This window comes from Nocardioides sp. SR21, from assembly GCF_022761125.1.
Taxonomy (GTDB): Bacteria; Actinomycetota; Actinomycetes; order Propionibacteriales; family Nocardioidaceae; genus Nocardioides.
Map to the genome: position 1 here is coordinate 282,296 of NZ_JAKWJR010000001.1, position 221,281 is coordinate 503,576.

228 protein-coding genes and 2 tRNA genes (2 of these 230 cut by a window edge) are annotated in these 221,281 nt (G+C 71.8%); 133 read left to right on the plus strand and 97 right to left on the minus strand.

The annotated features are described in order from the left end of the window. Positions 1–81 carry the 3' end of an MDR family MFS transporter gene (locus MJ604_RS01420; RefSeq protein WP_308194103.1) on the plus strand. The gene continues 1,485 nt to the left of window position 1, outside the view, so 81 of the gene's 1,566 nt are visible here — the last part of the coding sequence; its start codon lies beyond the left edge, outside the window; the stop codon is at positions 79–81. 2 nt (positions 82–83) lie between these two features. Then, positions 84–548, plus strand: a complete 465-nt coding sequence (locus MJ604_RS01425; RefSeq protein WP_243056490.1) for a MarR family winged helix-turn-helix transcriptional regulator — start codon at positions 84–86, stop codon at positions 546–548. 51 nt (positions 549–599) lie between these two features. Here MJ604_RS01425 and MJ604_RS01430 read toward each other — a convergent pair whose 3' ends face one another. Continuing rightward, entirely contained in the window at positions 600–2,186 is a 1,587-nt protein-coding gene (locus MJ604_RS01430) for a glycoside hydrolase family 13 protein (RefSeq protein WP_243056491.1), read from the minus strand. 199 nt (positions 2,187–2,385) lie between these two features. After that, positions 2,386–3,093: a hypothetical protein gene (locus MJ604_RS01435; RefSeq protein ID WP_243056492.1), complete on the minus strand. Its 708-nt coding sequence runs from the start codon at positions 3,091–3,093 to the stop codon at positions 2,386–2,388. 53 nt (positions 3,094–3,146) lie between these two features. Here MJ604_RS01435 and MJ604_RS01440 point away from each other — a divergent pair, with 53 nt between their 5' ends. Continuing rightward, a complete protein-coding gene (locus tag MJ604_RS01440) occupies positions 3,147–3,833 on the plus strand; it encodes a metal-dependent transcriptional regulator (protein WP_243056493.1) in 687 nt (228 codons plus the stop codon). 184 nt (positions 3,834–4,017) lie between these two features. Next, positions 4,018–4,371 (plus strand): hypothetical protein, encoded by a 354-nt coding sequence (locus MJ604_RS01445; protein WP_243056494.1) that lies wholly within the window; start codon positions 4,018–4,020, stop codon positions 4,369–4,371. On the opposite strand, the gene MJ604_RS01450 is transcribed toward MJ604_RS01445, so the two are convergent. After that, the gene (locus MJ604_RS01450) at positions 4,341–5,162 is read right to left on the minus strand and encodes an NAD-dependent protein deacetylase (protein WP_243056495.1); all 822 of its coding nucleotides are present in this window, start codon (positions 5,160–5,162) and stop codon (positions 4,341–4,343) included. The two genes, MJ604_RS01445 and MJ604_RS01450, sit on opposite strands and share 31 nt — an antisense overlap. Before the next feature lie 7 nt (positions 5,163–5,169). After that, positions 5,170–5,439 carry a DUF2277 domain-containing protein gene (locus tag MJ604_RS01455; RefSeq protein WP_243056496.1) on the minus strand — a complete coding sequence of 90 codons (270 nt, stop codon included), beginning with the start codon at positions 5,437–5,439 and terminating at the stop codon, positions 5,170–5,172. 53 nt (positions 5,440–5,492) lie between these two features. On the opposite strand from MJ604_RS01455, the gene MJ604_RS01460 reads away from it, so the two are divergent. Then, positions 5,493–6,638 carry a trans-acting enoyl reductase family protein gene (locus tag MJ604_RS01460; RefSeq protein WP_243056497.1) on the plus strand — a complete coding sequence of 382 codons (1,146 nt, stop codon included), beginning with the start codon at positions 5,493–5,495 and terminating at the stop codon, positions 6,636–6,638. A gap of 92 nt (positions 6,639–6,730) precedes the next feature. Here MJ604_RS01460 and MJ604_RS01465 read toward each other — a convergent pair. Continuing rightward, a tRNA-Arg gene (locus MJ604_RS01465) sits at positions 6,731–6,803 on the minus strand. Positions 6,804–6,873: 70 nt separating this feature from the next. Here MJ604_RS01465 and MJ604_RS01470 point away from each other — a divergent pair. The 4 genes from MJ604_RS01470 (at position 6,874) to MJ604_RS01485 (ending at position 10,231) form a co-directional block, all read left to right on the plus strand. Then, entirely contained in the window at positions 6,874–7,737 is an 864-nt protein-coding gene (locus MJ604_RS01470; RefSeq protein ID WP_243056498.1) for a universal stress protein, read from the plus strand. Positions 7,738–7,762: 25 nt separating this feature from the next. Further along, positions 7,763–8,767: an ABC transporter substrate-binding protein gene (locus tag MJ604_RS01475; RefSeq protein ID WP_243056499.1), complete on the plus strand. Its 1,005-nt coding sequence runs from the start codon at positions 7,763–7,765 to the stop codon at positions 8,765–8,767. A gap of 121 nt (positions 8,768–8,888) precedes the next feature. Next, the gene (locus tag MJ604_RS01480; RefSeq protein WP_243056500.1) at positions 8,889–10,061 is read left to right on the plus strand and encodes an LCP family protein; all 1,173 of its coding nucleotides are present in this window, start codon (positions 8,889–8,891) and stop codon (positions 10,059–10,061) included. Beyond that, positions 10,058–10,231 carry a hypothetical protein gene (locus tag MJ604_RS01485; protein WP_243056501.1) on the plus strand — a complete coding sequence of 58 codons (174 nt, stop codon included), beginning with the start codon at positions 10,058–10,060 and terminating at the stop codon, positions 10,229–10,231. The genes MJ604_RS01480 and MJ604_RS01485 overlap by 4 nt, the downstream gene beginning before the upstream one ends. Positions 10,232–10,237: 6 nt before the next feature. On the opposite strand, the gene MJ604_RS01490 is transcribed toward MJ604_RS01485, so the two are convergent. From MJ604_RS01490 to MJ604_RS01505, 4 genes are all read right to left on the minus strand, one after another. Then, positions 10,238–10,609 carry an MscL family protein gene (locus MJ604_RS01490; RefSeq protein ID WP_243056502.1) on the minus strand — a complete coding sequence of 124 codons (372 nt, stop codon included), beginning with the start codon at positions 10,607–10,609 and terminating at the stop codon, positions 10,238–10,240. Between the two features lie 9 nt (positions 10,610–10,618). Beyond that, a complete protein-coding gene (locus MJ604_RS01495; protein WP_243056503.1) occupies positions 10,619–11,242 on the minus strand; it encodes an SAF domain-containing protein in 624 nt (207 codons plus the stop codon). 62 nt (positions 11,243–11,304) lie between these two features. Then, positions 11,305–11,592 carry an FmdB family zinc ribbon protein gene (locus tag MJ604_RS01500; RefSeq protein ID WP_243056504.1) on the minus strand — a complete coding sequence of 96 codons (288 nt, stop codon included), beginning with the start codon at positions 11,590–11,592 and terminating at the stop codon, positions 11,305–11,307. 41 nt (positions 11,593–11,633) lie between these two features. After that, entirely contained in the window at positions 11,634–12,218 is a 585-nt protein-coding gene (locus MJ604_RS01505; RefSeq protein ID WP_243056856.1) for a 5-formyltetrahydrofolate cyclo-ligase, read from the minus strand. 32 nt (positions 12,219–12,250) lie between these two features. On the opposite strand from MJ604_RS01505, the gene MJ604_RS01510 reads away from it, so the two are divergent. The 7 genes from MJ604_RS01510 to MJ604_RS01540 all read left to right on the plus strand — a co-directional run bounded on the left by MJ604_RS01510 (position 12,251) and on the right by MJ604_RS01540 (position 17,413). Beyond that, positions 12,251–13,630 (plus strand): UTP--glucose-1-phosphate uridylyltransferase, encoded by a 1,380-nt coding sequence (locus MJ604_RS01510; protein ID WP_243056505.1) that lies wholly within the window; start codon positions 12,251–12,253, stop codon positions 13,628–13,630. Beyond that, complete coding sequence (gene glp / locus MJ604_RS01515; protein WP_243056506.1) at positions 13,623–14,843, plus strand: gephyrin-like molybdotransferase Glp; 1,221 nt, start codon at positions 13,623–13,625, stop codon at positions 14,841–14,843. The genes MJ604_RS01510 and glp overlap by 8 nt, the downstream gene beginning before the upstream one ends. Further along, on the plus strand, positions 14,843–15,325 hold the full coding sequence (moaC, locus tag MJ604_RS01520; RefSeq protein ID WP_243056507.1) for a cyclic pyranopterin monophosphate synthase MoaC: 483 nt from the start codon (positions 14,843–14,845) through the stop codon (positions 15,323–15,325). Before glp ends, moaC begins: the two co-directional genes overlap by 1 nt. After that, positions 15,322–15,801: a molybdenum cofactor biosynthesis protein B gene (locus tag MJ604_RS01525; RefSeq protein WP_243056508.1), complete on the plus strand. Its 480-nt coding sequence runs from the start codon at positions 15,322–15,324 to the stop codon at positions 15,799–15,801. The genes moaC and MJ604_RS01525 overlap by 4 nt, the downstream gene beginning before the upstream one ends. Then, on the plus strand, positions 15,798–16,397 hold the full coding sequence (locus MJ604_RS01530; protein ID WP_243056509.1) for a GNAT family N-acetyltransferase: 600 nt from the start codon (positions 15,798–15,800) through the stop codon (positions 16,395–16,397). Before MJ604_RS01525 ends, MJ604_RS01530 begins: the two co-directional genes overlap by 4 nt. A gap of 61 nt (positions 16,398–16,458) precedes the next feature. Continuing rightward, on the plus strand, positions 16,459–17,277 hold the full coding sequence (locus MJ604_RS01535) for a hypothetical protein (RefSeq protein ID WP_243056510.1): 819 nt from the start codon (positions 16,459–16,461) through the stop codon (positions 17,275–17,277). Positions 17,278–17,337: 60 nt separating this feature from the next. Then, positions 17,338–17,413: transfer RNA gene (locus MJ604_RS01540), tRNA-Ala, on the plus strand. A 150-nt stretch (positions 17,414–17,563) separates the two neighbouring features. Here MJ604_RS01540 and MJ604_RS01545 read toward each other — a convergent pair. Next, complete coding sequence (locus tag MJ604_RS01545) at positions 17,564–17,989, minus strand: organic hydroperoxide resistance protein (RefSeq protein WP_374458330.1); 426 nt, start codon at positions 17,987–17,989, stop codon at positions 17,564–17,566. Positions 17,990–18,031: 42 nt separating this feature from the next. Here MJ604_RS01545 and MJ604_RS01550 point away from each other — a divergent pair, with 42 nt between their 5' ends. Then, complete coding sequence (locus MJ604_RS01550; protein ID WP_243056512.1) at positions 18,032–18,472, plus strand: MarR family winged helix-turn-helix transcriptional regulator; 441 nt, start codon at positions 18,032–18,034, stop codon at positions 18,470–18,472. 9 nt (positions 18,473–18,481) lie between these two features. Here MJ604_RS01550 and MJ604_RS01555 read toward each other — a convergent pair whose 3' ends face one another. After that, the gene (locus MJ604_RS01555; RefSeq protein ID WP_243056513.1) at positions 18,482–19,804 is read right to left on the minus strand and encodes a DUF2252 domain-containing protein; all 1,323 of its coding nucleotides are present in this window, start codon (positions 19,802–19,804) and stop codon (positions 18,482–18,484) included. Positions 19,805–19,936: 132 nt separating this feature from the next. Here MJ604_RS01555 and MJ604_RS01560 point away from each other — a divergent pair, with 132 nt between their 5' ends. Both MJ604_RS01560 and MJ604_RS01565 read left to right on the plus strand, forming a co-directional pair. After that, positions 19,937–20,644 (plus strand): hypothetical protein, encoded by a 708-nt coding sequence (locus MJ604_RS01560; protein ID WP_243056514.1) that lies wholly within the window; start codon positions 19,937–19,939, stop codon positions 20,642–20,644. Between the two features lie 2 nt (positions 20,645–20,646). Further along, positions 20,647–21,681, plus strand: coding sequence for a CARDB domain-containing protein (locus MJ604_RS01565; protein ID WP_243056515.1), 1,035 nt, complete (start codon positions 20,647–20,649; stop codon positions 21,679–21,681). 293 nt (positions 21,682–21,974) lie between these two features. Here MJ604_RS01565 and MJ604_RS01570 read toward each other — a convergent pair whose 3' ends face one another. Both MJ604_RS01570 and MJ604_RS01575 read right to left on the minus strand, forming a co-directional pair. Further along, a complete protein-coding gene (locus MJ604_RS01570; RefSeq protein ID WP_243056516.1) occupies positions 21,975–22,403 on the minus strand; it encodes a RidA family protein in 429 nt (142 codons plus the stop codon). 32 nt (positions 22,404–22,435) lie between these two features. After that, positions 22,436–23,944, minus strand: a complete 1,509-nt coding sequence (locus MJ604_RS01575; protein ID WP_243056517.1) for a hypothetical protein — start codon at positions 23,942–23,944, stop codon at positions 22,436–22,438. A gap of 191 nt (positions 23,945–24,135) precedes the next feature. On the opposite strand from MJ604_RS01575, the gene MJ604_RS01580 reads away from it, so the two are divergent. The 6 genes from MJ604_RS01580 (at position 24,136) to MJ604_RS01605 (ending at position 30,481) form a co-directional block, all read left to right on the plus strand. Then, positions 24,136–25,161 (plus strand): hypothetical protein, encoded by a 1,026-nt coding sequence (locus MJ604_RS01580; RefSeq protein WP_243056518.1) that lies wholly within the window; start codon positions 24,136–24,138, stop codon positions 25,159–25,161. 35 nt (positions 25,162–25,196) lie between these two features. Then, a complete protein-coding gene (locus MJ604_RS01585) occupies positions 25,197–25,679 on the plus strand; it encodes a hypothetical protein (RefSeq protein WP_243056519.1) in 483 nt (160 codons plus the stop codon). Positions 25,680–25,765: 86 nt separating this feature from the next. After that, on the plus strand, positions 25,766–27,844 hold the full coding sequence (locus MJ604_RS01590) for a histidine kinase (RefSeq protein ID WP_243056520.1): 2,079 nt from the start codon (positions 25,766–25,768) through the stop codon (positions 27,842–27,844). Beyond that, the gene (locus MJ604_RS24115; protein WP_243056521.1) at positions 27,841–28,506 is read left to right on the plus strand and encodes a response regulator transcription factor; all 666 of its coding nucleotides are present in this window, start codon (positions 27,841–27,843) and stop codon (positions 28,504–28,506) included. The genes MJ604_RS01590 and MJ604_RS24115 overlap by 4 nt, the downstream gene beginning before the upstream one ends. Before the next feature lie 226 nt (positions 28,507–28,732). Further along, complete coding sequence (locus MJ604_RS01600; RefSeq protein WP_243056522.1) at positions 28,733–29,368, plus strand: hypothetical protein; 636 nt, start codon at positions 28,733–28,735, stop codon at positions 29,366–29,368. Positions 29,369–29,488: 120 nt separating this feature from the next. Beyond that, entirely contained in the window at positions 29,489–30,481 is a 993-nt protein-coding gene (locus MJ604_RS01605) for a hypothetical protein (RefSeq protein ID WP_243056523.1), read from the plus strand. On the opposite strand, the gene MJ604_RS24120 is transcribed toward MJ604_RS01605, so the two are convergent. Genes MJ604_RS24120 through MJ604_RS01630 form a run of 5 tightly spaced genes read right to left on the minus strand, consistent with a single transcriptional unit; the run spans position 30,438 to position 35,910 of the window. Then, positions 30,438–31,559, minus strand: a complete 1,122-nt coding sequence (locus tag MJ604_RS24120; protein ID WP_243056524.1) for a glycosyltransferase — start codon at positions 31,557–31,559, stop codon at positions 30,438–30,440. The genes MJ604_RS01605 and MJ604_RS24120 overlap by 44 nt on opposite strands. Further along, on the minus strand, positions 31,556–32,326 hold the full coding sequence (locus tag MJ604_RS01615; RefSeq protein WP_243056525.1) for an ABC transporter ATP-binding protein: 771 nt from the start codon (positions 32,324–32,326) through the stop codon (positions 31,556–31,558). The genes MJ604_RS24120 and MJ604_RS01615 overlap by 4 nt, the downstream gene beginning before the upstream one ends. Continuing rightward, positions 32,313–33,161 carry an ABC transporter permease gene (locus MJ604_RS01620; protein ID WP_243056526.1) on the minus strand — a complete coding sequence of 283 codons (849 nt, stop codon included), beginning with the start codon at positions 33,159–33,161 and terminating at the stop codon, positions 32,313–32,315. The genes MJ604_RS01615 and MJ604_RS01620 overlap by 14 nt, the downstream gene beginning before the upstream one ends. After that, the gene (locus MJ604_RS01625; RefSeq protein ID WP_243056527.1) at positions 33,158–34,426 is read right to left on the minus strand and encodes a nucleotide sugar dehydrogenase; all 1,269 of its coding nucleotides are present in this window, start codon (positions 34,424–34,426) and stop codon (positions 33,158–33,160) included. The genes MJ604_RS01620 and MJ604_RS01625 overlap by 4 nt, the downstream gene beginning before the upstream one ends. Continuing rightward, positions 34,423–35,910 (minus strand): glycosyltransferase family 4 protein, encoded by a 1,488-nt coding sequence (locus MJ604_RS01630; protein WP_243056528.1) that lies wholly within the window; start codon positions 35,908–35,910, stop codon positions 34,423–34,425. Before MJ604_RS01630 ends, MJ604_RS01625 begins: the two co-directional genes overlap by 4 nt. A gap of 106 nt (positions 35,911–36,016) precedes the next feature. On the opposite strand from MJ604_RS01630, the gene wecB reads away from it, so the two are divergent. Genes wecB through MJ604_RS01660 form a run of 6 tightly spaced genes read left to right on the plus strand, consistent with a single transcriptional unit; the run spans position 36,017 to position 45,849 of the window. Then, a complete protein-coding gene (gene wecB, locus MJ604_RS01635; protein ID WP_243056529.1) occupies positions 36,017–37,099 on the plus strand; it encodes a non-hydrolyzing UDP-N-acetylglucosamine 2-epimerase in 1,083 nt (360 codons plus the stop codon). Continuing rightward, positions 37,096–38,850 carry a glycosyltransferase gene (locus tag MJ604_RS24125; protein ID WP_243056530.1) on the plus strand — a complete coding sequence of 585 codons (1,755 nt, stop codon included), beginning with the start codon at positions 37,096–37,098 and terminating at the stop codon, positions 38,848–38,850. The genes wecB and MJ604_RS24125 overlap by 4 nt, the downstream gene beginning before the upstream one ends. Before the next feature lies 1 nt (position 38,851). Continuing rightward, positions 38,852–40,954, plus strand: a complete 2,103-nt coding sequence (locus tag MJ604_RS01645) for an acyltransferase family protein (protein WP_243056531.1) — start codon at positions 38,852–38,854, stop codon at positions 40,952–40,954. After that, positions 40,951–42,627: a hypothetical protein gene (locus tag MJ604_RS01650; RefSeq protein WP_243056532.1), complete on the plus strand. Its 1,677-nt coding sequence runs from the start codon at positions 40,951–40,953 to the stop codon at positions 42,625–42,627. Before MJ604_RS01645 ends, MJ604_RS01650 begins: the two co-directional genes overlap by 4 nt. A gap of 1 nt (position 42,628) precedes the next feature. Next, the gene (locus MJ604_RS01655; RefSeq protein ID WP_243056533.1) at positions 42,629–44,797 is read left to right on the plus strand and encodes a glycosyltransferase family 4 protein; all 2,169 of its coding nucleotides are present in this window, start codon (positions 42,629–42,631) and stop codon (positions 44,795–44,797) included. Then, on the plus strand, positions 44,794–45,849 hold the full coding sequence (locus tag MJ604_RS01660) for a glycosyltransferase family 2 protein (protein ID WP_374458329.1): 1,056 nt from the start codon (positions 44,794–44,796) through the stop codon (positions 45,847–45,849). The genes MJ604_RS01655 and MJ604_RS01660 overlap by 4 nt, the downstream gene beginning before the upstream one ends. A 1-nt stretch (position 45,850) precedes the next feature. On the opposite strand, the gene MJ604_RS01665 is transcribed toward MJ604_RS01660, so the two are convergent. Together MJ604_RS01665 and MJ604_RS01670 are read right to left on the minus strand one after the other, a co-directional pair. Beyond that, positions 45,851–47,416 (minus strand): peptide chain release factor 3, encoded by a 1,566-nt coding sequence (locus MJ604_RS01665; RefSeq protein WP_243056534.1) that lies wholly within the window; start codon positions 47,414–47,416, stop codon positions 45,851–45,853. 58 nt (positions 47,417–47,474) lie between these two features. Next, positions 47,475–48,611, minus strand: a complete 1,137-nt coding sequence (locus tag MJ604_RS01670; RefSeq protein ID WP_243056535.1) for a ScyD/ScyE family protein — start codon at positions 48,609–48,611, stop codon at positions 47,475–47,477. Between the two features lie 158 nt (positions 48,612–48,769). Here MJ604_RS01670 and MJ604_RS01675 point away from each other — a divergent pair, with 158 nt between their 5' ends. Continuing rightward, positions 48,770–50,110, plus strand: coding sequence for an MFS transporter (locus tag MJ604_RS01675; protein ID WP_243056536.1), 1,341 nt, complete (start codon positions 48,770–48,772; stop codon positions 50,108–50,110). A gap of 3 nt (positions 50,111–50,113) precedes the next feature. On the opposite strand, the gene MJ604_RS01680 is transcribed toward MJ604_RS01675, so the two are convergent. The 3 genes from MJ604_RS01680 to MJ604_RS01690 all read right to left on the minus strand — a co-directional run bounded on the left by MJ604_RS01680 (position 50,114) and on the right by MJ604_RS01690 (position 52,721). Next, on the minus strand, positions 50,114–50,377 hold the full coding sequence (locus MJ604_RS01680; protein WP_243056537.1) for a DUF3263 domain-containing protein: 264 nt from the start codon (positions 50,375–50,377) through the stop codon (positions 50,114–50,116). A gap of 50 nt (positions 50,378–50,427) precedes the next feature. Further along, complete coding sequence (locus tag MJ604_RS01685; RefSeq protein ID WP_243056538.1) at positions 50,428–50,835, minus strand: PPOX class F420-dependent oxidoreductase; 408 nt, start codon at positions 50,833–50,835, stop codon at positions 50,428–50,430. 158 nt (positions 50,836–50,993) lie between these two features. Next, positions 50,994–52,721 carry a dolichyl-phosphate-mannose--protein mannosyltransferase gene (locus tag MJ604_RS01690; protein WP_243056539.1) on the minus strand — a complete coding sequence of 576 codons (1,728 nt, stop codon included), beginning with the start codon at positions 52,719–52,721 and terminating at the stop codon, positions 50,994–50,996. A gap of 32 nt (positions 52,722–52,753) precedes the next feature. Between MJ604_RS01690 and rsmI the strand changes: the two genes are divergently transcribed. From rsmI to MJ604_RS01705, 3 genes are read left to right on the plus strand one after another with little or no spacing between them, the layout of a single operon-like run. Further along, positions 52,754–53,602, plus strand: a complete 849-nt coding sequence (gene rsmI, locus MJ604_RS01695) for a 16S rRNA (cytidine(1402)-2'-O)-methyltransferase (RefSeq protein ID WP_243056540.1) — start codon at positions 52,754–52,756, stop codon at positions 53,600–53,602. Position 53,603: 1 nt separating this feature from the next. Further along, positions 53,604–54,440 (plus strand): alpha/beta fold hydrolase, encoded by an 837-nt coding sequence (locus MJ604_RS01700; RefSeq protein ID WP_243056541.1) that lies wholly within the window; start codon positions 53,604–53,606, stop codon positions 54,438–54,440. Next, complete coding sequence (locus MJ604_RS01705) at positions 54,437–55,258, plus strand: TatD family hydrolase (protein ID WP_243056542.1); 822 nt, start codon at positions 54,437–54,439, stop codon at positions 55,256–55,258. Before MJ604_RS01700 ends, MJ604_RS01705 begins: the two co-directional genes overlap by 4 nt. An 86-nt stretch (positions 55,259–55,344) precedes the next feature. Here MJ604_RS01705 and MJ604_RS01710 read toward each other — a convergent pair whose 3' ends face one another. Further along, positions 55,345–56,529, minus strand: coding sequence for an alpha/beta hydrolase domain-containing protein (locus tag MJ604_RS01710; protein WP_243056543.1), 1,185 nt, complete (start codon positions 56,527–56,529; stop codon positions 55,345–55,347). Between the two features lie 233 nt (positions 56,530–56,762). Between MJ604_RS01710 and MJ604_RS01715 the strand changes: the two genes are divergently transcribed. The 4 genes from MJ604_RS01715 to MJ604_RS01735 all read left to right on the plus strand — a co-directional run bounded on the left by MJ604_RS01715 (position 56,763) and on the right by MJ604_RS01735 (position 61,766). After that, positions 56,763–57,929 carry a ubiquitin-like domain-containing protein gene (locus tag MJ604_RS01715; RefSeq protein ID WP_308194104.1) on the plus strand — a complete coding sequence of 389 codons (1,167 nt, stop codon included), beginning with the start codon at positions 56,763–56,765 and terminating at the stop codon, positions 57,927–57,929. Positions 57,930–58,029: 100 nt separating this feature from the next. Beyond that, complete coding sequence (gene rsmA, locus MJ604_RS01725; protein WP_243056544.1) at positions 58,030–58,893, plus strand: 16S rRNA (adenine(1518)-N(6)/adenine(1519)-N(6))-dimethyltransferase RsmA; 864 nt, start codon at positions 58,030–58,032, stop codon at positions 58,891–58,893. Then, positions 58,881–59,789 carry a 4-(cytidine 5'-diphospho)-2-C-methyl-D-erythritol kinase gene (locus MJ604_RS01730; protein ID WP_243056545.1) on the plus strand — a complete coding sequence of 303 codons (909 nt, stop codon included), beginning with the start codon at positions 58,881–58,883 and terminating at the stop codon, positions 59,787–59,789. Before rsmA ends, MJ604_RS01730 begins: the two co-directional genes overlap by 13 nt. Before the next feature lie 150 nt (positions 59,790–59,939). Beyond that, positions 59,940–61,766, plus strand: coding sequence for an ABC-F family ATP-binding cassette domain-containing protein (locus MJ604_RS01735; RefSeq protein WP_243056546.1), 1,827 nt, complete (start codon positions 59,940–59,942; stop codon positions 61,764–61,766). Here MJ604_RS01735 and MJ604_RS01740 read toward each other — a convergent pair whose 3' ends face one another. Then, positions 61,767–62,255 carry a MarR family winged helix-turn-helix transcriptional regulator gene (locus MJ604_RS01740; protein WP_243056547.1) on the minus strand — a complete coding sequence of 163 codons (489 nt, stop codon included), beginning with the start codon at positions 62,253–62,255 and terminating at the stop codon, positions 61,767–61,769. It lies immediately after the preceding gene. Between the two features lie 66 nt (positions 62,256–62,321). Between MJ604_RS01740 and MJ604_RS01745 the strand changes: the two genes are divergently transcribed. Continuing rightward, complete coding sequence (locus MJ604_RS01745) at positions 62,322–63,080, plus strand: methyltransferase domain-containing protein (protein ID WP_243056548.1); 759 nt, start codon at positions 62,322–62,324, stop codon at positions 63,078–63,080. Then, positions 63,077–63,433, plus strand: coding sequence for a VOC family protein (locus MJ604_RS01750; RefSeq protein ID WP_243056549.1), 357 nt, complete (start codon positions 63,077–63,079; stop codon positions 63,431–63,433). The genes MJ604_RS01745 and MJ604_RS01750 overlap by 4 nt, the downstream gene beginning before the upstream one ends. Before the next feature lie 7 nt (positions 63,434–63,440). On the opposite strand, the gene MJ604_RS01755 is transcribed toward MJ604_RS01750, so the two are convergent. The 4 genes from MJ604_RS01755 to MJ604_RS01770 all read right to left on the minus strand — a co-directional run bounded on the left by MJ604_RS01755 (position 63,441) and on the right by MJ604_RS01770 (position 67,735). After that, entirely contained in the window at positions 63,441–65,594 is a 2,154-nt protein-coding gene (locus tag MJ604_RS01755; protein ID WP_243056550.1) for an AGE family epimerase/isomerase, read from the minus strand. Positions 65,595–65,705: 111 nt separating this feature from the next. Beyond that, positions 65,706–65,864: a hypothetical protein gene (locus MJ604_RS01760; protein ID WP_243056551.1), complete on the minus strand. Its 159-nt coding sequence runs from the start codon at positions 65,862–65,864 to the stop codon at positions 65,706–65,708. Then, positions 65,861–66,706 (minus strand): patatin-like phospholipase family protein, encoded by an 846-nt coding sequence (locus tag MJ604_RS01765; RefSeq protein ID WP_243056552.1) that lies wholly within the window; start codon positions 66,704–66,706, stop codon positions 65,861–65,863. The genes MJ604_RS01760 and MJ604_RS01765 overlap by 4 nt, the downstream gene beginning before the upstream one ends. A gap of 9 nt (positions 66,707–66,715) precedes the next feature. Next, positions 66,716–67,735: a phosphotransferase family protein gene (locus MJ604_RS01770; protein WP_243056553.1), complete on the minus strand. Its 1,020-nt coding sequence runs from the start codon at positions 67,733–67,735 to the stop codon at positions 66,716–66,718. Positions 67,736–67,776: 41 nt separating this feature from the next. Here MJ604_RS01770 and MJ604_RS01775 point away from each other — a divergent pair, with 41 nt between their 5' ends. Then, entirely contained in the window at positions 67,777–68,238 is a 462-nt protein-coding gene (locus MJ604_RS01775) for a hotdog fold domain-containing protein (RefSeq protein ID WP_243056554.1), read from the plus strand. Here the strand turns inward: MJ604_RS01775 and MJ604_RS01780 are convergent. Further along, the gene (locus tag MJ604_RS01780; protein ID WP_243056555.1) at positions 68,222–69,703 is read right to left on the minus strand and encodes a CehA/McbA family metallohydrolase; all 1,482 of its coding nucleotides are present in this window, start codon (positions 69,701–69,703) and stop codon (positions 68,222–68,224) included. The genes MJ604_RS01775 and MJ604_RS01780 overlap by 17 nt on opposite strands. Positions 69,704–69,757: 54 nt before the next feature. On the opposite strand from MJ604_RS01780, the gene MJ604_RS01785 reads away from it, so the two are divergent. Then, the gene (locus MJ604_RS01785) at positions 69,758–70,078 is read left to right on the plus strand and encodes a hypothetical protein (protein ID WP_243056556.1); all 321 of its coding nucleotides are present in this window, start codon (positions 69,758–69,760) and stop codon (positions 70,076–70,078) included. 8 nt (positions 70,079–70,086) lie between these two features. Here MJ604_RS01785 and MJ604_RS01790 read toward each other — a convergent pair whose 3' ends face one another. From MJ604_RS01790 to MJ604_RS01810, 5 genes are all read right to left on the minus strand, one after another. Continuing rightward, positions 70,087–70,917, minus strand: a complete 831-nt coding sequence (locus MJ604_RS01790; protein ID WP_243056557.1) for an amino acid ABC transporter permease — start codon at positions 70,915–70,917, stop codon at positions 70,087–70,089. Positions 70,918–70,984: 67 nt separating this feature from the next. Continuing rightward, entirely contained in the window at positions 70,985–71,635 is a 651-nt protein-coding gene (locus tag MJ604_RS01795; RefSeq protein ID WP_243056558.1) for an amino acid ABC transporter permease, read from the minus strand. 38 nt (positions 71,636–71,673) lie between these two features. Continuing rightward, positions 71,674–72,567: a glutamate ABC transporter substrate-binding protein gene (locus MJ604_RS01800; protein ID WP_243056559.1), complete on the minus strand. Its 894-nt coding sequence runs from the start codon at positions 72,565–72,567 to the stop codon at positions 71,674–71,676. A gap of 38 nt (positions 72,568–72,605) precedes the next feature. Continuing rightward, positions 72,606–73,349 carry an amino acid ABC transporter ATP-binding protein gene (locus MJ604_RS01805; RefSeq protein WP_243056560.1) on the minus strand — a complete coding sequence of 248 codons (744 nt, stop codon included), beginning with the start codon at positions 73,347–73,349 and terminating at the stop codon, positions 72,606–72,608. 64 nt (positions 73,350–73,413) lie between these two features. Continuing rightward, on the minus strand, positions 73,414–73,827 hold the full coding sequence (locus tag MJ604_RS01810; RefSeq protein ID WP_243056561.1) for an NUDIX domain-containing protein: 414 nt from the start codon (positions 73,825–73,827) through the stop codon (positions 73,414–73,416). A 70-nt stretch (positions 73,828–73,897) separates the two neighbouring features. On the opposite strand from MJ604_RS01810, the gene miaB reads away from it, so the two are divergent. The 3 genes from miaB to MJ604_RS01825 all read left to right on the plus strand — a co-directional run bounded on the left by miaB (position 73,898) and on the right by MJ604_RS01825 (position 76,884). Next, complete coding sequence (gene miaB / locus MJ604_RS01815) at positions 73,898–75,364, plus strand: tRNA (N6-isopentenyl adenosine(37)-C2)-methylthiotransferase MiaB (RefSeq protein ID WP_243056562.1); 1,467 nt, start codon at positions 73,898–73,900, stop codon at positions 75,362–75,364. Positions 75,365–75,380: 16 nt separating this feature from the next. Then, a complete protein-coding gene (locus tag MJ604_RS01820; RefSeq protein WP_243056563.1) occupies positions 75,381–76,112 on the plus strand; it encodes a peptidase E in 732 nt (243 codons plus the stop codon). A gap of 97 nt (positions 76,113–76,209) precedes the next feature. Beyond that, entirely contained in the window at positions 76,210–76,884 is a 675-nt protein-coding gene (locus MJ604_RS01825; protein ID WP_243056564.1) for a hypothetical protein, read from the plus strand. Positions 76,885–76,900: 16 nt separating this feature from the next. Here the strand turns inward: MJ604_RS01825 and MJ604_RS01830 are convergent, their stop codons facing one another. The 4 genes from MJ604_RS01830 to MJ604_RS01845 are packed head-to-tail and all read right to left on the minus strand — an operon-like array spanning position 76,901 to position 78,083. Further along, entirely contained in the window at positions 76,901–77,194 is a 294-nt protein-coding gene (locus MJ604_RS01830; RefSeq protein WP_243056565.1) for a hypothetical protein, read from the minus strand. Further along, a complete protein-coding gene (locus MJ604_RS01835) occupies positions 77,191–77,439 on the minus strand; it encodes a hypothetical protein (RefSeq protein WP_243056566.1) in 249 nt (82 codons plus the stop codon). Before MJ604_RS01835 ends, MJ604_RS01830 begins: the two co-directional genes overlap by 4 nt. A 9-nt stretch (positions 77,440–77,448) precedes the next feature. Further along, on the minus strand, positions 77,449–77,910 hold the full coding sequence (locus MJ604_RS01840) for an NUDIX domain-containing protein (protein WP_243056567.1): 462 nt from the start codon (positions 77,908–77,910) through the stop codon (positions 77,449–77,451). Continuing rightward, positions 77,907–78,083, minus strand: a complete 177-nt coding sequence (locus MJ604_RS01845; protein WP_243056568.1) for a hypothetical protein — start codon at positions 78,081–78,083, stop codon at positions 77,907–77,909. The genes MJ604_RS01840 and MJ604_RS01845 overlap by 4 nt, the downstream gene beginning before the upstream one ends. A 149-nt stretch (positions 78,084–78,232) precedes the next feature. Here MJ604_RS01845 and miaA point away from each other — a divergent pair, with 149 nt between their 5' ends. The 9 genes from miaA (at position 78,233) to MJ604_RS01890 (ending at position 86,039) form a co-directional block, all read left to right on the plus strand. Continuing rightward, positions 78,233–79,150: a tRNA (adenosine(37)-N6)-dimethylallyltransferase MiaA gene (gene miaA, locus MJ604_RS01850; protein ID WP_243056569.1), complete on the plus strand. Its 918-nt coding sequence runs from the start codon at positions 78,233–78,235 to the stop codon at positions 79,148–79,150. After that, positions 79,147–80,229: a serine hydrolase gene (locus MJ604_RS01855; protein WP_243056570.1), complete on the plus strand. Its 1,083-nt coding sequence runs from the start codon at positions 79,147–79,149 to the stop codon at positions 80,227–80,229. The genes miaA and MJ604_RS01855 overlap by 4 nt, the downstream gene beginning before the upstream one ends. Before the next feature lie 4 nt (positions 80,230–80,233). Further along, positions 80,234–81,133 (plus strand): helix-turn-helix domain-containing protein, encoded by a 900-nt coding sequence (locus MJ604_RS01860; RefSeq protein ID WP_243056571.1) that lies wholly within the window; start codon positions 80,234–80,236, stop codon positions 81,131–81,133. Then, on the plus strand, positions 81,130–81,666 hold the full coding sequence (locus MJ604_RS01865) for a dihydrofolate reductase family protein (RefSeq protein WP_243056572.1): 537 nt from the start codon (positions 81,130–81,132) through the stop codon (positions 81,664–81,666). Before MJ604_RS01860 ends, MJ604_RS01865 begins: the two co-directional genes overlap by 4 nt. Positions 81,667–81,682: 16 nt before the next feature. Further along, positions 81,683–83,425 carry a gamma-glutamyltransferase gene (gene ggt / locus MJ604_RS01870; RefSeq protein WP_243056573.1) on the plus strand — a complete coding sequence of 581 codons (1,743 nt, stop codon included), beginning with the start codon at positions 81,683–81,685 and terminating at the stop codon, positions 83,423–83,425. Positions 83,426–83,435: 10 nt separating this feature from the next. Next, on the plus strand, positions 83,436–83,720 hold the full coding sequence (locus MJ604_RS01875) for a hypothetical protein (RefSeq protein ID WP_243056574.1): 285 nt from the start codon (positions 83,436–83,438) through the stop codon (positions 83,718–83,720). Next, positions 83,717–84,358, plus strand: coding sequence for a pyridoxamine 5'-phosphate oxidase family protein (locus tag MJ604_RS01880; protein WP_243056575.1), 642 nt, complete (start codon positions 83,717–83,719; stop codon positions 84,356–84,358). The genes MJ604_RS01875 and MJ604_RS01880 overlap by 4 nt, the downstream gene beginning before the upstream one ends. 13 nt (positions 84,359–84,371) lie before the next feature. After that, positions 84,372–85,178: a diaminopimelate epimerase gene (gene dapF, locus MJ604_RS01885; protein WP_243056576.1), complete on the plus strand. Its 807-nt coding sequence runs from the start codon at positions 84,372–84,374 to the stop codon at positions 85,176–85,178. 84 nt (positions 85,179–85,262) lie between these two features. Beyond that, entirely contained in the window at positions 85,263–86,039 is a 777-nt protein-coding gene (locus MJ604_RS01890; RefSeq protein ID WP_243056577.1) for an SDR family NAD(P)-dependent oxidoreductase, read from the plus strand. A 370-nt stretch (positions 86,040–86,409) separates the two neighbouring features. On the opposite strand, the gene MJ604_RS01895 is transcribed toward MJ604_RS01890, so the two are convergent. Then, positions 86,410–86,940, minus strand: a complete 531-nt coding sequence (locus MJ604_RS01895) for a maleylpyruvate isomerase family mycothiol-dependent enzyme (RefSeq protein WP_243056578.1) — start codon at positions 86,938–86,940, stop codon at positions 86,410–86,412. 51 nt (positions 86,941–86,991) lie between these two features. Between MJ604_RS01895 and MJ604_RS01900 the strand changes: the two genes are divergently transcribed. Continuing rightward, positions 86,992–87,789 (plus strand): helix-turn-helix transcriptional regulator, encoded by a 798-nt coding sequence (locus tag MJ604_RS01900; protein ID WP_243056579.1) that lies wholly within the window; start codon positions 86,992–86,994, stop codon positions 87,787–87,789. Positions 87,790–87,846: 57 nt separating this feature from the next. Continuing rightward, positions 87,847–89,412, plus strand: coding sequence for an alkaline phosphatase (locus MJ604_RS01905; protein ID WP_243056580.1), 1,566 nt, complete (start codon positions 87,847–87,849; stop codon positions 89,410–89,412). On the opposite strand, the gene MJ604_RS01910 is transcribed toward MJ604_RS01905, so the two are convergent. Beyond that, positions 89,387–89,965 (minus strand): nucleoside/nucleotide kinase family protein, encoded by a 579-nt coding sequence (locus MJ604_RS01910; RefSeq protein WP_243056581.1) that lies wholly within the window; start codon positions 89,963–89,965, stop codon positions 89,387–89,389. The two genes, MJ604_RS01905 and MJ604_RS01910, sit on opposite strands and share 26 nt — an antisense overlap. A 28-nt stretch (positions 89,966–89,993) precedes the next feature. On the opposite strand from MJ604_RS01910, the gene MJ604_RS01915 reads away from it, so the two are divergent. Together MJ604_RS01915 and hflX are read left to right on the plus strand one after the other, a co-directional pair. Then, entirely contained in the window at positions 89,994–91,055 is a 1,062-nt protein-coding gene (locus MJ604_RS01915; protein ID WP_243056582.1) for an NAD-dependent epimerase/dehydratase family protein, read from the plus strand. A 49-nt stretch (positions 91,056–91,104) separates the two neighbouring features. Then, positions 91,105–92,577: a GTPase HflX gene (hflX, locus tag MJ604_RS01920; protein ID WP_243056583.1), complete on the plus strand. Its 1,473-nt coding sequence runs from the start codon at positions 91,105–91,107 to the stop codon at positions 92,575–92,577. On the opposite strand, the gene MJ604_RS01925 is transcribed toward hflX, so the two are convergent. Continuing rightward, on the minus strand, positions 92,574–93,455 hold the full coding sequence (locus tag MJ604_RS01925; RefSeq protein WP_243056584.1) for an alpha/beta fold hydrolase: 882 nt from the start codon (positions 93,453–93,455) through the stop codon (positions 92,574–92,576). The two genes, hflX and MJ604_RS01925, sit on opposite strands and share 4 nt — an antisense overlap. Before the next feature lie 96 nt (positions 93,456–93,551). On the opposite strand from MJ604_RS01925, the gene MJ604_RS01930 reads away from it, so the two are divergent. The 11 genes from MJ604_RS01930 (at position 93,552) to MJ604_RS01980 (ending at position 107,589) form a co-directional block, all read left to right on the plus strand. Beyond that, positions 93,552–94,271 (plus strand): SGNH/GDSL hydrolase family protein, encoded by a 720-nt coding sequence (locus tag MJ604_RS01930; RefSeq protein ID WP_243056585.1) that lies wholly within the window; start codon positions 93,552–93,554, stop codon positions 94,269–94,271. A 9-nt stretch (positions 94,272–94,280) separates the two neighbouring features. Then, positions 94,281–95,471: an ROK family transcriptional regulator gene (locus tag MJ604_RS01935; protein ID WP_243056586.1), complete on the plus strand. Its 1,191-nt coding sequence runs from the start codon at positions 94,281–94,283 to the stop codon at positions 95,469–95,471. Between the two features lie 295 nt (positions 95,472–95,766). Further along, the gene (locus MJ604_RS01940; protein WP_243056587.1) at positions 95,767–96,966 is read left to right on the plus strand and encodes an ROK family transcriptional regulator; all 1,200 of its coding nucleotides are present in this window, start codon (positions 95,767–95,769) and stop codon (positions 96,964–96,966) included. Further along, on the plus strand, positions 96,963–98,474 hold the full coding sequence (locus MJ604_RS01945; protein ID WP_243056588.1) for a sugar ABC transporter ATP-binding protein: 1,512 nt from the start codon (positions 96,963–96,965) through the stop codon (positions 98,472–98,474). Before MJ604_RS01940 ends, MJ604_RS01945 begins: the two co-directional genes overlap by 4 nt. Then, on the plus strand, positions 98,471–99,514 hold the full coding sequence (locus tag MJ604_RS01950) for an ABC transporter permease (RefSeq protein WP_243056589.1): 1,044 nt from the start codon (positions 98,471–98,473) through the stop codon (positions 99,512–99,514). Before MJ604_RS01945 ends, MJ604_RS01950 begins: the two co-directional genes overlap by 4 nt. A gap of 54 nt (positions 99,515–99,568) precedes the next feature. Further along, a complete protein-coding gene (locus tag MJ604_RS01955; RefSeq protein WP_243056590.1) occupies positions 99,569–100,639 on the plus strand; it encodes a substrate-binding domain-containing protein in 1,071 nt (356 codons plus the stop codon). A 75-nt stretch (positions 100,640–100,714) separates the two neighbouring features. Then, entirely contained in the window at positions 100,715–101,890 is a 1,176-nt protein-coding gene (locus MJ604_RS01960) for a Gfo/Idh/MocA family protein (protein WP_243056591.1), read from the plus strand. Beyond that, positions 101,890–103,056, plus strand: a complete 1,167-nt coding sequence (gene xylA / locus MJ604_RS01965) for a xylose isomerase (protein WP_243056592.1) — start codon at positions 101,890–101,892, stop codon at positions 103,054–103,056. Before MJ604_RS01960 ends, xylA begins: the two co-directional genes overlap by 1 nt. 23 nt (positions 103,057–103,079) lie before the next feature. Further along, a complete protein-coding gene (locus MJ604_RS01970) occupies positions 103,080–104,084 on the plus strand; it encodes a sugar phosphate isomerase/epimerase (protein WP_243056593.1) in 1,005 nt (334 codons plus the stop codon). 52 nt (positions 104,085–104,136) lie between these two features. Beyond that, complete coding sequence (locus MJ604_RS01975) at positions 104,137–105,111, plus strand: sugar phosphate isomerase/epimerase (protein ID WP_243056594.1); 975 nt, start codon at positions 104,137–104,139, stop codon at positions 105,109–105,111. A gap of 510 nt (positions 105,112–105,621) precedes the next feature. Further along, the gene (locus MJ604_RS01980) at positions 105,622–107,589 is read left to right on the plus strand and encodes an ATP-dependent DNA helicase (RefSeq protein ID WP_243056595.1); all 1,968 of its coding nucleotides are present in this window, start codon (positions 105,622–105,624) and stop codon (positions 107,587–107,589) included. Here MJ604_RS01980 and MJ604_RS01985 read toward each other — a convergent pair. The 5 genes from MJ604_RS01985 to lexA all read right to left on the minus strand — a co-directional run bounded on the left by MJ604_RS01985 (position 107,582) and on the right by lexA (position 113,626). Then, on the minus strand, positions 107,582–109,063 hold the full coding sequence (locus MJ604_RS01985; protein ID WP_243056596.1) for an MXAN_6640 family putative metalloprotease: 1,482 nt from the start codon (positions 109,061–109,063) through the stop codon (positions 107,582–107,584). The two genes, MJ604_RS01980 and MJ604_RS01985, sit on opposite strands and share 8 nt — an antisense overlap. Positions 109,064–109,092: 29 nt before the next feature. Then, a complete protein-coding gene (locus MJ604_RS01990) occupies positions 109,093–110,328 on the minus strand; it encodes an alkaline phosphatase family protein (RefSeq protein WP_243056597.1) in 1,236 nt (411 codons plus the stop codon). Then, positions 110,325–111,974, minus strand: a complete 1,650-nt coding sequence (locus MJ604_RS01995; protein ID WP_243056598.1) for an alkaline phosphatase — start codon at positions 111,972–111,974, stop codon at positions 110,325–110,327. The genes MJ604_RS01990 and MJ604_RS01995 overlap by 4 nt, the downstream gene beginning before the upstream one ends. A gap of 3 nt (positions 111,975–111,977) precedes the next feature. Beyond that, positions 111,978–112,796: a phosphatase PAP2 family protein gene (locus tag MJ604_RS02000; RefSeq protein ID WP_243056599.1), complete on the minus strand. Its 819-nt coding sequence runs from the start codon at positions 112,794–112,796 to the stop codon at positions 111,978–111,980. 101 nt (positions 112,797–112,897) lie between these two features. Then, positions 112,898–113,626, minus strand: a complete 729-nt coding sequence (gene lexA, locus MJ604_RS02005; RefSeq protein ID WP_243056600.1) for a transcriptional repressor LexA — start codon at positions 113,624–113,626, stop codon at positions 112,898–112,900. A 258-nt stretch (positions 113,627–113,884) separates the two neighbouring features. Here lexA and MJ604_RS02010 point away from each other — a divergent pair, with 258 nt between their 5' ends. Beyond that, complete coding sequence (locus MJ604_RS02010; RefSeq protein ID WP_243056601.1) at positions 113,885–114,229, plus strand: LysM peptidoglycan-binding domain-containing protein; 345 nt, start codon at positions 113,885–113,887, stop codon at positions 114,227–114,229. Between the two features lie 231 nt (positions 114,230–114,460). Here MJ604_RS02010 and MJ604_RS02015 read toward each other — a convergent pair whose 3' ends face one another. After that, on the minus strand, positions 114,461–114,811 hold the full coding sequence (locus tag MJ604_RS02015; protein WP_243056602.1) for a hypothetical protein: 351 nt from the start codon (positions 114,809–114,811) through the stop codon (positions 114,461–114,463). A 43-nt stretch (positions 114,812–114,854) separates the two neighbouring features. Beyond that, positions 114,855–115,619: a sigma-70 family RNA polymerase sigma factor gene (locus MJ604_RS02020; RefSeq protein WP_243056603.1), complete on the minus strand. Its 765-nt coding sequence runs from the start codon at positions 115,617–115,619 to the stop codon at positions 114,855–114,857. A 124-nt stretch (positions 115,620–115,743) separates the two neighbouring features. Between MJ604_RS02020 and MJ604_RS02025 the strand changes: the two genes are divergently transcribed. From MJ604_RS02025 to MJ604_RS02035, 3 genes are all read left to right on the plus strand, one after another. After that, on the plus strand, positions 115,744–116,433 hold the full coding sequence (locus MJ604_RS02025; protein ID WP_243056604.1) for a hypothetical protein: 690 nt from the start codon (positions 115,744–115,746) through the stop codon (positions 116,431–116,433). 320 nt (positions 116,434–116,753) lie between these two features. After that, the gene (nrdR, locus tag MJ604_RS02030) at positions 116,754–117,227 is read left to right on the plus strand and encodes a transcriptional regulator NrdR (protein ID WP_243056605.1); all 474 of its coding nucleotides are present in this window, start codon (positions 116,754–116,756) and stop codon (positions 117,225–117,227) included. Positions 117,228–117,352: 125 nt separating this feature from the next. Then, a complete protein-coding gene (locus MJ604_RS02035; protein ID WP_243056606.1) occupies positions 117,353–120,235 on the plus strand; it encodes a vitamin B12-dependent ribonucleotide reductase in 2,883 nt (960 codons plus the stop codon). Positions 120,236–120,491: 256 nt separating this feature from the next. On the opposite strand, the gene MJ604_RS02040 is transcribed toward MJ604_RS02035, so the two are convergent. From MJ604_RS02040 to MJ604_RS02060, 5 genes are all read right to left on the minus strand, one after another. Further along, positions 120,492–120,878, minus strand: coding sequence for a universal stress protein (locus MJ604_RS02040; protein WP_243056607.1), 387 nt, complete (start codon positions 120,876–120,878; stop codon positions 120,492–120,494). Next, positions 120,875–122,398, minus strand: coding sequence for a tripartite tricarboxylate transporter permease (locus tag MJ604_RS02045; protein ID WP_243056608.1), 1,524 nt, complete (start codon positions 122,396–122,398; stop codon positions 120,875–120,877). The genes MJ604_RS02040 and MJ604_RS02045 overlap by 4 nt, the downstream gene beginning before the upstream one ends. Beyond that, the gene (locus tag MJ604_RS02050) at positions 122,398–122,913 is read right to left on the minus strand and encodes a tripartite tricarboxylate transporter TctB family protein (RefSeq protein ID WP_243056609.1); all 516 of its coding nucleotides are present in this window, start codon (positions 122,911–122,913) and stop codon (positions 122,398–122,400) included. The genes MJ604_RS02045 and MJ604_RS02050 overlap by 1 nt, the downstream gene beginning before the upstream one ends. Continuing rightward, positions 122,913–123,926 carry a tripartite tricarboxylate transporter substrate binding protein gene (locus MJ604_RS02055; protein WP_243056610.1) on the minus strand — a complete coding sequence of 338 codons (1,014 nt, stop codon included), beginning with the start codon at positions 123,924–123,926 and terminating at the stop codon, positions 122,913–122,915. Before MJ604_RS02055 ends, MJ604_RS02050 begins: the two co-directional genes overlap by 1 nt. Before the next feature lie 88 nt (positions 123,927–124,014). Continuing rightward, a complete protein-coding gene (locus tag MJ604_RS02060) occupies positions 124,015–125,010 on the minus strand; it encodes a YafY family protein (RefSeq protein WP_243056611.1) in 996 nt (331 codons plus the stop codon). A gap of 53 nt (positions 125,011–125,063) precedes the next feature. Here MJ604_RS02060 and MJ604_RS02065 point away from each other — a divergent pair, with 53 nt between their 5' ends. After that, positions 125,064–126,179, plus strand: a complete 1,116-nt coding sequence (locus MJ604_RS02065; protein WP_243056612.1) for an epoxide hydrolase family protein — start codon at positions 125,064–125,066, stop codon at positions 126,177–126,179. Here the strand turns inward: MJ604_RS02065 and MJ604_RS02070 are convergent. Further along, a complete protein-coding gene (locus tag MJ604_RS02070) occupies positions 126,169–126,555 on the minus strand; it encodes a hypothetical protein (RefSeq protein ID WP_243056613.1) in 387 nt (128 codons plus the stop codon). The genes MJ604_RS02065 and MJ604_RS02070 overlap by 11 nt on opposite strands. Before the next feature lie 58 nt (positions 126,556–126,613). Here MJ604_RS02070 and MJ604_RS02075 point away from each other — a divergent pair, with 58 nt between their 5' ends. After that, the gene (locus MJ604_RS02075) at positions 126,614–127,495 is read left to right on the plus strand and encodes a class II glutamine amidotransferase (RefSeq protein ID WP_243056614.1); all 882 of its coding nucleotides are present in this window, start codon (positions 126,614–126,616) and stop codon (positions 127,493–127,495) included. Positions 127,496–127,497: 2 nt separating this feature from the next. Here the strand turns inward: MJ604_RS02075 and MJ604_RS02080 are convergent, their stop codons facing one another. Then, entirely contained in the window at positions 127,498–127,791 is a 294-nt protein-coding gene (locus MJ604_RS02080) for a MerR family transcriptional regulator (RefSeq protein WP_243056615.1), read from the minus strand. Positions 127,792–127,895: 104 nt separating this feature from the next. Here MJ604_RS02080 and MJ604_RS02085 point away from each other — a divergent pair, with 104 nt between their 5' ends. Beyond that, positions 127,896–128,321 (plus strand): Hsp20/alpha crystallin family protein, encoded by a 426-nt coding sequence (locus MJ604_RS02085; protein WP_243056616.1) that lies wholly within the window; start codon positions 127,896–127,898, stop codon positions 128,319–128,321. A gap of 109 nt (positions 128,322–128,430) precedes the next feature. Here the strand turns inward: MJ604_RS02085 and MJ604_RS02090 are convergent, their stop codons facing one another. Beyond that, positions 128,431–128,940, minus strand: coding sequence for a flavin reductase family protein (locus tag MJ604_RS02090; RefSeq protein ID WP_243056617.1), 510 nt, complete (start codon positions 128,938–128,940; stop codon positions 128,431–128,433). 31 nt (positions 128,941–128,971) lie between these two features. Here MJ604_RS02090 and MJ604_RS02095 point away from each other — a divergent pair, with 31 nt between their 5' ends. Next, the gene (locus MJ604_RS02095; RefSeq protein WP_243056618.1) at positions 128,972–130,234 is read left to right on the plus strand and encodes a cation:proton antiporter; all 1,263 of its coding nucleotides are present in this window, start codon (positions 128,972–128,974) and stop codon (positions 130,232–130,234) included. A 154-nt stretch (positions 130,235–130,388) separates the two neighbouring features. Here the strand turns inward: MJ604_RS02095 and MJ604_RS02100 are convergent, their stop codons facing one another. Together MJ604_RS02100 and MJ604_RS02105 are read right to left on the minus strand one after the other, a co-directional pair. Next, on the minus strand, positions 130,389–131,303 hold the full coding sequence (locus MJ604_RS02100; RefSeq protein WP_243056619.1) for a TIGR03086 family metal-binding protein: 915 nt from the start codon (positions 131,301–131,303) through the stop codon (positions 130,389–130,391). Then, positions 131,294–132,253, minus strand: a complete 960-nt coding sequence (locus tag MJ604_RS02105) for a phosphotransferase family protein (protein WP_243056620.1) — start codon at positions 132,251–132,253, stop codon at positions 131,294–131,296. The genes MJ604_RS02100 and MJ604_RS02105 overlap by 10 nt, the downstream gene beginning before the upstream one ends. Positions 132,254–132,367: 114 nt before the next feature. Between MJ604_RS02105 and MJ604_RS02110 the strand changes: the two genes are divergently transcribed. Continuing rightward, the gene (locus tag MJ604_RS02110) at positions 132,368–133,282 is read left to right on the plus strand and encodes a nuclease-related domain-containing protein (protein ID WP_243056858.1); all 915 of its coding nucleotides are present in this window, start codon (positions 132,368–132,370) and stop codon (positions 133,280–133,282) included. 559 nt (positions 133,283–133,841) lie between these two features. Here the strand turns inward: MJ604_RS02110 and MJ604_RS02115 are convergent. From MJ604_RS02115 to MJ604_RS02125, 3 genes are read right to left on the minus strand one after another with little or no spacing between them, the layout of a single operon-like run. After that, positions 133,842–134,711, minus strand: a complete 870-nt coding sequence (locus tag MJ604_RS02115; protein ID WP_243056621.1) for a DUF1295 domain-containing protein — start codon at positions 134,709–134,711, stop codon at positions 133,842–133,844. Positions 134,712–134,733: 22 nt separating this feature from the next. Beyond that, positions 134,734–135,735: a glycosyltransferase family 2 protein gene (locus MJ604_RS02120; protein ID WP_243056622.1), complete on the minus strand. Its 1,002-nt coding sequence runs from the start codon at positions 135,733–135,735 to the stop codon at positions 134,734–134,736. Between the two features lie 39 nt (positions 135,736–135,774). Further along, positions 135,775–136,857: a glycosyltransferase family 4 protein gene (locus MJ604_RS02125; protein ID WP_243056623.1), complete on the minus strand. Its 1,083-nt coding sequence runs from the start codon at positions 136,855–136,857 to the stop codon at positions 135,775–135,777. A gap of 79 nt (positions 136,858–136,936) precedes the next feature. Here MJ604_RS02125 and MJ604_RS24130 point away from each other — a divergent pair, with 79 nt between their 5' ends. The 6 genes from MJ604_RS24130 to MJ604_RS02155 are packed head-to-tail and all read left to right on the plus strand — an operon-like array spanning position 136,937 to position 143,818. Further along, positions 136,937–137,341, plus strand: coding sequence for a hypothetical protein (locus MJ604_RS24130; protein WP_243056624.1), 405 nt, complete (start codon positions 136,937–136,939; stop codon positions 137,339–137,341). Continuing rightward, complete coding sequence (locus tag MJ604_RS02135; protein ID WP_243056625.1) at positions 137,338–138,420, plus strand: glycosyltransferase family 4 protein; 1,083 nt, start codon at positions 137,338–137,340, stop codon at positions 138,418–138,420. The genes MJ604_RS24130 and MJ604_RS02135 overlap by 4 nt, the downstream gene beginning before the upstream one ends. After that, entirely contained in the window at positions 138,420–139,259 is an 840-nt protein-coding gene (locus MJ604_RS02140) for a hypothetical protein (protein ID WP_243056626.1), read from the plus strand. The genes MJ604_RS02135 and MJ604_RS02140 overlap by 1 nt, the downstream gene beginning before the upstream one ends. Then, entirely contained in the window at positions 139,252–141,426 is a 2,175-nt protein-coding gene (locus MJ604_RS02145) for a hypothetical protein (protein ID WP_243056627.1), read from the plus strand. Before MJ604_RS02140 ends, MJ604_RS02145 begins: the two co-directional genes overlap by 8 nt. Beyond that, entirely contained in the window at positions 141,423–142,682 is a 1,260-nt protein-coding gene (locus MJ604_RS02150) for a lipopolysaccharide biosynthesis protein (RefSeq protein ID WP_243056628.1), read from the plus strand. The genes MJ604_RS02145 and MJ604_RS02150 overlap by 4 nt, the downstream gene beginning before the upstream one ends. Beyond that, a complete protein-coding gene (locus MJ604_RS02155; protein WP_243056629.1) occupies positions 142,679–143,818 on the plus strand; it encodes a CDP-glycerol glycerophosphotransferase family protein in 1,140 nt (379 codons plus the stop codon). Before MJ604_RS02150 ends, MJ604_RS02155 begins: the two co-directional genes overlap by 4 nt. Here MJ604_RS02155 and MJ604_RS02160 read toward each other — a convergent pair. Beyond that, entirely contained in the window at positions 143,790–144,842 is a 1,053-nt protein-coding gene (locus MJ604_RS02160; protein ID WP_243056630.1) for an acyltransferase, read from the minus strand. The two genes, MJ604_RS02155 and MJ604_RS02160, sit on opposite strands and share 29 nt — an antisense overlap. A gap of 70 nt (positions 144,843–144,912) precedes the next feature. On the opposite strand from MJ604_RS02160, the gene MJ604_RS02165 reads away from it, so the two are divergent. Continuing rightward, positions 144,913–146,214, plus strand: a complete 1,302-nt coding sequence (locus tag MJ604_RS02165; protein ID WP_243056631.1) for a hypothetical protein — start codon at positions 144,913–144,915, stop codon at positions 146,212–146,214. Positions 146,215–146,232: 18 nt separating this feature from the next. Beyond that, on the plus strand, positions 146,233–147,357 hold the full coding sequence (locus MJ604_RS02170) for an acyl-CoA desaturase (RefSeq protein WP_243056632.1): 1,125 nt from the start codon (positions 146,233–146,235) through the stop codon (positions 147,355–147,357). Positions 147,358–147,782: 425 nt separating this feature from the next. On the opposite strand, the gene MJ604_RS02175 is transcribed toward MJ604_RS02170, so the two are convergent. Further along, the gene (locus MJ604_RS02175) at positions 147,783–149,246 is read right to left on the minus strand and encodes an MFS transporter (RefSeq protein WP_243056633.1); all 1,464 of its coding nucleotides are present in this window, start codon (positions 149,244–149,246) and stop codon (positions 147,783–147,785) included. Between the two features lie 100 nt (positions 149,247–149,346). Continuing rightward, positions 149,347–149,775, minus strand: coding sequence for a hypothetical protein (locus MJ604_RS02180; RefSeq protein WP_243056634.1), 429 nt, complete (start codon positions 149,773–149,775; stop codon positions 149,347–149,349). A 50-nt stretch (positions 149,776–149,825) separates the two neighbouring features. On the opposite strand from MJ604_RS02180, the gene rlmC reads away from it, so the two are divergent. The 4 genes from rlmC to MJ604_RS02200 all read left to right on the plus strand — a co-directional run bounded on the left by rlmC (position 149,826) and on the right by MJ604_RS02200 (position 153,444). Beyond that, entirely contained in the window at positions 149,826–150,926 is a 1,101-nt protein-coding gene (gene rlmC, locus MJ604_RS02185; RefSeq protein WP_243056635.1) for a 23S rRNA (uracil(747)-C(5))-methyltransferase RlmC, read from the plus strand. 148 nt (positions 150,927–151,074) lie between these two features. Then, entirely contained in the window at positions 151,075–151,908 is an 834-nt protein-coding gene (locus tag MJ604_RS02190) for a methyltransferase domain-containing protein (RefSeq protein ID WP_243056636.1), read from the plus strand. Between the two features lie 18 nt (positions 151,909–151,926). Then, entirely contained in the window at positions 151,927–152,454 is a 528-nt protein-coding gene (locus tag MJ604_RS02195) for a hypothetical protein (protein WP_243056637.1), read from the plus strand. 9 nt (positions 152,455–152,463) lie between these two features. Next, a complete protein-coding gene (locus tag MJ604_RS02200; protein WP_243056638.1) occupies positions 152,464–153,444 on the plus strand; it encodes an aldo/keto reductase in 981 nt (326 codons plus the stop codon). 4 nt (positions 153,445–153,448) lie between these two features. Here the strand turns inward: MJ604_RS02200 and MJ604_RS02205 are convergent, their stop codons facing one another. Continuing rightward, positions 153,449–153,592, minus strand: a complete 144-nt coding sequence (locus MJ604_RS02205; RefSeq protein ID WP_243056639.1) for a hypothetical protein — start codon at positions 153,590–153,592, stop codon at positions 153,449–153,451. A 168-nt stretch (positions 153,593–153,760) separates the two neighbouring features. On the opposite strand from MJ604_RS02205, the gene MJ604_RS02210 reads away from it, so the two are divergent. The 10 genes from MJ604_RS02210 (at position 153,761) to MJ604_RS02255 (ending at position 161,880) form a co-directional block, all read left to right on the plus strand. Continuing rightward, positions 153,761–154,183, plus strand: a complete 423-nt coding sequence (locus tag MJ604_RS02210; RefSeq protein ID WP_243056640.1) for a hypothetical protein — start codon at positions 153,761–153,763, stop codon at positions 154,181–154,183. A 54-nt stretch (positions 154,184–154,237) separates the two neighbouring features. Continuing rightward, positions 154,238–154,777, plus strand: coding sequence for an RNA polymerase sigma factor (locus tag MJ604_RS02215; RefSeq protein WP_243056641.1), 540 nt, complete (start codon positions 154,238–154,240; stop codon positions 154,775–154,777). Continuing rightward, complete coding sequence (locus tag MJ604_RS02220; protein ID WP_243056642.1) at positions 154,774–155,595, plus strand: hypothetical protein; 822 nt, start codon at positions 154,774–154,776, stop codon at positions 155,593–155,595. Before MJ604_RS02215 ends, MJ604_RS02220 begins: the two co-directional genes overlap by 4 nt. Continuing rightward, the gene (locus MJ604_RS02225) at positions 155,595–156,446 is read left to right on the plus strand and encodes an ABC transporter ATP-binding protein (RefSeq protein WP_243056643.1); all 852 of its coding nucleotides are present in this window, start codon (positions 155,595–155,597) and stop codon (positions 156,444–156,446) included. The genes MJ604_RS02220 and MJ604_RS02225 overlap by 1 nt, the downstream gene beginning before the upstream one ends. Next, positions 156,446–156,931 carry a hypothetical protein gene (locus MJ604_RS02230; protein WP_243056644.1) on the plus strand — a complete coding sequence of 162 codons (486 nt, stop codon included), beginning with the start codon at positions 156,446–156,448 and terminating at the stop codon, positions 156,929–156,931. Before MJ604_RS02225 ends, MJ604_RS02230 begins: the two co-directional genes overlap by 1 nt. Further along, on the plus strand, positions 156,928–157,779 hold the full coding sequence (locus MJ604_RS02235) for a hypothetical protein (RefSeq protein ID WP_243056645.1): 852 nt from the start codon (positions 156,928–156,930) through the stop codon (positions 157,777–157,779). Before MJ604_RS02230 ends, MJ604_RS02235 begins: the two co-directional genes overlap by 4 nt. Then, a complete protein-coding gene (locus tag MJ604_RS02240) occupies positions 157,776–158,741 on the plus strand; it encodes a nucleoside hydrolase (RefSeq protein ID WP_243056646.1) in 966 nt (321 codons plus the stop codon). The genes MJ604_RS02235 and MJ604_RS02240 overlap by 4 nt, the downstream gene beginning before the upstream one ends. A gap of 18 nt (positions 158,742–158,759) precedes the next feature. Next, positions 158,760–159,149, plus strand: a complete 390-nt coding sequence (locus tag MJ604_RS02245) for a DUF2237 family protein (protein WP_243056647.1) — start codon at positions 158,760–158,762, stop codon at positions 159,147–159,149. Positions 159,150–159,248: 99 nt separating this feature from the next. Beyond that, complete coding sequence (locus tag MJ604_RS02250) at positions 159,249–159,749, plus strand: DUF4234 domain-containing protein (RefSeq protein WP_243056648.1); 501 nt, start codon at positions 159,249–159,251, stop codon at positions 159,747–159,749. A gap of 49 nt (positions 159,750–159,798) precedes the next feature. After that, a complete protein-coding gene (locus MJ604_RS02255) occupies positions 159,799–161,880 on the plus strand; it encodes a glycoside hydrolase family 15 protein (protein WP_243056649.1) in 2,082 nt (693 codons plus the stop codon). On the opposite strand, the gene MJ604_RS02260 is transcribed toward MJ604_RS02255, so the two are convergent. Continuing rightward, positions 161,873–162,475, minus strand: coding sequence for a hypothetical protein (locus tag MJ604_RS02260; RefSeq protein ID WP_243056650.1), 603 nt, complete (start codon positions 162,473–162,475; stop codon positions 161,873–161,875). The genes MJ604_RS02255 and MJ604_RS02260 overlap by 8 nt on opposite strands. On the opposite strand from MJ604_RS02260, the gene MJ604_RS02265 reads away from it, so the two are divergent. Continuing rightward, positions 162,474–162,656 carry a hypothetical protein gene (locus tag MJ604_RS02265; RefSeq protein WP_243056651.1) on the plus strand — a complete coding sequence of 61 codons (183 nt, stop codon included), beginning with the start codon at positions 162,474–162,476 and terminating at the stop codon, positions 162,654–162,656. The two genes, MJ604_RS02260 and MJ604_RS02265, sit on opposite strands and share 2 nt — an antisense overlap. A gap of 99 nt (positions 162,657–162,755) precedes the next feature. Then, positions 162,756–162,896: a hypothetical protein gene (locus MJ604_RS02270; protein WP_243056652.1), complete on the plus strand. Its 141-nt coding sequence runs from the start codon at positions 162,756–162,758 to the stop codon at positions 162,894–162,896. An 84-nt stretch (positions 162,897–162,980) separates the two neighbouring features. Here the strand turns inward: MJ604_RS02270 and MJ604_RS02275 are convergent, their stop codons facing one another. The 6 genes from MJ604_RS02275 to MJ604_RS02300 all read right to left on the minus strand — a co-directional run bounded on the left by MJ604_RS02275 (position 162,981) and on the right by MJ604_RS02300 (position 167,545). Next, the gene (locus MJ604_RS02275) at positions 162,981–163,277 is read right to left on the minus strand and encodes a contact-dependent growth inhibition system immunity protein (protein WP_243056653.1); all 297 of its coding nucleotides are present in this window, start codon (positions 163,275–163,277) and stop codon (positions 162,981–162,983) included. Further along, on the minus strand, positions 163,274–164,635 hold the full coding sequence (locus tag MJ604_RS02280) for an RNase A-like domain-containing protein (RefSeq protein ID WP_243056654.1): 1,362 nt from the start codon (positions 164,633–164,635) through the stop codon (positions 163,274–163,276). The genes MJ604_RS02275 and MJ604_RS02280 overlap by 4 nt, the downstream gene beginning before the upstream one ends. Continuing rightward, on the minus strand, positions 164,632–164,910 hold the full coding sequence (locus MJ604_RS02285; RefSeq protein WP_243056655.1) for a WXG100 family type VII secretion target: 279 nt from the start codon (positions 164,908–164,910) through the stop codon (positions 164,632–164,634). The genes MJ604_RS02280 and MJ604_RS02285 overlap by 4 nt, the downstream gene beginning before the upstream one ends. Further along, complete coding sequence (locus MJ604_RS02290; protein ID WP_243056656.1) at positions 164,910–165,200, minus strand: WXG100 family type VII secretion target; 291 nt, start codon at positions 165,198–165,200, stop codon at positions 164,910–164,912. Before MJ604_RS02290 ends, MJ604_RS02285 begins: the two co-directional genes overlap by 1 nt. A gap of 67 nt (positions 165,201–165,267) precedes the next feature. Beyond that, the gene (locus tag MJ604_RS02295) at positions 165,268–166,383 is read right to left on the minus strand and encodes an acyl-CoA dehydrogenase family protein (RefSeq protein ID WP_243056657.1); all 1,116 of its coding nucleotides are present in this window, start codon (positions 166,381–166,383) and stop codon (positions 165,268–165,270) included. A gap of 10 nt (positions 166,384–166,393) precedes the next feature. After that, positions 166,394–167,545: an acyl-CoA dehydrogenase family protein gene (locus tag MJ604_RS02300; RefSeq protein WP_243056658.1), complete on the minus strand. Its 1,152-nt coding sequence runs from the start codon at positions 167,543–167,545 to the stop codon at positions 166,394–166,396. Positions 167,546–167,686: 141 nt separating this feature from the next. Between MJ604_RS02300 and MJ604_RS02305 the strand changes: the two genes are divergently transcribed. The 5 genes from MJ604_RS02305 to MJ604_RS02325 are packed head-to-tail and all read left to right on the plus strand — an operon-like array spanning position 167,687 to position 172,114. Next, the gene (locus tag MJ604_RS02305) at positions 167,687–168,802 is read left to right on the plus strand and encodes a cell envelope integrity protein TolA (RefSeq protein ID WP_243056659.1); all 1,116 of its coding nucleotides are present in this window, start codon (positions 167,687–167,689) and stop codon (positions 168,800–168,802) included. A 27-nt stretch (positions 168,803–168,829) separates the two neighbouring features. After that, complete coding sequence (locus MJ604_RS02310; RefSeq protein WP_243056660.1) at positions 168,830–169,342, plus strand: hypothetical protein; 513 nt, start codon at positions 168,830–168,832, stop codon at positions 169,340–169,342. 4 nt (positions 169,343–169,346) lie between these two features. Further along, positions 169,347–169,847, plus strand: a complete 501-nt coding sequence (locus MJ604_RS02315; protein WP_243056661.1) for a gluconokinase — start codon at positions 169,347–169,349, stop codon at positions 169,845–169,847. Next, a complete protein-coding gene (locus tag MJ604_RS02320; RefSeq protein ID WP_243056662.1) occupies positions 169,847–171,202 on the plus strand; it encodes a GntP family permease in 1,356 nt (451 codons plus the stop codon). Before MJ604_RS02315 ends, MJ604_RS02320 begins: the two co-directional genes overlap by 1 nt. Positions 171,203–171,223: 21 nt before the next feature. Further along, positions 171,224–172,114 carry a DUF1707 domain-containing protein gene (locus tag MJ604_RS02325; RefSeq protein ID WP_243056663.1) on the plus strand — a complete coding sequence of 297 codons (891 nt, stop codon included), beginning with the start codon at positions 171,224–171,226 and terminating at the stop codon, positions 172,112–172,114. Here the strand turns inward: MJ604_RS02325 and MJ604_RS02330 are convergent. Then, complete coding sequence (locus MJ604_RS02330; protein ID WP_243056664.1) at positions 172,111–172,773, minus strand: hypothetical protein; 663 nt, start codon at positions 172,771–172,773, stop codon at positions 172,111–172,113. The genes MJ604_RS02325 and MJ604_RS02330 overlap by 4 nt on opposite strands. 125 nt (positions 172,774–172,898) lie before the next feature. On the opposite strand from MJ604_RS02330, the gene MJ604_RS02335 reads away from it, so the two are divergent. Beyond that, positions 172,899–173,426, plus strand: coding sequence for a GrpB family protein (locus MJ604_RS02335; protein WP_243056665.1), 528 nt, complete (start codon positions 172,899–172,901; stop codon positions 173,424–173,426). Here MJ604_RS02335 and glgA read toward each other — a convergent pair. Continuing rightward, entirely contained in the window at positions 173,383–174,570 is a 1,188-nt protein-coding gene (glgA, locus tag MJ604_RS02340; protein ID WP_243056666.1) for a glycogen synthase, read from the minus strand. The genes MJ604_RS02335 and glgA overlap by 44 nt on opposite strands. A 37-nt stretch (positions 174,571–174,607) precedes the next feature. On the opposite strand from glgA, the gene glgC reads away from it, so the two are divergent. Continuing rightward, entirely contained in the window at positions 174,608–175,852 is a 1,245-nt protein-coding gene (gene glgC / locus MJ604_RS02345) for a glucose-1-phosphate adenylyltransferase (protein ID WP_243056667.1), read from the plus strand. Here glgC and MJ604_RS02350 read toward each other — a convergent pair. After that, the gene (locus tag MJ604_RS02350; protein ID WP_243056668.1) at positions 175,849–177,273 is read right to left on the minus strand and encodes a cell wall metabolism sensor histidine kinase WalK; all 1,425 of its coding nucleotides are present in this window, start codon (positions 177,271–177,273) and stop codon (positions 175,849–175,851) included. The two genes, glgC and MJ604_RS02350, sit on opposite strands and share 4 nt — an antisense overlap. 47 nt (positions 177,274–177,320) lie before the next feature. After that, complete coding sequence (locus tag MJ604_RS02355; protein ID WP_243056669.1) at positions 177,321–177,887, minus strand: mismatch-specific DNA-glycosylase; 567 nt, start codon at positions 177,885–177,887, stop codon at positions 177,321–177,323. A 54-nt stretch (positions 177,888–177,941) separates the two neighbouring features. On the opposite strand from MJ604_RS02355, the gene MJ604_RS02360 reads away from it, so the two are divergent. Then, positions 177,942–178,337 (plus strand): hypothetical protein, encoded by a 396-nt coding sequence (locus MJ604_RS02360; protein WP_243056670.1) that lies wholly within the window; start codon positions 177,942–177,944, stop codon positions 178,335–178,337. On the opposite strand, the gene MJ604_RS02365 is transcribed toward MJ604_RS02360, so the two are convergent. The 4 genes from MJ604_RS02365 to MJ604_RS02380 all read right to left on the minus strand — a co-directional run bounded on the left by MJ604_RS02365 (position 178,326) and on the right by MJ604_RS02380 (position 181,443). After that, the gene (locus MJ604_RS02365; protein WP_243056671.1) at positions 178,326–178,826 is read right to left on the minus strand and encodes an RNA polymerase sigma factor; all 501 of its coding nucleotides are present in this window, start codon (positions 178,824–178,826) and stop codon (positions 178,326–178,328) included. The genes MJ604_RS02360 and MJ604_RS02365 overlap by 12 nt on opposite strands. Further along, complete coding sequence (locus MJ604_RS02370; protein ID WP_243056672.1) at positions 178,823–179,350, minus strand: hypothetical protein; 528 nt, start codon at positions 179,348–179,350, stop codon at positions 178,823–178,825. The genes MJ604_RS02365 and MJ604_RS02370 overlap by 4 nt, the downstream gene beginning before the upstream one ends. 88 nt (positions 179,351–179,438) lie before the next feature. Further along, a complete protein-coding gene (locus MJ604_RS02375; RefSeq protein WP_243056673.1) occupies positions 179,439–180,668 on the minus strand; it encodes a phosphodiester glycosidase family protein in 1,230 nt (409 codons plus the stop codon). A gap of 52 nt (positions 180,669–180,720) precedes the next feature. Beyond that, positions 180,721–181,443: a matrixin family metalloprotease gene (locus tag MJ604_RS02380; protein WP_243056859.1), complete on the minus strand. Its 723-nt coding sequence runs from the start codon at positions 181,441–181,443 to the stop codon at positions 180,721–180,723. Between the two features lie 76 nt (positions 181,444–181,519). On the opposite strand from MJ604_RS02380, the gene MJ604_RS02385 reads away from it, so the two are divergent. Genes MJ604_RS02385 through MJ604_RS02395 form a run of 3 tightly spaced genes read left to right on the plus strand, consistent with a single transcriptional unit; the run spans position 181,520 to position 183,955 of the window. Next, positions 181,520–182,674, plus strand: coding sequence for a site-specific DNA-methyltransferase (locus MJ604_RS02385; RefSeq protein ID WP_243056674.1), 1,155 nt, complete (start codon positions 181,520–181,522; stop codon positions 182,672–182,674). After that, positions 182,671–183,507 (plus strand): oxidoreductase, encoded by an 837-nt coding sequence (locus tag MJ604_RS02390; protein WP_243056675.1) that lies wholly within the window; start codon positions 182,671–182,673, stop codon positions 183,505–183,507. The genes MJ604_RS02385 and MJ604_RS02390 overlap by 4 nt, the downstream gene beginning before the upstream one ends. 4 nt (positions 183,508–183,511) lie before the next feature. After that, positions 183,512–183,955: a VOC family protein gene (locus MJ604_RS02395; RefSeq protein ID WP_243056676.1), complete on the plus strand. Its 444-nt coding sequence runs from the start codon at positions 183,512–183,514 to the stop codon at positions 183,953–183,955. Positions 183,956–184,007: 52 nt separating this feature from the next. Here MJ604_RS02395 and MJ604_RS02400 read toward each other — a convergent pair whose 3' ends face one another. Further along, entirely contained in the window at positions 184,008–185,408 is a 1,401-nt protein-coding gene (locus MJ604_RS02400) for a wax ester/triacylglycerol synthase family O-acyltransferase (RefSeq protein ID WP_243056677.1), read from the minus strand. A 184-nt stretch (positions 185,409–185,592) separates the two neighbouring features. Here MJ604_RS02400 and MJ604_RS02405 point away from each other — a divergent pair, with 184 nt between their 5' ends. From MJ604_RS02405 to MJ604_RS02415, 3 genes are all read left to right on the plus strand, one after another. Next, a complete protein-coding gene (locus tag MJ604_RS02405) occupies positions 185,593–185,904 on the plus strand; it encodes a hypothetical protein (protein WP_243056678.1) in 312 nt (103 codons plus the stop codon). Between the two features lie 95 nt (positions 185,905–185,999). Beyond that, positions 186,000–187,097, plus strand: coding sequence for an aromatic acid exporter family protein (locus MJ604_RS02410; RefSeq protein ID WP_243056679.1), 1,098 nt, complete (start codon positions 186,000–186,002; stop codon positions 187,095–187,097). Continuing rightward, entirely contained in the window at positions 187,094–188,164 is a 1,071-nt protein-coding gene (locus MJ604_RS02415) for a DNA polymerase IV (RefSeq protein ID WP_243056680.1), read from the plus strand. Before MJ604_RS02410 ends, MJ604_RS02415 begins: the two co-directional genes overlap by 4 nt. Before the next feature lie 519 nt (positions 188,165–188,683). Here MJ604_RS02415 and MJ604_RS02420 read toward each other — a convergent pair. Further along, positions 188,684–189,814 carry a glutamate--cysteine ligase gene (locus MJ604_RS02420; protein ID WP_243056681.1) on the minus strand — a complete coding sequence of 377 codons (1,131 nt, stop codon included), beginning with the start codon at positions 189,812–189,814 and terminating at the stop codon, positions 188,684–188,686. A gap of 4 nt (positions 189,815–189,818) precedes the next feature. After that, the gene (locus tag MJ604_RS02425) at positions 189,819–190,352 is read right to left on the minus strand and encodes a DUF402 domain-containing protein (RefSeq protein ID WP_243056682.1); all 534 of its coding nucleotides are present in this window, start codon (positions 190,350–190,352) and stop codon (positions 189,819–189,821) included. Positions 190,353–190,390: 38 nt separating this feature from the next. Between MJ604_RS02425 and MJ604_RS02430 the strand changes: the two genes are divergently transcribed. Then, positions 190,391–191,725, plus strand: coding sequence for a threonine/serine exporter ThrE family protein (locus MJ604_RS02430; RefSeq protein WP_243056683.1), 1,335 nt, complete (start codon positions 190,391–190,393; stop codon positions 191,723–191,725). Here the strand turns inward: MJ604_RS02430 and MJ604_RS02435 are convergent. Beyond that, the gene (locus tag MJ604_RS02435) at positions 191,722–192,564 is read right to left on the minus strand and encodes an SDR family oxidoreductase (RefSeq protein ID WP_243056684.1); all 843 of its coding nucleotides are present in this window, start codon (positions 192,562–192,564) and stop codon (positions 191,722–191,724) included. The genes MJ604_RS02430 and MJ604_RS02435 overlap by 4 nt on opposite strands. Further along, a complete protein-coding gene (locus MJ604_RS02440) occupies positions 192,561–194,036 on the minus strand; it encodes an NAD(P)/FAD-dependent oxidoreductase (protein ID WP_243056685.1) in 1,476 nt (491 codons plus the stop codon). The genes MJ604_RS02435 and MJ604_RS02440 overlap by 4 nt, the downstream gene beginning before the upstream one ends. Positions 194,037–194,086: 50 nt before the next feature. On the opposite strand from MJ604_RS02440, the gene MJ604_RS02445 reads away from it, so the two are divergent. After that, positions 194,087–194,686, plus strand: coding sequence for a TetR/AcrR family transcriptional regulator (locus MJ604_RS02445; protein ID WP_243056686.1), 600 nt, complete (start codon positions 194,087–194,089; stop codon positions 194,684–194,686). Here the strand turns inward: MJ604_RS02445 and MJ604_RS02450 are convergent. Further along, the gene (locus MJ604_RS02450; RefSeq protein WP_243056687.1) at positions 194,670–196,070 is read right to left on the minus strand and encodes a HAMP domain-containing sensor histidine kinase; all 1,401 of its coding nucleotides are present in this window, start codon (positions 196,068–196,070) and stop codon (positions 194,670–194,672) included. The two genes, MJ604_RS02445 and MJ604_RS02450, sit on opposite strands and share 17 nt — an antisense overlap. Further along, on the minus strand, positions 196,067–196,780 hold the full coding sequence (locus tag MJ604_RS02455) for a response regulator transcription factor (protein WP_279235345.1): 714 nt from the start codon (positions 196,778–196,780) through the stop codon (positions 196,067–196,069). The genes MJ604_RS02450 and MJ604_RS02455 overlap by 4 nt, the downstream gene beginning before the upstream one ends. Before the next feature lie 118 nt (positions 196,781–196,898). Here MJ604_RS02455 and MJ604_RS02460 point away from each other — a divergent pair, with 118 nt between their 5' ends. Further along, the gene (locus tag MJ604_RS02460) at positions 196,899–197,267 is read left to right on the plus strand and encodes a hypothetical protein (protein WP_243056688.1); all 369 of its coding nucleotides are present in this window, start codon (positions 196,899–196,901) and stop codon (positions 197,265–197,267) included. A 1,697-nt stretch (positions 197,268–198,964) separates the two neighbouring features. On the opposite strand, the gene MJ604_RS02465 is transcribed toward MJ604_RS02460, so the two are convergent. After that, positions 198,965–200,473 (minus strand): FAD-dependent oxidoreductase, encoded by a 1,509-nt coding sequence (locus MJ604_RS02465; RefSeq protein ID WP_243056689.1) that lies wholly within the window; start codon positions 200,471–200,473, stop codon positions 198,965–198,967. A 466-nt stretch (positions 200,474–200,939) separates the two neighbouring features. On the opposite strand from MJ604_RS02465, the gene hrpA reads away from it, so the two are divergent. The 5 genes from hrpA to MJ604_RS02490 all read left to right on the plus strand — a co-directional run bounded on the left by hrpA (position 200,940) and on the right by MJ604_RS02490 (position 207,465). After that, positions 200,940–204,692: an ATP-dependent RNA helicase HrpA gene (hrpA, locus tag MJ604_RS02470; protein ID WP_243056690.1), complete on the plus strand. Its 3,753-nt coding sequence runs from the start codon at positions 200,940–200,942 to the stop codon at positions 204,690–204,692. After that, entirely contained in the window at positions 204,689–205,273 is a 585-nt protein-coding gene (locus tag MJ604_RS02475) for a hypothetical protein (protein ID WP_243056691.1), read from the plus strand. Before hrpA ends, MJ604_RS02475 begins: the two co-directional genes overlap by 4 nt. Positions 205,274–205,648: 375 nt before the next feature. Further along, positions 205,649–206,239: a TetR/AcrR family transcriptional regulator gene (locus tag MJ604_RS02480; RefSeq protein ID WP_243056692.1), complete on the plus strand. Its 591-nt coding sequence runs from the start codon at positions 205,649–205,651 to the stop codon at positions 206,237–206,239. A 10-nt stretch (positions 206,240–206,249) separates the two neighbouring features. Then, positions 206,250–207,020 (plus strand): maleylpyruvate isomerase family mycothiol-dependent enzyme, encoded by a 771-nt coding sequence (locus tag MJ604_RS02485; RefSeq protein ID WP_243056693.1) that lies wholly within the window; start codon positions 206,250–206,252, stop codon positions 207,018–207,020. A gap of 10 nt (positions 207,021–207,030) precedes the next feature. Beyond that, entirely contained in the window at positions 207,031–207,465 is a 435-nt protein-coding gene (locus tag MJ604_RS02490; RefSeq protein WP_243056694.1) for a type II toxin-antitoxin system PemK/MazF family toxin, read from the plus strand. A gap of 6 nt (positions 207,466–207,471) precedes the next feature. On the opposite strand, the gene MJ604_RS02495 is transcribed toward MJ604_RS02490, so the two are convergent. Next, on the minus strand, positions 207,472–208,218 hold the full coding sequence (locus tag MJ604_RS02495; RefSeq protein ID WP_243056695.1) for a hypothetical protein: 747 nt from the start codon (positions 208,216–208,218) through the stop codon (positions 207,472–207,474). Between the two features lie 149 nt (positions 208,219–208,367). Here MJ604_RS02495 and MJ604_RS02500 point away from each other — a divergent pair, with 149 nt between their 5' ends. Continuing rightward, the gene (locus MJ604_RS02500; RefSeq protein WP_243056696.1) at positions 208,368–209,738 is read left to right on the plus strand and encodes an ABC transporter substrate-binding protein; all 1,371 of its coding nucleotides are present in this window, start codon (positions 208,368–208,370) and stop codon (positions 209,736–209,738) included. Between the two features lies 1 nt (position 209,739). Here the strand turns inward: MJ604_RS02500 and MJ604_RS02505 are convergent, their stop codons facing one another. Continuing rightward, positions 209,740–211,047 (minus strand): ribonuclease D, encoded by a 1,308-nt coding sequence (locus MJ604_RS02505; RefSeq protein WP_243056697.1) that lies wholly within the window; start codon positions 211,045–211,047, stop codon positions 209,740–209,742. 1 nt (position 211,048) lies between these two features. Next, entirely contained in the window at positions 211,049–211,687 is a 639-nt protein-coding gene (locus MJ604_RS02510; protein ID WP_243056698.1) for a DUF3000 domain-containing protein, read from the minus strand. A 155-nt stretch (positions 211,688–211,842) separates the two neighbouring features. Here MJ604_RS02510 and hemE point away from each other — a divergent pair, with 155 nt between their 5' ends. Then, complete coding sequence (gene hemE, locus MJ604_RS02515; RefSeq protein WP_279235347.1) at positions 211,843–212,796, plus strand: uroporphyrinogen decarboxylase; 954 nt, start codon at positions 211,843–211,845, stop codon at positions 212,794–212,796. On the opposite strand, the gene MJ604_RS02520 is transcribed toward hemE, so the two are convergent. Continuing rightward, positions 212,756–213,739 carry a DUF4349 domain-containing protein gene (locus MJ604_RS02520; protein ID WP_243056700.1) on the minus strand — a complete coding sequence of 328 codons (984 nt, stop codon included), beginning with the start codon at positions 213,737–213,739 and terminating at the stop codon, positions 212,756–212,758. The two genes, hemE and MJ604_RS02520, sit on opposite strands and share 41 nt — an antisense overlap. Positions 213,740–213,844: 105 nt before the next feature. On the opposite strand from MJ604_RS02520, the gene MJ604_RS02525 reads away from it, so the two are divergent. The 5 genes from MJ604_RS02525 (at position 213,845) to MJ604_RS02545 (ending at position 218,618) form a co-directional block, all read left to right on the plus strand. Beyond that, the gene (locus tag MJ604_RS02525; protein WP_243056701.1) at positions 213,845–215,059 is read left to right on the plus strand and encodes an SfnB family sulfur acquisition oxidoreductase; all 1,215 of its coding nucleotides are present in this window, start codon (positions 213,845–213,847) and stop codon (positions 215,057–215,059) included. Between the two features lie 10 nt (positions 215,060–215,069). Continuing rightward, positions 215,070–216,221 carry an LLM class flavin-dependent oxidoreductase gene (locus tag MJ604_RS02530; protein WP_243056702.1) on the plus strand — a complete coding sequence of 384 codons (1,152 nt, stop codon included), beginning with the start codon at positions 215,070–215,072 and terminating at the stop codon, positions 216,219–216,221. After that, entirely contained in the window at positions 216,218–216,736 is a 519-nt protein-coding gene (locus MJ604_RS02535; RefSeq protein WP_243056703.1) for an NADPH-dependent FMN reductase, read from the plus strand. The genes MJ604_RS02530 and MJ604_RS02535 overlap by 4 nt, the downstream gene beginning before the upstream one ends. Next, positions 216,733–217,236: a flavin reductase family protein gene (locus MJ604_RS02540; RefSeq protein WP_243056704.1), complete on the plus strand. Its 504-nt coding sequence runs from the start codon at positions 216,733–216,735 to the stop codon at positions 217,234–217,236. The genes MJ604_RS02535 and MJ604_RS02540 overlap by 4 nt, the downstream gene beginning before the upstream one ends. A gap of 71 nt (positions 217,237–217,307) precedes the next feature. Next, positions 217,308–218,618, plus strand: a complete 1,311-nt coding sequence (locus MJ604_RS02545) for an NAD(P)/FAD-dependent oxidoreductase (protein ID WP_243056705.1) — start codon at positions 217,308–217,310, stop codon at positions 218,616–218,618. A 97-nt stretch (positions 218,619–218,715) separates the two neighbouring features. On the opposite strand, the gene MJ604_RS02550 is transcribed toward MJ604_RS02545, so the two are convergent. From MJ604_RS02550 to MJ604_RS02565, 4 genes are read right to left on the minus strand one after another with little or no spacing between them, the layout of a single operon-like run. Continuing rightward, complete coding sequence (locus MJ604_RS02550) at positions 218,716–218,883, minus strand: hypothetical protein (RefSeq protein ID WP_243056706.1); 168 nt, start codon at positions 218,881–218,883, stop codon at positions 218,716–218,718. Positions 218,884–218,901: 18 nt separating this feature from the next. After that, positions 218,902–219,063, minus strand: coding sequence for a hypothetical protein (locus tag MJ604_RS02555; protein ID WP_243056707.1), 162 nt, complete (start codon positions 219,061–219,063; stop codon positions 218,902–218,904). 36 nt (positions 219,064–219,099) lie between these two features. Then, the gene (locus MJ604_RS02560; protein WP_243056708.1) at positions 219,100–220,002 is read right to left on the minus strand and encodes an aminotransferase class IV; all 903 of its coding nucleotides are present in this window, start codon (positions 220,000–220,002) and stop codon (positions 219,100–219,102) included. After that, positions 220,002–220,724 (minus strand): HAD family hydrolase, encoded by a 723-nt coding sequence (locus MJ604_RS02565; protein ID WP_243056709.1) that lies wholly within the window; start codon positions 220,722–220,724, stop codon positions 220,002–220,004. The genes MJ604_RS02560 and MJ604_RS02565 overlap by 1 nt, the downstream gene beginning before the upstream one ends. Before the next feature lie 61 nt (positions 220,725–220,785). Here MJ604_RS02565 and MJ604_RS02570 point away from each other — a divergent pair, with 61 nt between their 5' ends. Continuing rightward, positions 220,786–221,281: the 5' portion of a hypothetical protein gene (locus tag MJ604_RS02570; RefSeq protein WP_243056710.1), read on the plus strand. It continues 212 nt past the right edge of the window; only the first 496 of its 708 coding nucleotides appear in the window; its start codon is at positions 220,786–220,788; its stop codon lies off the right edge, out of view.

Here is a 221,281-nt window from a genome sequence, read left to right on the forward strand (position 1 = left end):
ATCCGCGAGGTGCCGCTGCGGACGTCGAACGACGCTCCGGTCGTCGCCGCGACGACCGAGCCCGCACCCGCTAGCGTCTGAGAATGGTCTCCACGACGACAGGCCCGGCCACGCGCGCGGACCTGCTGGCCGGCCTCGACGGCGAGGTCGCTGTGATGGTGCGCCGGATCCGGCGCGTGATCGGGCAGCACGCCCGCGAAGTCCATCCGGACCTGCAGACCGCGTCGTACCTGCTGCTGGCCTGGCTCGCCAACAACGGGCCGCAGCGCGGCTCGGTCGTCGCCGACCAGCTCGGCATCGACAAGGGCGCGATCAGCCGGCAGGCCCAGCACCTCGAGGAGCTCGGCCTGCTCGACCGGTCGGCGGACCCCGACGACGGGCGGGCGATGCTGCTCGCGGCGAGCGAGGCCGCGGTCGCCCGCCTCGCGCAGATGCGAGACGAGCGCCGCCAGCACATCGGTGAGCGGCTCGGCGACTGGTCCGAGACAGACCTCGCGACGTTCGTGAACCTGCTCGGGCGCTACAACCAGGCCCTCGAGGTCCTCTAGGGCTGATTCGGAAGCCCGTGCGCCTCGCGCCTGGACCTCCGACTCAGCCGACTAGCGGAGCCAGACCGCGGTGTTCGGGGCCAGCGTGCCGTCGACCGGCCCGCTGGCCATCGCCACGTCGCCGGCCGGCAGCTCGACCGGCTCGGTCCCGCAGTTCAGCAGCGCGGTGATCGGTCCGCGGCGGAACGCGACCACGTCGTCGCCCAGCGACAGCACCTCGACGTCGTCGCCCGCGGTCGTCGCGAACGTACGACGCACCGCCAGCGCGGCCCGGTAGAACTCGAGCGTCGACCCCGGGTCGCCGGCCTCGGCCTCGGCGGTCAGCGGCGCCCAGTCGGCGGGCTGGGGCAGCCAGGGCTGGCCGCCGCCCGGTCCGAAGCCGTACGGCGCGGCGTCGCCGCTCCACGGGATCGGCACCCGGCAGCCGTCGCGGCCACCCTCGCCGGTGCGGATGAAGAACGGGTCCTGCCGGAACTCCGGCGCCACCTCGACCTCGGGCAGCCCGAGCTCCTCGCCCTGGTACAGGTAGGCCGAGCCCGGCAGCGCCAGCATGGTCAGGGTCGCCGCCTTGGCGCGGGCGAGTCCGACCTCTCCTCCGCCGTACCGCGTCATGTGGCGCACGACGTCGTGGTTGCTCAGCACCCAGGTGGGGGAGCCGCCGACCAGGCCGACGGCGTCCATGGTCCCGGTGATGACGTCGGTGAACTCCGAGGCCGACCAGCTCGCCAGCAGCCACGCGAAGTTGAAGGCCTGGCTGAACTCGCCGTCGCGGATGTACGCCGCCATCGACTCCGGCGTCTGCGTCCATGCCTCGGCGACGAACATCCGGTCGCCGTCGTACTTGGCGAGGACGTCGTGCCAGCGCCGGTAGACGTCGTGGACCTCGGGCTGGTCCCACATCGGCTCGTCGCGCACGGTCCGCTCGACCATGGGCACGTCGGCCGCGTCGCGGCCGTCGCTGCTCGGGGTCTTGCCCTCCTCGACGATCTGGTCGCGCAGGCTCTCCTCCTTGAAGAGGCCGTGCGCCACGTCGACCCGGAAGCCGTCGGCGCCGCGGTCGAGCCAGAAGCGCAGCACGTCGACGAACATGTCGCCGACCTCGGGGTTGCGCCAGTTGAGGTCGGGTTGGCTGCTGTCGAAGAGGTGCAGGTAGTACTGACCGTCCTCCACCTGGGTCCACGCGGCGCCGCCGAAGACCGACATCCAGTTGTTGGGCAGCGAGCCGTCCGGCTTCGCGTCCCGGAACATGTAGCGCTCGCGCTCGGGGCTGCCCGGCCCGGCGGCCAGTGCCTGCTGGAACCAGACGTGCTCGGACGAGGTGTGGTTGGGCACCAGGTCGACGATCACGCGGATGCCGAGCTCGTGCGCCCGCTCGATCATCGTGTCGGCGTCGGCCAGGGTGCCGAACAGCGGGTCGACGTCGCAGTAGTCCGCGACGTCGTAGCCGTGGTCGTGCTGCGGAGACGTGTAGAACGGCGAGATCCAGATGGCGTCCACGCCCAGGTCACGCAGGTAGGGCAGCCGCGAGGTGATGCCGGCCATGTCGCCGATGCCGTCACCGTTCGCGTCCGCGAAGCTGCGGGGGTAGACCTGGTACGTGACCGCGTGCCGCCACCACTCCTGGCTCGGCGCCGTCATTTGATCGTTCAAAACCATGCTCTCCATCCTAGGGCGTGGCTCTCAGTTCTCGGCCGTCGCCAGCGTCGTCCAGGGCGTGCGATCGCAAGGCGCCGGAGCGAATGTCATACCAGTTCGTATCTCGAGCGACGGCAACGCAGCGAGCGCGCGTGCTGGGCGGCGCGTGGCAAGCCATGGGACTTTGAGCCGCGGACTGGGCTCAGCCCGCGAACCGCGCGGGGTCGACCGCGATCCAGAGGTGCTCGGCGCGGCCGACCACCCGGCCGTCCGGGGCGACCAGCGCCGACGACGTGTGGGTCTTGCGTCCGTCGACCCGACCGCCGAGCCCGAGCGCCACGTGCTCGACCCCGACCTCCGGGAGTCCGTCGACCCACGCCGTCATCCGGGCGAGCACCATCAGCCGCTCCTCGAGGTCGCCCGCCCAGCCGCCGACGCAGTCCAGCGCCGCCCAGGTCGTCGCCAGGTCGGACTCGGCGGGCGTCCACGTGGCGGCGACCCGGGCCCGACCCGCCTGCGGCGGCACCTGTCCGGGGAAGATCCGCAGCCCGTCGGCGCGGTCGGTGCCGCACGAGAAGCAGGTGGGGAACGGGTGGGCGCGGAGACCGGCGTACGTCGCCTCCGCGGCGCGGGCCACGGCCGGGGCGACCGCCTCGATCTCGACCTCGGGCGCCGAGGCCGTGGCCGCCTCCGCACGGGCGACGGGGGCACCGTCGTGCGTCGCGACCGTGACGCCGTCGGCGACCGCGACGGTCATCGGCGTGTCCAGCGGCGGCGGCGCCATCAGCGAGACGGTGATCCCGGTGGCCGGGTCGGCGTCGACCAGCGCGGCGAGGGCGCCGGCGGTCCACCCGCCGTTGCCGGAGGCCGGCGGGCCGCAGAAGCGGGCGGGCACGAGCAGGTCAGGCATAGAGGGACGTTAGCCGGTGCGCCTCACTGGGTCCGATAGGACACAATGTGCGCGTGAGCGACCTGATCGACACCACGGAGATGTACCTCCGCACCATCTATGAGCTGGTCGAGGAGGGCATCGTCCCCCTGCGCGCCCGGATCGCCGAGCGCCTCCACCAGAGCGGACCGACGGTGTCGCAGACCGTGGCCCGGATGGAGCGTGACGGGCTGCTCACCGTCGAGGGCGACCGCCACCTCGAGCTCACCGACGAGGGCATGCGGCTGGCGACCCGGGTGATGCGCAAGCACCGCCTCGCGGAGCGGCTGCTGACCGACGTGATCGGCCTCGAGTGGGAGCTGGTCCACGAGGAGGCGTGCCGCTGGGAGCACGTGATGTCGGAGACGGTCGAGCGCCGGCTCCTCGAGCTGCTCGGGCACCCCACGGAGTCGCCGTACGGCAACCCGATCCCGGGTCTCGACGAGCTCGGCCAGACCGAGGTCGGCGAGGAGTTCATGGAGGGCGTCGAGTCGCTCTCGAAGGTGGCCGCGCGCGACGAGGGCCGGGTGCTGGTGCGCCGGATCTCCGAGGAGATGCAGAAGGACGAGGTCCTGATGAGCGCCCTGCGGCGCGTCGGCGCGCTGCCGGACAAGACCGTCACGGTGCTCGCCACCGACGACGGCGTGCTGGTCGGCTCGGGCGGCGAGACCGCCGAGATCGTGCCGGAGGCGGCGGACCACATCTTCGTGCGTCGCCTGTGACGGATGGGCCAACTGGCCATCAGCGCGTAGGATGTGACTCGGGTCACCAAGATTTGACGCATCTGTGGACTTCTCGTGGGCATTTTGTGGTTAACGGGTGCACAACCGGGCAATAGGTTTGCGATACGCGGTCACCAGAGACGGCGTTTCCTTGGCCAGGGACGGCCGTCACAGGGAGATTCACATGGAACTGATGGAGCTCACGGGCCCGGTCCGCGTGACCGGCGACCACATGCTGGTCATCCCGCACGGACGCACGGCGCTCCGTCGTGGCCTCGACCACGGTGAGTCCGTCGTCCTCAAGTCCGCGCAGGGCGACATGTACGCCGCGCAGGTGCTCGACATCGGCTTCGAGCCCGAGGACACCATCTACACCCTCCAGGTCGGCGCCCGGCTGCCCAAGGAGCTCGCCGAGGAGCGGATCGCCGGCCTCGACCCGAGCATCCACGACCTCGCCATGCACGAGCTCGTCGACCTGCTCGGCCAGCTGGCCCACAAGCCCGAGCTCTACCGGCTCGGCATCGGCGCCGTCTGCTGATCGGCCAGTAGCCCGAGGAACTCGCTGCAGCCGACGTCCAGCTTGTACGTCGCCAGCTCGTCGCCGCGCGTCTCGCCGCGGTTGACGATGACCACCGGCGTCCCGGCCTTCGCGGCCCGCCGCACGAACCGGAAGCCCGACATCACCGTCAGGCTCGACCCGGCCACCAGCAGCGCGCCGTCGCGCTCGGCCAGCGCGTCGACCGCGGCGTAGCACCGCTCCACGCGCGGCGCCGGCACGTTCTCGCCGAAGAACACGACGTCCGGCTTGAGGATCCCGCCGCACGCGGCGCAGTCCGGCACCACGAAGCCGGCGGTCTCCTCGAGCTCGACGTCCCCGTCGGGTCGCACCGCCACGTCGGCGTGCTGCTCGGCGTACCCGGGGTTGAGCGCGGTCAGCTGCTCCTGGAGTGCGCCGCGCGGTGACGTCGTGCGGCAGCCGAGGCAGATCACGTCCGCGATGCGGCCGTGGAGCGCCACCAGCCGCGGGCTGCCGGCGCGCTCGTGCAGGCCGTCGACGTTCTGCGTGATCAGCAGCTCGGGGTCCACGCGGACCAGCGCGTGGTGGCCGGCGTTCGGGTCGGCCCGCCGCATCCGGCCCCAGCCGAGGTGGCTGCGGGCCCAGTAGCGCTGCCGGGCGTCCGGGCCGGACACGAACTCCTGGTAGGTCATCGGCATCCGCGCCGGTGAGCCCGGGCCCCGGTAGTCGGGGATGCCCGAGTCCGTCGACAGCCCGGCGCCGGTGAGCACCACCAGCGGGCGGTCGCGCAGGAGGTCGAGCGCTTCCCTCACTCAGTCATCACCGGGCGTACCGCAGCTCGGCGCGGGCCCGGGCCTTGGCGGCCTCGACCTCGCGGTTCTTCGGCGGGGCCGTGGTGGTGAGGTCGTCGAGCAGGTGCTGCGTCAGGTGCGCGATCTCGCGGACGGCCTGGTCGAACGCGGCCTGGTTGGCCTGCGACGGCTTCGTCGTCCCGCTGACCTTGCGGACGTACTGCAGCGCGGCGGCGGTCACCTCGTCACGCGTCGCCGGCGGCTCGAAGTTGTTGAGCGGGCGGATGTTGCGGCACATGCCACGAGCGTACGTCGCGAGCCCGTCCCCAGGGACCTGCCAGAGTGGCTCGCATGTCTCGTGAGTACGACCTCGTCCTGTTCGGCGCCACCGGCTTCACCGGCGCGCTGACCGCCGAGTACCTCGCCCGGCACGCGCCGACCGGGCTGCGCTGGGCGCTCGCCGGCCGCAACCGCTCGAAGCTCGAGGCGGTGCGCGAGCGGATCGGTGCCGACGTACCGCTGCTGCACGCCGACGCCACCGACCCCGCCTCGCTCGCCGACGTGGCGGCCGCGACGCGGGTCGTGATCACCACGGTCGGGCCGTACCTCCAGCACGGCGAGCCGCTGGTGGCCGCGTGCGCCGCGGCCGGCACCGACTACGTCGACCTCACCGGCGAGCCGGAGTTCGTCGACCTCATGTACCTCGCCCACCACGAGACCGCCGAGCGCACCGGCGCCCGGATCGTGCACGCCTGCGGCTTCGACTCGATCCCGCACGACCTCGGCGCGATGCACGCCGTCCAGCAGCTCGCGGCGTCCGGGCCGGTGCGGGTCCGCGGGGTCGTCCGGGCGGAAGCGATGTTCTCCGGCGGCACGTTCCACTCCGCGATGGGCGCGTTCGCCGGCGCCCGCCGCTCGAGCGCCGTCCACCGGGAGCGCCGTTCCGCCGAGCCCCGACCCGAGGGGCGGAGGTCGCGAGCGGTCGCCGGCAAGCCGCACCGCGACCCGGAGCTCGGCTACTGGCTGCTGCCGTTGCCGACGATCGACCCGATGGTGGTCGCGCGCAGCGGCGCCGCGCTCGCGTCGTACGGCCCGGACTTCCGCTACTCGCACTTCGCCGGCATGAAGCACCTCACCTCCGCCGTCGGCGCCACCGGGCTGGTCGCCGGCATGTTCGCGACCGCCCAGGTGCCGCCGCTGCGTCGGTTCGCGCTGAGCCGGGTCAAGCAGGGCGACGGCCCCGACGAGCGCCGCCGCGCGCGGTCGTGGTTCACGGTCGACTTCGTCGCCGAGGGCGACGGCCGCACGGTCCGCACACGCGTCAGCGGCGGCGACCCCGGGTACGACGAGACCGCGAAGATGCTGGCCGAGTCCGCGCTCTGCCTGGCCCTCGACGACAACCCGTCGACCGCCGGGCAGGTCACCACGGCGCAGGCGATGGGGGAGAACCTGCTGGCGCGGCTCGTCGCGGCCGGGATCCGGTTCGAGGTGCGGTGATCTGGCCTCGGCCATTCTTGTGTGCCCCAGGCAGGAGTCGAACCTGCGACCTTTCGCCATGGGCGGAGTCGGCTGCCTCGGCCATTCTTGTGTGCCCCAGGCAGGAGTCGAACCTGCGACCTTTCGCTTAGGAGGCGGCTGCTCTATCCGCTGAGCTACTGGGGCGTGTCGGCGCACAGTGTTTCACGGCGGCAGGGCCTGTTGTGTCGCGCGGGTCGGGGTTAGGTTCGAGGGCATGGCCGGACGGATCGTGGTCGGGATCGATGGCTCGGAGCAGAGTGCCGCGGCGCTCGAGTGGGCGGTCGCCCGCGCGCTGCTCGGCGATGACGAGCTGGAGCTGGTGAACACCTACAACCTCGTGGTCCAGATGGACTTCTTCGGCTACCAGGGCATGTCGGGTCAGCAGGTGGACTGGATCGTCGACCTCTCCAAGCGGCTCCTGGAGGCCGCCGAGGCCCGGGTCCGGGAGCTCGCGCCCGACCTGGCCTGCACCGCCCGGTCGGTCTCCGGCCACCCCGCGCCGACCCTGGTCGCGGCATCGCAGGGTGCGGTGGCGCTGGTGGTGGGGAGGCGTGGCCTCGGGGGCGCGGCGAGCGCCCTGCTCGGCTCGGTGAGCAACCGGATCACCGTCGAGGCGGGTTGCCCCGTCGTGGTCGTCGGCGAGGGTCGCGTCCCGACGACCGGCCCGATCGTGGTGGGTGTCGACGGCTCGGAGTTCGGCCTCCACGCGCTCCGCTACGCCGTCGCCGAGGCATCGCTTCGGGGCACGACCGTCCGCGCGATCGCGGCGTACGACGTCCTGCACCCCGCGCTCGGCGCCGACGACGAGCTGGTCGCGCGGATGCGCGCGGGCGTCGACGCGGAGACGACCGACACGATCTCGCGCGCGCTCGGCGACGTCGACGTCGCGGTGGAGAAGATCGCGGTGGAGGGCCCTGCGGCGGAGGCGATCCTGGACCACGCGCGAGACGCGCAGCTCGTGGTCGTCGGGACGCACGGCAAGGGGCTGGTACGCCGGGTCCTGCTGGGGTCAGTGAGCCGGGCCGTGCTCAACGACGCCGAGCGGCCGGTCGCCGTGGTGGACATGCCTGCGACGTGAGAAAGGTTAGGCTAACCTAACTCGCATGCGCACTCCTTCGCCCGTCTCCCGGCGGATCTTCCTCGGCGGCTCTGTCGTCGCCACCCTCCTCGTCGCCGGCTGCGGTGAGGACGACTCGACCGCGTCCTCGGCCGACCCGACCGCGTCGACCGGCCCTTGGGTGTTCACCGACGACCGCGGCCAGCGGATCGAGCTGGCCTCCCGCCCGACCCGGATCGTCGCGTTCTCGACGCCGACCGCGGCGCTGTCCGAGATGGGCGTGACGCCGCAGGGCGTCTTCGCGTGGTCGCCGCTCGCCGACGACACCCAGCTGCGCTACACCGACCTGAGCGAGATCCAGACCGTCGGCGAGGTCTGGGGCGAGCTCGACCTGGAGGTGCTGGCCGGGCTGGCGCCGGATGTCGTGATCACCGGGTACGACCCGACCGACGGCTCGCTCTACGGCCTGACCGAGGAGCTGATCCCCAAGGTCGAGGCGATCGCCCCGATCCTCGCGGTCGACAGCACGCTCCCGCTGCTCGAGCAGTACGACCGCTTCCAGGAGCTCGGCACCGCGCTCGGTGCGGACCTCTCGCAGGCCGAGGTCCTCGACGCGCGCGAGGAGTTCAACGAGCTCAGCCAGCAGCTCGCCGCGGCGGCTGCGGCCAAGCCGGGCCTGCGGGTGATGGCGGTCAGCGCAGCCGAGGACGGCATGAACGTCGCCCAGCCCGAGCCGAACTCCGACCTGAGCTACTACGAGAGCCTCGGCCTCACCTTCGTCGTGCCCGACGGCAAGGGCATCTTCTGGTGGGAGGAGCTCAGCGGCGAGAACATCAACAAGTACGACGCCGATGTGATCCTCGTCGACATCCGGGCCGGGGAGACCGACCGCAAGGCGCTGGAGAAGCACCCGCTCTGGGCGACGCTGCCGGCGGTCGAAGCGGGACAGGTCTTCGGGTGGCACGCGTACGACCCGCCGACCTACCGCTTCTACAGCGAGGCGCTCGCCGACCTGGTCGCGGCCGTGGAGGGATCCGAGGTCGTGGCCTGAGTCACAGGGGGAGGCGGGTCGGAGCGCTGGCGTTTTGTCTCAACCATCCGCTCACAGGGACACTTAAGGATCGAGCCCTACGCTCGCCCACGTCCCCGACCCGATCCCCCGAGGTGAGTCGATGTCCGACGCTGCGCCCGAGAGCGTTCAGCCGGACTCCACCGCGCCCAAGCGGCGGGGGAAGGTGCGCAAGCGGCACACGGTCGGCAAGGTCCTGCTGGTCACGGTACTCGTCCTCGCGATGGTCACCGGACTCGGGACCATCTGGCTCTACCGGCACCTCAACAGCAACCTCAACGTCCTGGACATCGCCGACCAGCTGACGGACCAGCCCACGAAGATCGAGGTCGAGGGCCCCCAGGAGCCGCTCAACATCCTGGTCATGGGCTCCGACAGCCGCGACTGCGAGGGCTGCAACATCGACAACCTGACCGGCGGCGGTCAGCGCTCGGACACCACGATCCTGCTGCACGTGTCGGCGGATCGGCAGCGCGCGTACGGCATCAGCATCCCGCGCGACTCGATGGTCGACCGGCCCGACTGCAAGACCGAGGACGGCGAGACCATCCCGGGCGCCGACTACGTGATGTGGAACGAGGCGTTCGGCCTCGGTGGCCCCGCGTGCACCATCCAGCAGTTCCAGGAGCTGACCGACATCAAGCTCGACCACTTCGTCGTGGTGAACTTCGAGGGCTTCAAGGACATGGTCGATGCCGTCGGCGGCGTCGAGATGTGCATCCCGGAGCCGATCGCCGACCCGGCCCACGGCATCAACATCGAGGCCGGGACCCGCAAGCTCGAGGGCACCGAGGCGCTCAACTACGTCCGGGCCCGCTACACCGTCGGCAACGGCTCCGACACCGGGCGGATGAAGCGGCAGCAGGCGTTCATCGCGTCGATGACCAGTTCTGTCGTCTCCGCCGGCGTGCTGGCCCGGCCCGACCGGCTGATCCGGTTCCTCAATGCCGCGACGGCCTCGCTGACCGTGGATCCCGGCCTGAAGAACATCGTGAAGATCGCCGACCTGGGAGTGCAGTTCAAGGACACCGGGCTGGACAAGATCCAGTTCATCACGATCCCGAACATCCCCGACCCGAACGACCCGAACCGGCTGGTGTGGACCGAGCCGCAGGCGTCGGAGGTCTGGGACAAGATCGCCCACGACGAGCCGCTGACCAAGAAGCTCAGCCAGGACGTCATCAGCGCTGGGGACCTGCCCGGCTCGGGCTCCAACAACGGGCCGAAGAACGAGGCCGACTCGCAGGCCCTCGCCGACGCGGGCCTCTGCACATGACCGATCCCCGTCCCGAGACCGACTGGCAGCGGCGCAAGCGGCTGGCCGAGGTCTTCGGCGACGCGCTGCCGGAGACGACCCGCGACGAGCGCGACGACGACGCGACCGCGGGCGAGTCCGCCTCCGACACGTGGCTGCGGGAGCAGGTGCCCCCGCACCACGGCGGCTAGGGACGGCTAGGGCGTCGGGCGGCCCTGCTGGGACGCGAGCAGGTCGCGGATCTCCTGCAGCAGCTTGACGTCCTCGGGCGTGCCCGGCTCCTCGCTCGGGAAGTAGAGCTCCTTGGCCTTCGTGTACGGCGTCACGATGAAGAAGTAGACGACCGCGGAGATGACCAGGAACGAGATCACGGCCGTCAGCCAGGCGCCCACCGAGATGCCGTGCCAGAGGTACTCCGAGAAGTCGGGGACGCCACCGAGCTTGCCGATCAGGTCCATGATCACGCCGACGGTCGCGGTGACGACGGCCGCGAAGGCGCCCGCCATGATGAAGGCGACCGCGAGCTCGACGAGGTTGCCGCGGAGGATGAAGTTCTTGAATCCGGTCATGCTGCGACGCTAACCCGTGAAGGCGATCGTGATGAAGGTCCGCACCGACGCGTCGGCGATCGCGGCCACCTCGTCGGGCGGCGCGCCGACGACCACGAGCCGACCGGTGAGGCCGGAGGCGCCGACCTCGGGCTCGACGTCCGGGATCGCGAGGACCGGTACGCCGGACGCGACGACGTCGGCGCCGCCACCCTGAGGATCGGCGGCGACGAGGTCGATCCGGTCGCCGACGCGGAGCAGGCCGGCCATGCCCGCGTCGGGCAGCCGCACCGGGACCGCGGACAGGCCGGGGTACCCCTCGGTGAGCGCCGGCCCGACGAGACGTACGTCGGTGACGGGCTCGCCGGCGCGCAGGGGAGCGGCGAGGGTGCGGCCGGCCGCGTCGAAGGACAGGTCGGCCGGGACCGATCCGGGGGCGAAGTCCACCGGGGTGAGGTCGCCGGCGGACAGGACCGTCCCGGCGGGCAGGTCGCGCGCGGCGACCGGCACGGACACGTGCGGCGGGGCCGGCGCGGCAGTGGCGTGCAGCCCGGCCAGCACCGCGACCGCGGTCAGGGCGGCGGCGAGCAGCCGGCGGCGGGCGAGCACGGCCCGGCGTACCGGGCGGACGACGGAGGCGAGGCGGTCACGCATGCCTCGACGCTAGGAGAGTTCGGCCCGGCGCGAGCCGGTCCTCCACAGGCCCCCGAATGGGCTCAGTCGGAGGACGAGGACGTGCTCGCGGTCGCGGCCGGCTTCGACTCGGACTTCGTCTCGGTCTTGGTCTCGGTCTTCGTGGTGCTCGCCGACTCCGACGCGGTCGACGAGCCGCGGCTGTCGGTGCGGTAGAACCCGGAGCCCTTGAAGACGACGCCGACGGCGTTGAAGAGCTTGCGGAGCCTGCCCTGGCACTCGGGGCAGGTGGTGAGCGCGTCGTCGCTGAAGCTCTGGACCTGCTCGAAGGCGTGCCCGCACTCGGTGCAGGCGTACTGGTAAGTCGGCACTGGTTGTTCCCTCGCTGGCACTCGACCCGGACGAGTGCCAATCATAGCCGACGGTCGAGCAGGACCAGGCCTGATGGCGTCGCCGCGCAGGCGACCGCCCGGTCGTGCGGCTCGACGGGGACGTCGACGCCGACCTCGTCGTCGTACAGGAGCACGCAGGTGAAGGTGCCGACCGGCACCCGGCCGAGCGCCCGGTCGTACGAGCCGCCGCCGCGGCCCAGTCGCGCGCCGGCGCTCGACGCCGCGAGACCGGGGACGAGCACGACGTCGGCGGTCGCGATCGCGTCGCGCCCGAGCCGGTCGCCCGAGGGCTCGAACAGGCCGCGCGACGCAGCCACCAGGTCGGCGTCGGACCTGTAGACGGCCCAGTCGAGGTCGTTGTCGGGCAGCAGCACCGGCAGGATCACCCGCTTCCCGGCCGCGCGCAGGCCGTCGAGCAGGGGAGCGGTCCCGGGCTCGTTCCCGACCGAGACGTACGCCGCCACGGTCGCCGCTCGGCGTACCACCGGTGCCGCCAGCAGGTGGTCGGCCAGGTCCCGCGCCGCCTCCGAGACCTCGCCGAGCGACCGGCTCCGGCGGGCCGCCAGCAACTGGTCCCGAACCGCGATCTTGGCGGGTGATTGCATGCCGCTCACGCGGGAAGCCTACGATCGTGAACATGGGTAGCGCTGGCTTGAACCGGGCACGCGACAAGATGCGTGACGCCGGGGTGGACGAGGTCGCGATCGAGACCTTCGCCCACTACTACCGACTGCTGGAGCACGGCGAGACGGGCATGATCCCGGAGACGTCCATCGACCCGGTGGACATGGAGTCCCTGGCATCGGTCGAGGTGTCCGAGGAGGACGCCGCCGCCGCGATCCGGACGACCGCCGTGATCAAGCTGAACGGCGGGCTCGGGACCTCGATGGGCATGGACCGCGCGAAGTCGCTGCTGTGCGTGCGCCGCGGGCTGTCGTTCCTCGACATCATCGCCCGCCAGGTGCTGCACCTGCGCACGGCGTACGACGCCCCGCTCCCGATGATCTTCATGAACAGCTTCCGCACCTCCGCGGACACGATGGCCGCGCTCGCGCGCTACGAGGACCTGCAGGTCGAGGGGCTGCCGCTCGAGTTCCTGCAGAACAAGGAGCCCAAGCTCCTCAAGAAGGACCTCTCCCCGGCGAGCTGGCCCAAGGACCCCGACCTCGAGTGGTGTCCGCCCGGGCACGGCGACCTCTACACCGCGCTGCGCGGCACCGGCCTGCTCGACCAGCTGATCGAGGCCGGCTACCAGCGCGTGTTCGTCTCCAACTCCGACAACCTCGGCGCCGTCCCCGACGCCCGGGTGGCGGGGTGGTTCGCGAGCACCGGCGCGCCGTTCGCGATCGAGGCGGTCCGGCGTACGCCCTCCGACAAGAAGGGCGGCCACTTCGCGCGCCGCAAGAACGACGGCCGGATCGTGCTGCGTGAGACCGCGCAGACGCTCAAGGAGGACCTGGAGGCGCTGGCCGACCTCGACCGGCACAAGTTCTGCTCGACCAACAACCTCTGGTTCGACCTGGTCGCGATGCGCGACGTGCTCGACGCACGCGAGGGCGTGCTCGGGCTGCCGCTGATCCGCAACGTGAAGACGCTCGACCCCGGCGACCCGTCCACGCCCGAGGTCATCCAGATCGAGTCCGCGATGGGTGCGGCCGTCGAAGTGTTCGAGGGCTCCCGGCTGATCGAGGTCGGCCGCGACCGGTTCGTGCCGGTGAAGACCACCAACGACCTGCTGGTGCTGCGCTCCGACGTCTACGACATCGGCGGTGACTTCGTCCTCGACCAGGTCTCCGCGGAGCTGCCGTACGTCGACCTCGACAGCGACTACTACAAGCTGGTCAGCGACTTCGACCGGCGCTTCCCCGAGGGTGCGCCGTCGATGAAGAAGGCCTCGGCGCTGAAGGTCGAGGGGGACTGGACGTTCGGCCACGGCGTGCAGGTGGTCGGCGACGTGAGCCTCAAGGCGAGCGCCGCGAACCGGGTCGCCCCCGACACCGTCCTCACCGATGGCTGACGCCGTCACCTCGGTCGACGAGTACCTCGCCCGGATCCTGGCGGCCTTCGAGCCGCTGCCGGCGTTCCAGCAGCCGCTGATGGACGCGCTCGGCCTGCCCGTGGCCGAGGACGTCGTCGCCGGCGTCAGCCTGCCGTCCTTCGACAACTCCGCCATGGACGGGTACGCCGTCCGGCACGCCGACGTCGCCACGGCGTCCGCTGAGGCGCCCGTGCACCTGCCGGTGGTCGGCGAGATCGGAGCCGGGCAGGCCCGCCTGCTCGCGCTCGCCCCCGGGACGGCGGCCAAGATCATGACCGGCGCGCCCGTGCCGGCCGGCGCCGACAGCGTGGTGCCGTACGAGTGGACCGACCGCGGCACGGCCCAGGTGCGCATCGAGCAGGCGCCGAACCCCGGCCAGCACGTGCGACCGGCGGGCGAGGACGTCTCCGTCGGCGAGGTGCTGGTCTCACAGGGCACCGTGCTCGGACCGCGCCACGTCGGCCTGATCGCGTCCGTCGGCCGTTCCAGCGTGCTGACCCCGCCGCGGCCCCGCGTCGTGGTGATCTCGACCGGCTCCGAGCTGCGCGACCCGGGCACCGAGCTGGGCCACGACTCGATCTACGACGGCAACTCCTACCTCCTCGCGGCCGCCGCGCGCGCCGCCGGCGCGATCGCCTACCGGGTCGGGATCGTCCCGGACCAGCCGCAGGCCTTCCTCGACGCCGTGCACGACCAGCTGGTGCGCGCGGACGTCGTCGTCACCAGTGGCGGTGTGTCCCAGGGCGACTTCGACGTGGTCAAGGAGGCGCTCTCGCCGCTCGGGACCGTCTGGTTCGGCCCGGTCGCCATGCAGCCCGGCAAGCCGCAGGGGTTCGGGCACGTCGGGGAGGACCGGACGCCGATCTTCACGCTGCCCGGCAACCCGGTCTCGTCGTACATCTCGTTCCAGATGTTCGTGCTGCCGGCGCTGCGCAAGCTGATGGGGCGGACGCCGTACGCCCGGCCGACGGTCGAGGCGAAGCTGACCCACCCGATCACGTCGCCGGCGGGCCGGCGGCAGCTGGTGCGGGCGGAGTACTCCGACGGCGTCGTGACGCCGGTGGGTGGACACGGTTCCCACCTGATCGGGGATCTGGCATCGTCCGACGCGCTCGTGGTCGTGCCCGAGGACGCCACCTCGGTCGCGGCCGGCGAGCAGGTCCAGGTCCTGAGGCTCGACGAGGAGTTCTGATGTCTGCTGTCGACCGGCGGAGCCTGACGCACGTCGACGAGACGGGTGCTGCTCGGATGGTCGACGTGTCCGACAAGGACGTCACGGCCCGGACCGCCAGCGCGTCCGGGCGGGTGCTCGTGTCCGCCGAGGTGGTCGCGCTGCTGCGCGGCGAGGGCGTCCCGAAGGGCGACGCGCTCGCGGTCGCGCGGATCGCCGGGATCATGGGCGCGAAGCAGACCCCGGCGCTGATCCCGCTGTGCCACCCGCTCGCCGTCTCCGGCGTGACGGTCGACCTGACGGTCGCCGACGACGCCGTCGAGATCCTCGCGACCGTGAAGACCACCGACCGCACCGGCGTCGAGATGGAGGCGCTCACCGCGGTCTCGGTCGCGGCGCTGACGGTCGTCGACATGGTGAAGGCCGTCGACAAGGGCGCGGTGATCACCGACGTGCGCGTCGAGACCAAGACCGGCGGCAAGTCGGGAGACTGGTCGCGATGACGAGCCTCCGGGCCGAGGTCGTCGTGGCGTCCAACCGTGCGGCCGCCGGCGTCTACGAGGACACCACCGGGCCGCTGATCGTCGACTTCCTGACCGACCTGGGCTTCGCGGTGGCCGACCCCGTCGTCGTGCCCGACGGCGAGCCGGTGGGCGTCGCGATCGCCGAGGCCGCGAGCGGCGGAGCGCGCGTGGTGCTCACCACCGGCGGCACCGGGCTGACCCCGACCGACCGCACGCCGGAGGTCACCCGGGCACTGCTGGACCTCGAGGTGCCGGGCATCGCCGAGGCGATCCGGGCGTACGGCGTGAGCAAGGGCGTGCCGACCGCGATGCTGTCGCGCGGCCTGGCCGGTGTCGTCGGCCAGTGCCTGGTCGTGAACCTGCCCGGCTCGCGGGGTGGCGTGAAGGACGGTCTCGAGGTGCTGCGGCCCGTCCTGGTGCACGCCGTCGAGCAGGTCGTCGGGAGCGACCATTGAGCGGATGGCCGGCGTGGCTCTCGACGGGTGAGGTCACCCTCCGCCCGCTGACCTACTCCGACGCCCGCGCCTGGCGCGACCTGCGCCGCGCGAACGCGAGCTGGTTGCGGCCCTGGGACGCGACCGCGCCGCCGGGGTCGAGCGCGCGCCCCACGTCGTTCCGCGGTCTCGTCTGGCGGCTGCACTCCCAAGCGCGGGCAGGGACGACGTACCCCTTCGCCGTCGAGGTCGACGGCAGGTTCGCCGGGCAGGTGACCGTCAACAACATCGTGCGTGGGTCGGCGCAGTTCGCGTCGGTGGGCTACTGGCTCGGACGGGAGTACGCCGGCCGTGGGGTGATGCCGCGCGCGGTCGCGCTGGTGATCGACCACTGCTTCACGACCGCCGGGCTGCACCGGGTCGAGGTCGCGATCCGTCCGGAGAACTCCAACTCGCTGCGCGTGGTGGAGAAGCTCGAGCTCCGGGAGGTCGGGTACGCGCCGAAGTTCCTGCACATCGACGGCGCCTGGCGTGACCATCGGCTCTACGCGATCACGCGCGAGGAGTGCCCGGAAGGGCTGCTCGCACGGCTCTCGTCCCACGAGTCACACGAGTGATTTTGCGACACACCTGTAGACATCCCCGGAGACCTGAGGTACCGCTCATAACCTCTGTCTCGTGGACCTGAGCGCACTCATCTTCGTCGCCCTCGCTGCGGCGTGGGCCGCCTACCTCGTCCCGATGGCGCTCCGTCACCACGAGGACGACGTCCGCGGCCGCTCCGTCGACCGGTTCTCGCGCACGATGCGGGTGCTCGCTCGCCGCGAGCCCGTGGACAGCCGCAAGTCCCAGCTGGTGACGCCCGGCCAGCCGGCCGCGACCGTCGAGGCCACGCCGGCCCCGGCCGCCGCGAAGCAGCCGCTGAGCCCGGCCGCGCGGCGAGCTGCGGCCAAGCGGGCCACCCAGCGCCGCCGCAACGTCCTCGCCCTGATCCTGGTCGCGACCCTCGCGGTCACCGGCGTCGCCGCCTTCGGCGTCATCTCCTGGTGGTACGTCGCGATCCCGGTCGCCGTGCTGGCCGCGTGGCTGGTCACCTGCCGGATCATGGTGAAGGGCGAGCGCAAGGCGCTGGCGCCGGAGGCCCGGCTGCCGTTCGTCCCGGCCGAGGAGGAGCCCGAGCCCGCGACCGAGGTCGCTGCCGCCCCGGCCGCCGAGGTCGAGGCCGACACCGACGAGATCGACCCGATGGCCGACACCTCGGCCGGCATGGCCGCGGTCGTCGACCCGGCACTGTGGGACCCGGTGCCGGTCACGCTGCCGACGTACGTCACCAAGCCGGCCGCGACCCGCACCGTCCGGACCATCGCGTTCGACGACACCGGCGTCTGGACGTCGGGCCGCACCGACGCCGATGCGCAGCTCGCGCGCGAGGCCGAGCAGGCCGACAAGGCCGCGCGCCAGTCCCGCGACAACGGCGAGCGGGCCACCGGCTCCTGACGCCAGGGCCGATTCGGTGCCCGCGCATCGCGGGTGCTAACGTTTCGCACCGCAAGTCCTGGGGCTGTGGCGCAGTTGGTAGCGCGTCTCGTTCGCAATGAGAAGGTCAGGGGTTCGAATCCCCTCAGCTCCACCACCATGAACAACCCGCAGCCGGAGGCTGCGGGTTGTCTGCTTTCTGGGGCCGTGAGCGGTGGTTGCGGGTCGTCCGCCTCTCGCCTTGTCATGGGACCGTCCTCAGGCGGACGACTCGGGCGCTCCGGGAAGTGGCGGACCGGTGGAGACGTCAGGCGAGCTCGATCGCGACGTCGATGTTCCCGCGGGTGGCGTTGGAGTACGGGCAGACCTGGTGTGCCTGCTCGACGAGCTGACGCACGACGTCCTCCTCGACATTCGGCACGCTGACCTCGAGGCGCACGGCAAGCTCGAAGCCGCCGGCGTCGTTGCTGCCGAGGGAGACGTCCGCGACGACCTCGGAGTCGGTCGTGTCGACCTTCGCCTGGCCGGCAACGAGGCGGAGCGCGCTGTGGAAGCAGGCGGCGTAGCCGGCGGCGAAGAGCAGCTCGGGGTTCGCGGCGCCGCCGGACCCGCCGAGCTCGCGCGGGAGGCGGACGTCGAGGTCGAGGACGCCGTCGGTGGACTGCACGTGGCCGTTGCGGCCGTCGCCGGTCGCGGCCACGGAAGCGGTGTAGAGAGAAGTCATGCGCGCAATCATATTGCGCACAATTTAATAGGTCAACGCTAAACTGACCGCATGGCTGTCCGTCATCCGCAGCTGGCGCTCGACCAGCAGATCTGCTTCCCGCTGTACGCGGCGAGCCGCGCGATGACGCGGGCCTACGCGGACCTGCTCGGCCCGGTCGGGCTCACCTATCCGCAGTACCTCGTGCTGCTGGCTCTGTGGGAGGCATCGGGCACGCCGAGCGTGGGGGAGCTCGGCGACCGGCTCCAACTGGACTCCGGCACGCTGACCCCGCTGCTCAAGCGGCTCGAGGGGATGGGGCACGTCGTGCGCCGCCGCGACCCGGACGACGAGCGGCGGGTGCTGGTGGAGCTGACGCAGTCCGGGGTCGACCTGCAGGACGAGGTCGCGGAGGTGCCCGCCGGGTTGATCGCGGCCGAGCCGCTCACGATCGAGCAGGTCGAGGACCTGCGTCGGCGGCTCGACGAGGTGCTGGCCGCGGTCCGGGACTGAGTCACCGGCTCAGGTCGCCGACAAGCCTGCGACCTCGCCGGCCCGGAACGCGTCGACGAAGAGCGCGTGGTCGCGCCGCGCGGTCTCGGCGTACGCCACCGCGAAGTCCACCATCTCCTGGACGAACTCGTCCTCGCGGTCGCCGATGACGGCGACGATGGCCTCCTCGGTCTGGAAGTCGACGAGCTGCTCGTCGCTGTCCTCGTCGGAGGCGCAGTGCACCTTGGCGGTGGCGCGGCCGAGGTCGGCCAGGAGGGGAGCCATCTCGTCGGGCTCGGTGACGTCGCTCCACTCGAGGTCGAGCTCGTACGGCGACAGCTCGGAGACCACGAAGCCGGTGCCGTCGATGGTCGTCCAGCCGAGGAGCCGGTCGGCGTGGGCCTGCAGCGCGCGCTGGCTGACGACCGTGCGGTGCCCGTCGTTCTCGAAGAAGCCCTCGAGCCGGTCGTCGGCGACCACCCGGCTGAGGGCGGGGCGGTTGCCCTGCTTCATGGCGAGCACGATGTCGTTCTCGAGCGCCTGGTTGAAGCCCTCGATGAGCACGTTGTACGCCGGCAGCCCCGCACTGCCGATGCCGAAGCCGGTGCTGGCGACCACGTCCTTGACGTCGTAGAAGACGGGCTGGGAGAACCGCTTCGCCTCCGGGATGGTCTCGAGGTAGCGGCTGAACGCCGCCAGGACCTGCGAGCGCTCGGCGGCGTTCAGGTGGCGGGTCCGGTCGCCGTCGACGAACCGGCGTTCGTAGTCGTCCACGACCGTCATCGACTCGAGCATCGCGATCCGCGTCTGGGCCCGCGCCGCCTGGAGCACCGCGTGGGACGGTCCCTCGGTGTTGTCGAGACGGAGGGAGAACTCCCCGAGGTCGTCCTCGGTCTCGCCGTAGCGGCGTACCTGCTCGAGGTAGGAGCGGAGGTAGATCGCGGCCAGCTCGCGGACGTCGTCCTCGGGCAGCGCCTTCTGCCAGCACATCAGCGCCAGGCTCGCGCAGAAGCGGCGCAGGTCCCACGAGAAGTGCCCGAGGTAGGCCTCGTCGAAGTCGTTCACGTCGAAGACCAGGAAGCCCTCGTCGTTCATGTAGGTCCCGAAGTTCTCGACGTGCAGGTCGCCGTGGATCCACACGCGCGACGTCCGCTCGTCGGCCCACGGGTCGTCGATCTCGGCCACGTCGGCGGAGAACAGGCAGGCCGAGCCGCGGAAGAACGCGAACGGGTCGGCCGCCATCTTGCGGAACTTGGTGCGGAACCCGTGCGGGTCGCTGTGGAGCAGATCGGCGAACGCGTCGCTGAGCACGTCGGTGATCTGCTGGCTGCGCGCGTCGTCTCGGCTTCCCATCGACTCAGCCTAGGTCGGCCACCTCCGGAACCGGGGACTCGTACATCTGCCACCCGGGCCGCCCGGCCCACCAGGCTCACCGCGACGGCGGCCCGAGCCGGTCCGTCGACCCCACGACGAGAGCGAGGAACGATGTACACCACCGACCATCTGGACAGCGCCGCGGAGGCGCCGGCGTCCCAGCGGCGCTTCACCGCCTGGCCACTGCTGGCCAGCGCGACGGGCGTGCTCGGCCTGGTCGCGCTGTTCTCCGAGACCCGCGTCGATGCCAACGGCACCGACTACGACCACCCCGTGACCGCCGAGGCCGCGGCGGCGCTGAGCCACGAGGCGTTCCGGCTCGCCGGCATCCTGGGCTACCTCGCGGCGCTGGGCCTGCTGGTCCTGGCCGCGGTGTGGCACCAGCGCGTCGCTCGCCACTTCCCGGCGTCGACCGGTGCTCACCTGGTGACCTTCAGCGCCGTGGCGACGTCCGCCCTGGTGACCCTGGCCTTCGGGTGGCGCGGCGCCCTGGGCAACTACCTCCCCGGAGGCGGAGAGCACGGCACGTACGACGACCAGGGGCTCTACGCCTACTACATGATGAACGACTTCAGCCCCTACATCGCCTTCGTGCCGCTGCTCGGTGCGTGCTTCGGGCTGGCCTGGATGGCCTTCGGGGACCGGCTGGTCAGCCGGGTGCTCGGCGCCGTCGCCGGCGTCTTCGCCGCGGCGCTGCTGGGAGCGGTCGCGGTCGCCGGCGTGCCCGGCCTGCCCGCGATGGTGCTGCTCGGCCTGGTCGTCGCCGGCATCTGGCTGGCGGTCGGCCGCTCGCCGATCACCACCGCGTGGCCGGAGTAGAGATGCGGACACGAGGTACGACGGCCCTGGTGATGGGCGCGCTGGTGGCGGCGACGCTGCCGATCATGGTGCCGGGACAGGGAGCGGCGGCAGCGCCCCGACGAGCCGACCTGGTGGTCCCGGTGGTGAGCAAGCCGCCGGGGGTCGCCCGAGCCGGCAGCTCGTTCGGCGTGGACGCGACGGTCTCGAACACGGGGACGGCGGCCGCGGGGTCGAGCTCACTGCGGTTCTACCTGTCGAAGGACCGCGTCCAGGGCGCGGGCGACGTCGTCGGCGGGACGGTGGCGGTGAAGAGCCTGCAGCAGCGGAGCAGGAAGGCCGCCAGCGGCACCGTCGCCGTCCCGCCGAAGGCCAGCGGTCGCTACTGGGTGATCGTCTGCGCCGACGCGCGCAAGCAGGTCGAGGAGAGCAACGAGAAGAACAACTGTCGTACCTCCAAGACGCCGGTGGACGTCGACCGGGAGATCCACGGAACGCTGACCGGTGACCTCACCTTCACGGAGTACCGCCAGACGACCGACCCGGCCACCGGTGCCACGACGACCGTGGACCACACCGCGTCCGCCTCGATCGCCATGGCCGTCGACGGTGACCCTCTCGACCCGACGTTCGCCAGCACCGGCAGCACCTACACCCGCGAAGGGTCGACCGCGCGCCACGAGGAGGACGAGGACTGCGTCATGCACCGCGAGCGCACGGTCACGGGAGGTGGCCTCCTGGCCTACACCGGTGACCCCTTCACCGACGACATCAACGGCAGCATCACGGAGCTCGACCTCAGCGGGGTGCACCTCGGGATCAACCTGCGGGCCGGCTGGACCGAGCAGGACACCTACACCGGCCGGGGCGCTGACCCCTGCGACCCGTACTCGAAGACCACGACCGGTGCGGAGCTGACCCCCAACGACATCGACTTCGTCGAGACGTCTCGCTCCGGGGGCTCGATCCACTACCGCGTCGAGAGCTTCCTCGGTGACATGGGGACGGCGTCTCGGTGGGACGAGGTCGAGGGCACCCTCACGCTCACCCTGCGGTAGTCGTCCCGACCCGGCTCCCGGCGCATCGGGGACAACTGCCCCTGACGGGTGGGCCGGGTCGTGATGCAGGCTCGGGGTACGTCGAGAGCCCGCCAGCGAGCGAGCACGGCGTCCGAGGATGTCGCGAGGCCCGCCCCCCAGCGTCCCGAGCTCCTCGGCCGGGGCTCGCCCATGGCCCCGTTAAGACAGCGACTCCCGGACCCGCCCCATCGAGTCCGGGAGTCGCTGCATCTGCGTCGCCCGTGCGACCTTCCCGGTCACCATCCCGGTCACCATCCCGTTCACCATCCCGTTCACCCGGTCGCTGAGTCGTCTGCCTTCCGGGTCCGGACGGCCACCGCCTCGACCTCCACCAGCTGGTCGGGGTAGCCGAGGAAGGAGACGCCGACCAGCGTGCTGGGAGCGTCGTGGTCGCCGAAGGCGGCCCGGACGACGTGCCACGCGTCGACCAGGTCGTACCGGTCAGCGGCGACGACGTACACCGTGGTCTTCGCGACGTCGGTGAGAGAGCAGTCGCTCGCAGTGAGGGCGGTGGCCAGGTTGGCCATCGTGCGTGCGGCCTGCGCCGCGACGTCGCCCGGCGCCACGATGGCGCCGTCGTCGTCGAGCGGACACGCGCCCGCGGTGAAGACCAGGCCCGCCGGATGTGTCACCGCGGCGTACGCGTAGCCGATCCCGTCGGCCAGGCCCGGAGGGCGAACCAGGTCGACGGAGGTCGGCACGGCCCTTCCGGGACGGGGCGATGACCCGGGGATCATCGGCGTACCGTCACGGCCCTGCTGGCCGCGCTCGCCCGGCTGTCGCCGCGCACGGCGGTCACGCGGACGCTGAGCTGGTGCCGTCGGTCGGACCGCGTGACGCGGTACGTCGCGCCGGTCGCGCCCTGGATCGTCGCGCCGTCACGCAGCCACTGGTACGAGACCTTGGCCGGCGTGGGCGTCCATGCGCCGGGCGTCGCCCTCACGGTCCGGCCGACGGTGGCCTTGCCCTGGATGGCCGGCTTGCGCGTGTTCCGCAGCTCGTCGGGCGTGCCTTCCGCGATGGATACCGCGTGGCTGTTCGAGGATCCGGTCGGCCAGCCCGGGCGGTCGGCCGTGACCACGACCCGGATGCGCTTGCCGGCGTCCTCGCGGCCCACGACGTACCTCGCGTCGTTGGCTCCGGCGATGGCGGAGTCCTCCCGGAACCACTGGTAGGTGTAGTCGGTCGGTGGGGCCGTCCAGGTGCCGTTGCTCGCGCGGAGCGTGCCGCCGACCACCGCCTTCCCCGTGATCTCGGGGATGGTGACCGAGTTCATCGCCGGAGCCGACAGCTGCTTCGCCGACCAGTCGGGCTCGCTGCCGCCGGGGATGATCAGGGTGATGGTGCCCTCGCTGCAGACGTTGCGCCTCACGTCGTCGAACGTGAACACCCCCTCGGCGCCGGAGAACGCGAGCGTGTCGCTGTCGGGACCCCAGGTCGGGTCCGAGAGCCGGTCGGTGTCGTCGTCGAGGAAGCAGCCGTCGGCGGGCAGCGGAGGGTTGCCGCCTCTGACGTCGCCGTTGACGCGGTAGGTGAGGATGTCGCCGGTGCCACGGACGCCGGCGAGCAGCGTGCCGTCGGGCGAGACCTCCACGTTGCCGTAGTCCGTGCTGGGGTCCCAGATGTCGCCGTCGTCGAACCAGTGACGCGGGGCCGCCGGTCCTACGTCGTGGATCATCACCTGGGAGCCGTAGCCGCCGCTCTGGAGGGTTCGGGTGTTGGTGACCCACGACGGGTCGACGAGGTAGGTCGTGCCCTTCGCGGCGGGGTCGGTGCCGGCGCTGCTGACGTAGCCGGTGGCGGTGCGGAAGCCGCAGCCGGGTCCGCAGCTCTCGGCGAAGGAGTAGGCGATGAGCTGGCCATCGGGCGAGACCGAGACCGCGACCGGCGCCCCGTCGATGGGGTGGCCGCCGGAACCGGGCAGGGCGGGCGGGTCGATCTCGGCCACGCGGTTGCCCTGCTGGTCCAGCGTCACGATCGTCGCGTACCTCGACGCGGCCACCAGGCCCGTGTCCGACTGGCTGGGGTTCCGGTACGGCAGGGCGTCGTACCCGTCGGTCGTCAGGGGCCGCGGGTCGGCGCCGTCGCCTCCCGCGATCCAGACGTTGTGGTCCTTGATGAAGACGATGGAGCCGGCGCTCGTGGCCGCTGCCGCCGGCGGGGTGGACGACAGGGGAACGAGGACGGCGACGCCGGCGACGCCGGCCGCCAGGGCGGCAGAGGTGCGACTCGTGATGGTCACGGTGGTCCTTTCGACGAGGTGGACCCGCGACGATCCCGACCGCGACGGCACGGGTGCCAGGGGCAGACGTCCCCGCCACCTCGGGCGCGCGCGTCCGCGCTGGATGCCCATCGATCCGGGGACATCGGTCCCTGGCCGCCGGGTCGCGACGCTCCGGAGACTGCAGGCTCACTCGATCTCCTGGGGGTCTCATGAAGTTCAAGCTCGCGTCGTCCGCGACGGCGCTCCTCGCCGCTGTCGTGGCGTTCGCAGGTGCTGGGCCGGTCGCCGAGGCTGCGCCCGCTGCTCCGGGTGCGTCGATCGGGTCGTCGACCCGAGCGGCGACCGGCCCCGGCACCCTCGTGTTCATCCGCAAGCACGACGTGTGGATCGCTCGCGGCAACGGACGCGGGCTGCGCCAGGTAACCAGGGACGGTACGGCGACCACGCCGTACGTCTCGCCCTCGCAGTCCGACAACGGGGTCATCGCGGCCGGGCACGGACCGCACGTCGTGGTGATGCGGCAGAACGGCAAGGTCCTGAAGCGGATGAACCCCCGGCCGCTGACCGACGAGGTCAGCCATCCCCTGGACGGTCCGCCGGTCCAGGTCGCGATCTCTCCCGACGGGAAGCTGGTCGCCTACACGTTCTACTCCTACGGCTGCTCGGTCGGCGTCCCGTGCGACGCGTACACCGGGACCGGGATCACCCGCACCGACCGGCTCACGCCGGCGTCGAGGTACGGCCAGACCTACTACTGGTCACCGTCGTGGGTCGGCAACCGCCGCACCATCCAGAGCGGCGGCTACCTGCACCAGATCTCGTTCAAGGACCTCGGCGCGGAGCCGGTGCACTGGTTCGACGACCAGGACGTCGCCCAGGTGGGCATCGGCGAGAGCACCGACCTCGAGGACGCGGAGCTCTCGGCCGACGGCCGCTGGCTGGCGGCGGTCCGTGGCTACGGTGACAGCGCCACCATCGCCTGGTACTCGGTCACCGGCGACGCACGCACGGGCACGCCACCGCCCGTCCCGACCTGGCTCTGCGTCACCAGCGAGCTGAAGGGCCTCGCGGGTCCGACGTTCTCCCCGGACAGCAAGGTCCTGGCCTGGCAGGAGCCGGACGGCATCTGGACGACCACGCTCGACACGGGGAGCTGCCCGAACCCGCAGCTGCTGATCCGGAACGCCGGGCAGCCGGACTGGTCGCCGGCCGACCTCGACCGCCGCCGCTCGTGACCCGCACCTTCCACCACGACCTCAGGAGAACCTCCATGCGCACCACGCGCTCCCGCCTCGCGGCCGTCGCCGTGGCGACCTCCGTCCTGTGCCTCCTCGCCGCCTGTGGCAGCGACGACCCCGACGTCGCCGCCTCCGACCGGGGCGGGGTCGTCGCGACCCCGGCCGAGGAGGACGCACCGTCGGTCGAGGACGAGGAGTGCTTCGCGGCGTTCCCCATGGGCGGCGGGATGACGCCCGATCTCGCCGACGCCGACCTCGTGCCGGCGGACTTCCCCGAGCCCCCGGTCGACGCGACGCTGTGCGCGATCACCGGAAACGCGGGGGTCGGCGTCAACCTGGGCTACCTCAGTGACGCGGAGCCGGCGGACGTCGTCGCCGGCTACCTCGAGGCGTTCGCGCCGTACGGCGCCGTCTCCGAGGACGGCGGTCACGGGGTGACGGCCCAGGCCGGCGACGTCAAGCTGCTGGTCGTGCCGGGGTACGGGAAGTACGAGATCCAGCTCGATGGGCGTTGACGGCGCTGTCGTCCGGACCGGTGCCCCGGCAGACCGGGACACCAGGCCCTGAAAGTCGGGCGCTCCCATCGGCGATGATGCGGCGCATGGGAGCACGTGAACCGGGCGGCGTGGCGGCGGTCGCACCACCGACGATGATGGCGGTGCGGCGGCGTCAGCCCGTCCTGATGTGGGCGGCCGGGCCGTGGCAGCTCGCCGGCATCGCGGTGGCCGCGCTGGCGTGGACCTTCGCGGGCGCCGCCGTCGCGCTGCTGCTCGTCAACGGAGCCGCGCCCGGCTACGTCGCGTTCTGGGTGATGGACGTGCTCACGGCGACCGTCTACGGGGGCGCCTGCCTGCTGATGCTTCCTCGGTCGCGGCACCCGGTCGTGTGGATCCTGGTCGCGGGCGCGATCGGATGTGGGATCTCCGGCTTCCTCACCCAGTACCTGGGGCTCGCGGCGACCGATCCGGAGCTGTGGGCGCCCGCGTGGCTGTGGGTGATGTCGGCCTGGATCTGGATCCCCGGGACCTACGCGTCGATCGCCGTGCTGCCCTGGCTGGTCTCGCCGCGGCCGAACCCCCGCTGGGTGCACGCCGTGGTCGCGGTGGGCGTGGTGGCGATCGCCTGGCGGGTGCTCGCCGAGGTGACCGCGCCGTACCTCGGGTTCGACAACCCGCTCGCCGTCATGCCGGACGCGTTCGTGGACCTGAGGCGATCCCTCGGGTACTGGCCGGACCGTCTCTGCGTCGTGCTCGGCCTGGCCGGCGCGGCCCGGCTCGCGTGGATCCGCGTCGTGTACGGCGACGAGGGTCGGGGCTACGGGTGGCTGGCCTGGGGCGCGCTCTTCTTCGCGATCGCCTACGTCCCGATCGTGTTCCCTGCCCCGGACGGCCTCGAGCAGGTCGCGACCGACTTCGCGGGCGCCAGCCTGATCGCCGCGCAGGCGTTCCTGCCGGGGGCGCTGCTCGTGGTGGTGCTCGGCCAGAAGCTGTGGGGCATCGAGGTGACCGTCGACCGCGCGATCGTGTGGCTGTCGCTGAGCGTCGCCCTGGTGCTGAGCTACGTGGTCGCCGCGTGGTTCGTCCAGCGGCAGCTGTCGGCCTCGGCCGACGTCGCCGCGATGGTCGCCCTCGCGATCCTGCTGGTGGCCTCCCAACCGCTGCGCTCCTGGATCCAGCGACGTGCCGACCACCTGGTCTACGGCCGGTCGAAGGACCCGGTCGCGCTGATCGGTGCGTTGGGCAGCGTCGCCGCCACGTCCACGGACTCGGGTGGTCTCGACGCGATCGCCCGGACGCTCGCCCACGACATGCGGCTCGGGAGGGTCGACATCCGGGACGCAGCTGGTGCCGTCGTCGCGACCACCGGCGGGGACGCCACGAGCTGGAACGACGACGCGCACGACGTGCCGCTGCTGGTCGACGGCCGGGAGCTGGGGTCGCTGCTCGTGGTCGCTCCGACCGGGCAGGCGCTCGACGTACGCTCGCTGCGCCTGGTCGAGCAGATGAGCGGCCTCGTCGGGATCTCGCTGGAGCTGGCGACGGTGAACGCCCGGCTCAACACCGCGACGACCCGCCTGGTCGAGGTGCGCCAGGAGGAGCGCCGGATGCTGCGCCGGGACCTCCATGACGGCATCGGTCCCGCCCTCGCCGGCATCGGGCTCGGCATCGCCGCGGCCGAGCGACGCCTCGACCACGACGTCGCCGGGACCCGGGACCTGCTGCGGGAGCTCCAGGAGGAGCTCACGCACCGGATCCAGGACGTGCGGCTGCTCTCGCGCTCGCTGCTGCCGGCCGCGCTCGACGACGGCGACCTGGGTGGTGCCCTCGAGGCGCTCGGTGCCCGGTTCGAGACCTCGGGCCTGACGGTGGAGGTCGACTGCGGCCGCCTCGGCGAGCTCGACACCCGACACCAGATCGCGGTCTACCACGTCGCCTCGGAGGCGCTGCTCAACGCGCACCGGCACGGTCGCGCCCGGCGGGTGGTGATCACGGTCGCAGGCGGTGATGCGGCGCCGACGACCCTGGAGGTGGTCGACGACGGCTCGGGGATCGACCCGGCCTCGGTACGAGGGGTGGGTCTGAGGTCGATGCAGGAGCGGGCAGGCGAGCAGGGCGGCTCGTTCGAGATCGGTCCGGGCGACGCGGGCAGGGGCACGCGGCTGCGTATGGTGCTGCCGTGACCGAGATCCCCCAGGTTCGTCTCGTCATCGTGGACGACCACCCGACGTTCCGGATCGGGATGGCGGCGCTCCTCTCCGAGATCGAGGGGTTCGAGGTCATCGGCGAGGCGGCCAGCCAGGAGGAGGCCGTCCGCGTGGTGGTGGAGTCCCGGCCCGACGTCGTCATCATGGATCTCGACCTCGGCGGCGGCTCCGGCGTGGACGCGACCCGGGACATCCTGCGGGGCGCCCCCGGGACGGGCATCCTCGTGGTCACGATGTCCGGCGACGACCACGCCGTGTTCACCGCCATGCGCGCCGGCGCTCGCGGCTACCTCCTCAAGGGCGCCGAGCCGGCCGACATCGAGCGGTCCATCCGCGCGGTCGCGGCGGGCGGCGTCACGCTCGGACCCGAGGTGGCCGACGTCGCGGTCTCCTACCTGACCGGCGCCCGGACCGCGACCGGTGGACCGTTCCAGGAGCTGACCGAGCGCGAGCGGGAGGTGCTCGAGCTGGTCGCCCGCGGCCACGACAACACCGCGATCGCCCAGGCCCTCGTGCTGACGCCGAAGACCGTGCGCAACTACGTGTACGCCGTCTTCACCAAGCTCGACGTCAACGACCGGGCCGCGCTGGTCGTCAAGGCGCGGGAGGCCGGGATCGGGCTCACCAACCGTCCGTAGGGATCGGTGCGTGATGTTTCACCATGTTCAGTGGTCGAACCTGCACTTCTCATGGCGTGCAGACCATGTGAAGTGCGGGTTCGCCTGCATCACATGGTGAAGCTGCGACCACCGCCCACGGTCCTAGGACCTCCGTCCAGGTGCGGCACTGGACATTGGTCGCGATCGGGCGAGATCGACCCGACGGGATTCTTTTCGACCGATTCCGTCCGGTTACGGTCCGGCCATGAAGCTCTCCTCACCCCGACTGCTCGCCGGCGCGACGGTCGCCTCGCTCCTGCTCGTCGGCGTGGTCACGGCGACCTCGGTCCCCGGCCCGGCGCTGGCCGCCGGTGACGACCGGCCGAGCACCATCACCGTGGCCGACCCCGCTCACGACGTGCGCGAGATCGACGTCCGCGACGAGGAGGCGGGGAACGGCACCGCGGCGCCGACCCGTAGCAACGGCGACGTGCGGAGCATGACGGTCACCTACGGTCCGAGCGAGATCGAGATCGTCACCGAGTTCCGTGAGCTGCGGCGACCCACGCAGCGCGCGCCACGGCTGGTCGCGGGTGGGACGCTGTTCACGTCCGAGAACGTGATCGGATCCATCTCGATGTACGCGAGCCGGCGCGACCCCCACGGCACGTCGATGCTGGATGGAGTCGCCGAGTGCGTGTCGCACCGCGTCGACTACCGCCTGAACCGCGTCGTCGTCCGAGTGCCCGCGGACTGCCTCGGAGACCCCACATGGGTCCGGGTCCAGGCCTTCGGGGCCGTGTTCCGCACCACCCAGGAGGGGCACTTCGTCCAGGGCGATGTGGCTCCGGGCCTCGGACTGCGCCACGGCCGCCTGACCTCGCGCGTCTTCCGCCCGTAGGCGTTGTTGCGGCACGGCACCAATCGGGCAACTTCCCAGAATTCGGGCGCGCCTTTCCTTACCGTGGGGTGGCAAGCCAACGAAGGGTGCAGTGTGGAACGGGTCGTTCGCCCACGGATCTTGCGCGCTCTCACCCTGGTGGTGGGCGTGCTGCTGGTCCTGCCGATGGGTATTTCCGAGCAGGCCAGTGCGGCTCCTGCCGCGGAGCACGCGGACAGCAGCGCTGATGACGGTCGCACCGTCCCGGCGTACCTCGACGCTGAGGACCCCGATCGGGTGGTCCGGGTCTTCTCGGTGAAGTTCTGGGGGCGCGCCGGCGAGCGGCGCTACATCACCTCCCGGGTGCTGGCATCCCAGCCGAAGTCGACGTCCGACAGCCTGCTGATGGCGTCGGTCTCGGTCTCGTGCTCGCCCGGTGACGGCGTCACCAACGCGGGCGCGACGCAGAACGTCATGCGCGGGGGGAGCGCGGTCTTCACGCCTCGCTTCGTGTACGTCGTCCCGCGCACCGGGATGGTCGGGTGCGTGCTGGTCGCCAGTGGCCTCCGGCCGCGGCCGGCCTCCGGGTCGACGTCGAGCAACGTGTGGCAGGTCGCGCCGGGCTCGTACCTCTCGGTCAGCGAGCCGATGGGCTGGTGGGCCGCCACGCTCGCGACCGTCAGCTCCTCGCGCATCGTCGAGCGCGGTGAGCGCTGGACGCCGATCGCGTCGGTGGTCCCGGTGGGTCCGGGCGAGACGTCGTTCGAGCTGACCAGCGACCACAAGGTCACGACGTGCTCGGCCGTCGGCGGCAGCAGGGACTCCACGACCGGCGGGCGCGAGCTCTGCGACGGCCGGGTGAGCACCGGCGGCAGCAAGGTGCGGCTGGTGGTCTCGGCCGTGCAGCTGGACCGCAAGGGCTCCGCGTGCGCGACCGCGCAGAGGTTCACGACGACCCGCCTGGTGCGGCCCGACGTGCACCACGCGATGGTGTTCAGCAAGTCGCTGGTGCAGGTCAGCAAGGCGCCGTCGTGCGTGCCGCGGTTCGCGATCCGCGGCAGCATCGAGCAGGTCGGGGGCGCTGATCTGGTCATCCACGCACCATCCGAGCGGACGTCGGTGCTGCAGCACTGAGCTCGCCGAGGTGCTCCACGAACGCGCGGGAGTGCCGGTCCCAGTCGAGGTGCTCGCCGGCGTAGGCGTGCCCGAGCGAGGACATCTGGGTGCGCGCGTGCCGATCGCGGGCCAGCTCCAGCACCGCGCCCGCAGCGGCGCGAGCATCGCCGAACGGCACGACCAGACCGCCCCCGGTGCGCTGGACCAGCTCGGCAGCACGGGGGAGCGGCGTGGTGACGACCGGGACGCCGTGGGCGAGGTACTCGACCACCTTGGTCGGCTGCGAGACGCGGTAGTTCGGCTCGTCGTGCAGCAGCGAGAGCCCGGCCAGCGCGCCGTCGACGATGCGCATCGCCTCGGCGTGCGGGCGGAACCCGAGCCACTCGACGCCCGGCGGGGCGGTCGTCAGCAGTTCCGTCGCCTCGGCGTCGGCGTGGCCGATCAGCTGCACCCGCAGCTGCCCCGCAGACCGGGTGCGGAGCAGGGCTCCGAGCTCGGCCATCTCGAACACGCCGCGTGCCCGGGTCAGGTGGCCGACGTACACGACCCGCGGGTCGTCGGGCGGCCGGACCGTCTCCGGCACGCGGGTGGTGTTCGGCACGACCGGGTGCTCGCGGTGGAAGCGCGGCCGGTAGCCCTCCTCGGCGAGGAGCAGGTGCATCCGCTCCTCGGCGCTCCTCTCGAGACGGCGTACGGCGCTCGCGGCCGGCCCGGCCAGGGGGGAGGGCAGCCACGGCTTCACGTGCATGGTCGCCGCGGCGTCCTCGTGCACGTCCCACACGACCGGCGGCAGGTCGAGGCCGCGGGCCGCGACGGTGAGCTCGGGGTCGTGCAGGAGCACCAGGTCGTGGTCCGAGCGGCGGAGCAGGTCGCGGGCCGTGCGCAGCGCTGACAGCCGGCGCCGGCCGCGCGCACGCGGCAGGTCGACGGTGGTCAGCCCGGCCCGCGGGTCGGGGGTGACGCCGTAGCCGGTGAACGGCGCGGCGTAGGTGACGTCCCACCCGGCGGCGAGGAGCGCGTCGATCTGGCGGTGCCGGATGCGCGCGTCCTCCGGGTGGTGGACGACGGTGACGACGAGGATCCGCGGGCCGCTCACGGGGCGACCTCCTGCGGGCGCCGCGTGGGACGGGCGGTGGGGAGGCCGGTGCGCTCGGAGTACTCCTCGAGCACCTCGGCGGTCGGGCCGTCGGCGACCAGCCGGCCGTGGTCGAGCCAGAGCACCCGGTCACACATGCTGCGGATCGTGGACATCGAGTGGCTGACCAGCAGCACCGTCGCGGAGTGCTCGACGAGCTCGTCGATGCGGGCCTGGCTGCGCTGCTTGAAGTCGGCGTCGCCGGTCGCCAGCGCCTCGTCGATCATCAGGATGTCGGGACGCGCGGCCGACGAGATCGCGAACCGCAGCCGCGCGCTCATGCCGGAGGAGTAGGTGCGCATCGGCAGGTGCACGAAGTCGCCGATGCCGGCGAAGTCGACGACCTCGTCGTACCGCTCGGCGACCTGGGCCGGGGTGAGCCCGAGCGCCAGTCCGCCGAGCTGGATGTTGCGGTCTCCCGACAGGTCGCGCATCAGCGCGGCGTTCACGCCGAGGAGTGCCGCGTCGCCGTCGGCCCAGATCGCGCCCTGCGAGACCGGCAGGGCGCCGGCGATCGCACGCAGCAGCGTGCTCTTGCCCGAGCCGTTGTGGCCGATCAGGCCGATCGACTCGCCGTGGCTCGCGACGAACGAGACGCCGCGCACGGCCTTGACGACGTCGACGGCGCCGACGTGCTTGCGCAGCCGCGCGTTGCGGCGGCCGCCGTACGTGACGTACTGGACGTGCACGTCGTCGACGACGAGCGAGGGACGCTCAGCCCCGGGCATACCGCTCCTCCCCGCGCCAGAAGTACACGAACCCGACGAGCACCGCAGCGACCGCCCAGCCGAGCGCCCAGAGCCAGGTGCCGACCGAGGTCTCGACGCCGCTGAGCAGCGCGGCGCGGCCGAGCTCGAGGTAGATCGCGATCGGCTGGTGCTGGAGGACGTTCGCGATCGTCGGGTCGTCGACGTAGTGGCTGATCGAGAAGAAGACGCCGGAGGTGTACATCGCGACGCGCAGCACGAACGGCACGAGCCGCGCCAGGTCGCGTACGTCGGCCACGGCACGCGCGAGCAGGAACGCCAGGCCGGTGCCGAATACCCACTGCAGTGCGACCGCCGGCGCCAGCAGCAGCCACGACGCCTGCAGCGGCTCGCCGGTGAGCGGCACCAGGAACAGCAGCACGAGGAGCGCCGGCAGGAGCGTGAGGAGGTCCGCGAGCACGGTCGCGATCGGCAGCAGCGCGCGCGGGAAGCTCAGCGACCCGATCAGCTCGCGGTTGCCGGTGATCGCCTTCGACCCGTTCTGGATCGACGACGCCGAGAAGTGGTACAGGAACACGCCGATCACGAGGAACCCGGCGAAGTTGGCGACGCCGCGGTCGGTCGAGAGCACGACGCCGAACACGACCAGGTAGACCGCGGCCCACAGGATCGGCGTGAGCACCGCCCACGCCTGGCCCAGGTAGCTGCCCTGGTTGCGCGAGTAGGCCTTCGACGACGCCAGTGCGACGGCGAAGTGGCGTCGCCGCCAGACCTGGCGGACGTACTCCGCCAGGTCCGGTCGTACGCCGACCCGGGCCAGCCCGTGCTCGGCGGCGATTGCCGCAAGCGGGGTCACAGGCGGTGGGCCTCCTCGCCGATGGTGACGCCGCGGGTGTCGAAGAACAGCCGCGACCGCGACGCGAGCGCGGAGGCGTCGTACTCGCTGTGCGGCTGGATCAGCACGACCAGGTCGGCCAGCGCGACCGCGGTGTCGAGGTCGTCGGCGCGGGTCACGTCGACGCCCGGCTCCCAGTCGTCGACGTGCGGGTCGTGGTAGACCACGCGGGCGCCGAGGAGGTCGAGGTGGCGCGCCAGCGGCGCGGCCGGCGACTCGCGCTGGTCGCTGATGTCGGGCTTGTAGGTCACGCCGAGGACCAGCACGGTCGCGCCGTGGGTGGGCTTGCCGTGCTCGTTCAGCAGGTTCTGCGCGCGCCGGGCGACGTACGACGGCATCGTCGCGTTGATCTCCTGGGCGAGCTCGACGAAGCGGAACGGGTAGCCGAGCTTCGCCCGGACGCTGTGCGACAGGTAGTTCGGGTCGATCGGGATGCAGTGCCCGCCGACGCCGGGGCCGGGGTAGAACGCCTGGAAGCCGAACGGCTTGGTGGAGGCGCAGCGGATGACGTCCCACAGGTCGATCTCGAGCTCGTGGCAGAAGCGCGCCATCTCGTTCACGAGCGCGATGTTGATGTGCCGGTAGGTGTTCTCGAGCAGCTTCGCGGTCTCCGCCTCGCGGGTGCCGGCGGCCTCGACGATCGTGCTCACGAACTTGCCGTAGAACGCCGCGGCCCGCGTCGTCGAGGCGCGGTTGATGCCACCGACGACCTTGGGCGTGTTCGCCAGGCCCCAGCTCTCGTTGCCGGGGTCGATCCGCTCGGGCGAGAACGCGAGGTGGAAGTCCTCGCCCGCGACCAGGCCGCTGGCCTGCTCGAGCACCGGCTTCACGACCTCGTCGGTGGTGCCGGGGTACGTCGTCGACTCGAGCACGATCAGCTGCCCGGCCTGGAGGTGCTGCGCGATCGCGCCGACCGCGGACCGCACCGGGCCCAGGTCGGGGCCGCCCTCCGAGCCGAGCGGGGTGGGCACGCAGATCAGGACGGTGTCCGCGCTCGCGAGGACGCCCACGTCGGTCGTCGCCCGGAACCCGCGCTCGACCATCGCCGCGATGTCCTCGTCCTCGAGGTCGTCGACGTGCGAGCGGCCGGCGTTGAGACCGTCGACGGTCGCCTCGCTGACGTCCAGCCCGACCACGCGGAGCCCGACGCGGCTGGCCTCCTGGGCGAGCGGCAGCCCGACGTAGCCGAGCCCGATCACCACCAGGTCGATGGGGGAAGTGGTCATGGTGTCTCTCCTCGGGTCGTGGCGTACACGTGCTCGTAGGTGGCGGCGGCCGCCGCCCAGGTGCGGGTCTCGGCGACCCAGGTCCGGGCCGCGGCGCCCAGCTCGCGGCGTACGTCGCCGTCGGCCAGGGTCCGGAGTGCGGCGGCCAGGTCGGCGGGGTCGCCGGGCCGGGTCAGCAGGCCGCGGCCGCGGCCGACCACCTCGCGCAGGGGAGGCAGGTCGGAGGCGACGACGGGGATGCCGAGCGCCATCGCCTCGATCGGCTTGAGCGGCGGCACCAGCCGGGTGACCGGCAGGTCGAGGCGCGGCAGGCAGAAGACGTCGAGACCGCGGTAGGCCTCGATCACGCCGTCGCGGGGGAGCCGGCCGGTGAACGTGGCAAGGTCGGCGAGCCCGCGGTCGGCGACCTGCTTCTCCAGGCTCGCCCGGGCCGGCCCGTCGCCGACGACGACCAGCCGCACGTCGTAGCGCTGCGAGCGCAGCAGCGCGATCGCGTCGACGAGCACCGGCACGCCCTCGTAGTCGTTGAGGGTGCCGCCGATGCCGACGGTGAGCCCGGTGTGGGGGAGCGGCTCGTGCCCGAACCACGCGTCGTCGACGCCGTTCGGGACGACGAACACCCGCTCCGCCGGCACGCCTCGCGCCACGATGTGGTCGCGCAGCGGACCGCTCAGGGTCACCACCGCATCTGCGGCGCTCATGACGGCGGTCTCGGCGGAGCGGGTGAGTCGGTAGAAGTCGCGCTCGCGCGCCGCCGGGTCGGAGGTGCGGCTGAGCCAGGTCTCCTCGAGCAGGCCGCGCACCTCGTAGACGAGCGGGATCCCGAACCGCTCGCGCAGCGCCAGCCCCACGCGGGCGTTCACGTGGTTGCTGTGCGCGTGCAGCACCGTGGGCCGCAGCTCGCGCACCAGCCGGGACGAGTGCTCGACGTCCGCGGCCAGCGCCCGGTCGGCACGCAGCGGCAGCCGGACCGGCAGCAGCCGGTGGTACGGCACCCCGCGCACGTCGGCGCGCGGGCCGGCGTCGAGATGGCCCTTGACGACCGGGAAGCCGAGGCGGCTGGCGACGTGGACGTCGTGTCCCGCGGCGCGCTGCGCCTCGGCGATGCCCTGGGTGCGCACGGTGTAGCCGGCGACGGTCTCGGGCAGCGCGTTGGTGACGAGGTGGAGCACGGTCTGGTGATCGGTCTCGTGCCCGGCCGGCGACGTCCCGCGGAAGGACGGGGCGTCGCCGACCGGGCTCCCGAGAACCCCGAGCTCCCCGTCGACGAGGTGGGTGAGCAGCCGGCCGGGCAGGCCGGCCCGACGGCCCTCGTCGCGGGCGCGGGTCAGGTCGCCGGCGCGCAGGGCGGCCACGGCCGAGCGGTACGCCGGGGCTGCGGCCCACGGCTGGGGGACGCGGCCGACGTGGTCGGAGCCACGGAGCAGGTGGCGCGCGGCGACGGTCGCCGCGGCGGGCGCGTTCCGGAGTGTCCGGACCCCCATCTGCACCTCCTGCATTCGGCCGGCTGAGACGCGCCGGGTAGGTTCTCCCTCGAATACTAGAGTAATTTACTAGAGTTAGCAGAAGATCCCGACTTCGGAGGTACGCATGTCCCCCCTCGCCGTGCACGTCACCGGCGCCCGGCCGAACTTCCCCAAGGCCGCGCCCGTGATCGACGCCGTCGCCCGTCACGACGTGGCGGTCCGGCAGCGCCTGGTGCACACGGGGCAGCACTACGACGAGCGGCTGTCCGACGTGTTCTTCCGCCAGCTCGGCCTGCCGGAGCCGGACGTGAACCTCGGGGTCGGCTCCGGCACCCACGCCGAGCAGACCGCGGCCGTGATGGTCGGTCTGGAGCGGCTGTTCCTCGACGAGCGGCCGGACGTGGTCGTGGTCTACGGCGACGTGAACTCCACCGTCGCCGCGGCACTCGTGGCCGCCAAGCTGCAGATCCCGCTGGCCCACGTCGAGGCCGGGCTGCGCAGCTTCGACCCCTCGATGCCCGAGGAGGTCAACCGGATCGTCACCGACCGGCTGGCCGACCTGCTGTTCGCCACCAGCGCGGACGCCGTCGCGCACCTCGGCAACGAGGGCGTCCCGGCCGAGCGCATCCACCTGGTCGGCAACCCGATGATCGACACGCTGCTCGCCCACCTCGGTGCGTTCGACGTGGCCGCCGCCCGGTCCCGCCACGACCTGTCGGGGCAGTACGCCGTCGCCACGCTGCACCGCCCCGCGAACGTCGACGACGCCGCGGACGCCGAGGCGCTGGTCAAGACGCTGCACGCGGTCGCCGACCAGCTCACGCTGGTCCTGCCGCTGCACCCGCGCGGCCGCGCCGGCCTGGAGGCCGCCGGCCTCAGCGAGCACCCGGGCATCCGCGTGCTCGAGCCGCTCGGGTACGTCGAGTTCCTCGGCCTCGTGCGCGGCTCCGCGGTCGTGGTCACCGACTCCGGCGGCGTGCAGGAGGAGACGACCGTGCTCGGGGTCCCGTGCCTCACGGTCCGGCCGAACACCGAGCGCCCGGTGACGATCACGCACGGCACCAACCGCCTGGTCACCCGCGAGGACGTGCCGTGGCAGGTCGAGCAGGTGCTCGCCGCCGGCACCACCGCGCACCGGGTTCCGCCGCTGTGGGACGGCCACGCCGGCGAGCGGATCGCGGAGGTCCTGGTGGAGGCGATCGCGTGACCCTCCGACGACTCCGCCGACGACCGCGGCTGCCGGCGTACGCGCCACCGCTGCAGGCGCCGGCGCGCCCCGAGCTCACGGTCGCGGTGATCCTCGACCCGTTCTCGGAGCTGGCGTTCGGCTACGAGTGGTCGCAGGTGACGTTCGGCCCCGACGACTGGCAGCAGGCGCTGGAGCAGCGGCGACCCGACCTGCTGTTCGTCGAGTCGGCCTGGGCGGGCAACGGCGGACGGTGGCGCCTCCACCTCACGCGCGACCGGCGGCCGAGCGACGAGCTGCGCGCGCTGGTGACGTGGTGCCGCGAGGAGGGCATCCCGACGGTCTTCTGGAACAAGGAGGACCCGCCGAACTACGACACGTTCATCGCGACCGCGCAGCTCTTCGACCAGGTCTTCACCGTCGACGCCGACCGGATCCCCGACTACCACCGCGACCTCGGCCACGACCGGGTCGACCTGCTGCCGTTCGCCGCGCAGCCCCGGATCCACAACCCGGTACGCCGCCTGCCCGGCCGGCCCTACGAGGTCGCGTTCGCCGGCACCTGGTTCGCCGAGAAGCACCCGGAGCGGCGCACCCAGATGGGCTACGTCCTCGACCCCGCGGTCGAGCACGACCTGCACATCTGGTCGCGGATGCAGCGCGGCGACCGCCGCTACCGCTTCCCGCGGCCGTACCGCCGGCACGTCGTCGGCTCGCTGCCCTACGCGCGGATGCTCGGCGCGTACACGGCGTACAAGCTCTTCCTGAACGTCAACTCCGTGACGACCAGCAAGACCATGTGCTCGCGGCGGCTCTTCGAGCTGTCGGCCGCGCAGACTGCGGTCGTCTCGGCGCCGGCGGAGAGCATCGAGCCGTTCTTCGGCGCCACGATCACCGTGGTCGAGAACGCCGACCAGACGAGGGCCGCGCTCGACCTGCTGCTCGCCGACGACGACATCCGCGACCGGTTGGCGCTGCAGGCCCACCGCCGCGTGTACGACGAGCACCTGTGCCGCCAGCGCGTCGACACCGTGCTGCGCGCGGTCGGGCTGGCCGGCGCGGTGCTGGGCGCCGCCGAGCCGACGGTCAGCGTGATCGTGCCGACGTGCCGCCCCGACCAGCTCGACCACGTCCTTCGCACGGTCGGACGCCAGTCCTACCGCGCGATCCAGCTCGTCCTCGTCGCGCACGGCTTCGTGCCCGACGAGGGGGAGGTACGCCGGCGTGCAGCGGACGCCGGCGTTCCCGAGCTGGTCCTTCTTCAGGCAGGCGCCGACCGCACCCTCGGCGCCTGCCTGAACCTCGGGCTCGACGCGGCCACCGGCGACCTGGTCGCGAAGATGGACGACGACAACTTCTACGGCACCCACTACCTGACCGACCTGGTCCGGGCCCTCGACTTCTCCGGCGCCGACGTCGTGGGGAAGTGGGCACACCTCGTGCTGCTCGAGGGCAGCGGCGAGACGCTGCTGCGGTTCGCCGACAGCGAGCACCACTTCGTCAAGCAGGTCCAGGGCGGCACGTTCCTGATGAGCCGCGGCATCGCGGACCTGGTCCGCTTCGGCGACCTGCCGCGCGGCGTCGACACCGACTTCCTCGAGCGCGCCCGCGCCGCCGACCTCACGGTGTACGCCGCCGACCGCTTCAACTTCGTGTCGGTCCGGCGCGCCGACCCGGCCAGCCACACCTGGACGATCACCGACGACGAGATCAAGGAGCGTTCGTCCCAGGTGCTCGACGTGCCCGACCCGTACGCCCTGGCGGAGGTCTGACATGACCGCGACCCTGGAGACCCTGGACCGCCCCCAGCCGAGCGCGCCCCGCGAGGAGAAGCCGGCCCGCACCCGCGGGAACAGCCGGATCCGCGGTGACATCGAGGGCCTGCGCGCCGTCGCGACGTTCCTCGTGCTGCCGTACCACGCCGGGCTGATGCTGTTCCCCGGCGGCTTCGTCGGCGTCGACGTGTTCTTCGTGATCTCGGGCTTCGTGATCACCGGCCAGCTGCTCAAGGAGAGCGACCGCGACGGCACGGTCTCGCTGCTCGGCTTCTACGCCCGCCGCGCCAAGCGGCTGCTGCCCGCCAGCGCCCTGGTCCTCGTCGCGACCGCGATCATGACGTTCCTCTGGGTGCCGCGCATCAGCTGGAAGGTGGTCGGCGGCGACATCGTCTCGTCGGCGCTGTACGTCGTGAACTTCCGGCTCGCCGACCGGTCGGTCGACTACCTCGCCGAGGACGTCATGCCCTCACCGGTCCAGCACTACTGGTCGCTGGCGGTGGAGGAGCAGTTCTACCTGCTCTGGCCGATCCTGCTGCTGCTCGCGCTCGCGGTCGCGCGGCGTACCGGCCTGCGCCGCAACGCCGTCCTCGTCGCCGGCCTCGCGCTGGTCGCCATCCCCTCGCTGGTCTGGTCGGCGCACATGGTCGTCGCCCAGCCGGAGCGGTCCTACTTCGACACCACGGTCCGGCTCTGGGAGTTCACGATCGGCGCGTTCGTCGCGATCGCGGCGACCCGGCTCGACCGGATGCCGCGCTGGCTCGGCGTCACGCTCGCCTGGACGGGGCTGGCGATGGTGCTGGTGAGCGCCCGCATCTACGACCACGAGATGACGTGGCCCGGCCCGGCCGCGCTGCTGCCGACGGTCGGTGCCGGCCTGTTCATCGCCGGCGGCGTCGCGGCCGCGTCGTACGGCCCGGTGCGCCTGATCGGCAACCCGTTCATGCTGTTCATCGGCTACCTGACGTACTCGCTCTACCTGTGGCACTGGCCGCTGCTGATCGTGGCCCGCGAGCACTACGGCGGCATCTCGGTCACCACGGGGATGATCATCGTGACGCTGTCGATCATCCCCGCGTGGCTGACGTTCCACCTGCTCGAGAACCCGCTGCGCAACTCCACCCTGCTGCGTGACCCGAAGGCCGCGCTGAGCGTCGGCGCCAACGCCACGCTGGTCGGCGCGGCCGCGGGGCTGACGCTGGTCGTGCTGTTCGCGAACGCCGCGTCGCCGGCCGCGGGCAACGCGCGCGGCGCCGCTGTCCTCTCCTCGAACCCGGCGTCGGACCCGGTCGCCCAGGTCTCCGGCGCCATCACGCCGAACCCGCTCGAGGCGCCGGAGGACGTGCCGGACCTGTACGCCGAGGGTTGCCAGGTCGACGTGAACTCCAGCGAGCCGACCAGCTGCACCTACGGCCCGGATGACGCGCACCTCACGGTCGCGGTCGTCGGCGACTCGAAGGCCGCACAGTGGGTGCCGGCGTTCCAGGTGCTCGCCGAGGAGAACGACTGGCGGATCGAGACGTACACGAAGTCCGCCTGCCAGTTCGCGACCGTCGAGACCTCGCTGGACGGCGAGGTCTACCAGACCTGCCGCGACTGGACCGACAAGGTGCTCGACCGGCTCACCGGCGACGACCGCCCCGACGTGGTCGTCACCGCCGGCCAGCGCAGCCAGGGCGTCGTCGGTGGCGACGACGGCGACCTCGAGCTCAGCGGGGACGCGATGGAGCAGGCGATGGTCGACACCTGGAGCCAGCTGGAGGACGCCGGCGTCCAGGTCGTGGTGCTCGCGGACACCCCGCAGACGTTCTCCGAGGTCTACGCCTGCGTCGCCGACCACCCCGACGACCTGACCGCCTGCACCTACGACCGCGCGCGCGGCGTCGAGGCCAGCGGCGCCCCGACCCAGCAGGCCGCCGCCGAGCAGGCGGGCGTGCCGTTCATCGACCTCGTCGACTACGTCTGCCCGACGGCGCAGTGCCCGCCGGTGATCGGCAACGTGCTGATCTACCGCCAGGGCTCCCACCTGACCAAGACGTACGTCGAGACGCTCGCGCCACGGCTCGACGAGGAGCTCGCCCGGGCAGGGGTGGACCGATGAGCTCCCCGACGATCACCACCGTCCTCGATCGCGTACGCCGGCTGCGACCGTCGTCGGCCGAGGCGCCGGCCTGGTCGGTCCCGCCCGCGGTCCGGGTCGCGCGCCCCGATCTCGTGGTGGCGCTCGCCGCCTCCGACCGGCTCCGCGTGGGGCTGGCCGACCAGTGGCGGCAGCGCTCGGTCGACCCCGCGGCACCGCATGTCACCGGCGCCGGCGTACTCCTCGTGGAGCTGGCGGACGGCGTGGTGCCCGGCTTCGGGCGTCCCGACGAGCCGAGGGTGGCCGGCCTGATCGACGCCGCCGCCCGGTCGGAGGTGCCGATCACGCTGTGGATCACGTCCGGGCGCCCGCCGAGCGGTCTCGACGCGACCGCCGCCCAGGCGCGGCTCCTGCAGGCCGCCGACGTGGTGCTGGTCGCCGACCTTCTCGAGGCCTGGCAGCGGGTCGTGCCCGAGGCGCGGCTGCTGCCGCCCGCAGCACCGGCGCGCCGCGCACCCCGCCGTACGTCGGAGCCGCACGCGCTGGTGGTGTCGCCGGGCGCGAGCGACGAGCGCGCGGCCGGACCGGTCGCGGCCGTGCTCGGCCCGGGCCTCGCGCCGATCGCCGACCGCGTCGAGGTGCTGCTCGTCGAGCACGACCTGCCGCCCCGCGGGGTGCTGCCCGCCGCGCTCGCCGAGCGGGCACGGCCGGCCGGGCAGCTCGACGCCGCTGCGGCGGTTCGCGAGGCGGCCGTCGTCGTCGACGGCCCACGGCGCTCGCCGGGCGACAGCTGGACCGCGCTCGAGGCGGCCGCGGCCGGCACGCCGGTCGTCTCGCCCGACGGCCTGTCCGCGGCGTCGCTGCGGGCCGAGGTCGTCGCCCGCCTCCACCACGAGGAGCTGCGCGACCGCGACGCCCTGCGGCAGCGCCGGTCCGTGCTCGCCGCCGACACCTTCGGCCACCGGGCCCGAGACCTGCTCGAGGAGCCCGAGCCCGCGACCCCATCGGTCTCCGCCGTCGTCCCGACCAACCGGCCGCACGAGATCAACACCGTGCTGGCCAACATCGGGCGCCAGTCGCACCCGGACACCGAGCTGGTGCTGGTGCTGCACGGCATCGACGTGCCGAGCGCCGAGCTGCGTGCGCGTGCCGACGACCACGGCGTCCGCGACCTCCAGGTCGTGCGCGCCCCGGGTCACCTCACCCTCGGCGCCTGCATGAACCTCGGCGTCGAGGCCTCGGGTGGCGACCTGGTCGCCAAGATCGACGACGACAACCACTACGGCGTCAACTACCTCCTGGACATGGGGGCCGAGCTGCGGGCGCAGGGTGCCGGCATCGCCGGCAAGTGGGCGCACTACGTGTGGCTGCGCTCGAGCGGCGCCGTCGTGCTGCGCTACCCGGACGCCGAGCACACGTGGGCGCGCCGGATCCAGGGCGGCACGATGCTGTTCGAGGGCGACGTCGTCCGCGACCTGCGCTTCGGCGACCTGCCGCGCGCCGTGGACTCCGACATCCTCGACCGGGCCATCGCCGCGGGCGTCCGCATCTGGTCGGCCGACCGCTTCAACTTCGTCAGCGTGCGCGGCGAGGACCGCACCGCGCACACCTGGACGGTCGAGGACGCGTCGTTCCTCACCGCCTCCGGGCGGCTGGCCTTCTACGGCGACCCGCGGCCGCACGTGGAGGTGTGAGATGTCCGTCCGGATCAAGGTGAAGCGCGCGGTACGCCGGCAGGCGGCCCTCGCGTCGGTCGTCGTGCCGGCGGGGGAGGGGCCGCAGTGGTGGCAGTCCGCCGTCGGCCGCGCCCACGCCGCCGAGGCCCAGCGCCGGCTGGTCTCCGACAAGGACCCGGTCGCCGCGCAGGCGCTGCTCGACCCGCTGCTCGACTCCCCGGTCGCGTCCCGCGCGTGGACCGTGACGGCCGAGGTGCGCGAGCGCTCCGGTGACCCGGCCGCGGCCCTCGCCGCCGCGCGCACCGCGGTCGAGGTGGAGCCGACGTTCGCCGCCCGCGTCACGCATGCCCGTCTGGCGCTCGCCGTCGGCGACCCGGACGAGGCCGACGCCGCCGTGACCGCGCTGGTCGACACCCGCCCGCGCAACAAGGCGGGAGTCCTGGCCGTGCTCACGGTCCTGCGCGAGTCCGACCACGGCGAGGTGCGCCGCTTCCGCAGCAACCTGCTGACGTGGGGCCTGGCCGGCTACGACGACGAGATCAACGCCGTGCACGCCGAGCTCGACCTGGTCGCGGCCGAGGACCTCGACGCGACGCTGCTCGACGTCACCGACCGCGTCCGCCGGGCGCTCCCGGTCGTCGCACGGGCGCTCGACCGGCGCCGGGAGTGGGCGCGACTCGCCGACTACGCCGACCTGCGGGTCGCCGTCGGCGGCTCGATCAGCCAGCGCCGCGCCGTCGCCCTCGAGCTGCGCCGGGCCGCGGCCCGGGCACTCACGGCGGGCTACACCGGGCCGGCGCAGCGGCTGGCCGGGCAGGCGCTGGCGCGCCACCCCGACGACCCGTTCGCCCGCGAGACCTGGCTGAACGCCACCGACCAGCTCGCGGTCGCCCGCGACGGTTGGGGTGCGCCCGCCCTCGTCGGTGGCCGCGGTTTCGAGCCGCGCGAGCGGACCGTGCTCGCCGCGCTCGCCCAGTCGCCGCCGCACACGTCCGGTGGCTACGCGACCCGCACCCACGGCATCCTCACCGGCCTGCAGGGCCTCGGCTGGGACGTCGAGGCCGTCACCCGGCCCGGATTCCCCTACGACCGCTGGTCCAAGAGCGACCCGCGCCGGGTCGCGGACCGCGACGACGTCGACGGCATCGGCTACCACCGGGTGCTCGGCGACGCCGTCCCCGGGCCGTGGCCGCAGTACCCGCTCACGTCGTACGTCGACGGGTACGCCGCCGCGCTCGCACAGCACGCCCGCCGGCACCGGCCCGAGCTGCTGCACGCGTCCAGCTTCCACGTCAACGGTCTCGCCGCCCGCCAGGCCGCGGCCCGGCTCGGCATCCCGTACGTCTACGAGATGCGCGGCCTCGAGGACCTGATGAAGGTCTCGCGCGACCCGGCGTTCTCGGCCAGTGACCGGCAGCGCTTCCTCGACACCGTCGAGCTCGCGTCCTGCGAGGGCGCGGCGAGGGTCTTCGTGATCACCGAGGCGCTGCGCCGCGAGATGGCCGCGCGCGGCGTGCCGGAGGAGAAGCTCGTCGTGCTTCCCAACGGCGTGCACACGCACCTGTTCGAGCCGCGGGAGCGCGATGCCGCGCTGGAGGCCGAGCTCGGGCTGCAGGGCACGACCGTCATCGGGTACGCCGGTGGGCTCGTCGACTACGAGGGCCACGAGCTGCTGCTGGAGGCGGTCGCGGCCCTGCAGTCGCGGCGTACCGACTTCCGGCTCGTGGTCGTCGGCGACGGCCCGCACGAGGCCACGGTGCGCGCGACCGCCGACCGGCTCGGCCTCGCCGACGCGGTGATCTTCACCGGCCGGGTGCCGCACGACGAGGTCGGCCGCTACCTGTCGCTGTTCGACATCACGCCGTTCCCGCGGCTGCCGCTGCCGGTCTGCGAGCTGATCTCGCCGATCAAGCCGTTCGAGTCGATGGCGATGGGCAAGGCGGTCGTCGTCTCGTCGGTCGCCGCGCTGACCGAGATCGTCGCCGACGGCACGACCGGGCTGGTGTTCGAGAAGGGCTCGGCCGCCGACCTGGCGCGGGTGCTCGAGCGGCTGCTCGACGACGCCGACCTGCGCGCCAAGCTCGGCGACTCCGCACGGACCTGGGTGCGCAACGAGCGCGACTGGTCGTCCCTCGTCGAGGTGCTCGCCACGTCGTACGACGAGATCCTCGGAAGGAGATCCTCGTGACCATTCCCCAGGTACGACCGCCGGAGGTGGCCCGAGCCCGGGTCGCGACGCCGGTGTCGGTGGTGATGCCGGTCCTCGACGAGGAGCGCTACCTCGAGCAGGCCGTGCGCCACGTCCTCGAGCAGAAGTACGACGGCGACATCGAGGTCGTGCTGGCCGTCGGTCCGAGCCGCGACCGGACCGCGCAGATCGCCAGGCGCCTCGCGTCCTCCGACCCGCGCATCGTCCTCGTCGACAACCCGGTGGGCCGCACGCCGAACGCGCTCAACGCCGCGATCGCCGCGTCCCACCACCCGTTCATCGTGCGCGTCGACGCCCACGGATTGCTGCCACCCGGCTACCTGCGCGACGTCGCCCACCTGCTCGAGACCACGGGCGCGGCGAACGTCGGCGGGATGATGCGCGTCGAGGGCGACACGGACTTCGGCCGCGCGGTCGCCGCCGCGATGTCGTCCCCGCTCGGGATCGGCGGCTCCAAGTTCCACGTCGGCGGCGAGCCGGGACCGGCGCGCACCGTGTACCTCGGCGCGTTCCGGCGCGACGTGCTTGTCGAGCTCGGTGGCTTCGACGAGCACTTCCGGAGGGCGCAGGACTGGGAGCTCAACCTCCGCATCCGCCAGGCCGGGCACACGGTCTGGTTCACCCCCGATCTGGCCGTCACGTACCGGCCGCGGCGGACGTTCAAGGCGCTGCGGCGCCAGTTCTTCACCACCGGCCAGTGGCGCCGCCAGATCGTCGACGCCCACCCGGAGACCGCGAGCTTCCGCTACCTCGCGGCCCCGATCGTCACCGCGCTCGTCGGGCTGGGGACCGTCCTGGGCCTCGTCGGGCTGGTCGCGCTGGCGCTCGGCGTGCCGTTCGCCTGGCTGCCCGCGGCGGGCCTGCTGGCCCCGATCGGGTACGCCGGCGGCGTGCTCGCCGCGAGCGTGCGGATCGGTCGCGGTCTCGGCCGCCGGTCGCGGCTGCTGCTGCCGCTGGTCGTGATGACCATGCACCTGGCGTGGGGCGCCGGCTTCCTGCGCTCGATCCCGAGGCCGGAGCGGCGTACGTAGCTCAGGCGCCGCCGGCCGGCAGGGCCTCGAGCATGATGTCCGGGTTGTCGCGGGCGGTGACGTTCGCGCGCCAGCTGTCGACGAACAACGCCAGGTGCGTGCCGTCCGAGCGCTCGAGCACCTCGACGCCGCGGATGCCGACCAGGGCGGCCGCGCCCTCGGCGTTGGTGCGTCGCGCGACCTGGTAGTCCAAGCGGGACAGCCGGATCGGCGAGTTGAACTCGTTGGTCATCCGCTCCTGCACGACCTCGAACTGCATCGGGCCGACGGCGGCGAGCACGGGGCTCTGGTCGCCGCGCAGGTCCGAGCGCAGCACCTGGACGACGCCCTCCTGGTCGATCTGGTCGATGCCCTTGCGGAACTGCTTGTAGCGGCTGATGTCCGCCGCGGTCGCGGTCATGAAGTGCTCGGGCGCGAAGCTCGGGACGGGCGGGTACTCGATCGCGTCGCCGACGTACATCGTGTCGCCGACGCGCAGCGCCTGCGCGTTGACCAGGCCGATGATGTCGCCGGGCAGCGCCTCGTCGATCGAGGTGAGCTCCCGGCCGAAGACGGCCTGGGCGTACTTCGTCGCGAACGGCCGGCCGGTCGCCGCATGGGTCACGATCATGCCGCGCTCGAACGTGCCGGACACGACGCGCGCGTAGGCGAGGCGGTCGCGGTGCGAGGCGTTCATGCCGGACTGCACCTTGAAGACGAACGCGCTGAACTCGTCGTCGACCTGGCGCACCGACCCGTCCACGCCCGCGGTCGCGTGCGGCGCGGGGGCGAGGTCGAGCAGCAGCTCGAGCAGCTGCGCGACGCCGAAGTTCTGCAGCGCGGAGGCGAACATGACCGGCGTCGTCTCACCGGCCAGGAAGCGCTCCTGGTCGTGGTCGGCGTCGTCGAGCGTCAGCAGCTCGTGCTCCTCGACCGCCACCTCCCAGACGTGCTGGTCGTCGGCGTCGACCTCGGTCGCCGGCATCCGCCGCTCGGGGGCGCGGGTCGCACCGCCCGCCGTACGCGTGTACTTCACGAACTCGCCCGTACGCCGGTCCAGCACGCCGCGGAAGTCGCCGGCCTCGCCGACCGGCCAGGTCAGCGGCGTCGGGCGCAGCTTGATCTGCTTCTCGATCAGGTCCATCAGCTCCAGCGCCGACAGGCCGGGGCGGTCCCACTTGTTGATGACGGTGATCACCGGGATGCCGCGCAGCGCGCAGACCTTGAAGAGCTTGAGCGTCTGCGGCTCCAGGCCCTTACCGGCGTCGACCAGCATCACGGCCGAGTCGACGGCCGAGAGCACGCGGTAGGTGTCCTCGGAGAAGTCGCTGTGGCCCGGGGTGTCGACGAGGTTGACCACGTGGTCGCCGTACTCGAACTGCAGCGCGGCGGACGTGATGGAGATCCCGCGCGCCTTCTCCATCTCCATCCAGTCGGAGACGGTGGCGCGGCGCCCGCCCTTGCCGTGCACGGCGCCGGCCTCGGTGATCACCCGGGCGTGCAGCGCGAGGGCCTCGGTGAGCGTGGACTTTCCGGCGTCCGGGTGGCTGATGACGGCGAACGTACGGCGGGGACGGGTGTCGGACACCCGCAGAAACTTACTGGGAACCGGCCCCGATCCCCGCTTCGTCGTCCGTCGTCGTCGGTCAGTCGATCCTCTGCAGCGCGCCTCCGAGCTCCACGGGGTCGGGGAAGATCGGGCCGACGACGTACGGGTCCTCCGCGACGTCGACGCCGCCGGGCAGGATCAGCTGGTCGGGGACCAGCTCGGTGATCGTGGCCGCCTGGTGGTGGTGACGCCTGCTGACGAGGAACAGCCCGCCGACCTCGGAGCCCGGAACCTGCTCCTCGACCGCCAGCCAGGTCATCTTCGACAGGGTGACCGCGTAGATGCCGCGGCGGCCGGCGCCGAGGTCCACGATCGAGGTGAGCCCGTCGGCGTAGCGCGTGCAGGCGCCCCACGGCTTCTCGGGGTCGCAGGTCGCGTCGGTCGTGCCGGGCTTGATCCGCCAGATCTGCGAGGTTCCCGGTGTGGCCGGGAAGCCGCGGAGCTCACCGACGTACCAGTAGCCGTCCTTGCCCACCGTCACCGACGTGGCGACGGCCTCGGCGTCGGTCGGCTCGCCTGCGCCGGGCAGCCCCTCCGGCGTGACGACCTCACGCGGCAGGAGCCGCGCGACCGTCTCGATGTCGCCGGTGCTCGACACGTGCAGGAGGTCGTTGCCCGCGGCGTCCGCGACCAGGACGCTGCCGTCCTTGAGGGCCGCGAGTCCGAACGGGTTGCTGTCCTCCGGGAAGCTCTCCAGGTCGTTCGGGTCCGGGTCGGTGGCCTGGTACGCCGCGATGTTCGCGACCTCGACCGGGTCGTCCCAGCCCCAGCGCCACTTGAACAGGCGGGCCGCGGTCGGGTCGGTCGGCTCGCCGGCCCCGGTCAGCAGCCAGACGATGCCGTCCTTGCCGGCCGAGATGGCCGGGGCGAAGCCGGTCGCGATCTGGCCGAGCTCGATCTTCTTCGTCACGCCGTGCGACCCGTGCCGGTGGTGGCCCCAGCGGTGCCGGCGCTCGACGACGAGGCTGAAGGTGCCGTCACCCTCGGTGATCAGCGTCCGGCCGTGTCCGAGCGCATCGACCCCACGCGGTCCGCTGAGCCCGTCGAGCACGGTGCGCAGGGTGTCGGTGTGGTCGTGGTTCTTCCCACCGTGGCCGGCGAAGGCCGGTCCCGAGACCGCGAGCGCGAGTGCGGCTGCGGCCGTGGTGAACATGAGGGTTCGTCGTGTCGTCATGGAGTCCCCTCCCGAGGCTCGGAGATGTCCCTCTCTGCCTACGCCTGCCCTGTGACCGTGGCAATTCACCAAATGGGGGAGGTTTCAGCGGCCGAAGCGCTGGATAGTCTCGTTTGTCGAGTTGAATAGTCCAGTTGCCGATCTCGGGAAGGCATCTCATGCTGCCCACCTCCACGACGACACCACCGACGCCGCGCAAGGTCGCGATGGCGTCCGCGGTCGGTGCCACCATCGAGTGGTACGACTTCTTCCTCTACGGCACCGCCGCAGGGCTGGTGTTCGACAAGCTCTTCTTCAACGGCCTCGACGGCGCGGCCGCGCAGTTCGCCGCGTTCGGCACGTTCGCGGTCGGGTTCCTCGCCCGCCCCGTGGGCGGCCTGATCTTCGGCCACTTCGGTGACCGGATCGGGCGCAAGCAGATGCTGCTGATGACGCTGCTGATCATGGGCCTGGGCACCGCGCTGATCGGCCTGCTGCCGTCGTACGACGCGATCGGTGTCTGGGCGCCGATCCTGCTGGTCGTGCTGCGGATCCTGCAGGGCATCGGCGTCGGTGGTGAGTACGGCGGCGCCGTGCTGCTCGCGGTCGAGTACGCCCCAGCAGAGAGGCGCGGGTTCTTCGGCAGCTTCGCGCACATCGGCGTACCCGGTGGGCTGTTCCTCGCGGCGGCGTCGTTCTCGATCGCCAGCCAGCTGCCCGACGACGCGTTCCTCGCGTGGGGCTGGCGGGTCTGCTTCCTGGTCAGCATCGTGCTGCTCGCGATCGGCGCGTGGATCCGGCTCAGCGTGATGGAGACCCCGGCGTTCCAGCAGGTCCAGGAGCGCAAGGAGGTCGCGGCGGTGCCGTTCAAGGAGCTGGTCGCGTCGCAGCCGCGGGCGCTGCTCCTCGGCATGGGCACCCGCTTCATCGAGGGTTTCACCTTCAACCTGTTCTCGGTCTACTTCCTCGCGTACGTCGTCACGAACCTCGAGCTGCCGAAGTCCTGGGCGCTCGACGGGATCATGGTCGGCGCGCTCCTCGGCGTCGGGCTCGTGATCGCGACCGGCGCGCTGTCGGACCGGCTGGGGCGCAAGCCCGTCTACCGGTTCGGTACCTGGATGGCGCTGCTGTTCGCGTTCCCGGCGGCCGCGCTGCTGCAGTCGGAGAACCGCTGGGCGATCTTCGCGACCTTCGTCATCGGGCTGGGCGTGCTCTACGGCATCGTCTACGGCCCGCTCGCGTCGTACTGGTCGGAGCTGTTCGACACCCGCTACCGCTACTCGGCGCTGAGCTCGCTGTACCAGATCTCCGGCATCGTGGCGTCCGGCTTCACGCCGCTGATCGCGGCCTGGCTGGTGGTGCGCGGCGACGGGTCGCTGTGGCTGGTGGCCGGTTACAACGTGGTGGTCGCGGTGATCAGCCTGGTCTGCGCGCGGTTGCTGCCGGAGACGCAGGGGCGCGACCTCGACGAGCCGTGGGTGGCGGTGCCGAAGCGGGAGAAGGAGCTGGCCCGGGTCTGAGGGTCAGCCGGCGGACGCCCGGCGCGCGCTGCGCTGCTCCTGGCGCGTGGCGCGCAGCCGGCGCAGCCGCCGGACCAGGCGCGGGGCATGCGCCTCGGCGGCCGGGTTGTCGATGAGCCGGTTGAGCAGCTGGTGGTAGCCGGTCGGGTCCAGCGCGAACCGCGCCTTGACCTCGGTCTCCTTGGCGCCGGCGTGGCTCACCCAGTCCTGCTCGAACTCGAGGACCTCGCGATCGAGGTCGGTGAGGTCCGGGTGGTCGGCGTGCATGGGGACAAGGGTGACATCCGCGCCCGGGTTCGGCGAAGTCGGCGCGCCCGTCACACGTTGCCCAGGAACCGCTCGATCTCGATGCGGATGGCGACGCGCAGCGGGTTCGGCTGGGGCTGGCGGTAGCGCAGCGCGTACTGGTCCATGGCGCGGCGTACCGACTGCTCGTCGTTGTGGACCCGCGCCGTGCCCTCGATCGTCGACCACCGGCCGCCGTCCACCTGGCACGCCGCGACCCGGATCGAGTGGGTCAGGTTGGCGACCTTCTGCGACGTGCTGAACGTGATCACCCAGGCGCACTTGGCCTCCACGTCGAGCGCGACCCCGACCGGCACGACGTGCGGCGTGCCGTCCGACCGGAGCGTGGTCAGCGTGCAGAGGTGCCGCTCGGTCCAGAAGTCCAGCAGCGGGCGGGGAAACGCATTCCAGTCAGGGCGCCAGGAGGTCACGGGCGTCATGCTCCCACGTTGGTCGAGCCTGTCGAGACCCCCGCAGCGAAGGCGTGCGCTCGGGTGCTGGGTCTCGACGAGCTCGACCGACGAGGCCCGCGCTCAGGCAGGGCGCTGTGGTCTCGGCACCGGGATCCCTGCCTTCGCGAGCTCAGGCAGGGCGGTGCTCAGATCCAGCGGGTGAACCAGATCCGGTCCAGCCACTCGGAGTGGGTGAGCAGCTGGTTGGTGTAGACCGGCCAGAACCACGCGAAGTTCAGCAGCGCGAGCAGGAAGAACGTGCCGGAGACGATCACGCCGAAGGTACGGCGCCTCGAGGGTGCCGTGGACGGGCCGATCAGCTTGCCCATCGCGAGGACGAGGGCGAGCACGACGAACGGCAGCGTCAGGACCGCGTAGAAGCTGAAGATGGGGCGGTCGTCGTACAGCAGCCAGGGCAGCCAGGTGGAGGCGACGCCGACCACGGCCACGCCGAAGCGCCAGTCCCGCGCGCCGACCCACATCACCAGGGCGAACGCGACGGCGACGATGCCGGCCCACCAGATCGTGGGGTTGCCGAGCAGCAGCACCTGGCGCAGGCAGTCGCTGCCCTGCGGGGCGTTGCAGCCCTGGGTGCCGGGCTTGATGTCCACGTCGGCCGCGACGCCGACGGGACGGTTGAGCAGCAGCCAGCCGGACGGCTTCGAGGCGTAGGTGTGCGTGCTGCAGTTCAGGAAGTGGCTGTGGAAGGCGTAGAGGTCCCGGTGGTAGTACCAGAGCGACCGCAGCGACTGCACGACCTCGCCGGGGCCCGAGGCGTCGGGCTCGGTGGCGGTCGGCCAGCGGGCGTCCTCGTCGGGGTTCTCCGAGACGAACGAGTCGCCCTCGCAGTGACCGGAGCCGGTGAACTTCGTGTACTGCGTCGAGGACAGGCTCTCCTCGTACTTGTCGGCGTGGACGAGCCAGCCGGTCCAGCTGACGACGTACACGACGAACGCGACCAGCACGAGGTGGACGAACGCCGGCACCCCGTCGACGACCGCGGAGCGCAGCATCGCCGAGCGGACCCCGAAGGAGCGCCGGGCGCCGGCGGACCACAGCCAGACGAGCAGGCCGAACGCAGCGAGCGGGTACATCGCGGTCCACTTGGTCCCGATCGCGAGCCCGAAGCACAGGCCGGCGGCCAGCAACCAGGGGCGGAACAGCAGCCCGCGCACGGGTCCCCAGGCGGCGGAGTCCTCGACCTGCGCCGGCACCAGCCGCGCCATCTTGGCGCGGTGCCAGTCGCGGTCCGCGACCACGCAGTGCACGCCGCACAGCACGAAGAACGCCAGGAAGATGTCGAGCAGCGCGAGCCGCGAGAGCACGAACTGCAGGCCGTCGAAGCTCAGCAGCAGCCCGGCGACGATGCCCAGCGCGGTGGATCCGGTGACCCGGCGCGCGAACCGGCACATCACCAGGACCATCAGGGCGCCGACGACGGCGGCGGCGATCCGCCAGCCGAACGGGTCCATGCCGAACGCCTTCTCACCCAGCGCGATCAGCCACTTGCCGACCTCGGGGTGGACGATCATCGACGGCCCGTCGGTCCACTGGCCGGTGACCTTGCCGTCGAGGATGTGGTCGTTGGCGTTCTCGGTGTAGCCGCGCACGTAGCCGTGGTTGAGCAGTGACCACGCGTCCTTGGCGTAGTACGTCTCGTCGAACTCGAACTGGTGGGGCTTGCCGAGGTGCCACAGCCGCAGGAACAGCGCGAGCAGCGCGACGCTGATGCTCGCGGTCCAGCCGATGAAGGGATCCTGCAGGCTCATCCGGCCGCGGGCGCGCGCCCAGGCGGACGGTACGGCGTGGCCGGCGGCGTTCGTGGAGAGTGTGACCCGCTCCTGGGCAGGCTCAGGGGGAGCGGCGGTCGTCACGGCCCGAGGATACGGGCTGACAGGATGGAGCCGTGGATCCTGAAACCGGTGTGCTCGTCCTCGCGGCCACCCCGATCGGCCGCGTCGCCGACGCCCCGCCGCGGCTGGCCGAGGAGCTGGCGACCGCCGACGTCGTCGCGGCCGAGGACACCCGCCGGCTCAAGCGGCTCACGACCGACCTCGGCGTCAGCGTCACCGGCCGGGTCGTGTCGTACTTCGAGGGCAACGAGTCCGCGCGGACGCCGGTGCTGCTCGAGGCCCTGCTCAACGGCGAGCGGGTGCTGCTCGTCACCGACGCCGGCATGCCGAGCGTCTCCGACCCCGGCTACCGGCTGGTCGCCGCGGCGGTCGAGAACGACGTCCTGGTGACCGCCGTCCCCGGACCGTCCGCGGTCCTCACCGCGCTGGCCGTGAGCGGGCTCCCGGTCGACCGGTTCTGCTTCGAGGGCTTCCTGCCGCGCAAGGCGGGGGAGCGGTCCCGCCGCCTCGCCTCGCTGGCGAAGGAGGAGCGGACGATGGTGTTCTTCGAGGCGCCGCACCGCACCGAGGCCGCGCTCGCCGCGATGGCCGAGGCGCTCGGCGCCGACCGGCCCGGCGCCGTGTGCCGTGAGCTCACCAAGACCCATGAAGAGGTACGCCGCGGCCCGCTGGCCGAGCTCGCGGCGTGGGCGGCCGAGGGCATCCGCGGCGAGGTGACGATCGTGGTCGCCGGCGCCGTACCGTCCGCGGACATCGGGTCGGACCCCGACAGCCTGCGCGCCGCGGTCGCCGAGCTCGAGGGTGAGGGCGTCTCGCGCAAGGAGGCGATCGTCGAGGTCGCCCGGCTGGCCGGGGTTCCCAAGCGCGAGGTCTACAACCTGGTCCACGGGGCACCGAGCTGACATGACCGACCGGATCACCGAGTTCACCCATGACGGCCTGACGTTCGACGTACGCGACGAGGGCCCGGCCGACGGCGTCCCGGTCGTGCTGCTGCACGGCTTCCCGGAGCGCGGCACGTCGTGGCGACACGTCGCGCCGCTGCTGCACGCCGCCGGGCTGCGGACCTTCGCGCCCGACCAGCGCGGCTACTCGCCGGGCGCCCGCCCCGGCCGCCGACGCGACTACGCGGCCAGCAGGCTGGTGCGCGACGTGCTGGCGCTGATCGACCGGATCGGCGGGCCCGTGCACCTGGTCGGACACGACTGGGGCGCCGCCGTCGCCTGGGGCGTCGCGATGACCCGGCCGGACTCGGTCCGGTCGCTGACCGCCGTCTCGGTGCCGCACACCGGGGCCTTCGCCCGCTCGTGGTTCACCACCAGACAGGGGCTGAGGTCCTGGTACATGCTGCTCTTCCAGCTGCCGCGTCTTCCCGAGCTCGCGGCGCGACGGCCCGGTGGCCGCTTCGACGTCTCGCTGCGCAAGGGTGGGATGACGGACGACGACGTCGCCCGGTTCCGCGCCGACATCGTCGAGTACGGCGCGCTGCCGGGCGGGCTGGCGTGGTACCGCGGCATGCCGTTCACCTCGCCCGGAGCCGCGATGCGCCAGGTCACCGTGCCGACCACGATGGTCTGGAGCGACCGGGACGTCGCGATCGGCCGAGCGGCCGTCGATGCCACCGCTGACTGGGTGGACGCGCCGTACGAGCTCGTCGTGCTGGAGGGCGTCAGCCACTGGATCCCCACGCAGGCGCCCGAGGCGCTGACCGAGGCGATCCTCGAGAGGATCGCGGCATGAGCCGTCCCGAGGCGCCGGAGCCGCTGCCGCACCCGGTGGTCGACAACCACTGCCACCTTGACATCGCCCGTGACGACGACGCGCTGCCCGTCGAGGAGGCGCTCACCGCCGCTGCCGCTGTCGGGATCCCGCGCATCGTGCAGATCGGCTGCGACCTGCGCGGCGCGCGGTGGGCCGTCGAGGCGGCGGCGACGTACGACGCACTCGTGGCCGGCGTCGCGCTGCACCCGAACGAGGCGCCGCGACTGCCGTCGCTGGACGACGCGATGGCCGAGATCGAGGCGCTCGCCTCGGCCCACGACAAGGTGCGCGCGGTGGGGGAGACCGGCCTCGACCACTTCCGCACCGGCGAGGAGGGGCGCGCGGTGCAGGTGGAGTCGTTCCGCCGGCACATCGACCTCGCGAAGCGGCTCGACAAGACCCTGGTCATCCACGACCGCGATGCCCACGACGACGTGCTCGCGGTGCTCGACTCCGAGGGCACGCCCGAGCGCTGGGTGATGCACTGCTTCTCCGGCGACGCCGACTTCGCGCGTCGCTGCCTCGACCGCGGCGCCTACCTGTCGTTCGCCGGCACCGTGACGTTCAAGAACGCCGAGCCGCTGCGCGAGGCGCTCGCGGTCACGCCCCGAGACCGCGTGCTCGTCGAGACCGACGCGCCGTACCTCACCCCGATGCCGCACCGCGGCCGCACCAACGCGTCGTACCTCATCCCGCTGACGATGCGCGCGATGGCCGCCGTCCGTGGTGACGACCTCGGCGAGCTGTGTGCGGCCGTGGACGCCAACACCGAGGTGGCGTTCGGCGGCGCCTGGTAGGTGCCCGCGGAATCACCGGTGCACCGGTGATTCCGTCACTTCCTGGGTGTTGCAACCCCTGAGAAGTGACGGGATTGCCTGAGAAGTCAGCGCGCCTCGGCGAGCACCGCGTCACGGTCCTCGAGGAGCACGAACCCGGCCTCGATCGCGGCGTCGGTCGCGGCGGTGTAGGCCGCGAGGTACTCCTCGTGCGAGGCGTACGCCGGAGCCGCCAGCGGCAGCGTGCGCCCGAACAGTCCGCAGATCGGCGAGGCATCGGCGGCGGCGTACCCGGACAGCACGTCGGCCGGAGCGTCCACGACCGGTGTCCGCACCCCGCCGCGCACGTTGCCGTGCTCGTCGAGGACCAAGTCGTCGCCGACGATCTCGAGCCGATCGCCAGCAGGGGCAGGGGATCCGCCGCGCGCCCACCCCTCGAGCCAGCGCAGCGCGGCGCGCACGACGTACGCCTGCTGCCCGCGGTTGACCGGGTCCGGGCAGCCGAGGAACGACTCGAGCCCGCCGATCTGGAACAGGTCGACGTGGGCGGACCCGGCGATCTCCCAGAGCCGGAACCGCTCGGCGTCCGGCTGCCGGGCGGGCAGGTAGTTCAGCCGCCCGAGCAGGTCGCCCTCGGTCTGCACGGTGATCACCGGGACCCCGACGTCGGGGATCCGCGTCGGCGCGTCGGTGTGCAGCGCCCCACCGGGGCGGCTGTGCACGAGGAACCCGTCGAAGAGCGAGCTGCCCAGGACGTCCAGGTACGTCGTCAGCGCGGCCGCCGACTGCGACTCGCCGACCGCCAGCACGCACGTCGCGCCCAGGTCGGCGGCGAGCCCGCGCGCGACCTGGGTGTAGATCTCGTAGGCGTGCTCGTCGCCGGGGTGCGCGAGGTCGCCGTACCGCTGCGGGTCCTGGACCTTCAGGCCGCCCAGCCCGATCCCGGTCTCGACGCGGGCCGCGCCGCCCTCGACGCCGACCCGCTGCGCCGAGACGCCCGCCCAGGCGTGGCCCCGGCGCACGATCTCCTCCGCCAGGTAGGTCCAGTCCGGGGCGGCGTCGGAGCCGCTGCTGACGTTCAGCCACTCCACGACCAGGGTGCCGCTGAAGCCGGCGGCGGGTCGGCGGACCAGCACGCGGGTCGCGTACGGCGCGGGCGCCGTCCCGGCCGCGCGGAGCTCGCTCTCCTCGTACCCATGGGCGATGAGGTCTGGACCGGAATTCGCGGAGGTCAGCGAGACGCCGTTTCCGCTGGTCAGCGCGGTGAAAGCCGCGCGCAGGAGGTCGGCCACGCCGGAACTTTACTCACGAGACCCTGCTCACGTCGGCCGGAAATATGACAGGTTTGGTTTGCATTCGACCACGAAGGCTGGTGGTCTGGACTACTGATGGCCGGGATCGGGAACGACCTGACCAGTGCAGGAGGCCGTATGAGGGCCCCGATGCAAGACCCCCGAACAGCACGACGCACGACGTTCGGACGCGCTGGCACCCGAGGCCCGGGACGTACGACGTTCGGAGAACTGTGCCCAGCAACGACCAGGGCCACGAGCAGAAGAACAAGCTCGCCAGTGCCTTGAGCCGCGCTTCCCGCAGCCGCACCCTGATGATCGCCCTCGCCGCGGTCGTCGTCCTGGCGGTCGCCGGGTCGACGTGGGGCTACAGCAAGCTCAGCAAGACCGTGACCCTCTCCCTCGACGGGAAGTCCCAGGAGGTCACCGCCTTCGGCGGGACCGTCGGTGACGTCCTCGACGCTCAGGGGATCGAGGTCGGTAGCAAGGACATCGTCGCACCGAGCCTGGACGAGCAGGTCGCCGACGGCACCAAGATCACGGTCCAGTTCGCCCGGCCCTTCGAGCTCGACGTGGATGGCGAGAGCAAGACCTACTGGGTCACCGCCACCACCGTCTCCGACGCTCTGGCCGAGGTCGGCACGCTCTACAACGACTCCGAGCTCTCCGCGAGCCGCGGCGGCAGCATCGACCGCGGCGGCATGAGCCTCTCCGTGGTCACGCCGAAGACGCTCACCGTGAAGCTCGGCGGCCACAAGGCCGTCACGAAGACCATCACCGCGCTGACCGTCGAGGAGGCGCTCGAGGACCTCGGTGTCGAGCTGGGCAAGCACGACGAGGTCACTCCCGCGCCCACCGCGACGATCGAGGACGGCGACAAGCTGGTCTTCACCAACGTCCGGGTGGTCACGAAGTACGTCGCCGACGAGGCCGTCGACTTCGAGACCGTCGAGCAGGAGGACGGCTCGATGTTCGAGGGCGAGTCCACCGTCGTGCAGGCCGGCGAGGACGGCTCGCGCAACGTGACGTACCGGATCGTCTACCGCAACGGCGAGATCACCGCGAAGAAGGTGCTCAAGCAGACCGTGCTGAGCGCCCCGGTCGACGAGGTCGTCAAGGTCGGCACCAAGGCGCCCGCCACGAACTTCGCCGGCGGCAACACCGTCTGGGACGCGCTCGCGCAGTGCGAGTCCGGCGGCAACTGGGCCATCAACACCGGCAACGGCTACTACGGCGGCCTCCAGTTCAGCCTCGGCACCTGGCAGGCGTACGGCGGCACCGGCCTGCCGAGCAACGCCAGCCGCGAGACCCAGATCGCCATCGCGACCAAGCTCCGCGACGCCTCCGGCGGCTACGGCGCCTGGCCGGGCTGCGCCTCCGCGCTGGGGCTTCCCCGCTGACGAGATCGGCGGCGCCGATCTCGTGATGGTGGTCGAGCGAGCCACGCAGCCGCGGGAGCGGATGCGAGTGGCGTGCCGAGACCCAGATAGCCTTTCGGACATGTCGACGTCCGCGGGTCCCCGACTGTTGGGGCCCGCGGACGTTCGTTCGTTGGCCGCCGAGCTCGACCTCCGTCCGACCAAGCAGCGCGGCCAGAACTTCGTCATCGACGCGAACACGGTGCGCCGGATCGTCCGTGAGTCCGGCATCACCGAGGACGACGTGGTGATCGAGGTGGGTCCGGGCCTCGGCTCGCTGACCCTCGCGCTGCTCGAGGTCGCCGGCCGGGTCATGGCGATCGAGGTGGACGACAAGCTCGCGGCACGACTGCCCGAGACGATTGCGACGTACGCCCCGAACCAGGCGGACCGCTTCGAGGTCGTGCTCGCCGACGCGATGCGCGTCGAGCAGATCCCCGGCCCGCCGCCGACCGCGCTGGTCGCGAACCTGCCGTACAACGTGTCCGTCCCGGTGCTGCTGCACCTGCTCGCCCTGCTGCCGTCGCTGCGGCACGGGCTGGTGATGGTGCAGTCCGAGGTCGCCGACCGGCTCGCGGCCGCGCCCGGCTCCAAGGTGTACGGCGTCCCGTCGGTCAAGGCCGCCTGGTACGCCGACGTCCGCCGGGCCGGCGCCATCGGCCGCAACGTCTTCTGGCCGGCGCCCAACGTCGACTCCGGGCTGGTCGCGTGGACCAGCCACGAGCCGCCCGTCACCACCGCCACTCGTGAGCAGGTCTTCACGGTCGTCGACGCGGCGTTCGCCCACCGGCGCAAGGCGTTGCGCGGCGCGCTGCGGGTGCTGGCGCCGACCGACGCGGTCGGCGACGCGCTGGCGGCCGCAGGCGTGGACCCGCTCGCCCGCGGGGAGTCGCTGACCGTCGCGGACTTCGCGCGCATCGCCGAAGGGCTGCCATGGGAGAGCTGACCGTCCGCGCGCCCGCCAAGATCAACCTGCACCTCGGCGTCGGCGCCCTCCGCGAGGACGGCTACCACCCGCTGGTGACCGTCTACCAGGCCGTCGGCCTGTACGACGACGTCACCGCTCGGACCGCCGACGACTGGACCCTCGGCATGACCGTGCCCGACTGGATCGGTGCGGCCGCCGTACCCCCGGCCGGAGAGAACATCGTCGACCGCGCCGCCGACCTGCTCGCCGCCCACCACGGCGTCGCGCGGGTCGGTGAGGTGCACATCGCCAAGGACATCCCGATGGCGGGCGGCATGGCGGGCGGGTCCGCGGACGCCGCCGCCGCGCTCGTCGCGCTGGACCGGCTGTGGGAGCTCGGCACGTCCGACGACGACCTGCTCGCGCTGGCCGCGCAGCTCGGCAGCGACGTCCCGTTCGCGCTGCTCGGCGGCACCGCGCTCGGCACCGGCCGCGGCGAGCTGGTGACCCCGGTCGACGACCGCGGCACCTGGTGGTGGGTCGTGGTCCCGAACGAGGTCGGGCTCTCGACGCCCGAGGTGTACCGGCACTTCGACAAGATGTTCCCCGACGCTCCGTCCGAGCCGGTCCCGGCCGACGCGCTGCTCAGCGCGATCGCGGACGGCGACGCGTGGGCGCTGGCCGACGCGCTGCACAACGACCTGGAGGCCGCGGCGATCGACCTGCGGCCCGAGCTCGGCAAGCTGATCGAGCAGGGCGAGAGCGCCGGCGCGCTGCGCGGCATCGTGTCCGGCTCCGGCCCCACGGTCGTCTTCCTCTGCGGCTCGGCCGACCACGCGCGCAACCTCGCCGCCGACCTGTCCAACGCCGGCCACGCCGTCGTACTCGCTGCGAACGGCCCGGTCGCCGGCGCCCACCTGGTGTCGTATGCCTAGGGGCCCTCACGACGGTCCGTGGCCTGCTGCGCGCCGCCCCGGCACGCACCTGGACTGCGTTGTCGTCAGTCGCCGGGACTCCGTCCCGTCTCCCTCCTCCGCCTTGCCAGGCACGCACTGGATGCGACGCTCGCGACGGACGAGACCGTCATGAGCGCCCCTAACCTCCTGAACCTCGAGAAGGTCTCCAAGTCGTACGGCGTACGGCCGCTCCTCACCGACGTGTCCCTCGGGATCGGCGCCGGCGAGCGGATCGGCATCGTCGGCCGCAACGGCGACGGCAAGACCACGCTGCTCGAGGTGATGACCGGCCTGGAGGAGCCCGACACCGGCCGGGTGTCCCAGCAGCGCGGGCTGCTGATCGGCTACCTCCACCAGGGCGACGAGCTCGAGGACACCCACACCGTCCGCGAGGCGGTGCTCGGCGGTCGCGCCGACCACGAGTGGGCGGCCGACGTCCGCATGCGCGAGATCGTCGAGGAGCTGCTCGTCGGCGTCGCGCTCGACCGCTCGGTGCTCGGGCTCTCCGGTGGTGAGCGGCGCCGCTGCTCGCTGGCCGCGCTGCTGCTCGGCGACCACGACCTGATCGTGCTCGACGAGCCCACCAACCACCTCGACGTCGAGGCGGTCGCGTGGCTCGCGCGGCACCTCGTGCAGCGACCGTCCGCGATGGTCGTCGTCACCCACGACCGCTGGTTCCTCGACGAGGTCTGCCAGTGGACGTGGGAGGTCCACGACGGGGAGGTCGACGCCTACGAGGGTGGGTACGCCGCGTTCGTGCTGGCCAAGGCCGAGCGGCAGCGCCAGGCGTCCGCCTCCGAGATCCGCCGGCAGAACCTCGCGCGCAAGGAGCTGGCCTGGCTGCGCCGCGGTCCGCCGGCACGGACCTCGAAGCCCAAGTTCCGCATCGACGCCGCGAACGCGCTGATCGCGGACGTGCCGCCCCCGCGCGACCGGATGGAGCTGCAGCGGTTCGCGACCCAGCGGCTCGGCAAGGACGTCATCGACATCGAGGACGCCGACCTGGTCCGCGGCGAGCGCACCCTGCTGAAGCACGCCACCTGGCGGCTCGGCCCCGGCGACCGGGTCGGCATCGTCGGCGTCAACGGCGCGGGCAAGAGCTCGGTGCTGAACCTGATCTCCGGCGACCTCTCGCCGGCCGCCGGCAAGGTCAAGCGCGGCCGGACGGTCGCGCTGCGACACCTCAGCCAGCAGCTCGACGACGTGGACCCGGACGGCCGCGTGCTGCCGACGGTCGAGTCGATCCGCCGGGTCACCAGGACCGCGGACGGCGAGATCACCGCGACCTCGATGCTGGAGCGGTTCGGGTTCACCGGCGACAAGCTCACGGCGCGGATCGGCGACCTGTCCGGCGGCGAGCGCCGCCGCTTCCAGCTGCTCACGCTGCTGCTCGACGAGCCGAACGTGCTGCTGCTCGACGAGCCCACCAACGACCTGGACATCGAGACCCTCAACGTCCTCGAGGACTTCCTCGACGGCTGGCCCGGCACGCTGATCGTGGTCTCGCACGACCGGTACTTCCTCGAGCGGGTCACCGACTCCGTCTGGGCGCTGCTCGGTGACGGCCAGATCTCGATGCTGCCCCGTGGCGTCGACGAGTACCTCGAGCGGCGCGCCGCCCAGCTCGACCACCAGCCCGCCGTCGGCGCAATTGCGCCGGAACCGCAGGTCGCGACGCCCGCCGGCAGCGCTTCCGGCGCAATGGCGCCAGAACCGCAGTCCACCAAGGCGAAGCCGGGCAGCGCCGAGGAGCGCGCGGCCCGCAAGACGATCGCCCGCATCGACAAGCGGCTCGAGAAGATCTCCGAGCTCGAGGCCGGGCTCAACGCCGAGGTGCTCGAGCACGCGCAGGACTACGAGAAGCTGGCCGAGATCAGCGCCCAGCTCGGCGTGCTCGCCGACGAGAAGGACGAGCTCGAGATGGAGTGGCTCGAGGCCTCCGAGCTGCTGGAGTAGCTAGTCCGCGAACGGCGACAGCAGCGTCCGCAGCAGGGCGGCCAGCTTGGCCTGGTCCTTCTCGGGCAGCTCCGCGAGGAACGTCCGCTCGGCCTCGAGCAGCGCCTCGAACGCGTCGTCGACCGTCGCCCGGCCGTCGGGCGTCAGCCGGACCAGCACGCCCCGCCGGTCGTGCGGATCGGGCAGCCGCTCGACCAGTCCACGCGCCGCCAACCGGTCGACCCGGTTGGTCATCGTCCCGCTGGTCACGAGCGTCTCGCGCAGCAGCCGCCCCGGCGACAGCTCGTACGGCGCACCCGCGCGGCGCAGCGCCGCGAGCACGTCGAACTCCCAGGACTCCACCTTCGCGGCGGTGAACGCGTCCCGGCGCGCCAGGTCCAGGTGCCGACCCAGCCGGCTGATCCGGCTGAAGACCTCGACCGGACCCAGCTCGAGGTCCGGGCGCTCGCGCGCCCACGCCTCGACCAGCTCGTCGACCTCGTCCCGCATGGCAGGAGCGTAGCGGATGCGTCGAGAATCTTGACATCAAGATAAATCGGGCGGACGATGACTCGCATGAGTCACACCTGGGACCCGGCCCGCTACCTCACCTACGCGGACGAGCGCGGCCGTCCGTTCGTGGACCTGATCTCGCGCATCGACGCGGGCGGACCCCGCTCCGTCGTCGACCTCGGCTGCGGCCCCGGCAACCTGACCTCCCTCCTGGCCGACCGCTGGCCCGGTGCCGCCGTGGTCGGCCTCGACTCGAGTCCCGACATGATCGCCGCGGCCACCGACGCCCGGATCTCGTTCGAGGTCGCGGACCTCCGGTCATGGACGGGGAGCGCGGACGTGCTGGTCTCGAACGCCACCCTCCAGTGGATCCCCGAGCACCTCGAGCTGCTGCCCCGGCTGGTGGCCCAGGTGACGCCCGGCGGCTGGTTCGCGTTCCAGGTGCCCGGCAACTTCGGCGAGCCGAGCCACGTGATCCGCACCGAGCTGGCCGCGGAGGCGCCGTACGCCGTGCACACCGAGGGCGTCGCGGTCCCGAGCAGCCATGACCCGGCGGTCTACCTCGAGGCGCTCGTCGCGCTCGGGTGCACCGTCGACGCGTGGGAGACGACGTACCTCCACGTCCTCACCGGCCAGGACCCGGTGTTCACCTGGGTCTCCGGCACCGGCGCGCGACCGACCCTGCAGGCGCTGCCCGACGACCTGCGACCGGAGTTCGAGGCGGAGTTCAAGCGCCGGCTCGCGACGGCCTACCCCGAGCACGAGCACGGCGTCGTGCTGCCGTTCCGCCGGATCTTCGTGGTCGCGCGGGTGGCGGCATGAGGCTCCACCACGTCCAGGTCGCCTGCCCGCGCGGCGGCGAAGATCTCGCACGACGGTTCTACGGCGACGGTCTCGGCATGACCGAGGTCGCCAAGCCGGGGACGCTCGCCGGGCGCGGCGGCTGCTGGTTCCGCGCCGGAAGCGCCGAGATCCACATCGGCGTCGAGGAGCCGTTCGTCCCCGCCCGCAAGGCGCACCCGGCGTTCGTGGTCGACGACCTGGACGCGGCCGGCGCGCGACTGGCCGAGCTCGGCTTCGAGGTCGACTGGACCGAGCGGCACACGTTCCCGGGGTTCGAGCGGCTGCACACCTTCGACGGGCACGGGAACCGCGTGGAGCTCCTCCAGTCGTAGCCGCCGGTCAGCTTCTCCCTGGCGGCGCCACGGTGCAGGTGCCGGATGCGGTCGTCTGGTTCCCTGCGAGGTCGGTGGCGGTCGCGGTCACCGTGTAGGTCCGATCGCGACCGCGGGGTCCGAGCTCCGCGCGGACCCAGACCCGGCTCCCCGTCACGCGGACGTCGTCGGGATCGGCGTTCGTGGACGACGCACCGACCTCGATGTCGGCGACGCCGGAGAGGCCGTCGGTCGCGTCGACGTCCGCGACGAGCACGAACCGGTGGTTGGGTGGCCAGAGCTCGCACCCCGGCGCGGGAAGTCCGGACAGGGACGGGGCGGTCCGGTCGATGGCGATCTCGACATCCTGTGCAGGCGTGGTGTTGCCGAGCAGGTCGGCCGCGGCGTAGCTGATGCGGTACCTGCCCTCCTCGATGAGACGCACCGAGGTGTGGTCGCCGGGGCGGACGAACGCCGTGTCCGCGGTCTGACCGTCGAGAGCGTGGACCTGTGCTCGCAGCGACCTGACCCCGACCATGTCGTCCTGCGCGCTGAGGACCACGGTCACGTCGTCGCGGTTCCATCCCGCGCTGTTCGCCGACGGGGTGGTCTCGACCTGGATGGTCGGCGGGGTCACGTCTGCCGGAGGCGGGTACGGCGCGGGCGGCACCTGGCCGATACCGGTGAAGTCGACCGCAACCAGGTGACGCCCGGGCAGGCCGGCCAGGGCGCCGAGGTCGATGCGCTCCTGGCCCGTGGCGTCGAACCAGTACGGCCGAGCCTCGGCCACGAGGGCTGTGGCCATCGGGAAGGCGTAGTGCAGGCGCGCCGGGCGTCCCTCCATCGCTCGACCATGCAGGTAGAGAACCAGGGCGTGCTCCATGTTGTGTAGCATGTTCTTGCCGAAGGCGGACTTGCGCAGCTCGGTGTCCGCCGGGTTCCGGGAGATCCGCGTGAACGTCTCGCGTGCGGGCGACTCCCGGTCGACGTAGGAGGTCAGGAAGAAGCTGGTGCTGCGCTCCAGCCGTCCGGCGTAGGGGAAGCCGGTCCCGGCGAGGTCGAGGGCGGACAGGAGCTGGTCCCCCTCGTCGTGGACCCACCACGCACTGTCCGGCTCGACGTTGCCGGGAGCGAAGCTCATCGGTCGCGCGTTCCAGCGGCCGGCGACGTCGTCCCAGGCGCGGTCGACCATGATCGCGCGATCCGCGGCGAGCGCCGACCAGGGCCGGTCGTCGAAGAGCTGGTTGGCGTTGTGGATCATCGCGTAGCTCTTGATGGTGTGTCCGAAGTCGGTCTGCGGCGCGTTGAAGTTCCCGAACCGCGCCGTCCGTCCCCAGAACATCCACCGGTTCGCCGGGTTGGCGGCAGCGGAGTTCTTGTGCCGGTTGATCAGTGCCTGGGTCACGTTGCGCAGGTCCGCGCGGAACTGCGCGTTGCGCGCCGGGTCGCTGAGCAGGCCGATCGACGGGAGCAGGAACGCCGTACCCGGAACCAGGTAGTCGGTGATGTCGCCGCCGTTGCCGCCGGTGTCGAACTCGGCGCTCAGGTCGTAGGTGAGGGAGTCCTTCAGCCGGTTCGCCGCGGCGTCGTAGTACGGGCCGAAGACGAGGTCACGGATGGCCAGGAGCTTGGCTTCCGCCTCGGGGTCCCGCGTGACGTTGTAGTACATGGCGTACCCCAGGCCCACCGACGCCAGGTCGAAGAGGTCCTTGTTGGCCAGCGAGTTCACCGGGGTCCCGGTCGCGTCGAGCTCGGCGAAGTAGCCGCCGTGGACCGGGTCCTCCAGCCTCGTCTCGATCCAGTCCAGGCCGGCGCGGGCGACGGTCAGGTACGCCGGATCGCCCGTGAGCAGGAACGCCAGCGAGTAGCCGTAGACCCCACGGCCGAGGGTCGAGGCGCCGCGGTTCGGCAGTGCCGGCAGCAGCTCGCCGTCCTGGCCACGCCAGGACGGGAAGTTGCCGACCGGATCGCCGAGCGCCTCGGGCAGCAGCCAGTACGGCATGAGGTCGTCGCGATGGTGCTGCAACCAGGTGTCGCCGCCCAGCACGGGCGGGACCGGGTCGTCCGAGACGGGCGGCGATGCAGCGGCCGGGCCGGCGAGCAGCAGTGCGAGCGGGAGGCAGACGGCGAGGACGCCACGCGTCAGTGTTCTGGCATTCCGGTCCCCGATGTTTCCGGACATAGCTGAACCCCGAATCCGAGAGAAGGTCAGTCTTCTACTCGAGCACGCTGCTCATCGGCAGGCAATGACGAGATCGGGTGGTTCCGGCGCGGTGCCCCTGGCCCGCGTCGCTCAGCGGCCGATCGCCTTCTTGCCGAGCACGACGACACCGGCGCCGAAGAAGCCGATCATCGCCCAGCCGATCGGGCCGCTGCCGGCCGCCACGAGGGCGACGCCGGCGACCACGATCGCGAGGCAGGCGAGCGCTGCGAGCAGGAGCGACCAGCTCATCGCTCTCCCCAGATCTCTCGGGCGAGCGGGGCGACTGCGGTCGCCTGCGCCCGGCCGGCGCGGGCCGAGGCCGCGCGGCGGGCGGGGTCGAGGACGTTCCTGCCGATCGCCTTCACCGAGTCGGCATCGGGCGACACGACCAGGTGCGGCGTGGAGCCGAGCAGCTCGCCCGCGCTCTGGAGCGGGCCGAAGGACCGGTCGAGCGGGGTGAACGCGAGGACCCGGTCGCAGTCCGCCACGAGGTCGGCGTTCGAGCCGGAGCGGACACCCCCGTCGACGTACTGCCGTCCCTCGATCGGGACCGGCGGATAGACACCGGGTACGGCGCAGCTTGCGGCCACGGCCTCGACCAGCGACACCCCGTCGGAGCCGTCGAAGAGCCGCAGCGCGCCGGTCGCGACGTCGACCGCGGTGACCTGCAGCCGGCCGCCCGGTCCCCACTCCTGGATCGGCAGCCGCTCGCGGATCGCGTCGAAGCGCTCCTCGACGCTCGGGAGCCTCCCGGCCGCGGCGCGCTTCGCCGACCACTGGCCGACCTCCCGCCCGAACCCCTCGAGGTCGCCGCGGGCGCGGGCCATCGCGCGCACGTAGCCGAGCAGCACGAGCGGGCTGATCCGCGCCAGCGGCGCCGGCTTCGGGGTCGAGACCTGGTAGTCGAACAGGTCGCTCAGCGAGATCCCGGTCGTCAGCTGCGCGCCGACGACCGATCCCGCGGACGTCCCGACGACCGCGTCGGCGGTGGTGACGTCGACGCCGAGGTCCTGCAGCCCGAGCAGCAGCCCGGTCTCCCAGGCGATCCCGGTGATGCCGCCGCCGCCGAGGGCGAGTCCACGTGTGGCCATGCCCGGACGCTACTGGGCGGACACCAATCCGAGCGCGTCGAGGTCTCGGATCGCGGCGCACCCGCGCGCCACCATCACCGCGAACATCCGGTCGCCGCGCTCGGTCCGGTTGGTGCTGTACGCGCATCCGAACGTCGCCACCAGCGGCACCTGGAGCAGCGCGAACACGTAGTCCTCCCAGCACAGCTCGGCCGGGTAGTCGGTGACGCCGTACCCCACCAGCGCCTGGTGGTACGCCGCGACGAGCTCGCGCTCGTGAGTCCGCCGGTCCTCGACCGACAGGCTGGTCGCGACGGCGTACGCCAGGTCGCGCGCCGGCAGCGCCAGGCTGAGCGTCTGCCAGTCGACAGCCGCGACCTCGCCGGTGGGGGAGAAGAGCAGGTTGTCGAGGCGGTAGTCGCCGTGCACCAGCCCGAAGCGCTCCTGCCGCGCCAGCAGCCACGGCCCGATCACCGGGACGCACGCGCGCAGGGTCGCGGCGTCCTCGGCCGGGACCAGGTCGCCGAGGGCGTCGAGGAACAGCTCGGTCGTCGGGCCGTACATCTCCAGCAGCAGCGCGATGTCGTCCGGCCCGTTGAGCGAGAGGGTGTCGACCTCCTCCAGGGTCGGGTCGCACCAGCGCGGCCCGTGCAGCCCCGCCAGGTTCACGACCGCCGCGCGCGCCTGGTCGACGGTGCAGCCCGCGATCTGGTCCCCGGCCTCGGCGGGTGCGAGGTCCTCCATCACGATCACGAAGTCGCCGGTGTCGTCGATCTCCGCGTGGTGGCAGTACGGCGTGCGTACGGCGACCGTGGCCGCGACCTGCTGGTAGAACCGCACCTCGGCGCGGTACGCGCCGGCCATCATCGCCCGCTCGCTCGCGTTCTCGGGCGGCAGCTTCACGAGCACGCTGTCCCCGCGGTCCGTCCGGAGCCGGAAGCACGTCCCGATCTGCCCGGTGCCGATCCGCTGGACGTCGACGGTCCGCACCTCCCGGCCGAGGACGCCGCTGAGCCACTCCGGCGACAAGTAGAACGTGTTCTCATTCACCCGTGTGACGCTAACGGTTACCAGTCGGTAATATCGCCGCCATGAGCCAGGTCCAGACGATGTGGAACAAGACCAGCCGGCTGCCGCTGGGCGATCGGGTCTTCTCGCTGCTGTTCGCGCAGAAGGCGCCGTACTTCGCCTCGATCCGGCCCCGGTTCACGGTGGTCGAGCCGAACCGCGTCGAGCTGCTGATCCCCAAGCGCCGCCGGGTGCACAACCACCTCAAGACCGTGCATGCGATCGCGCTGTGCAACGGCCTCGAGGCGGCGATGGGCGCGCTGGCCGAGGTCACGATCCCGGCCGACAAGCGGTGGATCCCGAAGGGGATGGACGTCTCCTACACGGCGAAGGCGAGCGGCGACGTCACCTGCGTCGCCGAGACCGACGCCGCGCAGTGGACCGCGGACGAGCCCGACCTCCCGGTCCGCGTCCGCGGCGAGCTCGCGGACGGGACCGTGGTGATCGAGGGCATCATCCGACTCTGGGTCACCCCGCGGCGGTGAGGAAGATCGGGTTGGTCAGCGCCACCATCGGGCTGATCACCGAGGTGCCGCGCCGGATCTCTGCGCGCACGAAGGCCGTACCGCCCGCGACCGTGGCGTCGAGCGTGATCTCGTCGCCGACCGCCGTGGCCGTCCCTCCGGTGATGGCGCCGTTCGGGCCGTAGAGCCTGGCGGTGCAGCCGGCGACGCCGGTCGCGCGCAGGCTCACCGCGACCTGCTGGCCCGGGTCGGCCGGGACACGGTCGCCGCACTGCCCGGAGACGTCGTCGAGGGTCGCGGTGAACTGCAGGTCGACCGCCGAGGACTCGGCGACCCACGAATGCCCGAGCCGGTAGCCCTGGATGAGCGCGTCGACCGACAGGCCCGCGGCGCGGACGACGGTCTGGGCCAGCCCGATGGTGTCGCTCTGCCGGTGCGTGTCGGAGTTGCCGACGGCGGGCTTGAAGATCCCGGCCTTGAGCAGCTCGACCCAGCGCTTGAGCGCGGCCTCGTCGAAGCCGTCCCACTTGCCGTTCCAGACCTCGATCGCGTCCATCTCGGTGAACTCGTCGCCGAAGTCCCACCGGATCGACGGGACGCCGATGTAGGGGTGCGCGGCGATCGCGAGGCCGCCGAGGTCACGCACCTGCTGGGTGAACTGCCCGAGCTTGTCGTCCTCCGGCAGGTACCGCCAGTCGATCCACGTGCCGGCCGGGATCCCGGTCGCGAGCCAGTGGCCGGCGCGGGTCGTGACCTCCTCGCCGGGGATCACCAGGAAGTCGTCGGGGACGTAGCGGCCCCAGGTCTCGGTCGCGGAGCTGGTGTTGTGCTCCGACGTACCGATGAAGTCGAGGCCGGCCGCCTTGGCGTAGCCGAGCACGTCGACCTGGGTCTGCGAGCCGTCGGAGTGGACCGTGTGCACGTGCAGGTCGCCGCGGTACCAGCCCTGGCCGGTGTCCTCGACCTCCGTCGGCGCGGGCGCCGGGACGAAGGGCTTCCCGGGCTTGCCGTGGTGCAGCGTGATCGTCACCTCGTAGTCCACGCGCGAGATGATCTGGTACGGCCCGAGGGCGATCCGCCACCTCCCGGGCGTGATCGGTCCGGGCAGGTAGCCCGGGGTGGCCGAGGTCTTGCTGATCTTGAACGACGAGCGCGCGCCGCCGGACCAGCCGCGGAACCCCTTCGTGTTGCCCAGTCCGGTGCCGGACGGGTCGAAGATCCCGATGTCGACGACGTTCTTGCTGTAGCCCGGGCCCGGCACGGTCGGCGGGTACGAGTACGACACCTCGATCTGACGCACGCCCTTCGGCACCTTGAACGGCAGGTAGTGCCAGTCCTGGGTGTTGGCGGGGCCGAAGTGACCCTTGTAGGTCTTCTTCGTGGTCGTGCCGGCGGCGGCGGGCTCGAAGGTGGTCAGGGCTGCGGTGGTGGCGATGCCGGCGCCGGCGATCAGCAGGGCGCGACGATCCAGGTTGCGGTTGCTCATGAGGGCCACAGGATGACTCAACGCAGCGCGCGATGCGCGCCGAATGCCGCAAGCGTGAGCAAAACTCCACCGGCGACCGCGCGGCTCGGCAGCCGGCCCTGGGTCCGACGTCCCCTGAGCGACTGGTTCGACTGGCTGGAGAGGACCGAGCCGTTGCTCTGGTGCGAGAACGCCGACCCCGTGCTCTGGTGGGAGAACGCCGACAGAGCGGACATCGACGACGCGATCGACGCCGCCGACGCGAACGAGAACAGGCTGCCGGCCGACGCGATGGAGCCTGCGCTCCCGATGGACAGGATCGAGTCCTGCGAGCAGATCGAGAGGATCGAGTTCTCCGAACGCCACGACCACAGGTTCGCCATGCCGCGAGCCTAGCCAGGGGCTCAGACCGAGCGGCCGCTGACCAGGTCGGGGTTGATCACGATCTGCTTGCGCTCGCCCACCAACCTGCGCTGGGCCCAGGTCGCCAGCGCGGTGAGGATCAGGTTGCAGACGATGTAGATCGCCGCCAGCACGATCGCGGTCTGGAGCTGGTTGCCGAACTCGATCCAGATCGACCGGCCCACGGTGGTCAGTCCGGGCGCGAGCACGTAGAAGCCCAGGCTGGTGTCCTTGAGCGCCACGATGCACTGGCTGATGATCGCCGGGATCATGATCTTGACCGCCTGCGGCAGCTGGATCGTCACCATCACCTGCGTCTTGCGCATGCCGAGCGCGTACGCCGCCTCGACCTGGCCCCGCGGCACCGCCAGCACTCCGGCCCGGGTGATCTCGGCGAGCACGGCGCCGTTGTAGAGCATCAGGCCGACGACCACGGACCAGTAGGGGCCGAGCGCGAGCGGCCCGAACCGCAGGAAGATGATGAGCAGCAGCAGCGGGACCGCACGGAAGAACTCGACGACCAGCCACGACGGCCAGCGCAGCATCCGGTGCTCGGAGAGCTTGCCGACGCCGAAGAGGAAGCCCGCGACGACGGCGAACAGGATCGCGAGCACCGCCATCGCGAGCGTGTCGAGCAGGCCCTGCCACAGCGCCTCGACGTACGCCGGGGTGACGAAGGGCTCCCAGAGCTCGTAGGCGAACTCGCCCTGCTCGGCGAGGTACCAGACGAACCAGGCGAGCAGGCCGGCCAGGACGACGGCGGAGACGATGGTGTAGATCCGGTGCCGGGCGCGGGTCCGCGGACCGGGGGTGTCGAAGAGGACCGAGCTCATTCGGGGTCCCCTCGGAAGTGTGGGCTGGAGGAGCGAAGCGGGGGGAGCCCGCAGTTTCGTGGGGTGTTCATCGTGCTGCCCTCCAGCGGCGCTCGAGACCGATCGCGCCGGCCGAGATCAGCTCGACCAGCACGACGTAGAGCAGCGCGAACGTCAGGAAGATCGTGGTGTCGTCCGCGCTGTTGTTGGCGAAGTACCGCATCCGGAAGGTGAGCTCCGCCAGGCCGAAGACCGCGGCGATCGAGGTGTTCTTCGTCATCGCGATCAGCACGCTCGCCATCGGCGGCACCACGGCGCGGAAGGCCTGGGGGAGCACGACGCTGGTCATCGTCTGGCCGAAGGTCAGCCCGATCGCCCGGGCTGCCTCGGCCTGGCCGAGCGGCACGGCGTTCACGCCCGAGCGCACCGCCTCGCAGACGAACGCCGAGGTGTAGACGCTGACCGCGATCACGCCCTTGACCAGGAAGGGAGTGCCGACGAACCAGCCGATGTTCGGGGCGGCGACGAAGACGAAGATGAACATCAGCAGCAGCGGCGTGTTGCGCACCAGTGTCACGTACGTCGTCGCGGCACCGCGCAGCACGGAGATCGGCCCGACCCTCATCGCGGCCAGGACCGTGCCGAACGCGAGCGAGCAGAGGCCGGAGAGGACCGCGAGCTGGATCGTCAGCCAGAACGCCTGGAGCACCAGGTCGCGCTCGGCGAGCAGGTCGTCCAACTCCCGGTCCTCTCCGTCAGCCTGTGGTCAGCCCTGCCTCACGCGGCGGGGCACTCGTCCATCGCCGGCGGCTCGGGGGTCTCGACGCCGGACTGGCCGAGGGTGGCCTCGAAGGCGGACGCCCAGGAGCCGTCCTCGAAGGCGTCCTCCAGGGTGTCGGTGATCCACTCGCACATCTCCGGGTGGTCGAGCGAGTAGCCGATGCCGTACCGCTCCTCCGAGAACGGCTCGACGACCACCTTGAGCTGGTCGGGGTTCTGGGCGGCGTACCCGAGCAGGATCGCGCCGTCGGTCGTCATCGCGTCCACGGTGCCGTTGAGCACCTGGTCGACGCACTCGGAGTAGGTGTCGAAGCCTCGCGGCTTGGCGCCCTCGGCCTCGATGTTCTCCAGGGAGGTCGAGCCGGTGACCGAGCAGACCTCGGTCCCCTTGACGTCGTCGAGGCTCTCGATGTCGCTGTCCGCGGCGACCAGCAGCTGCTGGCCGGTGACGTAGTAGGGGCCGGCCTGGCCGACGACCTGGCGGCGCTCGTCGGTGATGGAGTACGACGCGATCACCAGGTCGACCTCGCCGTTCTCGATGAACGGCTCGCGGTTGTCGGAGATCGTCTCCTTCCACTCGATGTCCTCCGGAGCGATCCCGAGGTCGGCGGCGAGGATCTTGCCCATCTCCGGGTCGAGGCCGCTCGGCATGTCGTCGGTCGCGCCCTGGAAGCCGATGCCGGGCTGGTCGACCTTCACGCCGATGACGACCTTGCCGGAGTCGGCGAGCTCTCTCATGCGGGTGCCGTCGTCGAAGTCGTCCGCGGCGCTCTCGGCGACGTCGACGTCGGTGCCGCTGTCGTCGTCGTCTCCCGCGTCGCCGCATGCGGCGAGCGCCGCGGCCAGGACGAGGGCGACCGTGGCTGCCTGGGCCCTCCTGATGTGTCGCATGTCTTCTCCTCTTCCGAGTAAGGGTGAAGCGCTGACGGTCAGTGCTTGAGGATCTTGCCGAGGAAGTCTCGGGCGCGGTCGGTCCGCGGGTTGCTGAAGAACTCGTCGGGGGTGCTCTCCTCGACGACCGCGCCGTCGGACATGAACAGCACGCGGTCGGCGGCGGTGCGGGCGAAGCCCATCTCGTGGGTGACGACGATCATCGTCATGCCGCGCTGGGCGAGGTCGACCATGACGTCGAGGACCTCCTTGATCATCTCCGGGTCGAGCGCCGAGGTCGGCTCGTCGAAGAGCATCACCTTGGGGTCCATCGCCAGCGCGCGGGCGATCGCGACCCGCTGCTGCTGGCCGCCGGAGAGCTGGGCGGGGTACTTGCCTGCCTGGCTGTCCACGCCCACCCGGCGCAACAGCTCCATCGCCCGCTGCTCCGCTTCCTGCCGGCCCGTCCTCCGGACCTTCATCGGGCCGAGGGTGACGTTCTCGAGGACGGTCTTGTGCGCGAAGAGGTTGAAGCTCTGGAAGACCATGCCGACGTCGGATCGCAGCTCCGCCAACGCCTTCCCCTCCTGGGGGAGCGGGCGGCCGTCGAGGCTGATCGAGCCGCTGTCGATGGTCTCGAGGCGGTTGATCGCCCGGCACAGCGTCGACTTCCCGGAGCCGGAGGGGCCGATCACCACGACGACCTCGCCCCGGCGTACGGCCAGGTTGACGTCCTTGAGCACGTGGAGGTCGCCGAACCACTTGTCCACGTGGTCGAGCGCCACGAGCGCGTCAGCCGCCATGCACAAGGACACTAGTCCAGAGATAGCCCGTTCGGGCCATGCCATGCCTGGGGTACCCGAAGCGTTACGAGATGGCGACCTTCAGGTGGGACCACACGTCCGGTCCCTCCCAGTCGCCCCGGCCGGGCGCGGGGATCCACTCCAGACCGACCAGGCGAGGGCAGGTGCACTCGAGCTCGGGGTCCGTGCCCAGGGCGGCAGGCCCGTCGTCGACGTGCGCACGGAAGATGCTGGTAGCCCCCACATCTTGGCGGTGCTCGACGCGGCGGACGAAGGTCGCATCGGTCACCCGAAGGCAGACCTCCTCGGCGACCTCCCGCCGGACTGCGTCCGCGGAAGTCTCGCCGGGCTCGATGCCTCCGCCGGGCAGCGTGAGGTACTCCTGGCCGACGTGACGGCCGCTCGCGTCCTTGGATCGATGCCGGACCATCAGCACGAGCCCGTCCCGCTCGATGATGGCCGCCACTCGTTCGCGCACGCAGGCAGTGTGGCAGTGCACCTCGCTCGTTTGGGATGGTCGTGGCCGCCCGCCGTACCCTGGGACGGCTATGGCGCGCACGTACGAGGTCCGCACCTACGGGTGCCAGATGAACGTCCACGACTCCGAGCGGCTCACCGGGCTCCTCGAGGACGCGGGGTACGTCGCCGTCCCTGCCGACGAGCAGGCCGACGTGGTCGTGTTCAACACCTGCGCGGTCCGTGAGAACGCCGACAACAAGCTCTACGGCAACCTGTCACACCTCGCGCCGGTCAAGGCCGCGAACCCGGGCATGCAGATCGCCGTCGGCGGCTGCCTGGCGCAGAAGGACCGCTCGACGATCACGTCGAAGGCGCCGTACGTCGACGTCGTGTTCGGCACCCACAACATCGGCTCGCTGCCGGTCCTGCTCGAGCGCGCTCGGGTGATGGAGGAGGCGCAGGTCGAGATCCTCGAGTCGCTCGAGGTCTTCCCGTCGACGCTGCCGACCAAGCGCGACTCGGCGTACGCCGCCTGGGTCTCGGTGTCCGTCGGCTGCAACAACACCTGCACGTTCTGCATCGTCCCGAGCCTGCGCGGCAAGGAGAAGGACCGCCGCCCTGGCGAGATCCTGGCCGAGGTCGAGGCGCTGGTCGCCGAGGGCGTCTCCGAGATCACGCTGCTGGGGCAGAACGTCAACGCGTACGGCGTGGAGTTCGGCGACCGTCAGGCGTTCTCCAAGCTGCTGCGCGCGTGCGGCGAGATCGAGGGCCTCGAGCGGGTGCGGTTCACCAGCCCGCACCCGGCCGAGTTCACCGACGACGTGATCGAGGCGATGGCCGAGACCCACAACGTGATGCCGCAGCTGCACATGCCGCTGCAGTCCGGGTCCGACAAGGTGCTCAAGGACATGCGCCGGTCGTACCGCCAGGCGAAGTTCCTCGGGATCATCGAGCGGGTCCGTGCCGCGATGCCGGACGCCGCGATCACCACCGACATTATCGTCGGCTTCCCGGGCGAGACCGAGGAGGACTTCCAGGCCACGCTGGACGTCGTCCGCGAGGCGCGGTTCTCCAGCGCGTTCACGTTCCAGTACTCCAAGCGTCCCGGCACGCCGGCCGCCACGCTGCCCGACCAGATCTCGCCCGAGGTCGTCCGGGACCGCTACGACCGCCTGGTCGCGCTGGTCAACGAGGTCGCGTGGGAGGAGAACAAGCTGCTGGTCGGCCGCCAGGTCGAGCTGATGGTCGCCGAGGGCCAGGGCCGCAAGGACGCCGCGACCAACCGGCTGTCCGGCCGCGGCCCCGACAACCGGCTCGTGCACTTCACCCCGCCTGCGGGTGTCGAGGTGCGACCGGGCGACATGGTGACCGTCGAGATCACGTACGCCGCGCCGCACCACCTGAACGCCGACGGCGACGTCATCGAGGTACGCCGCACCCGCTCCGGCGATGCCTGGCAGGCGCGGACCTCGGCCCCGGCACCGGCCGGCGTCGGCCTCGGCATGCCCACCATCGGCGTACCCGCCCCGCTGCCGGACGCCCCCGCCTGCCGCTGAGGTAGCGTCCGGGGCCATGCCCGCCGAGACACCGACCATCCTCGCCACCTCGGGTGGCTGGGCCTTCGACGACCGGCTCCGCTGGCGCGTCGGGCCGTTGACCGACCACGCCGTCGAGCTGTCCGGTGTCGACGGCCGGGCGCCGAAGGTGACGTTCCTCGGGACCGCGTGCGGCGATGACGCGGGGCTGTACCGCGACTTCTACAACGCCGCGCAGAAGCGCGGGTTCCAGGCCTCGCACCTCCAGCTGTTCACGATGCCGAACGTCGACGACATCACCGCGCACCTCCTCGAGCAGGACGTCGTGTGGGTCTGGGGCGGCAGCGTCGCCGGGTTGCTCGCGATGTGGCGGCTGCACGGCGTCGACGAGGCGATGCGTGCCGCGTGGGAGGCCGGTGTCGTGCTCACCGGTGTCTCCGCCGGATCGATCTGCTGGCACGTCGGCGGCACCACCGACTCGTTCGGGCCCGACCTGCGGCCGATCGACAACGGCCTCGGGCTGCTGCCGTACTCGAACGGCGTCCACTACGACAGCGAGGAGCAGCGCCGTCCGCTGTTCCAGTCGCTGATCGCCGCGGGCACGCTGCCCTCGGGCTACGCGACCGATGACGGCGCCGGGCTGCTCTACCGCGGCACCGAGATGGTCGAGGCGTTCGCGGAGCGGGACGGCGCTGGTGCCTACTTCGTCGAGCGCGGGCCGGACGGCACCGCGGTCGAGACCGAGCTCGAGGTGACCCGCCTGCGCTGACCGTTGTCCACAGCTCCCGAGAAGCGCCTTGCCCGGCGCCGAGCCGACGCCGAGGCTGTTCGCCTTGTCACGCCATCTCGGGAGAGGAACACCTGTCATGCGCACGATCTCGATCGCGACCGCCGTCCTCGGCCTCGTCGCCACGACGCTGTCCACTGCGGGAGCCGCGACAGCGGCCACCGGCTACGACGCCCGCGCCAGCCTGTCCGGCCAGCGCACCTGCACGAAGACCGCGACGTCCGGGATCACCCGGCGCACCGTGGTCCTCGACAACACCCGCTCCGCTCACCGGGTGCAGTTCAAGGTCGTCCGCGACGGCGACCGGTTCGCCGAGCACAAGGTCTACGTGTGGGTCCCGGCGCGCGAGACGAGGTCCGTCGTCGTGTCCGTCCCGCAGCGCACCACGGCGTCGGTGCGCGTCCGCGTTCCGGAGATGGGCCGCCGGGACCTGCGACTCTCCGCGACGGTCTCCGCCCTCAGGTCCTGCTACGTCGCGACCGTCGACCCCAAGGCGGCGTTCGGGGGCGTGTCCTGCCACGGCGGCGACTCGGTCGCCCAGATCGTGCTCGACAACCGGCGCACCAGCGACGAGAAGGTCGACTACACGGTGGCCTCGTCGTACGGCGACTCGACGGCGTCGTTCACGGTCCGGCCCGCGTCGTCGGACAACTACTACCTGCCCGTGCCCGACGGGAGGTCGACCCACGTCGACGTGACCGCCGCCGGCCGGCGGGTGCTGTCGACGGACATCGCGGCCGTCGACTGCCGGTAGTGCGACGCCACGCCGGTCACACCTCGTCGTCGGACCGCGGGTCCTTGCTGGGGTAGCCCGCCTTGGGCGGGATGCCGACCGGGTTCTCCTCGACGTTGCCGGGTGACTGCTCGGGCGGGGTGTCCTCGTCGCCCTTCCGATGCTGGGGCGTTTGCTTCGGCGAGGTGTCCTTCTGCCCGTCGGTCCCGACCTGGCCGGGGCCGGTGTGGCCGACCCGCTCGCTGCTGACGCCCATGTCGCCGGTGCCGGTCTGCGGGCCGGCGGAGTTGGGCGACGACGCCCGCAGCTCCTCGTGCTCGCCCTCGGTCATGCCGGCGACTCCTCGGTCTCGTCGTGCTCCTCGTCGCGGGTGGCCTTGGTCGAGGTGTCCTCGCCCCCCTCGACCTCGTCCATCAGCGGATCGGGGACCTTCTCCGCGATCGACGGGTTGTCGCTGACCGGTGGGTCCGGGATCGCGCGGTCGCCGTTCTCAGGCAGAGCGTCGACGCCGCCGGGGTTGGGCTCGCCGGGCTCGATCTCGGGTTCGGGCCTGGGCCCGAGGTCGTCGGACGTCATGGCGTCTCCTCAGAAGCCGAAGGTGGAGTACGCCGTCGTGGTACCCGTTCGCAACCCGTCCAACACCGCCCGTTCGTGGGGGACCACCGGCTCCGGCAGCGCGGCCAGCGGGCACCACCGCAGGTCGGCGGCCTTCTCGGTCTCGACGATCCGCGGCTCGCCCGACCAGGAGCGCGCCGTGAAGAAGAAGTCGATGCGCTCGTCGATCGGCTCGCCGCCCTGGGTGCGCTGCATCGCGGTCACGAACGCCAGGTCGACGTCGGTCACGCCGAGCTCCTCGAGCGCCTCACGATGCGCGGCGTCGTACGCCGTCTCGCCCTTCTCGACGTGCCCGGCCGCGGCGGCGGCCCAGTGGTCGTCCATGTAGCCGGTGTTCTGCCGCAGCTGGAGCAGCACCTCGGGCCCGGTGGCGCCGTCGCGCATCAGCAGCACGTACGACGCCGGGACGACGACGAAGCGCCCGTGCGTCACTCCTGGTCCTCGGCGTCGGCCTCGACGTCGTTGGCGGTCGTCTCGGCCTCGCCGAGCTCGTCGTAGTGCGTGCCCGTGTCGTCGGAGTCCTCGCCGGGCTCGGTGCCCTCGAACTCCTCCGCGTCGGGCTCCTCGTCGGGCTGGATGCCCTCGGTCATGTCGAACTCGCTCATCACTCACCTCCTGCGTCGTCCGACGGTTCGTCGAGCGACGTCTCGGCATTCTCTTCCTGGTGTTCCCTCGGTGGACCCTGCGGGTCCCGCTCGTCGTGGTGCGGCTCGGGCGGCGTCGGGCTCTCGCTCATGTTTGCCAAACTAACCACATGCCGCCCAACCCACACCCGCCCGTCGTGGCGGTGGTCGGCGCGACCGCGTCCGGGAAGACCAGCCTCTCGCTCGACCTCGCCGAGCGTCTCGACGGCGAGATCGTCAACACCGACGCGATGCAGGTCTACCGCGGCATGGACATCGGTACGGCGAAGCTCCCCGAGGCCGAGCGGCGTGGGATCCCGCACCACCTGCTGGACACCCTCACCGTCCGCGACCCCGCGACGGTCGCCGAGTTCCAGGGCTGGGCGCGCGCGGAGATCGCCGAGATCCGCGGCCGCGGGCGCACGCCGGTGCTGGTCGGCGGCTCGGCGCTCTACACCCGCGCGATCCTCGACCGCTTCGAGTTCCCGGGGACCGACGACGCCGTCCGCCGACGCCTCGAGGAGGAGCTGGCCGAGGCCGGACCGGCCGCGATGCACACGCGGCTGCGCGAGCTCGATCCCGAGGCGGCCGACCGGATCCTCGTCGAGAACGGCCGGCGTACCGTCCGGGCCCTCGAGGTCATCGAGCTCACCGGCCGGCCGTTCACCGCGTCCCTGCCGACGCTGGAGTACGCCGACCCGCACACCGCCCAGATCGGCGTCGACATCGACCGGCCGACCCTCGACGCGCGGATCGAGCAGCGCGTCGACCAGATGTTCGCCGACGGGTTCGTCGCTGAGGTCGAGCGGCTGCTGGGCGAGGGCCTCGCCGAGGGTCGGACCGCCGGCCGGGCGATCGGCTACCGCGAGGTCGCGGCGTACCTCGGCGGCGAGCTCTCCCTCGACGAGGCGCGTGAGCGAACAGTGATCGCGACGCGGCGGTTCTCCCGCAAGCAGGACTCGTGGTTCCGCAAGGATCCGCGGATCACCTGGATCCGGTACGACGACCCCGAGCTGGTCGCCAAGGCCCTGGCGGCGGTGCCGGCATGAGGCGCTGGCTGGTGGCTGCGGCGGTCGGCGTGGTCGCGCTGACCGGCTGCGCCATCGAGGTCGAGGAGGAGGTCGAGGAGGAGGTCGAGCTGGTCTCGGCGCCCGTCCTCGGCACACCGGGCCCGCTCGCGGGATCGAGCGGCTCCTTCGTCACCGCCGTCGACGGCGAGATCGTCACCTGTGAAGGCTGGGGCGGGAACGACTGCGACACCGTCTACGACATCGGCTCGGTCACGAAGCAGTTCACGGCGGCTGCGATCGTCACGCTGCAGTCGATGGGGCGGCTCGATGTGCATGACCGCATCGGGCGCCACCTCGACGGCGTACCTCGCGACAAGCGCGCGATCACGGTCGAGCAGCTGCTGACCCACACCTCGGGGCTGGTCGGCTCGCTCGGCGGCGACTACGAGCCGCTGTCGCGTGACGACCTGCTCCGCGAGGCCTTCGCGTCCGAGCTGCGGTCGGAGCCCGGCTCCCGCTACTTCTACTCCAACGTCGGCTACAGCCTGCTCGCCGCGATCATCGAGACGGCGTCGGGTGAGGGCTACGAGCAGTTCCTGGCGCGCCACCTGTTCGAGCCGGCCGGGATGACGAGCACCGGCTACGTGCTGCCGGACTGGGACGCGGCCGACGTCGCGGTCGAGTACGACGCCCGCGGCCGCACCCAGGGCACGCCGCTCGACCACCGGTGGGCGGCGGACGGGCCGTACTGGAACCTCCGCGGCAACGGCGGGATCCTGTCGACGGCGCGCGACATGTACCGCTGGAGCGTGGCCCTCGACGGTGACGGGCTCCGGGAGCTGTTCCGTCCTCGCGTCCGCGAGGGCGCCCACGCGGACAGCTGGTACGGCTACGGCTGGGTCGTTCTGGACACCCCGCTCGGCCGGGTCCAGTGGCACAACGGAGGCAACGGCTGGTCGTACGCCGAGGTCACCCGCGTCCCGTCCGAGGACGCGTTCGCCTTCTGGGTCACGAACCGGAGCCGCGGCGCGGGCTGGAACCTCGAGCGGCACGGCCTCACCGACGCGCTGGTGAGCAAGATCGGTCGGGCGGCCGAGGGCGGTTCCCCGCCAGACTGAGGACATGACGGGGAGGGACCGGCTGCGCGAGCTGCTCGACGCGGTGCTCGACGAGGAGCACCGCAGCCTCGACGACATGGCCGAGGGGGCGTACTCCTCGCCGTTCCACTTCGCCCGCCAGCTGTCGGCCGGCGCGGGCGAGCCGCCTGTCGCGATGCGTCGCCGGGTGATGCTCGAGCGCGCGGCCTGGCAGCTGGGGCAGGGGAGCAGCGTCACCGACGCGGCGTTCGAGGCGGGCTACGAGTCCGTCGACGGCTTCGCCCGGGCGTTCTCGCGTGCCTACGGGCACCCGCCGAGTGAGCGCAGCGACGGCGACCACTGGCTGCCCGCGCCCAACGGCATCCACTTCCACCCACCGATGTCCCTGTGGGTGCACACCGGGGAGAACACGATGAGCCAGCCGCTGGACCTGATGGTCCACCACGACCTCGACGACACCCGCTACGTCATCGACCTGGCGAAGCAGCTGTCCGACGACGACTACCGGCGCGAGCTCCGCGCCCGCCTGCGCGGCTGGGAGGGCGAGGAGGCGAGCGTCGCCGCCGCCCTGACCAGCCTGGTGTTCACCAAGGAGGTCTGGCTCGCCGCGATCCTCGGCGAGGACTTCCCGGAGGGCCGGCCCGACGACGTCGCCTCGCTGGTCCGACGACACGACGACGTCGCTCCGCGCTGGCTCGAGATGGTGCGCGACGTCGAGCGTCGCGGGGCCTGGGACGACCGGATCGTCGACGCCCTCTGCGACCCGCCCGAGAGCTTCGTGCTCGGCAGCATCGTCGCCCACGTCCTGACGTACGACGCGCACCGCCGGCTCGGCGTCCGCGCGATGCTCACCGAGCTGGGGGTGGACGCCGACGAGGGCGACCCGATCAACTGGCTGCGACGACAGACGGAGACCACCGCATGAAGACGACGTTCTACACCGCCACCACCCTGGACGGGTTCATCGCCGACGAGCACGACTCGCTCGAGTGGCTGTTCGTCCAGCCGCAGGACGAGGGCGGCGCGATGAACTACGACGACTTCATCAAGGACGTCGGCGCGATGGCGATGGGTGCGACGACGTACCAGTGGCTCGTCGACCACCTCGCGACGTCGGGTGAGAAGTGGATGTACGAGATCCCGTGCTGGGTGTTCACGCACCGCGACCTCGAGCCGATCGGGGAGGGCATCACGTTCACGTCGGCCCCGGTGCCGGAGGTGCACGCCGCGATGACCGAGGCCGCCGGCGGCAAGGACGTCTGGATGGTCGGCGGCGGCGACCTCGCCGCGCAGTTCGCCGAGCACGGCCTGCTCGACGAGCTGGTGCTGTCGATCGCGCCGGTCACGCTCGGTGCCGGCCGGCCGCTGTTCCCGCGACCGTGGAACCTCGAGCTGAAGGAGTTCGACCGCAACGGCGCGTTCCTCTGCGCGCGCTATGCGGTTTCCGGGCCGCGCTGAGCGGGAACCTGACGGTATGCGCCGTCTCGGGATCGTCGTACCGCTCGCCCTGCTCGCCGCCCTCCTCGTCCCGCCCGCCCACGCGGACCCGGGTCCGAAGAAGGTCCCCACGCGCCAGGGGTACGACGGCGCGGTCACCTCGGTCGACCCGTACGCCTCCCGCATCGGGTTGCGCGTGCTGAGGGCCGGCGGGAACGCCGTCGATGCCGCGGTCGCGACCGCCGCCGCCCTCGGCGTCACCGAGCCCTTCAGCGCCGGTATCGGCGGTGGCGGCTACTTCGTGTACTACGACGCCGAGACCGGCAAGGTGCACACGATCGACGGCCGCGAGACCGCGCCGGCCGCGATGCCGCACGACGCGTTCATCGATCCCGAGACCGGGGAGCCCTACAACTTCACGCCCGAGCTGGTGACCAGCGGCGTCTCGGTCGGCGTCCCCGGCACCCTCGCGACCTGGCAGCGCGCGCTCGACCGCTGGGGCACGCTGTCGCTCGGCCAGTCCCTCGAGCGCGCCGAGCGGCTGGCCCGGCAGGGCTTCCGGGTGGACGAGACGTTCCGTGGCCAGGTGGAGCAGAACCTCGTCCGGTTCCGGGCGTTCACGTCGTCGCGCCAGCTCTACGGCCGGCTGCCGAAGGTCGGCTCGCTGTTCCGCAACCCCGACCTCGCCGAGACCTACGACCTGATCGCCGACCACGGGCCGCGTCGGTTCTACGACGGCAGGCTGGCCCGCGAGATGGTGCAGGCGGTCCGCACGCCTCCGACGACGACGAGCACGAAGCTGCCGGTGCCCGAGGGGTTCCTGGCGATGAAGGACCTGCGCGGCTACCGGACCATCGACCGCGCCCCGACCCACGTCGAGTACCGCGGCCTCGACGTCTACGGCATGGCGCCGTCCTCGTCCGGCGGGTCGACCGTCGGCGAGGCCCTCAACATCCTGGAGAACCACGACCTCGCCGCGGCCACCCCCGAGCAGGCGCTGCACCTCTACCTCGAGGCCAGCGCGCTGTCGTTCGCCGACCGCGGTGCGTACGTCGGCGACCCCGCCTTCGTCGACGTGCCGCTCGAGACGCTGCTGAGCGACGAGTACGCCGCGGAGCGCGACGCCCAGATCGACCCGGAGCAGGCACTGCCCAAGCCCGTCGGCGCCGGCGACATCCCCGACACCGAGAACGTGGAGACCACGAACCTCACCGTTGCCGACAAGTGGGGCAACGTCGTCGAGTACACGCTCACCATCGAGCAGACCGGCGGCTCCGGGATCGTGGTGCCGGGCCGCGGATTCCTCCTCAACAACGAGCTCACCGACTTCAGCGCGGAGTACGACGAGGCCGACCCGAACCGGATCGAGCCCGGCAAGCGGCCGCGCTCCTCGATGGCGCCGACGATCGTGCTGCAGGACGGCAAGCCGTTCCTCGCGGTCGGGTCGCCCGGCGGCTCCACGATCATCACCACGGTCCTGCAGGTCCTGCTCAACCGGATCGACCTCGGCATGACGCTGCCCGAGGCGATCCGCGCCCCGCGCGCGACCCAGCGCAACACCGCGGCGGTGCTGGGCGAGAGCCGGTTCGTGGCGCGGTACGGCGACGCGCTGGCGGCGTACGGCCACGACGTGCAGACCTACGAGGACATCTTCACCGGCACCGACGAGATCGGCGCCGCGACCGCGATCGAGTTCGGCCCGGACGGTCTGCTGACCGTGACCGCCGAGCCGCGCCGGCGTGGTGGCGGATCGGCGACCGTCGTGAGGCCTGCTCGCTAGCATCCAGGGCATGAAGGCAGCTGACGTCTACGAGCTTGCGGTCGAGCGCCACCGGCACCGGTGGACCCGTCCGCTGCACGTCATCGGGGCGTTGACCGAGGCGGTGCTGTGGGGCAGGTCGCACCCGCCGTCAGCCGGTGACCTCGTCGTGCGCCGACGGGCAGACAACGTGGTGGTGGTGCGTTTCGCCGACGACCATGTCTCCTACTTCGAGGTGGAGAACCAGCTCTCCACGATGAGCGTGGTGGAGTTCCAGGAGGCCTGGGGGATCCACGCCGGTACCGTTGAGGCGTGACGACCGCACCGGCCTGGACCGAGATCACCACCGTCGACGAGCTGGTCGGCCTGCTCGGCGAGCCCATCCAGCGGGTGCGCGACAAGAACCGGCCGGCGCTGCTGCCGGTCGACCGCGACTGGCTCGCGGCGTCGCCGTTCTGCGTGATGGCCACGTCGTCGGTCGACGGGCGCTGCGACGCCTCGCCGAAGGGCGACCCGGCCGGGCAGCTCGTGCACGTCATCGACGACACGACGATCGCGATCGCGGAGCGGCCGGGCAACAAGCGCGCCGACGGCTACAAGAACATCATCGAGAACCCGTACGTCGGCCTGAACTTCCTCATCCCCGGCCGCGGCGACACCCTGCGCGTCAACGGCCGCGCCCGGCTCGTGGTCGACGCGCCGTTCTTCGACGAGATGGTCGTCAAGGGACACCAGCCGATCCTGGCGGTGGTCGTCGAGATCGAGGAGGTCTTCTTCCACTGCGCCAAGGCGTTCCTGCGCTCCGGGCTCTGGAAGCCGGAGACCTGGGACCCGGACGGCGTCGTCCCACGCCGCGCGGTGATCGCCCACGAGTCCGAGCCGACCGGGCTGACGCTCGAGCAGCTCGACGAGTACTACGAGCCCGAGAACTACGCGAAGGGCATGTATGCCTGAGTACCTGCCAAGGATGTATGAGTTCCTGAAGGGGCACGGCACGGAGAACGACTTCGTGCTGCTGCCCGACCCCGACGGGTCGGTCCACGGTGACCTGTCCGCCCAGGAGATGGCCGAGCGGGTGCGCGCCCTGTGCGACCGGCGCGCCGGCATCGGCGGCGACGGCGTGCTGCGCGTCGTACGACAGGGCGAGGGCTGGTTCATGGACTACCGCAACGCCGACGGCTCGGTCTCGGAGATGTGCGGCAACGGGATCCGGGTGTTCGCGCGCTACCTCGTCGACGAGGGCCTGGCGACCTCCCCGATCCCGGTCGACACCCGCGACGGCATCAAGGTGCTGACGGTCGAGGGCGACCTGATCACCGCTGACATGGGGACGCCGCGGGTGCTCGGCGACTCCAAGGTCGGCGTACCCGGCCACACCTGGTCCGCGCAGCACGTCGACATGGGCAACCCGCACGCGGTCGCGTTCGTCGACTCCCTCGACGACGCCGGCACCCTGCTCGAGGCCCCGGAGCACGACCCGGCGACGTACCCCCACGGCGTCAACGTGGAGTTCGTCGTACGCCGCGGCGAGCGGCACGTCGCCATGCGTGTGCACGAGCGCGGCTCGGGCGAGACCCGATCCTGCGGCACCGGCGCCTGCGCGGTGATGGTCGCCGCGGCCGTGGCCGACGGGGTCCCGAACCCGCCGACCGAGGACGTCGCCTACCGCGTCGACGTACCGGGCGGCACTCTCACCGTGACGTGGACCGCCGACGACCGCGTGCTGCTCACCGGTCCGGCCGTGATCGTGGCGCGGGGGACCGCCTCGCTGTAGGCGCTGCTGCGGGTTTCACCGGTCAGCCGGTGAAACTCGCACGACCATGACAGTCCCACTGTGAGCATGGCTATGCTCCGAACCATGGACATCAACGGAGCCAGTGCCATCGTCACGGGCGCAGCGTCGGGCATCGGTGCCGCCGCCGCCCGCCAGCTCGCCGCCAAGGGTGCGGTCGTCGTGGTCGCCGACCTCCAGGCCGACAAGGGCGAAGCCCTGGCCCAGGAGATCGGGGGCGTGTTCGCCCAGGTCGACGTCACGCAGACCGACCAGATCACCGCGGCGGTCAACGCCGCCGCCGAGATCGCCCCGCTGCGCGCGGTCGTGAACTCCGCCGGCATCGGCTGGGCCCAGCGCACGATCGGCCGCGACGGCCAGATCGAGTCGGCCCACGACCTCGCGGCGTTCAGCCGGGTGATCGCGATCAACCTGATCGGCACCTTCGACGTGGTCCGCCAGGCCGCGAGCGTGATGAGCCGCAACGAGCCCGACGCCGACGGCCAGCGCGGCGCGATCGTGAACCTCGCGAGCGTCGCGGCGTTCGACGGCCAGATCGGCCAGGCGTCGTACTCCGCCTCGAAGGGCGGCGTCGTCGGCATGACCCTCCCGGTCGCCCGCGACCTGTCCGCGTCGGGCATCCGCCTCAACACCGTCGCCCCCGGCCTGATCGACACCCCGATCTACGGCGAGGGCCCGGACTCCGAGGCGTTCAAGGCCAAGCTCGGCGAGAGCGTGCTGTTCCCGAAGCGCCTCGGCGTCCCGGACGAGCTCGCCAGCATGGTGATCGAGTGCATCACCAACAGCTACATGAACGGCGAGGTGGTCCGCGTCGACGGCGGCATCCGGATGCCTCCTAAGTGAGCTGCCCCGACCTGAGCCTGCGAAGGTCGGGAAGCAGCAGCCAGATCGAGTAGCCGCGCGAGCGACGAAGGAGCTCGCGACCGGCGTATCGAGATCTCGGTGGTCTCGATACGCTCGCTGGCGCTCGCTACTCGACCAACGAGGGGCCCGCCGGCGGTAGGTCTCGATACGCTCGCTGGCGCTCGCTACTCGACCAACGAGGAAGCTCGCTGCTCGACCGACGAGGAGCCCGCCGGCGCTGGGTCTCGATACGCTCGCTGGCGCTCGCTACTCGACCGACGAGGAGCCCGCCGGCGCTCGCTACTCGACCGACGAGGAGCCCGCCGGCGGTAGGTCTCGATACGCGCGCTACTCGACCACCGAGAGCTCGCTACTCGACCACCGAGGATCGACCCATCCGGGCCAACAGCTGCGTCTGCCGGTCGGCGCCCTCCGGGACGTCGACCGGCTGCTGGAAGACCCCCTCGTCGTAGGCGTGCTCGCCGAAGCCGACGAACGCCTTCTCCATCGCGTCCATGTCGGCGTCGGTGAACGTCGTCGGCCGGCCGGACGCGGAGCCCAGGTCCCAGCCGTGCACGACCAGGTCGAACCCGTAGAAGTCGTCGAGGGTGGCGCCGATCGTGGTGCGGCCGAAGAAGCCGTCGTACTCCCGCGCGCGCAGGTCGTCGGAGACGAGATCGCGTACGGCGGCCAGGTGGGCGGCCCACACCTCGTCGGGCGATCCGCCGGGACGGGCCCCGAGCTCGACGCCGTGGGTCTCGAGGAACTGGCGCTCGGTGTCGACGACGTGGTCGACGACGTCCGCGGCGCTCCAGCCCTCGCACGGGCTGGTGGCGGTCCAGTCGTCGGTCGCGGAGACGGTGGCGGAGAAGCGGTCGGCTGCGTCGTGGAAGAAGCTCATGGCGCCAGCATCGTCGTGCCGATGTCGGCGGGGCTTGAAAGAATCCGACACATGACCCGGCGGATCGACCCGAAGGAGCGGGCCCACCTGCTCGACGCGAGCGGCTACACGCCGCCGATCCACCGGTTCGCGCCCTCGCCCGACCTGGCGCCGTTGGTACGCCGCTACTGGATGCCGGTCTGGTCGCTGCCTGACGGGCACTCCTCGGTGCAGCGGGTGCTGCAGTACCCCGTCTGCCTGATCGTGGTGTCCCGCGAGTACGCCCTGCTCGTCGGCCCGTCCAGCGGGCTGTCCACCCAGGAGCTCACCGGCTCCGGCTGGGCGCTCGGCACCATGCTCCAGCCGGCAGCGGGCCTCGCGCTGGTCGGCGGCCCGGTCGAGCAGCTCACCGATCAGGCGGTGCCGCTCCCCGACGAGGCACTCACCGCCGCGATCCGCGAGGCGATCGGCGACGACCCCGACGACCCGGACCGCCAGCAGGCCGGCGTCGACGCGGTCGAGCGCGCGCTCGCCGTACACCTCCCGGTCGACGAGGAGGGGCTGCTGGTCAACGCGATCGTCGAGTACGTCGAAGGTGACCCCGAGGTGCGCCGGGTCGGCCAGATCTGCGAGAAGTTCGCGATCACCGAGCGCACCCTCCAGCGGCTGACCGCCCGCCGGATCGGGCTGTCCCCGAAGTGGCTGATCCAGCGCCGCCGCCTGCACGAGGCGGCCGAGCGGCTGCGCGAGAGCGACCACGACCTGGCCCGCATCGCCGCCGACCTCGGCTACGCCGACCAGGCGCACTTCGGCCGCGACTTCCGCGCGGTCACCGGCCTGACGCCGGGGGAGTTCGCCACCGAGCGTTGACCGACACGACACGTCCGCGTCTCGCACCGGTCGGACGGCGTCGACAGCGTCGGGGTCATGGTCCTCCTCGGGAGACGATCCACCCTGCTGGCCGGGGTGGCCATCGGGGCCACGCCGGGCCTGGTCGCCTGGAGCGTCCAGCGCGGTACGCCGGCCCTCGCTCGCAGCCGGGTCGGCCTCACCCCGGGCGTCCGCTCCGGCGAGGTGACCACGAGCTCCGCGGTGCTCTGGGGCCGCGCGACGTCGGCCGGACGGCTCACCGTCCGCCTCGCCAGCGCCGGCCGCGTGGTCCGTGAGGCCGAGGGTGCATGGGCCGACGAGCGCACCGACTACACCGCGCGGATGATGCTCGACGGGCTCGCGCCCGGCCGCCGCTACGACGCGGACCTGCAGTTCACCTCGCCCGACGGCGCCACCGGCCAGGTCGAGCGGGTCAGCTTCACGACCGCGCCGATCCACGCCGCCGCGCAGTCGTTCGTCTGGTCGGGCGACACCTGCGGGCAGGGTTGGGGCATCAACCCCGACGTCGGTGGGCTGACGACGTACCGCGCGATGCTCGCCACGCAGCCCGACTTCTTCGTCCATTGCGGCGACACGATCTACGCCGACTGCGAGATCCGCGCGACGCAGGTCGAGGAGGACACCGGCGCCACCTGGCGCAACGTCGTCGAGCACGGCGTCGACAAGGTCGCCGAGACGCTGGACGAGTTCCGTGGCCGGCACCGCTACCCGCTGCTCGACGAGCACGTGCGTGCGCTGTACGCCGAGGTCCCGACGGTCAGCCAGTGGGACGACCACGAGACCTGCAACAACTGGTACCCCGGCGAGCGGCTGGACGACGACCGGTACTCCGAGCGCAGCTGCGACGTGCTCGCCGCGCGCGGGCGCCGCGCCTGGCAGGAGTACCAACCCGTGCCGGTACGACGGCTGATCACCAGCACCAGCGAGGGATTCGCGCCGCAGCGGATCTACCGCAAGGTCCCGCGCGGCCAGCACCTCGACCTGTTCTGCCTCGACATGCGGTCGTACCGCGGACCCAACCCGACCTCCGCCGAGGCCGGGCAGCCGGGCGTCCTCGGCCCCGAGCAGGAGCGCTGGCTCGTCGAGCAGGTCACCGCGTCGCGCGCGACGTGGAAGGTGATCTCCGCCGACCTGCCGCTGTCCGCGCCGTCCAACCACGAGGACGACCTCGACAGCGTCCCCAACTACGACGACGGCCCGCCGACCGGCCGCGAACCCGAGCTCGCCCGCGTGCTGGCGGCGTTCCAGAGGAACGGCGTGCGCAACGTCGTGTGGCTGACCGCGGACGTCCACTACACCGCGGCGCACCACTACAGCCCGGAACGCGCGGCGTTCACGGCCTTCGACCCGTTCTGGGAGTTCGTCTCCGGGCCGGTCGCCTCCGGGACGTTCGCGGTCAAGGACGACCTGCTCGACCGGAGCTTCGGACCCGAGGTCCACTACTCCAAGGGCAACGAGACCCAGGCGTGGAGCCAGTCGCCGCGGGCGGGCAACCAGTTCTTCGGGCACGTCGCGATCGCCGCCGACGGAGTCCTCACCGTGACGCTGTACGACGGCAACGGCGCCGCGCTCTGGGCTAGGTCCCTGGAACCCAGTCGGTGAGGTCGACCACGAGGTCCGCTCGGCGTCGCGCCTCCTCGATGCGGGCGGCGTTGGCCGCGTCGACCCGCTGCACCCAGGTCCGGGCCTGAGCGGGGTTCTTGCCGAACTCGACGTGCCGCGCGATCAGCCGCTCGACGCGCACCGCGTCGTCGACGACCAGGTGCCACACCACGTCGATCTGGGCCCGCACCGCGCTCCATCGCGGCTGGTTGAGCAGCAGGTAGTTGCCCTCGGTGACGACGGTCCCGTGCGCCGGCACCGGGATGGCGCCGGCCAGCGGCTGCTCGAGGGCGCGGTCGAACATGGGCGCGACGACGTTCCACTCGCCCGCCCTGACCCGCTGCAGCAGGGCGGCGTACCCCTCCGCGTCGAAGGTGTCCGGCGACCCCTTCGAGTGGAGCAGCCGGCGGCGGATGAGCTCGACGTCCGCGTAGTGGAACCCGTCCATCGGGACCACCGGCAGCCCGAGCGCCGCGGCGAGCGTGCTCTTCCCGACCCCAGGCGACCCGGTGATGCCGAGCAGCCGGATGTCGGCGGGGACGGGAGGGATCACGCGGACACGGTACGGGTACCTCGCCCGCATGAGGGTGGCCATCACGGGAGCCAGCGGCAACGTCGGATCGGCGCTCGTGCGCGCCCTGCGGGCGTCGGGTCACGACGTCGTCGGGGTCGTACGCCGGCCACCGCCGAGCGGCACGCCCGGCTGGACCGGTGTCGCGTGGGTGACCGCCGACCTCGCCACCGACTGCCACGCGCGGCTGGTCGACGCGTTCCGCGGCGCGGACGCCGTCGTGCACCTGGTGTGGGGCTTCCAGCCCACGCACGACGTCGAGTACCTGCGCGAGGTCGGGGTGGGCGGGACCCGCCGGGTGCTGGCCGCCGCCGCTGCTGCGGACGTGCCGCACGTCGTCCACCAGTCCTCGCTGGGCGCCTACGCCCCGCGCCGCGACCTGCGCGCGGTCGACGAGTCCTGGCCGACGACCGGGATCGCCGGGTCGCCGTACAGCCGGCACAAGGCGGAGGGCGAGCGCCTGGTCGAGGAGTGGGCGCGCCGGCACCCCGACGTCGTCGTCTCCGTGACCCGGCCCGGGATCGTCGCGCAGCGCTCGGCGGGGAGCGGTCAGCTGCGGTACTTCCTGCCGACGGTGGTGCCGCCGGCCGTGCTCCGGGTGCTGCCCCTGCTGCCGCTCGACAACGACGTCGTGATCCCGGTGGTGCACGCCGATGACCTCGCGGCGGCGATCACCGCGATCATCGAGAAGCGGGCTGGCGGTCCGTTCAACATCGCCGTCGAGGCGCTCGGCGCCGACGCGATCGCCGAGGTGCTCGGCGCCCGCCGTGTCCCGGTGCCGCCCGCGCTGGTGCGGGCCGCCGCCGCGGTCAGCTGGCACCTGCACCTCCAGCCGGTCGACGCCGGCTGGGTCGACATGGCCCACCAGGCACCGGTGCTCGACTCGACGCGCGCCCGCACCGAGCTCGAGTGGCGCCCGGCGTATGACGGCACCGCGGCACTCGCCGAGGCGGTCGCCGGCATGGTCGAGACCGGCCACGACGCGACGGCCGTCCTGCGCCGGCGCACGATCGTCGACGGTCTCGCCCGCGCGGTCCGGGAGGGCCCGGTGGCCAGGCGGCGGCGGCCGTGACGTTAAAGGTTCGCGCCGGTCAGGGGGGCGACCGTACTCTGGTACGCGTATGAGTAACGCACCTGACTTCAATCTCGACGACGAGCTCGAGGAGACCGAGGACTGGGAGTCCGACGACTTCGAGTCCGGCTACGCGGACGAGCCCGACCCCGAGGACCTCACCACCGGTGAGATGGACCTGGCCGAGCGGCACCAGCTGCGCCGGGTCGCCAGCCTGCGCACCGAGCTCGAGGACATCACCGAGGTCGAGTACCGCCAGCTCCGCCTGGAGCGCGTGGTGCTCGTCGGCGTCTGGACCGAGGGCACGGTCGAGGACGCCGAGAACTCCATGGCCGAGCTCGCGCTGCTCGCCGAGACCGCGGGCTCCGAGGTCCTCGACGCGATCTACCAGCGCCGGCAGTCGCCCGACCCGGCGACCTACATCGGCCGCGGCAAGGTCGAGGGCCTCGCGGAGATCGTGAAGGCCAGCGGCGCCGACACCGTGATCTGCGACGGCGAGCTCGCGCCCAGCCAGCTGAGGAACCTCGAGGACCGCACCAAGGTCAAGGTCGTCGACCGGACCGCGCTGATCCTCGACATCTTCGCCCAGCACGCGAAGTCCAAGGAGGGCCAGGCACAGGTCGAGCTGGCGCAGCTCAGCTACATGAAGCAGCGGCTCCGTGGGTGGGGTGGCAACCTCTCCCGCCAGGTCGGTGGCCGCGTCGCCGGCGGTGCCGGTATCGGTGGCCGTGGTCCCGGTGAGACCAAGATCGAGACCGACCGGCGCCGGATCAACACCAAGATCGCCAAGCTCCGCCGCGAGCTGAAGGAGATGAAGGGGACCCGCGACACCAAGCGCCAGGAGCGCCGTCGCAACCACATCCCCAGCGTCTCGATCGCCGGCTACACCAACGCCGGCAAGTCCTCGCTGCTGAACCGGCTCACCGACGCCGGCGTACTCGTCGAGGATGCGCTGTTCGCGACGCTCGACCCGACGACGCGTCGGACGACGACCGCCGACGGCCGCGTCTACACGATGAGCGACACCGTCGGGTTCGTGCGGCACCTGCCGCACCAGCTGGTCGAGGCGTTCCGCTCGACGCTGGAGGAGGTCGCCGACTCCGACCTGATCCTGCACGTGGTCGACGGCTCGCACCCCGACCCCGAGGGTCAGATCGCCGCCGTGCGTGAGGTGTTCTCCGAGATCGGCGCGGTCGACGTGCCCGAGCTCGTGATCATCAACAAGGCCGACGCCGCCGACCCGATGGTGATCGCCCGGCTCCGCCAGCGCGAGCCCCACTCGGTGGTCGTGTCGGCGAAGACCGGCGACGGCATCGCCGAGGCGCTCCGGGTGATCGAGGGCGAGCTGCCCCGGCCGGGTGTCGAGTTCAAGGCGCTGGTGCCCTACGAGCGCGGCGACCTGATCAACCGGCTGCACCAGCACGGCGAGATCGAGTTGATGGAGCACACCGGCGAGGGCACGGTCGTCATCGGCCGCGCCAACGAGGACCTCGCCGGCGAGCTCGAGGCGTACGCCGTCTAGTAGCCGCCCAGCCGCTTGAGGTCGGCGAGCACCTCGTCGAGCCGGTACATCAGCGTCAGGTGCCCCTCGTCCTCGAACAGGTGCGTCTCCACCCCGGGGATGCGCTCGGCGAGCCAGACGCCGTGGGTGTACGGCACGAACGCATCCTCGCGGCCGTGCCAGAGCGCGACCGGCACCCGGATGCCCGCCAGCTCGAAGCCCCACGGCTGCATCGCCGCCAGCCCGTCGTCGCGGATGCCGACCGCGCCCTGGGTGGCCGCGTGGTTGAAGGAGTGGCTCATCCATCTCGCGAAGTCCGCGGTCAGCACGGCGGCGTCGACCGGGGTGACCAGCCCCCCGAACGCCTCCTCCAGCTCGTCAGCGGACGTGCTCAGCATCGGCAGCACGTGCTCGACCAGGTAGGCGTCGTAGGCCTCCGGTCCGGCCTGGGCGGCGCCGTACTCCTCGTGGTTCTCCTCGGCCATCCCGTCGTACCAGTCCAGCCCGTCGGCATCGAACGGCGCGACTCCCGAGATCGTCGTGGCGGCGCGGCACCGCGCGGGGAGCAGTGCAGCGCAGCCCAGTGCGCGAGGTCCACCCCCGGACCAGCCGAGGGTCAGGAAGTCGTCGATCCCCAGGTGGTCGAGCACCGCGACCGCGTCCGCGACGTCGTCGGCGAAGGCGCCGGGGGCCGGGCGTGGGGTCGACCTGCCGTACCCGGGGCGGGAGTAGGTGACCACGCGCAACCCGTGGGCTCGGGCCGCGTCGTCGAGCATCGGGAACTCCGCGACGGCCGAGGGTGTGCCCCCGTGGAACAGGACGACGGGGCCGTCGAGCGCGCCCTCGACCAGGACCTCGATGGTGCGTCGCTCAGGGCCGGGGACGAGCTGCCGAGTCATGAGCGCAGTGTGTCAGGCGGCCCCGATTTGTTGCGCGTCCCGTGTGGGTTCCCAAGATTGCCTGCGGGATCGGTCCGTGGCTCGCATCATGGTCGCGTGGTCCATCGGGGGGTCGCGAGCCTGGGCTCGCACTGGTCGGTACGTCGTCGCACGGTCGTGCTCGGCGCGCTGTTGGCATTCCTGTTCGCCTCGCTCCTCGTCGTGCACGTCGCGAGCCGTGCCGGCGCCGATGTCGACCGCTGCGAGCGGTTCACCGCTGACTCCCGTGCCCGCGCCGCGATCGCCACCGGGACCGGTCAGCGCGTCGTCGTGATCGGCGACTCCTGGTCGGCCGGACTCGGTCTCGACCGCCCCGCCGACTCCTGGCCCGCGCGCCTCGACGGCCGCGTGCACGTCGCCGGGTTCTCCGGCTCCGGGTTCAGCGCCGAGGCGGGATCCTGCCGGCGGGTGTCGTTCGCCGTACGTGCTCCGGGTGCCGTGCGCGCCGGCGCCGACCTGGTGGTCGTCGAGGGCGGGCTCAACGACTTCGACGAGCCCGACGCCGCCATCCGCGTCGGCTTCGCCGACCTGATGCGCGCGCTCGACGGCCGGCGCGTGGTCGTCGTCGGTCCCGCGGCCGCACCGGTCCGCGCCGACCGGGTGCCGCGGGTCGACGAGCTGCTCGCCGGGCTGTCGGAGCGGTACGGCGTGCCGTACGTCCGCACCTCCGGGCTCGACCTGCCCTACCTCGACGACCGGCTGCACCTGACTCCCGAGGGTCATGTGGAGTTCGGCGACTTCGTCGCTCAGCAGATCCGGGACTTGCCCGCACTCTAGGATTCGGCCGTGCGTCATTCCCTCGCCGGCCGTGCCGAGAGCGCCATGCAGGCGCGACTGCTGGCCCAGCTGCGTGACGAGGGCGCGCTCTCGAAGGCCCAGCTCGCCGACCGGCTCGAGGTGTCGCGTACGACGGTCGCGGCCGAGGTCGCCCGGCTGGTCGAGCTCGGGCTGGCCCAGGAGGTCGGCCCCGCCGCGTCGCGCGGAGGGCGCCGCTCGACCCTGGTCGACCTGGCCGAGGACATCCGCTTCGTCGGCATCTCGATCGGCGCCACCGGCATCTCCGTCGGCGTGACCGACGGCCGGCTGTCGGTGCTGAACACGCGGCACAGCGACTGCGACATCAAGCAGGGGCCCGAGGTCGTGCTGGCCGTGGCGCTCGAGCTGGTCCGCGAGGTGCTGGACGAGGTCGGCGTCGACCAGCCGATGGGAGCCGGTGTCGGCGTACCCGGCCCGGTCGACTTCCACCGCGGCGTCTCGGTGTCGCCGCCGATCATGCCCGGCTGGGACGGCTACCCGGTGCGCGACGCGGTCTCGCGCGAGCTCGGCTGCCCGGTCGTGCTCGACAACGACGTGAACGTGCTGGCGGTGGGGGAGCAGCACGCCGGCGTCGCCAAGGGTGCCCGCGACTTCCTGTTCGTGAAGATCGGGACCGGCATCGGCTGCGGCATCGTCATCGACGGCGAGCTCTACCGCGGCGTCGACGGCTGCGCGGGCGACATCGGCCACATCCGCGTCGAGGACTTCGGGCCGACCTGTGCGTGCGGCAACACCGGCTGCCTCGAGGCGTTCTCCGGTGGCGCCGCCCTCGCTCGTGACGCCACCGCCGCCGCCCGCGCCGGGCGATCGCCGGCACTGGCGGCGCTGCTCGAGGAGAAGGGTGAGCTGACCGCCGCCGACGTCGGGTACGCCGTGTCGCAGGGCGACGCGCAGGCCGTCCAGCTGATCCGCGAGAGCGGCCGCCACATCGGCCAGGTGCTCGCCGGCCTGGTGTCGTTCTTCAACCCCGGCCTGATCGTCATCGGCGGCCGGGTCACCGGCCTGGGCCACGCCCTGCTCGCCGAGGTCCGGGGCGTGACGTATCGCCGCTCGCTCCCGCTGGCCACCGGCAGCCTGCCGATCGTGCTCAGCGAGCTCGGTGACGAGGGTGGCGTCGTCGGCGCCGCCCGGCTGATCAGCGAGTCGGTCTACGCGCCGTAGCGGTGCCGCGGCCTCGTGTCGGAATCCCCGGTCGACCGGGGAAACTCGCACCTGACGGCCGTTGCAACCCCCTACAAGCGACAGAATCCCCGGTCGACCGGGGATTCCGACGCGCTGCCACCGGCCTCAAACACGCCAAGAACGGCCGAACTTTGTCCAGTCACTTTTAAAAGTTTCACGCTCAGTTTGATTTCAATGCGGCGAAACGCTTGATCTTGGGTGATCAAGGCGCCTACTTTGTGCGGCATCCCAACAAATGGGTGACGGCAGTCACAAGGTGAGCGGAGGTGCGGCGATGAGCGTGAACCTCGGCCTCGTCCTCCGCCGGCTCCGCGACCAGGGCCCGCGCTCGCGCGCCCGGCTCGCCGCCGAGCTCGGCCTCACCCGATCCGCGGTCTCCGCCCTCGTCGGCGAGCTCGAGGAGCGCGGCCTGGTCCGCGCCGCCGGGGTCGAGCGGGGCCACGTCGGCCGTCCCGGCACCAGCGTCGAGCTGGACGGTCACGCCGTCTGCGGCATCGGCGCCGAGATCAACGTCAACCACGTCTCGACGCTCGCGCTCGACCTGAGCGGGAACGTCGTCGCCGAGCACCGGCTCGCGGTCGACGCCACCAAGCTCGCCGTCGAGGAGATCCTCGACCGGCTCGCCGAGCTGATCACCCGCACCGACGCCGACGTCCGCGCCACCGGCGCCGAGACCGTCGGCGTCGCGGTGGGCGTCGCCGGCCTCCTCGACCGCACCCGCGACATGCTCACGGTCGGCCCGAACCTCGGCTGGCGCGACGTCCCGGTCGGCGCGATGCTCCGCGGCCGGCTCGGCGCGGCGTACCCCGTCCAGGTCGACAACGAGGGCAACCTCGCGGCGATGGCCGAGGCGACGCCCGGCGACCCCGCGCGCCAGGACGTGCTGGTGATCTTCGGCGAGGTCGGCGTCGGTGGCGGGATCGTCGCCGACGGCCGGCTGCTCCGCGGTCGCCAGGGGTACGCCGGGGAGTTCGGCCACATGATCGTGCAGCCGGGCGGACGCCGCTGCGGCTGTGGCCGCGTCGGCTGCTGGGAGACCGTGGTCGGTCTGCGGGCGCTGCTCGACGCCGCCGCGGACCCCGACGACCCGGTGCGCGACCCCGCGCTCGGCCTCGACGACCGGCTCGCCGAGATCAACCGGCGCGCGGACCTCGGCGACACCCGCACCCTCGCCGCGCTCGACCAGGTCGGGGGCTGGGTCGGCATCGGCGCCGGCATCCTCGCGAACGCCATCAACCCCGGCGCGGTCGTGCTCAGCGGCTACTTCGCCGAGGTCGGCGAGCGGATGCGCCCGGCGATCGAGGAGCAGCTGACCGCCGGGGTCCTCGCGCCCCAGGGCGGCGGCACCCGCGTCGAGCTCTCGACCCTCGGCTTCACCGCCGCCGTCCGTGGCGGCGCCCAGCTCGCGCTCGAGGCCGTCTTCGACGACCCGACCATCATCACCACCCCGCACGTCTCGGAGGGAGTCCGATGACCCAGCCCCTGCTCCAGATGAGCGGCATCGTGAAGGAGTTCCCCGGTGTCCGGGCGCTCGACGGCGTGGACCTCGACGTCCGCGCCGGCGAGGTGCACTGCCTCCTCGGGCAGAACGGAGCCGGCAAGTCCACCCTGATCAAGGTGCTCTCGGGCTTCCACCAGCCCGACGAGGGCACGATCACGTGGAACGGCGAGGTCTCGTCGTTCTCCACGCCCGCGAAGGCCATCGAGCACGGCGTCGCCACCATCTACCAGGAGCTCGACCTGGTCCCGCACCTCGACGTGACCGAGAACGTCTTCCTCGGCCACGAGGTCTCGCGGGCCGGGTTCAGCCAGCGCACGCAGGCCCGCCGGCAGGTGCGCGACCTGCTGGCCCGGCTCGGCCACTCCGAGATCTCGCCGACCCGGATCGTCGGCGAGCTGTCGCCCGCGAAGCAGCAGATCGTCAGCATGGCCCGCGCCCTCTCGCGCCAGACCCGGCTGCTCATCCTCGACGAGCCGTCCGCGGTGCTCGACCAGGAGGAGGTCGACAACCTGTTCCGGGTGATCCGCGACCTCACCGAGGACGGCGTCGCGGTGGTCTACATCTCCCACCGGCTCGAGGAGATTCGTGAGATCGGCGACCGGATCACCGTCCTCAAGGACGGTCGAACGGTCGCCACGGGCCTCGCGGTCGCCGACACCCCGACGGCCGAGCTGATCAAGCTGATGACCGGCCGCTCCATCGAGTACGTCTTCCCGCCGCGACCCGAGGAGGACCGCGGCCGCGGTGACGTCGTCCTCGACGTGCAGGACCTCGCCCTCGCCGGGGTCTTCTCCGGCGTGAACCTCAGCGTGCACGCCGGCGAGATCATCGGCCTGGCCGGGCTGGTCGGCGCCGGGCGCTCCGAGATCGTCGAGACCGTGTACGGCGCCCGCCGGGCGTCGGCGGGGACCGTGACCGTCGACGGGAAGAAGCTGCGCCGCGGCTCGGTCCAGCAGGCGGTGCGGGCCGGGATGGGCCTGGCGCCCGAGGAGCGCAAGAGCCAGGGCCTGCTGCTCGACGAGGCGGTCTTCAAGAACATCACCGTCTCCTCGATGCGGCGCTTCGCCCGCCTCGGCTTCCTCAATCGTGGCGAGGAGCGCCGGCAGGCGACCGAGCTCACCGAGAGCCTCGACGTCCGCCCCACCGGTGTCACCCGTGCCGTGCGCACGCTGTCGGGCGGCAACCAGCAGAAGATCGTGCTCGCCCGGTGGCTGATGCGCGACTGCCGGGTGCTGATCCTCGACGAGCCGACCCGCGGCGTCGACGTCGGCGCCCGCTCCGAGATCTACCAGCTCATCCGGTCGCTCGCCGACCGCGGCGTCGCCGTCGTGGTCGTGTCGAGCGAGATCGAGGAGGTGCTCGGCCTGGCGGACCGGGTCCTCGTCGTCCGTGAGGGCGCCGTCGTCCACGAGTCCGCCGCCACCGCGATCGACGAGGCAGCGGTCCTCGACCTCGTCATGGAAGGAAAGGTTCCGGCATGAGCCAGGACAGTGCCCGGGTCGAGCAGGCAGCGCTCGACGCCGATCGCGAGAGGAACTCGGCGCTCGCCGTGCTGAGCACCAGCGTCGGCCGCAACGCAGGACTCGTCATCGCGCTGCTGATCATCTGCATCGTCGGTGCGTTCACCGCGGGCGACCGCTTCAGCTCGACCGACAACGCGCTGACGATCCTGAGGCTCGCCGCCACCATCGGCGTCGTCAGCATCGGCATGACGTTCGTGATCATCGGCGGTGGCATCGACCTCTCCGTCGGCGCGATCGTCGCGCTCTCGTCGGTCTGGTGCACCACCCTCTCCACCCGGATGATGGCCGAGGACACCCACTGGATCGCCATGGTGGGCGTCGCGCTGCTCGTCGGGGCCGGGTGCGGGTTGGTCAACGGTCTGCTGATCGCCTACGGCAACATCGTCCCGTTCATCGCGACGCTCGCGATGCTGGCGAGCGCCCGCGGCCTCGCGGAGATCATCAGCGACAAGAAGACCCAGACCCTCACGGCCGGCGGCGTCGACGTCGGCGGGTTCAAGGACTTCTTCACCCGCGACATCCTCGGCGTCGACGTGCAGATCTGGCTGTTCGCCCTGGTCGCCCTCGCGGGCTGGATCCTGCTCAACCGCACGACCTTCGGACGCCGTACGGTCGCGGTCGGCGGCAACCTCGAGGCCGCGCGGCTGGCCGGCATCAACGTGAAGCGCCACACCGTCTACCTCTACGTGCTGATCGGCGTCTGCTGCGGCATCGCGGCCCTGATGCTGGTCGCCAAGACCACGACGGGCAGCTCGACCCACGGCAACCTCTACGAGCTCGACGCGATCGCGGCGGTCGTCATCGGCGGCACGCTGCTCACGGGCGGCCGCGGCACGATCGTCGGCACCGTGCTCGGCGTCCTCATCTTCTCGACGCTGACCAACATCTTCATCCTCAACAACCGCTCCTTCTCCGAGCAGTCGCTCTTCAAGGGAGCCATCATCGTCGCCGCCGTGCTCCTGCAGCAGAGGTTGGCGTCTCGGAACAGCAGTACCTAGCACCACCACCACACCTTCGCACCACACCTCCGCACCACATCAAGGAGCAGCACCATGTCCCTGCGGTCCACCACCATCACCTCGAGGAAGCGGCTCGCGACCGTGCTGGTCGCCGGCATCGCGACCATCTCTCTCGCCGCCTGCACCAGCAACGACTCCGGCGGCGACGACGAAGCGGACACCAGCGGCGGCACGTCCAACGCCGCAGCGGGGTCGAACGACGAGACCGGCGACACGGTCGTGATCGGTTTCTCCGCCCCTGCTGCCGACCACGGCTGGATGGGCTCGATCACCGAGTCCGCCGAGAACGTCGCCGGCGAGTTCGACGACGTCGACCTGCGCGTCGCCGAGGGCACCAACGACCCCGCCGTGCAGATCAGCCAGATCGAGACGTTCATCAACGACGGGGTCGACGCCATCGTGCTGCTGCCCTTCGACGGCGCCGCGCTGACGCCGATCGCGCTCGAGGCGATGTCCAAGGGCATCCCGGTGATCAACGTCGACCGTGAGTTCGACGACCCGAACGCCGCGCGCGTCACCGTTCTCGGTGACAACTACGGCATGGGCGTCTCGGCAGGTGCCTACGTCTGCGAGCAGGCCGATGGCAACGAGGACGCGATCGTCGCCGAGATCGCCGGCATCGACTCGCTGCCGCTGACCCAGGACCGCAGCCAGGGCTTCAAGGACGCGCTCGCCGAGTGCGGTCTTGACGTCGACGCCCGGGTGGCTGCCGAGTTCACCGTCGAGAGCGGCTCGGACGTCACCGAGCAGCTGCTCCAGGCCGAGCCCAAGATCGACTTCCTCTGGAACCACGACGACGACCAGGGTGTCGGCGTGCTCGCCGCGATCGAGAACGCCGGCCGCGACGAGTTCACGATGATCGGTGGCGCCGGCTCGAAGAACGCCATGGAGCTCATCCAGTCCGGTGACAGCGTGCTCAAGGCGACGGTCATCTACCCGTCGACCCAGGCCGCCGACGGCATCAAGCTCGCCCGCCTGCTGGTCCAGGGCAAGTCGATGTCCGACCTGGTTGAGGTCGAGGTCCCGCGCACCGTCCAGCTGTACGCCCCGGTCGTGACCGCGGACAACGTCGACCAGTACATCGACACCGCGTTCGAGTCCTGACCGACGGCCCACCCAGGCGTGCCCGCCCCCCATCCGTCCAAGGGGCGGGCACGCCCACCATCCGGGAGCACAGCGATGACCGACTCACTCCGCGTCGCCATGATCGGCCACGCGTTCATGGGCAACGCCCACTCGCACGCCTGGCGCACCGCGCCCCACTTCTTCGATCTCCCGCTGCGGCCCGAGATGACGGTCGTGGTCGGCCGTGACGCCGGCCGGGCCGCTGAGGCCGCGGGCCGTCTCGGCTGGGCCGAGAGCGCCTCCGACTGGCACTCGGTCGTCACCCGCGACGACATCGACCTCGTCGACATCTGCACCCCCGGCGACACCCACGCCGAGATCGCGATCGCCGCGCTCGCCGCCGGCAAGCACGTGCTCTGCGAGAAGCCGCTGGCCAACACGGTCGCCGAGGCCGAGCAGATGACGCACGCGGCGGCCGACGCCCGTAGCCGCGGCGTCCTCACCATGGTCGGCTTCACCTACCGCCGCGTGCCCGCGATCGGCCTGGCCCGCCAGCTGGTCGCCGACGGCCGGATCGGCGACATCCGCCACGTCCGCGCGCAGTACCTCCAGGACTGGATCGCCGACCCCGACGCGCCGCTGTCCTGGCGCCTCGACAAGGAGAAGGCCGGCTCCGGCGCGCTCGGCGACATCGGCGCGCACGTCATCGACCTCACCCAGTTCATCACCGGCGACCGGATCGTCGAGGTCAGCGGCCGGCTCGAGACGTTCGTCAAGGAGCGGCCGTACGCCGCCGCCTCGACCGCGGGCAGCCTCGGCGGCGGCGGTACGTCGACCGAGCGTGGCCCGGTCACCGTCGACGACGCCGCGTCGTTCCTGGCGACGTTCGCCGGCGGCGCCATGGGCGTCTTCGAGGCCACCCGCTTCGCCACCGGACGGAAGAACTCGATCCGCATCGAGATCAACGGCTCCAAGGGCAGCCTGGCGTTCGACTTCGAGGACATGAACGTCCTGGAGTTCTTCGACGCCTCGAACCCCGCCGAGGAGGCCGGCTTCCGCCGGATCATCGCGACCGAGCCCGGTCACCCGTACGTCGGCGCCTGGTGGCCGGCCGGCCACGGCCTCGGCTACGAGCACGGCTTCACCCATCAGGTCGTCGACCTCGTGAACGCGGTCGCGACCGGCACCGACCCGTCCCCGACGTTCGCCGACGGTCTCCAGGTCCAGCAGGTGCTGGCCGCCGTCGAGACGAGCTCCGACACCCGAACCTGGCAGGAGATCGCCCAGTAATGAGCGCAGCGAGCTTCACCCCCCGTCCCGAGGACAAGTTCAGCTTCGGTCTCTGGACCGTCGGCTGGCAGGGCACCGACGTGTTCGGCCCGGCCTCGCGCGACCTGCTCGACCCCGTGGAGGCGACGTACAAGCTCGCCGAGCTGGGCGCGGCCGCGGTGACGTTCCACGACGACGACCTGCTGCCCGACGACGCGACCCGCGACGCGACGCTCGACCGGTTCAAGAAGGCGCTCGCCGACACCGGTCTGGTCGTGGAGATGGTCACCACGAACACGTTCTCGGACCCGGTGTTCAAGGAGGGCGCGATCACGGCCAACAACCGTGAGGTGCGCCGCTACGCGCTGGCCAAGGTGCTGCGCAACATCGACCTCGCCGCCGAGCTCGGCGCGAAGACGTTCGTGATGTGGGGCGGCCGCGAGGGCGCCGAGCACGGCGCCAGCAAGAACGTGCCGGCCGCGATGGACCGGTTCCGCGACGCGCTCAACCTCGCCTGCGGCTACGTGCGCGACAAGGGCTACGACATGCGCTTCGCGCTCGAGCCCAAGCCGAACGAGCCGCGCGGCGACATCCTGCTCCCGACGATCGGCCACGCGATCGCGCTGATCTCCGAGCTCGACCACCCGGAGATGGTCGGCCTCAACCCCGAGGTCGGGCACGAGGAGATGGCGGGGCTCAACTTCGCGCACGGCATCAGCCAGGCGCTGTGGCACGACAAGCTGTTCCACATCGACCTCAACGGCCAGCACGGCCCGCGCTTCGACCAGGACCTGCGGTTCGGCGCGGGCAACCTGCGCGGCGCGTTCTGGACCGTCGACGCCATGCTCGGCGCCGGCACGTCGAAGCGGTACGACGGCTATGTGCACTTCGACTACAAGCCGCCGCGTGCCGAGGCGATGGACGGCGTCTGGGAGTCGGCGCGCGCGTGCATGCGCAACTACCTGATCCTGCGCGACAAGGTGCAGGCGTTCCGGGCCGACCCCGAGGTGCAGTCCGCGCTCGAGGCGGCCGGCGTACCGGAGCTCGAGCAGCCGACCGTGGCGCCGGGGGAGTCGCTCGACGACGTGCGCAACGCGTCGTACGACCTGCCTGCGCTGCGCGCTCGGAGCGTCGCCATGGAAGCCCTCGACCAGCTCGCGATGGAACACCTCCTCGGTGTCCGCTGACCGTCAGTAGAGAGGAACTGAACATGCCACGACCGATCACGCTGTTCACCGGCCAGTGGGCCGACCTGCCGTTCGAGGAGGTCGCGAAGCTCGCGTCGGGGTGGGGGTACGACGGGCTCGAGATCGCCTGCTGGGGTGACCACCTCGACCCGTGGCAGGCCGACGACGACGCCTACGTGCAGGGCAAGCTCGACCTGCTGGAGAAGTACGGGCTGAAGGTCTACGCGATCTCCAACCACCTCAAGGGCCAGGCGGTGTGTGACGACCCGATCGACGCGCGCCACGAGGCGATCCTGTCCGCGAAGGTCTGGGGCGACGGCGACCCCGAGGGCGTCCGGCAGCGGGCGGCCGAGGAGATGAAGATGACGGCCCGACTGGCGCAGCGGCTGGGGGTCAAGACCGTCGTCGGATTCACGGGCTCGGCGATCTGGAAGTACGTCGCGATGTTCCCGCCGGCCACCGAGGAGATGGTGGCCGCCGGCTACCGCGACTTCGCGGACCGGTGGAACCCGATCCTCGACGTGTTCGACGAGTGCGGGGTGCGGTTCGCGCACGAGGTGCACCCCTCCGAGATCGCCTACGACTACTGGACGACGGTCGCGACGATGGAGGCGATCGGGCACCGCGAGGCGTTCGGCCTGAACTGGGATCCGTCGCACTTCGTCTGGCAGGACCTCGACCCGGTCGGGTTCCTGTGGGACTTCAAGGACCGGATCTACCACGTCGACTGCAAGGACGCGAAGAAGCAGGTCGGCAACGGCCGCAACGGCCGGATGGGCTCGCACCTGCCGTGGGCCGACCCGCGCCGCGGCTGGGACTTCGTGTCCACCGGTCACGGCGACGTCCCCTGGGAGCAGTGCTTCCGGATGCTCAACACGATCGGGTACGACGGCCCGATCTCGGTCGAGTGGGAGGACGCCGGTATGGACCGCCTGGTCGGCGCCCCCGAGGCACTGGAGTTCGTGCGCCGGTTGGCGTTCGACGCCCCTGAGGCTGCCTTCGACGCGGCGTTCGCGACGAAGGAGTAACCACCAGCAACACCGCACCAACACATGTCCATCTCGGGAAAGGAACCACCACATGTGTTTCGGCTTCGACGGTGAGCGCGCGCTGCGCGACTCGCTGAACCAGAAGGGCGCCAGCCGCCGCAACCTGCTCCGAGGCGCGGCGGCCGGCGCCGCCGGTGTCGCGGCGATCAGCACCGGGCTCGCCGTACCCGCCGTCGCCCATGGTGGCCACGGTGGCCACGGCGGCAAGGGCAAGCGGTCGGTGCCGCACCACGAGATCAGCATCCAGCTCTACACACTCCGCTCGGCCATGCAGGACCGCGCCGGCTACGACCTGGTGCTGGATCGCCTGGCGCAGTACGGCTACGAGCGGGTCGAGCTCGCCGGGTACGGCGACCGCACCGCCGCCGAGCTCGCCGCCCGGCTGAAGGAGGTCGGCCTCCGCTCGACCTCGAGCCACGAGGGCATCAGCGCCTCGACGGCCGCCATGCACACCAAGTTCCAGAACGCGGTGACGCTCGGCCAGAAGTACGTCGTGGTGCCGTACCTCAGGGAGCCGAACACCCCGGACCAGTGGAAGGCCTGGGCGGACCAGATGAACGCCGAGGCGGCGGTCGCGCGCAAGTACGGCCTGCGCTACGGCTACCACAACCACGCCCACGAGTTCGTGCCGTTCGCCGGCTCCACGACGACGCCGTGGGAGATCCTCACCGACCGGCTCGACCGCCGGCTGGTGCACCTCGAGGTCGACCTGTTCTGGGCGTACACCGGTGGCGTGGAGACCGGCGCCGAGGACCCGCTCGCCTTCGCGATCGACGTCGTCAAGGACGCTCCGCAGCAGGTCCGGCAGTACCACGTGAAGGACCGTGACGAGAGCGGCCCGGAGGGCAACAAGTTCGCCGACCTGGGCACCGGCGTCATCGACTTCGCGAAGATCTTCCGTGCCCACGGCGTCGAGGAGTACATCGTCGAGAACGACCAGCCCGACGTCACCCCCCTGACCACCGCGGCCGTCGGCCACCTCTACCTCGACCACCTGAGGTACTGACGGCCGCGGTGATCTCCACCGTTGGTCGAGCTTGTCGAGACCCCCGCGCCTGAGGCACATGCTCGGGTGCGGGGGTCTCGACGTCGCTCGCTGGCGCTCGCTGCTCGACCACCGTCTCCGTCGTTGGTCGAGCTTGTCGCGACCGCCGTTTCGGTCGTTGGTCGAGCTTGTCGAGCCCCCCGTTTCCGTCGTTGGTCGAGCTTGTCGAGACCCCCGTTTCGGTCGTTGGTCGAGCTTGTCGAGACCCCCGCGCCTGAGGCACACGCTCGGGTGCGGGGGTCTCGACGTCGCTCGCTGGCGCTCGCTGCTCGACCACCGTCTCCGTCGTTGGTCGAGCTTGTCGAGACCCCCGTTTCCGTCGTTGGTCGAGCTTGTCGAGACCCCCGTGCCTGAGGCACACGCTCGGGTGCGGGGGTCTCGACGTCGCTCGCTGGCGCTCGCTGCTCGATCGGCGGAGGTGCCTGTGCACCAGGGCGTCGGGCTGTCCGCGACCACGGCTAGGGTTCTCTGGTGCCTGACGCCCCCTCCGTGACCGAGCTGCTGAGCACCGCGGTCGCGGCGCTCGGTGGGCAGGAGCGCGCCGGGCAGGTGCAGATGGCCGAGGCCGTCACCGACGCGATGGAGAACGAGCGGCACCTGCTCGTCCAGGCCGGCACCGGCACCGGCAAGTCGCTGGCCTACCTCGTGCCCAGCCTGCTCCACCGCGACCGCGTCGTGATCGCCACCGCGACCCTCGCGCTCCAGCACCAGCTGGTCGAGCGCGACCTCCCGCGGCTCGTCGAGGCCGTGAAGGCTCAGTCATCCTCGGCTGGCGTGGACACGTCGTACGCCGTCCTCAAGGGTCGCTCCAACTACGCCTGCCTGCACCGCATCCGCGAGGGCGTGCCCGACGACCAGGGCACGCTCGAGGTCGAGCTGCCGACCGGCTCGCTGGGCAAGAAGGTCCTCGAGCTGCGCGAGTGGGCCGAGGAGCAGTCCGAGGACGGCGGCAGCGGCGAGCGCGACAACGCGCCGCGGCACACCGACAAGGAGTGGCGCCAGGTCAGCGTCAACCACCGCGAGTGCCTCGGCGCCGCGAAGTGCCCGTTCGGCCAGGAGTGCTTCGCCGAGCGCGCCAAGGAGAAGGCGCACAAGTCGCACCTCATCGTCACCAACCACTCGCTGCTCGCGATCGACGCGATCGAGGGCGTGCCGATGATCCCCGACTACGACGTCGTGGTGATCGACGAGGCGCACGAGCTCACGACCCGGGTGACCCAGGCGGCCACCGACGAGCTGTGGGCGGCCGAGGTCGAGCGGGCCGCCCGGCGCAGCCAGCGGCATGTCGAGGGCGACCAGGCCAACGAGCTCGCCGACGCGGCCGACGCGCTGCGCGCGGCGATCAACGACGCCCGCCCCGGCCGCTTCGAGCGGATCCCCGAGGACCTCGCCGACGCGCTGGTGCTGGTCCGCGACGCGGCCCGCGCGTGCGTCTCGGCGTACCCCAAGGCGGACAAGGACGACGACGGCGACGCGGGTCTGCAGCAGGCCAAGGGCGCGGTGCAGGAGGTGTTCGCGACCGCCGAGCGGATGGCCGCCGACCTCGACTCCGACGTGCTCTGGATGTCCGAGGGCACCGAGCGGATGCCGCCGCGGCTGTGCGTCGCACCGCTGCAGGTCTGGGGCCCGATGCGCGACAAGCTGCTCACCGACAAGACCGTGGTGTTCACCTCGGCGACCCTGATGCTCGGTGGCGACTTCAACTCGATCGCGACCAGCGTCGGCCTCAAGCCGTCCGAGCGCGAGGCCGAGCACACGCCCGACACGATGCCGTGGCGCGGGATCGACGTCGGCAGCCCGTTCGACTACGGCCGGCAGGCGATCCTGTACGTCGCCCGCCACCTGCCGCAGCCGGGCCGCGACGGGATGGCGCCGGCGGTGCTCGACGAGATCGTCGACCTGGTCGACGCCGCGAACGGCCGCACGCTCGGACTGTTCTCCAGCAGGCGCGCGGCCGAGGCCGCGGCCGAGGTGATCCGCGAGCGGCTGCCGCACCTCACGACGCTCGCGCAGGGCGACGCCCAGCTGCCCGAGCTCGCGGCGCAGTTCGTCGGCGACCCGCACACCTGCCTGTTCGGCACCCTCAGCCTGTGGCAGGGGCTCGACGTCCCGGGCGACACCTGCCAGCTGGTGCTGATCGACCGGATCCCGTTCCCGCGGCCCGACGACCCGCTGCTCAGCGCGCGGCAGAAGGCCGCCGACCAGGCCGGCGGCAACGGCTTCATGCAGGTCGCCGCCACGCACGCGGCGCTGCTGCTCGCGCAGGGCGCCGGCCGGCTGATCCGCACGACCACCGACCGCGGCGTCGTCGCGGTGCTCGACCCGCGGCTCGCGACCGCGCGGTACGGCAGCTTCCTCAAGTCGAGCCTGCCGCCGATGTGGACCACGACGGACCCGGCGGTCGCCCGCCAGGCGTTGACGCGGCTGGCCGCTACCTGACCGCGGTCGCCCGGACCCGGAACGGCAGGTCGTCGTCCTGCGGCGTGCCCTGGCACGACCAGTCCGACCCGCGCCAGCAGCGCGCGTAGCCGATCCCCGCGTTGGCCAGCGTGACGTCGACGTGCGTGACGCGCGGCCCGAAGTCGACGGTGGTGAGGGCGTCGCCGGACCGGTCGAGGGTGATCGGGATCGTCGTCGGACGGCCGACGGTGCGGAACACGGTCGCGACCGCGCCGGAGCCGCGGCTGATCCTCGGCAGGTCGAGCTGCAGATCGAGGCGGCGCGCCCGCATCGAGGCGGAGCGGTTGAAGCGCACGGTCCGCGCGGCGAGGTGGTCGATGGTGCGGCTGACGACGCCGGAGTCGCGGCGGCTGCCGTTGAGGGCGAACGTCCCGTCGAGCCGGGCGACCGGGTAGCGGTTCGCCGAGCCCTCGTCGTACGTCGCTCCCGGTCGGCGGTTCGCCGCCGCGAAGCGGGCCCAGGTCCGGCGCAGGCCGGGGCCCCGGTCGGCGAGCACGCGGGCGACCGCCTGGATCGAGTAGTCGTCCGGCGAGGTCTTGGCGGAGCCGTCGGCGCGCTCCCAGATGTTGCGGACGATCACCGGCAGCCCGCCGGCCTCCTGGGGGAAGCGCTCGGACAGGTAGCGGAAGAAGATCCAGTCGCCGTACTGGCGCAGGCCCCCGAAGTGGTCCATCGACTGGCGCGGCTGGGCCAGCGGGCTCTCCCCGAGGTACTGCACGTTGTCGTTCACGTCGTCGTACAGCTCGTCCTCAGCCCACGTGGCGGTGGCCTCCATGAACCAGCCGTCCTCGTAGTAGTCGTACGCGAACTGCACGGCGTGGAAGAGCTCGTGCGCCGCGGTCACCTGGAGGTTCTCGAGCGGGGTGTGGGTCGGGAACTCGGCGTAGTTGTTGTCGAAGGCGCAGTACGCCGGAGCGCCGTACGGCCCGGCGGTCGAGGGCGGGTCGTCGCTGTCGCAGTAGCCGTACAGGCCCTGGTTGCCGAGGTCGTCGAGGTAGATGTCGAGCAGCCCGTTGCCGCCGCCGGTCGTGCCGTCGGACATCGGCGCCTGGTAGCCGGCCGCCTCGTAGACGCCGAGGACGTGGTCGGCGGTGGTGCCGACCTGGTCGACGTACGCCGAGGTCGCGTCGCCGGTGAACCAGTGCACGCGCACGTGGTCGAAGTCGCGGGTGCGGTCGCCGCCGGGACGCCGCAGCAGCCGGTCGGCGGTGAGCCGCTGGGTGCCGACGAGCTCGTCGCGCTGGGTGCGGAGCTCGCGCAGCGCGAGGGTCATGTCGCGGTCGCTCTTGCCGGCCAGCACGTCCTGCACCACGTCGAGCGCCTGCACGGCTGCGCGGCTGCTGGTCGGCTCGGGCTGCGGGTTCGGCACGATCTCGGCCTGCGCGGGCACGGTCGCGACCGTGGCGAGGAGGGCCGCGCACGCGGCGAGCGCAAGAGCAGGGCGGAGAGGCACCCGCCTACTCAACCAAACGATGCTGTGAATCACCCAAGCAGGGCGCGTCCGTCGTACCCGCCGGACGGGCGCCCGACGTCGAAGAACCTGGCCAGCGTGGGGGCGACGTCGAGGGTGCGCGCCACGCGGGACGAGACCTCGGCGGTCGGGACGACGGGGTGGCCGCCTGCGACGAAGAACGGGATCGCGCGGGTCGCCGGGTGGCCGTGGTTGCCGGGGATCGGGTTGGAGGTGAGCGGATCCGGATCGCTGAAACGCCAGCCCGCCCGGCAGAACACCACGACGTCGCCGGCCTCCGGCCCGAGGCGCAGCCAGTCGGCGGTGCGGGCGTACGCCGCCAGGACGCCGTCCTGCTCGCGCGCGATCGCGCGCATCCGGTCGACGGCCCGCTCGCGCTGGCTGCGCGGGCCGGTCCAGTACAGGAGGTCGGCCCCGCCGTTGTCGGCGATCTGGACCTTCCCGGCGAGCAGCGGGTCGCCCTCGAGCGGGCCGGCCAGCGAGATCACCTTGTCAGGCGTCGACCAGTCCATCGAGTGGTCGGCGAGCACGATGACGACGGCGTTCTCCCAGGCCCCGCTGGCCTTCAGTGCGTCGATGAACCGCTGGACCTGCACGTCGGTGTCGGCCAGCGCGAGCCGCCGCGCGAGCTGGAGCGTGGTGCCGGTCAGGTCGGCATGGCCGAAGCGGTCGATGTCGCCGAGGTTCACGAACATCAGGTTCGGGTCGAGCTCCTCGTGCATCGCCAGCGCGGCCTCGATCGTGAACACGTCAGGGGCGTGCTCGGTGATCGGCAGCGTCGGCGACGGCTCCCACCGGTGCGTGGCCCGGCCGCCGAACACGCCGTACAGGTAGCTCTTGCTGAGCACCGTGCCGGTGGTGTGCCCGCGCCGGTTGAGCCGGCCGATCACGGTCTCGCAGCGGATGTCGGACGGCCGGTCCAGGTCACGGACCGCCCCGCGCCTGCGGTCGTAGACCGAGTTCGCCGAGACGCCGGTCCGGTCGGGGCGCAGCCCGGTCATCATCATCACGTGGTTGGGGATCGTCTCCATCACGGGCATCGACAGGGCCTGCGCGAACCGCAGCCCGCCGTCGCGCAGGGCCGCGAGGTTCGGCGTCAGCCCGGAGTCGAGCTCGTCGGGACGGCAGCCGTCGATCACCAGGACGTAGGCCCGCTTGCGGCTGCGGGCGGCGTGGGCCGGCGTACCGGCGATCGTCGAGAAGACCAGGCCGGCGGCGCCCGCCTGCAGGAACGTACGACGCTTCACACCGGCTCCTCGGCGGGCTCGACCCGGCCGGTGCCGGTCCTGGTCGCCCACGAGACCGCCCAGGTGATGTCGGTGTCGCGGTCGGCGCGGTCGCCGATGACGTACCAGTCCATCTGTGCGCGCGCCGGCGTCAGGTCGAGGACGGAGAAGCCGTGGCTGTCGAAGTCGAGGTACTTGATGTGCCGGTTGTTGGCGGTGATCAGGGCCTCGACCGCGAGGCTGGTCGTGCGTGGTGGGGTGCCGGTGATGTCCTTGAGGTTGTTCGACGTCACCGAGGAGCAGACGAACTCGACGCCGGCCGAGGCGCCGACCGGATAGGTGGAGGCGTCGTACGGCAGCTCGCACGCCCAGCCGGAGTGGATGTCGCCGGTGATGAAGAGCGCGTCGGTCACCTGGTGGTCGCGGATGTGCTGGAACACCTCGCGCCGGTCGTCGGTGTAGCCGTCCCACTGGTCGACGTTGTACGGGACGCCGTCGCGGGGGAGCAGCCCGGTCACGTCGTTGATCGGGTCGAGCAGCGCGTCGGGGAGGCCGGCGAAGTCGACCGGCGCGATCATCACCGGGTTGCCGATGACCTTCCACTGGGCGCGTCCGGGGTGCAGCGAGTCCTTGAGCCAGTCGAGCTGCTGGCGGCCGGTGATCGTGCGGTCGGGGTCGCTGACGTCCGGGCCGGGGGCGCTCGCCTGCGCGTCGCGGTGGCTCCGCAGGTCCAGCATGCTGATCTCGGCGAGCCTGCCGAAGCGGAGCCGGCGGTAGAGCCGGTCGCCGTCACGCAGCCGGGCGGTGCCGTCCATGCGCACCGGCATCCACTCGTCGTACGCCCGGTGCGCCCGCGCCCGGCGCTTCCGGTAGGCGCCCTCGCCGAGGTCGGTGTTGTAGTTCTCCGCGCCGCCCGCGTACTGGTCGTTGGTGACCTCATGGTCGTCCCAGGTGACGATCCACGGGTACTTCGCGTGCAGGTCCTGGAGGTCGGCGTCGCGCTTGTACTGCGCGTGTCGCCGCCGGTAGTCGGCGAGCGACACCATCTCGTGCGCGGGCTCGTGGGAGCGGATGTCCTCGTCGTCGAAGCCGTAGCCGTACTGGCTCGGGCCGTACTCGTAGAGGTAGTCGCCGAGGTGCACCACCGCGTGCAGGTCGTCGCGCGCGGCCAGCCCGCGGTAGGCGCTGAACCAGCCGGCCTGGAGGTTGGCGCAGGACACCACACCGAAGCGCAGGTTGTCCGGCGTCGCGTCGGGGCCCGGCGCGGTGCGGGTGCGCCCGACCCGGCTGGCGACACCGGCGTGGACGAAGCGGTAGTGGTACCAGGTCGCGGGCGAGAGCCCGGTGACGTCGACCTTGACGGTGTGGTCGCGGCTCGCGGTCGTGGTGAACGTGCCGCGGCGTACGACGTCGCGGAACCGCGCGTCGTGCGCGACCTCCCATCGCACGTCGGCGCGCCGGCTGCTGGTGGTGAGGCGCGTCCAGATCAGGACGGCGTCGGGCAGTGGGTCACCCGAGGCGACGCCGTGGCGGAAGTACGACGGCGCCGTCGAGGTGGCATGGCCGGGGGACCCGGTCAGCGCGGCGGCACCGACGGTCGCGGCGGTCGCGGTGCCGAGGACGGTACGGCGATGCAGTGCAGATGCGCGGGGCGAAGGCGTGGTCACGCCTCAGTCAACGACCGCGGGCTCCTCGCGTGATGCCTGTCCGTCGGGTTCACCGAGTGTTCGCCTGCGCAGCAGCGGTGGCACCGGGATCCGGCCGACCGCCATCGCGACGGCCCAGGCCAGCGCGATCACCATCCAGCCGACCAGCGCGTCGATGACCCAGTGGTTGCCGGTGCCGACGATGACGACCGCGGTGCCGAGGGCGTAGGTCCAGCCGAGGACGCGCACCCACTTGCGGGTGGCGTAGAACTGCAGCGCGAGCGCGACCCACAGCGCCCAGCCGGCGTGCATCGAGGGGAACGCCGCGAGCTCGTTGGTCAGCCCGCCGAGGCCACGGGGAGCGGAGGCGTCCGCGCCCCACCAGCCGTCCGCGGCGTGCAGGCTGAGCACGTCGACGTACCCACCGATGAAGCGCGGGGGTGCGGTCGGCAGGGCGATGTAGGCGAGCAGCGCGAACAGCGTGCCGATCGCGAGCGCGCGGCGGGCCGGGCCGTAGCGGTCGGCGCCGAGGCGCCAGAGCCAGATCAGCACGGCGCCGGTGACGACGTAGTGGAGGGTGGCGTACCAGTAGCTGCCGAGCAGGCCGATGATCCGGTGGTCGGTGAACAGCTGGTTGAGGGCGAACTCCCACTGGATGCCGATGATGCCCTCGACGTGCAGCAGCTCGTCGGCGCGCTCGAGGGCGGGCTTCATGTTCGTGTCGGCGAGCAGCCGGGCCAGGCTGTAGACCACCCAGAAGACGAGGATCAGCAGCAGCTCGAGCACCGCTCGGGCCCACCCCGGCAGGGTGGTGGTGCGGGCAAGCGCAGGTGCTGACGACACAGCACCAGCGTTGTTCATGCACCCTCCCTGTGCCATCCGGGACCTACCCGGAACCAACACCAGGGTCTGCTCAGGTAATCCCCCGATAGCGGAGAATTTTCTCAGACCCGGCGCAGCACTGCCGTCACTTTACCGAGGATCGTGGCGTTCGTGCCGTCGATCGGATCGTAGGCGGGGTTGTGGGGCAGGAGCCACACATTTCCGTCCTTGCGCTGGAACGTCTTGACCGTGGCCTCGCCGTCGATCATCGCGGCGACGATCTCGCCGTTCTCGGCGGTGGGCTGCTGGCGGATCACGACGTAGTCGCCGTTGCAGATCGCCGCGTCCACCATCGAGTCGCCGGAGACCTCGAGCAGGAACAGCTGTCCCTCGCCGACGAGCTGCTTGGGCAGCGGGAAGACGTCCTCGACCCGCTCCTCGGCGAGGATCGGGCCACCGGCCGCGATCCGGCCGACCATCGGGACGTACGTCGCCGCCGGCATGGAGTCGCCGACGCCGGTCTCGTCGTACGACGTCTCGTCGGCGCTCGACATCGAGCGGCGTGCGGCCATCACCTCGGGGAGGAAGACCTCGAGCGCGCGCGGCCGGTTGGGGTCGCGCTTGAGGAAGCCCTTCTCCTCCAGGACCTTGAGCTGGTGGGCGACGCTCGAGGAGCTGGTCAGCCCGACGGCCTCACCGATCTCACGCATGCTCGGCGGGTAGCCGCGCTTCTCGATCGAGTCCTTGATGTGCGCCAGCACCCGCTGCTGACGCGGGGTCAGCCCGGTGGCGTCCGGCGGGCCGTCGGGGAGCTCGGCGACCGTCTTCGCGTCAGTCTTCTTGGTGGCCATGGGCTCACCGTAGCGACCAACCGCCGCGCATTTCAAACGTCTGTTCGAATCGCGTGTCGCGTCGCCGCCGTTCGAGAACGTTCGAACAATTGTTCGTGTCGAGCCTTGATTCGTTCGAACAGGTGCTCTAACGTCGTACACATGTTCGATCGAACGTCTGATCGAGCAGGAGGTCCAGACAGGTCCAGCAGCACTGTCGGTGGCCACCACTAGAACTACTCACGACAGCGACCCAGCCCCCTTCCCCCGGAGGTCCCGATGAGCACGATCACCCTCGAGCAGATCAACTGGACGCCCGCCCCGCGACGCGGCACGGTGCGGCTGACCCGGCGCGGCCGGCTCGTGGTGTTCGTGATCGCGCTCCTCGCGGTGCTCACGGTCGGCATCCTGCTGGCGCAGGGCTCGGTCGCCACCGGCGAGAAGGGCACCCCCGCCCCGACCCGCGTAGTGATGGTCGGCGCCGGCGACACCCTCTGGGACATCGCCTCCGGCATCGCCGCCGACGGTGACGTGCGCGGCATGATGCAGGAGATCGAGGACCTCAACGCCCTCGAGTCGAGCTCGCTCGCCGCCGGCCAGAAGCTGCGCGTGCCCGTGCAGTAGCACGTACACAGACTTCGTCAGCCGCTTCGACCCCGGCTGACGAGCCGGGGAAGACGAGGGGCGGGATCCCGTGATCCCGCCTCTCGCGGCATTTCCGGGCACGCACGGCGGTTGCGGAAGGCGCCCTCGGCCGTAGACCCCGGTGGTTGAGGAAGGGCCCCCTGGGCCGTAGGCCCGGTGGTTGAGGAAGGCCCCCTGGGGCCTGTCTCGAAACCACCACAGCAGACGCGGCTACCGCGCGGCGCGCCGCCCGCCGATCGGAGGCGGCGGCTCGTCGTCGGCGCTCTTCTTGTCCGGACCCTTGGTGATCCCGAGCCGCCGGGTGATCGCCGCGATCAGCATCAGCCCGACGAACAGGCACGCCACCGCGCCGACCGAGGCCAGCGCGAGGAACCACCAGGCCGTGGCGTCGCCACCACGGGCGGTCGAGCCGAAGTCGATCGCCGCCCAGACCAGGTAGCCCCACGCGACGATGCAGCCGGTGACGGCGAGCGCGAGGCCGAGCAGCGCCGGCTGGAACCCGGACTTCTGGCGAGGGCCACGTCGCGACCCCGCGCGCTTGCCTCCGCTCGTCCCCGTCACAGGGACAGTCTCGCCGATCGCTGGTCGGCGGTGGACGCGACCCTCAGGCGACCAGCTCGAGCTCCAGCTCGTCCCGCAGTCGGGCCAGCAGCCGGGAGAGCAGCCGGGAGACCTGCATCTGGGTCACGCCGATCTCCTTGCCGATCTCGGACTGCGTGCAGCCGCGGAAGAACCGCATCTCCACGATCTTGCGCTCACGCGGGGAGAGTCGCGCCAGGATCGGCGTGAGCATCGCGCGCGCCTCGGCGTGGTCGAAGCCCGGGTCGGTGATCCCGATCCGCGGGCCGAGCGCGTCGGCCTCGGCGTGGGTCGGGGCATCGAGCGACGCCGGCGCGAAGCAGCCGCTCGCGCCGAGGGCGTCGATGACGACCTCCAGGTCGATGTCGAGGTGCCGGGCGATGTCGGATGGTCGTGGTGCGCGGCCGAGCAGCTGGTACAGCTCCGGCTCGCTGGCGATGATCTTGGTCTGGGTCTCCTGGATGGAGCGCGGCGGTCGCACCGTCCAGCCGAGGTCGCGGAAGTGCCGGCGTACTTCCCCTCGGATCGTGGGGATCGCGAAGCTGAGGAAGTCGTGGCCGCGGTCGGGGTCGAAGCCGCGCACGGCCTTGACCAGGCCGAGGTAGGCGACCTGCTCGAGGTCCTCGGTCGCGATGCCGCGGGAGCGGAAGCGCCGGGTGGCATCGACGGCGACGGGCATGTTCAGGCGGACGAGCTGGTCCTCGATGTCGGCGCGGGCGGCTTCGTGGGCCTGGGCGCGCTCGGCGAACAGTCGTGCGGTTTCTTCGGAGCGGTTCAGCGTGACAGTCATCGTTGACCTCATCTTCATCGCGGGGGTGTGGACCGGTGTCCCCAGTGCCACTTGACACCTGCCGCTCCTGGTGCCACGGCAAACCACCCGGAGGGGTGGTGCGGAGGCGTGCGAGAGTGGAGAGATGACGTGGCTCGGGACCGCCGTGGCCGTCGCCGTCACTGCCGTGGTTCCGCCCGGCCCGGTGACCGCGGCGCCCGCCGCGGACGGATCGGTCGTCGTCCGCTCGACGTGCCAGGAGCTGGGCCGTGTCGTGGTCCGCAAGCACGACCGCGGTGGCCACACCCACGTGTCGGTCGACGGCATCGGCGTGGCCGACCGGCGTTGGACGGGGGAGTACTGGCTCGAGGTCGGCGTCGACGACACCAACGACGAGTACCTCCGGTTCCGGTCCCGTGACGGCCGCTTCCACCAGGAGTTCGACGTCGACGGCACCGGTACGTCGGCGAGCCTCGACCTGGAGCGCGGCCGGCCGCAGGCCTGCTTCGCCGGGTACGACGAGAAGGGCCGCTACACCGTCCTCAGCGGGACCGACATGCGGGTGCTCGTGCGGCACCGCGACGTGGAGCAGGTCGGCATTCGCGGCTCGGTCGACTGCCGCATCGGCAGCGCCTGGCGGGTGACGGTGAGGGTCGAGTTCGGGGACCGCGACACCCGGTTCGAGAGCGTCCGGCGTACGTGCCGGCGGGGCTGGACCGAGTTCGGCGGCTCCACCGGGCTGGCCGCCACGCAGGTGGATCGACCGACCGCCATCTCGCTGGTCGCGCACGGCTTCGGTGGACAGGTCCGGCGGGCCGAGCTCCGCGTCCGCTGACCCCTACCACAGGCCCCGCGACACGCCCTGTCCAGCGCCCGATCTTCGGGCCGTCGTACGCCCTGACCTGCGGCTTTACCGAAGCCCGCCGGGCTGGCCGAGGAACTTCTCCGCACTACTTGCGTGCTCCGTCGGCCGGGCGTACGGTTACCCCTACATGTAGTACTTACAGCCGTGTAGTTATCCACATCTAGTGCACAGACCAGGTGCGGAACACCCACAGGCGGCTACGGGTTCTACACAGTGTGACCCCCGTTATCCACAGCCTCGCACCCTCCCTCACGGGAGGTGCTGGCGCGCCCTGAGGAAGGAGCCCCGCGATGCACTGTCCGTACTGCCGGCACACCGACACCCGGGTGCTCGACTCGCGGGTCGCGGACGACGGGGGCTCGATCCGGCGGCGGCGTACCTGCTCCTCCTGCGAGCGCCGGTTCACCACCGTCGAGCTGATGCAGCTGACCGTGCTCAAGCGCTCCGGCGCCTCCGAGCCCTTCACCCGCGACAAGGCGATCTCGGGCGTCCGGAAGGCCTGCAAGGGCCGCCCGGTCACCGAGGACCAGCTCGCCTGCCTCGGCCAGGCGGTCGAGGACGCGCTCCGGCTCGAGGGAGCCGCCGAGATCCCGGCCCACGAGGTGGGCCTGGCGATCCTCGGTCCGCTGCGCGAGCTCGACGAGGTCGCCTACCTGCGCTTCGCGAGCGTGTACCGCGCCTTCGAGTCGGCCGACGACTTCGAGGATGAGATCGCCGTTCTCCGAGCAGAACGCGCGGTCGCCACCTCAGCCCCTCCGGGCTGACCAGAGACCGCCCGGCGCGGGTAGTGGGGAAGCTGCGCGCGCCGGGCGCACCAACGTCGGCACCGATGTCGGTGCCAGCAGCAATAGTTCGATTCAGAGATCCTCGAGAGACGGGACGCAGAGGGATGACCGAGACGGTGAACGGGGCAGCCGGCGCCAAGGCCGAGAAGGCCGGGACGGGCGCAGGGCTGAAGATCGAGCGTGTCTTCAGCACCGAGGGGGTGCACCCGTACGACGAGCTCACCTGGGAGCGTCGCGACGTCGTGCAGACCAACTGGAAGACCGGCGCCACGGTCTTCGAGCAGCGCGGTGTGGAGTACCCCGACTTCTGGTCGGTCAACGCCTCGACCATCGTCACCACCAAGTACTTCCGCGGCGCGGTCGGCAGCGACGCCCGCGAGTGGAGCCTCAAGCAGCTCATCGACCGGATCGTGAAGACGTACACGAAGGCCGGCATCGACCACGGCTACTTCGCCACGTCGACCGACGCCGAGGTCTTCGAGCACGAGCTCACCTGGCTGCTCGTGCACCAGTACTTCTCGTTCAACAGCCCCGTCTGGTTCAACGTCGGCACCCCGTCGCCGCAGCAGGTCTCGGCCTGCTTCATCCTCTCCGTCGACGACTCGATGGACTCGATCCTGAACTGGTACAAGGAAGAGGGCTTCATCTTCAAGGGCGGCTCCGGCGCCGGTCTGAACCTCTCCCGGATCCGCTCCTCCAAGGAGCTGCTCTCCTCCGGCGGCACCGCCTCCGGCCCGGTCTCCTTCATGCGCGGTGCGGACGCCTCCGCGGGCACCATCAAGTCGGGCGGCGCCACGCGCCGGGCGGCGAAGATGGTCGTCCTCGACGTCGACCACCCCGACATCGAGGAGTTCGTGATGACGAAGGCGCGCGAGGAGGACAAGATCCGCGCGCTGCGCGACGCCGGCTTCGACATGGACCTCGGCGGCGCCGACATCACCTCGGTCCAGTACCAGAACGCCAACAACTCGGTCCGCGTCTCCGACGAGTTCATGCGCGCCGTCGAGGACGGCACCGACTTCGGCCTGCGGGCCCGCAAGACCGGTGAGGTCATCGAGCGCGTCGACGCCCGCGACCTGTTCCGCAAGATCGCCACCGCCGCGTGGGAGTGCGCCGACCCGGGTCTGCAGTACGACGACACGATCAACGACTGGCACACCAACCCCGAGACCGGCCGGATCACCGCGTCCAACCCGTGCTCGGAGTACATGTCGCTGGACAACTCCTCCTGCAACCTGGCGTCGCTGAACCTCCTGAAGTTCCTCAAGGAGGACGACACCTTCGACGCCGAGCTGTTCGCGAAGGCCGTCGAGTTCATCATCACCGCGATGGACATCTCGATCTGCTTCGCCGACTTCCCGACCGAGGCGATCGGCCAGACCACCGTCGATTACCGCCAGCTCGGCATCGGCTACGCCAACCTCGGCGCGCTGCTGATGGCGATGGGCCTCGGCTACGACTCCGACGGTGGCCGCGCGATGGCCGCCACCATCACCTCGCTGATGACCGGTACGTCGTACAAGCGCTCGGCCGAGCTCGCCGGCATCGTCGGCCCGTACGCCGGCTACGCCCGCAACGCCGAGGCGCACAAGCGGGTCATGCGCAAGCACCAGGCCGCCAACGACACCGTCCGCACGCTCGGCATCGCCGACGGCCAGGTGCACAAGCTGGCCACCCAGGCGTGGGCCGACGTGCAGGAGATCGGCGCGGCCAACGGCTTCCGCAACGCGCAGGCCTCGGTGCTCGCGCCGACCGGCACCATCGGCTTCATGATGGACTGCGACACGACCGGCATCGAGCCGGACTTCTCGCTGGTCAAGTTCAAGAAGCTGGTCGGCGGCGGCTCGATGCAGATCGTCAACCAGACGATCCCGCGGGCGCTGAAGAAGCTCGGCTACGTCGAGGAGCAGATCGAGGCGATCGTCGCCTACATCGCCGAGCACGGCCACGTCATCGACGCGCCGGGCCTGAAGACCGAGCACTACGAGGTCTTCGACACCGCGATGGGCGCCCGCGCGCTGAAGCCGATGGGCCACGTCCGGATGATGGCCGCGGCGCAGCCGTTCCTGTCCGGTGCGATCTCGAAGACGGTCAACCTGCCGGAGACGGCGACCGTCGAGGAGATCGAGGAGGTCTACCTCCAGTCGTGGAAGCTCGGCCTCAAGGCCACCGCGATCTACCGCGACAACTGCAAGGTGGGCCAGCCGCTCGCCGACGGTGGCGGCAAGGCCAAGAAGGACGCCGCCGACGCGGCGACCGCGGCCGCCGCGGAGGCGACCAAGGTCGTCGAGAAGATCGTCTACACCCCGGCCCGCAAGCGCCTGCCGAAGTCCCGCGTCTCGCGCACCACCTCGTTCACCGTGGGTGGCGCCGAGGGCTACATGACCTCGGGTGCGCACGACGACGGCCAGCTCGGCGAGGTGTTCCTCAAGCTCGGCAAGCAGGGCTCGACCCTGGCCGGCGTGATGGACGCGTTCTCGATCGCGGTCAGCATCGGCCTGCAGTACGGCGTCCCGCTGGAGACCTACGTCTCGAAGTTCACCAACCTGCGCTTCGAGCCGGCCGGCCTCACCGACGACGCGGACGTCCGGATGGCGCAGTCGATCATGGACTACATCTTCCGCCGCCTCGCCCTGGACTACCTCGACTTCGACGCCCGCCAGGCTCTCGGCATCTACTCCGCCGACGAGCGCCAGCGCTACCTCGAGACCGGCTCCTACGAGCCCGTCGAGGAGACCGGCTCCGCCGCCGAGCTGATGGAGACCCCCGTGGTCGAGATCATCGACGCCGAAGAGGCCCCGGTGGTCGAGACCGTCGAGGCCCCGAAGGTCGAGCGCCAGGAGGCCCACACCTCCGCCGAGCTCCTGGAGAAGATCACCGGCACCGCGGTCGACTCCCCGCTCTGCTTCACCTGCGGCACCAAGATGCGCCCCGCCGGTTCCTGCTACGTCTGCGAGGGCTGCGGCAGCACCAGCGGCTGCAGCTGATCGAGGCTCCACGAACGAGGCCCCGGGCGTTGCCCGGGGCCTCGTTCCATGTCTGGGTCTCACCGCGCCGGGACGTCCTCGCTGGTGCGGTCCTTGCGACCGCCTGGACGACGGAGTGCGCCGATCGCTCAGTAGCCGAAGACGTTGACGCTGAGCGGGTCGATCTCGCGGCGCGGGTGGCCGAAGAATGCCCCCGACCTGCGCGCGACCGGAGGGACTGGCTTCTCCCGCGACGATCCTCCGGAGCCGATGTCGGTCAAGGCTTGACGGCGACCACCGGGCAGGGCGCCTCCATCAGCAACCGCATGGCGACGCTGCCCATCAGCATCTTGCCGACCTGGCTGCGATGCCGGATGCCGATGACGAGGGCATCGGCGCCGACCTCCCGGGCTACGTTCAGGATCTCGTCGGCGGGGTCGGCTCCGACGGACTGGCGCAGCTCGACGTCGACCGGGGCTGCGGAGAGGCGTTGCTCGAGGCCGCTGCGGGCCTCGTCCCCGAGGTACTTCTTGTCGACCAGGGAGTCGCCCTTCGTCGTGTTGACGACGACCACGCCGGTGCCTCGTCGCACGGCCTCGGCGAGCGCCTCGGTGAGGGCGGCTTCGCCGTACTCGTTCGGGATGTATCCCACCACCACGCTCATCGCCGGGTCTCCTGTTCGTCGAGCTCACGAGGAACGAGCGGCGCTCCACGGACACGCTGGATGACCGGCGGCGCGATCAGGATGATCGCCAGGAGCACGTAGATGGCGATCGCCAGCGGCTCGTTGAAGAGACCGCTGATGTCGCCGTTGGAGAGGTCCAGGGCCTCGCGCATCTTGGTCTCCATGAGCGGTCCGATGATGACGCCCAGGATCAGCGGCAGGATCGGGATCCCGAACCGACGTACGGCGAAGCCCACGGCCCCGAAGACAAGCAGCAGCGCGACGTCGAAGGCGCTCTGGTTGACGGCGTACGCGCCGAGCGAGGCGAAGAAGAGAATGCCCGCGTAGAGCTGCGGCCGGGGGATCTGCAGCAGCTTGGCCCACATCGGGGCGAGCGGCAGGTTGATCACCAGCAGCAAGGTGTTGCCGATCAGCAGGCTGGCCAGCAGGGTCCAGACGAGCTCGGGTTGATCGGTCATCAGGGTCGGTCCGGGCACGATCCCGTAGGTGCGCATCGCAGCGAGCAGCACGGCGGCGGTCGCGGTCACCGGCAGACCGAGGGCGAGGAGAGGGACGAACATGCCGGCGGCGCTGGCGTTGTTGGCAGCCTCGGGCCCCGCCACGCCCTCGATCGCGCCGTGGCCGAACTCCTCCTTCTTGCGGGAGAGGCGCCGTTCGAGCACGTAGGAGAGGAACGTCGGGGTTTCGGCGCCGCCCGCGGGAAGGGCGCCGAAGGGGAAGCCGAGCGCGGTGCCGCGCAGCCACGGCTTCCAGGACCTGGCCCAGTCGTCACGACTCATGAACGGTCGGCCGACCGGGATCACGTCGATCGGTTGGCGCCGCAGGTGCGCGGCGATCCAGAGCGCCTCGCCGATCGCGAAGATGCCGACCGCGACCACGACGATGTCGACGCCGTCGGCCAGCTGGAGAATGCCCCCGGTCAGCCGGGCTTGCCCGGTGGACAGGTCGAGGCCGACGAGGCCGATGGTGAGGCCGATGAACAAGCCGATGAAGCCGCGCAGCTTCGACGAACCGAGCACCGCGGTGACGAGCACGAGCGAGAGCAGCATGATCGCGAAGTACGACGCCGCGCCGATCTCGACCGCGATCTCAGCGAGCCACGGGGTCAGGAACGCGACCAGCAGCGTGCCGATGGTGCCCGCGACGAACGAGCCGATCGCGGCCGTGGCGAGGGCCTGCGCGGCCCGGCCCTTCTTCGCCATCTTGTTGCCCTCGATGGCGGTCATCACCGACGCCGACTCCCCGGGGGTGTTCAGCAGGATCGAGGTCGTGGAGCCGCCGTACATGCCGCCGTAGTAGATCCCGGCGAAGAGGATGAACGACTGGGTGGGCTCCAACCCGTAGGTGATCGGCAGCAGCAGGGCGACCGCCATGGCCGGCCCGATGCCGGGCAGCACGCCCACGAACGTGCCGAGCAGGACGCCGATGGCGGCGAAGGCGAGGTTCTCCGGCGTGAGGGCGTTCGCCATGCCGTCGAGGAGCAGGTTCAGCGTGTCCATCAGAGGATCCCGTCCAGGATCCCGGGAGGCAGCGGTACGTCGAGACCGACGTAGAAGAAGTACCAGCTGCCGACCGAGAGTGCGGCGCCCACGAGCAGGTCGCGCAGCAACGTCCGCGACCCCAGTGCCCACGCACAGCCGGCGAAGAGCAGCGCGCCCGTGACCGGCCACCCGAGGACGTTCACGAAGAGCACGTTGAGCAGGAGGACGGCGACCAGCTTGCCGACGGTGACCCAGTCGGGCGGGCTGGTGAGGTCGATGTCCTCGCCGGCCTCGCCCTCGGCCACGTCGCCGCGGGCGGTGGCCAGCGCGAGGAGCACGGCGAGCAGGATCATCGCGGTGCCGATGACGTAGGGAAACACCCGCGGTCCCACCGGGTCGCCGAATCCGACATTCAGTCCGCGCGCGTCGACGAGTGTGTAGATCCCGACGAGGGCGAGTGCCGCGGCGAGACCGTACTGGGCCTTGTCGACGCGGATCGGCTCGGTCGCGTTCGAGCCGTTCGCCGTGGTCATCAGATCAATCCCAGCTCTTCGAGAGTCCCCGAGACCCGATCGTCCTGCTCCTCGATGAAGGCCGTGAACTCGTCGCCGGTCTTGAAGTCGTCGATCCAGCCGTACGTCGCCAACTGCTCCTGCCACGCCTCGCTCTCGTGCATCTCCTCGAGGTAGCCGATCAGCTGGGCGCGGCGCTCCTCGGAGATCTCGGGCGGTGCGAGCACGCCGCGCCAGTTGAGGAAGGCCAGGTCGATGCCCGACTCGATCAGGGTCGGGAAGTCGGCGAACGTCTCTTGGGGAGATCGCTCCTCCCCGGAGACCGCGAGCACCCGGAGCTCGCCGTCCTCGACCTGGCCGATGAACTCCGCCGGACCCGAGAACCCGGCGTCGATCTTGGCGCCGAGCAGGGCGCTGGTGAGCGGGCCGCCGCCGTCGTACGACACGTAGTTGACGTCGTTCGGGTCGATGCCGACCTCGGCCGCCAGCTGCATCGGGAAGAGGTGGTCCGGACCGCCGGGCGAGGAGCCTCCGCCAATCGCCAACGAGCCGGGATCGGCCTTCCAGTCCGCCACGAACTGCTCGATCGTCTCGTACGGCGAGTCCGCGGGCACCAGGATCACCTCCGGCTCGCTCATCAGCTGGGCGAGCGGGGTGCCGTCGAGGACGGCGTACGTGCTGGCGAACGAGTACGTCGATCCCACCACCCCGAGGCCGACCATCATCATCGTGTGCTCGTCCCCGGCTTCGCCGACGACCTCCGTCATCGCCGCGGCCCCACCGGCGCCGATGACGTTGTCGACGGTGAAGGACCCGCCGGTGATGTCCCCTTCCTCCATGACGTCGACCGCTGCGCGTCCGGTCTGGTCGTAGCCGCCCCCGGGGCTGTTGGGAATGATCATCAGGATGTCGCGGGAGTCGTCCCCTCGCGTGACGCCGCAGGCCGCGGTCGAGACGACCGACGTCACCAGCAGGAGCGCCACGACCAGGCGCATCGACCGCCGCTTCACGTCTTTCCCGAGACGGGTGCGCACCTGTCCACTGTGCAGGACGCCGCCAGCGCTGTCGAGGCCAGCACTGCTGACATCTGGCTCCCGCCCGACGGAACGCGCGGCGCGGACCTCAGCGCAGCGGGTGCGTTCGGCGGGTGGATCGAACGTCGGTCGGCGGATCGCCGATGGCACGCGCGTACCGCAACGACAGCGTCCGCAGGCTCTCGACCAGCTCGGGCGGCTCGGTGACGGAGAAGTCCAGACCCAGCATGCCGATCCAGACGGCGACCACCTCGATGCTGTCGCCGCCAGTGACGAGGTCGGACTCGGTGTCGCTGACGGCCTCGACGGTGCCGACGGCGGGGTTGATGCGCGCCATCACCTCGGTGGCGGGGGCGTGGATGCGGATCCGGACGTGGATGGCCCAGCCGGTGCGAGCGACCTCGCGGACGACGAAGTCGGTCATGTCGCCGGGGAAGTCGGTGGGGGTGAAGCGGCGGCCGCCGGGGCTGCGCAGGTGCAGCCAGTCGACGCGGTACGGCGCCCACGCGCCGCTGGCCGGGTCGCGGGCGACGAGGTACCAGCGGCGCTGCCAGCCGACCAGGTGGTACGGCTCCAGCTCGAGGCGGGAGTCGCGGTAGTCGCAGCGCAGGCCCTGGTGGTCGCGGATCGCGGCGGCCAGCTCGTTGAGGAGCTCCGGGTCGACGACGGGGTCCTCGACGTTGGAGTCGGTGTTGACCGGGCCGGCGCTGGTGGCCTGGCGGAGCGCGGCCAGGCGTCGGCGGAGCTTGTCGGGGAGCACCTGCTCCAGCTTCGTCAGGGCGCGGGCGCCGGTCTCCTCGAAGCCGGCCATGCCGGTCGCGGCGCGGAGGCCGACGGCGACGGCCACCGCCTCGTCCTCGTCGAGCAGGAGCGGGGGGAGCTTGGCGCCGGCGCCGAGGCGGTACCGACCGCCGGGACCGCGGACCGCGTCGACCGGGTAGCCGAGCTCGCGCAGCCGGGCGACGTCCTTGCGGACGGTGCGGTCGGTGACGTCGAGCCGTTCGGCGAGCTCCGCGCCGGACCAGTCGACGCGGGACTGGAGCAGGCCGAGCAAGGCGAGGAGCCGCGCAGAAGTTTCCAGCACGGTTTCAGAATACCGGAACGTAGTGTTCCGGAACCGTTCCTACAGTCGGCGACATGAACACCACCGAGAACACCCAGGTCACCCCGTTCACCGTCGAGATCCCGCAGGCCGAGATCGACGACCTCCGCGACCGGCTCGCCCGGACCCGCTACGCGCCGGCCGCGCCCGGCGACTCCTGGGACTACGGCACCCCCGTCTCCTACCTGCAGGACATGGTCGAGCGCTGGAAGTCCTTCGACTGGCGCGCGGTCGAGGACCGCATCAACGCGCACCCGAACTTCACCACCGAGATCGACGGGCAGAACGTCCACTTCATCCACGTCCGCTCCGAGAACGAGGGAGCGACGCCGCTGATCCTCGCGCACACCTACCCGGGCTCCGTCGTGGAGTTCCTCGAGATGATCGAGCCCCTCCGCGACGCGTTCCACCTGGTGATCCCGTCGATGCCGGGCTTCGGCTTCTCCACTCCGCTGAACGGCGGCGGCTGGACGATGGCGCGCGTGGCGGCGACGTACGACGCGCTGATGCGCCGGCTCGGCTACGACTCCTACGGCATCCACGGCAGCGACGGCGGCGCACTGGTGTCTCGCGAGCTCGCGGTCCTCAACCCCGAGGGCTTCCTGGGCGCGCACGTGCTGCAGCTGTTCTCGTTCCCGTCCGGGGCGCCCGGCGAGATGGACGGCTTCGGCGAGAAGGAGTACGGCGCCCTCGCGCACCTGCAGTGGTTCGTCAGCGTCGGCGGCTACAACCAGATGAACGGCACCCGCCCGCAGACGATCGGCGCCGCGCTGGCGGACTCGCCGGTGGCCGTGCTCGCCTACAGCGAGCTGTTCGAGAACTTCGGCAACGGCACCAGCCTGGTCCGACCGGAGCAGGTCCTGGAGCAGGCCAGCCTCTACTGGCTGACCAACACCTACGCCACCGCGGCCCGCTACCACTACGAGGAGCAGCGCGCCGGGGCCGAGCCCGTCGTCAGCCAGGGCCGGATCGGCGTCATCGTCTTCAAGGACGACTTCCAGACGATCCGGGCCTTCGCCGAGCGCGACAACGCGAACATCGTGCACTGGACCGAGGTCCCGCGGGGCGGCCACTACGCCGCCCTCGAGACGCCCGACGAGCTGGTCGCCGACCTGCGGACGTTCTTCGGTCAGGGATCGGTCAGCGGCTGACGCGGGCGACGCAGACCTCGCCGGAGGCCCGGTTGACGGCCCGGAACTTGTAGGTGTCCGTGCCGGCGGTGTTCGCCGTACGTCGCTCGACGTCGAAGGAGCCGCTCGGGCCGCGGGTGACGCTGGTGCCGCGGTCGGCGACGCGGCCCTCGTGGCGCAGCACCCAGCGCCAGGTCTGGCCGGAGCGGTTGCTGTCGATCTCCGCCTCGACCTCCATGCGGCCGTCGTCGGGGCCGGCCTTGATCTTCCAGTTCGTGCTTCCGGAGCAGGAGCCGGTGCGTTCGCGGTCGTCGTCGCCTGCGTGGGCGGGGGCTGCGGCGAGGGCGAGGGCCGGGGCGGCGAGCAGGGCGGCGGTGGTGAGGGCGATGGTCTTCATGGCTTCACCGTGCCCGTCCTGGATGGGACCCATGTGAGGCGACGGTGAGAGTGCTCTCATGTCACCCCTTCTGGGGGACGCACCCGGGAGGCGGGCGTGGTTCGGTGCAGGTATGTGCCGGTGGATGGCGTACTACGGCGACCCGATGCTCGTCGAGGACCTGCTGTTCCGCCCTGTGCACTCGATCATCGACCAGAGCCTGCACTCGCGGATGGGCGCGACAACGACCAACGGCGACGGCTTCGGCATCGGGTGGTACGGCGAGGGCGCGGATCCGGCGGTGTTCAAGGGCATCGACCCGGCCTGGAACGACGCGAACCTGCGCGAGGTCTCCCGGCAGATCCGTACGCCGCTGCTGTTCGCGCACGTGCGGGCCTCGACCGGCACGGCGGTGCAGCGCAGCAACTGTCATCCGTTCCGCTGGCACGAGTGGCTGTGGATGCACAACGGCGTGCTCGCGGGCTTCCACGACTATAAGCGCGAGCTGGCGATGCAGGTCGACCCGGCGCTGTACGCCGACATCGAGGGCTCGACCGACTCGGAGATGCTGTTCTTCCTCGCCCTGACGTTCGGGCTGCGCGACGACGCGGTCGGAGCCGTCGAGCGCGCGGTCGGGCTGGTCGAGCGGGTCGCGGCCGAGCACGGGGTCGTCCACCCGGTGCAGATGACCGTCGCCACGACGAACGGCCAGTCGGTCTGGGCCTTCCGCTACTCCAGCGAGGGGAGGTCGCGCTCGCTGTTCTTCTCGTCCGAGATCGCCCGGCTGCGCGAGCTCTACCCCGACATCGAGGTGATCGCCCGGGCGGGCGACGAGTCGAGGCTGGTCGTCTCCGAGCCGTTGCGCGACCTCCCCGGCGCGTGGAACGAGGTCCCCGAGTCCTCGGCGTACGTCATCGGGCCGGGCGCCGACGAGCTGGTGCCGTTCCGGCCGCGCGCCTGACCTCAGCGACCGGGCAGACGGCGTACCTCCGCCTCGAGGCTGCGCACGCGCTCCTCGAGGGCGAGGACGTGCGCGATGCCGGCCAGGTTGAGGCCGTCGGCGAGCAGCTCGCGGATGCGGTGCAGCCGGTCGATGTCGTCGGCGCTGTAGAGGCGCGTGCCGCCGGAGGTGCGGTCGGGCTCGAGGAGGCCGCGGCGCTCGTAGACGCGCAGGTTCTGGATCTCCATCGACACCATCTCGGCGGCGACCGAGATGGCGAAGACGCCTCGACTGTTCGCTCGACTGTCCTGGGCCACGGACTTGATTCTTCCTGACGATTGGAATATAAGAAACCTGTACTGAACGTTACAGGTACGGACCCGGTCCACGGGCCCCTGACATCAGAACCAGGAGGACAGTGATGTTGCTTCGCACCACCGACCCGTTCCGCGACTTCGACCGCCTGACCCAGCAGCTCCTCGGCACCACCAACCGTCCCGCGGTGATGCCGATGGACGCGTGGCGTGAGGGCGAGCGGTTCGTCATCGAGTTCGACCTGCCCGGGGTCGCCAAGGAGAGCATCGACCTCGACGTCGAGCGCAACGTGCTGACGGTCCGGGCCGAGCGGGTCGCCCGCAACGGCGACTGGGAGGCCCTGGCCACCGAGCGCCCGAAGGGCGTCTTCAGCCGCCAGCTCGTGCTCGGCGACAACCTCGACCTCGACGGGATCGAGGCGGCGTACGCCGACGGCGTGCTGCGGCTCGTCGTCCCGGTCGCCGAGAAGGCCAAGCCGCGCAAGATCCAGATCGGCGCCGGCGCCGACGAGCGCACCGCGATCGAGGCCTGACGCTCACGCAGCCGTCAGCGCCCAGGAGGGGCCGTCCCGGAAGGGGCGGCCCCTGTGTCGTTCATGGGCGCGTTCATGGGCGCGTTCAGGGGCGCGTTCAGGGGCGCGTTCACGGCTCGATCGCGCGCTCGTCGGCCTCGTGGCCGGGGTCGAGGTGGGCGGCGTCGGAGACCCGCAGCGGCGTGAAGCTCCCGGCGGCGCCGGCGTCGAGGACGCGCGTCATCAGGCAGACGTGGTCGCCGCCGTCGTCGACGAGGGCGGCGCGCTCCAGGACGATCCGGTTCGGCAGGGCGTCGATCAGCGGGACGCCGTACTCGCTCGACGAGACGTCGAGCCCGGCGAACTTGTCGACGTCCTCACCGCTCTGCGTGCCGAAGCGCTCGGCCATCGGCAGGTCGTCGGCGGTGAGGAAGTGCACCGCGAGATGCGAGGCGCGCAGCGCGACCCGGTAGGTGTGGTTGGCCTTCGACAGCCACACGGAGTACCGCTCCGGCCCGATGCTGGACTGGGCGTGGAACCCGACCAGGCAGCCGGCGCGCTCGTCCTCCGCAACGGTCGTGACGACCACGAGCGGCGGGTTCACGGACTCCATGATCTGGTCGAACGCGTCGTCAGGCACTTCTTCACCCTAGATCGGGTACGGCGGGGTCGTGACCGCCGACCTCGTGTACCTCGTGGCGGGCGCGTCGCTGCTGCTGGCGGTCGTGCTGCCGGCGCTGCTGGACCGCTGGGCCGTGTCGGCGCCGATGGTGCTGGTGGCGGTCGGGCTTGCGATCGGGTTCACGCCGCTGCCCGACGGGCTGCCGCTCGACCCGCAGGAGAACCGCGCCACGATCGAGCACGTCACCGAGCTGGTGGTGATCGTCGCGCTGATGGGCGTCGGGCTCGCGATCGACCGGCCGCTGGAGCTGCGGCGCCGTGCGTCGTGGGGGAGGTGGAGCACCACGTGGCGGCTGCTGGGGATCGCGATGCCGCTCGGGATCGCCGCGATCACCCTGCTCGGCTGGATGATGGGCGCGCCGCTCGCCGTCGCGCTCCTCCTCGGTGCGGCGCTGGCGCCGACCGATCCGGTGCTCGCCTCCGACGTCCAGGTCGCCGGGCCGCAGACGGGCGACCACGAGGTCGACGAGTCCGATGAGCTGCGGTTCACGCTGACCTCGGAGGCGGGGCTGAACGACGGGCTCGCGTTCCCGTTCGTGTACGCCGCGATCCTGCTGGCGACCCATGGGGAGCTGGGGCTGGAGTGGGTCGGCTGGTACCTCGTCGGCAAGGTGGTCGTCGGTGTCGTCGCGGGCATCGTCGTCGGGCGAGTGCTGTCGTACGTCGCGTTCCGCTCGAACAGCGACTCGTTGCGGGTGGCCGAGCGCGGCGAGTCTTTGCTCGCACTGGCGGCGCTGGTGTCGGCGTACGGCGTCGGCGAGATCGTCGGCGGCTACGGGTTCCTGTCGGTGTTCGTGTGCGCGATGACGTTCCGCTCCGCCGAGCGGTCGCACGACTACCACGCGGCGATGCACGAGGTCGCCGAGCGCCTGGAGCGGTTGCTGACGCTGTTCGTGCTGCTGGTGCTCGGGATCGCGCTCAGCCGCGGGCTCCTCCAGGCGCTGGACTGGCGCGGCGTCGCGATCGGCGTCGCGCTGGTGTTCCTGGTCCGCCCGGTCACGGGACTGATCGCCCTGTCCCCGATGGCGAGACGCGAGAAGCCGCCGCTCGACCGCGGGCAGCGGTGGGCAGCGGCGTTCTTCGGCGTCCGCGGCATCGGCTCGATCTACTACCTCGCCTACGCCGCGGGCGAGACCGACGAGCTCGGGGTGGACTGGCTGTGGTCGACGGTGGCGTTCACGGTCGTGCTGTCGGTGTTCGTCCACGGTGTGCTCGCCTCACCGGTGATGAAGCGGATCGGGGCCAGGGCGTGACTCCCGACTTCCTGGCCTGCTACGCGCGGTCCAGCACGCACGCTGGCCGCGTTGCCGTCGCTCGAAATACGAACGGGTATGACATTCGCTCCGGCGCCTTGCCATCGCACGTCCTGGACGACGCTCGCGACGGCCGAGAATCGGGAGAAACGCCCTAGCCCTTCACGTACGAGTACTTCTCGCTGACCTTCCCGTCGCGCATCCGCATCACGTCGACGCCCCGCACGTGACCGGGTCCGTCGTCGTTCGACCAGTCGAAGCGCCACCGCAGCACCGCGCGGTCGCCCGAGACGAAGGACTCCTCCTCCGAGAACGTCGCGCCGGCGGTGCCGCCGAACAGGTCCACCCAGACGGCGCGTACGGCGTCGGCGCCCTCGTGGCGGACGCCGTCGGGAGCCGGACCGGTCGCCTCGAACGCACAGTCGTCGGTCATCAGCGCCATGATCGCGTCCACGTCGCCGGCGCCGAAGGCGGCCGAGAAGCGCGCGAGGCCGGCGTGGTTGGGTCCCCAGCCCGGGTCGCGGCCCATCGCGCCGAGCAGCTCACCCTGCGGGTCTCCGTGCGAGGCGCAGCGGGGGCCGACGATGCCGGCCTGGCGGTAGACGTCCTCGCGATCCGCGAACCAGGTGGCGACCTCGTGGACGAGCGCCGAGTCGAGCCGGGGGTCGCCACCGGTCGCGACGGCGAGGTCCCAGGAGTGGATGAGGTGGTCGGTTGCGAGCTGGTGGACGTACTCGTCCATCGACTCCTCGCCGTACGACAGCTGCACGGTGCCCTGCGACGGGAGCGCCTCGGCGACCACGCCGATCGCCTCCCGGGCGGCGTGGAGGCTGGTCTGGATCGGGGTGTCGCCGAGCAGGTCGCCGTCGAAGCGGTCGCCGACCTCCTCGATGGTGCTGCCGCGCATCAGCGGGACGGTCCAGAGGTCCTCGCCGGCGACGTGGTTCACGAGCTGGCGGACGGTCCACTCGCGGCAGGGGGTGGGGGAGTCCCACTGGTCCTCCGCGACCTCGTTGACGCGGTGCGCCCAGCACTCGACGCTGCGGTGGTAAAGCGTGTTCAGATCCATGAGAGGTCTCCGCTCTCGAGGGTGGTCCGGGCCTGGTGCACCCACCAGGCCAGGTCCTGCTGCTCCTGCGCCCGGATCGCGGGATCGGGATGCTCGACAGCGTCGAGCGCCTTGTTCCAGCCCAGCCAGCCCAGCGTGGCCAGCAGGGCGAGCCGTTCGGATCGTTCGTCGTACGCCGGCCCGGCCGCGCCGGCGTACGTCGCGAGGATCTCCTCGCGGCTCGGCTCGAGCATCGACGAGCTGGCCGCGAGCGTGCGGGCGATGTCGAGCACCCCGGGCCCGACCGTCGCGGTGGCCCAGTCGAACAGCACCAGGTCGTCGCCCTCGATCGCCATGTTCACCGCGGCCAGGTCGCCGTGGAGGAACGTCACGGGGCCCTCGTTCATCGCGGCCGCGAGCCCGGTGGTGTCCGCCAGCAGCGTCATGACCGGGTCCGCGACCTCGGCGGGGACCGTGTCGACGAAGACCTCCCAGGCCCGGAGGATCAGCGCGCACATGGCGCTCCCGGCCTCGGCGCGCGCGGTCAGGCGGTGCGGCGCGAACATCTCGAGCACGTCGGTCAGCGGGGCCAGGCCGTCCGGAGGCGCATCCAGGAAGGCGCGGTGCATCGCCGCGAGGCGCTCGACCATCACTCGCGTCGATGCCGTCGACAGTGGGCGGTCCCAGCTGAGCACCGCGTCGCCCAGGTCGCGCATCACGATCACGGTGGTGTGGTCGTCCTCGACCCAGCCGTCCACGATCGCGTGGCCGACGCCGGGCGGGAGGCGGTCGAGGATCCCGGAGCGCCAGAGCAGGTGCTCCGGGGCGACCGTCGTACCGATGACTCGCTTCACCACGAGGGCGCGGCCGTCCGCGAGCCAGACCCTCTCGAGTCCCGCACCCGACTTCCCGTCATGTCCCGCCAGGGCCTCGCGGCGTACCGCGTCCTGCAGCAGCTCCGATGGCGCCACCCGATCACCGTGGCACTCGTCCCGCGCCGCCACAACACCTAAGAACGGGAAGCCGCCGGCCGATGGGGTCCAGGAAGAGACCCAAGGAGGGGTAGCAACATGAGTGCCGAGCCGATGGAGCGGCTGGCCAGGCGCTTTCGCGCGCGCCCGACAGGCACGATCCTGGAGGGACTGCACGCGGAGGGCTGGTCGGTATTCACTGACGTGCGATGGCCTGGAAGCCGCCGCGGCAGCGTGGACCACGTGATCGTGGGCCCGCCGGGTGTCTTCGTCATCGACGTCAAGGACTGGGCGGGCCGGATCGAGGTCCGCGACAACAGCTTCTGGTGCCGCGGTCGTCGCCAGCACCGCGTGCTCGGCCAGGCCAGCGAGGCAGCACATGCCGTCGCCGGGCTGGTCAGCGGTCCTGCCGCGAGCACCGTCCGGTCGGCGATCTGCTTCGAGCGCGACGAGGCGCTCGTCGGCTGGTGCTACGAGGTGATGATCTGCTCGACCGCGAACGTGCGCGAGATGCTCACCCGGCGCCCTCCGATGCTGTCGGCCGAGGAGGTCACGCTGGCCTCGATCGAGCTCGACCTCGGCTTCCGCGCCGCCGCCGACCCGCCGCCGCGTACGCCGCGCCTGCAGATGCCGGGCCAGCGCCGCTCGCGCCGGCCCCGGGAACCGCGGATCCGCCGCACCGAGCCGCGGATCAGCCGCACCTTCCGGCGCGGCGTCCTCAAGCTGAGCGTGCTCGGCCTGGTCGGGATCCTGGCGATCTCGCAGGTGCCCAAGGTGATCGAGTACGGCGGGCACCTCAAGGACCGAGCCGTCGACGCCGTCCGCCCCGAGACCGTGCTGCCGCAGATCGGCTTCGACAGCTGCGCGGCGCTGCGCAAGGTCTACCCCGACGGTGTCGGCACCGTCGCCGCCGTACGCAAGGTCAAGGGGCCGTGGGGAGTCCCCGCGATCCAGCCGGACGTCTACCGGGCCAGCGAGGTCCTGGACAAGGATCGCGACGGGCTGGTCTGCGAGCGCGCGGACCGCTGACGAGGCGAGCAGGCAGACCCCGGGCTCCGCGATCTGCTGAACCGTCTGGACGGCGAGGCCGATCTCCTGGGCGAAGGTCAGAGCTCCACGACATAGGCGTCATGGTCGGATAGCCGCCGGTCGCCATGGACCGCGATGTGGTCGATGCTGAGACGGCCATCGCGCTCGCCGGGTGCGGATCCGGCAGAGGAGTGAGTGCTGACCGGCTCGCGACACCCGCCCACCGTCGACGGGCTGCCATCTCCATCGCTGAGCGGTGCAGCTCGTAGCCGGGGAGGCTCAGACCGTCGCTGACCTCGGTCAGCAACAGGACGTCACAGTCGAGCTCGAGCAGGAATCTCGACCGGTCCTCCGTGCGGCGGCCCTCGATGTTCCAGGTGCCGATCCTCATCGAAGCGGTGGTGTCGAGGCTCGCTTCGCTCGCACTTCAACACCGGGTCGTTGGTCGAGCTTGTCGAGACCCTCGGGGCTGAGCGTCTGCCCTTGGCTCGCTGGGTCTCGACGACGCTCGCTGGCGCTCGCTGCTCGACCACCGTGGGACCTCGACCACCGGGGCAACTCAACGCGGCGGGCGGGGGAGCAGGACCGGGATGCGGTCGACGACGTCCTGGTACGACGGGCGGCGCTCGAGGCTGCGCTTCTCCATCATCGGGATGCTGACGAACAGGAACAGCAGGACCATCGCGACGGCGCCGACGAAGAGCCACCACCAGTCGGACGGTGAGGCGGCGAGACCGAAGAGGCCGAGGGCGAACCAGAAGGTGATCTCGCCGAGGTAGTTCGGGTGGCGCGACCAGGCCCAGAGGCCCTGGTCCATCACCTGGCCGGGCTGCCGGGTGCGGACGAAGCGGTGCATCTGGGTGTCGGCGCCGAGCTCGAGGGCCACGGCCGCAAGTCCGACGACCACGGCGAGCCAGTCGATCCAGGACACGTCGCGACCGACCTGGGTGACGGCGACGTACACCGGGACCATGCCGAGGAAGACCTGGAGGGTGGGGACCAGGTGGATGCCGACGAGGTCGGCGACCAGCTCGAAGCGGCCGGCGTTCGCGCGGACCTCCGCGTAGCGCCAGTCCTCGTGGTGCAGGCCGGGGAAGGTGTAGACCCAGTTCGCGGTCAGCCGCACGGCCCACACGAGGATCACGCCGACGACCAGCCAGTTGCGCAGGTCGTTCACGTCGGGCGTGCTCTCGCTCCACCAGTACACGGCGAGCAGCGGCGGGATCACGCTCCAGTACGCGTCGTAGAAGCTCGAGTTGTGGTGCGCCCGGCTGAAGCCGAAGATCACCAGCGTCGCGAGGACGTCCGCGATCAGGCCGTCCAGCCAGAGGTACGACGTGTCGGGGCCGGCGTAGAGCCACGCGGCGCCGACGGCGATGGCGACGACGTACGCGAGGAGGACGTGCGCCAGGGACCGGGATCTGCTCACGGCGCAGACCGTAGTGGCTGGATCAGCCGCTGGTCCTCGGAACGGGGATGTGCGCTGCGACCGTGTCCGGGTAGAACTCCGGGTCGCGCACGTACGTGCCGCGTACGGCGGGCAGCCGCATGTACGACAGCCGACTCGCCTCGTGCCGGGACTTGCGGATGCCGTCGATGACCAGGCCGCCGAGGAACAGCAGGCACCCGATCATCACCAGGAACCCGGCGACGATCAGCGTGGGCATCCGCGGCACCATCCCCGTCTGCACGTACTGCACCAGCACCGGGATCGCGAGGACGGTCGCGGTGAACATCAGCAGCGCCGAGATCAGCCCGAAGTAGTAGATCGGGCGCTCGTGCCGGGTGAGCGTCATGATCACGTTGAGGATCTTCCAGCCGTCGCGGTACGTGCGCAGCTTGGACTCCGAGCCCTCCGGCCGGTCCTTGAAGCCGACGTCGACGGTGGCCGACGGGATGCGCAGCGCGAGCGCGTGCACGGTCAGCTCGGTCTCGATCTCGAACTCGCGCGACACCGCCGGGAAGCTCTTCACGAACCTGCGGGAGAAGATCCGGTAGCCCGAGAGCATGTCGCCCATGGTGTCGCCGAAGATGCCGGTGACGATCCGGTTCAGCGCCTTGTTGCCTGTCTCGTGGCCGGCGCGGTACGCATCTCCGCGACGTACGCCGACCACCTGGTCGAGGTTCTCCTCGATGAGCTTCTCGATCATCGCCGGCGCCGCGGTGGCGTCGTACGTGTCGTCGCCGTCGATCAGCAGGTAGATGTCGGCGTCGATGTCGGCGAACGCGCGCCGGACGACATTTCCCTTGCCCTTGTGGGGTTCTGAGCACACGATGGCGCCGGCTTCGCGGGCGCACTCGACGGTGTGGTCGGAGCTGACGTTGTCGTAGACGTAGACGGTGATGCCGGGCACCGCCGCCTTCAGGTCGGCGACGACGGTCGCGACGGCTGCCTCTTCGTTGTGGCAGGGCACGACGGCCGCGATGCGGTACCGCTCTGCTGCTGTGGACACACGACCCCCTGGACGATCCCCCGAGACCGACTTTTCCGGTCAACGGGGCAATGAACGCGGGGTTACGGTGCGGTAGATCTCATCGAGCCGGTCGACATGCACGTCCCAGGAGTACGCCGCTCGCGCGAACGCGGCTCCCTCGGCGCCGGACCGCCGCATCTCGTCGGGGTCGGCGACCAGCTTGCGCAGCGCCTCGGGCAGGTCGCCGGCGGCCATGTCGACGAACCGCACGCCCGGCCCCGTGGTCCACGGCGAGTGCAGCGCCGGGTCCTCGCGCAGCAGCACGGGCAGCCCGCTGGCCATCGCCTCGAGCACGGTGAGCGGGCACTCGCCGACCGACGCGACGATCATCACGTCGGCGCCGGCGTACACCCCCGGCATCTCGTCGGCCGGCACGGCGCCCAGGAACCGCAGCCGCGGATCGTCCACCCCGGCCGGCCGCGACCCACCGGCGAACGCGATCTCGTACTCGTCGCCGGCAGCGGCCGCGACCAGGTCGAACCCCTTCTTCGGAACGAACCGCCCGACGAACAGCGCCACCGGCTTGTCCCGCGCGACGGGCGGGCGCGGGTGGAAGCGTGCCGTGTCCACGCCGTTGCCGAGCACGACGACCTTCGGCAGCCCGCGGGCGACGTGGTCGTCGATCGCCAGCACCCGGCGCGCGCCGCTGAGCACCAGCCGGCCGAACGTCGCGAGCACCGCGCCCTGCGCCAGCCGCACCAGCGCCGACGTGTGGTGCACGAAGCCGACGTGCCGGTGCACGACGTACGGGGTCCGCAGCACCAGGCACCAGAACGCGGCGACCCAGCTCGAGACGTAGAGGACGTCGTGGACGTGCACGACGTCAGCGCGACGGACCTCGCGGAACAGCACCCACAGCAGCCGCGGCGAGAACAGCGGGAACGGCACGCCGTACCGCTCCTCCATGCCGTTCCACGCCCACACCCGCACGGTGCGCACGCCGTCCTCCGTCCGGGTGCCGGAGCCGCTGCTGACGACGCTGACCTCCCAGCCGCGGTCGTGGAGCCCGCGCGTCTCCGCCGCCACGACCGTCTCCAGACCGCCCAGGTGCGGCAGCACCTGGTGCGCGACGTGGAGAACACGTGGTCTGGACAGTGACACGCGCCCTATATGCCCCCGCGTAACCGGCCCGACACCCTCGCGTTGACCGGACGTGGGCAATCACCCCTGGTATCGACGCGTGCTTCCGGTCACCGCCCTGGCGGTCGGGCTGGTGGCGCTGCTCGCCGCGCTCGTCCCGGGTGTCCGCGACCAGGTCGCGCTGTCCCTGACCCACGAGCAGCAGGAGTACGTCGCGCTGTCGTTCGCGCGCGACCCTGCCGGGAAGGTGCCGGTCTGCGTCCGGTCCGGCAAGGACCTGCTCGTGGGCTTCGCCATCGACAGCCAGCTCCAGCAGGCGCGCACCGTCGAGTACGTCGTCACCGTCGGCAGCGTCCGACGTGTCGACACCGTCGACGTGGAGCCCGGCGAGGTCACGCGCATGACCGAGGCCGTGAAGCCTCCCCGAGGCAGCTTCCCGGTGTCCGTGTCGCTGCCCGACCTCGACCGGCGGATCACCGCGCACTGCGAGGGGAGGCCGCAGTGAGGGTCGCCGTGGTGACCCCGCGGTTCGCGCCGGACCCCGGGGGAGTCGAGCAGTACGCCGCCTGGGTCGCGCGCACCCTGCGCGACCACGGTCACGACGTCACCGTGATCACGACCGGCCGGGCGCGGCGCAGCTCCGAGACGTCGTACGACGGCATCCCGGTGCTCCGGCTCGGCACCTGGCTGACGCTCTCCAACACCCCGCTCAACCCGCTGTGGGCCTGGCAGCTGCGCCGCCTGCTGCGTCGCTTCGACGTCGTCAACGCGCACGCGCCGGTGCCCGGACTGGCCGACCTCGCGGCGTTCCTGTCGCCGGCGCCGGTCGTGCTGACCTACCACTCCGGGTCGCTGGTGAAGGGCGACCACCGGGTCGACCCGTTGCTGCGTGCCTACGAGCGGCACGTGCTCCCGCGGGTGTTCCGGCGGAGCGCCGCGCTGGTCGCGGTCTCGCCGGTCTCGCTCGCGCACGCCACCGGTCGCGCCCGCCTGATCCCGCCCGGCGTCGACACCGGGGTCTTCACCCCGACCGGCGAACCCCGCGAGCGCCGCGTCCTGTACGTCGGCCGCGTCGAGCAGTCCTCGCGCTGGAAGGGCCTGCAGGTGCTGGTCGACGCGCTGCCGCAGCTGCGCGCGCTGGCGCCCGACGCGCGGCTCACGATCGTCGGCGCGGGCGACGACGTCGTACCGCTGCAGAAGCGCGCGGCCGACCTCGGCGTCGCCGACCTCATCGACTGGGCCGGACACGTCGACCACGCCGAGCTGCCGGCGTACTACCGCCGCGCCGGTGTCACCGTGCTGCCGTCGCTGACCGAGGCGGAGTCGTTCGGGATGGCGCTGGCGGAGGCGATCGCGTGCGGCTGCCCGGTCGTGGGGTCCGCCGTCGGCGGCATCCCGTACGTCGTCCGCGACGGCGTCGACGGTCGTCTGGTGCCGCCCGGCGACCCGGCCGCGCTGGCCGAGGCGCTGGCGGGGGTGCTCGACGAGGCGATGACCGTCGAACCCGGCCGGTGGGGCTGGGAGCAACGCGTGGAGGACACGGTGCAGGTGATGGGGGACGTGATGAGGGAGGCCGTTCGATGATGACCGAGGAGAGGGTCGCGCGGCTGCGCGCGGCCGTTCCCGCGACGCTGCTGCCGGCGCTGGTGGCGGCCCGCACCCACGCGGAGTGGCGCCGCGAGGAGGTCCGCGAGGACGCCCGCGCCCAGATGCGCTTCCTGCTCGAGCACGCGCGTCCCGACGCTGACCTCGACGCGGTCGCGCGGGCGTACGTTCGCTACCAGGCCCGGCGCGGCGAGCTGCGCTGGCACCCGAGGCTGATCACCGGCCTGCGGGTGCAGGGCATCCACCGGCTCCGCGAGGCGCGGGCGATCGGCCGCGGCGTGGTCCTGAACTTCATGCACCACGGCTACTACGACGGTGCGTTCGCCTCGATCGCCCGGCTCGGCGTCCCGGGGCACCTGGTCGCGTACCCGTACATGCTCGAGCCGGACGCTCCGGCCTGGCTCCGCCAGCACGTGAAGGTCGCGACGACCCACGGCGGCACCGCCGTCAGCGCCGCGGTCGGCACCCAGGGCATGACCGACCTGCTGCAGCGCGGCGAGGTCGTCGCGATCGCCACCGACGTTCCGGGGCGTACGCCGCTGACGTTCGCGGGCCGCGAGGTGCTCGGCTCGTTCGGTGCCGCCCGCCTCGCGATGTCCACGGACTCCCCGGTCGTGGTGATCACCTCCGAGGAGGACGCGCAGGGGCCGTTCATCCAGGTCCACGAGGCGTTGCGGCCCGCCGACTTCGCGGACCCGGCGCCGCTGCTCGAGCGGATGCTCGCCATCCACGAGGCCGTCGTGCTGCGCTGGCCCGAGGCGACCGACCTGCCGCTGTCGCGCTGGGGATCGGTCGAGGAGCGCGTCACCCATGCATGACACCGCCGTCCTCGAGCGGGTCGAGACGTCGTACGCCGACGCCCCGCCCCGACGTCGCCGCGAACGGCTGCGCTGGCGCGTGCTCGCGCTGGTCGCCGCGCAGGCGGTCGTCGCGCTCGACCTCGACGTCCCCGTGCTGCGCGCGGCGGTCGCGCTGGTCACGTTCGTGGCGCTGCCGACGCTGGTCCTCGCCCGCCGGGCGACCCGGCTCCCGTACGCGTTCGCCCTGAGCCTGCTCGGTCTCGTCGTCGGCGGACTGCTGCTCGACACCGTGCTGCCGTGGGTCGGGGTCGATCACCCGCTGGCGCCGCTGCCGCTGGCGGTCACGTGGCTCGTCGTCGACCTCGCGCTGCTGCTCTGGCGTCGGGACGTACCCCTCGTGCCCCCGGGCTCGATCCGGCCCCTGCTCGATGCCCGGTTCGTGCTCGCGCCGACCCTCGCCGCGGTCGGCCTGCTGCTGTCGGTCGTGGGCGCGATCCGGCTCAACAACGGGGCTTCCGGCGTCGTGGCGGTCGCCGCGGTGCTGGTCGGTGCGGCCGCGCTGCTCGCTCAGCTGATGCGTGGTCGCCGCACGCACGACGGCTGGGTGATCGGCCTGGTCGCGGCCGGGCTGCTGCTCGCGACCTCGCTGCGGGGGTGGGCGATCACCGGTCACGACATCCAGGCGGAGTACCTCGCGTTCCGGCTCACGGATGGCGCGCAGAACTGGGAGATGAGCGCGCTGCCCAGCGCGTACAACGCCTGCCTCAGCGTCACGATCCTGCCCACGGTGCTCGCGCAGGCGACCGGCCTGTCCGGGCTGGTGGTTTTCAAGCTGCTGCTGCAGCTGGTGTTCGCGGTCGTGCCGGTGCTGACGTACCTCTTCGCGCGCCGCTTCATCCCGCGGCGGCTGGCGTTCGCGGCCGCGGTCCTCACGATCGCGTTCCCCACCTTCTACACCGACATGCCGTACCTCGTGCGCCAGGAGATGGCGTTCTTCTTCCTCGCGACGCTGCTGCTCGCCGCGACCGAGCGCCGGGCCAACCGGCTGCTGGTGTTCGCCCTCGGCGTCGGCGTGGTTCTGTCCCACTACTCCACGACGTACGTGCTGCTGATGGCACTGGTCGCCGCGCTGATCGGGATGACGGTGTTCCGCAAGGGGCAGCGCGCGAAGCCCGTGCTGGCTCACCCGCTGATGGTGCTGGCGCTGCTCGTCACCACGCTCGCGTGGGCCGGTCCGATCACCGGGACCGGCGGTCACGCGCGGGAGGTGCTCAGCGAGACCGTGCACGCGATCACCGGCTCCGGCGACGACGGGCCGAGCTCGTCGGACACGTCGTACTGGCTGCTCTCCGGGGACCAGACATCGCCCGAGGAGCGGATGGCGACGTTCGTCGACGCGACCCTCGACTACCGGGCCGCGGAGATCCCCGAGGAGCTGCAGGTGCTCCCGAACCCCGGCCCGGAGGTGACCGAGCCCGAGCTGTACCCGGTCGCGTCCACGCCGGTGAAGCTGGCCTGCGCGCTGGTGATGCAGGCGTTCCTGCTGCTCGGCCTGGTCTGGCTGCTGCGCCGCCGCAAGGACAGCGGGTTCCCGCGCGAGGTCGTGTTCCTGGTGTGGGGCTCGATGGCCGCGCTCGGGCTGATCGTGGTGGTGCCGAACCTGTCGGTCGACTACGGCGTGCTGCGCGCGTTCCAGCAGACGTTGCTGGTCGTTGCGCCGGTGATGGCGATGGGCATGTGGTTCGTGCTGCGCCGCCGGTTCCTGTGCGCCGTCACCCCGGTCGCGCTGCTCGTCGTGCTCGCCGCCACCCAGCAGCGGATCGGGATCGCGAACGCCGGCGTCTACTACGACCGGTTCTTCACGACCGACTCCGCGATCCACGGCATCGAGTGGCTGGGCACGACCGACCGCGCCGACAAGCGCAACGAGCGGATCATCGCCAACCGCAACGTCAACGTCCGGCTGCTCGGCATGAGCGACAACCGGGCGCCGGTCTCCGACCGGCTGTTCCCGACGATGCTCTCGCGCGACGGCTACGTCTTCGTCGACGGGCAGATCCTCGACCAGGGCGAGTCGACCGTGTTCTGGACCGGCGACCTGCTGACCTACACGTACCCGATCCGTGCGCTCGACCGGAACCTCGACCGGATCTACGACGCACCCCAGGCCCGGGTCTACCGATGAGGGACAGGCTGCTGAGCAACTCCCTGCTCGTCCTTATCACCACCCTGCTGATGGCCGGGGCGGGCGCGGCTTTCTGGGTGATCGCCGCGCGGCTCGCCTCGCCCGAGGAGGTCGGCCTCGCCGGATCGCTGGTCGCGGCCGGCGACTCGCTGGCGCTGTTCGCCCAGCTGGGTCTGAACATCGCGATCGTGCGCACGATCCCGGCGAGCTCCAGGCGCGCCGCCGACATCGTCACCGCCGCGCTGGTCGTGGTCGGTGCGGGTGCGGTGTTCGCCCTCGGGTACGCCGTCCTCCTCCCGGCCACCTCGCCACGACTGGCCGACGTGCTCCACTCGCCCCTGGTGATCGCGGTGTTCTGCGTGCTGGTCGCCGCGACCGCCCTCAACGTGCTCACCGACAGCGTGTTCCTCGCGATCGACCGGGTCTGGTCGTTCCTGCAGCTCAACGGCGTCCTGATGGGCGTGCTCAAGTGCGGGCTGCCGTTCCTGCTCGCGGGCGCCGGGGCCTTCGGGTTGTACGGCGCGTTCGGGCTCGCGATCCTCTGCTGCGCGCTGGCCAGCCTGGCGGTGATCCTGCGTCACGTGCCCGGCTCGCGCCGACCGTCGCCCTCGCCGCAGCTGCTCGCCAACCGCGGCTTCGCCGCCGCGGGCTACGTGACCTACGTGCTCACGGTCCTGCCGCTGCTGGTCTTCCCGCTGCTGGTCGTCAACGCCCTCGGCTCGGCCGAGGCCGGGTCGTACTTCATCGCGTTCCAGGTCGCGATGCTGCTCAACGCCGTGGTGCTCGCCGTCGCCAACGCGACCTACGCCGAGACCGAGCGCGCCGAGCACGGCCGGCACGCGGTGGTCCGCAAGGGCGGGCTGCTCCTCGCAGGGGCGTCGGTCGGCGGCTGCCTGGTGATGCTCGTGCTGGCGCCGTACCTGCTCGCGATCTTCGGCTCCCACTACGTCGACGAGGGCACCGCCACGCTGCGCGTGCTCGCGCTCGGCGCGGTCGGCGCGGCCTTCAACTACTGGGGGATGATGCGGCTGCGGCTGGCCGCAGACCTCGTCGCGATGATCTCGGTGCAGGCCGTCAGCACCGTCGTGATGCTGGTGATGGCGGTCTCCCTCGCCGACCGCGGCACCGTCTGGGTCGCGGCGGCATGGGGCATCGGGCACGCGGTGGGCGGGCTGCTCGGCTACCTCGTCACCGCGACCGTGGCCGGCTTCGCCGACGACGCGCCTCAGCGCGACGAGGAGCTGACGCCGGCATGAGGACTCCGACTCTGAGGAACGGCGCCGTCTCCGCCGTGCTCGCGACGCTGCGCGTGACCCTACGACTACTCGAGCGCGTGGTCCCGCAGAGCCGGTCGGTCGTGGTGACGGCGTACCCGGAGACCGAGGGCAACGGCGTCGAGGTGGCCCGCGCGCTCGTGGACCGCTACGCCGGCCGCGTGGTCTGGCTGCGCGACGGCGGCCCGGTGCCGCCCGAGATCCAGGCGCTGGCGGCGCGCGGGCTGGTGCTGGCGCCGAAGGCCAGCGCGCGTGGGCTGTGGGCGTACCTGCGCGCCGAGGCGGTGCTGTTCACCCACGGGCTCTACGGCAGCCCGCGACTGCGCAAGCCGGTCGTGAACCTCTGGCACGGCGACGGACCCAAGGGGATCGCGCCGTCCAAGGACGCCGGCCGCCTGATCGAGAGCACGTACTTCGTCGGCAGCACGCCCCTGTTCTCGCACCACCAGGCCGCGACGTTCGGCGTGCCCGCCGACCGGGTGCTGCTCACCGGCAACCCGCGCACCGACCAGCTGTGGCGCGACGTCGAGCCCGATCGGCTCGCCGCACTCGGGATCACCGCGGACTTCGTGGTGTGGATGCCGACGTTCCGCACCGCCCGCGCGGTCGGCGCGATGCGCGCGGGGGGCCCGGTCTCACCGGATCGGGCCGGGCTCGCCGAGCTCGCCGCCGGGCTGCGCGCCCAGGGCCGCCAGCTGGTCGTGAAGCCGCACCCGATGGACGCCGACCGCCGCGACTGGCCCGGCGCGGTGACCGTCGACGAGACGGCGCTGGCCGCGGCGGGCGTGACGCTCTACGAGCTGCTGGGCGCCTCGTCGGGCCTGGTCACGGACTACTCGAGCGTGTGGGTCGACTACCTGCTCACCGACCGGCCGATCGCGTTCCTGGTCCCCGACCGCGACACCTACGACCGCGCGCTGCACCCCGCCGACGTCCTCGACTGGGCTCCCGGCGAGGTGGTCGACCTCGACCGCGAGCCGTTCGCCCGGTTCCTCGCCGACGCCGATGCCGGCCGCCGCCGCGAGGTCGCGGCGCGGATCGGGCTGAACCTGTCGGCGACGTCCGCGGACGACCTGGTGACCGCGCTGGTCAAGCTCGGGGTGCTGGGGTCGGCGTGACCTCCCGGGCCGGGCCGAGCACGTCGCTGCGCGGGCGCAGGAACGGCCGCTCCAGGTATCGGTAGCTCAGCACGGTCAGCCCGACCGCGGACGCCACGGCGACCAGCCCGAGCAGCGGCTTGGGCGCCGGTGCCTCTTCGAGCAGCAGGAACGGCACGACGTGCCAGAGGTACAGGCTGTAGCTGTGCCGGCCCACCGTCGCGAGCCACGGGTGGCCGAGCAGCCGGTGGCCGGTCCGGATCAGCACCACCCCGGCGGCGACGGCGACGGGCACGCCGACGTACCGGTAGACCGGGCTGTCGCCGTCCGGCCCGAGCAGGGAGTACGCCGCGACCGCGGCCAGCGCGAGCGCCGCGGGCAGGTTGCCGCGGGGAGGCGCGGGCCGACCACGGTCGACGAACCACAGCGCGAGCGCGGCGCCCACGAGCAGCTCCGCGCAGCGCGCGGTCGGGCCGAAGTAGAACCAGAACGTGCCGAGGGCCAGCGAGGCGGCGTAGTCGACCGCCGCCACCGCGACCGACACCGTCGCCAGCCGGCGGGCGCTCCAACCGCGGCGCCGCGCGGCGATCACGGCCACCGGCCAGAGCGCGTAGAAGTACCACTCGACCGCGAGCGACCAGGTCTGGCCGAACGGCTGCAGCGCCGGCAGCCACAGGCTGCCCTCCTGCTCGGCGGCGTACGGCGACGACAGCTGGGTGAGCACGATGACGCCGCGGCGGGCCACGTCGACGGGGTCGAGCGGCGCCCACGGGACCACGGCGTACAGGACCACGGAGCCGGCGACGAGGCCGAGCAGCGCGGGGTAGAGGCGGACCAGCCGGCGGCGCATGAAGGGTGCCCAGTCGGACGGCGTGCGCCAGAGCATCGTGGTGATGATGAAGCCGCTCAGCACGAAGAACAGGTCGACGCCGATCACGCCACCGTGGAAGAACGGGACGTACCAGCTGAACCAGTGGAGCGCGAGCACGGCGACGATCGCGACGGCGCGGATGCCGTCCAGGTAGTCCACGCGTCCGGTCGCCACGTGTCCGTAACGAGTGGGGGTCCCTGGTCGTTATGCCGCACGATCCAGCCATCCATGAAACCCTGGAGACATGCGTATCGGGACGCTGACGGTTCTTGCTGCCACCTTCACGGTCGCCCTCCAGGGCGTGGCCGTCGCAGCGCCGGCGCCACCTCACGACCGCGACGTGGCGATCAAGCGGGTCCAGGCGATCGCCTCGGACTCCGTTGTCGACACCTACGGCGTCGGCATCCACACGAACTTCCTGGACACGCCCTACCGCGACGCCGACGCGGTCGCCGCCGCAGTGAAGGACCTCGGCGTCCGTCACGTGCGCGACGACCTGTACCTGGACGCGCCGCGGCAGTACGCCGCGATCCGGACGGTCGCCGCTGCCGGCGCCCGGTTCGACCTGATCCTCGGCCGCCCCGACGGCTCGGCCACGCCCACCGACTACGTCGAGACCGTCGCCCGGCTCGCGCCGGGCGCGGTCGAGAGCATCGAGGGCGTCAACGAGTGGGACCTCAAGGGCGGGGACGGCTGGGTCCCGGAGATGGTCGGGTGGCAGCGCGGGATCTGGGACGCCGCCCGGGCGAACCCGGCGACCGCGGACCTGCCGGTGCTGTCGCCCGCGCTCGCCTTCCGCTGGAACTACGCCCAGGTCAGCGACCTGTCGCCGTACGCCCACTTCGCCAACGCGCACATGTACCCGGGCGGCTACCGGCCGACCACCGAGATCGCCCGGATCCTCCAGGCGCTGCTCGGGACGGTGCCCGATCGGCCGGTGATCACCACCGAGGCGGGCTACCACAACGCGGTCAACGCCTCGAGCAGCCACCCGGCGGTGCCCGAGGACGTCGCCGGCGCCTACCTGCCGCGGCTGCTGCTCGAGCACGTCGCGGCGGGCGACCACCGGATGTACAGCTACGAGCTCATCGACTCGTTCGACGACCCGGACCTGGACAACCCGGAGGCACACTTCGGGCTGCTGCGTCACGATCTGAGCCCGAAGCCGGCGTACGTCGCGATGAAGCGGCTGCTGCACCGGCTCGCCGACCCGGGCCCGGCGTTCGACCCCGGCTCGCTGGCGTTCCGGGTGGACGGGCTCCCGGCAGACGCGCGCACGCTGCTGACCCAGCGGCGCAACGGGCGCTTCGTGCTGTTGCTGTGGCGCGACGTGACGCTGTACGACCCGGCCCGCAAGGTCTACCGGCCGGCGACCGCGAGCGACGTGACGCTGCAACTGGCCCGGCGCGCGCGGATGACCGTGCACCGGCCGTCCGAGCCCGGGTTCTCCCGATCGGCCACGCGGGGTAGGACGCTGCCCCTGGCGCTGGACGGGCACGTGACGGCGGTGACGATCGTGCCCCGGCACCCGATTCCGCCAAGGTAAAGCGGGGCACCGGGGGGTGTGATCCACACCCTGGCCCCCAGCGACCTCGAGCTCCTCGGCAAGGAGCTCGACACCATCCGGCAGGACGTCCTGGACGACCGCGGCGCGCGCGACGCTGCCTACATCCGGCGGCTGGTCCGGGTGCAGCGGCTCGTCGAGCTGAGCAGCCGGGCGATGCTGATGGGCAGCCGTCGCCGTACGCCGTGGCTGCTCGGTACCGCCGGCCTGGCCGTGGCGAAGGTCCTCGACAACATGGAGATCGGCCACAACGTCCTGCACGGCCAGTGGGACTGGATGCGGGACCCGAAGATCCACTCGTCGACCTGGGAGTGGGACCACGTGACGCCGGCCGCGCAGTGGAGGCGGGCACACAACGACACCCACCACCGGTTCACGAACATCATCGGCCAGGACAACGACCTCGGCTACGGGATCATGCGCGTCGACGAGGCGCAGCCGTGGGAGCCGCGCTACCTCCTGCAGCCCGCGTGGAACCTGGTGACCGCGTGCATCTTCGAGTACGGCATCGCGATGTTCGACCTCGACCTCGGCGAGCACCTCCGCGAGAAGCGGCGGATGTCACCGGAGAAGAAGGCCGACGTCCGCGTCATGCTCACGAAGGCGCGCCGGCAGCTCGTCAAGGACTTCGTCGTCTACCCGGCGCTGTCCGGGCGGGCGTGGAGGACGACGCTCGCGGCGAACGCGACCGCGAACCTGCTCCGCAACCTCTGGAGCCACTCGGTGATCATGTGCGGCCACTTCCCCGAGGGAGTGTCGACGTTCGAGCAGGAGTCGCTCGACGAGAACGAGACGCGCGGGCAGTGGTACCTGCGGCAGATGCTCGGCTCGGCCAACATCTCCGGCTCGCGGGCGCTGCACCTGATGACCGGCAACCTGTCGCACCAGATCGAGCACCACATCTTCCCGGACCTGCCGTCCAACCGGTACGTCGAGATCGCGCCGCGCGTGCGCGCGGTCTTCGACCGGTTCGACCTGCCCTACAACGCCCGGCCGATGGTCAAGCAGGTCGCCAGCGCCTGGCACAAGGTGGTCCGGCTGTCGCTGCCGAACGGCTGGCTGGCCGACACCAACCGGCGCAACCTGCTCCCGCAGCTGCGGCGGCTGGCGGTGCGGCCGGCCTGAGGTCGTCGGGTGGGTCGGGCTGGGTCGGGCTGCGTCGGGCTGCGTCGGGCTGCGTCGGGCTGCGTCGCAGTTTCACCATGTGATGCAGGCGAACCTGCACTTCACATGGCGTGCAGGCCATGAGAAGTGCCGGTTCACCCACTGAACATGGTGAAACAGCAACGGGGCGCCACCCACTGAACATGGTGAAACAGCAACGGGGCGCCACCCACTGAACATGGTGAAACAGCAACGGGGCGCCACCCACTGAACATGGTGAAACAGCAACGGGGCGCCACCCACTGAACATGGTGAAACAGCAACGGGGCGCCACCCACTGAACATGGTGAAACAGCAACGGGGCGCCACCCACTGAACATGGTGAAGCAGCAACGGGGCGCCACCCACTGAACATGGTGAAACAGCAACGGGACGCCACCCACCGCTCAGACCTCGGCGTGCTCGGGGTGCTCGGCCTCGTACTCCGCCTGCGGGCCGGGGACGACGTGCGTGGTGGCGCGGACGACCGGGACCAGGATCGCGACGAGCGTCGCGGCGGTGGCGGTGATCGCCAGCAGCAGGAAGCCGTGGGAGTAGCCGGACTCGGTGGGCAGCCCGGTCGGCTGCAGCTGGCTGGTGACCACGGTGGCGACGAGGGCGGAGCCGATGGCGCCGCCGACGGTGCGGATGTTGGTGTTCATGCCGCTGGCGACGCCGGTCTGCGACTGCGGGACGGCGGCGACCACGAGGTTCGACATCGCGGCGAACGCGAGACCGAAGGCGAGACCGAGGAAGGTGGTCTCGACGACGATCATCCAGACCTCGTCGTGGAAGAACGCCAGGCCGAACATACCGATCGCGGTGAGGCCGGCGCCGAACACCAGCAGCAGCTTGGAGCCGAGTCGCGTCGCGAGGCGGCCGGCGGCGACACCGCCGATGAAGCTGGCGACGGTCTGCGGCAGCAGCAGCAGTCCGGACTCGGTGACGGTCGCGCCGAAGCCGTAGCCGGCGATCTCGGGGGTCTGCAGGAACTGCGGCAGGAACGCGAAGCTCGAGTACATCCCGAAGCCGAACAGCAGCGCGACCAGGTTCACCGTCCACACGGTCGGGATCCGCATCATCTGCATGTCGACCAGCGGCTGGCTGCTGCGCGCCTCGGCGATGACCCACACCGGCAGCAGCACGGCGGCGACGACGAAGAGCGCGATGATCTCCGGCGAGCTCCAGCCCCAGTGGTGGCCCTGGCTCACGGCGATGAGCAGTGCGACCAGCCAGCCGGACATCAGCAGCGCGGTGAGGACGTTGATCCGGCCCGGGGTGCGCTCCGGCGACTCCGGCACCCAGATCGCGGCGGCGATCGCGGCGACGGTCGTCATGATCATCGGGATCCAGAACAGCCAGTGGTAGCTCAGCGCGTCGACCAGCGGCCCGGCGATGACGAGACCGACACCGCCGCCGACCGCGAGCAGCGCGGCCGCCGTACCGATCGCGGAGGCGACCTTCTCCCGCGGGAACTCGTCGCGGATGATGCCGAACGTCAGCGGCAGCACGCCGCCGCCGATGCCCTGGATCGCGCGGGCGACGATCATCACGGTGACGCTGGTGGCGACCGCGGCGAGCAGCGAGCCGACCGCGAGGGCGGCCAGCGCGACGACGAGCATCCGCTCCTTGCCGACCTTGTCGCCGACGCGGCCGATGATCGGGGTGAAGACCGACGCGGACACGAGGTACGCCGTGAGCACCCACGTCACCGTGGTCTGGTCGGTGTCGAGCGCGGCCTGGATCGTCGGGAGCACCGGGTTGACCATCGACTGGAGCAGCGAGAACGACGCCACGCCGACGCAGAGCACCACGAAGGTGACGCGATAGTCGGTACGGCGTTCGAGCGGGGCGGTCATCGGGGTCCTCACGGGCGCAGGGTCGGGCGTAACGCTCAACCCCACGATCCACTAGTTGATTCCGGCAACCAACAAGAAGTGCGATGTGACCTGGGTCGCGCCGGACCTCGAGTCAGCCCTTCAGCCGGCGACGGTCGCGCCAGGCGCCGGTGGACCAGAGCGCCCACAGCACGAGGACCGGCTGGAAGAACAGCCGCACGAACCGCTTCTGGTCGGTGTCCAGGCCGAAGGCGTCCGTGCCCTCGACGTACTGCGCGATGTTCCCCGGGAAGATCGCCACCAAGAACGCCGCGACCACCCACCCGACGGGGACCCTGCCGCGAGCCCAGCCGATCAGCGCCGCGCCGAGCGTCACCTCGACGACGCCCGAGACGATCACGACCGCGTCGTCGTTCACGGGGAACCAGCTCGGGACCTGGGCCTGGAACTCGTCGCGGGCGACGGTGAGGTGGGTGACGCCCGCGAAGGCCAGGATCGCGCCGAGCGCGACCCGGGCGAGCGTGCGCGGAGCGGACGTGGGCGGCGCGTCGAAGCGGCTCATGCCCGCACGCTAGCCAGGCCCGCCAAGCGCTCTCCTAGGCTGGGCGCGCCATGTTGTGCCATCACTTCGACGCCGGACGCTGCCGTTCGTGCAGCCTCCTCGGACTGCCGTACGACGTGCAGCTGCTCGACAAGCAGCGCCGGGTCGACGAGCTGGTCGGGGGAGTCGACTGGCTCGAGCCGGTCGCGAGCCCGCAGCTGGGCTTCCGCAACAAGGCCAAGATGGTCGTCCACGGCACGATCGAGGCGCCCACGCTCGGGATCCTCAACCCGGCCGGAGGCGGTGTCGACCTGCGCGACTGCCCGCTGCACACGCCGGGCATCCAGGCCGCGCTGCCCGTGCTCGCCGACTTCGTGACCCGCGCCGCGATCGCGCCGTACGACGTGCCGCAGCGCAGCGGCGAGCTCAAGCACCTGCTGGTGACCGAGTCGCCGGACGGCGAGCTGATGGTGCGGTTCGTGCTGCGCTCGCAGGAGCCGGTCACGCGGATCCAGAAGCACCTGCCGTGGCTGCGCGAGGCGCTGCCCGCGCTGGCGGTCGCGTCGGTCAACCTGCAGCCCGAGCACAAGGCGATCCTCGAGGGCGACCGCGAGCTGCTGCTCACCGGGCAGGAGACGCTGCGGATGCGGGTCAACGGGATCGACCTGCACCTGCGGCCGCAGAGCTTCTTCCAGACCAACACCGCGATGGCGGCCGCGCTGTACCGGCAGGCGCAGGCGTGGGCGGACGAGGTGGCGCCGCGGTCGGTGTGGGACCTGTACTGCGGGGTCGGCGGCTTCGCGCTGCACCTCGCCGGCCCCGGCCGCGAGGTGCTCGGCGTCGAGATCAGCACCGAGGCGATCGCCTCGGCGACGCTCAGCGCGCAGGAGGCCGGGGTGGCCGCGACGTTCGAGGTCGGCGACGCCACGACGTACGGCGGGGACGCGCCCGACCTGGTCGTCGTGAACCCGCCCCGCCGCGGCATCGGCCCCGAGCTGAGCGCCTGGCTCGAGAGGTCCGGGGTACGCCACGTCCTCTACTCGAGCTGCAACGCGCAGACCCTCGCGACCGACCTCGCCGCGATGCCGTCGCTGCGGCCCGTGCGCGGGCAGCTGCTCGACATGTTCCCGAACACCGGGCACTACGAGGTGCTGGTGCTGTTGCAGCGCTGAGGTGGTTTCGAGACAGGCCCCAGAGGGCCTTCCTCAACCACCGGGTCGGTGGTCGAGGTGCGAGGAGCGCTGGCGACGAGCCTCGAAACCACTGTCGGTGGACTACATCCCGCTGGCGCGGCAGCCCCGAGGGGAGCACGCTCGGGTCATGAGCACCGAGGAGACGTCCTTCACGCTCGGTACGGCGTTCCGCCCGGACACGCTCGGCGACGGCGCGGTCCGCGCGATGGTCGGCGTGCTCGACGCGCAGGACGTGGCGCCGTCGATCGAGCGGCTCCGGGCGTGGGCGCTGGCCGCGGGGGACGTGCAGCCCGGCGAGGTGTGCGTCGACATCGGCAGCGGGACCGGCGTGGTGACGCGACGGCTGGCCGCGGCCGCCGGTCCCGAGGGGCAGGCGATCGGCCTCGAGCCGAACGAGATGCTGCGGACGGTCGCCACGGAGCGCGCGGTCTCGTCGGAGTCGACCGCCGAGTTCCGGCCGGGCCTCGCGACCGAGATCCCGCTCCCGGACGCGAGCGTCGACCTAGTGTGGTGCGAGCGGGTGCTGCAGCACGTGCCGGACCCGGAGACCGCGATCCGCGAGATCGCGCGGGTGCTCCGCCCGGGCGGCCGGGCGCTGCTGCTCGACTCCGATCACGAGTCGCGGGTCGAGTCCTCCATCGAGCCGGAGGTCGCCCGGGAGATGCTGCTCGCGTTCATCGGCCAGCTCGCGAACGCACGCTCCGCACGGAACATCCCGCGGCTGGCGATGCAGGCCGGCCTGGTCGTCGATCCCGACATCGGGTCCTCGGCGCTGGTCTACACGCAGGACGAGCTGCGGGACTTCGAGCTGTACCGGCTGTCGGCCGACCAGGCGGTCGCGGAGGGCCGGATCACCCGTGAGCAGGCCGACCAGGCGGTCCGGTCGTTGACCGAGGCGGCCGGCCAGGGGTGGGCGTTCTCCTCGATCACCGTCTTCGGGTTCGTGTGCCGGAAGCCCTGAGTGGGCACAGTGAGACACATGAGAAGGCTCGGGATCCTCCTCGCCCTGCTGCTCGGCCTCACGGTGACGCCGGCGTTCGCCGCCGTCCCGACCGAGCGGACCGTCACCGACCCGGCCGAGCCGGGCATGGCCTGGGACATCCGCAGCGTGACCCTGCGGGCCGCCGACGGGCGGTTCGCCAAGGTCGTGGTCCGGCACAGCCGCCGGGTCGCCGCCGGCGACGGCATCGACCTGTGGTTCGACACCAACGACGACCGGGTGCCGGACATCTACGTCACCGGGGTCGGCTTCTCGGAGTACGCCGTCTTCAAGGCGCGCGGCTGGACCGGCCACGGCCGTGACATCAGCGACCGTGGCTGCGCGGCCCTCAGGATGGTCGGCCGGCGCTCGGTGGTCCGCATCGACCCGAGCTGCCTCGCGCCGTCCGCGCGGTACTCCGTCTCGGTGCGCTCCTCGGTCCACCAGGAGCCCGCCTCCACCGTCGACTTCGCGCCCGGTGAGCACCAGCTGACCCGCAAGGTCAGGTCCTCCCTGCCCGGTCAGTAGCCTCACGGCATGGAGCAGCGCACCCTCGGCAGGACCGGCCGCCGGGCCTCGGTCATCGGACTCGGCACCTGGCAGCTCGGCGCCGACTGGGGCGACGTCTCGGAGGACGACGCCCGCGCGGTGCTGCAGGCCTCGGTCGACGCCGGCGTCACGTTCTTCGACACCGCTGACGTGTACGGCGACGGCCGCAGCGAGCAGGTCATCGGGCGCTTCCTCGCGGACAACCCGAGCATCACCGTCGCCACCAAGATGGGCCGCCGGGCCGAGCAGCTCCCGGAGAACTACACCCTCGACAACTTCCGCGCCTGGACCGAACGGTCCCGCCGCAACCTCGGCGTCGACACCCTGGACCTCGTCCAGCTGCACTGCCCGCCGAGCGCCACCATCGACGCGGACGCGACGTACGACGACCTGGACACGCTGGTCGCGGAGGGCGCGATCGCGGCGTACGGCGTCAGCGTCGAGACCGTCGACCAGGCGCTGTCCGCGATCGCCCGGCCGCACGTCGCGTCGATCCAGATCATCCTCAACGCCTTCCGGCTCAAGCCGCTCGATGCGGTGCTCCCGGCGGCCGCCGAGGCCGGCGTCGCGATCATCGCGCGGGTGCCGCTGGCGTCCGGCCTGCTGTCGGGACGGTACGCCGCGGACACGACGTTCGCCCCCGACGACCACCGCACCTACAACCGGCACGGCGAGGCGTTCGACGTGGGGGAGACGTTCTCCGGTGTGGACTACGAGGCCGGTGTGAGCGCGGCGCAGGAGTTCACGGCCCTGGTGCAGGACCTCGACATGACGCCCGCGCAGGCGGCGCTCGCGTGGGTCGTGCAGCAGCCGGGCGTCACCACCGTGATCCCCGGCGCCCGGAACGCCGAGCAGGCCCGGGCCAACGCCGCCGCCGGGCTCGTCGAGCCGCTGCCGGAGCGGGTCCTGACCGGGGTCACCGAGATCTACGACCGGTACTTCCGGGAGGCCGTGCACAGCCGCTGGTAGGGGCTCAGGCGAACGCCTTCAGCAGGCGCATCCGGCGCTGGTAGCGGCGCCGCCGCCGGCGACGGGCTTGGCCGCTGAGGTGCACCTGGCCGGTGGCGTCGATGTCGAGGTTCGTGAGCATCAGGGCAGTGGTGGTGTCGGTGATCATGTGGTCGACCCTGCTCGCCTGAGGTAGCCGTCCACATCGGGAGACCTCCCTATGTGACGACCGCTCCCCAGGGTCCGCACGCTGCGCGGCACTCAGCACCCGCGCTGGCGGCGCAGCGGTCACTCGCCGGCACGACCCCTGGGAACCGATCATCTAAGGTGGAGCGCGATGAGCGACGACTACTGCGACCTGTGTGACCTGCCGTTGTCCACCTGCGTGCACGGGATGCCGCCCGCTCCGCCGCCGCCTCCTGCACCCCCCAAGGCGCCGCGCGTGCGGACCGCGACGGTGCGGAAGTCGGCCGCCGCCCCCGCGACGACGACCCGCACGGCGCCGCGGAAGTGGACCCCGCCGGAGGTCCTCGCCCCCGGCATCGTCGCCACCCTCACCGAGGCCGGCGGCGAGCTCGAGCAGGAGGAGCTGTTCCGTCGGCTCGAGGAGCTGATGGCCGACCGGCTCACCGACGCCGACCGGCAGACGACCCCCGAGGGTGAGCTGCGGTGGCGGTACGCCGCCCGGAAGGCTCGCCAGACGCTGCTCTCCGAGGGCGTGATGACGAAGGGCCGCCCCGGCATCTGGGCACTCGCCTAGAACTTTTTTCGCCCGGTCGCGAACCGATCGGGCACCTCGGTGGCACAGTGCAGCGTGACCGTCGATCAGGAGCTTCCGAGCGACCGCGATCTCCTCGCCGAGATCGCGGCCGGTGACCGGGGTGCTCTCCACGAGCTGTTCACCCGGCACCAGCCCTGGCTGGCCGCACGGGTGCGTCAGCGCTGTCCCGACCCGGCCATCGTGGCCGAGGTCGTGAACGACACGTTCCTGGTCGTGTGGCAGAAGCCCGGGAAGTACAACGCGGAGGGCGAGGTCGCGGCCTGGCTCTGGGGGATCGCGATCCGCACGCTGCTGCAGCGGCTCCGGCCCCGCAAGTCGGTGTTCGAGCGCCTGGTGCAGCTGCGCCCGGAGCAGGAGCCGTCGGCGGAGGAGGCGGTGCTGCTCGCCGTCGAGCACACCGACGTCGGCTCCGCCCTGCAGCGGCTCTCGCCCGAGCTGCTCGCCGTCGTCCAGGCCACCGTCCTGGACGGACTGTCCACCCGTGAGGCCGCCGCCCTGCTGGGCATCCCGAGCGGCACCGTGAAGAGCCGGATGAGCCGGGCCCGCCAGGAGCTGAGGGAGGCACTGCTGTGAGCATCCACGAGACCGAGTGGCACGCGGAGGACGAGCAGCTGGCGGCGTACGTCGCCGGCCGCGCCGAGCCCGTCTTCGCCGCGTCCCTCGAGACCCACCTGATCGGCTGCGCGGACTGCCGCGGCCGGCTCGCGACGTACACCCCCGACACCGAGCTGGCCTGGGGCAGGCTGGCCGACGTCATCGACCAGCCGTCGCGTACCTGGCTGCTGCGCTCGACGATCGCGACCCCGGCGCTGCTGCAGGCGGTGGCGATCGCGGTGATGCTGGTGGGCGTCGTCCCGATCCTCGTCTCCGCCGCGGCCGGCGACGCCGGCCTGGTCGCGCTGCTCGTGCTGGCGCCCCTGGCCCCGGTCGCGGCGGTCGCGCTCGCGTACTACGACGGCTCCGACCCGAGCGGTGAGATCAGCCTCGCGACGCCCGTCGCCGGGCTGCGGCTGGTCGCCCTGCGTGCCGTCGTGGTCGCGGTGGTCGCGCTGCCGCTGTCGTTCCTCGTGCTGGCAGCCTACAACCGCTGGATCGAGGAGGTCCCGATGGCGGCCTCCGTCGCCTGGTGCCTGCCCGGCCTGGCGCTCGCGGCGCTGGTGATGCTGGCCGGGACCACCCGGCTCGACCCGACGTACGTCGCGGTCGGCGCGAGCGGTGCCTGGGCGCTGCTCGTCGCCGCCGTCGTGACCGTGCGTCGCTCCCTGCGACCGGAGGTCCTCGTCGACCTCCTCGCGACCCCCGGCGTCCAGGCGTTCGCCCTGTCCGTCGTCGTCGCGGCCGTCCTGCTCACCGTCGCCCGCCGCGACGCCGTCTCGTACCGGAGGATCTGATGAGCATCACGAGCACCGACACCCTTGCGGTCACCGGACTCGCCAAGAGGTTCGGCGGCACCCGCGCCGTCGAGGACGTCACCCTGTCCGCCGGCCGCGGCGTGATCGGGCTGCTCGGCCCGAACGGTGCCGGCAAGACCACGCTGCTGCGGATGGTCGCGACCGTGCTGGCCCCCGACGCCGGCGACCTCCGGCTGCTGGGCCTGGACCCCGCTCGACCGGGCGACCGGATCGAGATCCGGCGCCGGATCGGCTACCTGCCGCAGTCGCCGGGGCTGTACGCCGGCTTCACGGCGTACGACCTCGTCGACTACGTCGCGGTGCTCAAGGAGCACACCGACAAGGCGTGGCGCCAGCGCGAGGTGCGCCGGGTGCTGGAGTCCGTCGAGCTCGCGCACGTGATGCACAAGAAGATCAGGACCCTGTCCGGCGGCACGCGGCAACGGGTCGCGCTCGCCGCGGCGATGGTCGGCAGCCCGGAGCTGCTGGTGCTCGACGAGCCCGCGAACGGGCTCGACCCCGACCAGCGGCTGCGGCTGCGCTCGCTGCTCTCGCAGTCGCAGACCGTGCTGATGTCGACCCACAACATCTCCGAGGTCTCGGCGCTCTGCCAGCAGGTGTACGTGATGTTCTCCGGCCGGATCCGCTTCAGCGGTACGCCGGCCGAGCTCGCGGCCCTCGCCGACGGCCGCGTCTGGGAGGACGGCACCCAGGACCCGCTCGCGATCCGCAGCTGGCTGACCGCCGAGGGGATCTACCGCCACCTCGGCGACCCGCCCGCCGGAGCCGCGATCGTCGCGCCGACGCTCGACGACGGGTACCTGCTGCTCGCCCGCCAGGAGCATCGGTGATGACCGTCTGGCTGGTCCCGACCGCGCGCGCGATCTCGTGGTGGCCGCTGGTGGCGGTCGCCGCCCTGCTGGCCGGCGCGAGCGCGCTCGCGGAGCGCACCGACTTCCCGGTCGTCGGGCTCCTGGGCATCGCTGCCGCCGCGTTGGCCGCAGCCGTCGTGGCCGGGCTGCACGACGCAGCGGCCGCGCTGCTCTCGGCGGTACCGACCTCGCTGGCGGTCCGCCGGGCGCGGCGGCTGCTGCTCCTGCTGCCCGTCGAGCTCGCGGCCTCCTGGGCCTCCGGGCTCAACGTGCCGCTCGGCGGCCTGGTCGCGCTCACCGCGGCCGGCGTAGCGGTCGCCTTCTGGGCGGGGCCGCTCGCCGGCGCCGCCGTACCGCTGGCGTGGGTGGTCGTGGCGCGGGCCGGTGGCTTCGCGTGGGACCAGCACCTCGCACTCGTGACGATCGCGGCCGCGGCCGCACTCTGGACAGGACGGAACCGATGATGGCCACCGCGACGTTGACGCGCCTCGAGGGCGAGCGGATGCTCCGGCATCCCGCCCTGTGGCTGGGCCTCCCCGTGATGCTGTGGTGGGTGTCGTCCACCTTCGACCAGGACTGGTCCGGGGCGCTCTACACCGGGCTGATCCCTGCCTTCACACCCCTGTTGCTCGGGATCTCGCTGGCGAGCATGTCGGCGTTCAGCCGCGAGCACGTGCCGGTCGCCGACGACGCGCCGATGGCGTCGTCCCAGCGGTCCGCGGCGCGGCTGCTCGCCGGTCTCGGGCCGGTCGCCCTGACCGCGCTCGTCGTGGTCGCCGGCACCATCTGGCTCCGGGTGCGCGGCGGGCTCGACCTCGGTGACGAGCCGGGCCGCACCCTGCACGCCCACTACACGCTGCCCGAGCTGATCCAGCCGGTGCTGCTCGCCTGCGTGGCGGTGGCCGCCGGAGCGGCGGTCGTGCACGTCGTCCGCTCCCGGCTGGCCGCCGCGATCCTGCTGGTGGTCGGCTGGTTCCTGGTCGGGACGTACTGGCTGTTCGACAGTCCGGTCGTCCGCTACCTCGCGCCCGTGCAGCCGCAGCCGTGGCAGGTCGAGGTCGGTCCGTGGGACGCCGACCCGACGGCCTTCCCGTCGACCTGGCTGCTGTCGGCGCCGGGGGAGTACCAGGACCACTGGGCCCGGATCGTCGTCTCGCCCGCGGTCGCCGCGTGGCACGACGTGTACCTCGTCGGCCTGGTGGCGGTGCTGGTCGGCATCGCCGTGCCCGGCCGGTTCCGGGTCCCGCTGCTCGTCGGCGGCGTGATCGTCGCGGCGGCTGCCGCCGGGATGCAGTCGGTGGTGGCGCCGTGAAGCGCTGGATCCCCGTCCTGCTGCTGGCGGCGGTGACGGGCTGCGCGGTGCCGTACGACGACGACGGACAGGGCTTCGCGCCGGCCGACTACGCCGCCATGCCGGCCCCCGCGCCCAGCCCGGACGCCGACGCCACGCCGGTCGTCTTCGACACCGACCTCGCCCCGGACGACCTGGTGGCGCTGACGTTCCTGCTGCGCCGCACCGACGTGTCGGTCGAGGCGGTCACGATCGCCGCCACCGGGCTGGTCGGCTGCGACCCGGGGGTCGAGCTGGTCGCGAACCTCCTGGCGGTGCTCGACGAACCCTCGGTGCCGATCGCGTGCGGCCGGGCGGAGCCCGGTCCCGGCGGGCACGAGTGGCCGAGCGACTGGGCGATGCAGGCCGCCGCTGCCCGAGGCCTGCCGCGGCCGGTGGCCGACGCCCACGAGGTCGCGGAGACCGCGCCCGAGCTGATCGGTCGGCTCGCCGACCGGCACCAGGGCGCCCTGACGGTCGTCGCCGTCGGTCCGCTCACGAACCTGGCCGACCTCGCCGCGCAGGCGCCTGCGTCGTACGCCCGGATCGCGATGGTGCAGGTGATGGGGGGCGCGGTCGACGTACCCGACGTCGACGGCATCGCCGAGTGGAACGCCGCGGCGGACCCCGAGGCGTTCGCCGCCGTGCTCGCCGAGGAGGTGCCGCTGACGATCGTCCCGGACGACCCGATCCCGGCCGGGACCCCGCCGGCGCTCGACGCGCCGGTGGTCGGGCCGATCGCGCGGGCGATCACGTACCCCAAGTGGTGGGACACCACCACCGTGGCGGCGCTGGTCACCCCCGGTGCCGTGACGTCCGAGTCGGGGACGTGGGAGGTGGACGACTCCGGGCGCCTGACCCGCACGGGACCGGGCTCGGTCCTCGTGGTCACCGCGCTGGACGAGGCCGCCCTCGCGCCGGTGCTCGAGGCCACCTTCGGCTGACTGACGTAGCGTGCTCGTGTGGACGAGCTCAACGTGCTGGGTGGGCCGCTGGAGCCCTGCGGGACCGACCCGATGACCGGGTTCTACCGCGACGGGAGCTGCTCGTGCGGTCCGCAGGACCTCGGGCTGCACGCGGTGTGCGCGGTGATGACCGAGGAGTTCCTCGAGCACCAGCGAGCGATCGGCAACGACCTGTCCACGCCGATGCCGGACTACCGGTTCCCGGGGCTGCACCCCGGCGACCGCTGGTGTGTCGTCGCCGCCCGCTGGCTGCAGGCCTACGAGGCGGGCGTCGCGGCGCCGGTCGTGCTCGCCTCGACCAACGAGCGGGCCCTGGAGCTGGTCCCGTTGGAGATCCTCGACGAGCACGCCGTCGACGTACCGGGCGACCCTCGATCGCTGCTGTAGCTCGCGAATCGTCTAGTCCAGCGTCCGGATGTCCCGCAGACCCGGTGGCGCGCCCCCTAGCCTCAGATGTCCGTCTTTTCTCCGTTGTGAGGACCTGTCATGAGTGACACGAACGACTCCGTACCTGCCCCCGACACGACGTCGGCCGCCGCCCCGCCGCCGTACTCCGCGCCCTCGGGCTCGGTCGCCCCGGCCCCCGCTGCCCCGGTCGCCGCCTACGCGGCTCCGGCCGCCGGTCCGGTCGGCAAGGTCCGCAGCACCGGCACCTGCGTGCTGCTGACGATCGTCACGCTCGGCTTCTACACCTGGTACTGGTGGTACAAGGTGCACGCCGAGATGAAGGAGCACAGCGGCCAGGGCATCGGCGGTCCGATCGCGCTGCTGCTCGCCGTGTTCGTCGGCATCGTGATGCCGTTCATCTCCTCGAGCGAGGTCGGTGGCCTCTACGAGCGCCGCGGCCAGCAGCGCCCGGTGTCGGCGTCGACCGGCCTCTGGTACATCCTGCTCGGCTGGTTCTTCCTCGTCGGCGCGATCGTGTGGTTCGTGAAGACCAACGGCGCGCTCAACGACTACTGGCGCTCGCAGGGCGCCCAGGGCTGAGCCTGCACGCCTGATCGTTTGCCGCCCCGGCCGCGGGGTACGTGGGGACATGTTCCTCCGTCTCGTGGCCGGGGCGACTGCGTTCGCCCTCAGCGCGCCCCTCTCGCCGTCCACGGCCGCTCCGGCGCCGCCCGAGGATCGCCCCGCGCGGCAGTCCACCTGGGCCGAGGCGGACAAGACCGGCTTCGGCACCGCGCGTGCGACCCGCAGCAACGTCTGGTTCACCCTCCAGCGCGGCCGCGTCAGCGAGGTGTTCTACCCCGACCTGTCGACGCCGAGCGCGCGCAGCCTCGAGTTCCAGGTCTGGGGCGAGGAATTCTCGGACAAGCTGTCGCAGGACGCGACGACGGCCACGACCCGGTCGGACCCGCGCAGCCTGCGGTACACCCAGGTCGCCACCGACGAGGACGGCCACTACCGCGTCGTGCAGGAGTACGTCACCGACCCCAGGCACGACACGCTCCTCGTGCGCGCCCGGCTGGTGTCACTGGACGGCGGGGACTACCGGCTCGTCGTGAAGTACCACCCGGCGCTCGACAACGGCGGCGGCGACGACCGCGAGGCGGACGGCCCGTGGAACCAGCTGCGCGCCACCGACGGCACGGTCTCGTCGGCGCTCCTCGCCCGGCCTGGCCTCGAGGGGACGTCGACCCACGGGACCGTCACCGACGACATCGTCCAGGAGTCCCTCCTCGCCGACCGGGTCACCCTCGCGCTCGGGTTCGGCGACACCGTCGGTCGGGCCGTGAGCCAGGCGCGCGGGTCGCTGCGGGCCGGCTTCGGCGCCGCGCGTGCGGCGTACGACCGCGGCTGGCACCGGTACCTCGACTCGTTGAAGGGCGTGCCGGCCAGCGCGGCTCCGGTCGAGCGCGAGTACCTCGCGTCCCAGCTGGTGCTCGCCGCTGCCGAGGACAAGCTGCATCGCGGCGCCTTCGTGGCGTCGCCGTCGATGCCCTGGGTCTGGGGCGACCAGGTCGAGGACCTGTCCCTGCCGTCGGGCGCCTACCACCTGGTGTGGTCGCGCGACGCCTACCAGTTCGGCACCGCGCTCTGGGCGGCCGGGGACCGCGCCGCCGCCCGCCGGACCGTGCGCTGGCTGTTCGGCACCCAGCAGCGCAACGACGGCTCGTTCCCGCAGAACTCCGACGTCGCCGGCACCCCCGTGTGGGAGTCGATCCAGCTGGACGAGGTCGCGCTCCCGATCGTGCTCGCGCACCTCGTCGGCGCCGACGGCGAACGCACCTGGCGAGGCGTGCGGAAGGCCGTGGAGTTCCTGCTCTCGTTCCGCGACGAGGAGTCGGGCCGGCGGGCGCCGTACTCCACCCAGGAGAGGTGGGAGAACCAGTCCGGCTACTCGCCGAACTCGATCGCCACCCAGATCGCGGGCCTGGTCTGTGCGGCCGACCTGGCGCGGAAGCACGGCCACCGCGCGCTGGCGCGGCAGTGGCTCGAGGTCGCCGACCGGTGGCACCGCCACGTGAAGGACTGGACGGTCACCAGGAACGGGCCGCTCTCGGACCAGCCCTACTTCCTGCGGCTGAGCAAGGACGGCCAGCCGAGCAGGGGAGCGTCGTACGAGATGGGCGACGGCGGGCCGACGTCCATCGACCAGCGCGAGGTCGTCGACCCGAGCTTCCTCGACCTGGTGCGGCTCGGCGTGCTGGCGTTCGACGACCCGGCGGTCGTGAACACCCTCGACGTGGTCGACCAGGAGCTGGAGGTCGAGACGCCGAACGGCTCCTTCTGGCGCCGGTTCAGCCACGACGGGTACGGCGAGACCCGCACCGGCGGTCAGTGGACGATCACCGAGCCCGGCACCGGCACGACCCTCGGTCGCGGCTGGCCGATCCTGACCGGCGAGCGCGGGGAGTACGTCGTCGACGCCGGCGAGGACGCGTCGTCGTACCTCCTGGCGATGGCCGCCGCGGCAGGCCCGGGGGACATGATCTCCGAGCAGGTCTGGGACGGCCGGCCGCCGACCGGTGCAGCCTGCTGCGCCGCCGGTGAAGGCACCCGCGCGGCGACCCCGCTGGTGTGGTCGCACGCGCAGCTGGTGCGACTGGCGTGGACGATCCAGCGGGGATCGCCCGTGGACCGGCCCGCCGTGGTCGCCGACCGCTACCTCAGGTGACGACCGGGATCTCGATGCCGAGCCGCGCCGCTCCGGTCAGCTCCAGGTCGTCACCGGACCAGAACTTCCCCGGGTCGTAGTAGTTCGTGGGCCGGTCGGTCCCGAGCAGGCCCATCGCCTCGTAGGTCGCCGCGACGACCTCGGCGCAGTACGTCAGCTCCGCGGACGCCGCCCGGCGTACCCGCCCCCGCGCCCAGCGGCCCACCAGCTTCGCGGTGGACGGGAACGGCGTCCCGTCGAGCCGGGCGATCGTCCTCAGGACGGCGTCCTCCATCTCGGGCGTGATCCGGGCGTCGAGCTGGCGCAGCCACGCCTGCTGCTCGTAGCGCCCGGTCCACTGCTCGACCGCGGCCCGCAGGTCGTGCAGCTGGACGCCGCGGTGGTGGCTGTTGGTCCAGACGTCGAGCAGCCCCTTGCCGAGCTCGGCGTGCCACATCAGCGGCGGCAGGTCGTCGAGCACCACGGCCATCCCGACGTGGTTGACCGGCGCGTTGGTGAGGACCCGGATAGCGTGGTCGGCAGCCGACTGGCCGCGGAACAGCCAGAGGTCGCCGGTGCGGGTCAGGTCGACCGCCTGGTCCAGCGTCAAGGTCATGGAGGTCCTCGTGAAGCTGTGGAAGTGGCTCGGGCTGGCGGGCGTGGCCGGGGTGGCCGCGACCGGGGCCATCATCGCGCGTGACCAGCGGCAACGGGCGCAGCTGACGCCCGAAGAGGTCCGGGACCGGCTGCGCGAGCGCCTCGACGAAAGTCAGTCGCGGCCCGCGCCCCCTGCGTGACAGGCTTCTCCAAGTCGACTCCAAGCGGGCTCCAAGCGGGGTGTTCCACGATGGGCGTGCCCGCCAGGGAGGCGGGCAGCCGAGAGAAGGGAACCCCTCATGAAGACCACGAGCATCGAGCGCCGGCACGCTTGGCACGCCCTGTCCAAGCAGGACAAGCAGGCCCGCCTCCAGGGTATGCGCCGAAGGCACCAGACCCAGGTCGAGTTCGAGATCCTGCGACTCCAGAACCTGCGGTGAGCCGTTCGTGCGCCCGGCTGCGGCCCGGCGCTGAACCGTCGAGACACCCGAAACGGCCCTTGGAATCACTTTCCAGGGGCCGTTTCAGGTGTCTCGACGGACGCGGGCGGCGATGCCGGTGAGCCATTCGCGATGCGACAGATTGTCGGGTGGCAGTACCTGACAACCGAGAGCGTCGACGAATGCGTCCAGCTCCTCCTCGGTGGTGAGTTCGAGCAGCGCCTCTTCGACCTCCGCCGGCAGCTTGGGCGCAAGGTCTGGCGTCTCGGTCACGAACCGGTCGATGTTCTCGTCGATCGTGCCCGTCAGGTCGTAGTCCTGGTGCAGGTAGGCGCCCATGAGGTGCCACAGGGCGGGGAATCGCTCGTCGAGATCGCTCATGGCTGCGGGAATCCGGTGAGCAGTCGCCAGCCGTCCGGCATCGAGGCATCCCGGACGAGGACTGCCCGGACCCCGGTCACCCGGGTCATGTTGCCGAGCCGGTCCATGGTCCATCCCGTTGGGTAACCCATGTCGCCATCCAATCGCAAGCGGTCCCGAGGCCCGTCCAGCCACGCGCGGACCGTGGTCTGCTGCGCCTCGATCAGGTTGGAGACGGTGGCTTCTGCCGATGCCTGGTCAGGGAACGCCGATGCCCATCTCTTGCCTCCCTGGATCTGAAGCATCAGGTCATCTCGGGACTGGCTGATGTGTTCCAGACCCGTGTGGCTCCCGGAGTGCTCGTGACGGGGAATCCATCCGGGCCTCTGCTGCAACGAGCGGAGCGTCGACCGGGACTCGATGGCCATCACCCGCGCCCCGTTCACCTGCTCCGCGAACGTGCGCACCTCTCGGGACGCCGTGGCCGTCGTCCGCAGCTCCAACGCCGGCCCAGCGGCGACCAACCGCAGCGCGTCGACGATCAGCTTCAGCTCGCGCGCCGCCCAGGCCAGCCGCGCGGAGCCGGCGGCACCGGCGGCCGGGGCGGCGAGACCGGCCGAGAGGACCGAGAGAGCGCCGCCGATGACGGCGGTGGCGGCGAGCTCGATCGAGAGGTCGGTGAGGAGGTCGAGCATCTCGTCGCGCTTGGCGTCGACCTGGTCGGCGTACGCCTCGCAGGCGCTGCCGATCGCTGCCAGCTGGTCCGACAGCGTGATGACACGGGCGCGGAGGTCCTCGGTCGTGGCGATCGCGAGCGGGATCTCGGGGGAGAGCTCGTCGGCGAGGTCGGCGAGGGCGGTGTCGCAGTGGGCGGCCAGCAGCGAGACCGGGGTGGCGGCCGACCGCCACCAGCCGCCGGCCGACCGCAGCAGGGCGGTGTCGGCGTCCGGCCACACGACGCCCTCGATCTGGTCGAGCAGCCACGCGACCGGTCCAGGGAGAGCGGGGGAGTCGCCGCCCAGCGAAGTGGGTGGCGTCGCCACCAGCATCCCCACGCTGTCGTCGGCACGCGTCGGCGGGGACGAGACCGACCCGCCGGACGCGACCTCGGCCGCGTGGTGGTTCGCCAGCGACGCCTGCGCGAGGTGGCCCAGCGACCCGAACGCGCCGACCAGGTCGGCGAGCGCCGAGAGCGCCTCCGCCGCGGCTTCGTCGTACGACGCCGCGAACTCCTCCGCCGTCGCGTCGTCGCCCGCCATCCCACCGCACCCGGCCAGCCGGTCGGCCAGCGACGAGCACGCGTCGGAGGCGAGCAGGTTGGCGCTGACGAACGCGTCGACCGCGCCGGCGTACCCCTGCCCGAGGACCGCGACCCTCATCGGACCTGCTCCCACATCCGCAGGTTCGTCGCGGCGGCGTCCGCGTAGCTCCCGTGCGCCACGCCGGCTGCGGCCCGCATCACGCCGAGCGCCTCGCGCATCGACCCGAACCCGGCCTCCCACTCGGCCTGCGCGGCGGCCTGCGCGACAGCAGCGCGACCGGACCACGGGAGGTGGATGGCCGCGACGTGGTCGAGCAGCGCCTCGAGCTCGGCGCCGCAGCGCGCCATCTCGTCGATGGTGCCGAGCAGCTCGTCCAGGTCCACGGCGTACATCAGCCGAGCCGATCGATCAGCCGGTCCAGCCCGGCGCGCGAGCCGACGTCGGTCGTCGTGAAGTCGGCCTCGGCCGCCTCCAGCAGGTCGGCCATCGCGGCCAACCCGTCGAGGACGACGGCCGCGGACCGCTGCCAGTCCGCCCAGCCCTCGGCGTACGCCGCCGCCGCGGTGCCGCTCCAGCCGCCGCCGTCGAGCAGCTCATCGACCCGCCGGGCGACCCGGTCGCGGTCGCGACCGAGCTGCTCGGCGGAACGTCGGACGTCGGCGACGGCGGAGAGGAACGTCATGCCGGGAGAGTTCCCGGCGCCGACGGCCCCCGACACCGCCCGGCCGCGGCCTGTGGATAACGCCGGGCTAGAGCGGATCGACCTCGCCGTACCCGCCCACGTTCGCGGCGAGCTGCGACAGGTGGTGGTTGCCGTCGCCGAGCAGGTGGTCGAGCGCGGTGAGCCGGCTGGTGTAGTTGCCGATCGCGTACTCCGCGGTCACGCCGATCCCGCCGTGCAGCTGGATCGCCTCCTGGCCGATGTGCCGCCCGGCCCGGCTGACCTGCAGCGCCGCCCGCGAGGCCGCGGTCGAGGCGTCCTCACCCTCGGCGAGCACCATCGTCGCCCACACGGCCAGGCTGCGCGCCAGCTCGAGCGAGACGTACATGTCGGCGGAGCGGAACGTCAGCGCCTGGAAGGTGTTCAGCGGCACGCCGAACTGCTTGCGGCTCTTGAGGTACGCCGCGGTCGTCTCGAGCGAGAACTCCATCAGCCCGATCGCCTCGTTGCAGGCGGCGATCCGCGCGCTGTCGAGCACCCGCGCGATGACCTCGGTGGCGTCGCCGCCGTCGCCGAGCGGGACGGCGGGGGTGTCGGAGAACGTCACCTTCGCGGCCCGGCCGCCGTCGTGGGTGGAGTACGACGTGCGCTCGGCCGCGGCGCCGTCGACGACGAACAGGCCGGTGCCACCGCCCTCCAGGGCAGCGCTCACGATCAGCACGTCGGCACGCGCACCCTGCACGACCGGCTCCTTGACGCCGGTCAGGGTGCCACCGGAGGCGGTGACGACCGTGGCCGAGGGCGACCAGCGCGAGCCCGGCTCGGCGTGCGCGAACGCCAGGAGCGTCTCGCCGGACGACAGTCCCCCCAGCAAGGTCGATTTCTGCTCCTCGGAACCGGCCGCGGCGACCAGCCCGCCGGCGAGCACGACCGAGGTCAGGAACGGCTCCGGCGCGAGCACCCGGCCGAGCTCCTGAGCGACGATCCCGACCTCGATCGGGCCGGCGCCCATGCCGCCGTACTGCTCCTCGAACGGCAGCCCGAGCACGCCCATCTCCGCGAGCTGCTGCCAGACCTTGTCGGAGAACCCGGGGTCCTCGCCGACGGTACGGCGCCGGTTCTCGTAGTCGGAGTACGCCTTGCCGGCCAGCCCGCGGACGGCGTCGCGCAGCGCCAGCTGCTCCTCGTCATAGGTGAAGTCCATGTCGCTCTCCTCAGAGTCCCAGGATCGTGCGGGCGATGATCTGGCGCTGCACCTCGTTGGAGCCGCCGTAGATCGAGGCCTTGCGGAAGTTCAGGTACGTCGGGGTCGCGTGCCGGGTCCACAGCGGCAGCGCGGAGCCGTCGTCGGCCCCGCTGGCGAGCGACGCCGGGCCGGCGAGGTCGACGACCAGCTCGGTCACGGCCTGCTGGAGCTCGGTGCCCTTGAGCTTGAGCACCGACGACGCCGGGTGCGGCTTGCCGTCGGCGGAGTGCGCGACCACGCGCAGCGCGGTGAGCTCCAGCGCGAGCAGCTCGTTCTCGAGCTCGGCGAAGCGGGCCGCGAGCAGCTTGTCCTCCAGCAGCGGCCCGGCGAGCTCCTTGGCCTCGGCGAGGACCCGCTTCGTGGCACCCACCGGCGCGACGCCGACGCGCTCGTTGCCGAGCAGGAACTTGGCGTAGTCCCAGGCGCGGTTCTCCTCGCCGACCAGGCAGTCGAGCGGGACGCGCACGTCGGTGAACCACACCTCGTTGACCTCGAAGCCGCCGTCGATCATCTCGATCGGGCGCACCTCGACGCCGGGCAGCGTCATGTCGATGAGCAGCAGCGAGATGCCGGCCTGCTTCTTGACCTCGGGGTCGGTGCGCACCAGCGTGAAGATCCAGTCGCCGTACTGCCCGAGCGTGGTCCAGGTCTTCTGCCCGTTCACGACGTACTCGTCGCCGTCGCGGACGGCGGCGGTGCGCAGCGACGCCAGGTCGGAGCCGGCGTCGGGCTCGGAGAAGCCCTGGGACCACCAGATGTCGAGGTTCGCGGTCGCCGGGAGGAACCGCTCCTTCATCTCCTGCGACCCGAACTGCGCGATCACCGGCCCGATCATCGAGGCGTTGAACGCCAGCGGCGTCGGCACGCACGCGCGCTGCATCTCCTCGTGCCAGATGTGGCGGCGCAGCGGCGACCAGTCCTGGCCGCCCCACTCGACGGGCCAGTTCGGCACCGCCAGGCCGTGGGCGTTGAGGATCCGCATGCTGGTGACGAAGTCGTCCTTCGACAGCTCTCGCCCCTCACGGACGGCATCGCGGATCTCCTGGGGAACCTGGGTGGTGAAGAACGCCCGCATCTCGTCGCGGAACTCGGCGTCCTCCACGGACAGCGCCAGCTGCATGTGTCTCCTCCTGGGGCTCGACGACCACAACCTACCGAGAGGTAGGTAGATCTTCGGGGTCCGCCGACCGCCTTGCGGGACCCGACGTACCATCTGAGGGTGCATTGGGGGAGGGCAGTTCTCGGCGCGGCGGTGATCGCGATGGTTCCGCTTGCGCCGGCGACGGCGGACAGCACGGTCGTGGTGCACGGGACCGCGTTCCCGAGCGGTCGCGCCGCGCAGCTGTCGTTCGTCGGCTGTGAGAACCCGTACCTCCGCGCGCCCGAGCAGCCGCAGCCGTACGTCGGCATCGGCCCGGAGCAGGCGCCCGCGGGCACCCGCAGCCTCGGCTACGACGCCGCGGGCGGCAACGCGGTCGGCTCGGTGCACTACGTCGACTCGATGCTCAAGACCACCGTGGCCGGCATGTCGGTGTACGCCCCCGACGGCGCCTCCGGCGTGACGTACGCCGGCTACCAGGAGCCGGCCGACTGGGGCACCGGCAAGGTGTGGTTCGGCCGCGCCGCGCTCACCGCGCCCGCCGGGAGCTGGACCCGCGTCGACGCGGCCGGGCTGGCGTTCACCTGGGCCAAGTACGACATGCTCTCGCAGCGCCGCCTCGACCAGACGGCGCCCGCGACGAAGATCGCGGCGTTCGTCAAGGCGCACGGCGGCGACGGTCCCGGCTTCTTCACGATCGGCTTCGGCTGCGACGGCCGCGCCTTCAACATGGACGCCTGGCGGATCGGCGGTCCCGCCGGGGTCACGACGTACGACCTCGAGGGGCTCACCACCTCGACCTCGATCAGCGGCCCCGACGGCGCGATCGACGCCGGCCAGGAGGTCACCCTCCGCGGCGCGGTCGTCGACAACACCGGCGCGGCGATCCCGGGCGCGCGGCTGGTGCTGGAGTCGCAGGGCCCGAACGGCGGCTGGTCGCTGGTCGAGGGTGCGGGGGGTGCCGACCCGGCCCTGACCGTGGCGCCCGAGGTGACCACGACGTACCGCTGGCGCTTCGTGGACCGACCGCTCGCCGAGGGCAGCGCGTCGGCGCCGTTCACGGTCGAGGTGCGCAAGGCGGAGGAGCAGCCGCCCCAGAAGAAGGCCCCGGAGAAGGCCCAGAAGAAGCCCGAGCAGAAGGCCGAGCCGAAGGCCGAGAAGAAGCCCGAGCAGAAGGCCGAGCCCAAGGCCGAGCAGGACGCTGACCAGGAGCCCGAGCAGGAGCAGGTCCAGGAGCAGGACCTGGAGAAGGACCAGCAGGCGCGTCGCCACCGCTAGCCGGGTCCGGCTGCCTACGGTGATCGGATGCGTCGTCTGATCCCGAGCCCCGCGATGGTCGTCGCGCTCCTGGCGCTGCTGCTCGCCACGGGCGGCGTCGGGTACGCCGCCGGCCAGATCCGCACGCAGGACATCCGCGACGGCGCGGTGACCAGCCTCAAGATCCGCGACGGTGCCGTCGCGCCCGCCGACCTCGACCCGTCCACCCGGTCGTCGATGCGGGCGCGGGCGTGGGGGAACGTGAACCTCGAGGCGGAGCTGGTGGGGTCGCGGACCAAGGGGTTCGCGTCGGTGACCCGGCCGCGGACCGGCGTCTACTGCCTGACGCTGAGCGACGGCACCCTCGACCCGGCGACCACCGCCCCGGTGGTGACGGTCGACTGGGACGCGTCGGCGGCGCCCAACATCGCGGCGTACCTCTCGCCGTCGGCGCACCAGTGCCCCGAGGGCGCCGACCTCGGCGTACGGACCTACGCGTGGGCGGCCGGGCGCAACAGCAAGCTCGCGGACACCGTCGCGTTCACCATCGTCGTACCGTGAGGGCATGCATCCCCTTGTCGTGATGGGTGTCTCGGGATCGGGCAAGTCGACCGTGGGCGCTGCGATCGCGCAGCGGCTGCGGGTGCCGTTCGAGGACGCCGACGACCTCCACCCGCCCGAGAACATCGCCAAGATGAGCGCGGGTCACGCGCTCGACGACTCCGACCGCTACCCGTGGCTGGAGGCGGTCGGTCAGTGGCTCGCCGACCATCCCGACGGCGGCGTGATGGGGTGCTCGGCGCTGAAGCGGAAGTACCGCGACCAGCTGCGCAGCCACGTGCCCGGGCTGCAGTTCCTGATGCTCGAGGGCAGCCGCGAGGTGATCGAGCGCCGGCAGGCCAGCCGGGCCGGTCACTTCATGCCGGCGTCGCTGCTGACCTCCCAGTTCGCGACCCTCGAGCCGCTGGAGCCGGACGAGCACGGCGTCGTGCTGAGCGTCGACCAAGGTGTGGACCAGATCGTGCAGGGGTATGTGGACGTCATGTCTCGGGATGCAGAGAGCTGATGGAGGTCGTCGAGCCGGTAGCGGCAGGTTGGCAGCTGATCACAGCGGCCCTCGCCGCGATCGCGCTGATCGTCGTCCTCATCACGGTCGTCAAGGTCCACCCGTTCCTCGCGCTGATCCTCGGCGGCCTGACCGTCGGCATCGTCGCGGGTGAGAACGTCAACGACGTCCTGGTGTCCTTCACGACCGGGTTCGGTACGACGGCCGCGGGCGTCGGTGCGCTGATCGCGCTCGGCGCGATGTTCGCGAAGCTGCTCGCCGACTCCGGCGGGGCCGACCAGATCGTCGACACCATCGTCGGCAAGGCGTCGCCGCGGATGCTGCCGTGGGCGATGGCCGCGGTCGGCGCGATCATCGGTCTGCCGATGTTCTTCGAGATCGGCCTGGTGCTGCTGATGCCGGTCATCTACCTGGTCTCGCGGCGCGCGCAGGTCTCCCTGATCACCGTGGGGATCCCGGCGCTGGCCGGCCTGTCGGCGATGCACGGCTTCGTGCCGCCGCACCCGGGACCGGTCACCGCGATCGACTACCTCGGCGCCGACCTCGGGGTCACGCTCGCGCTGGGCATCCTGGTCGCGATCCCCACGATCGTCGTGGCAGGGCCGCTGTTCGGCACCCTTGCGGGTCGCTGGGTGGTCGTCGAGGCGCCCCCGACGTGGGACTCCCCGGACCGCGACGACAGCAACCGGCCGTCGTTCGGGGTGACCATCGCGACGGTGCTGCTGCCGGTGGTGCTGATGCTCAGCAAGGCCGTGGCCGACATCGTCATCGACGACCCGGACGACATGGTCCAGCAGGTCTTCGACGTGATCGGCAACCCCTTCATCGCGCTGCTGATCTCGGTCATCGTCGCGATGCTGACCTTCGGCGTCGGCACGGGAATGAACCGCCAGAAGATCTCCGACACGGTCGGGAGCTCGCTCGGGCCGATCGCCGGCATCCTGCTGATCGTGGCTGCGGGCGGCGGCTTCAAGCAGGTGCTCATCGACACCGGTATCGGCACCCTGCTCGCCGACTGGGCCTCCGAGAAGAACATCTCGGTCCTGCTGCTCGCCTGGTTCATCGCCGTCCTGATCCGCCTGGCCACCGGCTCCGCGACCGTCGCCACGATCACGGCGAGCTCGCTGATGGTGAACCTGGTCGACGGGATGTCGACCGGCGAGGTCTCGCTGGTGGTCCTGGCCGTCGGAGCCGGCTCGCTGTTCTTCTCGCACGTGAACGATGCGGGTTTCTGGCTGGTCAAGGAGTACTTCAACATGACCGTCGGCCAGACCATCAAGACCTGGTCGCTGATGGAGACCGTCCTGTCGGTCAGCGGTCTGGTCGTCGTGCTGATCTTGGGGATCTTCATCTAGGTACGGCACTACGGTGCTCTCGTGACCCAGAAGGCACGCGAGAGCGACCGCAACGCCGCGATCACGCTCGTCCAGTCGGCGTTCGCCGTGGGCGAGATCATCGAGGCGGACCGTGACAAGCGCATCGAGCAGCTGCAGCTGGCGCAGACGCTCGACGAGATCCGGATGATCACGCACGACATCCAGTCGTCGGCGCCGGAGGTGCCCGAGGCGCCGGCCGCCGACCCGATCCCGCTGGCGCAGCCGGCCGAGCCGCCGCCGTACGTCCCGTACGGCCCGCCGGCGACGACGCCCGAGGCCGACTTCCCGACGCTGCAGCAGGTCCAGGCGGCCCAGGGCACCCCGAAGCTGTCGAAGGCGGTCGTCCTGGTCCCGCTCGCGGTCGTGCTCGTCATCGCCGTCGCGCTGATCGGCGGCATCGTCGCGCTGGCGGGGGAGGGCTCGGAGGAGGGCTCGGGGCCGCTCGGCCTCGGGTCGGAGCCGGTCGACGTGCTCAGCGAGGACGGCTACCGGGACCTGCTCGACGCGGTGCGGAACGAGACCGGGGACACCACGGCGTTCTCGGCGGTGCTCTACCCGACGTACGCCGTCGTCGAGCTGCCGGTCGACGCGACCACCCAGCGCGAGGCGTACTGGTACTGGGACGGCAGCGAGCTGACCGACAACGACACGAAGAGCGCGTCCAGCTTCCCGCGCACCGACCTCGCGCAGATCGACGCGGCGCTGATCGTGGACCTGGTCGAGCAGGTGCGCACCAAGGTCGAGGACCCGACGTCGTGGTACGCGATCGTGCGCGCGCCGGACAGCGACCGGGCGGTCGTGTGGGCCTACGCGTCGAACGAGTACCAGGAGAGCGAGTACATCGGCGCCCGCCGTGACGGGACCATCACGTACGACTCGACGGAGAACTAGAACCCGTAGAGGTAGCGGCTGCTCGGCACCAGCTCGAGGTTCTCGCCGGCGCCGAAGCGGGCCACGCTCGCCATCAGCTCGGTGAGCCGGCGGTTGAGCTTCGCGTCGTCGCCGCCACTGCCGTAGAACGCATGCATGTCGGTGATGCCGGCGCTCGGGAACAGCTCCTCGACGAGGGCGTCGATGTGCGGCGCGTCCGCGGTCACCGCGCCGGTGACGATGTTCTGGACGTAGCCGAACGTCGCCTGCGTGCGGATCGCGACCGGCGTGTGGTCGACCATCCAGATCCGCAGCCACTCGTCGCGCGGGAGCGCCTCCGGGCGGCGCAGGATCGCGACGTTCGCCAGCGCGTCCGCGCGGCTGCCGTCCCACGCCTCCGGCGGGTCGAGCCGGCGCCGCTCGTCCACGGCGTACCCGTGGACGCGACCCACCTCCGCCAGGGTCGTGGCGACCGCGGCCGGGTCGACCCCCCAGGTGCTGACGATCGCGCCGACCGGCGCGTCGAACTGGCCGAACCGCATCGCGCCCGCCACCGGCTCGTCGTCGACGTTGAGCTGGACGCGGTCCACCCCCGCCTCCGCCAGCCGCGCGTGCAGCGCCGGGTCGTGCAGCGTGGTCGCCAGGTCGTCGCCCCACAACAGGAACATGTTCTTGTTCACGGGGTGACGGTAGCGGTCGGTTTCACCGGTGCACCGGTGAAACCGGCACTTCTCAGCGGTTGCAACGGCTGAGAAGTGCCAGGAAAGGCTGACCAGTCCGCCCGGGAGGGTGCGATCCTGCCCGGGTGCGCCGCGACCCGATCGTGATCCAGCCGTACGACGCCGCCTGGCCCGCGCGCTTCGAGGAGCAGCGCGCGGTCCTCGAGCCGGTCCTCGGCGTGCCGGTGCACCACATCGGCTCGACCGCGGTGCCGGGGCTGCCGGCCAAGCCGATCATCGACATGCTCGCGGTCGTCGAGGACCACACGAGGGTGCCAGGCGAGCGTCTCGAGAGCGCCGGTTGGGTCCACGCGCCCGAGCCCGGCGACGAGGAGCAGCGCAAGCTGTCGTACTGCCATCCCACGGTCGAGCACCGCACGCACCACCTGCACGTCATCGAGCACGACTCCGACGGCTGGCGGGACTGGCTGCTGTTCCGCGACTACCTCTGCGAGCATCCGGACGAGGCCGAGCGCTACGCCGCGCTCAAGCGTGAGCTCGCGGCGCAGGACGACACGGACCGTCCCCGCTACCGGGCGGGCAAGGCGCCGTTGATCGCGGAGCTGATGGTCACAGCACGGAGCGGTAGACCTCGACCGTCCGCTCCGCGATAGCGCCCCACGAGAACGACGCGATCGCCCGCTCACGTCCGGCGCGGCCCATCTCGGCGGCCCGCGCGGGGTCCGACACGACCGCGTTCAGCGCGGCGGCGAAGTCGGCGACGTACTGGTCCGGGTCGAGCGGCGCGCCGGTGCCGTCGGTGGCCTGCGTGATCGGCACGAGCACGCCGGTCGTGCCGGCGACGACCACCTCGGGGATGCCGCCGGTCGCGGTCGCGACGACGGCGGTCTCGCACGCCATCGCCTCGAGGTTCACGATGCCGAGCGGCTCGTAGATCGACGGGCACGCGAACACCGTGGCGGCCGTCAGCAGGGCCACCACGTCCGCACGAGGCAGCATCTCCGGGATCCACACGACCCCCGACCGCGAGTCGCGCAGACCGGCGACCAGCCCCTCGACCTCGGCCAGGATCTCCGGCGTGTCCGGCGCTCCGGCGCACAGCACGATCTGCACGTCCGGCGGCAGCTCCGCGCACGCGCGCAGGAACAGCGGCAGCCCCTTCTGGCGGGTGATCCGCCCGACGAACACCACCGCCGGCCGATCCGGGTCCACCCCCAGCGAGCGCACCCGCGCAGGGTCCACGCGCGGCGACCAGTCGTTCGTGTCGATGCCGTTGTGCACGACGTGCACCCGCGCCGGGTCGACAGCGGGGTACGACGCGAGCACGTCGTCGCGCATCGCCGCCGACACCGCGATCACCGCGGCGGCCGCTTCGTACGACGTCCGCTCGACGTACGACGAGACGGCGTACCCGCCACCGAGCTGCTCGGCCTTCCACGGCCGCAGCGGCTCGAGCGAGTGCGCGGAGACGACGTGCGGGACGCCGTGCAGCAGCGAGGCGAGGTGCCCCGCGAAGTTCGCGTACCAGGTGTGCGAGTGCACGAGATCGGTGCCCGCGCACGCGTCCGCGATCGCCAGGTCCACGCCGAGGGTGCGCAGCGCGGCGTTCGCGCCGGCCAGCTCCGCGAGGTCGGCGTACGACGAGGTCAGCTCCTCCGAGCGCGGCGCGCCGAACGCGCGCACGTGCGCCGCGACGTCGGGCCGGGAGCGCAGCGCGCGCACGAGCTCCGCCACGTGGACGCCGGCGCCTCCGTAGACCTCAGGTGGGTACTCCTTGGACAGGACGTCGACTCGCACGCTCCCGAACCTATCCCTCCACCGTTAGGTTGTGACCATGGTCAGCTCCCGGAAGAAGGTCCTCGCGATCGTCCTGGCCGGGGGCGAGGGCAAACGCCTGATGCCGCTCACCGCCGACCGGGCCAAGCCCGCCGTGCCGTTCGCCGGCATCTACCGGCTGATCGACTTCGCGCTGTCGAACGTCGTCAACAGCGGCTACCTCCAGGTCGTCGTGCTGACGCAGTACAAGTCGCACAGCCTGGACAAGCACGTCACCCAGACCTGGCGGATGTCGACGATGCTCGGCAACTACGTCGCGCCGGTCCCCGCCCAGCAGCGGGTCGGCAAGAACTGGTACCTCGGCAGCGCGGACGCGATCTACCAGTCCCTGAACCTGATCCGCGACGAGAAGCCCGACATCGTCGTGGTGGTGGGCGCCGACCACGTCTACCGGATGGACTTCCACCAGATGGTGAAGGCGCACACCGCCAGCGGTGCCGCGTGCACGGTCGCCGCCATCCGGCAGCCGATCGAGATGGCCGACCAGTTCGGCGTCATCGACGTCCATCCCGACGACCCGTCGAAGATCCGCGAGTTCCTGGAGAAGCCGACCGACCCGGTCGGCCTGCCGGACAGCCCCGGCGAGGTGCTCGCCTCAATGGGCAACTACGTCTTCGACGCCGACGCGCTGGTCGAGGCGGTGACCCGCGACGCGACCGAGATCGGCTCGAAGCACGACATGGGCGGCGACATCGTCCCGTCGTTCGTACGCCGCCAGCAGGCCGGCGTCTACGACTACAAGGACAACGACGTGGCCGGCTCGACCGACCGCGACCGCGGCTACTGGCGCGACGTCGGGACGCTCGGGTCGTACTACGCCGCGCACATGGACGTCGTGTCGCCGCTGCCGATCTTCAACCTCTACAACTTCGACTGGCCGGTCTACACGTCGTACGGCCCGCAGCCGCCGGCCAAGCTGGTGCAGGGTGCGGCCGGGGTGAAGCCGAAGGTCGACGAGGCGGTGCTCTCGCCCGGCGCGGTCGTGATCGGCGGCAAGGTGAAGCGGTCGGTGCTGTCGCCCGGCGTGTTCGTCCAGGACGGCGCCGAGGTGAACGGCGCGGTGCTGATGAACGGCGTCCGCGTCGGGCCGGGCGCGGTGGTGCGCAACGCGATCATCGACAAGAACGTCGTGGTCCCGCCGGGTGCGGAGATCGGGGTGGATCTCGACGCCGACCGGGCGCGCGGGTTCGTCGTGGAGGACGGCCTGACCATCCTCGGCAAGGACCAGGTGTTCCCGGCCTAGCCGGCCAGGGGCAGCCGCATCCGGAAGGTCGAGCCCTCACCGAGGGCGCTGTCGACGGTGATCGTGCCGCCGTGCGCGTCGACGATGGTGCCGGCGATGTCCAGGCCCAGCCCCGTGCCGGGGATGTGCTGGACGGTCGCGCACGAGCTGCGGAAGAACCGGTCGAACACGTGGGGGAGGTCCGCCGCGGCGATCCCCATGCCGGTGTCGCTGACCTCCAGGTGCAGCTCCCGGTCGCAGTTGCTGAGCGCGATCCGTACGGCGTCGCCGCACGAGCTGTACTTCACGGCGTTGGAGAGCAGGTTGTCGATCACCTGGCGGATCCGCTTCTCGTCGACCAGCGCGAGCACCCGCTCGGGCAGCTCCGAGCTGAGGTCGACGCCGGCGCGGCCGGCGTGCGGGCGTGCCGCCTCGGCGGCCTCCCGGGCGACGCGGGCAACGTCGACCTGGGCGCGCTCCAGCGTCAGACCGGACTCGGTGAACTGCGCGATCTCGAGCAGGTCCGAGACCAGGGACTGCAGGCGCATCGCGTTGCGGCGTACGACCTGCAGCTGCGAGCGCGCGCTCGACGGGAGCTCGTCGTTGTCGACGAGGATCTCCAGGTAGCCGAGCACGGAGGTCAACGGCGTCCGGAGCTCGTGGGACATCGAGGTGACGAAGTCGTCCTTCACCTTCATGGCCCGCATCAGCTCGGTGATCTCGTGATACGCCAGCGCGGCGCCGAGCCGCTCGCCGGAGGGGCTGCGGACGGTGCGGGCGGAGGTGATGAAGGCGCGCCGGTTCTGCTCGTCGGTGCCGACCCAGGTGGTGAGGTCGTCGAACTCCTCGCCGTGCATGGCGAGGTACGTCGGCAGCTCCTCGCGCTTCAGGACGGTCCGGCCGTCCGCGGCGAAGATCTGCCCGGGCAGCCCGGCGCGGCCGTCGTGGCCGTCGGGGTGGGCGACGTCGAGCGCCTCGGCGTGCCGCCGGTTCATGCGCACGTACTTGCCGTCCGGGCCGATCAGCACCAGCCCCACGCGGACCGCCTCGAAGATCGCCTCGAGCTGCTCCTCGCGGACCTGTTGCTCGGTGATGTCGAGGATCTGCGTGACGAAGTGCTGCGGCGACCCGTCGGGCCTGTGCATCAGCGTGACCGAGAGGTCGGCCCACACGATGTGCCCGTCGGCGTGGAAGTAGCGCTTGCGCACCCGGTAGGAGTCGATCTCGCCGGCCAGGGCGCGCCGGAAGTTCGTGGTGTCCTTGTGGAGGTCGTCGGGGTGGGTGATGTCCTGGAACCGGCCGCTGGTCAGCTCCACCGCGGACCGGCCGAGCATCTCCTCGAAGGTGCGGTTCACCGCCAGCAGGCGGCCGTCCAGGCCGACCTTGGCCATGCCGAGGGGTGACTGCTGCACCGGCAGCTGCCACAGGTCGGGTGCCTCCACCTCGAAGGAGTCGGCATCCGTGGGGCCGACCTGAAGGTTTCGGGCCCTCAGATCACGCCGGCTGCGCGCGCCGCCTCCCCGTAGGCGACCGCCAGCGACGCCACTGTCTCGTGCGCGTTGAGCCCGCTCGGGTTCGGCACGATCCAGAGCTCCGCGCCGGCGAGCGTCTCGTGCTGCTTCCCGAGCACCGCCTTCCTCCGGCCGAACGCGGTGCGGTACGCCGTGATCCCGGCGATCGCGACCACCTTCGGCGAGGTGCGGCGTACCGTCGCCTCGAGCTCGGCGCCCCCGGCGCGCAGCTCCTCGTCGGTGAGCTCGCTGGCGCGCGCGGTCGCGCGGCGCACGATGTTGGTGATCCCGATGCCGCGGGCGCGCAGCCGGTCGCGGTCGGCGTCGGTCATCCCCTCGGAGGGGCTGATCGGGTCGGTGATGATCCCGGCCGCGAGCAGCGCGGGGTAGAAGCGGTTCACCGGGTGGGCGAAGTGGGTCTGCGTCGCGGCGGTCCAGAGGCCGGGGTTGATGCCGACGAACAGCAGCCTGAGGTCGGGTCCGAGGAGGTCGGGCACCTCCTTGTCGCGGTACGACTCCAGCTCGGCGCGGGTGAAGCGGGGCACCCGCGCAGCCTGCCATGTTCGGAACCCGCACTCTCCGGGCACCGTCCCATCACCATGCGACGAACACTCGGAACGCTCGCACTCCTGCTCGCGGTCACCGGTTGTGGAAGCGACACCGGCGCGGACTCGCCGCCCGTCGAGGCGGCCCCCGAGGTCATTCTCGTGTCCGCCACCGCCGGCGGCGGGGAGGGCGAGGCGGTGGCGACCGACGTCAGCGACGACGCGGACCTGGCGGCGTACGTCGCGCAGTTCGACGACGCGTTCGCGACGGAGGTGTCGGAGGCGGCGCGGAGGCTCGACGGCGACGTCGTGCTGGCGCAGGTGGTGTCGGTCGGCTGCGACGTACCGCCGGCCGCGACCCTGCAGGACGGCGTGATCGTCGCGGAGAAGGTCGCCGACCCGAAGCAGGAGTGCTTTGCGCCGGTGACCACCGTCGCCCTAGCCGGCTGAGTCGGCGCCGACCTCGGCGAGCGCCTCGCGCAGGGCGTTCCGTGCCGCGGCGTAGCGGGTCCGCGCGGTCGACGCGTTGAGCCCGAGCAGCTCGGCCGCCTGGGCGACCGTCATCCCGTCCCAGTGGATCAGCATCACGAGCTCGCGGTGCGCGTCGTGCAAGCGGAGCACGGCGTCGCGGACCGTGTGCCGCTCGGTGTCGTCGGGTACGGCGTCCGCGGTGATCTCGGCCCGCAGCCGGTCGGCCAGTCGGTGCCGCCGCGTCGCCCCGCGCCGGTGGTTGGCGAGCACGTTCGCGGCGATCGTGAACAGCCACATGCGCTGCCGCTCCGCGTCGGCGGGGCACGCGCCGGCCCGGCGCCAGGCCTGGAGCATCGTCTCGCCGAGCAGGTCGGCCGCGTCGTCGTGGACCACGACGCGGCGGTCGAGGTAGCGCAGCAGGTCGTCGGCGGTCGCCTCCAGCGCCGCCTGCACGCGGTCGGCGCTCACAGCACGTCCTCGCAGTCGGTGGCGAGCGCGACGGTGACGGCATGCGTCGAGAGCCCCTGCCGCGACAGCGCCTCGAGCAGCCGGTCGTTCAGCTCGACGAAGGTCTCGTCGGCGGTCAGCCCGTCGAGGGTGCTGTCGTCGAAGTCGCGCAGGAACTCCGCGGCCGCTGCGGTCGCGGCCGCCCGGTCCTTCGCGGACACCGGGTGCTCCGGGTCGCGCAACGCCCGCGGCGCGTAGGTCACCTCGCAGCCGACGCCGGACTCGTTGGTGACCTGCCGGGTCGTCGCGTCCGGGTCGTTCCACCAGCCGGCCAGGGAGCCCGCGGCCGCCGCCGCGCCGGCACCGCCGATCAGGGCGACCGACAGGGCCGCTGCCCCCACGCCGGTCCGCCGCCGCCGCTGCTGCTTCCGTGCGGCGCTCCTGGTCTCCGCGATCAGCTGCGCCATCGCCGCGTCCGTGGCCGGCGTCGGCCGGTGCCGGGTCGGGTCGCTGGCAGCGAGTCGGTCGTCGAGGTCGGTGTCCATGGCTGTCTCCCGTCAGTGTGGCTTCTCGACCACCACATGTCCGGGACGCGGCGTTCTGTCTGCCCCCAGGGGCCGACTCGTCGTCGGGCTAGCTCCTGGGCGGGGAGTAGGTGACCTCGATGGCGTTGGCGACCGAGCGCAGGAAGCCGTCGGAGGGCTGATTCAGCACCTTCGTCCGGGTGCCCCGCCTGCCGACCATCGTCGAGGAGCCGCCGCCATCGAGGTTGACCGCCTCGTCGGCGCCGAGATCGACCATCAGGTTCGCCAGCTCGACCATGGTGTAGCCGCGGCTGCGGCTGCTGCGGCCGTCGACCACCAGCAGCAGCACCTCGCCGGTGTCGGAGTCGATGCCGATCGCGGTGCGCGGATGCATCTCGCTGTCGTCGATGGCGCGGATGATCCCGTCGTTGACCAGGAACCGGTTGCCGCTGATCGCCATCTGCGGGTTGCCGGCGAGGGCGCGGCGTACCGACACCCGGGTGCCGACCGGAAGCTCGCGCCGCAGCAGGGCGGCGCTGTAGCCACGGCCGACGATCACCAGGCCGGCGATGTCCTTGTCCTCGCTGAGCTTGCGCCGGTTCATCACGACGCGGCCGTTCTCGACGGTGACCTGACGGACGTTCTCGCGCTGGCCCTGGGTCACGCCGTAGCCGGCGGTGCGGCCCCAGCGGTGGGTGTAGATCCCGATGCCGCCGGGCGTGACGAACGGCGAGTTGAGGTTCGTGATCGTCAGGTCGCGGTGGAACCGGATCTTCGCGGTCATCGGCAGGTCGCCGATGCCGGCGCGCCCGCGGCGGTCGATGTAGAAGGCGTTGTTCCAGCCGCCCTGGCGCGCGTGCAGCAGCCCGAGCTGACGGTCCTTGCCCAGGCCGAGCGGCGCCCCGGTGTGCCCGATGTCGTAGAAGTCGCCGTTGACGCCGGCGATCGCGCGGTTCTTGGCGAGGATCGCGGGCACCGGCGCGGTCCGGCGTACGGCGCCCATGCTCGCGTAGTCGATCTTCAGGCCGGGCGTGCGCGGGTCGATCGTGAGCAGGTTCGCGACGATCGGCCCGCGGGCGTCGGTCTGGGTCCAACGGCGGAACTGCACGCCGGGCGCGACCTGCCAGGACGCCATCAGGGTCTGCGTCGACCGGCCGCCGAACAGCGGCTCCGGCGGGGGAGGCGTGCCGGGCTCGTCGCCCGAGGTGTGCTCCGGGTGGAGGGAGCGATGGTCACGGTGGTGATCCGCGGGCGCGCCGACGGGACCGGCGAGGGCCGGCGCGGCGGCGAGGAGGCCGCACGCGGCGATGGCCGCGGTGACCGTCAGGCGGATATGCACCTGATCAAGGTTAAGTGTCGAGATCGCCCGGTTGGGGAGGTCGGCCGCCGTGTCACCGGCAGGGGCCGCTGCCCAGGACGGCCAGGCCGTCGAGGTCGCCGGCGCCGAGGGTGCTCCGGCTGGTGGTCTCGGCGTACATCAGCTGACCCGGGTCGTCGACGTGGTCGAGCCCGACGACGTGCCCGAGCTCGTGCGTGAGGACCGCCTGCCGGAGCGTCTGGCCCATGTCGGAGAACGGATCCCGGTCGAGCACGACCACGCCCGTGACGTAGGTGAGCCGGTCCCGCTCGAGGTGCGCTGCCTCGGCGCCACCGACCCCGGCCACGTCGCCGGCGAGGTCTGGGACCTCCTCAGGGGTGGCCCAGCCGATCAGCACCGGAGCGGGAGTCGAGTCGAGCGGCCCGCTGCGATCGCTGAACCGGCGGTCGTCGGTGGTGCCGGCGTACGAGAACTCCAGACCGGTCGCGCGGCTGACGTCGGCGACGGCGGCGCTGACGACCTCGGTGTACCCCGCGGGTGCACCGTCGGGGTTGACGACGTACCGGATCTCCCGGCACGGGTCCCACGTGACCGGCTCGCGGCCGTCGGGCTGGACGACGGCGAACTCGTAGCCCGCGCCACCGCTCGTGGTGATCGTGAACGTGAGGTCCTGCCCGATCCCGAGCATGCCGCGGAGCTGCTCGCCGGTCGTCGTGGGGTTGAACACCACGACGAGCGCCGTCAGCGCGGCAGTCAGGAGCAGCGACGAGCGTGTCCGCCCGTGCGCCGAGAGCATGCGGAACACCGCTCGATTGTCCGGCCTGCGGGCGATCCGCGCCGGATATCGCAAAAACCTTCACTAGTGTCGGCGCGTGGGTCAGCCGTGGAACACGTTCGTCGAGGGGGACAACCTCGACGTGCTGCCCCGGCTGGGCCAGCCCGTCGACCTGATCTACATCGACCCGCCGTACAACACCGGCAACGACTTCGCCTACCGCGACGACCACGGCACCCATGCCGCCTGGGTCGCGATGATGCGGCCACGTCTGGAGGCGGCCCGCGGCGTGCTCGCGGAGACGGGCGCGATCTTCGTGAGCATCGACGACAACGAGGCGGCGTACCTCCGGCTGCTGATGGACGACGTGTTCGGTGAGGGGAACTTCCTCGCCCAGGTGGTCGTGAACCTCAACCCCAAGGGGCGCCAGCTCGGCGGCGGGTTCGCGACCAGCCACGAGTACCTGCTCGTGTACGCCCGCGACGCGCGCAGCACCGTCCTCGACGCGACGACGACCGACACCGTCGACGAGCGGGACTTCCCGCTGACCGCGCCGGACGGCCGCCGGTTCCGGCACCTGCCGCTGCGCAACACCAACAAGAAGTTCAACCCGGTCACCGCGCGGACGCTGCACTTCACGATCTGGGGCGACCCCGACAGCGGGCTGGTGCGGACGGCGCCGTTCGAGGGGGCGGTGGAGATCGGGCCGGTGTTCGGCGACGGTACGCCGGCGGTGTGGCGGTGGAGCCGGCCGCGCATCGACGAGCGGCCCGACGACCTGGTCTGCCGGCGGGTGAAGGGCCGCGAGGGCGAGCGGATCGACGTGTTCCAGCGCGACTGGCTGCACCCCGGCCGGCGCAAGAAGCTCCGCACTGTCTGGCTGTCCGAGGAGGTGGGGTCCACAGACACCGCGGTCGCCGAGCTCAAGGCGATCGTCGGCCACGTCTTCGAGTCGCCCAAGCCGACCGGCCTGATCCGGCGGATCCTCGGCACCATGCCCGACGACGTCGTCGTGCTCGACTTCTTCGCCGGCAGCGGGACGACCGGCCACGCGGTCGCGCTCCAGAACGCCGAGGACGGCGGCACCCGGCACTGCATCAGCATCAACTCCGCCGAGCCGACCCGCGACGGGTCCAACGCCCGCAACGCCGGGCTGCTCACCGTCGCCGACATCACCCGGGCCCGGTTGCGAGCCGTCGCCGAGACGGTGGGTGGCGGGTTCGACGACCGAGGCGGCACGATCGAGCCATGAGTCGTTCCGGCAAGGGCCGCGTCGCACTGGTCACCGGTGGTTCCAGCGGGATCGGGAAGGCGACCGCGTTCCGCCTCCGCAAGGCCGGCTTCGACGTGTACGCCGTCGCGCGCCGCGTCGACAAGATGGCCGGGCTCGAGAAGGACGGCATCCACACGTTCCACATGGACGTCACCGACGACGCGTCGATGACCGCCGGCGTCGAGCGGATCCTGGCCGAGACGGGCAGGATCGACGTACTCGTGAACAACGCGGGGTACGGCTCGTACGGCGCTGTCGAGGACGTGCCGATCGACGAGGCCCGACGGCAGTTCGAGGTCAACGTGTTCGGGCTCGCCCGGCTCACGCAGCTGGTCACGCCGTCGATGCGCGATCGGCACCGCGGCCGGATCATCAACATCTCCTCGGTGGGCGCGGTGATCTACGAGCCGTTCGGCGCGTGGTACCACGCCACGAAGTTCGCGGTGGAGGGCTTCAGCGACAGCCTGCGCGTCGAGCTGCGGCCGTACGGCATCGACGTGGTGATCGTGCGGCCGGCCGGCATCGTCACGGAGTGGAACCAGATCTCCCGCGACGGGCTCGTCGAGACCAGCCGCGGCGGCGTCTACGAGGAGCGCGCCGCCGCCGCAGCGCGGACCCTCAAGCGCGTCGACAACCGGCTGCTCTCCAGCGGGCCGAGGGCGGTCGCGAAGAAGGTGGCCAAGGCCGCGACCGCCGGCCACCCTCGCACGCGGTACCCCGCCGGGCGCGGTGCCCGGATCATCCCCCTGGCCCGGCAGGTGCTGCCGGACCGGATGTTCGACCTCGTCCTCGAGCGCGTCTACCTGAGGTGACCCGATGCCCGTGACCTACCAGCTCGTCATCGACTGCGCGTCGGCCGACGTGCTCGCCCGCTTCTGGGCCGAGGCGCTGCACTACGTGCTCGAGCCGCCGCCCGACGGCTACGACTCGTGGGACGACTTCTACCGCTCGATCGGGGTGCCCGAGGACGAGCTCGGGCTCGGGGCCGACTCGATCTCGGACCCGAACGGCGAGGGCCCGCGGATCTGGTTCCAGGTCGTGCCCGACGCGAAGACGGTGAAGAACCGCCTGCACATCGACATCCACGCGAGCGGTGGCCGCAGCGAGTCGCTGGACGTCCGGCGCGAGCGGGTCGAGGCCGAGGCCGCGCGGCTCGTCGCGCTCGGCGCGACGCGGCTGCACGCGAACGCCGAGGAGGGGCTCGACCACTACGCGGTGGCGATGCTCGATCCCGAGGGCAACGAGTTCGACATCAACTAGTGGCCCTGTGTGCGCGAGGCGCACACAGGGCCTTGGATGCGGGCACCAGCCCTCAGGCTCCGGCTGCCTTCTCCAGCGCCTTCACCTCGTCGTCGAGGTGGACCAGCAGCCGCTGGAGGTGGGGGAGGGTGCGCCGGCAGCCGGTCAGGCCGAAGCCCAGGTTGCCGTCGTACGAGATGCAGGTGATGTTCAGCGCCATCCCGTTGATCGGGATCGACAGCGGGTAGTGGCCGACGAGCTTGGCGCCGTTCCAGTACTGCGTCGAGCGCGGGCCCGGGACGTTGCTGATGATCAGGTTGTACGGCGGTCGCACCAGGCCCGACACCCGCAGGATCGGCGCGATGATCGCCGGCGCCTGGCCGAGCGCGCTCATCGCCATGATCTGCGCGGACGTCATGCCGGCCAGTGCCTCCTTGCCGGCGTTCATCGACGCGGAGATGTCGAGCAGCCGGTCGAGCGGGTCGACGAAGTCGGTGCCGAGCCGGCACATGACCGAGCCGACCGCGTTGCCGCCCTCGGTCGAGGCGATGTGCGACTCCTTGGCCTTCAGCCCGACCGGCACCATCGCGACCAGCGGGGTGTCCGGGAGCGCGTCGAGCTCCAGCAGGTAGCGGCGTACGGCGCCGCCGCACATCGCGAGCACGACGTCGTTGATCGTGGTGCCGGTCGCCGAGCTGATCGCGCGCAGCCGCTCGATCGGCCAGTCCTGCGCGGCGAAGCGGCGTGACGAGGTGATCTTCTGGTTGAAGATCGTGCGCGGTGCGTAGAGCGAGACCGACGACGTCTCGTTGCGGACGCTGCGCGAGAGGGTCTTGATCAGCGCCCCGGGCATGCCGGCGGCCTCGGCGGTGATGCCGAGCGCGGTCCGCATCGCCTGGGTGGAGATCTCCCCGAACCCGCTGTCGTCGGGCTCCCGCGGCGGGCGGTCGCGGCGGGTGCGCGCGTCCCAGGGCGGCGGCATGTCGCGCAGGTCCGGGTCCGGGGTCAGCGTGCTCTGCACGAGCCGCATCGCGGAGACGCCGTCGACCAGCGCGTGGTGGACCTTGGTGTAGAGCGCCACCCGGCTGTCGCGCAGGCCCTCGATGATGTAGGCCTCCCACAGCGGCCGCTCCCAGGCCAGCCGGGTGCCGTGGATCCGGCCGCACAGGTCGAGGAGCTCGCGGATCCGGCCCGGCTTCGGCAGCGCGTTGTGCCGGACGTGGTGCTCGATGTCGAACTCGTCGTCCTCGACCCACACCAGCTGGCCGGCGGTGGTGAGGGAGCGGTGCGGCCGCCGGAGGAACAGCGGTGCGATCTCGTCGACGTCGCGCATCGACTCGTAGAGCTCGCGACCGTAGTTGCGGCCGGCGCCCTCGGGCTTCTCGAACAGCTGGAGCCCGCCGACGTGCATCGGCATCGAGCGGTTCTCGGTGAGCAGGAACGCCGCAGCGGTCGGGTCGATCGGTGTGACCACGGGTGCTCCCTCCCTGTTGTGTGCCGCCGACTATGGCCGCTCCGGCCACCAACCGTCCACAGTGCCGCCTCCGACCACCTTCTCCACAGCGCGCTCTCCCCACACCCCGCACCGTCCGCGCCCGCTCCTAGCGTCGCTCCTGCGTCGGACCCTCCGGCGCAGGAGCACTCACTCGGGAGCAGCCATGAAGAGGTTCGCCAGCTTGGCCCTGGTCGTCGGCATCTGCGTGGGAGGGCTGGGTGCGGCGGCGCTCGCGGCCGCCGGCCCACCGCCCGGCGACACCATCGTGGAGGTCACCGGAGACGCCGCGAACGGCTTCGAGATCCGCTACTACGACGGCACCGAGCTGTTCCCGCCGACCGACTCCGAGGCGCGCGCGGAGTGCGGGGAGTACGACGCCCGCGCCGACCGGATCCGGTGCCGCGTCGAGGTCCGCACCTGGTACCGCGACCTCGCCGACCTCCGGCAGGCGCTGGAGTGGGCGCACGCCCAGTGACGGCCCAGTGCCGGCCCCGTGATGGCCCAGGGATGGCCCGGTGACAGCGCGGTGATGGTCATGGACCTTGCCACCGCCATGGCAGGATCGCGTTCATGGAGGCGGGACCACTCGACCGGGCGTGGCTCCGCAGCCGGACGTCCGTCCGGGCGCGGGTCGCCCGGCTGGACTCCAAGCGCTGGCAGATCGGGCAGTGTGCGATCGCCGCGGGGCTCGCCTGGCTGATCGCCGCGGACCTGTTCGGCCACCCGACCCCGTTCTTCGCGCCGGTCGCGGCCGTGGTCGCGCTCGGCACGTCCTACGGCCAGCGGCTGCGCCGGGTCGCCGAGGTGACCGTCGGCGTCGCGGTGGGCGTGTTCCTCGCCGACCTGCTGGTCGTGCTGCTCGGCTCGGGCGCCTGGCAGATCGGGCTGATCGTCGCGCTGTCGATGTCGGCCGCCCTGCTGCTCGACGCCGGCCAGCTGTTCGTGACCCAGGCCGCCGTGCAGTCCATCGTGGTCGCCTCCCTGGTCCCCGACCCGGGGGACGCCTTCCTGCGCTGGACCGACGCGGTGATCGGTGGGCTGGTCGCGCTCGTGGCGGCCACGGTCGTCCCGGCGGCGCCGCTGCGGCGCCCGCGCGAGCAGGCAGCCGTGGTCATGCGGAAGATCTCCGGCCTGCTGCGGGCCGCCGGGGAGGTGATGGACGACGGTGAGGTCGGGCGCGCGATGGCGCTGCTGGCCGACGCGCGGTCGACCGACTACCTGATCCGCGAGCTGCAGTCCGCGGCCGACGAGGGCCTGTCGGTGGTCGACTCCTCGCCGTTCCGGGTCCGGCACAAGGACAACCTGCGCCGGATGGTCGACCTCGTCGACCCGCTCGACCGCGCGCTGCGCAGCACCCGCGTGCTGGTCCGCCAGACCGCGGTCGCGGCCTACCACCGGCGGCCGGTGCCCACGTCCTACTCCCTGCTCGCGCTCGACCTCGCCGACGCCGCCGACGCGGTGGCCGCCGAGCTGGCGGAGAACCGGATGGCGGTCGCGGCCCGGCCGGCCGTCCTCGCCGTGGGGGAGGCGACGGGCCACGTGGAGCGCAGCGAGGTGCTGGCCGCGGAGGCCGTGCTCGCCCAGCTGCGCTCGGTGGTCGTCGACCTGCTGATGGTCACCGGCCTCGACCAGCTCGAGTCCACGGACGCGCTGCCGCCACCACGATGACCCAGCAGTGGGTGCTGCACGTCGACCTCGACCAGTTCATCGCCGCGGTCGAGGTGCTGCGCCGCCCCGAGCTGGCCGGCCTCCCGGTCGTGGTCGGTGGTCGTGGGGATCCCACCGAGCGCGGTGTCGTCGCGACCGCGTCGTACGAAGCGCGGGCGTTCGGCGTCGGCTCGGGGATGCCGCTGCGGATCGCGGCCCGCAAGTGTCCCGACGCGGTGTTCCTCCCCGTCGACCACGAGGCCTACAACGTCGCGTCCGACGAGGTGATGGCGACCCTGCGCGGCCTCGAGTGGGGCGGGGTACCGGTCGTGGTCCAGGTGCTCGGCTGGGACGAGGCCTTCGTCGGGGCCGGCGAGGGACACGGCGACCTCGGCGATCCGATGGAGCAGGCCGAGCGGATCCGCGCCGCGGTCCTGGACGCCACCGCGCTGCACTGCTCGGTCGGCGTGGGCGACAACAAGCTCCGCGCGAAGATCGCCACCGACTTCGGCAAGCCCCGCGGTGTCTGGAGGCTGACCGCCGAGAACTGGTTCGAGGTGATGGGCGACCGGCCCACGACCGCCCTGTGGGGCATCGGCTCGAAGACCGGCAAGAAGCTCGCCGCCCTCGGCATCGACACCGTCACCCAGCTCGCAGAGTCCGACGCCCGCATCCTCGCCGCCGAGATCGGCCCGACCATGGGGCCCTGGTACCACCGCCTCGGCCGCGGGGTCGACACCAGCGCCGTCGACGCCTCGCCCTGGGTCCCCCGCGCCCACGGCCGCGAGGAGACCTACCAGCAGGACCTCGAGGACTGGGCCCAGGTGGCCGAGGAGGTGCGCACGCTGACCCGCCGCGTCCTGGCCGACATCGACCGCGAGGGCCGCCCCGCCGCCCGCGTGGGCCTCAAGATCCGCTTCAAGCCCTTCTTCACCGTCAGCCGCAGCCTCACCCTCCCCGCTCCCACCAACGACCCCACCACCCTCGCCGACGCCGCCGTCTCCCTCCTCGACCGCGTCGAGCAGGACCGCCCCGTCCGCCTCCTCGGCGTCCGCCTCGAGATGACGCCCCCACCCGAGGGGTACTGAACCCATCTCCCAGGAGGCACGACCGAGGAGCGGGTGCGGCAACAAGTGCCCTCGGAGGCGCTCGGCGCCGACGAAGGAGCGTCATATCGAGGCGTGCCGAGAGCGAAGACGCCCCCACCCGGGGAGTACTGAACCCATCCCCACCCAGGAGGCACGACCGAGGAGCGGGTGCGGCAGGAGGAGACGCCGAAGGCCCTCGGGGGCACCCGAACGAGCGTCAAACCGAGGCGTGGCGAGAGCGAGGACGCCCACCCGGGGAGTACGGAACCCATCCCCACCCAGGAGGCACGACCGAGGAGCGGGTGCGGCAACGAGTGCCCTCGGAGGCGCTCGGCGCCGACGAAGGAGCGTCAAACCGAGGCGTGGCGAGAGCGAAGCGGAGACACGGCGAGGTAGCGACGAGGAGGCGGCGAAGCCGCCGAAGAGGGCACGAGAGCACCACACCAGGAAGCCGACGAGGGAGACAACGACCCGCCCCGCCGCGCAGCGGCGGACCCTCCCGCCGCGCAGCGGCGGAACCTACTTCAACCCGTCCCGCAGCTCCCGCACGACCGAGTCCACCACGGCCACCAGGTCGCCCTCCGACGCCTCGGCAACGGCCCGCTGCCGCTGGTACGACGCTCCCCGCCGCGGGATCTCCGCGACCGCGGCCAGCTCCTCCGAGCACCCGAGCCGCTCGGCGATCGGCGTGAGCCGTTCGAGCAGGTCGGCCAGGTCGTCGGTGACCAGCCGCTCGTTCGAGTGGGCGTCGACGATGACGATCGCGTCCAGGCCGTAGCGGGCGGCTCGCCACTTGTTCTCCTGCACGTGCCACGGCGGCATCGTGGGGAGCGTCTCGCCCGCGGCCAGCCGGCCGTCGAGATCCACGACCAGGCAGTGCATGAGCGCGACCAGCGCGCCGAGCTCCTCGATGTTCGAGACCCCGTCGCAGACGCGGTTCTCGATGGTGCCGAGGTTCGCCGCGGGCCGCACGTCCCACCGGATCTCGCTGAGCACGTCGATGACTCCGGTCGTGAGCAGGTCGCCGGCGTACGACTCGAACTCCTCCCACCGCTCGAACTGGAACGGCAGCCCGGCGGTCGGCAGCTGCTGGAACATCAGCGCGCGGTTCGAGGCGTACCCCGTGTCGAGGCCGGCCCAGATCGGCGAGGACGCCGAGAGCGCCTGCAGGTGCGGGTAGTAGTTCAGCAGCGACGACAGCACCGGCATCACCCGGTCACGGTCCGGCATTCCGACGTGCACGTGCACGCCCCAGATCAGCATCTGCCGGCCCCACCACTGGGTGCGGTTGATCAGCTCCTCGTACCGGTGCCCCTCGCTGAGCTGCTGCGCCGACCACGACGCGAACGGGTGCGTGCCGCCGCCGTACAGGTCCACGCCCAGGTCGTCGCCAGCCGGGATCACGGCCTCGAGCGTGCCGCGCACGTCGGCCATCGCCTCGGGGACCGTGCGGCACACGCCGCTGACGATCTCGACGGTGTTGCGCAGCAGCTCCTTGTGCAGCTTGCTCGGGTCCGGCAGCCGCGGCTTCGCCCGGGCAAACAGGTGCGTCGCGTCGTTGCGCAGGTCGCGGGTACGCCGGTCGACGAGGGCGAGCTCCCACTCGACGCCGAGCGTCGGCTCGGGACTGGCGTGGAAGTCGATGCGCACGCGCTCAGCGTTCCACAGCCACGCGCGCGAGCCAGCGCGCCGCGCTCCCGTCGTACGGCGCGGTCCCGGCGGCGACCGCCGCATGCACCCGGTCGCAGGACCTCATCGCGGCAGCACTCACCTCGTCGGGGTACCCGAACCGCACGCGATGATCCGCGAACTCGTCCTCGTCGTCGACCCACACCCGGCCGGTGTTGCCACGCACCACGTCGAGGTCGAGGTCCACGGCGCGCAGCACGAGCCCGTCCCACTGCGGGGGCGTGGTGATGTCGACGTACACCCGCACCGGCCCGCCCTCGGCGTGGAACGTCGCCAGCCAGCCGCGCTCGGCGTCGGGCCCGGGCGGCGGGACGAGGCCGACCTGCGCGGTCGGGGCGACGTACGTCGCGCCCGGGCGCGCCATCGCCGTGCCTGCCGGGATACCGAGCCAGTCGCCGTGCTCGTCGCTGCCGAGGACGTGGCAGTCGAACTCCCAGTGCGGCCGGTCCACCCACTTGGTCATCACGACGCGGACCGGGTCGCCGGGAACGGGAGTCACGGTGGCCTGTCTACCAGTCGGCTGCCACCATGGCGGCCATGTCGGACGCGCGCGAGCTCAACCTCACGCTCGACCTCTGCCTGCGGGTCGGAGAGCTGCTGCTGTCGTCGGGGGCGGGCGCCGCCGACGTCACCGCGACCATGCAGGCGGTGGCGTGGCAGTACGGCGTGCGGCACTCCGAGATCGACGTGACGTTCACGTCGCTGTCGATGAGCTACCAACCCAGCCCGGAGGAGCCGGCGTTCGTGCTGATCCGCCAGGTGAAGCAGCGCGACATCGACTACGAGGACCTCACGCTGGTCGACCACCTCGTCCGCGAGGTGCTGCACGGCGACGTCGAGCTCAAGGAGGCGCGCACCCGGCTGGCGCGCATCGTGTCGTCGGGCCACACGACCCCGCGCTGGCTGGTCAGTCTCGCCTGGGGCGTGATGTGCGCCGGTGTCGCCATCCTGCTCGGCGGTGGGCCGGTCGTGATCGCGCTCGCGTTCCTCGCGGCGGTCTGCATCGACCGGCTCCAGCTCTGGATGGGCCGACGCCGGCTCCCGTCCTTCTACCGCCAGGTCGCGGGCGGCGCGGTCGCCACGGTGATCGCCGTGCTCGCCGCGGCCGTCCAGGAGGACCTCGACACCTCGCTGGTCGTGACCGCGAACATCGTCATGCTGCTCGCCGGGATCGGGTTCATGGGCGCTCTCCAGGACGCGCTGTCCGGGTTCTACGTCACCGGCGGTGCCCGCCTCACGGAGGCGCTGCTGTCGACCGCCGGCATCATCGCCGGCGTCAGCGGCGGCCTCGCGCTCGCCGAGGTGCTCGGCGTCGACGTCGGCCGCCTCGACCCGGGCGCGGTCACCGACCTGCGCGACGTGTCGACGGTCGCGCTCGGCGCCGCGATCTGCGCTGCGGCGTTCGCGTTCGCGTCGTACGCCCCACGTCGCTCGCTGGTCCCGATCGCGCTGATCGCCGCGATCGCGATCGTGATCTCGCAGTCGATCAGCCAGGGCGGCGTGAGCGTCGCCCGGACCGCCTGGCCGGTCGCGACCGCGGCCTTCTTCGTCGGCCTCGTCAGCTTCACGGTCGCCGGCCGGATGCGGGTGCCGCCGCTGGTCGTGGTCGTGTCGGCGATCGTGCCGATGCTGCCCGGCCTGTCGATCTACCGCGGCCTGAGCCTGCTCACCGAGAACAGCTACCAGGCCTCGGAGGGCATCCTCGCCCTGATGACCGCCGGGTCGGTCGCGCTGGCGCTCGCGTCCGGCGTGATCCTGGGGGAGTACGTCGCGCAGCCCCTGCGCCGTGAGGCGCACCGGCTCGAGAGCCGCCTGTCGGGCCCGCGCCTGGTCGGGCCGCTGCGCACGTCGCGCCGCGGCCGACGCCGCTAGACGGCGCTGGTCCCCGGCGGCATCACCTTGCGGTGCGTGCGCGCCACGATGTCCTGGTAGCGCGAGCCGGTGACCTTCGCGAGCGTGTGGACGGCGTGCGCGTCGATGCCGACCAGCACCCGCGCCTTGTCGGTGCGGATGCCCTTGACGATGATCTCGGCGGCCCGCTCCGGGGTCATCTTCGCGAGCTTCTCGTCGAAGAACTTCGCCGTCTGCGCGCCGTCCTCGACGGCGGAGTACCGCGCGTTGCGGGCGATCGCGGTCTTGATGCCGCCCGGGTGCACGACGGTGACGCCGACCGGGTGGCCGGCGACGAGCATCTCCTCGCGGACCGCCTCGGACATGCCGCGCACGGCGTACTTGGCCGCGTTGTACATGCTCTGCCCGGGCATCGAGATCAGCCCGAAGAGCGACGAGATGTTCACCAGGTGCCCGTCGCCGGACGCGATCAGGTGCGGCAGGAACTCCTTGGTGCCGTGGACGACGCCCCAGAAGTTGATGCCCATGATCCAGTCCATGTCGGGGTACTCGAGGTCCTCGAGGTTCCCCGCGAGCGCGACGCCGGCGTTGTTGACGACCAGGTTGACCCGGCCGAAGTGCTCCGCCACGGCGGAGGCGTACGCCGCGAACGCGGCCCGGTCGGCCACGTCGAGGTGGTCCGAGCGCACCTCGCGGGCGCCGGCTGCCTTCACGAGGTCGACGGTCTCGGCGAGACCGGCGTCGTCGACGTCGGAGATCGCGAGCAGCGAGCCGCGCCGCGCCAGGTCGATGGAGAGTGCCCGGCCGATCCCGGAGCCCGCCCCGGTGATCACCGCGACCTTGCCGTTGAGCTCCTTCATGCCGAGATCTCCTTCACGTCGTAGGCGTCCGCGTCGAACGACGCGAGCTGGCGACGGAACGTGAACGTCGCCTTGGGCCACAGCACGGTGTTGCGGCCCTTCTCGTCGAGGTACCAGCTCGAGCAGCCGCCGGTGTTCCAGACGGTGCGCTTCATCCGGCGCTGCAGGTCGGCGTTCCACTTCCGGTACGCGCGCGGGTTGGGCTCGACAGCGCCGTACCTCGCCCGGCGCATGGTGCGCACCGCGTCGCGGACGTAGGCGACCTGCGCCTCGATGATGAACACCATGCTGGTGTGGCCCTGACCGGTGTTGGGGCCGACGAGCATGAAGAGGTTCGGGAAGCCCGGCACGGTGGTGCCCTTGTACGCCGCCATCCCGGTCTGGCGCCAGCTCTCGGCGAGCGTGTGGCCGGCGGTGCCGGTGATGTGCTCGGTGATCGGCAGCTCGGTCGTGTGGAAGCCGGTGGCCACCACGATCACGTCCACCGGCCGCTCGACACCGTCGGCGGTGACGACCGCGTTGCCGGTCACCTTGGTGATCCGGTCGGTCACCAGCTCGGTGTTGTCGGCGGCGAGCGCCGGGTAGTACGTGTTCGACCGCAGGATCCGCTTGCAGCCGATCGCGAACCTCGGCGTCACCTTCTCGCGCAGCACCGGGTCCTTGATGCCGATCGCGATGTTGGCCTGCGCGGCCTTCTGCGCGGGCGCGGCCAGCTTCGGGACCATGGTGAACGCCGGAACGTAGCCCTCGTGGGCCCAGTAGACGCCGGTCCGGTAGACCTTGCGCAGGAACGGGAAGCGCTTCAGTGCGGTGGCCTCGACGCCCTTGTAGGTCCGGTCGTTGCGGGGGATCACCCACGGCGCGCTGCGCTGGTAGACGTCGAGGTGGCCGGCCACCTTCTGCACCTCGGGCACGATCTGGATCGCCGAGGCGCCGGTGCCGATCACCGCGACGCGCTTGCCGGTGAGGTCGACGCTGTGGTCCCAGCGCGCCGAGTGGAACAGCGCGCCCTGGAACGTGTCGAGGCCGTCGATCTCGGGGAGCCTGGGCTCGGAGAGGCCGCCGGCGCCGACGATCAGCGTGGTCGAGGTGACGGTCCGCTCGCCGCCCGGCCCAGAGATCCGCACCTCCCAGCGCTGGGCCGCAGCGTCCCAGGCGGCGTGCTCCATCGTCGTCTCGAACTCGAACCGGTCGAGCGTGCCGGAGCGGCGGGCCACGCCCTCGATGTAGTCCTGGATCTCGGGCTGCGGGGAGTACGACTTCGACCAGTCGTGGGAGGCGAACGAGTACGAGTACAGCTGGCTCGGTACGTCGCAGCACGCGCCCGGGTAGGTGTTGTCGCGCCAGGTGCCGCCGACCGTGCTGCCCTTCTCGACCACGAGGAAGTCGGTCTCGCCGTCCTCCTGCAGCTTGATCGCGGCGCAGAGTCCGGCGAACCCCGCGCCGACGATGACATGCTCGACGTGCGTCATGGCCCAGACCGTACTGGCGGTATTGAAAAAGTGTCAATAAGGTGGTGTGCGTGACCTCGACGACCCGGACCCGACTGACCCCGGAGCAGCGCCGGGCGCAGCTGCTGGACCTCGGCGTGGAGCTGCTGGCGACCCGGTCGCTCGACGAGCTGTCGATCGACCTGCTCGCCGAGGAGGCGGGCATCTCCCGCGGCCTGCTGTACCACTACTTCGGCAACAAGCACGCCTTCCACGAGGCCGTCGTGCGCCGGGCCGCCGACGAGCTGATCGCCCAGACCGCGCCGCCCGCCGACGGCGAGCCGCTGGAGCGGGTGCTCGCCTCGGTGACGGCGTACGTCGACTACGTCGTCACCAACCACGAGGGCTACCTGTCGCTGGTGAAGGGTGCCGCGGGCGGCAACGAGTCGATCCGGGGGATCTACGAGCAGACGCGGTCGGACATGGGGGACCGGGTCTTCCGCGAGCACCCGCAGGGCGACATCGTCCCCGACACCCCGGCCAACCGGCTGGTGGTCCGCGGCTGGACCGCGATGACCGAGGAGCTGGTGCTCTCCTGGATCGCGGACCCGAACGGCGTCACCCGCGACGAGCTCATCGCGATCCTCGTGGCCTCGCTACCGGCCCTGGTCGGCGTCACCGAGGAAGCGTGACGTCCAGGGTCGTGTCGCCCGGCACCGACTGAAGCGTGACCGTGCCGCCGTGCGCGGCGACGATCGCCTCGACCAGGGAGAGCCCGAGCCCGACGCCGACCTGGCTGCCGCGTGTGCGGGCGGTGTCCCCGCGCGCGAACCGCTCGAAGGCGTGGTCGACCAGCTCAGGTGGGAAGCCCGGCCCGTCGTCGTGCACCGCGAACCCGTCGCGGCGGACGCGCACCGTCACCGTCGTACCGGCCGGCGTGTGACGGGCGGCGTTCGACAGCAGGTTCGTCGCGACCTGGTGCAGGCGCAGGTCGTCGCCCACCACCTCGTACGGCGTGTCCACGGCGTCGTCGGGCACGTCGAGGCGCCAGTGGTGGCCGGGGGCGACCACGCGGGCGTCGGACACCGCCTCGAGCAGCAGCCGGGTGAGGTCGACCGGCTCCTGCGCCAGCGGCCTGCCCGAGTCGAGCCGCGCCAGGAGCAGCAGGTCCTCGACGAGCGAGGTCATCCGGCCGGACTCCTCCTCGACCTTGTCGAGCGCGGTCGCGGTGGCTGCGGCGTCGTCGGGCCGGCGCCGGGCAAGCTCGGTGTAGCCGGCGATCGTCGCCAGCGGGCTGCGCAGCTCGTGCGAGGCGTCGGCGACGAACTGCCGGACCTGCTGCTCGCTGCGGTGCCGCGCGTCGAGCGAGGTCTCGACGTGGGCGAGCAGCGCGTTCAGTGCCGCGCCCACCTGGCCGACCTCGGTGCGCTCGTCGGTGAGGTGGTCCGGCACCCGCTCGGTGAGGTCGATCTCGCCGGACGCGAGGGGCAGCTCGGCCACCGCGTGCGCGGTCTCGGCGACCTCGCGCAGCGGCCGCAGCTGGCGGCGTACGACGACCAGGGCGACGCCGCCGCCCAGGGCGGTCGCGATCACCGCGAAGAGCAGCTCGAGCGAGACGAGTCGCTCGAGCACGCTCGACACGGAGTCCTCGGGCAGGCCGACGAGGTAGGTACCGCCGTCCGGCGTGGGGATCGCCTGGACCCGGAAGTCGCCGATCCCCGGCAGGCTGACGGTGTGCGTCTCCCGGTCCGTGGGCACCTGCGCGAGCTCGTCGGCCGCCGCGTCATCGAGCCGCACCTGACGGATGGGTTCCTCCGCCGACCGTGGCTCGACGACGTACACCTCCGCGGTGCCGTCATCCGAGATGAGGGCCCGCACCATCCCGACCTCCATGCCGGGTCCGCCCGTCGGGCCGCCGCCGATGGGCAGCTGGTGCACCTGCTCGTCGAGACGGTCGTTCAGGTAGCGGCTCATCGCGACGGTGGTCGCGGCACCGAGCAACACGGACACCACGAGGATCAGCAGCACCGTGGTGAGCACCAGCCGCGAGGTCAGCGACGCGAAGGCGCGCCTCATGCGTCGGCCGGCTTCAGCACGTAGCCCGCGCCGCGCATGGTGTGGATCATCGGCTCGCGTCCCGCGTCGATCTTCTTGCGCAGGTAGGAGATGTAGAGCTCGACGACGTTGGCCTGGCCGCCGAAGTCGTAGTTCCAGACCCGGTCCAGGATCTGTGCCTTCGAGAGCACCCGGCGCGGGTTGCGCATCAGGAAGCGCAGCAGCTCGAACTCCGTCGCGGTCAGCGCGATCGGCTCGCCGCCGCGGAACACCTCGTGGCTGTCCTCGTCGAGGCTGAGGTCGCCCACGACCAGCATCGGGGTCGAGGTGACCTGCTGCGCGCCGGTCCGCCTCATCAGCGCTCGCAGCCGGGCCACCAGCTCCTCCAGGGAGAACGGCTTCGTCACGTAGTCGTCACCGCCCGCGGTCAGCCCGGCCACCCGGTCCTCGACCGCGTCGCGGGCGGTGAGGAACACGACGGGTACGTCGGGGTTCGTGGACCGCATCCGGCGCAGTACCTCGAGCCCGTCGAAGTCGGGCAGCATCATGTCGAGCACCACCGCATCGGGGCGGAACTCGCGGGCGGTGGAGACCGCCTTCGACCCGGTGTGCGCGACGGCCACCTGCCAGCCCTCGTAGCGCAGCGCCATCGAGACCAGCTCGGCGATGTTCACCTCGTCGTCGACGACCAGCACGCGCAGAGGGGTGCCATCGGGTCGGGTCAGCTCCATGTCGACCATCGTGCCCACGCTAACTGTGCACTTGCTGTGAACGAGCTGTGGCGGACTCACGACGTGCTCACCGGTCGCACACAGGAGCCGCACAGCGGGCGGGAGGAGCGTCGTCCTCATGACCGAGAACAACGACACCCAGAACCTGGAGGCCGCACCGCCGGCCGACCCGGAGCCCCAGAAGCGCATTCGCGACCGTCGCGTCGGCGTCGTCGCCCTGGCTGCCTCGACCGTGGGCGCGCTGCTGATCGGCGGCACGCTCGGCGCCGTCTCAGGCGCCGCAGTCGGGTACGGCGTCGGCCACCACGACCACCCGGACCGCCCGGCGCTCGTGCAGCGCGAGGGCACGCAGCAGGACGGCCTGCCCGGCGGCGGGATGCCCGGCGGCCAGCAGTTCGCGCCGCCGAACGGCCAGCTGCCGCCGGGCACGACCCAGGAGCAGGAGGAGTCGGACGGCTCCGACAGCTCGGACAGCTCGAACAGCTGAGAGAGCGTGGCATCGTCGAGGCCAACCCCACGTCCGCCGCTCTCCCTCGGCCCCGAGCCGTCGAGATCGCGGTGCCCCCTCGGCCTCGACGAGCCACACTGCGTTCCGCACGCTAGACCCGCGAGGCCCGTCTCCGGCATGTCCCGAAGGGCTGCCCTTTCGGGCAGGTGCGGGCAAGCGTCATGGTTTCGGACCTGATGCGTCCCTAGGCTGAACCTGCCTGCTCGTCGCACATCTCTCGGGGGACCCGTCGTGAAGTACCTGGCGCTCGTCGCTGCCTGCCTGCTCACCGCCACGCTCGCTGCACCGACGTCCGCGGAGGCAGCAGTCGACCCGGTGGAGGTCACCTTCCCTGACATCGCCATGTTCAATCCGGAGCACACCCCGTACGTCTTGGAGGTCCACGACCCGCAGCCCGAGCTCGGAGAGCTGGTCGTCGCCTGGGGACAGCATCGGATGGCGCTGCCCCACGACGGCGCGGTGACGGTTCCGCTCACGTTCGCCGACAGCTACTCCACGACGCTGCAGGTCCTGCGCTGCATGGTCGGTGGAGAAATTTGCTCCGGTACCAGTCAGGTTCGGACGGTCACGCTCGTGAACCACCTCAACATCCGTCTCGACGAGGCCGGATGGCGCACGCTGGGGACGGGCTCCGATATCCCGGTCGAGGTGACCTACCCGGATCTCGCGAAGGGCGAGCCGATCCGGCTCGAGTGGACCGTGACCGACTTGGCCGACGGGGAGGTGATCGTCTCCGGCGCCGACGATTGGGTCATCGGGCAGCCTCGACCCGTTTTGGGCATCCCCGCTGCCACGGACGCGCAGGAGGTTCGGCTCTCGGTCCGAGCTGTCTCGGACTCGACCCGGTGGGGACGCCTCGAGGGGGCGGACGAGCACGACTACGGGGTCGATGTGCTGCCACCGAAGATGAAGGCCAGTCTGTCGTCCGACGTCGTGTTCCCCGCCCCTGACGGCTACCTCGACTACACCCGTATCAAGGTCGGCCCGTGGACCGGCCCGTCCACCCTCCGGGTGGACGTCGTCGACCGGGCGGGCGCGGTGACCAACGTCTACTCGGGTCGCGCCGACGGCATCGCTTTCGACGGCCACCACGACGGCGAGCCGTTCCCTCCCGGCCGGTACACGCTCCGTGTCACCGGCTTCGACGACTCGGGCAACGCCACCGTGCGCGAGCTCCCCGTCCGCGTCGACGACCGGGTCCGGGTCGAACGGTCGTTCCGCCGGACCATCCCCGCCGCACGCACCGTGGCCGATCAGTACGTCGGTGCGTGCTCGCACCTAGGGCCGGCTTCCGGTCGCGGTTGGAAGGGCTCACTCGGGCTCTACTCGACCTCGCCCTGCAGGAAGAAGGACGGCTCGGTCGTCTCGACGCTGCATGGTGCGCAGGTGCCGGCCTCGGTGGGCGAGTACCCGAGCTCCCTCCGGCTGTCGTTGTACGGCGGTCCTGCGCGCGGCGCGGCGTCGGCCTACCTGGTGCACGGGTGGCTGCGCAACGAGACCAACGGGTTCATCAAGCGCCGCGTGGTCCGTGGTGGGCTCGGTGAGCACAAGACCAACGGCATCGCGGCCACCTCGGTGGTCCGCGAGATCGACGGCAAGTCGTGGGTGTACTGGCAGGTCGGGCTGACCGACGGCAGCCGCTACGACATCAAGAGCTTCACGATCAGCACGGACTACTACACGCTCGTCGCCCCCGCGTCCCGCACCGCGAGCGACGCGAAGACCATCGCCGAGCCGAGCGGGGCGCCGGGTCCGGGGTACACCCCGCCGAAGACGGAGGCCGCGCTGTTGCTGGCGGCGTACAAGCCCGGGATCTGACTGCCGTCCTCGCGCAGCACCCGGCCGCGGTCGTCGGTGACGAGCCCGCCCTTGGTGCCGAGGTCGGACAGCACGAAGCGGGCGGCGTAGAACGGCGCCTGCGTGCACGCCGTCGGGCCGGCGCCGCCGGTGAAGAACGTGTCGTACTCGTCCCGGCCGCGGCCGAAGTCCTCGTCGACCCCGGACTCGCAGAAGCCGTTGAAGCGCTCGACCGTCGCGACCAAGGAGTCGGCAGGTACGCCGATCGCCTCGGCCAGCTCCGCGATCGAGTCCGCGCGCACCCAGGTGCCGGCGGCGAGGTGCTCGTCCGGTGATCCCTCGGGCATCGCGATCGCGGGCAGCCGGCCACCCTCGGCGGAGTCGAAGACGAACCACGACGGGATCCGCTCGGGGGCCTTGGCCATCTCGCGGCCGAAGCGGTCGTAGGGGAGCGTCTCGTTGGCGTAGCGCTTGCCGTTCGCGTCGACCATCAGCCCGGAGCGGAAGCCGAGGGTGAACGAGCCGCCGCCGTCCGGCTGCTCGAGGCCGGGGCAGAACCAGCCGACCCCGCTGTAGTCAGTCGCCGCGCCGATCGCCACGGCGGCCGCGATCGGCTCGCCGGTGTTCGTCCCGCGCGGCGCCATCGTCCAGGCGACGTCACCGGGCACCCCGCGCGCGGCGCGCTCCTCGGCATTGCCCTCGAAGCCGCCGGCCGCGACCAGCACCCCGCGGCGCGCGGTGATCTCGACCGGTCCCTCGGGCGTCATCGCCGCGACGCCGGCGACCCGGTCGCCGTCGAGGACGAGGCCGGTGACCGGCAGCTCGGTGAGCACCGTCCCGCCCCCGCTCAGGAACCCGTCGAGCAGCCGCGCGATCAGCGACTGCCCGCCGCTGAGCGTGTTGCGGCCGGGCTCGCCCACCCGGTCGCGCTCCACCGGCGGTCGGACGAGCTCGCCGACCCGCTCCGGCAGCTCGCCGCGCTTGATGTTCGTCGGCTGGATCGAACGGCCCATCGGCACCCGGCCGGGGGCGTCGTAGTACTCGGAGAACGGCAGCCACTCGAACGGCACCCCGGCATCCTCGAGCTCGGCGACCAGCTCGGGCGCGTGCCGCAGGAACGCCTCGACCTTGGTCTCGTCCGGGTCGCCCAGGATGGCCGCGAGGTACTCACGCGCTCCCTCCGTCGAGTCGGGGATGCCGGCGCGCTGCTGCACCTGGCTGCCCGGCAGCCAGCACGCCCCGCCGGAGTACGCCGAGGTCCCGCCCAGCAGTGCGGTCTTCTCGACCACCACGGTGCTCAGTCCGGCCCTCTGGGCGAGGAAGGCGCCGGTCATCGCACCCCCGCCCGACCCGACCACAACCACGTCGTACTCCCGTGCCTCCGTCATGCGGCGATACTAGAACACGTTCTATGTCTCGATACGCTCGCTGGCGCTCGCTACTCGACAACCGGCAGGCAATGTCGGTGGTCGAGTAGCTCGCGACTCGACAACCCTGGCGGGCGATGTCGGTGGTCGAGTAGCCGCCGAGGAACGAGGCGGCGTATCGAGACCCTTCGAGGGTGGGGTGGGGTCTCGATACGCTCGCTGGCGCTCGCTACTCGACCAACGAGCGCGGGTATCGGTGGTCGAGTAGCCGCCGAGGAACGAGGCGGCGTATCGAGACCGTCGGGGATGGGTCGGGTCTCGATACGCTCGCTGGCGCTCGCTACTCGACCAACGAGGTGGGTGTCGGTGGTCGAGTAGCCGCCGAGGGACGAGGTGGCGTATCGAGACCTTCGAGATGGGCTCGGTCGCGGGATCCTCGACCGACGATGGGTAACCGGCTGGACGGGCTTGGCACAATGGGTCGGTCATGACCGAGCTCCAGATCCTCTATCCGCCGGAGCTGCCGGTCACCCAGCGCCGCGAGGACATCGCCGAGGCGATCCGGGACCACCAGGTCGTGATCGTCGCGGGCGAGACCGGGTCGGGGAAGACGACCCAGCTGCCGAAGATCTGCCTGGAGCTCGGGCGAGGCAAGGACGCCCTGATCGGGCACACCCAGCCGCGGCGGATCGCGGCGCGGTCGGTGGCCGAGCGGATCGCCAGCGAGCTGAAGACCGAGCTCGGGGACCTCGTGGGCTACCAGGTGCGGTTCACCGACCGGACGTCGAAGTCCAGCCGGGTGAAGCTGATGACCGACGGCATCCTGCTCGCCGAGCTGCAGCGCGACCGGATGCTCAAGCGGTACGACACGATCATCATCGACGAGGCGCACGAGCGCAGCCTCAACATCGACTTCCTGCTCGGCTACCTCAAGCGGCTGCTGCCGAAGCGGCCCGACCTGAAGCTGATCATCACGTCGGCGACCATCGACGTCGACCGGTTCGCGAAGCACTTCGACGCGCCCGTCGTCGAGGTGTCCGGCCGTACCTACCCGGTCGAGATCCGCTACCGGCCGCTGATGGACCTCTCGGAGGACGACGAGGAGGGCGAGGTCGTCGTCCGCGACCAGACCGAGGCGATCGTCGAGGCGGTCAAGGAGCTCGCGGCCGAGGGGCCGGGCGACGTCCTGGTGTTCCTCCCCGGCGAGCGCGAGATCCGCGACACCGCCGACGCGATGAAGGACCTGCCGCGCACCGAGATCGTGCCGCTTTACTCGCGGCTCTCGGCCGCCGAGCAGCACAAGGTCTTCAGCTCGCACGGCGCCGCCGTACGACGCGTGGTGCTCGCGACCAACGTCGCCGAGACCTCGCTGACCGTGCCGGGCATCCGGTACGTCGTCGACACGGGCGTGGCGCGGATCAGCAGGTACTCCGTGCGCACCAAGGTGCAGCGCCTCCCGATCGAGCCGATCAGCCAGGCGTCGGCCAACCAGCGCTCCGGCCGGTGCGGCCGGGTCGAGGCGGGCATCGCGATCCGGCTCTACTCGGAGGAGGACTTCGAGGGTCGCCCGGAGTTCACCGACCCGGAGATCCTGCGCACGAACCTGGCCAGCGTGATCCTCCAGATGACCAGCCTCGGCCTCGGTGACATCGGCCGGTTCCCGTTCGTCGAGCCGCCCGACAAGCGCAACGTCAGCGCCGGTGTGCAGCTGCTCGAGGAGCTCGGTGCCTTGGTCTCGAGGGGCTCGACCACCGGGGCGGACCTCACCAAGCTCGGCCGCCGGCTGGCCAGGCTGCCGATCGACCCCCGGCTGGCCCGGATGATCCTCGAGGCCGAGCGGCTCGGCTGCGTGCGCGAGGTCATCGTGATCGCTGCGGCGCTGTCGCTGCAGGACCCGCGGGAGCGGCCGGCCGAGCTCCAGGCACAGGCCGACCAGCAGCACGCCCGCTTCAAGGCCGAGGACAGCGACTTCCTCACCTGGCTCAACCTCTGGCGCTACATCAAGGAGCAGCAGAAGGAGCTCAGCAGCAGCGCGTTCCGCCGGATGTGCAAGCGCGAGTACCTCAACTACCTGCGGGTCCGCGAGTGGCAGGACTTCGAGTCCCAGCTCCGCCAGGTCTGCAAGGAGATGAAGATCCAGGTCGGCCACCCCGCCGACAACCCGGACGCCGACGGCATCCACCAGGCGCTCCTGTCCGGGCTGCTCAGCCACATCGGCCTGCTCGAGGAACGCGAGAAGGAGCGCAGCGCGTCCGGTCGCCGACCGATGCGGGAGTACCTCGGCGCGCGCGGCGCGAAGTTCGCGATCTTCCCGGGCAGCGGCCTGGCGCGGAAGAACCCGCAGTTCCTGATGGCCGGCGAGCTCGTCGAGACCAGCCGGCTCTGGGCGCGGCAGAACGCCGCGATCAAGCCGGAGTGGGCCGAGCGGCTCGGCGCCGACCTGGTGAAGCGCACCTACTCCGAGCCGCACTGGAGCAAGAAGCGCGCGGCCGTGATGGCGTACGAACGCGTCACGCTGTACGGCGTACCTCTCGTCGCGGACCGGCTCGTGTCGTACGGCAAGGTCGACGCCCCGCTCGCCCGCGAGCTCTTCATCCGGCACGCGCTCGTCTACGGCGAGTGGGCCAGCCGGCACAAGTTCCTCGAGACCAACCGACGGCTGCTGGAGCAGGCCGAGGAGCTCGAGCACCGCGCCCGGCGCCGCGGCATCGTGGTCGACGAGCACACGCTGTTCGACTTCTACGACGCGCGGATCGCGGCGGACGTCGTCAGCGGCGCGCACTTCGACCAGTGGTGGAAGAAGGAGCGGCAGCGCAACGGCCGGCTGCTGACGTTCGACCCGTCGATGCTCACCCACGACACCGCCGAGGAGATCAGCGCCGGCGACTACCCGGAGCAGTGGGAGAGCGAGGGACTGACCTTCCCGATCAGCTACCACTTCGAGCCCGGCGCCGCCGAGGACGGCCTGACCATCGACGTGCCGGTCGCGACGCTCAACCGCGTCGAGGCCGACGACTTCTCCTGGAACGTCCCCGGTCTCCGCGAGGAGCTGGTGACCAGCCTGATCCGCAGCCTGCCCAAGAACCTGCGGGTGAACTTCGTGCCCGCCCCGAACAAGGCGCGTGAGTTCCTCGCCGCCGCGCCGCCGGGGGAGGAGCCGCTGCTCGACGCGCTCGAGCGGTGGTGCCGCGCGACCACGGGCGTGCTCGTCCCGCGCGACGCCTGGGACTGGTCGAAGGTGCCCGAGCACCTGCGCCCGACGTACCGCGTCGTCGACGACGCCGGTCAGGAGCAGGCGCGCGGCAAGGACCTGGAGGCGCTGAAGGCGCCGCTGCGCGGGCAGTTCGCGGAGGCGATCGCCGAGGTCGCCAGCGACAGCGGGCTCGCGCGCACCGGCGAGACGTCGTGGGTGTTCGGCACGATCGAGGCATCGTTCACGCAGAAGCGCGCCGGCCACGAGGTGCAGGTCTTCCCGGCGCTCGTCGACGAGGGCACGACGGTCGGGCTGCAGGTCTTCGGCTCCGCGGAGGAGCAGGAGGCCCGGCACCGCTCGGGTGTACGCCGGCTGCTGCAGCTCGAGATCGAGTCGCCCGTGAAGCGGGTCCTCGACGGCCTCACGAACACCGAGAAGCTCGGCCTCGCCGGCTCGCCGTACCCCAGCGTCGCCGAGCTGCTCGAGGACTGCCGGGCCGCGGTGCTCCAGGACGTCGTCGACGCCCGGCCCGCGGTCCGCGACCGCGCGGCGTACGACGCACTGCGCGCCGAGGCCGCCCGCGACCACGAGGCGCACCTGCGCGCGGTGATGGCCGACGTGATCCGGGTGCTCGACGCGTGGCGGCAGGCCGAGAAGGCGCTCAGTGGTCGCGCCGACATGACGATGCTGCCGGCGCTCACCGACATGCGGGCACAGCTCGCCCGGCTGGTCGACCGGGGCTTCGTCGGCGTCGCGGGCGGTGCCCAGCTGCGCCGGTACCCGACGTACCTCGCCGCTCTGGAGCAGCGCCGCGAGAAGCTGCCGGTCCAGGTCAACAAGGACCGGCAGCTGTCCGACCAGCTCGCCGACCTGCAGGAGGCGTACCTCCACCAGCTCGCGGCGCTGCCCGAGGGCCGGCCCCCCGGCGCCGGGCTGCGCCAGGTGCGCTGGATGCTCGAGGAGTACCGCGTCTCGCTGTGGGCCCAGCAGCTCGGCACGCCCTATCCGGTCAGCGACCAACGCATCCGACGTAGCCTGCACAAGTGACGGATCGCCAGCACCACCGCCCGATGACGCCGGGCGGCATGTTCTTCGAGGCGCTCGTCGGCGGCGCCGACCCGGCGCTGGTGAGCGAGGCGGCCGACCGGGCCGCCGTGCTGTTCGTGCGTGGCGCGCGCGACTCCGGCGACGCCGAGGTCGCCGACCGGCTGTTGCGGCTCGCGGAGACCGAGGGGATCGAGACGATCGCGGAGGTGTGGTCCGGCTCGCCCGCGGACTCCCTGGCCGGCTGCCTGTGGCGGCTCTACCTGCTCCGCTCGTGGGTGTACGCCGACCCGGCCGGCGTGGCCGCCGAGTTCGAGGCCGGGCTCGGGAGCGTCCAGGTCGCGCGGGTGGTCGCCGGTGTCGCCGAGCCGCCCGGCCCCGACCAGCTCAAGGCGATGGTCGACGAGGTGCTCCGCGGGATCGCCGGCAGCGACTTCGCCGACGTGCTGTTCCGCGCCGCCGCGTTCGCCCGGGTGGTCGCCGCCGGCCGTGCGGTGACCGGCGGCGAGGTGCAGCGGATGCTGCAGCTCTCCGAGCAGCTCGAGGCAGCGGGCCACCTCGAGCTCGACCATGGACTCGCCTAGTGTCCTGAGTCACGAGTCCGGGTGCGCTTCGCGCACACATGGCACGCACCTCGCTGCGTTGCCGTCGCTCGGTGATGGGCCGACAGCGCCGTCGCTCCGGCGCCTTGCGATGCCCACACCCTGAGCACGCGCAACGCGCATGGACGTCCGACTCAGGACACAGTTCGAACTTTGCAGGACTTCTGGATCCGGGTCGATACAATGTGAGAGCACGCCGGACCGCGGCAGCCCCGGGTCCCAAAATCAGCCGCTACGAGCGGCCACGCGCCGTGAGGCGCTCCCGGTTCGGCGTGCTTCTCCTCCAGGCGGTCCTCGACGGCGTCGAGCGAGGCGCGAGCCTTGACAGAGGGCGGGTCGCGGCGGATCCTCCTAACTATGTTAGTTGAGCCTACGCGCGATAGGGTCGCCGAACGTCGTGAGGCGACGCGGCGGGAGATCCTCGACGCCGCGTGGGACGTCGCCCACCTGAAGGGCATCGCCGCCGTCACCCTGAAGGACGTCGCGGACCGTGTCGGGATGCGTCCACCGTCGCTCTACTCCCACTTCGCGTCCAAGAACGCCATCTACGACGCGATGTTCGGCCAGGCGTGGCAGGGCTGTCTGGACGCCATGCGTGCTGCCGCGGACGGCGTTCCTGACGACCCGCGAGCGGCGATGGCCACGATGGGGCGCGCCTACTTCGAGTACGCCGTCGCCGACCAGGCCCGCAACCAGCTGATGAACGCCCGGATCAGCGCCGACTTCCAGCCCAGTCCGGAGGCGTACGCGCCCTCGCTCGCCGTCTGGGAGCTGGGTCGGACCCACCTCGCCATGATCGGGGTGACCGCGGAAGCGGACCTCGACCTCTACTCCGCGGTCATCGGGGGTCTCGTCGACGCCCAGCTGGCCAACGACCCCGGCGGCGACCGCTATGCGCGACAGCTCGACCGGGCCGTCGGCATGCTCGCCGACCACTTCGGACTCTGAGGAGGCCGCCATGCCTGCGCAGGTCGCAGACCCTGCCACGATCCACGACACCCGGTTCGACCACGACACCGCGATGACGCTCGCTGCTGAGGAGTACTCCCGGTTCGCCGACACGCTCGCGGGCCTCGCCGAGGAGGACTGGCGGATGCCGACCAGCTGTCCCGGCTGGACGGTCCGCGACATGGCCGGACACTCGCTCGGGATGGCCGAGCTCGCGGCGTCGCTTCCCGAGATGGCACGCCAGCTGGCCCGTGCCTCCCGCGCCGCGAAGCGCTCGGGAAGGCCGCAGATCGACGAGCTCACCGGCCTCCAGGTCCGCAAGCACGAGCAGCTGGGCGTCCCGGATCTGGTGGCTGCCGTCCAGCGCATCGGGCCCAAGGCGGTCGCCGGTCGACGGCGCCGGCCGGCGCTGATGCGGGCGATGACGATCACCGACGGTGGGCCGGACGGCGCGAGCCCGGAGCGCTGGAAGGTCGGGTTCCTGACCGACACGATCCTGACGCGCGACCCCTGGATGCACCGCAGCGACATCGCCCGGGCCGTGGGTCGGCCCATGGAGCTGACCCGCGAGCACGACGGCGTCCTCGTCGCCGATGTGGTCGCGGAGTGGGCGCTCCGCCACGGTCAGCCGTTCGACCTGACCCTCACCGGTCCCGCGGGCGGGCACTGGTCCGCTGGCGCGTCCGACGAGGCGATCACCCTCGAGGCCGAACAGTTCTGCCGGGTGCTCTCGGGGCGGAGCCCGGGCGTCGGGCTGATGGCGACGTTCGTGCCGTTCTAGGCTTCGCGGCATGGACGCGATCCGCCGCCTCTTCCGCCGCCCGGCCCGGACCTCCGGTCCGACGAAGGTCAGCTACGAGCCCCGCCGTGACGGCCGGCCGGACCCGGGCGAGGTCGTGTGGGGCTGGGTGCCGTTCGAGGACGACCCGGCGCGCGGCAAGGACCGCCCGGTGCTGCTGATCGCGCGCGGCGACGGCGTGCTCTACGGGCTGATGCTCACGAGCAAGGACCACGACCGCGACGCCGCCGACGAGGCGCGCTACGGCCGCCACTGGATGGACGTCGGCACCGGCGGGTGGGACCGCGAGGCGCGGCCGAGCGAGGTCCGCCTCGACCGGTTGATCACGCTGCAGCCGTCGGCGGTACGCCGCGAGGGTGCCGCGCTGGACCGGGGGATCTTCGAGCGCGTGGTCGTGGCGGCGCGCAGGCACCACGCCATCGCCTAGCGGGACCTAGAACGTCCGGGCGACCCGTCGTACGGCGACCCGCGCCGGCTCCCAGCCCGCGGGGTAGCTGCTCGGTGTCGCGGTGATCTCCACCAGCGTGAGGTACTCACCGCTGCGCAGGATGCCGAGGCCGGCCACGCTCTTGCGGAGCGTCGAGCGGTAGCTCGAGCCGGTGCCGGCCGGCACCCACACGTCCTCGAGCGCGCTGACGCTGGAGGAGGGGTTGCCGAGGCGCTTCGCGCAGTCCTCGCGCCAGGCGGCCAGCACCTCGTGGGCCCGCCACGCCGACTTGGGGTCGCCGAAGCGGGCGACCACCTGGACGGCGGTGGCGCCGTCGGCGGTGTAGGTCCGCTGCGCCGACTCGAGGGCGCCGATCGTGCTGAGCGGTGTCTTCTGGCAGGCGCCGACCGTCGGCTCGTCGCCCGTGGTCCGCGCCGTCCAGGCGCCGTCCAGCGCGGGCAGCTCGTCAGCAGGGAGCAGGTGCTCCGCGGCGGACGACGCCGGCTTCGGGCGGGCGTTCGGCTCGAGCGCGCCGACCTTGTGCCGCCCGTGCTCCCGCGGCTCGCTGGAGCGGCTGGGCGCGGGCGACGGGCTCGGCGAGCGGGTCGGGGTCGGGGACGGCTCGGCGGCGGGCTTCGAGGCCGCCGGCGTCGCCGGAGGTGCCGACTCGGGCTCGTCGGACCCGCACCCGCCCACGGCGAGCACCGCCACGAGGGTGGCGGCGAGCAGCGACGTCAGACAGGCCCGAGACACACCGTCCATCGTAGGGACGGTGACCGTCCGCGAAGCGTTGCGACATGCGGGCGCGGCGGTCGCGTCGCGGGACAGTCGCTAAGGTGGTCCGGGCCCGGGCTGCGTGCCCGGGCACGCGTGTGAGTACGGCGGGGACGAGGAGGAGTCAGGTGCGGGGGAGTTGGCGACGGCGCACGGCCGCGGGCCTGGTGGCGCTGCTCGCGCTCGTTCCGGTGGCGGCCGGATGCACCGGAGGCTCGTCGGACCCCGAGGTCGGTCCGACGAAGCCGGCGTCCCAGGAGCCCGTCGTCCTGACGTTCGGCGTCTTCGGACCCGAGGAGGCGCTGGACGCCTTCCGCTCGACCGTCACCGTCTGGAACGCGACCACCGAGGGCCCCGAGGTCAAGCTCCGCACGTGGGAGTCCCGTGACCGGATGCGCGCCGCGCTGGAGGCCGGCGTCCCGGTGCCCGACGTCTTCCTGGCTCCCCGAGCCGACCTGCGCTGGCTGCTCGACAACGGCTACACCCAGCCGGTCGACGAGCTGCTCGACGAGCGCGGCGTGAACTTCGGCGACGGCTACTCGCGTGACGCGCTCCAGGCGTTCAGCGCCGAGGACCGGCTGCAGTGCATGCCGTACGCCGTCTCGCCGATGGTCATCTACTACAACAAGGCGCTCGTCAACTTCGACCGGATGCGCAACCGCGGCCTCGAGGCGCCCGACGAGGACTCGACCAGCTGGTCTTTCGAGGAGTTCGCCGCCGCGGCGGAATTCGCCTCCCGGCCGCGTCGCGGCACCAAGGGCGTCCACATCGGCGCCAGCCTCCCCGGGCTCGGCCCGTTCATCGAGTCCGGTGGCGGCTCGGTGTTCGACGACGCGGTCGACCCGACGTCCCTGACCTTCAGCAGCGACGACTCGCGCGCCGCGCTGGAGCGGACGCTGGAGCTGCTGCGCAACCCCAACGTCACCCTCGACGAGGACCAGCTCGCCGAGGCGTCGCCGCTGGCGTGGTTCGAGCGCGGCAAGCTCGGGATGATCGCCGGCTACCGCCCGCTGGTGCCGCAGCTGCGGCTCGTGCAGGGCCTCGACTTCGACGTGATGCCGATGCCGATCCTCGACAGCTCCGCGACCGTCGGCGACGTGACCGGCCTGTGCCTGTCGAGGAAGGCCGCGAGCACCTCGGCGGCCGCCGACTTCATGGTCTACGAGCTGTCGGTCGACGCGGTCACCCGGGTGACCCGCACCGGCTACCTGCTGCCCGCGAACCTCGAGGTCGCGCTCACCGACGCCTTCCTCCAGCCGGGCCGGATGCCCGACCACGCCGTGTTCTTCAACAACGCGATCCGGGCGATGTCCCTGCCGCCGATGACCGACAACCTCCCGCAGCTCGAGGAGGCCGTGCAGCCCGGCCTCGACCAGCTCGTGTACGGCGTGGGCGTGCTCGACCTCGACGCCGTGACCCAGGAGATCGACGACACGTCCCGGACGGTCCTGGACCCCGAGTCGGTCTCGGAGTCGCCGAGCCCGTCGGAGTCCGAGTAGGTCAGTCCGCCTCGGACTCGGAATCGGCCTCGGGCTCCGGCTCGGGCTCGGGCTCCGCCTCGGCCGCGAGGATCGCCTCGACCAGCACCGGTCCGGCCAGCTCGATCTGCCACTGACGCGCGCCGAGCCCGGCCAGCTGCTCGGCGACCGCGGGCGCGAGCGTGGCCCCGTCGCGAGAGGCCGGCGGCGTCCAGAGGGTACGGCGCAGGTAGTCGGGGGTCAGCAGGTTCTCGACCGGGAGGTTCAGCTCCTCGGCGAGCGCGGAGATCGCGTCGCGGGCCAGCGCCAGCCGGCGGGCGGCGACCGGGTCCTTCTCGGCCCAGGCGCGCGGCAGCGGCGGTCCGTCGCCGCGTGGGGAGCGGGTCGGCAGGTCCGCCTCGTCCATCTCGGCGGCCTCGCGCAGCGCCTCGACCCATCGGTTGGAGTACCGCTCGGCGCCGCGGCCGTGGAAGCCCTTGGTCGCCATCAGCGTGGCCTTGTCGGGCGGCATCGCCTGCGCCGCCACGACGATCGCGGAGTCCGGGATGATCCGCCCGGGCGTCACGTCGCGCTGCTCGGCGATCTCGTCGCGCGCCTCCCAGAGCGCTCGGACCGCGCCCAGGCCGCGGCGGCCGCGGACCCGGTGCATCCCCGACGTACGCCGCCACGCGTCGACGCGGGCCGGCTGCTCGAAGCCGCGCAGGTTCTCGAACTCCTGGCGCGCCCACTCGTCCTTGCCGGCGGCGACCAGCTCGGCGCCGAGCAGCGTGCGGAGCTCCACCAGCACCTCGACGTCGAGAGCGGCGTACTCCAGCCACGGCTCGGGCAGCGGGCGGGTCGACCAGTCGACCGCGGAGTGCTCCTTGGCCAGGCGGGAGCCGAGCAGGCTCTCGACCAGGGTGGCCAGCCCCACGCGGGGGTAGCCGAGCAGCCGCCCGGCGAGCTCGGTGTCGAACAGCGCGGAGGGGTACAGCCCGACCTCGGCCAGGCAGGGGAGGTCCTGGGTGGCCGCGTGCAGGATCCACTCGGTGCCGTCCAGCACCGCCTGGAGGCCGGGCAGCGAGCCGAACGGGATCGGGTCGACGAGGAACGTGCCGGCGCCCTCGCGGCGCAGCTGGATCAGGTAGGCGCGTGAGGAGTACCGGTAGCCGGACGCCCGCTCGGCGTCGATGGCGACCGGCCCGCTGCCGGCGGCGATCCGCTCGCAGACCTCGGCCAGCCCCGCCTCGGTGTCGACGACGGGCGTCAGCCCGTCGCGCAACGTGAGCAGCGGCGGCGGCTTGGGCGTGGCGTCTGCTGTGGTCTCTTCGGGGGTTTCTTCTGTTGTCATGTCAGAGTCCCGAGCCCCGCTGGCCGCGGCGGCTCGGCATCACGGTCACGCCCTCGGGGACCGGTGGCAGTCCCGCGGCGGTGCAGAGCAGCTCGGCCCAGGCCTCGACGTGCGGCGCGAGGTCGAGCGGCGCCAGGTCGGGTGCGTCCGGGGGGATGAGCGGCGTCCAGGAGGCGCGGATCTCGACCTGGGCGGTGCCACCCTCGTCGGCCATCCCGCCGAAGCTCTCGGTCGCCACCCGGGTCACGGTGCCGGAGACGGCGGCGTACGACGCCCCGTGCGCCTCGAGCGCCTCGGTCAGCCAGGACCAGCCCACGTCGGCCAGCATCGGGTCGGTGATCAGGTCGATGTCGACCTCGGCGCGGGTGTAGGCCACGCAGCGGAACGTGCCGTCCCAGGCGTCGTTGCCGGCGGGGTCGTGGAGCAGGATGATCCGCCCGGTGCCGATGTCGGTGTCGTCGACGGTGACGTCCGCGGACAGCGCGGACGCCCACGGCGCGATGCGCTGGGGAGCCGGCATCTCCTCGCAGAAGATCTCCGGGCGCAGTCGCGCGGCGTGCATGGTCGCCACCGCGTCGCGGAACTCCGCGGGCGCGGCGCCCGCACCCGCGCCCTGGCGGGTCTCTTGACCGACGACCATAGGGTTCACAGTAAGTCGGGCGTCCCGTTCCCGATGTGCGAACACGCCGGATGACCTGCGAGGCTTCACCCGTGACCAGCCCCACCAGCCCCACCGACAGCGCCTTCCTCAAGGCGGCGCGCGGGGAGCCGGTGCCGCACACCCCCGTGTGGTTCATGCGCCAGGCCGGCCGCTCGCTGCCCGAGTACCTCCGCGTCCGCGAGGGCGTCGGGATGCTCGAGTCCTGCATGAACCCCGAGCTGGTCGTCGAGATCACGCTCCAGCCGGTACGCCGCTACGGCGTCGACGCGGCGATCTTCTTCTCCGACATCGTGCTCCCGCTCAAGGCCGTCGGCGTCGACCTGGACATCAAGCCCGGCGTCGGACCGGTCGTCGAGAACCCGGTGCGGACCCTCGCCGACGTCGAGGCGATCCCGGACCTCACGCCCGAGCACGTCACGTTCATCACCGAGGCGGTCCAGGGCCTGGTCGCCGAGCTCGGCGGCACCCCGCTGATCGGCTTCGCGGGCGCGCCGTTCACGGTGGCGTCGTACCTCGTCGAGGGCGGGCCGTCGAAGGAGCACGCCAAGACCAAGGCGATGATGTTCGGCGCCCCCGACGTGTGGGACGCGCTGATGCGCAAGATCGCCGCCATGTCCGCGACGTACCTCGAGGTCCAGGTCGCGGCGGGTGCCTCGGCGGTCCAGCTGTTCGACTCCTGGGCCGGCGCGCTCACGCCCGCCGACTACCGCGACCAGGTGCAGCCGCACTCCGCGCGCGTGCTGGAGCGGGCCGGTGCGCTCGGCGTCCCGCGCATCCACTTCGGGGTCGGTACGACGAACCTGCTCGGCCTCATGGGCGAGGCCGGTGCCGACGTGGTCGGCGTCGACTGGCGCACGCCGCTCGCGGACGCGATCCCGCTCGTCGGCGACCGAGGCGTGCAGGGCAACCTCGACCCGACGCTGGTGTTCGCGCCCACCGAGGTGATGACCGCTCGCGCGGCCGAGGTCATCGAGGCCGGCCGCGCCGCGAAGGGCCACATCTTCAACCTCGGCCACGGGGTGATCCCGTCGACCGACCCCGATCAGCTCAAGCGGCTGACGGAGTTCGTCCAGTCCTACCCGAGCTGAACCGCCGCCGGAGCCAGCGCACCAGCAGCCACGTCGGCGGCCCGAGGATCGCGACGACGACCAGCCACGGGAGCAGCGCGCCGAGAGCGGTGGCGAGCCCGACGGCGAACGACGTCAGCGCGTCCCAGCCGGCCTTGAACCCGGCGACGAAGCCGGAGTCGTCCTCCTCGGCCTTCTTCACCGCCTTGGCCGGCGTCTTGTCGATGCTGACGGTGATGGTGGACATCGCGGTCTGGCCGCGGAGGAACGCCGCCTGGCGCTCCAGGGACTCGAGGTCCGCCTGGCGGCGGGAGAGCTCGGCCTCGATCGACATGATGTCGCGGATGCTCTCGGCCCGGTCGAACAGCACGGTGATCCGGGCGATGCTGCGTCGCTGCGCGGCCAGCCGGGTCTGGGTGTCGATGAGCTTCGTGGTGACGTCGTTCTCGGTCGAGTTCGCGGCCACCAGCTCGGCGGCGTCGAGCTCCTGGAGGTCGTTCATCGCGTCGTTGAACTGCTCGGTCGGGATCCGCAGCACCAGGTTCGTGTACGCCGCGTCCCCGTCGTCGTCGGTCGTCGTCTTCTCCTCGGTGATCTCCCCGAAGTAGCGCTGCGCGAGCTTCTCGACGTCGAACTGCGCCTTGCCCACGTCGTCGGAGCGGAGCTCCACGTTGCCCTTGCGGATCACCGCGCGCTGGACCTGCTGGGCGTTCACCGGCTCGACCTCGGCCTGGTCGCCCTGGCCGGCGACGCTGTAGGCGAGGTCCGAGTCCGCCGGGACCTCCATCTCGGCGGCCGCGCCGTCGCGCAGGGCAGCGTCGGGCGCGCTCCCGGCGACGGCGCTGCCGTCGGCCCCGCTGTCGCTGTCGTCCCCCGCGCCGGAGCACCCCGCGAGGCCCACGGCCAGCGCGACGGCGACGAGCGCGAGCAGGGGAGCGTGGGTGCGGCGCGTGGTCGTCCTCATGCAGCCTCGGACGAGATGCGGACCCCGTCGGTTCCGGGCCTTGACCATGTTGTAATGTGCAGTAAGTTGCTCGACAAACAGCGATCGAGGAGTCGGAGGGTGCGGATGACTGTTCTCGAGCTGGTCCCGACGGTCCCGATCCTCTCCGCCGAACAGGCGGTGGTCGCCGCCGCCGACCTCGCGGCGGAGCTGGCCGAGGGATCCGCGGAGCGTGACGCCCGGCGGATCCTGCCGGCCGAGCAGCTCGACGCGCTCTCCGCCTCCGGGCTGCTGGGCATCACCGTCCCCGCCGAGCACGGCGGCTCCGACCTGTCCGCCGGCACCGTCGCCGAGGTCTTCCGGCTGCTGGCGTACGGCGACCCCAACGTCGCGCAGATCCCGCACAGCCACTTCGTCTACGTGAACGCGCTGCGGCACCGCGGCTCGCGCGCCCAGCAGTCGTTCTTCTTCGACGAGGCGCTGTCCGGCAGGTGGTTCGGCAACGCGCAGTCCGAGGTCGGCTCCCGGCACGTGCGCGACTACCGCACGACGTTGCGACGTACCGGCGCCGATCCGGAGGACGGCTGGCTGCTCGACGGCGAGAAGGGCTACAGCACCGGCGCGCTGTTCGCGGACTGGATCCCGGTGCTCGCCCATCTCGGCGAGGACGGCCCGCTGCACGTCGCCTGGGTGGACCGGCGCGCGGACGGCGTCAGCGTCGTCGACGACTGGGACGGCATCGGTCAGCGCACCACGGCCAGCGGCACCGTCCGGCTGCGCCGCGTCTGGGTGCACCCGTCACGGATCACGCCGTACGACCTGACGTTCGACGGCCCGCAGACGTACGGCGCGTTCGCCCAGCTGCTGCACGCCGCCATCGACACCGGCATCGCCCGCGCCGCGCTCGACGACGCCGCGGAGTTCGTGACCACGCGGAGCCGGCCGTACCCGGACGCCGGCGTGGAGCGGGCGGCCGACGACCCGCTGGTGGTCCAGGCGTTCGGGCAGATGGAGCTCGAGGTCCGCGCGACCGAGGCCCTGCTCGCCGAGGCCGGGCTCGCCGTCGAGCACGCCGACCGTGACCTCAGCGAGGAGAGCGCGGCCGAGGCCAGCCTGGCGGTCGCGGCCGCCCGTGCGGCCAGCGCACGCGCGTCCGTCGAGATCTCCAGCCGGCTCTTCGAGGTGGCCGGCACCCGCTCGGCCCTGGCGTCGCTGAACCTCGACCGGCACTGGCGCAACGCGCGCACGCACACCCTGCACGATCCCGCGGCCTGGAAGGTCCAGCACCTCGGGCGGTACGCCCTCGACGGCACCCCGCCGCCCAACCACGGCCAGCTCTAGAGAGGAAGTCATGCTCAAGTTCCACTGGTTCCTGCCCACCAACGGCGGTGACGGCCGGCAGGTCGTCGGCGGCGGTCACGGCGCGGACGTGCTGGCCGGCGGTCGCCCGGCGTCGGTGCCGTACCTCGGCCAGATCGCCCGCAGCGCCGAGCAGCTCGGCTTCGAGGCCGCGCTGACGCCGACGGGTGCGTGGTGCGAGGACGCGTGGGTCTCGACCGCGATGATCAGCAGCCTGTCGGAGCGGCTGAAGTTCCTCGTCGCGTTCCGTCCGGGCCTCACCTCGCCGTTCCTCTCGGCGCAGATGGCCAGCTCGTTCCAGAACCTCTCGGGCGGCCGGCTGGCGCTGAACGTCGTCACCGGCGGCGAGAGCCACGAGCAGCGGATGTTCGGCGACTTCCTCGACAAGGACGGCCGCTACGAGCGCTGCGACGAGTTCCTCGAGATCGTGCGGCGCCTCTGGGCGGGCGAGACGGTCACCTTCCAGGGCAAGCACCTGCAGGTCGAGGACGCCGCGCTGCACCAGGTGCCCGACCCGCTGCCCGAGATCTACTTCGGCGGCTCGTCGCCGGCCGCGGCCCGGGTGGCCGCGAAGCACGTCGACGTCTACCTCACCTGGGGCGAGCCGCCGGCCGCGGTCGCCGAGAAGGTCGAGCTGATCCGCGGTCTCGCGGCCGAGCAGGGCCGCACGATCCGGTTCGGCATCCGCCTGCACACGATCGCCCGCGACACCTCCGAGGCCGCGTGGGCCGAGGCCGACCGGCTGCTCGCCGGCATCTCCGACGAGGACATCGCGCGCGTCCAGGAGGGCCTCAAGCGCTCGGAGTCCGTGGGTCAGCGCCGGATGCTCGACCTCAACCAGGGCACGAAGGACGGCCTGGTCATCCACCCGGGCCTGTGGGCCGGCGTCGGCCTGGTGCGCGGTGGCGCCGGTACGGCGATGGTCGGCAGCTTCGCCGAGATCGCGGACCTGATCGAGGAGTACCGCGCCGTCGGCATCGACGAGTTCGTGCTCTCGGGCTACCCGCACCTCGAGGAGGCGTACTGGTTCGGCGAGGGCGTGCTGCCCGAGCTCGAGCGGCGCGGGCTGTGGCAGCACCCGGCCCCGGTCGCCGCCGCCGCGTCCGTGCCGTTCGGCACCCCCACCAAGGTGGCCGCCTCGTGAGCCGAGACCTGCGCGTCGCCGTCGTCGTCGGCAACCCCAAGGCACACAGCCGCACCCGCGCGGCCGCGACGTACGTCGCCACCGAGCTGGCCGGCCGCGAGCCGGACCTGGTCGTGGACCTCGCCGAGCTCGGCACCTCGCTGCTGGACTGGCAGGACCCGCGGGTCGCCGAGCTGGTGGCGGAGGTCGGCGCCGCCGACCTGGTCGTGGTCGCGTCGCCGACGTACAAGGCGACGTACACCGGCCTGTTGAAGCTGTTCCTCGACCGGTTCGCGACCGACGGGCTGCGCGGCGTCGCCGTCCCCCTCATGCTCGGCGGGGGCCCGGCGCACGCGCTCGCTCCGGAGCTGTCGCTGCGGCCGGTGCTCACGGAGATCGGCGGGCTGGTGCCCGCCAAGGGGCTCTACGTCCTCGACTCCGCGCACGACGACCCGGCGGCCTACCAGCAGTGGCTCGACCACGCCCGCCCGGCGATCCGCGCCATCCTCGACAGCCGAACTGGAGCCGCCCTGTGACCGAGCTGACCACCAACCAGGACCTCGACCCCACCCGGCTGCGGGAGGCGTTCGGCGTCTTCCCGAGTGGCGTGATCGCCGTGGCGGCCGAGGTCGAGGGCGCGCTGGTCGGCCTGGCCGCGAGCTCGTTCACCTCGGTCAGCCTGGAGCCGGCGCTGGTGCAGTTCTCGATCGCGAACACGTCGAAGACCTGGCCGACGCTGCGCCGCTCGGCCCACCTCGGCGTGACGATCCTCGCCGGGCACCACGGCGACGTGTGCCGGCAGCTGGCCGGCCCGGTGGCGAACCGCTTCGACGGTGTCCCGGTGACCGTGACGGAGGACGGCGCGGTCACGCTCGACGAGGGCCTGGCGCGCTTCGACTGCACGATCTACCGCGAGGTGGAGGCCGGCGACCACACGATCGTGCTGCTCGAGCTGCACGCCGTCGAGCACGCCGACACCTCGTCGCCGCTGGTGTTCCACCGCAGCGGCTTCGGCCGGCTGGTGGAAGCCGGCTGACCCCCAGCTCCCGGGTCGCGGTGGGCCGCACCCCTCACCGCGACCCGGGCCCTCTCTGAGACAGTGGGTGCGTGCGAGTCGTCGTGGTCGGGGCAGGCGTCGCCGGCCTCACCGCGGCGCACGACCTCGCCGCGGCCGGGCACGACGTGCTCGTGCTCGAGGCCGCTGACCGCGTCGGCGGCAAGCTGCTGCGCACGGAGGTCGGTGGCGTCCGCGTCGACGTCGGCGCCGAGGCGATGCTCCACCGGCGTCCCGAGGGCACCGAGCTGGCCCGGGCTCTCGGCCTCCCCATCGTCCACCCGACGCCCGCGTCGTCGCGGATCTGGACCCGCGACGAGCTGCGGCCGCTGCCACGCTCCCTGATGGGCGTGCCGCTCGACGACCCCGGCCCGACCGGCGTGCTGTCGCCCGCGGGTCTCGCACGCTTCCACGAGGCGGTGCCGCAGGAGGTCGAGGGCGACGTGTCGGTCGGCGACCTGGTCGACGCCGTCTACGGCCCCGAGGTGACCGACCGGCTGGTCGAGCCGCTGCTCGGGGGCGTGTACGCCGGACATGCCCGGCTGCTGTCCGCGCGGGCGACCGTCCCCCAGCTGACGACCCTCGCCGGCGGCGGGACCCTGCCCGCGCCGAAGTCGGACGCTCCGGTGTTCGCCGGGATCGCCGGCGGCATGGGCCGGCTGCCCGAGCGGCTGGCCGCGTCGCTGCCGGTGCGCACCAGCGCGACCGTGCGCGAGCTGGTGCGGACGGAGTCGGGCTACGCGCTCACCGTCGGGCCGACCACCGCTCCGGAGCGGGTCGAGGCGGACGCGGTGGTGCTCGCCACCCCCGCCGCGCCGACCGCCCGGCTGCTGGGCGCGCTGGCGCCGGCCGCCGCGGCCGAGCTGGCCGCGATCGAGTACGCCTCGATGGCCGTGGTCACGCTCGTGTTCCGCGACGTCGACCTGCCGGCGGTCGTCTCGTCGGGTTTCCTGGTGCCGCCGGTCGAGCGCCGCCGGATCAAGGCCGCGACGTTCTCGTTCGCCAAGTGGGACTGGGTGCGCGCCGCCGGCGACGGCCTGCTGGTGCTGCGCACCTCGCTCGGCCGGCACCGTGAGGAGGCCGCGCTGCAGGCCGACGACACGGACCTGGTGGCGTGGTCGCTCGCCGACCTGCGCGACGCCATCGGTCTGGGCGCCGACCCGGTCGCCAGCCACGTGCAGCGCTGGGGCGGCGGGCTGCCGCAGTACGCCGTCGGCCACCTCGACCGCATCGCGCGGATCCGCGCCGACATCGAGCGGCTACCCGGCCTCGCGGTGTGCGGAGCGGCGTACGACGGCGTGGGCATCCCGGCTGTGATCGGCTCCGCGCACCGGGCGGCACGCGAATTTCCGGATACTCCCTGACGTTTCAGGGGTCCGAGCGGCTGGCGGACCCCGGAAACGTCAGGGAGTACCCCGCCACGCCGGACCGGACGGCCGAAGCCGAGGGACTGTCGGTCGCCTAGAACGGGCTGCGGCCGGTGAGGTCGTTGTCGTACTGGCTGACCTCGATCTCGGTGTTCTTGATGCTGCGGCCGAGCCGGCGCCGATCGACCGGGCGGCGGCCGTCGATGATCTTGCAGATCACGAACAGGGCGACGATGCCGATGCCGACGTACAACCAGAACATGGCCGGAATGCTACGGCCTCAGGCCGAGCCGCCCCAGTAGTCGCGACCCTCCGCCTTGCCCTCGACCCGCTTGACCTCGCGGTCGAAGGCGGCGCCGTCGCGCTTCGGGCGCCGGTGGTCGACCCACCAGAGCAGGCTGAGCAGCACGGCTGCCCCGACGAGCACGTAGACCCAGAACATCGCGTCCCCTTCCGACTCCCGGAGTCTCTCCCGCGCTCAGCGCGCCAAAACCGTGCCCTCGGTGGCGGTCCGGGCCAGGTAGGCCTCGGAGAGCCGGGCGACGTAGGGTCCCGGCCCGCCGTTGCCGATCGTGCGGCCGTCGATGGTGATGACCGGGGTGACGCCGCCCATCGTGCCGGTCACGAAGACCTCGTCGGCGTTGTAGACGTCGGTCAGCGAGAAGTCGCCGACCACCACCTCGATCCCGCTCGCGGCGCAGATCTCGAGGATCGTCTCGCGGGTGATGCCCTCGGGACACGCGCGTGTGGTGGAGGTGCGGACGACGTCGCCGACCACGTGGAAGACGTTGGTCGCGTTCGTCTCGGCCACGAACCCGGCGTCGTCGAGCATCAGCGCGTCGTCGGCGCCGGCGACGTTCGCCTCGATCTTGGCGAGGATCGACGTGAGCAGGTTGTTGTGGTGGATCTTCGGGTCCAGCGAGTCCGGCCGGTGCCGGCGCACCGACGACGTGACCAGCGAGATCCCGCTGTCGTCGTACACCGGCGACTTGAACTCGGCGAGCACGATCAGCGTCGGGCCGGCCTCGTTGAGCCGCGGGTCCATGCCGCTGGTGACCTTCACGCCGCGGGTCAGCGTGAGCCGGATGTGGACGTCGTCGGTCATCGCGTTGGCGGCCAGGACGGCGCTGATGCGCTCGGTGATCTCCTCGTCCGAGGGCACCGTCGTGAACGCCAGCGCGTGCGCCGAGCGCCGCAGCCGGGCGAGGTGCTCGGTGAGCTTGAAGATCCGTCCGCCGTGCAGGCGCAGCCCCTCCCACACCGCGTCGCCGCCCTGGACGGCCGAGTCGAACGGGCTGATCCCGGCCTGGTCGCGGTGCACGAGCGTGTCGTTGATCCCGACCACCAGGTCGCGGTTGCGCTCGTCGAACTGCTGCTTCATCAGGACTCCTCGGGACGCAGCCGGTAGGGGGCCAGCGCGTCGTAGTAGGGACGGCACCGCTCGAGCAGCGGTGCCAGGCGGTCGGGCAGCGGGTCGCCCGAGCCGGGGGAGTACGGCGCGAAGCCGGTCGAGGCCTCGACGCCGGCGTACCAGTGCGGCGCCCAGACGCCGTCGGTGGCGCGCGGGCCGGCCGGCCACGCGAGCATCGCGTCGTCGAACGCGATGCCGAGGGCGGCGCACAGCAGGGTGAGCGTGCCGCGCGGGTCGCGCAGCACGTCGGCCGCGTCGACGACCGGGCCGCCGTACGTCTCGAACAGCTCGAGCTGCTGGGGGAGGCCGAGGTCCTCGAGCGTCGGCTCCTCGCGGACCTTCGCGTAGGACGTCAGCACCCGCTCGGGGTCGCGGACGAGGAACGCGTGGGTGAGGGACTCGAGCCGACCGCGCGGCACGTCCGGGAGCACGTGGTGGGTCATGTGCTTCTGGTACTGCACCGGCGTTGCGACCGGTCCGGACGTCAGCTCGGCCACGACGTCGGCCGGATCGGTCGGCTGGGACGCGATCACGTCGTCGCGACCGGGGTGGTCGAGCCCGGTCGCGGCCAGGTAGGCGGCGTACAGCGGCTCGTCGACCACCGAGCAGTCGGCCCGGTTCTCGAAGCTGCGCATCAGGGCCGTCGACAGGTTCCGGGGTCCCGACCACATGGCGATCCGCATGACAGTCATCGCCCGCAGTCTGCCTCGTTGTCCCTGTCGGGCGGGACAACGGGCCCGACAACCTCCTGCCATGACCACTTACTCCACGAACCTCCAGCCCGCCCGGACGGACCTGCCGGGCACGACCACGACTGCGCAGCGGCAGTCCCGCACCTGGACCCTCGCCGGGATCGGCGCCGGCATCGCCGGCCTCGGCACCGTCGTCACCTCCGGCATGGTGAACGCGGTGTACGACCCCGACCTCGCCGGCGACAGCCCGGCGATCGCCGAGAAGCTCGCCGACCAGACCGGCCCGATGTTCGCCTTCCACACGTTCACGGCGGTCGGTGCCGTGCTGATGATCCTGTTCGCGGCCGGGCTGTTCCGCCGGCTGCGGGCCCGCAGCGCCGCGGACTCGACCGTGCCGCTCGTCGCGTTCGCCGGCCTGCTCGGCACCGCGGTCGTGAGCATCCTCGGCAGCGGCCTCGACACCGAGTTCATCATGGGCTTCGTCAGCGACCAGGAGATCGACCCCAGCAACGCCGTCATGTTCAACCACTGGATCGGCACGATCCCGTGGCTGTGGA

Excerpts from the sequence above, each read along its gene's own strand:
- MJ604_RS02230 (WP_243056644.1), top strand. The coding sequence starts at position 156,446 with ATGACCGTCTGGCTGGTCCCGACCGCGCGCGCGATCTCGTGGTGGCCG.
- MJ604_RS02310 (WP_243056660.1), top strand. The coding sequence starts at position 168,830 with ATGCGTCGTCTGATCCCGAGCCCCGCGATGGTCGTCGCGCTCCTGGCG.
- MJ604_RS01675 (WP_243056536.1), top strand. The coding sequence starts at position 48,770 with ATGCTGCCCACCTCCACGACGACACCACCGACGCCGCGCAAGGTCGCG.
- MJ604_RS02265 (WP_243056651.1), top strand. The coding sequence starts at position 162,474 with ATGGAGGTCCTCGTGAAGCTGTGGAAGTGGCTCGGGCTGGCGGGCGTG.
- MJ604_RS01760 (WP_243056551.1), bottom strand. The coding sequence starts at position 65,864 with ATGAGCTGGTCGCTCCTGCTCGCAGCGCTCGCCTGCCTCGCGATCGTG.
- MJ604_RS02555 (WP_243056707.1), bottom strand. The coding sequence starts at position 219,063 with ATGTTCTGGGTCTACGTGCTCGTCGGGGCAGCCGTGCTGCTCAGCCTG.
- MJ604_RS02190 (WP_243056636.1), top strand. The coding sequence starts at position 151,075 with ATGAGCACCGAGGAGACGTCCTTCACGCTCGGTACGGCGTTCCGCCCG.
- MJ604_RS01890 (WP_243056577.1), top strand. The coding sequence starts at position 85,263 with ATGGACATCAACGGAGCCAGTGCCATCGTCACGGGCGCAGCGTCGGGC.
- MJ604_RS01505 (WP_243056856.1), bottom strand. The coding sequence starts at position 12,218 with ATGCAATCACCCGCCAAGATCGCGGTTCGGGACCAGTTGCTGGCGGCC.
- MJ604_RS02490 (WP_243056694.1), top strand. The coding sequence starts at position 207,031 with ATGGACGCGATCCGCCGCCTCTTCCGCCGCCCGGCCCGGACCTCCGGT.
- MJ604_RS01845 (WP_243056568.1), bottom strand. The coding sequence starts at position 78,083 with ATGAGCGAGTTCGACATGACCGAGGGCATCCAGCCCGACGAGGAGCCC.
- MJ604_RS01925 (WP_243056584.1), bottom strand. The coding sequence starts at position 93,455 with ATGACTCGGCAGCTCGTCCCCGGCCCTGAGCGACGCACCATCGAGGTC.
- MJ604_RS01875 (WP_243056574.1), top strand. The coding sequence starts at position 83,436 with ATGAAGGCAGCTGACGTCTACGAGCTTGCGGTCGAGCGCCACCGGCAC.
- MJ604_RS02290 (WP_243056656.1), bottom strand. The coding sequence starts at position 165,200 with ATGACGTTCCTCTCCGCCGTCGCCGACGTCCGACGTTCCGCCGAGCAG.
- MJ604_RS02075 (WP_243056614.1), top strand. The coding sequence starts at position 126,614 with ATGTCACCCCTTCTGGGGGACGCACCCGGGAGGCGGGCGTGGTTCGGT.
- MJ604_RS01650 (WP_243056532.1), top strand. The coding sequence starts at position 40,951 with ATGAGCTCCCCGACGATCACCACCGTCCTCGATCGCGTACGCCGGCTG.
- MJ604_RS02295 (WP_243056657.1), bottom strand. The coding sequence starts at position 166,383 with ATGGACTTCACCTATGACGAGGAGCAGCTGGCGCTGCGCGACGCCGTC.
- MJ604_RS02360 (WP_243056670.1), top strand. The coding sequence starts at position 177,942 with ATGCGACGAACACTCGGAACGCTCGCACTCCTGCTCGCGGTCACCGGT.
- MJ604_RS02085 (WP_243056616.1), top strand. The coding sequence starts at position 127,896 with ATGTTGCTTCGCACCACCGACCCGTTCCGCGACTTCGACCGCCTGACC.
- MJ604_RS02380 (WP_243056859.1), bottom strand. The coding sequence starts at position 181,443 with ATGCTCTCGGCGCACGGGCGGACACGCTCGTCGCTGCTCCTGACTGCC.
- MJ604_RS01700 (WP_243056541.1), top strand. The coding sequence starts at position 53,604 with ATGACCGACCGGATCACCGAGTTCACCCATGACGGCCTGACGTTCGAC.
- MJ604_RS02025 (WP_243056604.1), top strand. The coding sequence starts at position 115,744 with ATGACGTGGCTCGGGACCGCCGTGGCCGTCGCCGTCACTGCCGTGGTT.
- hrpA (WP_243056690.1), top strand. The coding sequence starts at position 200,940 with ATGACCGAGCTCCAGATCCTCTATCCGCCGGAGCTGCCGGTCACCCAG.
- MJ604_RS01615 (WP_243056525.1), bottom strand. The coding sequence starts at position 32,326 with ATGCCCGGGGCTGAGCGTCCCTCGCTCGTCGTCGACGACGTGCACGTC.
- MJ604_RS01825 (WP_243056564.1), top strand. The coding sequence starts at position 76,210 with ATGCGCACGATCTCGATCGCGACCGCCGTCCTCGGCCTCGTCGCCACG.
- MJ604_RS01680 (WP_243056537.1), bottom strand. The coding sequence starts at position 50,377 with ATGCACGCCGACCACCCGGACCTCACCGACCTCGATCGCGAGGTCCTC.
- MJ604_RS02020 (WP_243056603.1), bottom strand. The coding sequence starts at position 115,619 with ATGACTGTCACGCTGAACCGCTCCGAAGAAACCGCACGACTGTTCGCC.
- MJ604_RS01590 (WP_243056520.1), top strand. The coding sequence starts at position 25,766 with ATGGGAGCACGTGAACCGGGCGGCGTGGCGGCGGTCGCACCACCGACG.
- miaA (WP_243056569.1), top strand. The coding sequence starts at position 78,233 with ATGCCGCCCAACCCACACCCGCCCGTCGTGGCGGTGGTCGGCGCGACC.
- MJ604_RS02410 (WP_243056679.1), top strand. The coding sequence starts at position 186,000 with ATGGAGGCGGGACCACTCGACCGGGCGTGGCTCCGCAGCCGGACGTCC.
- MJ604_RS01945 (WP_243056588.1), top strand. The coding sequence starts at position 96,963 with ATGACCCAGCCCCTGCTCCAGATGAGCGGCATCGTGAAGGAGTTCCCC.
- MJ604_RS01445 (WP_243056494.1), top strand. The coding sequence starts at position 4,018 with ATGGAACTGATGGAGCTCACGGGCCCGGTCCGCGTGACCGGCGACCAC.
- MJ604_RS01560 (WP_243056514.1), top strand. The coding sequence starts at position 19,937 with ATGTACACCACCGACCATCTGGACAGCGCCGCGGAGGCGCCGGCGTCC.
- MJ604_RS01565 (WP_243056515.1), top strand. The coding sequence starts at position 20,647 with ATGCGGACACGAGGTACGACGGCCCTGGTGATGGGCGCGCTGGTGGCG.
- MJ604_RS01855 (WP_243056570.1), top strand. The coding sequence starts at position 79,147 with ATGAGGCGCTGGCTGGTGGCTGCGGCGGTCGGCGTGGTCGCGCTGACC.
- MJ604_RS01525 (WP_243056508.1), top strand. The coding sequence starts at position 15,322 with ATGACGAGCCTCCGGGCCGAGGTCGTCGTGGCGTCCAACCGTGCGGCC.
- MJ604_RS01495 (WP_243056503.1), bottom strand. The coding sequence starts at position 11,242 with ATGCGTGACCGCCTCGCCTCCGTCGTCCGCCCGGTACGCCGGGCCGTG.
- MJ604_RS02435 (WP_243056684.1), bottom strand. The coding sequence starts at position 192,564 with ATGAAGGAGCTCAACGGCAAGGTCGCGGTGATCACCGGGGCGGGCTCC.
- MJ604_RS01555 (WP_243056513.1), bottom strand. The coding sequence starts at position 19,804 with ATGGGAAGCCGAGACGACGCGCGCAGCCAGCAGATCACCGACGTGCTC.
- MJ604_RS02520 (WP_243056700.1), bottom strand. The coding sequence starts at position 213,739 with ATGAGGACGACCACGCGCCGCACCCACGCTCCCCTGCTCGCGCTCGTC.
- MJ604_RS01780 (WP_243056555.1), bottom strand. The coding sequence starts at position 69,703 with ATGAGCAACCGCAACCTGGATCGTCGCGCCCTGCTGATCGCCGGCGCC.
- MJ604_RS01860 (WP_243056571.1), top strand. The coding sequence starts at position 80,234 with ATGACGGGGAGGGACCGGCTGCGCGAGCTGCTCGACGCGGTGCTCGAC.
- MJ604_RS02315 (WP_243056661.1), top strand. The coding sequence starts at position 169,347 with ATGCATCCCCTTGTCGTGATGGGTGTCTCGGGATCGGGCAAGTCGACC.
- MJ604_RS02010 (WP_243056601.1), top strand. The coding sequence starts at position 113,885 with ATGAGCACGATCACCCTCGAGCAGATCAACTGGACGCCCGCCCCGCGA.
- rlmC (WP_243056635.1), top strand. The coding sequence starts at position 149,826 with ATGTTGTGCCATCACTTCGACGCCGGACGCTGCCGTTCGTGCAGCCTC.
- xylA (WP_243056592.1), top strand. The coding sequence starts at position 101,890 with ATGAGCGCAGCGAGCTTCACCCCCCGTCCCGAGGACAAGTTCAGCTTC.
- MJ604_RS01735 (WP_243056546.1), top strand. The coding sequence starts at position 59,940 with ATGAGCGCCCCTAACCTCCTGAACCTCGAGAAGGTCTCCAAGTCGTAC.
- MJ604_RS02280 (WP_243056654.1), bottom strand. The coding sequence starts at position 164,635 with ATGAGGGTCGCGGTCCTCGGGCAGGGGTACGCCGGCGCGGTCGACGCG.
- MJ604_RS01600 (WP_243056522.1), top strand. The coding sequence starts at position 28,733 with ATGAAGCTCTCCTCACCCCGACTGCTCGCCGGCGCGACGGTCGCCTCG.
- MJ604_RS01745 (WP_243056548.1), top strand. The coding sequence starts at position 62,322 with ATGAGTCACACCTGGGACCCGGCCCGCTACCTCACCTACGCGGACGAG.
- MJ604_RS01435 (WP_243056492.1), bottom strand. The coding sequence starts at position 3,093 with ATGCCTGACCTGCTCGTGCCCGCCCGCTTCTGCGGCCCGCCGGCCTCC.
- MJ604_RS01730 (WP_243056545.1), top strand. The coding sequence starts at position 58,881 with ATGGGAGAGCTGACCGTCCGCGCGCCCGCCAAGATCAACCTGCACCTC.
- glgC (WP_243056667.1), top strand. The coding sequence starts at position 174,608 with ATGGTCAGCTCCCGGAAGAAGGTCCTCGCGATCGTCCTGGCCGGGGGC.
- MJ604_RS01895 (WP_243056578.1), bottom strand. The coding sequence starts at position 86,940 with ATGAGCTTCTTCCACGACGCAGCCGACCGCTTCTCCGCCACCGTCTCC.
- MJ604_RS01460 (WP_243056497.1), top strand. The coding sequence starts at position 5,493 with ATGTCTCGTGAGTACGACCTCGTCCTGTTCGGCGCCACCGGCTTCACC.
- MJ604_RS02300 (WP_243056658.1), bottom strand. The coding sequence starts at position 167,545 with ATGCAGCTGGCGCTGTCCGTGGAGGACGCCGAGTTCCGCGACGAGATG.
- MJ604_RS02530 (WP_243056702.1), top strand. The coding sequence starts at position 215,070 with ATGCTCAAGTTCCACTGGTTCCTGCCCACCAACGGCGGTGACGGCCGG.
- MJ604_RS01645 (WP_243056531.1), top strand. The coding sequence starts at position 38,852 with ATGACCGCGACCCTGGAGACCCTGGACCGCCCCCAGCCGAGCGCGCCC.
- MJ604_RS02210 (WP_243056640.1), top strand. The coding sequence starts at position 153,761 with ATGAGCGACGACTACTGCGACCTGTGTGACCTGCCGTTGTCCACCTGC.
- MJ604_RS02565 (WP_243056709.1), bottom strand. The coding sequence starts at position 220,724 with ATGACTGTCATGCGGATCGCCATGTGGTCGGGACCCCGGAACCTGTCG.
- MJ604_RS01470 (WP_243056498.1), top strand. The coding sequence starts at position 6,874 with ATGGCCGGACGGATCGTGGTCGGGATCGATGGCTCGGAGCAGAGTGCC.
- MJ604_RS02250 (WP_243056648.1), top strand. The coding sequence starts at position 159,249 with ATGAGTGACACGAACGACTCCGTACCTGCCCCCGACACGACGTCGGCC.
- MJ604_RS02165 (WP_243056631.1), top strand. The coding sequence starts at position 144,913 with ATGCGTATCGGGACGCTGACGGTTCTTGCTGCCACCTTCACGGTCGCC.
- MJ604_RS02550 (WP_243056706.1), bottom strand. The coding sequence starts at position 218,883 with ATGTTCTGGTTGTACGTCGGCATCGGCATCGTCGCCCTGTTCGTGATC.
- MJ604_RS01865 (WP_243056572.1), top strand. The coding sequence starts at position 81,130 with ATGAAGACGACGTTCTACACCGCCACCACCCTGGACGGGTTCATCGCC.
- MJ604_RS02480 (WP_243056692.1), top strand. The coding sequence starts at position 205,649 with ATGTTAGTTGAGCCTACGCGCGATAGGGTCGCCGAACGTCGTGAGGCG.
- MJ604_RS02455 (WP_279235345.1), bottom strand. The coding sequence starts at position 196,780 with ATGGAGCTGACCCGACCCGATGGCACCCCTCTGCGCGTGCTGGTCGTC.
- MJ604_RS02390 (WP_243056675.1), top strand. The coding sequence starts at position 182,671 with ATGAGTCGTTCCGGCAAGGGCCGCGTCGCACTGGTCACCGGTGGTTCC.
- MJ604_RS01915 (WP_243056582.1), top strand. The coding sequence starts at position 89,994 with ATGAGGGTGGCCATCACGGGAGCCAGCGGCAACGTCGGATCGGCGCTC.
- MJ604_RS01835 (WP_243056566.1), bottom strand. The coding sequence starts at position 77,439 with ATGACGTCCGACGACCTCGGGCCCAGGCCCGAACCCGAGATCGAGCCC.
- MJ604_RS01490 (WP_243056502.1), bottom strand. The coding sequence starts at position 10,609 with ATGACCGGATTCAAGAACTTCATCCTCCGCGGCAACCTCGTCGAGCTC.
- MJ604_RS02395 (WP_243056676.1), top strand. The coding sequence starts at position 183,512 with ATGCCCGTGACCTACCAGCTCGTCATCGACTGCGCGTCGGCCGACGTG.
- MJ604_RS02465 (WP_243056689.1), bottom strand. The coding sequence starts at position 200,473 with ATGACGGAGGCACGGGAGTACGACGTGGTTGTGGTCGGGTCGGGCGGG.
- MJ604_RS02370 (WP_243056672.1), bottom strand. The coding sequence starts at position 179,350 with ATGGACACCGACCTCGACGACCGACTCGCTGCCAGCGACCCGACCCGG.
- MJ604_RS01550 (WP_243056512.1), top strand. The coding sequence starts at position 18,032 with ATGGCTGTCCGTCATCCGCAGCTGGCGCTCGACCAGCAGATCTGCTTC.
- MJ604_RS01955 (WP_243056590.1), top strand. The coding sequence starts at position 99,569 with ATGTCCCTGCGGTCCACCACCATCACCTCGAGGAAGCGGCTCGCGACC.
- MJ604_RS01740 (WP_243056547.1), bottom strand. The coding sequence starts at position 62,255 with ATGCGGGACGAGGTCGACGAGCTGGTCGAGGCGTGGGCGCGCGAGCGC.
- MJ604_RS02405 (WP_243056678.1), top strand. The coding sequence starts at position 185,593 with ATGAAGAGGTTCGCCAGCTTGGCCCTGGTCGTCGGCATCTGCGTGGGA.
- dapF (WP_243056576.1), top strand. The coding sequence starts at position 84,372 with ATGTATGAGTTCCTGAAGGGGCACGGCACGGAGAACGACTTCGTGCTG.
- moaC (WP_243056507.1), top strand. The coding sequence starts at position 14,843 with ATGTCTGCTGTCGACCGGCGGAGCCTGACGCACGTCGACGAGACGGGT.
- MJ604_RS02140 (WP_243056626.1), top strand. The coding sequence starts at position 138,420 with ATGACCGAGGAGAGGGTCGCGCGGCTGCGCGCGGCCGTTCCCGCGACG.
- MJ604_RS01940 (WP_243056587.1), top strand. The coding sequence starts at position 95,767 with ATGAGCGTGAACCTCGGCCTCGTCCTCCGCCGGCTCCGCGACCAGGGC.
- MJ604_RS02200 (WP_243056638.1), top strand. The coding sequence starts at position 152,464 with ATGGAGCAGCGCACCCTCGGCAGGACCGGCCGCCGGGCCTCGGTCATC.
- MJ604_RS02525 (WP_243056701.1), top strand. The coding sequence starts at position 213,845 with ATGACTGTTCTCGAGCTGGTCCCGACGGTCCCGATCCTCTCCGCCGAA.
- MJ604_RS01775 (WP_243056554.1), top strand. The coding sequence starts at position 67,777 with ATGAGCCAGGTCCAGACGATGTGGAACAAGACCAGCCGGCTGCCGCTG.
- MJ604_RS02235 (WP_243056645.1), top strand. The coding sequence starts at position 156,928 with ATGATGGCCACCGCGACGTTGACGCGCCTCGAGGGCGAGCGGATGCTC.
- rsmA (WP_243056544.1), top strand. The coding sequence starts at position 58,030 with ATGTCGACGTCCGCGGGTCCCCGACTGTTGGGGCCCGCGGACGTTCGT.
- MJ604_RS01685 (WP_243056538.1), bottom strand. The coding sequence starts at position 50,835 with ATGACGCCCGTGACCTCCTGGCGCCCTGACTGGAATGCGTTTCCCCGC.
- MJ604_RS02045 (WP_243056608.1), bottom strand. The coding sequence starts at position 122,398 with ATGGACACGCTGAACCTGCTCCTCGACGGCATGGCGAACGCCCTCACG.
- MJ604_RS01790 (WP_243056557.1), bottom strand. The coding sequence starts at position 70,917 with ATGAGCTCGGTCCTCTTCGACACCCCCGGTCCGCGGACCCGCGCCCGG.
- MJ604_RS01765 (WP_243056552.1), bottom strand. The coding sequence starts at position 66,706 with ATGGCCACACGTGGACTCGCCCTCGGCGGCGGCGGCATCACCGGGATC.
- MJ604_RS01510 (WP_243056505.1), top strand. The coding sequence starts at position 12,251 with ATGGGTAGCGCTGGCTTGAACCGGGCACGCGACAAGATGCGTGACGCC.
- MJ604_RS02305 (WP_243056659.1), top strand. The coding sequence starts at position 167,687 with ATGGTTCCGCTTGCGCCGGCGACGGCGGACAGCACGGTCGTGGTGCAC.
- MJ604_RS02510 (WP_243056698.1), bottom strand. The coding sequence starts at position 211,687 with ATGGTCGTCGGTCAAGAGACCCGCCAGGGCGCGGGTGCGGGCGCCGCG.
- wecB (WP_243056529.1), top strand. The coding sequence starts at position 36,017 with ATGTCCCCCCTCGCCGTGCACGTCACCGGCGCCCGGCCGAACTTCCCC.
- MJ604_RS01975 (WP_243056594.1), top strand. The coding sequence starts at position 104,137 with ATGTGTTTCGGCTTCGACGGTGAGCGCGCGCTGCGCGACTCGCTGAAC.
- MJ604_RS01475 (WP_243056499.1), top strand. The coding sequence starts at position 7,763 with ATGCGCACTCCTTCGCCCGTCTCCCGGCGGATCTTCCTCGGCGGCTCT.
- MJ604_RS01580 (WP_243056518.1), top strand. The coding sequence starts at position 24,136 with ATGAAGTTCAAGCTCGCGTCGTCCGCGACGGCGCTCCTCGCCGCTGTC.
- MJ604_RS02275 (WP_243056653.1), bottom strand. The coding sequence starts at position 163,277 with ATGAGCGATCTCGACGAGCGATTCCCCGCCCTGTGGCACCTCATGGGC.
- MJ604_RS01960 (WP_243056591.1), top strand. The coding sequence starts at position 100,715 with ATGACCGACTCACTCCGCGTCGCCATGATCGGCCACGCGTTCATGGGC.
- MJ604_RS01830 (WP_243056565.1), bottom strand. The coding sequence starts at position 77,194 with ATGACCGAGGGCGAGCACGAGGAGCTGCGGGCGTCGTCGCCCAACTCC.
- MJ604_RS01805 (WP_243056560.1), bottom strand. The coding sequence starts at position 73,349 with ATGGCGGCTGACGCGCTCGTGGCGCTCGACCACGTGGACAAGTGGTTC.
- MJ604_RS02260 (WP_243056650.1), bottom strand. The coding sequence starts at position 162,475 with ATGACCTTGACGCTGGACCAGGCGGTCGACCTGACCCGCACCGGCGAC.
- MJ604_RS01800 (WP_243056559.1), bottom strand. The coding sequence starts at position 72,567 with ATGCGACACATCAGGAGGGCCCAGGCAGCCACGGTCGCCCTCGTCCTG.
- MJ604_RS02150 (WP_243056628.1), top strand. The coding sequence starts at position 141,423 with ATGAGGGACAGGCTGCTGAGCAACTCCCTGCTCGTCCTTATCACCACC.
- MJ604_RS02430 (WP_243056683.1), top strand. The coding sequence starts at position 190,391 with ATGTCGGACGCGCGCGAGCTCAACCTCACGCTCGACCTCTGCCTGCGG.
- nrdR (WP_243056605.1), top strand. The coding sequence starts at position 116,754 with ATGCACTGTCCGTACTGCCGGCACACCGACACCCGGGTGCTCGACTCG.
- MJ604_RS01625 (WP_243056527.1), bottom strand. The coding sequence starts at position 34,426 with ATGACCACTTCCCCCATCGACCTGGTGGTGATCGGGCTCGGCTACGTC.
- MJ604_RS02440 (WP_243056685.1), bottom strand. The coding sequence starts at position 194,036 with ATGACGCACGTCGAGCATGTCATCGTCGGCGCGGGGTTCGCCGGACTC.
- MJ604_RS02180 (WP_243056634.1), bottom strand. The coding sequence starts at position 149,775 with ATGAGCCGCTTCGACGCGCCGCCCACGTCCGCTCCGCGCACGCTCGCC.
- MJ604_RS02145 (WP_243056627.1), top strand. The coding sequence starts at position 139,252 with ATGCATGACACCGCCGTCCTCGAGCGGGTCGAGACGTCGTACGCCGAC.
- MJ604_RS01755 (WP_243056550.1), bottom strand. The coding sequence starts at position 65,594 with ATGTCCGGAAACATCGGGGACCGGAATGCCAGAACACTGACGCGTGGC.
- ggt (WP_243056573.1), top strand. The coding sequence starts at position 81,683 with ATGCGCCGTCTCGGGATCGTCGTACCGCTCGCCCTGCTCGCCGCCCTC.
- MJ604_RS01905 (WP_243056580.1), top strand. The coding sequence starts at position 87,847 with ATGGTCCTCCTCGGGAGACGATCCACCCTGCTGGCCGGGGTGGCCATC.
- MJ604_RS01585 (WP_243056519.1), top strand. The coding sequence starts at position 25,197 with ATGCGCACCACGCGCTCCCGCCTCGCGGCCGTCGCCGTGGCGACCTCC.
- MJ604_RS01485 (WP_243056501.1), top strand. The coding sequence starts at position 10,058 with ATGACCGATCCCCGTCCCGAGACCGACTGGCAGCGGCGCAAGCGGCTG.
- MJ604_RS01655 (WP_243056533.1), top strand. The coding sequence starts at position 42,629 with ATGTCCGTCCGGATCAAGGTGAAGCGCGCGGTACGCCGGCAGGCGGCC.
- MJ604_RS02065 (WP_243056612.1), top strand. The coding sequence starts at position 125,064 with ATGAACACCACCGAGAACACCCAGGTCACCCCGTTCACCGTCGAGATC.
- MJ604_RS01480 (WP_243056500.1), top strand. The coding sequence starts at position 8,889 with ATGTCCGACGCTGCGCCCGAGAGCGTTCAGCCGGACTCCACCGCGCCC.
- MJ604_RS01455 (WP_243056496.1), bottom strand. The coding sequence starts at position 5,439 with ATGTGCCGCAACATCCGCCCGCTCAACAACTTCGAGCCGCCGGCGACG.
- MJ604_RS02505 (WP_243056697.1), bottom strand. The coding sequence starts at position 211,047 with ATGACAACAGAAGAAACCCCCGAAGAGACCACAGCAGACGCCACGCCC.
- MJ604_RS02070 (WP_243056613.1), bottom strand. The coding sequence starts at position 126,555 with ATGAAGACCATCGCCCTCACCACCGCCGCCCTGCTCGCCGCCCCGGCC.
- hemE (WP_279235347.1), top strand. The coding sequence starts at position 211,843 with ATGCGCCAGGCCGGCCGCTCGCTGCCCGAGTACCTCCGCGTCCGCGAG.
- MJ604_RS02050 (WP_243056609.1), bottom strand. The coding sequence starts at position 122,913 with ATGACCACGGCGAACGGCTCGAACGCGACCGAGCCGATCCGCGTCGAC.
- miaB (WP_243056562.1), top strand. The coding sequence starts at position 73,898 with ATGGCGCGCACGTACGAGGTCCGCACCTACGGGTGCCAGATGAACGTC.
- MJ604_RS02225 (WP_243056643.1), top strand. The coding sequence starts at position 155,595 with ATGAGCATCACGAGCACCGACACCCTTGCGGTCACCGGACTCGCCAAG.
- hflX (WP_243056583.1), top strand. The coding sequence starts at position 91,105 with ATGAGTAACGCACCTGACTTCAATCTCGACGACGAGCTCGAGGAGACC.
- MJ604_RS02110 (WP_243056858.1), top strand. The coding sequence starts at position 132,368 with ATGGAGCGGCTGGCCAGGCGCTTTCGCGCGCGCCCGACAGGCACGATC.
- MJ604_RS02460 (WP_243056688.1), top strand. The coding sequence starts at position 196,899 with ATGACCGAGAACAACGACACCCAGAACCTGGAGGCCGCACCGCCGGCC.
- MJ604_RS02195 (WP_243056637.1), top strand. The coding sequence starts at position 151,927 with ATGAGAAGGCTCGGGATCCTCCTCGCCCTGCTGCTCGGCCTCACGGTG.
- MJ604_RS01630 (WP_243056528.1), bottom strand. The coding sequence starts at position 35,910 with ATGGGGGTCCGGACACTCCGGAACGCGCCCGCCGCGGCGACCGTCGCC.
- MJ604_RS02560 (WP_243056708.1), bottom strand. The coding sequence starts at position 220,002 with ATGAAGCAGCAGTTCGACGAGCGCAACCGCGACCTGGTGGTCGGGATC.
- MJ604_RS02485 (WP_243056693.1), top strand. The coding sequence starts at position 206,250 with ATGCCTGCGCAGGTCGCAGACCCTGCCACGATCCACGACACCCGGTTC.
- MJ604_RS01900 (WP_243056579.1), top strand. The coding sequence starts at position 86,992 with ATGACCCGGCGGATCGACCCGAAGGAGCGGGCCCACCTGCTCGACGCG.
- MJ604_RS02035 (WP_243056606.1), top strand. The coding sequence starts at position 117,353 with ATGACCGAGACGGTGAACGGGGCAGCCGGCGCCAAGGCCGAGAAGGCC.
- MJ604_RS02100 (WP_243056619.1), bottom strand. The coding sequence starts at position 131,303 with ATGGATCTGAACACGCTTTACCACCGCAGCGTCGAGTGCTGGGCGCAC.
- MJ604_RS02155 (WP_243056629.1), top strand. The coding sequence starts at position 142,679 with ATGAGGACTCCGACTCTGAGGAACGGCGCCGTCTCCGCCGTGCTCGCG.
- MJ604_RS01670 (WP_243056535.1), bottom strand. The coding sequence starts at position 48,611 with ATGACGACACGACGAACCCTCATGTTCACCACGGCCGCAGCCGCACTC.
- MJ604_RS02270 (WP_243056652.1), top strand. The coding sequence starts at position 162,756 with ATGAAGACCACGAGCATCGAGCGCCGGCACGCTTGGCACGCCCTGTCC.
- MJ604_RS01705 (WP_243056542.1), top strand. The coding sequence starts at position 54,437 with ATGAGCCGTCCCGAGGCGCCGGAGCCGCTGCCGCACCCGGTGGTCGAC.
- MJ604_RS01425 (WP_243056490.1), top strand. The coding sequence starts at position 84 with ATGGTCTCCACGACGACAGGCCCGGCCACGCGCGCGGACCTGCTGGCC.
- MJ604_RS01750 (WP_243056549.1), top strand. The coding sequence starts at position 63,077 with ATGAGGCTCCACCACGTCCAGGTCGCCTGCCCGCGCGGCGGCGAAGAT.
- MJ604_RS01970 (WP_243056593.1), top strand. The coding sequence starts at position 103,080 with ATGCCACGACCGATCACGCTGTTCACCGGCCAGTGGGCCGACCTGCCG.
- MJ604_RS02205 (WP_243056639.1), bottom strand. The coding sequence starts at position 153,592 with ATGATCACCGACACCACCACTGCCCTGATGCTCACGAACCTCGACATC.
- MJ604_RS01950 (WP_243056589.1), top strand. The coding sequence starts at position 98,471 with ATGAGCCAGGACAGTGCCCGGGTCGAGCAGGCAGCGCTCGACGCCGAT.
- MJ604_RS01430 (WP_243056491.1), bottom strand. The coding sequence starts at position 2,186 with ATGACGGCGCCGAGCCAGGAGTGGTGGCGGCACGCGGTCACGTACCAG.
- MJ604_RS02415 (WP_243056680.1), top strand. The coding sequence starts at position 187,094 with ATGACCCAGCAGTGGGTGCTGCACGTCGACCTCGACCAGTTCATCGCC.
- MJ604_RS02040 (WP_243056607.1), bottom strand. The coding sequence starts at position 120,878 with ATGAGCGTGGTGGTGGGATACATCCCGAACGAGTACGGCGAAGCCGCC.
- glp (WP_243056506.1), top strand. The coding sequence starts at position 13,623 with ATGGCTGACGCCGTCACCTCGGTCGACGAGTACCTCGCCCGGATCCTG.
- MJ604_RS02285 (WP_243056655.1), bottom strand. The coding sequence starts at position 164,910 with ATGTACGCCGTGGACCTGGACGAGCTGCTCGGCACCATCGACGAGATG.
- MJ604_RS02450 (WP_243056687.1), bottom strand. The coding sequence starts at position 196,070 with ATGAGGCGCGCCTTCGCGTCGCTGACCTCGCGGCTGGTGCTCACCACG.
- MJ604_RS02320 (WP_243056662.1), top strand. The coding sequence starts at position 169,847 with ATGGAGGTCGTCGAGCCGGTAGCGGCAGGTTGGCAGCTGATCACAGCG.
- MJ604_RS02255 (WP_243056649.1), top strand. The coding sequence starts at position 159,799 with ATGTTCCTCCGTCTCGTGGCCGGGGCGACTGCGTTCGCCCTCAGCGCG.
- lexA (WP_243056600.1), bottom strand. The coding sequence starts at position 113,626 with ATGGCCACCAAGAAGACTGACGCGAAGACGGTCGCCGAGCTCCCCGAC.
- MJ604_RS01820 (WP_243056563.1), top strand. The coding sequence starts at position 75,381 with ATGCCCGCCGAGACACCGACCATCCTCGCCACCTCGGGTGGCTGGGCC.